This is a genomic window from Terribium retamae (assembly GCF_022347545.1).
GTDB lineage: Bacteria > Pseudomonadota > Alphaproteobacteria > Rhizobiales > Rhizobiaceae > Mesorhizobium > Mesorhizobium retamae.
In genome coordinates this window covers 1-182,291 of sequence record NZ_JAKREW010000009.1, presented here as the reverse complement: position 1 = coordinate 182,291, position 182,291 = coordinate 1, and the positions used below count along the sequence as shown (strand labels likewise).

Sequence of the window (182,291 nt, the reverse complement as noted above, 5' to 3'; positions counted from 1 at the left end):
CCCCCCCCCCCCCGCCCCGCGCCCCCCCCCCCCCGCCCCCGCCCCCCCCGCGCCGCGCCCCCCCCCCCCCCGCCCCCGCCGCGGCCCCCCCCCCCCCCCCCCCCCCCCCCCCCCCCCCCCCCCCCCCCCCCCCCCCCCCCCCCCCCCCCCCCCCCCCGATGGTGGTAGATACGCCTCCGTATGGAGTGGCGTAGTGCGCGCTGTCCGTCAATCGACAGGAGAGGACGTTATGGTCAAATGGAGTGCCATTGCACTGGTCATGCTCGGGGTCATTCACCTGCTGGTATTGGGCATCGACGTCCCCACTGAATTTCCCCATTGGCTTGGCCTCAATTTGTGGACCTTCGATCATTGGCAGCCTTTGCGCGCGCAGCCTCTGGATCTCGCGCTGAGTGGCGGTGTGTTCTGGGCTACGGTCGGAAGTTTTGCGGTCCCATTGTTGATACTGGGATCCCTCATCTTGTGGCTTGATCGACGCGGTGCGCCCATTCCGGTCTTTGTTGGATGGATGCTCGCGGGTTGGGCCACGCTCACGACGCTGCTGATGCCGCCAAGCGGCTTTCCGGTCGGCCTGTTGGTCACGCTTTGCCTTGCGGTGGGTCTTCACCGGCGGAAGGCAAAAGCCCAAATCTCGAAAATGTGAGAGGGAAAGCCGCGATACAAATGAGCGACGTCTTTGTGGAAGGCCGAATCTGGCTTACCCTCACGTCATGTCGGCATCTGCAGCCACGGCCCTCCTTGCCGGCGCCGTTTCGGCGCTGGTGAGCGTGCTGGCGTCCGCGACCCAAGCGGCGGAGCCGGTCGATGTCGAGCTTGTCCTCGCCGTCGACGTCTCGCTTTCCATGTCACCCGAAGAGCTTGAGATCCAGCGGCGCGGCTACGCGACCGCCTTGACAGACGATGCTGTGCTGCGCGCAATTGCCGGTGGTCTTCACGGCAAGATCGCAGTTACCTATGTCGAATGGGCCGGCACCAATTCGCAGGTCGTTGTCGTGCCTTGGACGCTGGTGGCCAGCCACGCCGATGCCCAACAGGTGGTAAAGCAATTGACTGCGCGCCCGCCCAACAGTGCGCGCCGTACTTCAATCTCGGCGGCGCTGGAATTCGGCGCCGACCTTTTCGCTGAAAGTGGCTTTGAGGGCAGCAAACGCGTCATCGATATTTCCGGCGACGGACCGAACAACCAGGGCGCACCTGTACCTCTTGTCCGCGATGCCGTTCTGAAACAAGGCATCATCATCAACGGCCTGCCGCTGATGACGAACGGCGGCATGGAGAGTTCCTACGACATCCGTGATCTCGATAAATATTATCGGGAATGCGTGATCGGCGGGCCTGGCGCTTTCATGATTCCCGTCAACAGTTGGGAACAGTTTCCGGAAGCGGTTCGCCGCAAGCTGGTTCTGGAACTGGCGGATGCCGCTTCGCCACAGCGGACGGCCGACGAAGCCGCGCATCCGCCGATCGCGTTGGCGCAAGCCGCCCCTACGATCGACTGTCTTGCGGGCGAAAAGAGATGGCGCGATCGCGGCCTGATGTTCGATAGTCGATGAGAAGCTCTCCCTGTCGACAGGGAGAGCAAGGCGTCAGGCTGCCAGCAGTTGCTTGCGGTCGACCCGCTCCTGTTGCGGCGAACGTGCGTAGAGTTCGCGGTAGCATTTCGAGAAATGCGAGGCCGAGACGAAACCGCAGGCCACCGCGACCTCGACCACCGGAAGCGAAGACTGGATCAGGAGGTGGCGAGCGCGATCCAGCCTGATTTCGAGATAGTAGCGGGCAGGAGAGCGGCCCATCTCCGCGCGAAACAGACGCTCGATCTGACGGCGCGAGAGGTCGACATTGTCCGCGATCTCGATCAGTGACAGCGGTTCGGCAAGATTTCCTTCCATCAATTCGATGATGGTCAAAACCTTCGAGTTTTGCACTCCGAGGCGCGCGCGCAACGGCAGACGCTGGCGGTCGGTGGGGCTGCGAACACGGTCGGTCAACACCTGCTCGCAGACACGGTTGACGAGATTTTCGTCGAAATCGTCACCGATCAGCTTCAACATCATATCGAGCGCGGCGGTACCGCCGGCGCAAGTGTAGATGTTCTGGTCGACTTCGAAGAGGTCGGCAAAGACATTCGCCTTCGGGAAGGCTTCCTGAAAGCCCGGCAGGTTTTCCCAGTGAATGGCGCAGCGTTTGTTGGACAGCAGTCCCGCGGCAGCCAGAACATAGGCGCCGGTACAGAGGCCCCCCACGGCGACACCGCGATTGTATTCCTCGCGCAGCCAGGCAAAGACCGACTTGTTGTGGTATTTATCCACGTCCATGCCGGTGCAGATGATCGCCATCGAGGGGCGCTCCGGTCCGGCCATCTTGCGGCGTTCTTCATCGAGCGAGGTATTCACGGCGCACAGCACCCCATTGGAGGCGGGTACTGGCTTGCCGTCGGCGCTGGCCAGGCGCCAGCGATAGGCTTCATAGCCCAGCATGCGGTTGGCGATGCGAAGCGGCTCGAGCGCTGTCGCAAATGCGACCATTGTGAAGTCCGGAACCAGGAAAAAGACCAGCGATCGTTTGATCGGATGCTTAACAACGTTCACGAAAACCTACCTCCCATGACGCGAACAGAATGTCGCGATCAGTACAGCGTCATCAGGAAAATTATTTTCTGTCAATCGTCTAGAATGGTTCTAAAGGCAAAATTTGCGACATGGGTCGCAAATTGGCTACTGCAAGCGCTTTGGAGCCGTGCGGGCCAGCCGGGCCATGCCGCAAAAATGCCCGTCTTTCCCGCTTTTGGTCCAATTGCGCACTCCGTTCAAACTTGACATTCTTGTGAATGGAACGAAGCGTTAACCGTGGTAACCGACATACTGCGTCCTTGATCCGCAGCTATCGCCTGACAAGCCCGTGTTCACAAAACTCGCCAAACTCAGTTCCGCAATAGTCCTGGCTGCTCTCGTGGCCGGATGCGTTTCGTCCGCGCTCGACGTCGACACCAAGGGCATACAGCCAATCCCAGCCAAGCTCGTCGCAGAGATGAAGCGCAAAGGGATGACGCCCTCGTCGCCCATCCTGGTGCGTATCTTCAAGGAAGAGAGTGAACTCGAGATCTGGAAGCGGAACGCCAACGGAAAATATGCTCTGCTGAAGACCTACCCGATGTGCCGCTGGTCGGGCCAACTCGGACCCAAGAAAAAGGCCGGTGACCGGCAGGCGCCGGAAGGATTTTACCATGTCAGCGCGGACAGGCTGAATCCGAATTCGCAGTACTATCTCTCTTTCAATCTGGGCTACCCCAACAAGCTGGAAGCAGCGCTCGGCTATTCCGGTGAAGCCTTGATGGTGCACGGCGCCTGCTCGTCCTCGGGCTGCTACGCAATGACCGATGAAGGGGTCGCCGAGATCTATGCGGTTGCGCGCGAAGCCCTGAAGGGCGGTCAGACCTCTTTCCAGGTGCAGGCCTTTCCGTTTCGGATGACCGCGCAGAAGATGGCGCGCAACCGCAACAATCCGAACTACGGCTTCTGGACGGACCTGAAAAAGGGCTATGACAGCTTCGAGGTGACGCGACGCCAGCCCAAGGTCGCCTATTGCGACAAGCGCTATGTCTTCGACACGGAATTTGCCGGTGGCGATCCGCTGGATCCGCTTGCGGCATGCCCGCCAGCCATATCCGGCACCGATCCACTGGTAGCGACACGGACCGAACGCGATCTTTCCACGGCTGAGACGATGGCGTCCACCATGACCGGCACGACGGTCCACGCTTACGCAGACGGTGGCATGCATCCGACCTTCCGCAAGCTGCTCGCAGCCAGCGGCGACAAGGCCTTGTCGAAGAAGACGTCGCTCACCAAGGTTCCGATAAGCAGGCCGGAAGCCGCACTGGCGGATCCTTACAGCGCTTCGGAATAACGCTCTGGCCAATTGACGGCCGGCGGCAGCGGATGAATGAAGCCCAAATGAAAACGCCGCTTCGGTTTACCGAAACGGCGTTGAAATCTGATAGGCGGCAGACGCCTGCCGCAAAATCAACTCAGGCGATAAAGCCGAGGCGAGCGGCGGCAACCGCGCCGGTCTGGCCAGGCATGGTCTTGGACAGGCGCTGGCGCTCCAAGGCGGTGGTCAGGTTGATTTCGCGACGGGCGAACAGGCGGGTAAAGAGCTTCATAATTTTCTCCAATCAGTGGCTCAGACGGGTCGCCTTCGCGTGATGGAGTGGGGCAGCTCGTTTGCTGCGGTGCATATAAGCCTGTCCGAGCGAAAACTAAATCGCAAAAGCGAAGCGTTTCGTAGGGAAAAGCGACATCGATTCTGACGAAATTCCAGTCAAAGATCGATATTCTGTATATTTTACAATGGCTTGGGTGATTGTTGGGGTGCTATGCAGCTTATTCATATGCGTCATGCAGCCATTGCATGGCCGGTTAATCGTAGGCTCAGAATAATAAAGCCCGCCGGAAAGATCGCGGCGGGCTTTAAGAGGAATGGCAATCGGTCATTTGGACCCGGCCCAGCTTCCGATGCCTGGCGTGTAGACCACTCTCGAAGTCATGTCCGGCCAGCCGATATCCTTCTGCACCTCAGCCGGGAGAGAGCTGATGGCCCGTTCGGTCAGGTAGCGGCTGCGGGCGGCACCGAGTTCGGTCGCGATCCGACCGAAGGTCGACAGAATGTACATGGACTTTCTCCTTCCACGGTTGGTTTGAATGCTGCTGCTAAAAGCCGCCGATACAGCTGCTGGTTTCGTGGATTGTCAGCAGAGATTTCCGGGCCTTCTTGATGTTGTTGACTATGAACTTTTCGTGATATTCAATCAAACGAAATGGGATGATGCTTTGCATCAGAAAATTTGAAGGTGCTGCCATGAACGCCCCGCTCAATCATCCGCTTCCTCTGCTCGATCTGGATGTCCTGCGCACCTTCGTGGCGATTGCCGAGACCGGCAGCTTCACCACGGCAGCAACCGCTGTCTTCCGTACGCCGTCGGCGGTGTCCATGCAGATCAAGAAGCTGGAAGACGTGCTCGGCCGCTCCGTCTTTGCGCGTGATGCGCGCTCGGTTGCGCTGACGACCGATGGCGAGATGTTACTGGGTTATGCGCGCAGGCTGCTCGCCATCAATCGCGAGGCGGTTTCCAAATTCATCGTGCCGGACATTGTCGGAGTCGTGCGACTGGGTTCGCCGGACGATTACGGCGAGCGCATCCTGCCGCACGTGCTGAAACGTTTCGCGAAATCGCACCCTTCGATCGCGGTCGACGTCACCATCGACCAGTCGATCAATCTGCGCAGGCGCATGGACGACCGCGCACTCGATCTCACGCTCCTCACCAATTCCTACAAGACCAGCGCCATCGGGGCCGAAGTGCTTTTAACCGAGCCGATCGTCTGGGCTGGTGCCAAGGGCGGATGCGCGCATCTGCGCGAACCGCTGCCGGTATCGATCTGGGAGGAGGGCTGCGTGTGGCGCGCTGGTGCCCTGGAGGCACTGGGCCGTGAGGGCCGCAACTATCGTGTGGCTTATATGAGTGCCCATACCGCCGGCCAGCGTGCGGCTATTCAAGCCGACCTCGCGGTGGCGCCGCTGCCGAAGTCCTTCCTCGGCAATGACATGGTCGAGCTCGGCCCGAAAGATGGCATGCCGCATATCGGCAACTATAATCTGGCGATGATCGTCACGCCCGATGCGAGTGCGCCGGTCAAGGCGGTTGCGGACCACATCCGCGCGACCTTCGATGTATTCAGGGAAACGGGACGGTTCTGAGATCCGCTTCACTACTCTGCGGCCAGCGGCATCTCAACGCGATGTTCCCGCCTGCTCAGGAACGTCACGATGTGATCGCGCGCTCTGCGTGCTTCGGGCATGTTGATGAGCGGCCAGACATGGAACATGCCTTCCTCGTGGACAAGCTCGACCTCGACGCCCGCTGCACGTGCCTTTTCCACGAAGATTAGATTGTCGGGGGTCAGAAGGTCGCGCGAACCGGTTAGCAGCAGGGTTGGCGGCAGCACGGTGAGGTCGCCATAGACAGGGCTGATATGCCAGTCGCTGCGATCCATGCCGGCACCATAAAGCCGCACCGCCTCGAGCCCGCCAGGGATGCCGAGCCAAGGGTCGCGTTGCTCGGCGTCGAACACTTCGGGGTTGGTCAGAGACATGTCGAGACCGGGCGAGATCAACACATGGCGACCGGGTGCAGGCAAGCCTTGCTCGGCCATCATCATGGTCAGCACCACGGCCATGTTACCGCCGGCGGAATCGCCCATGAAGATGATGTCTTGCGGTTCGGTCTCCTCGAGCATTTCCCGATAGACCGAGCCCACCATGCCGAACATATCGTGGAAGTCGTGTTCGGGCGCGATTGGATAGATCGGGACGGTCATGCCAAAGCCCAGTCGCTCGGCCATCTCTGCGATCAGCGCCCAGTGATAGGTGGTGATTTCAAAGACATAAGCGCCACCGTGGAGATAGAGAATCCGCCGGGCGTTGCCGTTTTTCGGGGCGATATCATAGACGGGGAAGCCGGCGACGGTGTGCGTTGTAATATCAAAACGCTGGGCAATGGCGGCAGGCGGGCGATGGCATTGCTTCTTGCGGGCGTGCCTGATCCAGCGATGCATGTTCTCCGGGCTGGAGAACGCCTTCTTGCGGGTATGTTTCAGAACAAAAGAAACAAGATGGCTGTGGATGCTGGCCATGGAACGCGACGAACAATTGCTCAGCCGGCTGGCCGGCTCCTGAATGCCCCAATGACCAAAATTTTGATCTGAGGCGGCAAAAGTCAAGGCCGGTGTCGCATCTTCGACTGGGCCAGCGGTGTTGTGACCGCCGGCCTGCTGGATTTGTCGCTCGGCCCTTAGGCGGCGGGCACGTTGTCCTGCTGCAGAACGACCACGCGCGTGCCGTTCTGGACGCGGCGGTGCAGGTCGATGATGTCCTGGTTGAGCAGGCGGATACAGCCTGACGAGATCGAACGGCCGATAGACCAATCTTCGTTGGTGCCATGGATGCGGTACAGCGTGTCGACACCGTTCTTGAACAGATAAAGCGCGCGGGCGCCCAGCGGATTGGTTGGTCCCGGCTCCATGCCGCCGGCAAGTGGGCCATAACGCTCGGGTTCGCGCGCAATCATGTCTTGTGTGGGGGTCCAGCGTGGCCATTCGCGCTTGTATTGGATCACACCGCTGCCTTCGAAGGCGAGGCCGGCCTTACCAACACCGACGCCATAGCGCAGCGCGCGACCTTCGCCGAGGACCAGATAGAGGAATCGGTTCGGCGTATCGATGACGATCGTGCCTGAAGGTTCAGGCCCTTGGTAGGCAACTTCCTGACGATAATATTTCGGATCGATCTTGCTGAGATCGGGTGCAGGAATGGGGAAAGCGTCATCGGCCACCGCCGCGTACATATCGCGGTAGTATTGCGGAACTTCCCGCTTGCCCGGCTTGATCGAGGCGACCTTCTGCGTCGTGGTGCAGCCGGCCGCTACGAACGGTACTGCAAGGACAAACATACGGCGGGTAATCGAAACGGACATGGCAGACCTGAGCTTGTTTATGACTTTTGGACCGGTCGTCGCAGAAAAGTCTAAACGCTTCCAATCACCCGAAATCACGCTTTGGTGAATGCGCGGAGGTGGTTGGAATTTTCAGCGGCTCGAACAAGAAAAGTCAGACGACGCGATCGGTTGCCGATGTCCTCGTGACTGAAGGGGGCGAGAAAAAGGCATAAGGAACAAAAGCAAGCCCGCGTGACAGGAGCTTTGACATCGCCTGTGTCGTGACGGCAACACCAAGCCGCGAAGGCGCGCTAGCCGTGCGGTCGGAAATCCAGATGCGCTGAAAGTGCGAGGAAATCAGCAGCGACGATATCCCAATGGCTGCTTGCCTTGAGGTCGGATATCTGGCCAGTGCCGTTTTCCAATGGGCGTGCGACGAAGGCCGTTTTCAATCCGCAATCCCTTGCTGCGCTCAGATCGTCATTGTGCGCGGCAACCATCATGACATGCGCGGGTTCGAGCCTCAGTGCCTCGCAAGTTGCAAGATAGGCGCGTGCGTCGGGCTTGTAGGCGCGAGCAATCCCTGCGCCCAGGATACAGTCCCAGGGCAGGGCGCCATATCTGGCCAGCCGTGTCATCAGCGCTATCGAGCCGTTGGAGCATGGTGCGATGATCCGGTTGGCCTTCAATCGTATCAATCCCGGAACGACATCCGGCCAAGGTGGCAGTTTTTCCCAGGCGTGGTTGAGCGCTATGCGATCTTCTTCGCTGAAATGCCCGGTTATGCCGAAGCTATCGAGCGTTGCATCAAGGTTTTCGCGATGGAGGACGTCCAGGTCGACATAGGACCGACGGCCCGACCGTATTTCCTCCATCCGCGGCTGGTAGAGGTCGCGCCAGGCATCCGCGAAGGCGATGCTGTCGATCTGCAGTCCTTTCGCGGCTGCCGCCGTCGCCACCTCGCGGGCAACGCCGGTACGCCAGTCGACGCAGGTGCCGAAAACATCGAAGATGAGGGCTTCAACCGTCATTATGCGCTCCTTGCAGCCACGATTCCGACGACATCTTAGCCGGCATCCACCAGACAATACTGGTTGCCCTCCGGGTCGCGCATGACGGTGTAACCATTCGTTTCCCGATGCACTGCAGCACCAAGTTCGAGTTGTTCTCTCGCCGCTGCCTGGCGGTCCGTCACCATTATGTCGAGATGGATGCGGTTGTTGTCATAACGACGTCCCTCGACGCGCTGGAAGCAGAGGCTGGGCCCCGGACCATCGACCAATACCGTTGGGTCGGTTTCCGGCGTGAAGCCAAGAGAAGCCAGGCGTGCGATCTCCGCATCGTCGTAGGGCCGAACATCGTATCCGTCCAGCAACTGCGCCCAAAAGCGGGCAAGCGCTGCCGGATCCTCGCTTTCGAAGACGATTTCACGAAGTCGGCCCATCCGGCACCTCCATTGCGGTTGCCGGCCTGGTGAGCAACCTAGTCGCGATTGCGCCGGGCGGCGCGTTCCTCGCGGGAACGTCGGCGGGGCGCCGCATCCCCTGCCGCGCTGTCGTCGCTTGCCACCTTGCGTGGCGGCAGTTTGACCTGTTCGGCAAGCTTGGGGAAGGGGTCCACCTTGTTCGGCAGCGCCATGGCGTCGATGAAAAGTTGCTGGAAATGCGGTTCCAGCGCGGTTTCGATCTTCTCGATGCTAGCCACCTGCTTTTCGATTTCGCGGCGATGATCGCGGTTGAGCAACGCCATCAATGCGCCTGTACCGGCGGCGTTGCCGACCGCTTTCACTTCCGAAAGATCGCAATCCGGGATCAGGCCCAGCACCATGGCGTATTTCGGATCGATGAAAGAACCGAAGGCGCCGGCGAAGCGGATGGTGTCGACGGTTTCGACACCTTGCTTCTCCATCAGGAGCTTCACACCCGCATAGAGCGCGGCCTTGGCGAGCTGGATGGCGCGGATGTCGTTCTGGGTGACCGTGATGCGTGGTTCACCCTGGCGCCCTTCGCGCAGCAGATAGGAAAAAGTGCGGCCATTCTGGATGATACGCGGGCTTTTTGCCATCAACGAGCCATCGACGACGCCATCTTCGGAGATGATGCCGGACAGGTACATCTCCGCCACGACCTCGATGATGGCCGAGCCGCAGATGCCGGTGACGCCGGTGGTCCAGGATGCTTCCTCGAAACCTTCCTCATCGGACCATTTGTCGGTGCCGATGACTCGGTAGCGTGGTTCCAGCGTTTCGGGATCGATGCGAACGCGCTCGATGGCGCCAGGCGCGGCGCGCTGGCCCGAGGAGATTTCTGCGCCTTCGAAGGCTGGCCCCGTCGGGGAAGAAGCGGCAACGACGCGGTTCTTGTTGCCGAGCACGATCTCGGCGTTGGTGCCGACATCCACCAGCAGCATCATGCTGTCCTGACGATACGGGCCTTCCGACAGCGTCGCACCGGCGGCGTCGGCCCCGACATGGCCGGCGATACAGGGCAGCGTGTAGAAACGCGCGCCACGGTTGACGTCGATGCCGATATCGTTGGTCCATCCCTGCACCGCGCCGGAAACGGCGAGTGCGAAAGGTGCCTGGCCAAGCTCAGTCGGATCAATGCCCAGGAATAGATGGTGCATGATCGGATTGGCGACGAAGACGCAATCGAAGATGTCGTGGCGGTCGACACCACCTTCTTCGCAGACCTTGCCGATCAACGTGTTTACTGCTTCGCGGACTGCCTTGGTCATGGCCTCGCGGCCATCTGGGTTCATCATCACATAGGAGACGCGGCTCATCAGATCCTCGCCGAAGCGGATCTGTGGGTTCGACGTGCCGGAAGATGCGACGACACGACCCGATAGCAGCGACACCAGATGCATGGCGATCGTCGTGGAGCCGATGTCGCAGGCGATGCCATAGGCCTCGTTCTTGAGGCCTGGATAAAGCGCAATGACTGTCGCGCGGGAGAATTCCATGTCCTTGTGGATGGCCGCGGTGACCGCCCAATTCTCCTTGCGCAGGATCTTCTGGACTTCGGGAATGAGATGCGGAGCGACGCGCAGGTCCTTCCAGCCCCAGTCATTCTGCAGCACGGCCTTGAGGCGCTCTAGATCCCCGGTCGGCTTGTGCATGTCGGGCTGTTCGACCTCGACGTAGCACATCTGCACGGCCGAATTGCGCTCGATGACGCGGTCGGTCGCAGCTTTGCGCACCACCTGGGCGTTGATCACCGTATCCTGAGGTACATCGATGACGAGGTCGCCCTGGATGGTGGCCGAGCAAGACAGGCGGCGGGCTTCAGGCAGGCCGCGGACGCGTTCGTAGCGCTCTTCCTTGGGACCTTTCGGCGAGATGTGATCAAGCGACGAAACGATCTTGTGCTTGGCGAAATTGCCTTCCTGCACTTCGATCTGGCAGCGCCCGCAGGTGGCGCGCCCGCCACACACCGATTCCACATAGACGCCAAGCTGGCGTGCCGCATCGAGCACCGGCGTGCCGACCGGGAAGCGCCCGCGCTTGCCGGATGGCATGAACAGGACGAGGGGATCGGTGATGTTGGCAGGCGAGTTCATTTCGATTGACCGATTATCCTCTTGCCAGCCTGGCCTCGCGGCCACCGCGACGGCGTCCGCCCGCGGCAGCAGCACCATCGGCGTTTGGCGCATTGACTGCAACTGGCGCTGGCGCGGCATGTTCGCCCGGCTTGTAGTCCTTGTAGGTCTTGATCCAGGTCATGCAGTCCTTGTCGGTGCCGTTCAGCACGTTGGCGGCGCGAACTGCTTCCATTTCCTGCGGGCGAACCGGGTTCATGATGGCCGATGTCATGCCGGCGCCGATCACCATCGGGATGAAACCGGCATTGATGCCATGGCGATGCGGCAAGCCGAAAGAGATGTTGGAGAGGCCGCAGGTCGTATTCACCTTCAATTCCTCGCGCAGACGGCGCAGCAGTGCGAAGACTTGGCGGCCGGCATCGCCCAATGCGCCGATCGGCATGACCAGCGGATCGACGACCACGTCTTCCGGCTTGATACCGTGATCCATGGCACGCTCGACGATCTTCTTGGCGACGGCGAAGCGCACGTCCGGGTCCATCGAGATGCCGGTCTCATCATTAGAGATGGCAACCACCGGCACGTTGTATTTCTTCACCAGGGGCAGGATGGCTTCGAGTTTTTCTTCCTCGCCGGTGACCGAGTTCACCAGCGGGCGTCCCTTGGCGACCCTGAGGCCGGCTTCGATCGCAGCGGTGACGGAGGAGTCGATCGACAGCGGCAGATCGACAAGCCCCTGCACGATTTCCAGGGTCTGGACCAGAAGGCCGGGTTCCGTGGCATTCGGGTCGACTGCGGTCACACCCGCATTGACGTCCAGCATGGTGGCGCCGCAGGCAGCCTGTTCCAGCGCGTCCTTGATGACCGTTTCGAAATTGCCGGCCTGCATCTCGGCGGCGAGCTTCTTGCGACCGGTCGGGTTGATGCGCTCGCCGATAACGCAGAAGGGCTGGTCGAAACCGATGACGATTTCGCGAGTCGCCGAAGCGACGATGGTGCGGGTCATTTCAAACTCCCTCCGGATATAAAGACTTCTTTATATCGTTTCTGATGTGGATCAAGCGACGGATGTCAGCCGCGGCGGTTCAATGCGCGGTCTTCACCATGTCGACCTGGGTTTCGGTGACGTCGTCCTGCAAGATGTGGCCGAGACGTTCTGCAACCAATGCGTCGTCGGGCCTGACTTCGCGCTTCCAAGGCCGACGGCCCTTGAGCACGCCCGATTCGTCGACGATCTCAGCGACATATTCTTCCTGGCGGTAGGCCATCACGTGGACGCCTGATACGCCTGGGATTTCCTTCACCTCATTGATGATGTCGATGCAGAGCCTCTTGCCTTCGGCTTTCTGGTCCTCTGCACCTTCGAGACGCTTGATGACGGAATCGGGGATATGAATACCCGGCACGTTGGAGCGGATCCACTTCGCGGTCTTGGCAGAAGCAAGCGGGCCGACACCGACCAGGACGAAAACCTTTTCGGTCAGGCCCAGATCGCTGGCCTTCTGCATGAAGGTTCTGAACATCGGCACATCGAAGCAGTACTGGCTTTGCACGAATTGCGCACCGGCGGCAATTTTCTTGCCGAGGTGGATGGGGCGGAAATCGTAAGGCGGTGCAAAGGGATTGATCGCTGCGCCCAGGAAGACCTGCGGCGGCGTGGTCAGCTTGCGGCCTGACAGGAATTTGCCGTTGTCGCGCATGATGCGCACGGTTTCGAGCAACGACATGGAATCGAGGTCGAACACCGGCTTGGCGCCAGGCTGATCGCCGGCCTGCACGCCGTCGCCGGTGAGGCACAGGATGTTGGCGACACCCATTGCGGCGCCACCCAGCACGTCGCCCTGGATGGCGATACGGTTTTTGTCGCGGCAGGCGATCTGCATGACCGGGGCATAGCCCATGCGGGTGAGAAGCGCGCAGATGCCGACCGACGACATGTGACAGTTGGCGCCCGAGGCATCGACGGCATTGATGGCGTCGACCCAGCCATCGAACACCTTGGCGCGGTTGTAGACATCTTCCGGATCGGCGCTATCGGGCGGATTGAGCTCGGTAGTCACCGCGAACTCGCCGCGACGCAACACGCGCTCGAGGCGACCGCGCGAGGAGTGGCCGGGCAGGGGTTCCAGCGGAAGGTGGATACCTGCGGGGTTTTCGTCGCGCTGAGGCGGACGCGGCGGTGTCATGCGGAGGCTCCGGTGCTGGCGGTCTTGGCTGCGTCACGTGCGGCCGCTGCCTGGGCTGTCACACGCAGCCAGGCGGAGGTTTCGCGCAGCGACTGGTCGACCGGTTTCTGCACATTGAGGATGGCATCGCCATTGACCATGTTGCGCGAACCTTCCCAGGCCTTGACCCAGACGCAGGGCATGTCGGGCTCGACTTCGCAGTTCCCGTTGGCGCGCACGCCGCCGCATGGGCCGTTGCGCAATTGCTTGGGGCAGTTCATCGGGCAGGACATGCCTGTCGAGGAAAGGATGCATTGGCCGCACATGCGGCAGTCGAACATGAAGCCTTTCACGCGCTTCTCGACGAATTTCACCGGCGCTTCGACGCGCCCATAACCGATGCCTTTCCAGAGTGGGTGAAGCAAGAGGAAGGCATCGGCAAAGCGGCTGTAGAACCATTCCAGCAGCTTCGAATGACGGATTGCCCAAAGTCGCACCGAATAAGACCGTTGCACGCGTCGCTGTGGCGACACGTCGGCAGGCTTGTAATCGCTCTTTGGCGCCGCCTTGCGCACCAGCGCCGCCTGGGTGACGCCGCCGGATGTCCCGACATGCGTGCTAGCGCTGCTGTTTGTGTGGTCTGTCTTCGGTGTCGGCTGGGTGTCAGACATTTTCCTTGCCGCCTGCCTTGGCGAGAGCGACCAGTCGCTCCCGGCTGTAATCCGCGTCGATGGCCGCCGCCGCCTTTTCTACTTCCGCCTCAAGGTCGTCGCCGACGGGTACCGGATCGGCTTTGCGCCATTCGGCGAGATAGGCGTCGGTCTCGGCCGCGCCCGAACGCATCGCCGCCATGTCGATCGCTTCGGTGAAACGCAGCGGCAATTCGCGCTTGGCGTTCTGCCTGCCTTTTTTCACGATGACCTGGGCGGGAATGTCGCGCCAGTAAACGACGATCAGATCGGCCATTTTTCAGTCTTCCTTCGATGGTTGGAGCATTGCCGGAAGCGGGAATAGCCCGCTTCTCATCAGACGACGCGCGCGCCTTCAAAAGCGACGCGTTCGAATGTCGTAAAACGATAGAGCGTCGGCGGGTTCGAAGCATCGCTGCTCGACCCGGGAACAGCTGCCTAATCGTGCTTGCCGAAATCGGTCACCAGCTTGCGATGGAAACGCACATAGCCCCGTTCCGTCGAGTGCAAATGCTCGGCAATGATTTCGTGGAACCGCGGCAGGCGGTGGAATGGAACGGCCGGATAGGAATGATGTTCCGCATGATAGGGCATGTTCCATGCCACGAAACGCACGATGGCTGTGGTGAAGGTGGTGCGTGTGTTTTCGAGCATGTTGGCGACATGCGGACAACGCGTATGTTCGGCCAAGAGATAGGCCCGCAGAAATGGCTGCCCGATCAGTACAGGCACAATCCAGACCCACAACAGCGCCGTCGACTGCAACAGCAGCGAGCCTGCGAGCAGCAGTCCATAAAGGGCAAGGAACCAACGCGCCTCCGAGATCACCTTGGTGCGGCCCTTTTCCGGGACGAAGGAGTCTTCGTTACGCCCGAGCGCATTCACGACGATGACCTTGGCCATACCGCTCCAATAAGGCCAGCCAGACAGATAACGCAGATATTGCGCGACGGTCTCGGGTTTCGGGCTCATCAATTCCGGATCGTTTTCCGGGTCATGCGTGTAGCGATGATGGGCGAAGTGAAAATAGCGGAACCAGGCCGGCGGCAACAGAATGAGGAAGCCGGAAGCGGCGGCTGCCAGGCGATTCAGCCGCTCGGTGCGAAATGCTGTTTCATGGATTGTCTCGTGCAGCAGCGTAAACAGGAAGACGATGAGGACGCCGAGCGGCAGCAACAGCACTGGCCATAACGGCACGTCAAGCAGGATCAAGGCGGCGAACAGCAGGATCAGCCCGCCGTGGACGGCAAGCCGCAGCACGCCGGGGGCGTCCTGCTTTTCGGTCAGGTCGCGTCGATCCTCGACCGAAAGAGCTGCAATGATCTGTCTATGGTCGATTTCAGCCATCAGCGAAGTCTAACGCTGGCGCGGTACAGCGTAAACGGTGGGTTGGCTCTAGCCTACCAGATGCCGCGGCGTATGCCGGTCCACACATAGAACCAGAGCGTCGGATGGAACCATATCTGCGACGGCAGACCAGGGTCGAAGGGTTCGATGCGTCCGGACAGCACTTTTTCGACCACATCGACGCAAGCGTTGCGCGAAATCGCTGCCTGGCGCAGGGGATAGGACGAAATGGTGTCGCCGCGGCCAGGTTCGCCGCGCGTGTGACGTAACACGGCGCCGGTGTCGACGCCGGCATCGACGAGGTGGACGGTCGTGCCGAAATTCACGGCGTCATCGTTCACCAGCGCCCAATACGCGCCATTCATGCCGCGGTATTTGGGATTGATGCCGGCGTGATAGTTGATGACGGGGCAGGGAATGGAGGCAAGCGTCTCGCGTGTCAGCACGCGGCATCCGGCAAGCAGTACGACACCCGGTTTGAGGTCCGCTATGGCCTTGATCGCCTCTGGCGCGTTCGCGGACGGCACATGCACGATGTTTTGGCCTGGCCGCAGCTCGGTCTTGAGATTGTATTCGGCCGCGATCTCTTCGGCGTGCGCGGCGCCGAAGCGTTTGCCGAGCCGCACCAGCATCATCGTGCCGATCTGGCCGAAAACGGAAATCCAACCCTGCCGCTTGGCACGGCGCTTCAGCAGCGACCATTTGGAGATCGGCGTTTCGAGGATGACGGTGACGTTGGCGAAACGGTCGGCAATGGCGTTGACGATCGCCCAGATATGGCCGCCGCCTTCGGTGACGACGACGATGGATGCCGTGTCTGCAGCCTCGTTCATCCTTGAAAGTCCAGTCTTTTCAGAACCTTGTTCGGTGTTGGCAACACCACGGGTTCGGTCCCCAGTCGGTATTTTCGGCGGTGCCGGTTAATCCTTTATGTCAGCGCCAGCTGCGGCTGACCCGTCAGCGCTTGAATTCAATGATGTCGAGTTTGGACTCATAGTACGGAGCGGGAAATTCGATCCGCCAGGCACTGGGTCCTGTGCGAAAGGCGTAGCCGACCTGGTCAGTCTTGGGGCCGGCACCGTAGCGTTTCGCCTTTTCACCCGCCACGAAGCCCGAGCCCAGATAAATCGAGCGTTTCTCGCCATCATCGTAGAAACGACCTTTGGTGCGCTGGGAGCCAGTGGTCTTCTCCAGCATCCAACCCGAGCCATCGTCCGTCACGCGGCACTTGAACCAGCCGTAGATCACGAGAGGTCCGAGACCGCCGGCCTTGATGGTGCGGCACTGCCAGTTTCCGGTGAGGTCCTTGTCCGAGAAAGCGACCAATGGGCGAGCGAGAAGTGCGTCAAGCTCTTTCACCTCGCCCGGCTGGCCTGCCCTGGCTTCGGCCAGCGCCGATTTGCGGGTCTCTTCATAGTTGGCGAGCCGCATCTTGTCCGCCGGTGTAATCAGTTTTTGTACCACCCCGTCCGCCAGTGCATTTTCGGCCAGCAGAAGGGTGGCAGCCGAGAATATGAAGGCGCGCAAATGCATGTCGTGTCCCCTGATGTCGCGACGGCCTTATAGCCCGTCCGACCGGCAGAAAACCAGTCCGACAGTCTGAAGTGTTATCTGGGAAAGTATAAGGGCTTTCAGTGTTGCGCCGCTGCGAGGATTGCCGGCGCAAGATCGCCATAGCCGGTGAAGCGGTATTCATAATCAAGGCCCAGATAGTCGGCGGCCCATTTCGCCTTTTCCTGCAAGGCCGGGTCCTCGGTCTGCGCCAAGTAGACGATCTTGGTATAATTGCCGAAGACCATTTCCTTGAGCTCTGGATGTTTGTCGAGCTTCAAGGGCTCGATGACAAAAGCTTCGAACTGACGCGTGATCAGATCCGTCAAATAGAAGGCCGTGAATTCTTCCTCCGCGATCTTCGCGAATGCCTCGTTGCCGCTGAAGAAAGCGTAGCAATGCGGGCCCCCGATACGCTCGATGTCTTCGTCCTCGCAGATTTTGTCGAGCTCGCCACGCGTGCCGCATTCCGCATAGCCGATGAAGATGCGTTTGTAGCCTTCCGCCCGCGCCTTGGCGATCGCGTCGCGCATGGCCGGTGCGATCTTGTCCGGATAGACATGCCAGATTGCCGGGAGGCAGATCAGGTCGACATGGTCGAGATGGTTGGCCTTGCAGACTGCGAGGACTTCGCGCGCGATCGCGCCGCAGGCAATGACCCGCACGCGCTCAATGAGGGGGGCACTCGACGGGACTTCGCCCTTCGCCATCACAACCGCGTCGGCGATGCCTGTCGGATCGATGTTCTGCCTGTTCGCCATGCGGATTACTCCAACATCGCCGCTCGCATTCTGCATAACGTGGAACCGTGTTATCTCTTTGGCGTTGATGATTGTTACATCGCCATAAGGGAGACACCGTCCATGAAATTGTCACGCATCGCACCGCTCGCCGTCATTGCCGTGGCGCTCGTACTTTCCGGCTGTGCCAATACGGTTCGTGGCGTCGGCAAGGACGTCAAAGGCACCGCCCGCGCCGTCGAAGACACGGTCGAAAACTGACCGGCTCCCATCACTTGGTAACGAGAAGGCCGCGCTGCAAGGCGCGGCCTTTTGCAATCATGCGGAAGCACGCACGTTGTGCTTGCGCTTCATGAAGTCCTTGGCGGTTTCCACAGCCACCGCAGCGTCGCGGCAATAGGCATCGGCGCCGACAGCCTTGCCGAACTCCTCGTTCAGCGGTGCACCGCCAACCAGCACGACATAGTCGTCGCGAATGCCCTTTTCCTTCATCGTATCGATGACGACCTTCATGTAGGGCATGGTCGTGGTCAGAAGCGCCGACATGCCGATGATGTCGGGTTTATGCTCTTCGATCGCCTCGAGATACTTCTCGACCGGATTGTTGATGCCGAGATCAACGACGTCGAAACCGGCGCCTTCCATCATCATGCCGACAAGGTTTTTGCCGATGTCGTGGATGTCGCCCTTGACCGTGCCGATCACCAGCTTGCCCTGCTTGGGAGCACCGGTGGCGGCGAGCAGCGGACGCAGAATAGACATGCCTGCCTTCATCGCATTCGCGGAGAGCAGCACTTCCGGCACAAACAGGATACCGTCGCGGAAATCTTCACCGACGATACGCATACCCTCCACCAGCGCTTCGGTGAGGACGGTGTAAGGCGCCCAGCCACGCTCCAGGAGGATGTTGGTGCCTTCTTCGATCTCTTCCTTCAGGCCGTCATAAAGATCGTCGTGCATCTGCTGCACGAGTTCCTCGTCGGAGAGTTCGGACAGGATGATCTCGTCGTCGGACATTTTTTGATCCATCTCCCTACGGCCGCACGACCTTGTCGCAAGGCACCAATCGTCGCGTCAATACCTAGCGTGCGGCGACGCGCATCCATAGCTGATTTGCGACTTTCCGCAAAAGGAAAGCGACTGGGAATCTGTTGTTCTTCTTGTCGATTTTGCGACAGACCTTGGCGCTCGCTGGCCGTTTCGGATAGGGTGCATGGCTACGATCCGGGAAGCAGCCGCCGCGAGGCGGTCGAACGGATTTCAAGGAAGAACGATCATGAGCGAGAACGCGGCAGTCGATCAGGAAGCGGCGGCGGGCGGCAGGCGAGGGCGCGGTGACCGCGGAGGTGCCGCGGCCCGACGTGCTGCGCGTACAGGCGGTGGACCTGGTCAGCAGCTCACCTATATCCGGCGTCAGATCAAGGTCTACGAGGTGCTGGACGAGGAAGGTCTGGCGCTGATCGAGAAAAATGCCGACACGGTGCTCGAAGAGACCGGTATCGAATTCCGCGACGATGCGGAAGCGCTTCAGCTGTGGAAGCAGGCCGGTGCCGACGTGAAGGGCGAGCGCGTTCGCTTTCCGCGCGGGCTCTGCCGCTCGCTGCTCAAGACCGCGCCCAAACAGTATATCCAGCATGCGCGCAATTCGGAGCGTTCGGTGCAGATCGGTGGCGACGCCACGGTTTTCGCGCCTGTCTATGGACCGCCCTTCGTGCGCGATCTCGACGGCAACCGCCGTTATGCGACGATCGAGGATTTCCGCAACTTCGTGAAGCTGGCCTATATGGCGCCGTCGATCCATCATTCGGGCGGCACGGTCTGCGAACCGGTCGATGTGCCGGTCAACAAACGCCACCTCGATATGATCTACTCGCACATCAAATATTCGGACAAGCCGTTCATGGGCTCTGTCACGGCGCCTGAACGCGCGGAAGACACTGTCGCGATGGCCAAGCTGGTCTTCGGCGACGATTTCGTCGAGAACAACACGGTTCTGACCTCGCTGATCAACGCCAATTCGCCGATGGTCTTCGATGAAACGATGCTGGGTGCGCTGAAGGTCTATGCACGCCACAACCAGGCCTGCATCGTCACCCCGTTCATCCTTGCCGGTGCGATGAGCCCGGTGACGGTTGCCGGTACGCTGACGCAGGTTCTGGCCGAGGTTCTGGCCGGCGCGTCCTTCACCCAGCTCATCCGGCCAGGCGCTCCGGTGCTGTTCGGCACCTTCGCCTCGTCGATCTCGATGCAGTCGGGTGCGCCGACCTTCGGTACGCCGGAGCCTTCGCTTGTATCCTATGGTGCGGCACAACTCGCGCGCCGGCTCGGTCTGCCATTCCGTACCGGCGGTTCGCTGTGCGCCTCCAAAATCCCGGACGCTCAGGCGGCTTATGAAAGCGCCAATACGCTGAATTCGACCATCCTTGCCGGCACCAACTTCGTGCTGCATTCGGCCGGCTGGCTCGAGGGCGGATTGGCCTCCTGCTACGAGAAGTTCATGATGGACATCGACCAACTCGGCATGCAGCAGAAATTTGCCGAGGGCGTCGACCTTTCGGAGAACGGCCAGGCGATGGACGCCATTCGCCAGGTGGGTCCGGGCAGCCACTATCTAGGCTGCGACCACACCCAGGCCAATTTCCAGACGGCGTTTTATCGGTCGTCGATCGCCGACAACAATTCCTACGAGCAGTGGCTGGCAGAGGGCGAGAAGACGGCGCCGCAGCGTGCCAACGAACTCGCCCGGCGCTGGCTGGAGAGCTACGAGGCGCCGGACCTCGACCAGGGCATCGACGAGGCGCTACAGGCCTTCATCAGCAAGAAGAAGGAGTCGATGCCCGACGCCTTCACTTGAAAGGAGCCCGATGCAGGCCGGGCTAAAGTGGCCAACATCATTCACAAGGAGGTCTGGCGGAGCGCATTTTCCGACCCGGACAAGAAGTGATGTTGGTCGATTGCCAATGAGGGTCGGGCTGTCGTGAGCAGTCATCATCGGGTCGACGATCGACACCTCAAGAATATTTCGAGTGAACTCGCCGCGCATGGTCTCATCCTGCGCGGCGGTTTTGCGTTCGGAGGTGGCGAGGCGGTGCCGGAGAGCCCGGAGGGGAGGCCGGCGAAGTCCGTTCTTCTGGTTGGGCAGGCAGGTGCGGCGCCTTGGCCTCACTTCATGGCATGGCGTCGACGGCAGCCTCAAAATCTCCAGAACCCGCTCGACACTTGGTCGCGGGAGGTCATCGATGGAATCTCCGCGCGTTTTGGTGCGTCGGCCGTCTATCCGTCGGACAAGCCCTATCAGCCGTTCCAGCAATGGGCGATGCGGGCGGAGGGACTGAAGCCGTCACCGCTCGGCATCCTCATGCATCCCCAATATGGTCTCTGGCACGCTTATCGCGGCGCATTGCTGTTTGCCGATGAAATCCCGATTCAAGGCGCTCACGATCCGATTCACCTTTGCGATCTATGTGTCGGAAAACCTTGCCTGAAATCCTGTCCGGTCGACGCCTATTCGGCCGACGGTTTCGCCTATCAGTCATGCTTGGCTCATGCCCGTGGCCCGCAGGGAGGGCCATGCCGGACGGGCGGTTGCCTGGATCGCAATGCCTGTCCTTATGGGGCGGATTATCGTTATCCCGCCGAAGTGCAGGCGTTTCATATGGCGAGCTTCGCCGGGGTGTAGCTGCTCCGCTGCGAGCTCCGGGCATCAGCGAATGGCTGCTTGCAGAGATGCGTTCACGGCGGTCTGGCCCGATTCTTTTGACCACCGGTTGCTTTCTCCGCGGTTGACCATGAGCAAGCAGGTGGTTATCGAAAAGTCATCTGATGACTTGATGAGTTTCGACATGCAGCCCGCCAGTCGCATCAACCTCACCGACAGCGCCACAGAGAGACTTCGTTCCGAGATACTTGGCGGTCGTTGGTCAGTCGGTGTCCGCATTCCCAATGAGGCCACCTTGTCCGATCGGCTATCGGTCAGTCGAGGCACGGTTCGGGAAGCCGTACGAGCGCTGGTTTCGCAAGGGCTGCTCGAAACGCGGCAGGGATCTGGAACTTACGTGCGCTCGGCCGTCGATCCGACCGCCGCACTGGTGCGAGTTCGGCGGGCCTGCCTGCGCGACCAATGGGAAGCCCGCACGGCGCTCGATGTGGAGGCCGCGCGGCTGGCCGCGCTTCGGCACACGCCGGCAGATATCGAACGGCTCAACCGCCTACTTGCCGAGCGCGGCACTGTCGCCGATGGCGGCCAGCACAATTTTGTCTGCCGCGATCTCGCTTTCCACAAGGCGATCGTGGCGATGTCGGGGAACCGCGCAATGGTGGAGCTCTACGACTTTTTCACCGCGGCGATTGCCGAAACCATCCAGGCAACGTTGGGTGGTGACTTGCCGGAGCCGGACGCTCCGATGCATGGACAGATCGTTGAAGCCATCGCCTCGGGCGACCCGGAGCGTGCCGGTAACGCTGTCCGCACCTTCATGGCACCCGTCCTCTCGCAGCTCGACAGGCATCTCGCGCAATGAACCAGACCTTTCGTCAAGACCGGGTCGAACCGTCGGCCATAGATGCTATCGACGATCAGCTCATCGATGCTGAAGCCGACAGCCTGCCGCCGCCGCAAGCACCTGTGCTTGCAAGTCCGGCCGCACGCATCCTGCTCGGGGCTAGCCTGGTGCTGATTGCTTTCAACCTGCGTCCGCTGTTTTCCAGTCTCTCGGTGCTTTTGCCGGAGGTGATGCAGGCGACGGGGCTGTCCAGTGCCGGCGCCTCACTGCTGACCACGCTGCCGGTGCTGTGCCTCGGCATCTTCGCGCCCTTCGCGCCGAGGCTCGCCCAGCGCTACGGCGCGGAGCGGGTACTGCTCGGTGTCATGGCACTGGTCACGCTGGGCACAGCGCTGCGTGGCTTCGGATCTGTGCCGATCCTGTTTGCTGCCACGTTCATCGTCGGCGCCGCCATCGCGGTCGGCAATGTGCTGCTGCCTGGCCTGGTCAAGCGTGACTTCCCCGACAGCATGGCTTTGATGACCGGTCTCTATACGATGGCATTGTGCGCCGGGGCGGCTGCGGCTTCCGGGCTGACGCTGCCGATCGAACACTACATTGCAGGTTCCTGGTCGGCTGCTCTCGCCGCCTGGGCGGTACCTGCTTTCGCTGTGTTGTTGTTATGGGCGCCACAGGCATTCGCCAGCCGTCATCAGGCAAGCCATAGTGGTTTCCGCGTCACCGGTCTCTGGCGCGACCGGCTAGCCTGGCAAGTCACATTGTTCATGGGCCTGCAGTCGGCACTGGCCTACAGCATCTTCGGCTGGCTGGCCCCGATCCTGCGCGAGCGCGGGTTTGACGCAATCGCGGCAGGTGCGATTGTCTCGGTATCGGTAATGGCTCAGGTCGTTGCCTGCCTGGCGGTACCGCCGATCGCAGTTCGCTGCCGCAATCAGAGCACCGTCAATGTCGCTCTGGTCGTTGTCGCAGTCATCGCATTGCTTGGAATCCTGTTTGCTCCGACGTGGATGACGCTGCCGCTGGCTATTCTACAAGGGCTGGGACAGGGCGGCCTGATCGCGGCCGCCATGACGGTGATCGTGCTGCGCTCACCCGACCCACATGTGGCATCGCATCTTTCCGGCATGGCGCAGGGGGTCGGTTATATTCTTGCGGCGATCGGCCCGCTGCTGGTCGGATTGATCCATGGCTGGACCGGCAGTTTCGCTGCCAGCGCAATGCTTTTCGCGGCTCTCGGCCTGGGCGTTGCCGTGATGGGTTTCGGAGCCGGCCGGAGTTTGCTGGTCGGTGCGCGTACGGAGCGTCTCGAAGCACAGGGCTGAGATCCGGCTTGCCTGCGGCGAGGCTCGCGCTATCTATCCGTTCCTATTTCCCAAGCACGGAGACGGATGGTGCCCTCAACCAGCAAGCGCGACATCACGATCAAAACACCGGATGGTGTGGCGCGTGCTTGCGTGTTTCGCAACGGACAGGCGAAAGCTGGCATTATCCTCTATATGGATGCGTTCGGGCCGCGACCGGCACTCTACGACATGGCAGCCAGGCTCGCTGGCTCCGGCTATGCCGTGCTGGTGCCAGATCTCTTTTATCGCGACACCCCCTATGGTCCGTTTGACGCCAAGACGGCCTTTGTCGAAGAAAAGAGCAAAGCGGCTCTGACGGCATTAATCAGCGGCACGACTCAAGACATGACCGCGCGCGACAGCGGCGCATTTATCGCGGCGCTGGAGGCCGAAGGCATACGGGGCCCGATTGGCGCCGTCGGTTATTGCATGGGTGGCGGCCGCGCGATCAACGCTGCGGCGGCGTACCCGGATAAGATCGCTGCGGCCGCAAGTTTTCATGGCGGCCGGCTGGGTACGGATGCGCCGGACAGTCCGGCTTCGAACGCCGGCAAGATAAAAGCGCGCGTTTATGTCGGCTCGGCCGGTGTCGATGGCAGCTTTCCGCCCGAGCAATCCGCACGATTGGCGCAGGCCCTGCGACAAGCGGAAGTCGACCACATCATCGAGAATTATGTCGGCATGCAGCACGGCTGGTGCGTATCCGACCATAGTGTCTACGACGCTGCGGGCGCTGAACGCCATTGGAAGCGGCTGATCGACTTCTTTGGTGAGACATTGGGTTAGTCGCCTATCCAAACACCTTTTTCGTTGCTTTCAAAAAAATCTTCCCATCCGCCCAAGGATTGGCCAATAGGCGTCGTCCAACGGGCAAATGATGGCGATGATGCTGGACGACGAGGCATCCGACACCGAGCTGATCGGGCGGGCCAAAGACGGAGACAGAGATGCGTTCGGCCAATTGGTTGCGCGTCACTATGACTTTGTCTACCGCGTCGCCTACCGTTGGTGCGGTCGCAAGGCCGATGCCGAAGATATCGCCCAGGATGTCTGTGTGCGGCTCGGTCGCGCGATCCGCGACTATCGTGGCGGCGGCGCTTTCACCACCTGGCTTTATGCCGTGACGTTGAATGCCGCGCGTGATCTTGCGCGGAAGAGCGCGCGCGAAAGCGCAAAGACCGAAGCGTACGGTGGTCATGCACTGATCGTCGGTCCGGCGCAGGCCGCCGAAGAAGATCCGGTGGATGAGCTCTGGGCAGCTGTGCGGCTTCTTCCCGACAAGCAGCGCGAGGCTGTTCTGCTGGTTTATGGCGAAGGCCTCAATCATGCGGCGGCAGCCGAAACGATGGCAATCTCGGAGGCGACGGTTTCGTGGCACATCCATGAAGCGAAGAAACGGCTGAAAGTTCTGATGCGTTCAGCTGGGGAAGTGTGACCATGGTCGATGACAACGAACTGAAAAAGTTGCGCGATGCGGCGCTGCCCGGCCCGGATGCCAAAGCGCGCGCCCGCGCGCTCGCCGCCGCCATGACAGCCTTCGACGAAAAAGATGAGGTGGCACCCCAAGGAATGGCGGCGAGGCCGCGTCTCACTTCCCGAGCACTCACGCTCTGGAGAGAGATCATGCAGAAGAAGCTCATCGCCACGCCGGCCATTGCCGGTCTCGTCGCGCTGCCGATTGCGGGCTACACCGCTTTTCATCTGATGCAGGAGCAGCGTTCGGCGGTCGATGCAGGCGGTACCGTAACGGAGACGCTTGCCGACAAACCGGCGCCCGCAAGGCCGGATGCGGACGTGCAGCCGTTGGCTGCAGCCCCTTCGGCAGAGGACCTTGAGCAAAAGGTCGCGCCCACGATGTCTGCCGCAAAATCCGAAGCTGCCGCACCTGCCGGCAACATGCAGGCTGTCCCGCGACGAGAACTGGCGCGGATGAAAAGCGCCGAGATAAGTCAGGCTGCTCCCCGGGCCGAGAGCGAAGCCGCGGATGCGCTGGCGCGCAGTCCGGCCAACACAACGCTGATGGCGGAGCCTCCGGCTGTCGCGCCGGCGCCGCTGCCCGCCGACAGCATGCAGCCGCCTGAGGAGAACCGCGACCGCATCCAGGATTTCAAGACCAATCCGGTTCGCTCGACAAAGGCAGATCCGGTCTCGACCTTTTCCATCGATGTCGACACTGCATCCTATTCCTTCGTTCGCCGTTCGCTGAAGGATGGGCTTTTGCCGCAGGCGGACACGGTCCGTGTTGAGGAGATGGTCAACTACTTCCCCTATGACTGGAAGGGGCCGAACAACGCCGAAACGCCGTTCAACACCACGGTCAGCGTCATGCCGGCGCCGTGGAATGCCGGACACAAGCTCATGCATGTTGCCATCAAGGGCTACGACATGCAGCCCGCTGTGGAGCCCAAGGCCAATCTGGTTTTCCTGATTGATGTCTCCGGCTCGATGGACGAGCCGGACAAACTGCCATTGCTGAAATCCGCCTTCCGATTGCTCGTCAACAAGCTGAAGGCCGACGATACCATCTCCATCGTCACCTATGCAGGCGATGCCGGTACGGTGCTTGAACCGACCAAGGCGTCGGAGAAGGACAAGATCCTGAGAGCCATCGACAATCTCGCACCAGGCGGCTCGACGGCCGGGGAGGCTGGTATCCGCGAGGCCTACCGGCTGGCGCAGAAATCCTTCGTCAGAGGTGGCATCAACCGGGTGATGCTCGCCACCGACGGCGATTTCAATGTAGGCCAGACCGACGATGACGATCTCAAGCGTCTGATCGAAAAGCAGCGCGAAACCGGTGTGTTCCTTTCGGTGCTTGGTTTCGGTCGTGGCAATCTCAACGACCAGATGATGCAGACCATCGCCCAGAACGGCAATGGCACAGCTGCCTATATCGACACGCTGGCCGAGGCCGAAAAGGTGCTTGTGGGAGATGCATCCTCGACCCTGTTCCCGATCGCCAAGGATGTGAAGATCCAGGTCGAGTTCAATCCGGAAAAGGTCTCGGAATATCGGTTGATCGGTTACGAGACGCGGGCGCTCAATCGCGAAGACTTCAACAACGATCGTGTCGATGCTGGCGAAATCGGCTCCGGCCATTCCGTGACGGCGATCTATGAGCTGACGCCGAAAGGCGCCGCGCAACAGGTCGACGATCTGCGCTACGGCGAGGCGACCACCAGCAACGGCGGGGTGTCGAATGCGGACGAATATGCGTTCGTGAAGATCCGCTACAAGCTGCCGGACGCCGACACGTCCAAGTTGATCACCACGCCGGTGATCGCTGCCAATGAAGTGCCATCCTTCGATGCAGCCGGCACCGATCAGCGCTTCTCGATTGCAGTTGCGGCATTCGGGCAGAAACTGCGTAACGAGGATGCGACGGCCAAGTTTGGTTATGACCGGATACAGGAAATTGCCAACGCGGCGCGGGGAGCCGATCCATTTGGTTATCGGGCGGAATTCCTGTCCCTGGTGCGGTTGGCGGCGGCTATGAAGTGATATGCTGCCCTCTCTCCGCCTCGGCGGGGAGAGGGCATTTCAAGAGGTTTCTGGAATCGCCGCGCATAGCCCGATCTCCCCTTTTCACCCGTTCGCTAAAATGCCGTGTAGTTTCGATACCGCAGCGCAACGTAACGTCGGTAAGGACCTTTCGAGGGACGCTCTTTAAGGGTTTCGACGTGCGCATAGACGGTATTTCGACTTCGATTCAGACGACGGCAACACGGGCCCCCGAACCGACCAGGGCATCACAGGCAACGATCAGCAGGGATGTGGAGACCGCCCGCAAGACGGCGCTGTCCGCTCTTACCAATGAACGCTTTCGCGCGGCATTGGAAAAACTCAGCGACCCTCGCGCTTCAGAAACTGTCGCGCTGATGCGCAATGGCGGCCCGTCGACCGATCTCGGCTCGGCGCAAGCACGCTACGCCGACAACAGCAACTAAAAGGACGCCGTTTATCAGCCGCGCGAGCGGCGACGCTCGCGACGGCCTTCAGCGTTCTCGTTCGCATTGGCGCTGGCGGCCTTGTTGCGCAGCGGCCCAATGCGCTCGACGATGGTTTCGACCGTCGGGCGCATGTCCTTCTTATGGACGTCCAGCGCTTTGCGCATCGCGGCCAGGTGGGCAAAGGAGGTGCCGCAGCAGCCACCAATGATCTTGGCGCCGGCATCGACGGCCAGCCGCACATAGTCGGACATCAGTTCCGGCGTGCCGGAATAATGGATTTCCGAGCCACGGAATTCAGGGATGCCGCAATTGCCTTTGACGATGACGGTAGCCCCGGGCTTCGCCTCGGTCATGTCGAGCAGCGAAGCGAGGATGTCGGAGGCGCCGACGCCGCAATTGGCACCTACCCCGATCGGTGCTTCGGCAAGGCCGTCAGCGACCGCGTGGATGTCTTTCGGCAAAAGACCCATCATGGTGCGGCCGGCGGTGTCAAAGGAACCGGTATAGGTGTAAGGCAGGCCGACACGAATAGCGGCTTCGGCGGCGGCACGGATTTCATCGGGAGCCGACATGGTCTCGATCCAGGCGACCTCGGCACCGCCGGCCTTCAGGCCTTCGATCTGTTCGGCAAAAGCCTCGACGGCATCTTCATAGCTTAGCGCACCGAGCGGGATAAGCAGTTCCCCGGTCGGGCCGACGGAACCGGCGACGATCACCTCGCGGCCAGCCTTGTCGGCGACAGAGCGGGCGATCTCCGCAGCCTTCTTGTTCAATTCGAAGACGCGGTCCTGCGCGTGGTGCAGCTTCAGGCGATGGCGGGTGCCGCCAAAGGAATTCGTCAGGATGATATCGGCGCCGGCATCGACGAAGCCTTGATGCAGCTTGGCGATTGTCTCGGGTGCCGTTTCGTTGAGGATTTCCGGCGCTTCGCCAGCCGGCAGACCCATGGCGAACAGGTTCGTGCCGGTGGCGCCATCCGCCAGCAGCACACCTTTTTCTGCGATCAGGGCATCGATCGGATTGACGGTCGTCATGGCGCGCGCTTTCAATTCAAGTTTGGATAAGGATATAAAGAAGTCTTTATGTCCAGTCAATGGGAGGCGCGGTTTCTATCGCTCCCATGGAGATAGAAAACCGGTTCGCCAGTCACTGTATCTACGTGGCTGGGGTCAGCTCGACTTCGATTTCGGTACATGCGTCACCGTTGGTCGGGTGATGATCGACCGAACAGGCGGTGACGACAATCAGGAGATCGCGTTCGGCGCGCAATGTCACCGAACCTCCGGGTGGGTTGATCGAGGCGTCGACCAGCAAAGTTCCGTCAGCGGTCGGGAGCGAGTTCTGGAAAAAGTCGACTGGGTCCGGCGTGAAGGGAATGGCGATTCCTTCGGCAGCAAGTGCCTTGTGCAGATTGTCCTGGCAACTCGGATGCTCGTCGAAACCGGCGCGGCGGTAGAGCGCGGCATTGCAGGCCGGAAAGAGCATGTCGTGAGGGCCAGGGGAGTTATTTGCGACCAGCGTCAGCAGCGGCTCACCAGTCGTGCCGTAGAAATGCTCGCCGACGGCAGGGAACAGCCGCTCGATGATATCGCGGGTGTTCGACGTACTCAGCCAGTCCAGCGGATCTCCGGTCACGAAAGCCCACAGGTCGGCAACCTGCTGGCCCCTGGGGTCGATGATGCGGATGAGTTCGTCTTTCTCGACCCGGAAGGCGCGGCCGGACTGTGGAGGCACGACGATATGACGACCCAAGGGTAGCTCCCGTTCTGATGATCGAGGAGAATTGCCGTCAGGAACGCGAAACCGCAAGGGGCAGGTCGGCCAGGCGTTGGGCGAAGGCGGCGGCCTCATGCGCATTGATCTCGGCAGCGCGGATCAGATTGTCGAAATGGCCGGTCAACGTGCGGATCGGCTGGGTGGCGTTGAGCACGATGTACATGTCGCCCACATAGATCGCCGCGCGGTATGGCCCGAAAATCGTATAGGGGATCGAATAACGCATGCGTCCGTCATAGAGATAGAGGCGGAAGGTCGGGTAGAGATCGTCGAGCAGGGCAGCCATGTGCAGCAATTGCTCGCGGCGCTCTTCCGCCGGAAAAGCATCCCAGACGCCCAGGCCGCGCGCGAAGATCTCCAGTGTGTGGCGCGGCATGCAGACTTCCATATCCGTCTCCGGCCGCCGGCTGTAATCGATGCGATATTGCGTTTCGCCGGCCTGTGCCTGCCGGCTCTTGTTGGAAATGCCCGCCTCATAATCGACCAGCGCTTCGGTGCGCAGCAGGTCGGGTATGCCCGCCGGCACGTAGCGGATCTTGGTGCCGACCGCTTCTGCATGCCATTTGGCAATCAGCGTGCGCTCGAACCCGCCTGAGGCCTCCTCGATCTCAAGGCTTTCGCGGATTTCACCGGTCACGCCTTCGTCCTGCGAAAGACCAAGAAGCCAGTCGAGCGAGACCTTGAATTCGGCGGCGATGTTGAGAAGCGTTTCGGCGCGCGGCAAGCGCACGGACGCACCGGAAAGCAGTTGCGACAGCGCTGAGCGGTCAATGCCGACGGCGGATGCGAAGGCTGACTGATTGAGGTCGGAGCGTGTCAAGAGCAATTTTAGCCGCTCCCGGAACAGAGTGGAGAGGTCGCGCTTGTCCATTGCGTTGTTCCTCTTAAACCTAGCAAAAAGTTCTACTCGGTGAGGTCATTCACGCAAAAAGGCGTAAATGAATCTCCTGCTTTGTTTACTAAACACATCATATGCTTGCAAAGGTGCGCAATCGCAACATTTTGTGCGCTTTGTCGCGTTGAGACAGCGCATGACTGCTGACACAATGTTGTCAGGAATCACAGACCGGTTCCGGCGACTGAAAGGGCAGTGGTCGATCGCATGGCGAACAAACGCAAAAAGGTGAGCAGCAAACCGGCCGTGGAATGGCCAACCGTCTTTCTCGCCATAGGTTGTTACGGAACCTGGCTTGTCGCCGGATTTTTGATCTGGCCCTCTTATCCGGTATTGGCCCTGGTCGTGCTCACGCTGATGGTAGCGTTGCAGTCGTCGCTGGTTCATGAAGTGCTGCACGGCCACCCGACCCGCAATGCGTCGATCAACGAGGCCATCGTCTTCCTGCCGATCGGACTTATATGGCCATTCCGCCGTTTCAAGACACTGCATCTGCGCCACCATGCCGACGAGCGCCTGACCGATCCGCTCGATGATCCGGAAAGCTATTACAAGGCGTTGTGGCACCACGAAGAACTTCCCGAGGTGATGAAGTTCCTGCTTAGGGCCAACAACACCATGGTCGGTCGCTTTTTCCTCGGGCCATGGATGTCGATGATCGGTTTCTTCATCGATGACGCCAAACAGATGCTGGCGGGAGACAAGGCGATCCGCAAGGCCTGGCTGCTGCACGCCATCGGGCTTGCCGCCGTACTGCTGGTGATCCAGTTCGGTTTCGGCTTGCCGCTGTGGCTCTACGTTCTGGTGCCCATGTGGTTCGGCCAGTCATTGATTGCGATACGCACCTATGCCGAGCACCAATGGTCGGAACATCCGGAAGGCCGCACGGTGATCGTGGAACGCTCGCCGCTGTCCGTTCTGTTCCTGAACAACAACCTGCACTTCGTGCATCACAGCAAGCCGACGGTGGCTTGGTACAAGCTGCCGAAGCTCTTTCGGGACGACCGCGAAAAATGGCTGAAGGCCAACCACGGCTATTCCTATCCGAACTATTTCGCACTGCTGAAGGCATACGCCTTCAAGGCGAAGGAACCGATCGTGCACCCTGTATTGCGGCGCGTGCCGGAAAAAGGCAGGGCGTTTGCGCCGCGCGTACGGGCACGCAATGTCAGCGGCCTTGGTACCGCGCCGGTTCCGGCAGAGCCTCCGAAGGAATGAAGCGCTTCCCGAAAGCCTTTCATCGCGCGGCTTGAAACCGACAACCAGCGGCAACCATATCACCGACATGAGCGAATATATTGCGGCCCTGCCGATGTATGATTGGCCCGAGGCGCGAGCCGAGGTGGATTTCCAATGGGCCAAGATCCGCGATGCCCTGCGCCGCCTGGGTGTTGACGCGCCTGAAACCGTAGTGCGGCGCAATGCCGACCTGCCGGCGGTTCCCGGCGGCATTCGCGATGCATCGGGAGAGACCGTCATTGCCGATCCCGCAATGGCGCCGCCGGACGAACTCGATTTCCATGCCGTCTGGCAGCATCCGGCCCTGCTGTTTGCGCAGACCTGTTGGGGGCCGATGGAGCTCGGTCTGGAGCGCGATGTTCAGGTGATCGGCCAGCCGAACTACGACGGCATCGAAGGCGGGCGGGGAGGGTTTTATTCCAGCGCGATCATGATGCGGCAGCCAGGACAAAACATCGCCGCCCCCGAAGATGGCCAGGCGCTTATTCCCTTGGATCTGATCCGCGGGATGCGTTTTGCCTTCAACGGTCTGGATTCGATGTCGGGCATCATCGCCATAACCCGCGACCTGCAGGCGAAGGGCGAAAACCTCGATATCTTCGCTGAGCGCATCGAAAGCGGGGGGCACCGCAATTCCATCGTAGCTGTTGCCGAAGGCCGCGCCGATGTCGCGGCGATCGATTGCCAAAGCTGGGCAATGGCGCAGCGTTTTGAACCAAAGGCCAAGGACGTCGCTGTCATTGGCTGGACGGCACGCCGCAAGGGCTTGCCCTTCATTACCGCACGAACCACGCCACCGGCACTGCTGGCCAAACTGCGCGAAGCTCTTGCGGAAGAAGCCGAGCTGATTGCCGGCTGAGTTCAGCCGGCAATCCCTCCGCCTATCGCTTCGAGATCGGTACCTCTATTTTGCCGGCACGCCTTTTTGCCATACCGCCCAGTCACCGATGACGGCATCGGCGAATTTCGAGCCGACCCGGTAGGCATTGGCGGTTGCCGGGCCGAAACCTCCGGAATCCGCGCTCAACGATTCCATTGCCGTCTTGCCTTCCGGCTCGCGATCGAAGTTAGACGCGGTACGCAAAAGCGCGATACGATCGAATTGCAACAGGCCGGCATCGGCACCACGCTGGAGAGCTGTCAGGGAAGCATTGTCTTCCATCTGCGTGGTGCAATAGTTGCCGGCGCCGTCGGTCAGCAGCGATACCCATTTGCCCATGCTTTCTGCCGTCTTCGTGCCGTGCCAGTAGGTGTCGGTCGAAAGTGTGTCGCAGATGCTGACGGCCGGTGCAGCGTTACCTGGCGCGGTCCTGTATGCCGTCCGGTAAGCTTTGGCTTCTTCGCTGTCGGCCAGCTCGACGTCGCTGGTCAAGGCGAGCGCTTTGTCCGCCAGCTTGTCGTTCAGCTTGTAAACTTCCGTTCCCGAGCCCCATTTGGGCTTTTCTCCTGGCGCCTTGGCGCCGAGTGCGACGACGCCGTCCGGCCAATCAGCGGGAATCTGACGTGGGTCGATCTCGTGACGAAGACCGGCATCGACGGCAAAACGCGCCCAGTGCGCCGAACCAAGCGTGCCGTCGCTCGGATCCACGCCGGCGATGCCGGCAATGAGGATGTAGCTTTGCTTAAGGTCGAACAGGCCGCTGTAGATCACTGCTGAGACGGAGCTGGCCGCATTGGCATAGCCCATGGCGGTCGTCATGACGCAGAGGCCGGCGGCATCACAGGCGACCTCTGGATATTCCTTCGACAACCCCGGAACTTTCAGCTTGGTGTCGAACTTTCGTCCTTCCAACCATGGTTTCGCCTCGCCTCCGAACATGGTGACGACAAGGACTTTCGGTGCGATTGGCTGCTCTGCCCGGGCCGTGGTTGCGGTTGTGGCGAGAGCCGCAGCAAGCGCTGCACTGGCGAGGCCGAAGCGATGGGAAAATGGCATGGCTTGATCCGAGGTTAGAGCAATTCAGGAAAGTGTGTAACGGTTTTCCGGTGGGAGTTGCGTAAAAACAGAGAGTTAGAGGGTTTCCGCATTAAAAACGGAAACGCTCTAGCGACGACGCGCCACTATCTCCGCCGGCGTGACTCGCAGCCATGCCGGTACTTGTGCTTTCCACATCAAAATGAAGGGTCAGAGCTCATTCAGCCAGCAGGCGTTCGTCGAGAGGATAGGCCGACAGTTTCTGATGGCCTTTCTCGGTGATCAGAATCTGTTCCTCGAGCTTGACCCCTTCGTGCCCACCCAGACGGCCGATGTAGCTTTCCACACACAGGACCATGCCCGGCTCGATCACACCATCGGGCGTATCGTCCGTCCAATCGGAAATGTGGGGTAGGGTTGGATATTCATCGGCAAGACCGACGCCATGATAAAGCACGCCGTAGCGCGTCGGGAAGCAGTCCCGCGGTGGAACTGCCGAACGCTCGACCAGCTCCTTGAACGAGATACCAGGTTGCATCAGTTGCGTGTTGCGGGCGATCTGGTCGGCGGCGATGCGATAGAGATCGCGCTGCTCGTTGCTCGGGCGGCCGTCTCCGCACAGCCAGGTGCGTGAAAGGTCGGCGCAGAACCCGTAGGGGCCGATGAGGTCGGTGTCAAAGGCGACGAGATCCCCGGCCTCGATGATGCGTGAGGAGCATTCCTGGAACCAAGGGTTGGTGCGCGGGCCAGAGGAAAGCAGCCGCGTTTCGATCCATTCGCCCCCGCGCGCGATATTGCCGCGATGCAATTCCGCCCACAGTTCGTTCTCGGAAATGCCGGGCTGAAGGGCCGTCTGCATCTCGCTCATGGCTGCCTCACAGGCGACAATGGCGCGTCGCATGGCAAGGATTTCGTCAGGCGATTTGATCAGGCGGGCATTTTCCATCACGGCTTCCCCACTGCCTGTGGTGATGCCGAGTCGTGCAAGCTCTTCGACTCCTTCATGGTCGAGGTGATCGACGGCGATGCGATTGTTGCCTCCGCCATGTTCGCGCACGAGTTCGGCGATCCCGGCAGCCCAACGGCGCACCTTCATCTCCGTGATCTCGCCGCCATAGAGATACATCCAGGACACGGCCGGCCGCACCTCATCGACGACACCGGAATGGTCGGACAGGTGCTCGCAGGAGAAATAGTCGAACAGAACGACCGGCCCTTCGGTCGCCACGAAACAATGGCGCGTCGGATTGTGCGCGACCCAGAGCTGCATGTTTGTGCTGTCGGTCGCGTAGCGGATATTGACCGGATCATAGAGCAAGGCGCCCGCATAGCCGCGGCGTCGCAATTCGGCGCGAATGCGCTCGAGCCGGTACTTGCGCATCCTGGGAAGATCGGGTGCATCTATCCCGGCTGCGGCCCATTCACGTTCGGCGATCTCGCCGTAACCCAGCACATGCTGGTTGAGTGAAGCCGCCTTTTCGCGCGACGCCGCGCGTAGCGCTTCAGTCGAGCCGGGCTTGGAACCGCTACCCGGCTCGAAAGGCACGATCTTGCGATGGCGGCCGAAATTCCCTGAAGTCCGGCCAGCCGTCGACATGGTTCAACCTCGCATCTTTTCGCCGCTTGGGTCGAAGGGCGGTTCAATGTTGATGCGGGCAGGGCGGCGGTGGCCGAGGATCTCGATCTCGAACATGCCGGCACTTTCATTCTCGGCCAATGCCGCCGGCACGTAGCCCTGCGCCATCGACTTCTGCACATAGTGTGCGTAGCCGCCCGACGTGATCCAGCCGACGACGCGCCACTCTCCATCAACGATGCCACGCACCCCAGAGGCGCCTTGTGCGGCCTTCGAGCCGCGCACTTCCTTGCCGGTCTCGTCGAAGCGCGGTGCACCGTAACCATGCGGCTTCTCGACCGTACCGTAGTCAGTCGAAACCTTGGCCCAGATCGGCTCGTCGCCCATCACATCCGCATCGGCTGCATCCACCACAAAGGAGACGCGGCGCAGCTTCGACCCCTTGCCGTTTGCCAGTTCGGACTGCTCTCGGGCAGCGGCTTCGCGACCGATGAAGTCGTTCTTCTCCATCTTGATGAAGCGGTCCATCGAACCCTCGAATGGGCCGTAGATAGGCCTGAGCTCGCGGAACCATGTCGGGAAGTTCTTCTCCAGGCGCATGGCAAGCAGTGCACGCATGCCGAAATCGACGATGCCGAACTCTGCGCCCGCTTCCTTGATGGCGGCATAGACAAGCCGCTGATAGGCAGGCTGCATCCAGATTTCATAGCCGAGATCGCCGGTATAGGTGATGCGGTTGACGAGACACGGTGCACCACCGATGGCCATCTCGCGGAAGTCCATGAAGCGGAAGGCCTTGGACGAAACGTCGATGTCGGCGAGCTTCTGCAACAGCTCCCGGCTCTTCGGTCCGGCAATGGAGAGGCCGACAAGGGTCTGATCGAAGCGGTGGATACGGACGGAACCATCCTTCGGCAGGTGCTTCTCGAACCAGCGCATGTGGTACTTCTGCGCCGCGGACGAACCCCAGATCATGAACTTGTCGTCACCCGTCTTGGCGATAGTGAAGTCGCCGATCAGCTTGCCGAATTCGTTCAGCATCGGGGTCAGCACGATGCGACCCTTCTTGGGCATGCGGTTGGTCATCAAACGATTCAGGAAATCTTCCGAACCTGTTCCGCTGACTTCATATTTTGCGAAGTTGGCAATCTCGGTGACGCCGACGCGCTCGCGCACGGCACGCACTTCATTGCCGATATGTTCGAAGTCGTTGGAGCGGTGGAAGGAGACGACATCCTTCGGCTCCGTACCTTTCGGCGCGAACCAGAGCGGCGTTTCCAGGCCCCAGCTGTCGCCCATGACGGCATTGTTGGCCACCATGGTGTCGTAGAGTGGCGTGGTCTGCGCCGGACGGGCAGCGGGCAGCTCTTCGTTCGGGAAGCGGATGGAGAAACGGCGCGAGTAGTTCTCACGCACCTTGGCATTGGTGTATCGCAGGCTCGCCCATTCACCGAAGCGGGCAACGTCCATGCCCCAGACGTCGAAGCCGGGATCGCCATTCACCATCCAGTTGGACAGCGCGAGACCGACGCCGCCGCCCTGGCTGAAGCCGGCCATGACCGCGCAGGCGCACCAAAAGTTCGTCAGGCCCTGGACGGGACCGACCAGCGGGTTGCCGTCGGGGGCAAAGGTGAAGGGGCCGTTGATGACCTGCTTGATGCCGGCATTGGCGATGCCGGGGAAATGCTTGAAGCCGATCTCCAGCGAGGGTGCGATGCGGTCGATGTCGGGCTGCAGCAGTTCGTGGCCGAAATCCCAGGGCGTGTTCACCGGCGACCACGGCTTGCAAGCCTTTTCGTAAGTGCCGAGCAGGATGCCGTTGCGTTCCTGGCGGGTGTAGATCTCACCCTTGAAGTCGAGCACGCCCACCATTTCGCGGCCGGTCGCCTTGTTGAATTCTTCGACCTCTTTCATCGGCTCGGTGAGCAGATACATGTGCTCCATGGCAAGCAGGGGGAGCTCGACGCCGACCATGCGGCCGACTTCGCGTGCCCACAGGCCGCCGCAGTTGACGACATGCTCTGCCTTCACCGTGCCCTGTTCGGTGACCACGTTCCAGGTGCCGTCGACCTCCTGGGTCAATTCGATGACGCGGTTGCGCAGGACGATCTCGGCGCCCAGCTTCTTGGCGGCCTTGGCGTAGGCATGCGTGGTGCCGGACGGATCGAGATGGCCCTCGACTGGATCCCACATGGCGCCAACGAAATTCGTCTCATCCATCAGCGGGAACATCGCCTTGGCTTCCGAAGGCGTGATCAGCTCGGTGTCCATGCCGAGATAGCGGCCCTTGGCGTGGGCCAGCCGCAGGAAGTCCATGCGCTCCGGCGTATCGGCCATCATGATGCCGCCGGTCAGATGTAGCGAACAGGACTGTCCGGAAAGCTCCTCGAGTTCCTTGTAGAGCTGCACCGTATAGGCCTGCAGCTTGGCGACGTTGGGATCGCCGTTCAGCGTGTGGAAGCCGCCTGCCGCATGCCAGGACGAGCCCGAGGTGAGCTCCGAACGCTCGATCAGCATGACGTCGGTCCAGCCGGCTCTTGCCAGATGGTAGAGGACTGAACAGCCGACGACGCCGCCGCCGATCACAACCGCTTTAACGTGGGACTTCATGGAGTTATTTCTCGATTTGGATGGTTTGATTCATGTTGCGCCGTCAATTCGAGCCGCTGATTAAGAGTCAGCAGCTCGACGAAGACTCGCTCAAAAATCGGTCGGAGCGCCGCCCTCGGCGATGCGCCGATCGACAAAGGCGTCGAGTTCCTCGCGGATCGCTGGATCCATGTAAGGCTCCTCGTAGCTCGCCAGCCGCTCTTTCCAGACGCGATTGGCCTTCTCCATCGCTGTCGGTGAGCCCGCTTCCGCCCAGGTCTCGAAATTGCGCCAATCGGACAGGATCGGCGAATAGAAGGCGGTCTTGTAGCGCGACTGGGTATGCGGCGTGCCGAAGAAGTGGCCACCCGGACCGACATCGCGGATGGCGTCGACGGCAAGGGCGTCCTCCGACAGGTCCAGCGGCGTGAGGAATTCCGCCACCATCTGCAGAAGGTCGATGTCGAGAATCATCTTTTCGTAAGAGCAGCGCAGGCCGCCTTCCAGCCAGCCGGCACCGTGCATCATGAAATTACCGCCGCCCTGGATGACACCCCACAGCGAAAATACGCTTTCATAGGCAGCTTGTGCGTCTACCGTGTTGGCGGCGCAGGTGTTCGAGGTGCGGTAGGGCAGATTGTAGCGGCGTGCCAACTGGCCGCCGACCAACTGCGCCTTCATGTATTCCGGCGTGCCGAAGGCTGGTGCGCCGGATTTCATGTCGACATTCGAGGTGAAGCCGCCGTAGCCGACCGGCGCGCCCTTGCGGACCATCTGCGTAAAAGCAATGCCGGCAAGTGCTTCGGCATTTTGCAGCACCAGGGCGCCGGCTATCGTCACCGGTGCCATCGCACCCGATAGCGTGAAGGGTGTTACGAAGACGATCTGGCCCATGGACGACATCTGGATGATGCCTTCCATCATCGGCACATCGAGCTTGAGTGGCGAGTTGGTGTTGATGATGGTGAAGAGCGACGGCTCCTCCATCATCTGCTCGCGCGAGATGCCACGCGCGATGCGTGCGATCTCGATGCCGTCAAGATTGCGTTCCTTGCCGAGAGAATAGGCGTGGAAGGGTTTGTCGGTCAGGATGGCGAGGTCGCGGATGCATTCGAGATGACGGACCGACGGGTGGATGTCGATCGGCTCGACCGGGTAGCCTCCCGTGATCTGCAGGATGTTATGCATCTGCGCGAGCTTCAGGAAATTGCGGTAGTCGCGCTGGTTGCCGGGCCGGCGGCCGCCATCGAGATCGGAACAGTTGGGTGCGGAGGCCATCTGCGCGAAAATCGTGTTGTTGCCACCGAAACGCAGATCGTGCGCCGGGTTGCGGGCATGGATCGTGAATTCGCTGGGCGCGTGGGAGATCAAGTCGAGGATCATGTCCGCGTCGAACCGAACGCGAACTTCGCCTTCGCGCACATCGGCGCCATGTGCTTTCATGATGCGACGCGCTTCGTCATGCAGTACGTCGACGCCGATCTCTTTGAGCACGCGCAGCGAGGCGAGATGGATCGATTCCAACTCGTCGTCGGAGAGCAGCTTGGTCGGCGTGAAAGGGATCTTGAGCTGCCGGAAAGCGGGTTGGTCGAAGGCGGCAGAGCCTGCGGCGCGCTTGCCGGCGCGTCCGCCACGACGGGCGCGATCGGTGGCCAAGGCCGGTTCAGCGGGTTGCAGCGCGGCGGTCATGGTAATCCTCATGCGATTTTGTCGCCGCATAATGGACTGCCGGCAGGTTCGCCATTGCGGAGGCGGCGACCACTAGAGCGAGCAAAGCGACATCAAGTCTGCCGTGTCAGCAGTGTGCGGTAACCCGCCGAAAAGTCGGCGCAGGCAAATGTGAACGGCGTTACAGTCGCGCCATAAGAACGAATTAAAGTACGCGCGCCCGAGTCTGACAGGGAGGGTATCGTGGCCGATGTGGTGAGGGTCCGGGCGGCGACCAACAACGAGGTCTCGTTCATCGCCTGGGACGTCGACGGCATGATCCCGGGCTGTCTCGGCTTCGAGATCGTGCGGCTTTATCCCGATACCGGCGAAGAACGCTGCCTTGCCTCCTGGGTGCCGTTCAAAGGGCAGCGCAACAAGGACTGGATCCCGCAGGATACCGGCGTGTGGCCGGTGCAAAAGACCTTCTGGCGCGATCTCACCGTTCGGCGCCGTCGCGACAGTCTGACCATGCGACCTGATGGCGAAATGATCGCTTATCGGGTCCGTCCGGTCGGCGCCATGAAAGCCGGGCTGGAACCGGTACCTGTTCGGCCTCCCGAGATCGACGGTCAACGAACTTACACAGGTGCGCCACGGCCGCTCGGCTATCTGGGGCAAGGCGCCGTCAGCCCGACGATCTTCCTCGGTTCGATGTTCGGCAAGGCGCGCGTCGCTTTCACCAACGGTGTGTTGTCGACACAATGGATGTCCCGTGCGCTGGCCGAGGCAGGCATCAAGGTTGGCCAGCGCGAGAAGATCCGGGAAGAGTTGCAAGACCGCAGCAGCAAGATCCGGGCCTATCTGCATGGCGACGTGCCCGATGTGCTGACCAGTCTGCTGGCGCGTGCCAAGGCCGAAGACGGCTCGGTACGCCTAGCCCTGTATGAGCTCGGCGATGACGCATTGCGCGACGCCATCATCGCCGCCAAGGACGTGGTCGAAGTGATCCTTTCCAATTCAGGCAAGGACACGCAGACCAAGAAATGGGACTTCGGCAACGCGCCTTACCGCAAGGCACTGCGCGATGCCGGCGTGACGGTGACTGACCGGCTCTTCAACAACAACCATATCGGCCATAACAAGTTTGCGGTCTATCGCGACAAACACGGCGTGCCGCAGGCCGTGATGACCGGCTCGACCAATTGGACGACGACTGGCATTTGTGGCCAGTCCAACAACGCCTTCATTCGCGATGATCCCGAAATGGCGAGGATTTTCAACGATTACTGGGAGCGTATGAAAGCAGACGCCTTTCCGCCGCCGCAGCGCGAGGATGCGCCAGGCCATGCCGTGCAGACGCAAGGCGTCGCGTTCCGACAAGGCAATCACATCGCCAATCCGCTGAATGGCCAAAGCGCACACATCGACGGCATGACCGTGTGGTTCTCGCCGAATGACCCGGAGCGCAACAAAAAGACGCTGTCGGTCCGGCCGGTCGACCTGGAGGATGTGTTCAGCCGTATACAGGCCGCCAAGAAGGCCATTCTGTTCCTTGTTTTCAATCCCTCGCGGCGCGGCGACAACTCGATTGTCGCTGAAGCCGTCGCGGCCGCCCGGGCAAATCGTGACCTGATCGTGCAGGGTGCGATCAGCGATCAGGCGGCGATGCCGAACTATGTGCCTTCGACGCGAGACCCGATCACAGGCAAATCCAACAAAGACGGCAAGTCGCCCTTCGTGTTCCCGGAGAAGGTATGGGAGATGCCGAACGTCTCCATCGTCCGCGCGGCAAACCTGACCGGCGCTTCGATCGCAACGGATTTCCAGGCCGAAGTGCTGACGATCGGTCATGCCATCGTGCACGACAAGATCGTCATCATCGACCCGATGGAAGACAATGCCACCGTCATCACCGGCAGCCATAACCTCGGCTACAAAGCTTCCTACGAGAACGATGAGAACCTGGTGATCGTTGAAGGAGACAAGACCTTTGCCGCTGCCTATGCCGTCCACTTCCTCGACGTGTTCGATCACTACAAGTTCAGGGCATGGCGACGCACACTGGGAAAGGGACCGTCTGCCGACGATGGTCTGCGGATCGATGACGGCTGGCTGAAGCCTTATGCACAGGGCCGGAAGGGAGCGCTGGCGCGATATTTTCCATGAGATATGCAGCCAGCGGCTGCCTGGTGGAGCAAGCGATCCAGCGCATGCGGCCCTTTCTTCAATCGCGATGAACGGCTAGCACCCGAAAACCGTTGACCTCGAAGATGGGCGCGGTTGGGAGGAGATATGGCCGCTGCTGAGAGCTGCGATAACCAAACGGCGATCAATTGGGCTGCGATCACCGGCGTGATCGCGACGGTTTCAGTCTTTGCCATCGCGCAGGGCCTGAGCTATCCACTTCTCTCCTTCATCCTGCAGCGGCAAGGCGTGTCGCCAGCAATGATCGGGCTCTCCGCCGGGATGACGCCGATCGGCTTCATCGTGTCATCGCCGCTGATCCCGGCCTTGGCCCGGCGTTTTGGGGCAGGGCGCACGGCGTTGATCTGTGCTGCACTTTCCGCGCTGACGCTGGCGCTCGTCGGGCTGACCTACAATGTCTATGCATGGTTTCCGCTGCGCTTCATGATCGGCGTCGTCACCAATCCGCTCTATGTGCTCAGCGAAGTTTGGATGATCGCGCTGGCACCGCCCGGCAGGCGGGGACGCATCATGGGGGTCTATTCCACACTGATCTCAGCCGGCTTTGCCGCCGGACCGCTCTGCCTGCTGTTCGTAGGCACCGAGGGCTGGGCACCGTTCCTGGTCGGAATCGCGGCCTTTGTTGTCTGCGGCTCCTGCCTTGCCGTCGTGTTGCCCAAACTGCCCAAGGTCGACCAGACGGGCCACCACGTCTCAGTGCTGGGCTTCATGCCGTTGGCCGCGTTGCTGCTGGCGGCAGTGATCGTTGCAGCAGGTTTCGAGCAGTCGGTGCTGGCGCTCCTGCCGGTCTACGGCACGCATTTCGACATTGCCGAGACACGTATGTCGGCACTGCTGACCGTCATGATCGCTGGCAACATCGCGATGCAGGTCCCGCTCGGACTGCTGGCTGAGCGACTTTCGGCGCAGGTCGTGCGGCTGGGCTGTGTCATCGCAACGGCCGCCGGTTGCGCGCTGCTGCCTTTGGTGATCACCACGCCTCTGGTATGGCCGTTCCTGTTCGTCCTCGGTGCAGTGTCCTACGGCATCTACACCATGACCATCATCGAACTCGGTGAACGGTTCACGGGCCAGGCACTCATCGCCGGCAACGCGGCTTTTTCACTGATGTGGGGCGTCGGCGGTATTGCCATGCCACCGTTGGCGGGCGGCGCCATGACCTTGTTTGGTGCACCGGGCTTGCCGGTGACGTTGGGAGCGATCTGCCTGGTCCTGGTGGTTGCCAGCGTTGTGGCACTGCGCGGTGGGTTGAACAGCCGTCGCAGGGTCGGCTAGAGTGTGCCCATGCGTGCTGTAGTGGCCCATCCTCACAAGCTCGATATCGCCGTGACGCCTTCGCCGCGCACGCGCCATACCGAGCTTTTGCGGCTATGTGCCCGCATCGGTTATTCTCCGCCTTCCACTTTCTGAGAATCCGTCTCCGGCTGGTGCCGGATTGATTCAAGAGGAAAGGCTAAATCAATGACTTATCAGAATTTTTCGCTGAAGCAGCTTCAGCAGATCGATGCTGCGCATCATCTGCATCCATTCACCGACCACAAGGAGCTCCGTGGCGCCGGTTCGCGCATCATCACCCATGCCAAGGGGCCGTTCATCTACGATTCCGAAGGGGCGGAGATTCTCGACGGCATGGCGGGCCTGTGGTGCGTGAATGTCGGCTATGGCCGAGACGAATTGGCCGATGCCGCTTACGCCCAAATGAAGGAGCTGCCTTATTACAACTCCTTCTTCAAATGCTCAACGCCGACCCCAGTGCTGCTTTCCAAGCGGCTGGCGGAGATCGCTCCGAAAGGGGTAAGTCAGGTCTTCTACGGTTCGTCGGGTTCGGAAGCCAACGACACCGCGCTTCGGCTGGTGCGTCATTTCTGGACTTTGGAAGGCAAGCCGGAAAAGAACCGCATCATTTCGCGCAAGAATGCCTACCACGGCTCGACCGTAGCCGGTACGTCGCTTGGCGGCATGGAGGGCATGCACAGCCAACTCGGCGGCCCGGTGCCGAATATCGTCCATGTGATGATGCCTTATGCCTACGAACTGGCGTTGCCTGGCGAGAGCGATCACGATTTTGGCATTCGCGCCGCCAAGGCGGTCGAGGATGCGATCATCGAGGCGGGTGCCGAAAATGTCGCGGCCTTCATCGGCGAGCCGATCATGGGCGCCGGTGGCGTCAAGATCCCGCCGGCGAGCTATTGGCCTGAAGTGCAGCGCATCTGCCGCAAGCATGACGTGCTGCTGATGCTGGACGAGGTGATCACCGGTTATGGCCGCACGGGTGAGTGGTTCGCAGCCGACTATTACGGCATCCAGCCGGACACCATCACCACCGCCAAGGCGCTGACCTCCGGTTATCAACCGCTCTCGGCGCTGCTGGTCGGCGACCGCATCGCCACGACACTGGTCGAAAAGGGCGGCGAGTTTTACCACGGCTATACCTATTCCGGCCACCCAGTGGCTTGCGCCGTGGCGCTCGCCAATCTCGACATCATCGCCAAGGAAGGGTTGGTCGAACGGGTCAAGAACGAGACCGGGCCATATTTCGCCAAAGCCTTGCAGGAGCAGATCGCGGGTCATGATCTGGTCGGCGAAGTCCGCTCTATCGGCCTGATGGGCGCCATCGAGATCGTCAGGGACAAGGCCACCAAGGAACGCTTCTCGCCGGCCGGAAGTGCTGCCGTGACCGTTCGCGACCATGCCATCGCCCACGGCATGATGCTGCGCGCTACCGGCGATACGATGATCCTGTCGCCGCCCTTGATCTGGACCCGCGATACGATCGACATGTGCTGCGAGCGTATCGGCAAGGCGCTGGATCTCGCCAAGGACGATCTGCGCAAGGCATAGTCGGATTGACAGTTTGTCGCAGGAAGCCGGCGGAACGATCCGCCGGCTTTTGCATTCGCTCTGTCAGGCAAGTTTCTTCAACCTTGGATCGTCTCGTGAAAAGCAATTCCCGCAGGAGACCCCGCCAGCCGGCGGGCGCCAAAGCCGTTGCCGACCTGATGCTTGCGCCCGCGGTCGTGATGCTGCGGTTGCCGGTGATGGCAGCGGAAGCCAGCGGCCTGGGTTGGCGCGAGGAAAGCGTGCGCGCGATTTCCGAGAAGATGGCGGCCGTGGCTGAAGGTGTCGCCGCAGCTCAACTCTCATTGGTGGATTCTTTCAGCCGTTTCTGGCCCGAGGTCATGACCGGGCGAGCGCCCTCGTTGCTCAACGGTGTCGCCCTTGAACGCTCGGTGCACGCCGCACTCAAGCCGGCAAGCCGGCGCGTGAAGGCGAATTTCAAGCGGTTGGGGAAATGAAGCGCGGCTTCTAAGGGTGCTTCTCTGCTTCGAATGAACTTCCAGTGCGCTCCAATGGCAAAAACCGCGCTCTCCTGGAACGCGGCTTTGCCAGATACGCATGGCGTTTCGCTACTCGAAACCTGCGAAACTAACGGCTCCGGTACGCGAGACCTGATCCGGAGCGCGGGGCAGAGCGTTTCGTCTGCCTTGAGTTCCGTTCTACAGGCACATCGTTACCGCGTGGTTAGCGAGACCTTAAGCAAATCTAAATTTGCCGATTTTTTGAGCCTCATTTTAGGAAAATCGAACAGATAGAGTGGCTTAACCGTTTGCTCCGCGCAGGAAATTAATGATGCCGGAAAAATCGGCACCGCCACCGCCTTGCGCATTGAACAGCGCATAAAGCTGCGCGGCCTCGGCACCCAGCGGCGTCGCCGCACCTGCCGCTTGCGCCGCTTCCTGGCTGAGCTTCAGATCCTTCAGCATCAGAGCAGCCGCGAAGCCGGGCTTGTAGTCGCGATTTGCCGGGGAGGCGGGAACCGGGCCAGGCACTGGGCAGTAAGTGGTCAGCGACCAGCATTGGCCGGACGATGTCGAGGCGACATCGAACAACGCCTGATGGGACAGACCGAGTTTTTCGCCAAGCACGAAGGCTTCGGCTACGCCGATCATCGAAATGCCGAGAATCATGTTGTTGCAGATCTTGGCCGCCTGGCCGGCGCCATCGTCACCGCAATGGACGATGCGGCCAGCCATCGGCTGCAAAACAGGCTCGGCGCGCGCGAAAGCCTCTTTCGACCCGCCGGCCATGAAAGTAAGTGAGCCCGCGGCAGCGCCGCCGGTGCCCCCGGAAACAGGCGCATCGACGGAGAGAAGACGATTTTCGCGGGCGATCGCATGCGCCTTGCGCGCCGATTCGACATCGATGGTGGAGGAATCGATGAACAGGGCACCCTTCGGCGCCCACGGTGCGATTTCACCATAGACCGATAGCACATGCTTCCCGGCCGGCAGCATGGTGATGACAACATCGGCTTCCTTTACCGCGCCCTGGGCATCTTCCGCGATCGTCAGGCCATGTTCCTTGGCCAGCGCAAGGTTCTCCGGGATCAGGTCGAAGCCGATGACCTTATGACCAGCCTTGACGAGGTTGGCGGCCATGGGGTTGCCCATATTGCCGAGGCCGATGAAGGCGATGGTGGTCATTGGTGGTCCCTCCGGAATTTGAACAGCGAGTAGGGGAATAGCGAGTAGCGAGGAGTGAGAGCGAAAATGGTTGTGCCGTGGCGCGGTCTATTCGCTACTCACTATTCGCTACTCACTCATCTCCCTATCAAATGCCGCGCCACGATCACGCGCATGATCTCATTCGTGCCTTCGAGAATCTGGTGGACGCGCAGGTCGCGGACCAGCTTCTCGACGCCGTAGTCTTGCAGATAGCCGTAGCCGCCGAACAGCTGCAGCGCCTGGTTGGCGACCTCGAAGCCGGTGTCGGTGACGAAGCGCTTAGCCATGGCCGACCATTTCGAGGCGTCGTGTGCCTTGGCGTCCAGTTTCGAAGCGGCTGCGTAGAGGAAGATACGCGCGGCCTGCAGTTCCGTCTCCATGTCGGCCAACCGGAACTGCAGCGCCTGGAATTGATTGATGGTCGAGCCGAAGGCCTTGCGTTCGCTGGTGTAGGTCAGCGCCTTGTCGAGTGCCGACTGTGCCCCGCCCAATGAGCAGGCAGCGATGTTCAACCGGCCGCCGTCGAGACCGGCCATGGCTATCTTGAAGCCCATGCCCTCGTCGGAGAGAAGGTTTTCCGCCGGCACCTTGCAGTCTTCGAAGATCACAGTGCGCGTTGACTGCATGTGCCAGCCCATCTTGTGCTCGTTGGCGCCGAAGGACAGGCCGGGGGCGTCTTTCGGCACGATCAGCGTCGAGATGCCCTTGGGGCCATCTTCACCGGTGCGCACCATGGCGACATAGACGTCGGAATCGCCGGCACCCGAAATGAACTGCTTGGTGCCGTTGACGACATAGTCGGAACCGTTGCCGCCCGAACGGCTTGCCCTGGTCTTCAGGGCCGCCGCGTCGGAACCCGAGCCCGGCTCGGTCAGGCAGTAGCTGGCCAGCCATTCCATTGAGGTCAATCTCGGCAGGAAACGCTGGCGCTGTTCGTCATTGCCGAAGCGGTCGATCATCGACGCCGCCATGTTGTGGATCGAAATGAAAGAGGAGAATGCTGGGCAGGCGCGCGACAATGCCTCGAAGATGAGCACGGCATCGAGCCGGCCCAGCGCAGAGCCGCCGACATCGTCGCGGACATAGATGCCGCCCAGCCCGAGCGGCCCGGTTTCACGGATCACATCGGCCGGAAAATGCCTGGCCCTGTCCCATTCGAGCGCGTTCGGCGCGACACGCTCGTCGGCGAAGGCTTCCGCCATGGTCTGGATGGCGCGCTGGTCTTCATTGAGTTCGAACTGGCCGCTGGCCGCCGTCGTGACGGTATCCATGGCGTCCTCCCGGATATGTCGTTTTTGGCTATGCGTGGACAGCAATCTAGACCAATGATGCGCCCGCGCAACCCGACCTTACGGATCAATCCGGCCAAGGATCGAGACAAAGCGGCTGTGCGAAAATGTGGAAACGGAGCATGCGGTGACGACGAATTTTGAAGCGCTGTTGGACGCATTCCATGCTTTTCTGAAGATCGAGCAGGCTTCGTTGGCGCGTGATGCTGCCGCCGCTATCGATTGGGCGATGCCAGCGCGCACGCTGGAGCCGAAGACAGTGCCGTGCGTCCGTCATATTGACCGCATCCAGGATATTGCGGCTGCGACAGCGCAACCGCTCGTGCGCTTGATCGCTGACAACCGAAAAGCATTGCGCTGGGGACAGACCTATACAAAGGACGATTTCGATTCCAATTTTCTGGACAATTACGGCTGGGTCGAACTGTTCGGTACGCGCGGGCATTTTGCCAATGACGCGGTCGCCGGCGGTTTCCTGATCCTCGGGCCGGAGGTCGTCTATCCCTCCCACCATCATCAGGCCGAGGAGATCTATATTCCGTTGACCGACGGCACCGGTTGGCGCAAGGGCGAGGGCGCCTTTCAGGTGCGCGGTGCCGGCGAGACCATCCATCATCCTTCCAACATCAATCACGCCATGAAAACCGGCGTCGAACCGCTTCTTGCGCTCTATCTCTGGCGTGGCGGTCCGCTGGCGGCGAAGTCGACCATCACCGGAGCGGCATGATCATGGCGCGCGCGATCATGCTTCAGGGCACAGGCTCGGATGTCGGCAAGACGGTGCTGGTTGCCGGGCTTTGCCGTGCGGCGCGCAAGCGTGGGCTGGAGGTGAGACCCTTCAAACCGCAGAACATGTCGAACAATGCAGCTGTCGCGGAAATTCCGGGTGAAGCCGGCGGTGGCGAAATCGGGCGGGGGCAATGGCTGCAGGCTTTGGCCTGCGGTGTCGCTCCCACCGTGCACATGAACCCCGTGCTGTTGAAACCGCAGACCGATATCGGCTCGCAGGTGATCGTGCAGGGTAAAATGTTCGGTGAGGCACGCGCGCGAGACTACCAGACCATGAAGGGTCGCTTGCTGGACGCGGTGATGGACTCCTGGGGGAAGGTGAAGGAGGGCGCGGATCTGGTCATCGTCGAAGGGGCCGGTTCTCCGGCGGAGATCAATCTGAGGCCTCGCGACATCGCCAATATGGGCTTTGCCACGCGCGCGAACGTGCCGGTGGTGCTGGTCGGTGACATCGACCGCGGCGGGGTGATCGCCTCGGTGGCGGGTACGCATCTGATCCTTCCGGAGGAGGACCGGCTCATGATCGCCGGCTATCTGATCAACAAATTTCGCGGAGACGTCACGCTGTTCGAAGACGGAATCAAGGCGATCGAAGGTTTCACCGGATGGCGCTGTTTCGGCGTCGTGCCCTGGTTGAAGGCGGCGTCGCGGTTGCCGTCGGAGGATTCGGTGGTGCTGGAGCGGCTGGCGGCAGGCGAGAAGCGAGCCCTGAAAGTCGCCGTGCCGATGCTGTCGCGCATCGCCAATTTCGACGATCTCGATCCGTTGAAGGCTGAACCACAGGTGGAAGTGGTGTTCGTGCCACCCGGTAAACCTTTGCCGGTCGATGCCGGGCTTGTCGTCATTCCCGGTTCGAAGTCGACAATCAGCGATCTCCTGCATCTGCGCGACCAGGGCTGGGATCGCGATCTTGCTGCCCATGTCCGGCGTGGCGGGTATGTCGTCGGCATCTGCGGGGGCTTCCAGATGCTCGGCCGTGTCGTACGGGACCCAGACGGTATCGAGGGCAGCATGCGTGAAGCCGAGGGGCTCGGTCTGCTCGATGTCGAAACCGTGATGGAGCCGGAAAAGACGGTGCGTACCAGCAATGCGCGCTCCGCCGTATTCGACCTTCCGCTGGAGGGTTACGAGATTCATCTCGGCCGCACCTCTGGCCCAGATTGCCGGCGTCCAGCAACGATCATCAACAATGCGCCGGACGGGGCGGTGTCTGCAGATGGCAGGGTGTTCGGTACCTATCTGCACGGGCTGTTCGGGGCGGATGCGTTTCGCGCCCGCTTTCTGGAGAGCCTCGGCGTAGCCGGTGGCGGTATCGATTACAGGGCAAATGTCGAAGCGGCACTGGATGATATCGCAGTTGCGCTGGAGACAAATCTCGACTGCGATGCGCTGTTTTCCCTGGCACGGTAGAGCGATTCAGCGCTTCAGGTTCGAGATGGCATGGCGGATTTCGCGCCGGGCAAGCCGGTTGCCCGGCGCAAAATCCGGGCGCGCCACGCCCTTTCGGGGAAAGATACGGCGTGTCAGCTCGCCTTGTCGTTGCTCTTCGGCCAGTAGGTACCAAGTGACCAGACATTGCCCTCCGGATCACGGCAGATGAATTCTCGGCTGCCGTAGCCGCGGTCCGTCAGGCCTTCGAGGATTTCGGCTCCTGCTGCTTCAGCGCGCGTGAAAGCCGCATCTGCATCGTCGACGGCGATGTAGATGGAACGGCCGTTGGGGCCGGGTTCTCCGACGATCTCGCCGAAACGATCGCAGCGCGACGAGCCGAGCATGATCATGGCTGAGCCCAGTGCGAGCTCGGCATGTTGGATGACATCGCCTTCGCCGTAGCATGCATGCACGGTGAAGCCGAAGGCCTTGTCGAGCCAATCGATCATGGCGGGCGCATCGCGAAAGCGCATCACGGGGTAGAGCCGGGGCGGTTCAACGGACATGGCGATCTCCTGTCAGGTGGAACGATGCATCATCCTGGCAGGGACGCCATGGGAGCGTCTTGAACAAATGTTACCTGGCTTGAGGTTTGAGCAATGCCGACCTTTGAGCAATGCCGACCAGAGCGTTCCGTTTTGCCGAAGCGTTCGAATGCTCTGTTTTATGCAATTCGGCGCAGAAAACCGTTGCGCACTTTCCTGGAATTGCCCTAGGCCGAAAGTGTGCTCGGCGTGGTGCCGGCAAAGTCCCTGAATTCGCGTGCCAGATGGGCCTGGTCGGCGTAACCACAGTCGGCGGCGATTCCGGCCCAACTATCGTTGCCGCGCCGTGACAGTTCGAGGGCGCGGTTAAAGCGTGCCATGCGCGCCAGCATCTTAGGGGACAGCCCGGTGGCATCGCGGAAGCGATCGGCAAGGTGCTTTCGACTCCAGGCAAGGTCCGCGGCGATTGCGCCGATGCGGACTTTGCCGCCGCTTTCCAGCACTCGCTCCACTGCCCAGGCAACCTGTGGTCCCTGTACAGGTGCAGAAGCCAACCTGCGGACAATGAAAGCTTCCACCAGGTCGAAGCGGCGATCCCAGTCAGGTTCGTTGCCGAGCATTTCGCGCAAGGCCTGACCTTTCGGCCCCAAGACATCATGCAGCGGCACCATACGATCTGTGAGTTCGCTGAGCGGCATGCGGAAGAAGCGTCGCGCGCCGGCAAGCGTGAAGTTCACCTGCAGGCAGCAGCATTGGCCGAAGGAGTCGATCAGCACGGGCCCAGCATAGAGGCCGGCGGCGAAACTGTCATAACGATCGTCTTCTCCCGGCGTGCGGCCAAGCGCGATTGTAAAGGGAGCTTCGAAATTGATGACCAGCGGCATGGCCAGCGGGGCGTATTCGACCTGACGGTAGTGACCGCCAGCCGTTTCGCGATAACCACAGATTTCGGTGACGAAGGGCCGCAGTGCCGGCGCCGGAAGCCGGCGCAGCACGACAAATTGTTGCGGAGACGCGTCTTCGTCCTTGTTTTGGCTTTCGGCAGGCATCGCCATCCCTGATGGCACAAGGATAACGGTTGCCCGCCGAAACCGAAAGAACCGCTCGTTTCTACCTGTCAGGCGCCACGCAAAAGGCAGGCGACTGCAAGGATGACATAGGCGAGCGTCATGACCCAAAAGGCCGAGATCGCGCCGAGACTGAACACGCCAAGGCCCATCAGAAGAGCGATGACGGCGATGACGACGGTGATGATGAAGACGATTTGGGTTGGTGCGCTGAGATTCATGTTTGGACCCTCTCCACATGATTCGTGCGAGAGCAATCCTACCAGTTGTCGGACTAGACCCCAATCAGGACGCGCAAGGGGTTCGTCGGGTCAACCAGAAGCTTCGCGGCAAGCGCGACACAGGTCAGCACCAGTAGTGGCTTGATCAGTTTCGATCCGACGCGAACGGCGAGGCTCGCTCCAAGTCTGGCACCCAGGAACTGGGCGACGCCCATGACGATGCCGACCTTCCAAACGATGACACCAACCACTGCGAAAACCGCGAAGGCGCCGATGTTGGAGGCGAAGTTGAGTAATTTGGTATGGGCGGTGGCTTTAAGCACGCCGTAGCCGGCAAGCGCCACGAAAGCCAGCATGAAGAAGGAGCCGGCCCCCGGACCAAACAGCCCGTCATAGAAGCCGATCGCCGGGATGACGGTGAAGCCGAGCAGGAAGGGTGACAGCCGTTCCGTCCGGTCGACATCGTTCATGTTCGGCTTCAGCGCGAAATAGAGCGCGATGGCGATCAGGATGAGGGGCAGGGCGGCACGCAGGATGTCTCCCGGTACTATGGTTGCCGCCAGCGCCCCAAGTACGCTGCCCGCCAGCGACATCAGCGCCGAGGGCCATTGCTTCAACGGGTCGACCTGACCCTTGGCGGCGTAGGCGAGTGTCGCCGAGCCTGAACCGAACAGCCCCTGCAGCTTGTTGGTTCCGAGCGCCTCGATCGGAGAGAAGCCTGCCAGAAGCAGCGCCGGAATGGTGATCAGTCCACCGCCGCCAGCGATGGAATCGATGATGCCGGCCACAAAAGCGGCGAGGCCGAGCATGGCGACGGTTTGAATGGTGAGGTCGATCATTAGGGCGAAGGGCGCCGGGAGGGAGGAACAATCAGGCAGTCAGCGGCGTTCGATCACAGCAGGCCCGTTTCCGCAAGGGCCAAAGCAGGCTAGGAATGAACATCGATTCGGGAGGACCGCGATGGCGATTGCGCTGCTGGACAAGATTCGTTCGATCTTCGAAGGCGACCCTGGCGTGCGCAAGGTTGCGGACGACCCGGTGCTGTCGGCGGAACTGCTCATGCTGTTTCGCATGATCCTCGCCGATGGCTCGGTCTCGGAAAGCGAGATGGAGGCGTTCCGGCGCATCTGCTCCGGCTCCTTCGGCATTCCGGAAGAAAGCGTCGACGCCGTGATCGAGTACCTCAACGAATATGGCTACGAGACCAACGGCTCACAGGCCGTTGCGATGTTCCGCGACCTCGATGTGGAGCGGAAGCGGTTGCTGGCACAGCATATGGCCGAGATCGCCAAGGCCGATCGGCATCTTGCCGAGAACGAGGTGAAGCTGTTGCGGCGTACGCTGGAGCTTCTCGGCATCAGCCCCGTGGACGCGGTGAAGTCATAGCGCGGCCGAGCGCGGATGAGGGCTGCAGCGTGAGCTTTGCCGACAGCTATCTCGGACGGTTGAGGCAGTTGGTCGGTAGCCGGCTTGTGCTGGTGCCTGGAGCCCGCATCGTCATCGAACGCGAGGACGGCTGCATCCTGCTGCACAAGCGGACAGACTTCGACCGGTGGGGATTGCCGGGCGGCAGCGCTGAAGAAGGCGAGAACATCGAAACGATCATCATCCGCGAGGTCGCCGAGGAAACCGGGTTAGCTGTTCGGGATGTCAAACCGTTCGCCTTCGGCAGCGATCCCCGCTACGAAACCTTCGAGTTTCCGAACGGTGACCGGACCCAGTTCTTTGCACTAATCTTTTACACGCGTTCCTTCGCAGGCGACGCCGCTGTCATGGACGATGAGAGCAGCGCCGTCGGATGGTTCGCCCCTGATGCCTTGCCAGACATGCTGTCCAACATGGCGCGCAGCGTCGAGGCCTATCTGCGGTTCAAGAAGACCGGCGAATTCCAGATGATTTAGCCGAATCCCGCTGAAAGGCGGATTCAGCCTTGTTCCTGGATCTTCCTGGCAATTGCGCGATGGAGATCCGGTGCTGCGGCAACCAGCGCCTGCGCTGCTTCCGATTGCGGGCGGTCGAGGATTTCCTTTGTCGCGCCGCGTTCGACGATGCGTCCTTCATGCATGACCAGCACTTCGTCGGTAATCGCGCGGGCAACGGTCAGATCATGGGTGATGAAGAGATAGGCTACGCCCAGCCGGCCGTTCAAATCGGCGAACAGATCGAGGATCTGGGCCCTGATCGAGACATCGAGGGCAGATACCGGCTCGTCGGCCACGATCAGCTTCGGCCGGGTGATGATGGCGCGGGCGATGGACAGGCGCTGGCGCTGGCCGCCTGAGAATTCATGCGGATATTTATCGAGGTCGGCAGGCCCAAGCCCGACTTCGTTCAATGCATGCGCCACCATTTCCCGGCGCTCGGCCGGAGTCGGTTTCTTTTCCAGCAGATGCAGCGGCTCGGCGACCAGTTTCTCGACACTCTGGCGCGGGTCGAAGGAGCCATAAGGGTCTTGGAAAACCACCTGCATGTCGCGCCGCGCCGGCTTCAATTCCGCTTCGTTGCGATGGGAAATCGGCTCGCCACGGAAACGGATGGCGCCGGCGCTTGGATTGTCGAGCGCCAGAATCATGCGTGCCAGCGTGGATTTTCCACAGCCCGAACGACCGACAAGCGCGACCGATTGTGCAGGCGCGATGCTGAGCGACACATCATCCACCGCATGGACAGGGGCGCTACGGCCAAAGAAGGATGTGCGACGGCCCGGATAGAGACGCGAGACGTTTTCAACGGAGACAAGCGGCGTTCTTTCTCCCCTCGGGGGGGAAATGGCCGCGAAGCGGCCAGGGAAGGGTGTCTCGGCAGTGCTCGACATTTTGCTGACGATATCCGATCGAGCGACATTTCCTTCTGAGGCAACCCCCTCTGTCGCCTTTGGCGACATCTCCCCCTCAAGGGGGAAGAATGGCCGGCGTTTCGGCACATGCATCGAGGCCAAGGCTAGTTGCCGCGTGTAAGGATGTGTTTGGCTGGACAATGTCCGTGCGGTTTCGCCGGCCTCCATAACCTCGCCATGGCGCATGATGGTAATGCGGTCCGACATCTCGGTGACGACGGCAAGGTCGTGCGAGATGAGCAGCAGACCCATTTTGTTCTCGTGCACGAGATCGCGCAGCAAATCGAGGATCTGTGCCTGCAGCACGACATCGAGCGCCGTGGTCGGCTCGTCGGCGATGAGGAGCTTCGGCTTCAGCGCGCAGGCGATCGCGATGACGACACGCTGGCGCTGACCACCGGAGAGTTCATGCGGATAGCGCGTCAGCGGGAATTTGGCTTCCGGCAGTCCGACCCGGTCGAGGATCTTTCGGGCTCGCTCTTCCGCCTCGGCGCGGCCAGCCTTGGTGTGCCAGCGAATACCCTCTGCGACCTGTTCACCAATGGTCTTGACCGGGTTGAGTGCGGTCATCGGTTCCTGGAACACCATGCCGATGTCATCGCCGCGCAGGGCGCACATCTGGTCCTCGGTGGCAGCAAGGATGTCGATGCCGTCGAAGCGCACGCTGCCGGCCGCCTTGGCCGTGAATGGCAGAAGCTGCATCACGGTCATCGCCGTCATGGATTTGCCGGAGCCGGACTCGCCGACCAGTCCGACGACCTCGCCGGGCGCGACAGCAAGGTCCACATCCTTCAGGATCGGACGGTTGCCGATGGCCAGAGACAGGTTTTGGATATCGAGCAGGCTCATCGACGCCGCCGCGATTTCGGATCGAGGATATCGGCGACACCATCGCCCAAAAGATTCAGTGCCAGGACGGTGATGACGATGGCCATACCCGGGAAGATCGCCATCCAGGGCGCCTGCGCCATACGGGTCTGCGCCTCGAACAGCATCCGGCCCCAACTCGGCATCGGCGGCTGGGCGCCCAGGCCGACATAGGACAGGCTGGCTTCGGCCAGGATGCCCAGTGCGAACTGGATGGTGCCCTGCACCAGAAGCAACGTCGCGATATTGGGCAGGATATGTTCAAGCGTGATCAGAGCCTTGCCTTTGCCGGCAGCGCGGGCGGCAAGGATATACTCGCGCGGCCAGATGGAAAGTGCACCGGCGCGGGCTACGCGGGCAAAAACCGGGATGTTGAAGATGCCAATCGCAATGATCGCGTTGATTGCACCCGGGCCGAAGATCGCGGTGATCATGATAGCCGACAGCAGCGCCGGGAAGGCAAAGACAAGATCGTTCAGCCGCATCAGCGCTTCATCGACAAAGCCACCGCGCGCAGCAGCCCAGCAGCCCAGCGGTACGCCGATGCCGATGCCGATGCCGACGGCGACCAAGGCGACCGCGATGGAATTGCGGGCCCCAATCATGATCATCGAAAGCACGTCGCGGCCAAAATGATCGGTACCGAACCAGTGTGCCGCGGATGGGGCCAGAAGCTTGTCGGAGATCACCAGCTTGGTGACATCATAAGGCGTCCAGAGGAAGGAGAGGGCGGCCATTCCCGCCACCAGCACGGTGACGAAGAAACCTGCAATGAAGGATCTGTGGTGCAAGGCCTTTGCAGCCAATGACGTCAGGCTCTCACGCGGGATTTCGGTCTGCAGCGTCACGAGCGCCCCCGCAGGCGTGGATCGATCATCGCATAGGAGAAATCGACGACAAGATTGACGAGGATCACGGTCGCAACCAGCAGCATGACGACGCTTTCGACCACGATCAGGTCGCGTTGCGTTATGGCCTGGAAGATGAGGCGACCGAGACCTGGCAGATAGAAGACGTTTTCGATGATGATGGTGCCAGCAAGCAGGAAGGCGAACTGCAGGCCAAGGATGGTCAGCACAGGGATCATGGCATTACGCAGGGCGTGTCGCCAAAGCACCGCGCGATAGGGCATGCCTTTGGCGCGGGCCGTGCGAATGTAGTCTTCCGACAGGACCTCGATCATCGCCTGGCGGGTCACGCGGGCAAGGATTGCCGCCTGCGGCAGCGCCAGGGCGACAGCAGGCAGGATCAGCGCCTTCAATGCCTGCCATATGCCCGCGCTCCAGCCGGGAAAGCCGCCGGCCGGCACCCATTTCAGCCATACCGCGAAGAGATAGATCAGAAGCAGCGCAAACCAAAAGTTCGGTATGGCGACGCCGATCTGCGAGACGCCCATAGAAACGGTGTCGCCGAAACGGCCCTGCCGCGAAGCGGCATGCAGACCGACGGGAATGGCGATGAGGGTCGACAGGGCGAGCGCAATCAGCGCCAGCGGCAGTGAGACGGCGACGCGCTCGCGTACCAGGTCGATGACCGGGACCGAGTAGGTGTAGGAGCGGCCGAAATCGAGCAGGACGAGATTGCCGACCCAGTGAAAGTAGCGCAACAGCAGCGGGTCATTCAGCCCCATCTGCGTGCGCACCTGTTCGACCTGCTCGGCAGTGGCATTCATACCGAGCATCAGGCGTGCCGGATCGCCGGGCAGGATTTCCAGCACGGCAAAGACGACGATAGAGGCCAGCACCAGTGTTGCGAAGGCGATGGCAACGCGCTTGAGGAGGTATGCGGTCATGCTCGGCGCGCCTTTCCTTCGCCCCGTTCACGGGGAGAAGGTGGCCCGAAGGGCCGGATGAGGGGCAACGCTACATTCTGCAATTTCTGGTGTCGCCCCTCATCTGCCTGCCGGCATCTTCTCCCCGTAAACGGGGAGAACGCTTTCATCAGTCGTTCCACTTCACCCTGGTGAGGTCATTTGCCGGCACGGGCTGGTTCTGCCACAGGCCTTCGATCTTCGCATCCCAGACGCCGACCTTCGGCAGTTCGAACAGGAAGCCGACCACAGCGCCGTCCGCGAGGATCTTCTGGGCCTTGCCGAGCAGCTCCTTGCGCTTGCCTTCGTCCGCGGTGAGATCGAGCTCTTCGATCACCTTGTTGAACTCCGGGTTCTGGTAATTGAAGTAATAGTCCTTGCGCGCGTAGATGCCGATGTCGTTGGGCTCGACATGGGAAACGATGGTCAGGTCGTAGTCTTTCTTGGTGAAGACCTGGTCCAGCCACTGCGCCCATTCCACTGGAATGATTTCGGCTTCGATGCCGACATCACGCAGTTGCGATGCGATGATCTCGCCGCCGAGGCGGGCATAGGGCGGCGGCGGCAGCTTCAGCGTCACTTTTGTGCCGCCTTCCAAACCTGCCTCCTTCAGAAGCTCTTTCGCCTTGGCCGCATCGTGCGGGTAGGTGCCGGTCAGGTCGACATAATCCTTGCTGGACGGTGACATATGTGAACCGATCGGCTGGCCAAGGCCTTCGGAAGCGCCGTCTATGATCGCCTTGCGGTCGAGCGCATAAGAGATCGCCTGGCGGACCTTGATCTGGTCGAATGGCGGCTTGCCGTTGTTCATGGCAAGGATGGTTTCGCCCTCGGTGGAACCGACCACGACCTTGAAGCGCGGGTCGGACTGGAATTGCGAGAGGCTATCGCTGGTTGGCATGTTGGGGAAGGCCTGCACGTCGCCGGATAGCATGGCGGGGACCGCGGCGGAGGCATCGGGGATGAAGCGGAATTCAGCCTTGTCCAGAGAAACCGGCGCGCCCCAATAATTGTCCGATTTCACCAGTGTGACCGACGAACCCTTTGCCCAGTTCTGGAATTTGAAGGGACCGGTACCGATCGGCTTTTCCTTGTTGGTCTCGGCGCTTTCGGGCGCCACGATCACCGCATCGCCCCAGCCCATATTGTAGAGGAAGGAGCCTTGCGGCTGTTTCAGTGTGACCTTGACCGTCGCGGGATCGATGACGTCGACGGTATCGATGGCTGCAAAGAGCTGTTTCTGGGCGTTTTGGGAGTTCTCGGCACGGGCACGGTCGAGCGAGAACTTGACGTCGGAGGCGTCGAAATCAGTGCCGTCGTGGAACTTCACTCCTGTGTGCAGCTTGAAGGTATAGACCTTGCCGTCTTCCGAGATCGTCCAGCTTTCGGCCAGATCCGGCAGGACCTCGCCGTTAGGGCCGATCCGGGTCAAGCCTTCGAATATGTTGGCATAGGTGACTTCACGGATAGCGGCGGCTGCACCCGCGGTCGGGTCGAGATGCGGTGGCTCCAGCACCATGCCAAGTACCAGGTCGGTGCGCGCGGCGAGTGCTGTCGTGCCGCAGCCAAGCGCCACGGCGGTAGCAGCCAAAACCGTTTTCCAGAGCCTCATCGCATTCCCCTCATTCTTCCGCTTGGTTAGCTCGGGCGGGATAGAAGCGTGAAATTCCAACGGAGTAAATCACGTTTGTTTTCCTCGATGATGCTGCTGGGGAAATCTTGTGCCAATATACCGGCCACGCTTGGTGCGCTACGACATGCTGTGACGCACTACGGGCGGGAGGGTATGACGATGGACGCTGCAACACTCAAGAATCTGCAGGCGCCGCTCAAGGAAGCCTATCGCGAGGCACCGGAAAAAGCGCTCATTACCTTGCGCGCCAAGGGTTCGATCGACGATCAGTCGATCGCCTGCAAGGTGGAGACCGGCCGCGCCCTGGCAATTGCTGGCCTCCATCCGGCGACCGGCGGCAGCGGGTTGGAATTGTGCTCCGGCGATATGCTGCTCGAAGCTTTGGTTGCCTGCGCGGGCGTGACGCTGAAGGCCGTCGCGACCGCACTCGAATTCCGGTTGGACGGCGCCACCGTAACCGCCGAGGGCGATCTCGATTTTCGCGGCACGCTGGGCGTTGCCAAGGAAACGCCGGTCGGATTCAGAGCGATAAGGCTGGGCATCCAGTTGCAGACCGACGAACCACAGGAGCGCATCGATTCGCTTGTGAAACTCACCGAACGCTACTGCGTGGTTTTTCAGACGATCAATCAGCGGCCGGACCTGTCCGTGACGGCGCAACGGCTTTAGCTGCGCCCATCACGCAACAGCACATTCAACCCGATCGCCATGACCTTGGCCGATTGCACCATGTCCTCGATACCAACCCATTCGTCCGGCCGATGGGCAAGGTCGAGGATGCCGGGGCCGTAGGCGATGCAATCGAACAAGTGGCCGATACGGGCAACGTGTTTCTGATCATAGGTACCGGGTGAAATCACGTAGTCCGGTTCACGCTCAAAAACCTGCATGATGCCTTCGGCGACTGCCTTGACCACCGGTGCATCGCGCTCGGTCATGGTCGGCTGAACCTCCATGACATCGCGGATGCGATAGTCGAATTTCTTCCGGTCGCGCTTCAACCGGTCGAGGATGTCGGTCACCTCGCGCTTCACCTCGTCGAGCTTTTCTTCGAGCAGGAAGCGGCGATCGATGGTGAGCCGGCACGAATCCGGCACATTGGGTGAGGGCAGGCCGGGCCTGAAATCCTCGGTCTGGCCGCCGTGGATCGAATTGATGTTCATGGTGGAGCGGCGCGCGCCTTCGGGCACCACCGGCATCGAGGTTTGTTTGCGGTCAAGCGCGGGAAAAAGATCTGCCTCGAAGGCGGCCAGGACGGCACCCATATGGCGCACCGCATTGTCGCCGAGAAAAGGCATCGAGCCGTGCGCGATCTCGCCCAGCGTCTCGATCTCGGCCCACCAGACACCGCGATGGCCGAGGCAGATGCGCTCCTTGTTCAATGGCTCGGGGATGATGACGTGATCGACCTTTGGCTTCGAGAAGTAGCCTTTGCTGGCCAGGTAGGCAACACCACCGAACCCGCCGGATTCCTCGTCAACGGTGCCCGAGATCTCGATGGCGCCGGGAAAATCCGGATAGGCTTCCATGAAAGCTTCAACGGCGATGATGGAGGCTGCGAGGCCGCCTTTCATGTCGCAGGCGCCGCGGCCGTAGACACGGCCATCCTTTACCACGCCCGCGAAGGGATCGACCGTCCAACCTTCCCCCGCCTCGACCACATCGATATGGGAGTTGAAATGCACTGTCGGGCCCGGCGAGCGGCCGTCGAAGCGTGCAACCACATTGACGCGCGGATAGCGGTCGGTGTCGCCCGGCGTGCCTTCGCCGCGGATCAGCTCGATCCCGAAGCCTCGTTTCTCCAAGCGCTTGGCGATGAACTCTGCGCAGGGGCGATACGCCTCGCCAGGCGGATTCACGGTCGGGAAGCGGATGAGGTCGGCGGTCAGCGCGACGAGGTCGTCGGTGCGCGCTTCGACGCTTTGCAGGAGTCGGTCGGTCATGCGCGAAATTGAGCAGGGAAAGGCCGTGCCTTGCAAGACCCTTCGGGTTGATCCAGCCGCCTGGTGCCAATTGCGCCGTCAATCCGTTCAAATCTTCGTCAACAGCGGCTCGCAAGATCTCTTATGTAACGCAGATCACTGTTCTTTTAACCTTTGAAAGATAGTGTGAGGGAGGCAAGTGTGGGGAAGCAATGCAAGGAGAGGGATTGGACTCATGAAGAAGTCTGTTCTCATGGGAGGTGTTCTGGGGGCGATGTTGTTGGTCAGCGCGGTTGAAAGCCGAGCCGACGGCCTCGTTGCGAGGGTCAACATTTCGACGCAAACGATGACAGTCAGCCGCTACGGCGAGGTGCTGTATCGCTGGAATGTCTCAACCGCCCGAAAGGGTTACGTGACCCCGAGCGGAAGCTGGAAGCCCAAGCGTCTGCACAAGATGTGGTATTCCAAGAAATACGACAATTCGCCGATGCCTTATTCCGTCTTTTACCATGGCGGCTATGCGGTGCATGGCACGAATGCTGTGCGACAACTGGGTCGGCCTGCCTCGCATGGCTGCGTGCGCCTTGCCACGGCCAACGCGGCGACCTTTTACTCACTGGTCCGCGAAGTGGGCATGAAGGACACACGGATCGTCGTCACATATTGAAGGAGCTTCGAGCTCTTTTGCCGGAAAATTTTGAGCGTGGGCCGCATTCCTGCCGCTCCGCAGCCACGCTGAGAGCGGCTGCTTCGATCCCGCGCGGTCGTGGCATCTTCGTGCCCATTGCTGACATGGGCAAACCCATGCGTGCGCTGGTGTGTATTTTCTTAATTTATCAAGACAGTGGGAGATCATGCTCCAGCATGATCTATCCCTGAACGAAATTGCTGTCGGGAACCTTCTTCGCGCATTTCCTTTCCCGTTTCGGGCCGGTACGGTCTGAGGCGGAGGAAGTTGTTCGATGAATCACACCGAAGGGGTGGCGCTGTCCGAACCGATAGCCGACGAGGTCCGCAAGACGACCTGCTATATGTGCGCTTGCCGGTGTGGCATCAACGTGCACATCAAGGACGGCAAGATCCGTTACATCGAGGGCAATCGCGACCACCCGGTCAACAAGGGTGTACTCTGCGCCAAGGGCTCGGCGGGTATCATGCAGCACTACGCGCCGGCCAGGCTGCGTGCGCCGCTGAAGCGGACAGGCCCGCGCGGCTCAGGCAAGTTCGAGGAGATCAGCTGGGACGAAGCGCTGGAGATCGCCACGGGCTGGCTGGACAATGTGCGCCGAGACGATCCGAAGAAGCTCGCTTTCTTCACCGGACGAGATCAGTCGCAGTCGCTGACGGGGTTCTGGGCGCAGCAGTTCGGTACGCCGAATTATGCTGCGCATGGTGGCTTCTGTTCGGTCAACATGGCCGCCGCCGGCATCATGACCATCGGTGGCGCTTTCTGGGAATTCGGTGCGCCGGATTGGGATCGCACCAAGCTGTTTGTGCTGTTTGGAGTCGCCGAAGACCACGATTCCAACCCGATCAAGATGGGCATCGCCAAGCTGAAGCAGAACGGCGCTCGCTTTGTTTCGGTCAACCCGGTGCGTACCGGCTATTCGGCCGTCGCCGACAACTGGATCGGTATCCGTCCGGGTACGGATGGACTGCTGATCCTGGCCATCGTTCATGAATTGCTCAAAGCACGCCGGATCGATGTGGATTATCTGGTGCGCTATTCCAACGCCACCTGGCTGGTCATCGACGCTCCCGGCACCGTCGAGCACGGCCTGTTCGCGCGCGACGGCGAGGGTAAGCCTCTCGTTTTCGAAACAGTGACCGAACAGGTTGTCGCGCTTGGCAGCAAAGGCGCGAGGGCTGCGCTCTCCGGGCGGGTGCAACTTCCCGACGGCCGTTTCGCAACGCCGTCCTTCCAGTTACTTGCAGAGAGATACCTCGATCCGAAATATGCGCCGGAAGCCGTCTCCGCTGAAACCGGTGTCGCAGCGGATAGCATCCGCGGGCTCGCAGCCGAAATCGCACGCGTGGCTTTCGACGAAGCGATAACCATCGAGCAGCCGTGGACGGATGTGCATGGGCAGCGTCACGAAGGTTTTGTCGGGCGACCGGTGTCATTCCACGCAATGCGCGGGCTGTCAGCTCATTCCAACGGTTTCCAGACGGCACGGGCACTGCACATGTTGCAGGTGTTGATCGGAGCGGTCGATTGCCCCGGCGGTTTCCGTTTCGAACCGCCTTACCCCAAGCCGGTATCCGCGCATCCGACACCGCATGGCAGGGCCGAGCATTTCGGATCCAACAAACCGCTTTCAGGACCGCATCTCGGTTTTCCGCGCGGCCCGGAGGATCTTCTGGTCGACGCCGAGGGGCGGCCGACGCGCATCGACAAGGCGTTTTCCTGGGACGCGCCGTTCTCGGTGCATGGGCTGATGCACATGGTGATCGCGAATGCCCATGCCGGCGATCCGTACCCGGTCGATGTGCTGTTTCTCTACATGGCCAACATGGCCTGGAATTCCTCGATGAACACGGCAGGCGTCATCCGCATGCTGGAGGACAAGGACCCGGTAACCGGCGAATACAAAATCCCGAAGATCATTTATTCAGACGCCTACGCTTCCGAGATGGTCGCCTATGCCGACCTCGTCCTACCTGACACGACCTATCTCGAACGTCATGACTGCATTTCTTTGCTCGACCGGCCGATTTCGGAACCGGACGCCGTGCAGGATGCCATCCGCTGGCCGGTGATTGAACCGGACCGCAATGTACGCGGCTTTCAGAGCGTGCTGATCGATCTTGGCGCGCGTCTGCGCTTGCCGGGCTTCGCCGACAATCACGGCAAGCCGCTCTACAAGGATTATGCCGACTACATCGTACGCCACGAACGCCGGCCAGGTATTGGACCTCTGGCGGGTTTCCGGGGCCTGCAAGGGGACCGCGCCGGGCGCGGCGCAACGAATCCGGAGCAATTGCGGCGCTATATTGAAAACGGCTCGTTCTTCTCGGCGCATATCCCCCTGGAAGCGCAGTTCTTCAAACATGCCAACCAGGCCTATCAGGATTTCGCGGTGCGCATGGGTTTCTTCGATACGCCGCAGCCGGTGACGTTCCAACTCTACCAGGAAGCGCTGCAGAAATTCCGGCTGTCCGCTGAAGGCCTGCGCGAGCCGGTGGCGCCGGAAACGCACCGGCAGCGCATCCTCGATGCTTTCGACCCGTTGCCCGATTGGTACCGACCGCTCGGCGAGGCAATGGTCGACGGGCAGGAGTTTCCCTACCACGCCATCACCCAGCGCCCGGCAGCCATGTACCATTCCTGGGGTTCGATGAATGCGTGGCTGAGGCAGATCCACACCGCCAACGTGCTCTACGTACCGGGACTGATCTGCGAGCGGTTGGGCCTCGTCGATGGTGATTGGGCCTGGTTGATCTCACACCACAGCCGCATCAAGGTGCCGGTCGTGCGGATGGAGGCGGTGAATTCCTCGACGATGTGGACCTGGAACGCCATCGGCAAGCGGGAAGGGGCCTGGGGATTGGATCGCAACGTTCCGGAAGCGCAAAAAGCCTTCCTGATGAATCATTTGATCCACGAACTTCTACCGCCAAGGCAAGACGGGCTTCGCTGGTCGAATTCCGATCCAATCACCGGCCAGGCTGCCTGGTATGATCTCAGGGTCCGCATCGAGAAAGCCGACAAGGGTGCCGTCAGCGAACCGCATTTCCCAGGCCTTGCGGAGCCGGATGATGAGCTCTCGAGCCCGGAGGAATTGCGCTATGGGCAGGAGTGGGCGCAATGACTTCACTGCCAGCACTGCCGACAGCGAAGAAACTCGGCCTCGTCATCGACCTCGACGTGTGTGTCGGTTGCCATGCTTGCGTGGTGAACTGCAAGGAATGGAACACGGGCGGCTATGGCGCTGCCTTGTCGGACCAGCGGCCTTATGGGGCCGACGTCTCGGGGGCCTGGCTGAACCGCGTGCATTCTTTCGAGGTGATGCCGGAGGGAGGGGAAATCATCGGCGAGGTGGGCGAGGCCCGCATCGTGCATTTCCCGAAATCCTGCCTGCATTGCGCGGACGCGCCCTGCGTGACCGTCTGTCCGACTGGCGCGTCCTACAAGCGTACCGAGGACGGCATCGTGCTGGTCGACGAGGAGAAATGCATCGGCTGTGGTCTCTGCGCCTGGTCGTGCCCCTATGGCGCGCGCGAGATGGATCTGGCCGCCGGCGTGATGAAGAAATGCACGCTGTGCATCGACCGCATCTACAACGAGACCCTCGAAGAAGTGGACCGGCAGCCGGCCTGCGTGCGCACCTGCCCAGCCAATGCCCGCCATTTCGGTGATCTCGGCGACCCATCTTCGAGCGTTTCGATCATGGTTGCCGAGCGCGGTGGCATCGACTTGATGCCGGAGCAGGGAACGCGTCCCGTGAACAAATATCTGCCGCCGCGGCCGCGGACGCCGCTGGCCGAGAGTGCCCATCAGTTGGCAAAAGGCGAGGATACGAGTGGTGCCACCGGCTTTTTTGCCTGGCTCGACGGCATGTTGGACCGCATCTGATCCATGCATCCGGCTGCTTCCATCATCGCTTTCACCGTGCTGTCGGGCGTTGGCTACGGACTGGCAGCAGTCCTGGGCCTTGGCCTGCTCGATCCGACAGCAATCGCCACAAAGGTCGCTCACATCTCGGCGCTGGCTTTGATTTCAGTGGGATTGCTGTCGTCGACGCTGCATCTCGGCAATCCGCAGCGTGCCTGGCGTGCGTTTTCGCAATGGCGCTCGAGCTGGCTGTCGCGCGAGGGGGGGCTGTCGGTGCTGGCATTCCTACCGTTGATCGTGTCGGCATGGTTTTGCGTCATCGAGGGGCGCTATCTCGCCCCGATCGGCCTTGTCGGATCGGTGCTGTCGCTTGCCACCGTCTTCTGCACCTCGATGATCTACACTTCGTTGAAATCGGTGCAGGCCTGGCACACGCGGCTGACACCTGTCTGCTATTTGCTGTTCGCCCTGGCAGGCGGGACGCTTCTCGGTGGCATGTTTGGCGCTGCGGGAGGCGGATCAGTAACCGTGGTGTTGGTCTTCGCGTTGGTTCTGCTGATCGCCGCCTGGGCAGCAAAGATCGCCTGGCTGCGCAACCTCGACAGCCTCAACCCGTTGTCGACACCAGAAAGCGCCACCGGTCTCGGTGCTATCGGTCGCGTCCGGCTGTTCGAGCGGCCGCATGTCACCGAGAACTATCTGACCAATGAGATGGGTTTCCGTGTGGCGCGCAAACATTCCGCCAAGTTGCGCAAGCTGGCGCTGCTGCTGGGTGGATTGTTGCCGGGAGCATTGGTTTTTCTGGTGCTCGCCGCACTGCTGGCCGGCGCGGGGACCGGGGCCACGGCAGTTCTGGCCTTAGCGGCGGCAGTATTCAGTCACATCGTCGGCATGCTGAGCGAGCGTTGGCTGTTCTTCGCCGAAGCGCGTCATGCGGTGATGAATTATTACGGCGGGTAGCGTTTTAGGCACGCAAAATTATTGCGACTGCCGAGCAGCCGCCTTGCGATGGCGATCGGCTCAGTTGCCGGCGACGGCCGGCTTCGCCATCTTTTTCTTACGGATGCTGCGCAGCCGCTTCGCCAGCCGCCGGAGCGCCGCAAATTTCTCGCCTGGTTTGGCGGGTTGCTGGCTGCCCCACGGCGTCCATAACGCCGGATCTTTCTTTCTCGTCTGTTCGTCCGTCATCGCCCTGCCGCCCTGCTATGACCGCACTGTCAATTAAAGAAGTTAATGATCGAATGTGGCAGAAGTTGCGAGTTTAAGCGATTCCTGTCCGCGACATGGGTCACATTCGCGCGAGAATTGGCTGGAGGCATCGTGCCGGCTAGCGGGTGCGGCCCCTGATCTGCCAACGCTTGTGGAACCACATCCACTGACCGGGATCTTGCCGCACCCAGCCCTCGACGGTGTCGTTCATCAACTGGACCATCGCGGAGACATCCAACTGGCCGGCAGCGTTGCGCGGCAGCTCGAGCTTGTCGCAAAGTGTCAGCCGAAAGCGGTTGCCGGGCAGGCGTACCGAAAAGACCGGATAGACGTCGCAGTCGAACTGACGTGCCAGCTTCGGCACCAGCGGGCTGGTCTGGCATTGCTGGCCGAAGAAGGTGGACAACACGCCATTGGTGAACTTCTGGTCGACGAGGGCGCCGACATTGCCGCCGCGTTCCAGCACCTGCGCCAAGGCGAAGGAGACACCGTTCTTCGAGGCGAGCAGTTCTCCCATCGTCGCGGCGCGTGTCCTGAAGATGTATTCGGCAAGATAGGGGTTGTTCGGGGCGCGAAAGAGCGCCGACACCGACAGGTCAAAGGTTGCAGCCGCCACCGGCAGCAGCTCGAAATTACCCATATGTGCGGTGAAGAAAATGTGCGGCTTCTTCTCGTCGCGGATCTTCAGGAAGAGTTCCTTGCCGATGACTTCGACCCGACCGGGACTCTCCGCGTCGGGGTCGTAGTCGAAGAGCTGATCGAGGAAGACATATTCGCCCGCCAGCCGCCCCATATTGCCCCACATGTCGGAGGCGATCTTCTCGATCTCGACATCGCTCTTGTCAGGGTAGGCTTGCTTGAGATTGGCGACCGCGACGCGATGGCGCCCGACCATCGGGCCGATTTTGCGGGCGGCGCTATCGATGAAGTTGAGAGCGCGATCCGGCGGCAATATGCGCAGGATCGCCAAAATAGCCATCGCAACGCGCGCGGTGAGCCAGTATTCCGCGACCTTCAGGCCACGCAACGTCTTGTAGACGAGGGGGCGCAGCAATGATTCGCCCGCGCCGGCCATCAGCCTACGCGCAGGATGATCTTGCCGAAGACGTCGCGGCCTTCCATGCGCTTCAGCGCAGCGTCGATACCGTCGAAATCGACCTCAGTATCGATGACGGGCGCGACGAGACCGGCCGCCATCTTCTGCATGGCGTTCGCCATGTTTTCCATGCGGCAGCCGAAGGAGCCGAGCAGCTTGAGCTGCTGCTGGAACAGCATCATCAGGTTTACTTCGGTCGAAACGCCGGAGGTCGAGCCGCAGGTGACGAGGCGGCCGCCACGCTTCAGGGAAAACATGGACCCGGCCCACGTATCCTTGCCGACATGTTCGAAGACGACGTCGACGCCCTTCTTCTTGGTGATCTTGCGTACCGCGCCCTCGAAACGGTCTTCGCGGTAGTTGATGACATGATCGGCGCCGAGTGCCTTGGCCTTCTCGATCTTGTCGTTGGAGCCGACGGTGGTGATGACGGTACAGCCGGTCTTCTTGGCAAGCTGGATCGCAGCCGAACCGATGCCCGAACCACCGGCATGGACGAGGATCGTTTCGCCCGGCTCCAGCTTGGCATTGTCGAACAGCATATGCTCGACTGTGCCGAAAGTGACCGGCGCAACGGCGGCGCCGATGGCGTCGACTCCGGGCGGTGCCGGCACCAGCAGGCGCGCCGGCAGGTTGATTTTTTCCTGCGCGAAACCGTCAAGATGGAAGCCATGGACGCCGCCGACATGTTCACACAGGTTGTCGCGCTTCTCGCGGCACGCGCGGCAAAGCCCGCAGGTGCGGGCGCCATAGATCGAGACAAGCTGGCCAGGAACGAGGTTCGACACGCCCGGACCGATTGCCTCGACCTCACCGGAGGCTTCCGCGCCGACGGTCAGCGGAAGCTTGCGCTTGGCAAATGCCATGCCGCGCCAGCCCCACACGTCGATATGGTTCAGCGCTACAGCTTTGATGCGGAGCGTTACTTCGCCGACGGCCGGCGCCGGAGGAGGCGCGACGTCGACCAGTTCCAGTCGGCGATCCTCGATGAGTTGCAGTGCGCGCATGGGCTCTCGCGTCCAGTTCGTTTGCAGGAGGGCAGTAAGGGAGCAGGGCAGCGACTGCCATATTCCCCTATTGCCTATTCCCTCAGTTGAGGGCGCCTTAAACGGGTTCCCGTGCCATGACAAGGCAGGTGTTCTGGCCGCCGAAGCCGAAGGAGTTGGACAGCACCGTGCCAACCTTGGCCTCGCGCTTCTTGTTCGGCACGACATCCAGCGCAATGGCGGGGTCGGGATTGTCGTAATTGATGGTCGGCGGGATGACGCCTTCACGCATGGTCATCAGCGAGAAGGCGGCCTCGATGGCACCCGCTGCCGACAAGGTATGGCCGATCATCGACTTGTTGGACGAGATGGGGATCTGGCTGATGCGCTGACCGAAAACGGTCGACAGCGACAGATGTTCCATCTTGTCGTTTTCTGGCGTCGAGGTGCCGTGTGCGTTGATGTAGTCGATCTCGTCTTCAGAAAGACCGGCATCAGCAAGGGCGGCCTTGACCGCGGCGATCGCCGGCGAGCCGTCCGGCTTTGAACGGGTGCGATGGAAATCGTCGGCCTTCTCGCCGCAGCCACGCAGGATGCCGAGCACGGTAGCACCCCGAGCCAGTGCGCTTTCCAGCGATTCCAGCACGAGTGCGGCCGAGCCTTCGGCGAGCACGAAGCCGTCGCGGTCCTTGGAGAAGGGTTTCGACGCCTTTTCCGGCACGTCGTTGGACGTGGAGAGTGCCGAAAGCAGCGAGAAGCGGATGAGTGCCTCTGCAGTGGCAGAGCCGTCCGCGCCGACCGATAGCGCACGATCACACTCGCCGCGCCGGATCGCTTCGACGCCAAGCTGAATAGCCGTGGCGCCCGATGCGCAGGCCGTCGAAAGCGTGATCGGCAGACCGGTCGTGCCGAAAGCGTCGGAAAGGCGGTCGGCGATGGTGCCGAATTGTGCGGAGTCGAACATGTCCGATGAATTCAGTCCACGCGCCACTTCCAGAACGCGCTCCGAAGCATCGGCCTGCTTCCCCCCTTTGTAGAGGGCCAGACGGTCGTGCCAATCGAGTTCGACTGGCGGCGAGGCGAGGAACAGCGGACCGCCGAAGTTTTCAAGATCAATGCCGGCCTCGGTAACGGCTTCGCGCGCGGCGGTCTCGGCCAGTTCATAGGTCAGGGCGCTGGCCCCCTTGCTGCTCGAGGGCAGGAAATCCACCATGCCGGAAATGCGGGTGTTCAGCTGGTCGATGGGAAAGCGGGTGATCGGATGAATGCCTGATTTACCGGCAGTGAGCGCAGCCCAATTGTCGGCCTTGCCGACGCCCAGCGACGTGACCACCCCGATCCCGGTGACTGCGACGACCGGCCTGCCCAGATGATCCTTCAGCTTTGCCATGCCTCAATCCTTCACCCTAGAGCAATCCAGCAAAAGTGCGTAACGGTTTTGCGTCCGGGATTGCGTAAAACAAAGAGATAGAGCGTTTCCGGTAAGAACGGAAACGCTCCAGTTGCCTTGCGACGTGTCCCACCTCGCCGTGATGCGGCCGGTTGGCTTCGCTCAGCCGGCGCTGACCAGCGCCAGGCCCTCGAATTGGTGGTAGCCGACCGCAGTTGCCAGTACCTGCTCGGGGATTCCGTCGAAATTGCGCTCCGATGTTGCATCGAATACAGGATAGGGCGCCTTGTTGTGCACGGCGAGCGCTGCGAGTGCTACCGCAAATGGGAACTGCGCTTCCTTCAGGTGGCCAGTCAGCGTGCCGAAGCCGCGTGCGGTCAGGCCGGTGTACGCGTCGATAGCCGCCTTCTCGGCCGACGTCGCGGCATGGCCACCCGAGGCGCCGGAAAGCGCAAGGACTTGGCCCTGCGGCAGGTTGGCCGCCTTGAGCAATGTTTCGAGGGTCGAGCTCAATTCGCCACGCTTGCGTCGCGCGCGCCCAGAGCGGACCGGACCGAGTTCCGCATAGACGCGGGCACCGCGCTTCTCGGCATGCTCGCGGCTTTCCAGGACGAGGAACGCGCCACCCGAGCCGGAAACGACCCCGCCGCCTTCAGAGCCGGCACGTTGCCAGACCGGCTTCCAGGCGCCTCTGTGCAGATAGGCGCCGAGCTCATAGCCGAGCAGCATGTCAGGGTGTTCGGTTTGGAAGGCGCCGCCCACGAGCATGTGCGTAGACTGGCCGGAACGGACGCGAGCGGCGGCTGTTTCGACAGCGGCGACGCCAGCGCCTTCCTCACCCATGAAGGTGCGCGAGGAGCCGGTGACCTTGTGCACGATCGAGATGTTGCCGGCGAGCAGGTTGGAGAGTTGCGCCAGGAACAGCGTCGGCCGCAGCTCCGTCGTCAGCTTCTCGTTGAGAAGCACATCGAAGTCATTGCGGTTCTCGGACGCCGCCAAGATGGCGTTGTCGACCGTTACATCGCGTTCGCCGCCACCGGCAGCCACCACCATGTCCATGGTAGAGCACAAAGCTTCATCGGTTTTGATGCCGGCGTCGTCCAGGGCAAGGCCGGCCACATAGGTCCCTAGCCGCTGCCAGGTCTCCATCTGACGCTGATCGCCGCGCTTGGCGATCTGCAGGTTCCAGTCGATCTCGGGCAGAGGATGGACGGTGTAGGGAGCGAAGCGCTCAGTGTCGAGCACGGGCTTGGTGCCCGCGGCCGTCAATTTTTGCCAATGCGCGTCCGGGCCTTCTCCGAGGGAGGAAACGAGGCCGATGCCGGTGATGACGACGTCGTGGGATTTCATGGGCGGTTTGTGGGTCAGTGCGCGGCGCTCGTCAAGGGCAGCCGGCACACCGGCCCGCCGATTGTCAGGCAGCGCTCTTGGCGGCGACCAGCGCGTCGATTTTCGCGCAGAGGTTCTTCATGACGAAATATTCGTCGGTCGAAGCCTTGCCGTCGTTGACTTCCTGGGTCCACTTCTCGAGCGGAACCTTGATCCCGAATTCCTTGTCGATGGCGAAGACGATATCGAGAAAGTCGAGGCTATCGATGCCGAGATCGTCGATGGTGTGGCTCTCCGGCGTGATCGTGTCGATGTCGATTTCGCTCGTGTCGGCAATGATTTTGGCAACTTTTTCAAATGTCGTAGACACAGGCAATTCCTTCGAGCGGAGCGGATTCAGTATTGGAGGTTGTCGCGCTCTCTAATCCGTTTTGCATGGCAGGAAAAGGGCAATGTGCCACGCAGATGTCGAGAAACGCATTTGCGCAAGCATAATAATGGCGGGTGTCATAAGCGAAAGGGGGGCGCTTTCAGGCTCGCGATGCGCAGAATATCATTCCGCTCAACCATTCTCAGAAGATGATGCGGCCAAGCACGCGCAGCTTCTCGCCGTCGACACCGACGATGACCGCTTCCCCCTCGCGTGCGCCCGCGCCGGTGAGCGCCTGGATGTTTTCCAGATGGGTCACCAAAACCAGGTTGCCGTCACCGGTGAAGTTCTCCACTTCCTTGATCACGGCTGCGTTCTGCGTCGCGGCTGCCGTCGGATCCTTCGGCAGGAGATCGAGCGGCTCGAATTTCTCGGCCTTGTTATCTTCGAAGGCAATGTTGGCGGTGTCGAGCGCTCGGCAATAGCGGCTGGACAATACTCGGTCGATTGGGGCAGCGCGCGCAGCAAACAGCGCGCCGATCTTGCGTGCCTGTTGCTTGCCGCGATCCGAAAGCTTCTGCTGAGTCGTGCATTTGTCGATGTCAAAACCCGCCGGATCGCCGTTGCCGGTCACCATGGCGTGCCGCAGCAGTACGACATGACCGCCCGCTCGCAGCAATGCCCAGCCAGCATCGGTCGCGTAGGCGGTGAAGGGCAGAAGGAGCAGCGAAACAACGAGGGCGAGGCGGAGCATGAGAGACCTATCCGCCGTCCAATCGACGCCGGTACGGATCATATAGGGATGGCAAAGCTTTGAGGAAGGCAAGCCGAAGGCGATTTGCCGGCTGCCGGCTTTGAAGGTGAGGGGCGTAGCGGTTGCGCGGCCAGCACAGCCCTCTTATCAGTCGAATACGTGAATTGGGTCTTGCCTCAGATGTCGCCGCTTACAGAAACTGTCCTGTTCGTCTTCGGTCTCGTGGCGCTCGGCTATCTGGCTGGTCTCACCGGCTATCTCAAGGCGCAGAGCGCGGAAGGGGTGGCCGAGTTCGCCATTGGCGTCGCAATGCCGCTTCTGCTCTTCCAGACCATGGTAAAGTCCGATTTCCACGGTTCGGCGCCCTGGCTTTTGTGGGCAACCTATTTTTCCGCCGTGGCGTTGACTTGGGCGGGAGGTCATCTGGTCACCACCCGTCTGTTTGGTCGTGACAGCCGCACCGGTATCGTCGGCGGCGTTTCGGCTGCCTATTCCAATGTCGTGCTGCTTGGCGTGCCGTTCATCCTCGGCATCTATGGACAACAAGGGTTTGAAGTGTTGTCGCTGCTGGTGTCGGTACACCTGCCCGTCATGATGATGGCTTCGATCGTGCTCTTTGAATTGTTCGGGCAAGGCGGCGCGGAGAGGGTCCATCCTCTGCGCGTGCTGCGCCGTTTCCTGCACAAACTGCTGATCAACCCGCTCATCATCGGTATCCTGGCTGGCCTGGCCTGGCGCTTTACCGGCGCTCCGCTGCCCGGACTGGTGTCGCGGCTGGCCGAGGCGTTGGGTGGAACGGCGGCGCCGGTAGCGTTGTTTGCCATGGGCCTCGGGCTCAACCGGTTCGGCATCACCGGCCATATCGGCCCGGCGGTTGCCCTTTCGGTGCTGAAGCTGTTCGTGATGCCGGCTATCACGCTTGTCATAGTGTGGCTGGCAGGTCTGCCGCCGTTGACGGCCCAAGTCGCCGTGCTGGTGGCGGCACTTCCCTCCGGCATCAATTCGTATCTCATCGCTGTGCAGTTCAACACCGGGCAAGGGCTTGCATCCAACCAGATGACGCTTGCCACCGCCAGTGCAGTCATCACCACCTCGTTCTGGTTGGCGGTCACGTCGCAAGTGTTCTGATAGGGCTGGATTTACACTGGCCTAGTGCTTAGGTTCAGCAATGGCGATTGATCGCGGGGCGGGCTCTGGAGTAAGAGCGGTGGTCCAATTGCGGCAGTGACGCCGAAACACCCATCGACCCATCCATGACCGGTCCGCAAGCGGCCGAAGGGAGGCTAGACCATGCTTCAGAAGACCAGCCATTTCATGCGGCAGGCCAATCTCATCAATGGTGAATGGGTACAGGCCGATTCCGGTCAGACCATCGACGTCACCAATCCGGCCAATGGGCTGAAGATCGGCACGGTGCCGAAGGCAGGCGCCGCCGAAACCCGCCGCGCCATCGAGGCCGCGCATACAGCCTTCCTGACCTGGCGCAAGACTTCGGCGCTCGAGCGCTCGAAGCTTCTGCGCAAGCTGCACGATGCCATCATGGACAACCAGGATGCGCTGGCCGAGTTGCTCACGACCGAACAGGGCAAGTCGCTGTTCGAGGCACGCGGCGAGGTTGGCTCATCGGCCGCCTATGTGCTGTGGTTCGCCGAAGAGGGGCGCCGCACCTACGGCGATGTCGTGCCGTCGCCCTGGGCCGACCGTCGCATCATGGTGACCAAGGAGCCGGTCGGCGTCGTCGCCGCCATCACCCCTTGGAATTTCCCGTCCTCCATGCTGGCCCGCAAGCTCGGACCGGCGCTGGCCGCCGGCTGCACCGCCGTCGTCAAGCCTGCCACGCAGACGCCATATTCGGCGCTGGCCTGGGGCGCGCTGGCGGAAGAAGTCGGTTTCCCGAAGGGCGTCGTCAACATCGTGACGGGCGCGGCGGGCGAGATCGGTGACGAACTCTGCTTCAACCCGCTGGTCAAGAAGATCACCTTCACCGGCTCGACCCCGGTCGGCAAGATGCTGATCGAGAAGTCGGCCAAGACGGTCAAGAAGGTATCGATGGAACTGGGCGGCAACGCGCCGTTCATCGTCTTCGACGATGCCGATCTCGACCGTGCGGTCGAAGGCGCGATCACCGCGAAGTTCCGCAATTCCGGGCAGACCTGTGTCTGCACCAACCGCTTCTTCGTACAGGCCGGCATCCACGACAAATTCGTCGAAAGGCTGGCCGCTGCGACCGCCAAGCTGAAGGTCGGCTCCGGCCTCGAGGAAGGCGTGCAGCAGGGTCCGCTGATCGACGAGAAGGCGGCACAGAAGACTGCCGAATTCGTGGCGGACGCCAAGGCCAAGGGCGGCAAGGTCGAGACCGGCGGCAAGCCGCATGCGCTCGGCGGCTCGTTCTTCGAGCCGACCGTGATCAGCGGTGCCACACCCGACATGATGTTCATGAAGGAAGAAATCTTCGGCCCCGTCGCACCGGTCTTCAAATTCACGACCGAGGAAGAAGCGGTCTCCCTTGCCAATGACACCGAATTCGGACTGGCGTGCTATTTCTACACTGGCGACCTCGGCCGCGCTTTCCGCGTCATGGAGGGACTGAAATACGGCATGGTCGGTGTCAATGAAGGCTTGATCACCACGCCGGAAGCACCGTTCGGTGGCGTTAAGGAATCCGGCCTCGGCAAGGAAGGCGGACATCAGGGCATCGAGGATTATCTCGATACCAAATATGTCTGCATCGGCGGTCTCGGCCTCTGACCGACATATGAGGGCGTTCGGCAAAACCGGCAGATCTTCGTTATCTTCATGAGAGACGGCGAGCTCTTCGGGACCACGCAAGCAGGCGAGGCGATCCGCCGTTTCACCATCCGCGGCGGCGGGCTCTCGGCCAACGTCCTCAACTGGGGCGCGGTGATCCAGGATTTGCGCCTCGCAGGTCATAACGCGCCTCTTGTGCTCGGCTACGACCGTTTCGAAGCCTATGAAAACAACAGTTTCTACTTCGGTGCGGTTGTAGGCCGCTTCGCCAACCGCATCCATGATGGCCGGTTCACGCTGGCTGGCCAACGCCATCAGATCGACCGCAATTTCCTGGGCAAACACGCGCTGCACGGCGGCTCGGGCGGTTATGCCGCCCGTGCTTGGGAGGTTTCCTTGCACGGCCGTGACTTCGTCACGTTGAGCCTGCACGATGCGGCGGGCACGATGGGGTTTCCCGGCGCACTCGACGTGACCTGCACCTACCGGTTAAAAATCCCCGGCACGCTCAGCGTGGAGTTTACCGCCAAAGCCGATGAAGCCACGGTGTGCAATCTCACCCAGCATTCTTATTTCAATCTCGATGATGGCGGCGCGGGAGACGTGCTGGATCACCGCCTGATGATCCCTGCTGGAGCCTATCTGCCGGTTGACGATGAAATGATCCCGACGGGCGTCGTGCAGCCCGTCGACGGGACGCCGCTCGATTTCCGGCAGGCGCGACAAATGCGCAGCGAGGGCGAGCAATTTGTCTACGACCATAATTTCTGCCTCGCTTCCACGCGCGGACCGATGCGGCAGGCCGCCTGGGTTCAAGGAGCTGCCTCCGGCGTCGAGATGGAGGTGTGGACGTCGGAACCGGGCGTGCAGCTATATGGCGGCGGATACATCACGCCATCGGCACCGGGTCTGGGTGGGCTGGGTTATCGACGCTTTTCGGGCCTATGCCTTGAGACGCAGGTCTGGCCCGATGCTCCCAATCGGTCCTATTTCCCGTCGGCTACGCTTCTGCCGGGCGAAAACTATCATCATGTGACGGAATACCGGTTCCGTCTGGACTGACGATCCGCTGCAGCTATTCGTCGAACGCTTCGCGCAGCATTTCGAACGGAGCGAGCGCACCGCGTACCTGCACCACCCTGGAGGCGACACGGTGGGCGCGGCGGGCGGCATCGGCCGGCGCCAGGCCTGCAAGACGGGCGGCCAGATAGCCGCCGTTGAAGGAATCGCCGGCGCCGGTGGTGTCCACAGGCTTGGCGACATGGATGGCGGCAACCTCCTGCCCATCCGCGCCGACTGAAACCAGAGCTGGCAGCTCGCCATTCTTGACGACCACTTCGCGCACCGAACGGCCGATCCGCTCGGCAGTGTCCTCGGGTGTGCGGTCGCCATGCAGCATCTGTTCGTCAGGAAAGGTCGGCAGTGCGATATCGCTGACGGCAAGCGCCTCTGCGATCGCAACCTGTGCGGTCTCGCGCTCCGGCCACAGGCGTGGGCGGTAATTGGGGTCGAAGGCCACCTGACTTCCGGCTGCACGAGCATTTGAAATGGCACTCAGCAACGTCTTGCGCGCCTCTCGATCCAGAATTGCCAAAGTGATTCCGGAAAAGTAGACAAGAGACTGATTTTCCATGCTTTTCGCCAGGGCGGTCGCATCTGACGCCAGCTGACGGGCTGCTGAATCCGAACGCCAATAGGTGAAGGACCGCTCGGCGCCGTCGAGCGTGATGGCGTAAAGACCGGGCCGCGCCCCGATGATGACAGGGCTCGCCCCAATGCCGATGCCGTTCTCGGCGAAGAATTCGATCTGGCGCTGCGAGAAGGGATCGTCGCCAAAGGCAGAGACATAGGTTGCGGGGCCGCCGGTGAGTGCAGCCAGCGCCCACAGCGTGTTGAATGTGTCGCCGGCAAAACCCAGCCGCCAGTCCGGCCCGTTCTGGCCTGACAGTTCCAGCATGCATTCGCCGATCGCGGCGACACCCTTTGACATCACCTCATCTCCCTGAGCGAACCGCTGTAGCTTTTTGTCGGCGCGCGCGCCATGCCTGGTTCCTGCGGTTCGCTTCATCGCCGCACTTTCCCACAAGCATGCGGGATGCTAGGCGCTGTCTTTGACGTTCACAGGCATGATGTGGGGCTTCATTGGCACCGTTCTGGCGTTATCTGGTTGCGGGCATAGGGCTGACCGCCATGGTGCTCGGCGTTCTGGCAGTGGTTTACATGACTGCACCCAACACGCCGCCTGCCGCTGCACCGGAAACCGGGCAGACGCGGGGCAGCGAGAAGGGCATGTTTGTCGCGACCTTTGTGCCGCAAGACGGGGCGGCGAGACAGAACGAACTGCAGGACTGGGTGCTGACACTGAAGACGGCGACAGGCAAACCGGTGGAGAATGCGACGGTCGAGGTTTCCGGCGGCATGCCGCAGCACGCGCATGGCTTGCCGACCAGCCCGAAGATGACCGACTATCTGGGCGAGGGCCGTTATCGGATTTCGGGCGTCAAGTTCTCCATGAGCGGCTGGTGGCAGCTGAAGCTGGGCATTTCCGCACCAACCGGATCCGATACGGTGGTGTTCAACATCGTGTTGTGAGCATGAGATGCTTTCCAGCGCAATTCCAGGAAAAGTGTGTAGCGGTTTTCCATCGGGAATTGCGTAGAAATAAAAGGTCAGCGCGTTTCCGCGTTTCCGCAAAAAGCGGAAACGCTCTCAGCCTAATCCTCGTTCTGTTGCTGGCAGTTCTTGTTGCCGGTTGCGAGAGGCCGCAATTCTCGGAAGCCGAGAAAAGAACTGTCGCCAGTCTGGCGCTGAGTGCCTTGCCGCCGCTGAAGCCTGACACCACAAACCGGTATGCGGACGATCCTGGAGCGGCAGCACTGGGTGCGACGCTGTTTTTCGATTTTTCGTTGAGCCGGAACGGTACGGTCGCCTGTTCCACCTGCCACCAGATCGGCCAGCAGTTCCAGGATGGTCTTCCGCAGGGGATGGGCGTCGGGCGTACCAACAGGCGTACCCAGCCGCTTGCCGGTGTTGCCTTCAGCCCATGGTTTTTCTGGGATGGTCGCCGGGACAGCTTGTGGTCACAGGCGCTGGTACCGCTGGAAAACCCTCTGGAACAGGCCGGCAACCGCGCCGCCTATGCACGCTACGTCAAAGCACGCTTCGGCGAACGCTATGAGCGAATCTTTGGGCCGCTACCCGATTTTGCCGGCATACCGGCTAGTGCCAGTCCGCTTGGGTCGGTTGCGGAACAATCGGCCTGGAGCGGGATGAGCGACGGCCAACGGGATGATATCAACCGGGTTTTCGCCAATATCGGCAAGGCGCTGGCCGCCTTTCAACGCTCCATCATGCCGAAGGAAACACGATTCGATCGGTTCGCCGCGGCACTCGCCGCGGGAAAGGAACCGAAGGACGACGCTGTCTTTTCGGCGGAGGAGATCCAGGGGCTGAAATTGTTCATCGGCAAGGCGAACTGCTCGACCTGCCACAACGGTCCCTTGTTCACTGATCACGCTTTCCACAATACGGGTGTGCCGCCGGTGGCGGACCTGCCACCGGACCGCGGTCGTATTGACGCGGTTGCCCAGGTCGATGCGGACCCGTTCAATTGTCTCGGTGTCTTTCGTGACGGTGGGCCGGAAGCCTGCGGCGAATTGAAGTTTATGGTACGCGACAAGCCGGAACTGATCAGAGCGTATAAAACGCCATCTTTGCGCGCTGTCGCTGGCCGGCCGCCTTACATGCATGCCGGCCAGTTCGGCTCGCTCGAAGAGGTGGTGGCGCATTACGCCAAAGCACCGCTCAGCGTCGAAGGTGTCTCTGAGGTGCATCCGATGCAGTTATCCGAGCGGGAGAGGGTGGCACTCGTGGCGTTCCTCAAAACGCTCTCGCCTTGAATTTCCCACGTGGCTAACGGTCTTTGACCGTCTCCATCGCCACGAAGGTCGAGGTCTGCGCAACATGCGGCAATGCGGAGATGCGTTCGCCCAGGATGCGCCGATAGGCAGCGATATCTCGGGTACGCACCTTGAGCAGATAGTCAAAGCTCGCGGCCATCATGTGGCACTGTTCGATCTCGGGAACAGCCTGTACGGCCCGGTTGAAGGCGTCCAACGCACTGGAGCGAGTGTCCGACAGCTTCACCTGGACAAAGGCGACATGGCCTTCGCCCATGCGCTCCCGGTCGATGATGGCTGCATAGCCTTTGATGAAGCCATCTTTCTCCAACCGTTTGACGCGGGCCTGCACGGGTGTCTTCGAGAGCCCGACCTTTGCCGCAAGTTCCGACATCGACTGTCGTCCGCTTCTGGCCAATGCAGAAAGGATGTTGCGATCGAGTCGGTCCAATTGGTCTTCAATTGCCAATTTCGTAGCCTATCTTTGCTAAATCTGGTGGCATTCATAGCTCAAATGGCCTGCATTCGCCAGTAATTCGGACCGGCGAAAGTCGGCGCTTCATGTTAGTTTTCATCGTCCGGCCGAACAGCCGTTGGCCGGATCCCTAAACCGCGCCTCAAAGGACCGCCATGACCGCGCTAGCCACCATCCGTGAGCAGATTCGTGCCAATTATCTTCCCGACGAAGACGAGGCCGTGAAACGGCTGGCTGCGACGACCGGACTGTCGGCCGATGAGCGCATGGCGATCTCCAAGCGTGCTGCCGATCTGGTGCGTGCCGTGCGCGGCTCGTCCGATCCGCGCCTGATGGAGGTGTTTCTATCGGCCTATGGGCTCTCGACCAAAGAAGGCGTGGCACTGATGTGCTTGGCGGAAGCGCTGTTACGCGTGCCGGATGCCGAGACGATGGACGACCTGATCGCCGACAAGATTGCTCCGCACGACTGGTCATCGCATTCGGGTTCGTCGTCCTCAATCTTCGTCAATGCCTCGACCTGGGCGCTGATGCTGACCGGCCGAGTGCTGGATGAGGGCGAGGGCGGTATCGAAGGCACGCTGCGTTCCATGGTACGACGGTTGGGCGAGCCGGTGATCCGCAAAGCGGTAGCGGCAGCGATGCGCGAAATGGGCGAACAGTTCGTGCTTGGCCGCACCATTGCCGAGGCGGTCAAGCGCGGCAAATCGATGACGCAGAAGGGGTATCTCTATTCCTTCGACATGCTGGGCGAGGCGGCGCGCACCGAACACGACGCATTGCGCTATCTGAAGGCCTATGCCGACGCCATTGCCTCACTGGCCTCCGGCGCCAAGGGGGACGACATCCGTCTGAACCATGGCATCTCGGTGAAACTCTCGGCGTTGCATCCGCGCTATGAAGTTGCGCAAAAAGAAACGATGCTGCCGGTGATGGCTGACCGGCTGTTGTCGCTGGCACGCGCTGCGCGCAAGGCGCGCATGGGTCTGAACATCGACGCCGAAGAGGCTGACCGGCTTGATCTTTCGCTCGATGTCATTGAGCGCGTGCTGGCGGATCCGGAACTTGCCGACTGGAGCGGTTTCGGTGTCGTCGTGCAGGCCTATGGTCCGCGGGCTGCCTTCACCATCGACTGGCTGCATGCGCTGGCCACCAAGCTTGACCGCAAGATCATGGTGCGGCTGGTCAAGGGCGCCTATTGGGACACCGAGATCAAGCGTGCACAGACGCTTGGCCTTGCCGGCTATCCGGTGTTCACGCGCAAGGTGAACACTGACGTTTCGTATCTCGCTTGCGCCCGCAAGTTGCTTGGCATGACCGACCGCATCTATCCGCAGTTCGCCACGCACAACGCACATACGGCAGCGGCAATCCTGTCGATGGCGTCGGATCGCGACAGTTTCGAATTCCAGCGCCTGCACGGCATGGGAGAACAACTGCATGAGACGATCCGCAAGGCTGAGGGTACGCGCTGCCGCATCTATGCGCCTGTCGGCGCGCATTCGGATCTGCTTGCCTATCTTGTCCGGCGTTTGTTGGAAAACGGCGCCAATTCCTCCTTCGTTCATCAATTGACGGACGAGGACGTTGCGCCGGAAGAGATCGCACGCGATCCCCTTGAAGCCGTCGAAACGCAAGGGGCGGCGGCCAACCCGAACATTGCGAAACCCGTTGCAATATTTGGCGCCGGTCGGCGCAACGCCAAGGGCTGGGATATCACCGACATCGTGACACTGGCCGAGATCGACAAAGCCAAGGCGGCTTTTGCGGGTCCCAACCGCTGGACTGCCAAACCCATTACTCGCGCTGCCGGCTACGGTCAGGAACGACCTGTGGTCAATCCGGCACGGCCGTCTGAAATCGTGGGTACGGTCATCGAGGCGGCGGCCAAGCAGGTGCCGACAGCCGTGCGCTTCGCGGTTGAGGCGCAACCGGCCTGGGCGAAACGGCCGGTCAGTGAACGCGCCGCCATCCTGTCCCGTGCGGCCGATCTTTATGAGAAGCACGCTGTCGAATTCTTTGCGCTCGCCACCCGCGAGGCCGGCAAGACATTGGCCGATGGGGTTGCCGAAGTGCGCGAAGCGGTTGATTTCCTGCGCTACTATGCGGCGCAGGCGGCTCAGGCCGAAGCGGGTACACAGGCACGTGGTGCCATCGTCTGCATTTCGCCGTGGAATTTCCCGCTCGCCATCTTCACCGGCCAGATTGCTGCGGCCCTCGTCACCGGCAATGCAGTGATTGCCAAGCCGGCCGAGCAGACGCCACTGATTGCCTATCGTGCGGTCGAATTGCTGCGCGAGGCAGGTGTGCCGGAAGATGTGATCCAACTGCTGCCGGGCGATGGCCCCACTGTCGGCGCGCCGCTGACTGCCGATCCGCGCATCGCAGGCGTCTGCTTCACCGGTTCGACCGAAGTCGCCAAGCTGATCGAGCGTCAGCTGGCCAAGACGGCGGCGCCCGATGCCATGTTGATTGCCGAGACCGGCGGCCTGAATGCCATGATCGTCGATTCCACCGCGCTGCCCGAGCAGGCGATCCGCGACGTGCTGGCTTCCTCCTTCCAGAGCGCCGGCCAGCGTTGCTCAGCCTTGCGCGTGCTCTACGTCCAGAAGGATGTGGAGGCCAAGATGCTGGAGATGCTGAAAGGCGCCATGGATGCACTCAACATCGGTGATCCGTGGCAGATCTCGACCGATGTCGGCCCGGTCATTGACGATGAAGCACAGAAGGCGATCAAGGATTATAGTGCCAAAATGGCAGGTGAGGGGCGAACGATCGCACAACTCGGCGTGCCGGCGGACGGTCGGTTCGTGGCGCCCGCAGTGTTCCGGGTCAAGGGTATTGAGGAGATGGAACGCGAGGTGTTCGGTCCAGTATTGCATATCGCCACGTTCGATGCCGACGATATCGATGCCGTCATCGCTGCCATCAACCGCAAGGGCTATGGGCTGACATTCGGCCTGCACACCCGCATCGATGGCCGTGCGCAGCATTTCGTTGATGGCATCCATGCCGGCAACATCTATGTGAACCGCAACCAGATCGGTGCGGTCGTCGGCTCACAGCCGTTCGGCGGTGAGGGCCTCTCCGGTACCGGGCCCAAGGCGGGAGGCCCGCACTATCTGCGCCGCTTCCGCAAGGGCCCCGAAGCCAGCACGGCGTTGGGCGAAGGACGTCTGGTTTCGGCCAGGGAACTTGCCGACAACATGCCAGATCCGGTGCTTGGCGGCTGGTCGACGCGGCCGGATCGCATCGCGATCCTGCGCAAGCATCTGCGCGGCAAAGCAGCGGATGCCATCGGGGCTGCAGCTGGGCTTGAATTCGGTCAGGTCGATCTGCCCGGACCGACAGGTGAGGCGAACACGCTTTCGCTGACGCCACGAGGCCGTGTGCTGGTGCTTGGACCGGACGCAGAGACGCTATTGGCGCAGGCAGTACAGGCGCTTGCCGCCGGCAATGCGGTCCTGGCGGTTGCGCCCGGTGCGCCGACGGCCCTCTCAATGCTGACCGGCAAGGGACTGCCGATCGCCGCCATCGACGCACGCATGGACCAGAGCGCCATCGATACGCTTCGGCTCGATGTCGTCGCTTTCTCCGGCTCGGTCGAAGATAGCCGCGCCTTGCGCGAAGCGATCGCAGGCCGCGGCGGGCCTATCGTGTCTCTGGTCAGCGAGGTGATCTATCCGGCGGCCTATGCGCATGAGCGGGCCGTCTGCGTCGACACCACCGCCGCCGGTGGCAATGCCAGCCTGCTGGCGGCTGCATGAGGCTGCCATGCGCATGCGGGTGATAAGGGGAGACATCACCAAGCTTGCGGTCGACGCTATCGTGAACGCGGCCAACACGTCGCTGCTGGGGGGTGGTGGCGTGGATGGCGCCATTCACCGCGCCGCCGGCCCGGAACTCGTTCAGGAGTGCCGCACGCTCAATGGCTGCAGGGTTGGTGAGGCGAAGATCACGGCAGGCTACCGGCTGCCGGCCAGACATGTGATCCATACGGTAGGACCAGTCTGGCAAGGCGGTGGCAAGGGTGAGCCCGCACTGCTCGCTTCCTGTTATCGCAGATCGCTCGAACTCGCTGTCACAAACGATTGCCGTACGGTCGCTTTTCCGGCGATTTCGACCGGCGTCTATCGCTATCCCAAGTTTGAGGCCGCGCGGGTAGCGGTTGGTACGGTAGCCAGTTTTCTCGATGAGGATTCAACGCTGTCGGACGTCGTCTTCGCCTGTTTCGATGAAGAAACGGCGGCGCTGCACCACGCCGCCATTGACGCCCTCAGGCTGAGCTCAGGCGCCTTCGACGACTGAGAAGCCCTCGAACTGCGGATGGCCGAGATAATGGACCTTGCTAGAGCCGGCATTCTTGTGCGCGGCCCTGAAGTTCTCTGACTTCGTCCACGCGACGAAATCGTCATGGCTTGCCCAGACGGTATGCGACGCGAACAGCGTATATCCCTCGGCCTCATTGACGGGGCCGCGCAGCAGATGGAATTCCTTAAAGCCGGCCATTTCCGACAGTGAGGAATCGCGATTTTTCCAGACGTTCTCGAAGGCCTCCTCCGAGCCGTTCTGCACCTTGAAGCGGTTCATGGCGATGTACATGGTTTTCCTTTCAGAATGAGGGTTGAAGATGAAGAGCAAGGTCAGAACGGCCCGACCTCAATAGGAACCAGCCAGAATTTGCGGTCAGTCTCCGGCGGGATCGGCGGGAAGGGAGCCACGCCCTCCACCATCGCGATCGCGAACTTGTCGAGGGCCTGGGAGCCGGAACTCCTTTCCAACTTAATATCCGTGACGCTGCCGTCTGCTTTGATGACGAAGCTCACCCATGCGTTGCGCGCGGCTTCCACTTGCGTCGCCGGGGAGATTTGACGATTGGCACGGGCCAGCTTTCGTTGAACGAGCGCCTCGTATCGGGATGCGATTGCATTGCCGGTCGCTGTCTGCTGACGCTGATTGCCGGATGACATTTCCCTGCCGTCTTCGCGGCCGTCGCTCGCGCCCCGCATTGCGTCCGATGGGGTTTGGCCATTTGCGCCTTGCGTGGATTTTGGTCGCAGTGGCCGCTGGGCGGACGTGGCGTGTTGTTCCCTAAGTTCTCGCTCCGCTTCGCTGGGCTCCGGCAGGACGGGCCGTAAAATTTCCAACGTCGCCTGCGGTGCAGCCTCCTGCAAGGCGATAGCATCTTTTTCCGCCTGGGTGGGCCGGTCGTGCAGAATTTCAGGTGCAGGTTCCGCCGTTCTGGGTTGCTCTGGTTCCTTCGGTGGTTTCGCGGCTTCTTTCGGACGATCGTTCGGTTGAGCAGGCGGTTCCTGTTTCGGCCGGGCTTTCCTGGGAGGCTGAAATTCGCTTTCCGGAATGACGGTGACGTCGGTGACGTCGGGCTGCTGTCGGCCGCGGGAAACAGAGGGGGTTTCGCCGTTGCCAACCCGTGCAGTGTCCTGTCCGTCGCCGCCCTGCGCAGAATCTGGAAGCGCGCGCGGCGGCAGAATGCTTTCGGGAGCCACGATCAACACCGCGGCAACCGCAACATGGAAGAGGAGCGAGGTGAGAAAAGCCAGCGACCATTTGCGCTTCGAACCGGCGGCTTCGCTGACGCGGTCCGCTTCCATTGACGCCGGCTGGACCTCGGCATCAGCGGTGTCATCAAGGCTGGTGGCTTCCGGCGGATCCGGCTGCAGCACGCCGTTCGGGATGCTGATCAGGGGATCTTCCACTTCCAACTGCAGGCCATTTGGTCCGGCAAACGGCTGGAACGGTACTCTGTTCGAAAAAGCCGGTTGCGGATCCAACGTCGAAGTTCCTGTTCATGACGGAAACTCAGACCCCGAAGGTGATGCCCGCCTTGCTGCTGGTCTTGAGGTCGCGCATGCAGGCGGCGGGTTCGACACCCTGACCGACGCATTCCGTAGCGCTGTTGACCAGCACACGGCTGATCTTGGAGCAAGTCGTACCCGAAAGATCGAAACGCGTCACCTTCGTCTTGCCGGCTGAAAGTTCCTTGAAGTCGAGCACGGTCATGCGGTCGACAACGCCGGCTTCGTTGAAGAGGGCGATCTCGAAGGCGGCCTTGGTAAGGTCGCTACCCAGATTATTGGCGACCACGAAGGTCAGGCGGCAGCCCTTGTCCGAAGGTTGTGCGCCGTTGAGTTCCAGCGAAAGCGAAGTCGCCTGCTGTGCAAATGCGTGGTTCGCGCCGGCAGGGAATGCGGCGAGAGCGGCAAACAAAACAAACGACTTCGCTTTCATGGTCAGCCTCCGAAACGCATGGTTGCGCCAAGTTTGAAGGTCACGCCCGGCTCGTAGATGGTCGAGGTGGTCGTGGCGTTGAGCGGGTTGGCGTATTTGACGTCGAAGATATTGTCGACGCGGAAATCGACCTTCAGATTGTCATTGGCCTTATAGGAAGCGAAGGCGTTGACCAGCGTGTAATCGCGGGCCGCCGCGTTGCCTTCCGGTTTGCCATTGTACTGAACCTCGCCGCCGATGGTCAGCCTGTCCTCGAAGAAACGGAAGCCAAGCTGGGCCGCCACCTGTGAGGATGGGATGGTGGCCAGATCGGCTCGCACGCCCTTATACGAAATGGTGTGGCCATCGATGACCGAGGCGGACAGACCGGCAAAACCCCACGCCGCGTCATAGACGCTTTCGAATTCGAAGCCGTTGATCTTGGCCTTGGCGAAGTTCTGATACTGGAAGCAGATCGGGATCATGCCGCCGCGGCGGCAGCCACTGGTCGGGTCGAATGCCGACAATTGTACGCCATCAATATAGTCTGTGACATCGTTGTTGAAGTAGGCGGCCTTGATGCGCAATGCGTCATCAGGCTGGAAGATGCCGTCGGCGGTGTAGTTCAAGCCGGCTTCCCAGGTCTTTCCGGTTTCAGGCTTGAGATTCGGGTTGGGCAGGAACGGGAAGGACACACCGGCCGGATGCAGGCCGCTGATGAAAGTTTCGGTCAATGACGGCGAGCGGTAGCCCTCGGCATAGGTCGTATAGAGCTGCAGGCTATTCAGCCCCGGCGCCTCGAAGGGCGACACGCCGACCGTAATGCGCGGCGACACGCGATCGCCCGAGGTCTCGGAGGTAGAACCCTTGAGGCTGTAGCTGTCGTAGCGCAGCCCGGCAATCACCTCGAGCCATTCCCAGGTCAACTTGTCCTGGATATGGGCGCCGCCGACATTGCGCTTGCCGCCTGGCGTATAGAAGGCGTCGCCCGCCGCGAGGCCAGTGGTCTCGACATCGTCCGACACCCAGTCGCCGCCATAGGTCAGTTCGTGATTGATGCCGGAAGTCTCGAAGCGCGACGTGTTCCAAACGTCGATACCGAAAGTGCCGATATCGTAAGTGGTCTTGGAGCCGGCCGGGAGCGTCACCGGGCGACCGGTGATCGGATCGAAACGACCGCCGAGTGGGATCAGGCTGGTCTGATCGAGCGTAGCCTTGTTGTAGGAAAGGTTGATGTTGAGATCGAGCCAGCTCTTGTCCTCATCGGTCAGATTGTAGCGGCCGGTGAAGGTATTCTGCTTCATGTCTAGATCGTAGGCGGGCTTGCCGCTGCTGATCTCATTCCAGCTCTCGCTGTTGCCGATCCAGCCGAGCTTCAGCGTCGAGTTCTCGGTCGGACGGATGGTGCTTTTCAGCATGCCGCTCAGCACATCGAAGCCGCTGCCGCCAACCTGGTTGCCGTCGCCGTCCTTGTAGTCGCTGTAGTCGCGATAGACGATGTTGCCGAGCACATCGAAATTGTCGTTGAATTTATAGGCGCCGGTTGCGCTAGTGGTCCAACCCTTGCCGTTGGTTTCATAGCGGCCGGTCAACGAGGTGGCCCAGGTTTCGCCAGGCTTCAGGTAATCCTCGGCGTCCTTGGTGTCGAACATGACGACGCCGCCGATGGCGCCCGAGCCATAGGTGTTGGCAACGGGACCCCGGATGACGTCGACGGATTTGATCAGTTCGGGATCGATGTAGAAGGTCGACTGGGTGCCATGGTCCGAACGCTGGAAGTTCTGGCGGGCGCCATCGACGATCACTGCGACGCGACCGAAATCCTGCAGGCCGCGGATGTTGATGGAAGACGCGGTACGACGCGCATCGGCCTGCACCGTAACGCCCGGCACGCCGCGCAGCAGTTCGTTGGGGGTTGCCGCCATGCGGCGCTCGATCTGTTCCTGGTCGACGTGGCTGACCGAGGCCAGCGCCTTGATGGCGCTCTCGCCGGTGCGGCTGATGAGCATGATCTTGTCGAGCAGCGTGCTGCCCTGTACGTCGGGTTTGGCTTCTCCGGCCTGTTGTGCGTTCTGTGTCGGCTCAGGCTTGATTGCCTCTTGCGCCTGTGCGGCGTGGGAGAGCAACGCTACAGCCGCGACACCTGCCCCCAATAATATCAGGCCTTTGGCGACAGTCCCACCGGCCATAGAAAATCCCCCGGTCTGCTCAGACCGCTCATTCGTCCCCAAGCCCATCTCCAACTCCTGTCTGCACGCTGGCTCGCCTGAGGGCTGGCTCGCATTTTTTTATTCGGTGGATGTGTTAAATGTTGACTCATCCAGTCCGGTATTGCACTGACTATAAAACATGAGTATTCAAGTCAACAAATGAATCGAGCTTTTGCAGAAAGCCGGGCGTGCCTCGGCGAGATCAGGAGTGGACCAAATGAACACGCACAACCCTGACGATTTCCGTTTCCGCTATCGCCGGCCAGAAGCACAGACACAGTTGCGCGTCGAGCGGATGCCGCTGTCGGTGCGGACGCTGACCAGCAACTCGCTTTTCCAGGGTGAACACGAGATCGGCATTGAGCATCACGGTGCTCTGTACCGGCTCAAGATCACTCGCCAGGGCAAGCTCATCCTCAATAAGTAAGGCACCAAGGGTAGGGACGGAAATGGACCAGCGCGTGAAGCCAGCCCCGCACGAAATTCGGCGGACGCGAGCGGAAAACCCCAAAATGCGCGAGCGCGATCTCGCCGCACAGCTCGGCATATCGGAAGCCGAACTGGTGGCTGCGCATTGCGGCGAAGGGGTGACGCGCGTCGAGCCACGCGTTAATGACCTGCTGACGGGCCTTGAGCCGGTCGGCGAGGTGATGGCGCTGACCCGTAATGAAAGCGCGGTCCATGAAAAGATCGGCGTCTACGACAAGGTCGTCACCGGCGAGCATACGGCGATGGCGCTGGGCGAGAACATCGATCTTCGCATCTTCCCTAAGGTATGGGCGCATGGCTTTGCCGTCGAAAAGCGCGACGGTGATGAAATCCGCCGCAGCCTGCAGTTCTTCGACGCTGCCGGCGACGCCGTGCACAAGGTGCATCTGAGGCCTGCTTCCAATCTCTATGCCTACCAGAAACTGGTTGATCAGTTGGTGTCTTCCAACCAGGAGCCTACGGTTGCTCTCGGTACGGTTTCCGAGGACGATGCACCGGGTGAATTGACGCCGCAAACGGTCGAGGATCTGCGCGACCGTTGGAGCAAGCTCACGGACGTGCACCAGTTCTTCGGCATGCTGCGCACGCTGAAACTCAGCCGTCAGCAGGCGGTGCAGATGATCGGCCAGGACTATGCCTGGAAACTCGATCCGTCGGCTGTAACGACGATGTTCCATGGCGCAGCCGAAAGTGGCCAGCCGATCATGTGCTTCGTCGGCAATCGTGGTTGCATCCAGATCCATTCGGGCCCGGTCAAGTCGATTACACCGATGGGACCGTGGATCAACGTGCTCGACGAGACTTTCCATCTGCATCTGCGTACCGACCACATCGCTGAGGCCTGGGCGGTGCGCAAGCCGACCAAGGACGGGCACGTCACGTCGCTCGAAGCCTATGGCGCCGACGGCAAGATGATCATCCAATTCTTCGGCAAGCGTCACGAGGGCGAGGTCGAGCGCGCCGATTGGCGTTCGCTGGCGGAAAGCCTGCCCCGCTTGGCAGAACAGAGCGCCGCATAATGCGTTCCGTCATGAAGAAGCTGGCGCGGATGGCCGTTTTCGGCGCCGCGCTGGCAGCGATGCCGACCGCCGCCGCAATGGCGAGCGATACCGGCGCCGTATTCTCCGATACCAAGCGCATCGTCGCTGTAGGCGGCGCCGTCACCGAGATCGTTTATGCGCTGGGCGAGGAAGGCAAACTCGTCGCCCGCGATTCCACCAGCGTCTATCCCGAAGCGGCGGCCAAGCTGCCGGATGTCGGCTATATGCGCGCGCTGTCGCCGGAAGGCGTGCTTTCGGTCAATCCAACCGGCATCCTGGCACTCAAGGGCAGCGGTCCGAAGGATGCGATCGATGTCCTGAAGAAGAGCAGCGTGCCCTTTATCGAAGTGCCCGAGACCTATGACCATGCCGGCGTTCTGGAAAAGATCCGCGTCGTCGGCAAGGCATTGGGTGCCGATGACAAGGCGGAGAAGCTGGCCGCCGAACTCGATACCAAGCTGAAGGCCGCAGAAAAGCAGACGGCAGACGTGAAGGACCGCAAGCGTGTGCTGTTCGTTCTGTCGATGCAGAACGGCAAGATCCTCGCGGCGGGTTCCAACACGGCAGCTGACGGCATCATCAAGATGGCCGGGGCCATCAACGTGGCCGCTGAAGTGCCGGGATACAAGCAGCTTGCCGACGAAGCAGTGGTTACAGCGGCGCCGGACGTCATCCTGATGATGACGCATGCCGGACCGCCTGTTTCCGACGAGGCGCTGTTTTCCAATCCGGCGATCGCCGAGACCCCTGCAGGCAAGGAGAAGAAGGTGATCCGCATGAACGGAGCCTATCTGCTCGGCTTCGGGCCCCGTACGGCATACGCCATTCACGATCTCGCCGCAGCTTTCTACGGCAACAAGATCGCCAACTGAGCGGTCGAGTGCCATGGTTGACCATTCCATTGCCGGCCCGTCCGGCTTGACGGCGCGCAAGGCAGCCGGCGATCGCTCGGCGCGTGCGCGCCTTGCCATCCTTCTGCTCGCTGTGTTGCTCGCAGTCGTTGCGCTGTTCAGCCTGACCGCCGGCGCGTCCGACGCTTCGGCTCTCGACGCCCTGCGCGACTGGTTTTCCGGTCCGGATGCTGCCGATCGTGTCTTGAGCGCCCGCGACCGCATCATCATCTACGACATCCGGCTGCCGCGCGTCGTCCTGGGTGCACTGATCGGGGCTGCGCTTGCCGTGTCCGGTGCGGTCATGCAGGGCTTGTTCCGCAATCCGCTGGCCGATCCCGGCATCGTCGGCGTTTCGGCAGGCGCGGGGCTCGGCGCGGTATCGGTGATCGTTCTGGGCGGCACGGCGTTGGCGCCATTTACGACGCTGTTGGGTCCGATGGCGTTACCGCTCGCGGCTTTCATGGGCGGTCTCGTTACGACGCTCATCCTCTACCAGGTTGCGACGCGTCAGGGGCGTACCTCGGTCGCGACCATGCTTTTGGCAGGCATTGCGCTGTCGGCGCTGGCCATGGCTCTGACCGGGGTGCTCATCTATATGGCCGACGATCGCCAATTGCGCGATCTCACCTTCTGGCAGCTTGGCTCGCTGGCCGGCGCAACCTGGACCAAGATCGGTACCGCCGGGCCTGTGATGCTGATTGCATTGGTGGCGATGCCGTTTTTTGCCCGAGGACTCAACGCTCTCGCCCTTGGCGAGGCGACGGCGAACCATCTCGGCATTCAGGTGCAGAAGTTGAAATATATCGCCATAGCCGGTGTATCGGCGGCGGTGGGCGCTTCGGTTGCCGTCAGCGGCGGTATCGGCTTCGTCGGTATCGTGGTGCCGCATCTGCTGCGCCTCACCATCGGCCCGGACAATCGCTACCTGCTGCCGGCCTCGGCGTTGCTTGGCGCCACACTGCTCATTCTGGCCGACACCGTTTCCCGCACCATCGTCGCGCCGGCCGAATTGCCGATCGGCATCATCACCGCGACGGTGGGTGGTCCGTTCTTCCTGTGGATATTGCTGCGCAAGCGCGGCGTCATTGACCTGTGAGATCAGCATGATCGAAGCCCGTGATGTCTCGGTGAAACTTGGCGGAAAGCGCATCGTTTCGGGCGTCGATTTCGAAGCGTGTCCGGGCGAGATCGCGGCCATCGTTGGTCCGAACGGCTCTGGCAAGACGACCTTCCTCAAAGCCCTATCCGGGGATTTCGGCTATGATGGCTCGGTCACCATCAACAGCCGCGAGGTGTCCGCGATGCGCCCGGTCGAAGCCGCTGGAATGCGTGCAGTGCTGCCGCAGGCGACATCGCTAGCATTCCCTTTCACGGTCCAGGAGATCGTGCGGCTTGGACTGATCGGTGGCCGGTCCGGCGCTCTGGCAGGCGAAAGCGAACGCCTGCCCGAGCGGGCGCTGGCAAAAGTCGATCTGGATGGCTTTGCGGGGCGATTCTATCAGGAGCTATCCGGCGGCGAGCAGCAGCGTGTTCAGCTGGCTCGCGTGCTTTGCCAGGTATGGGCGCCCGTGCTGGACGGCCGGCCGCGCTACCTTTTCCTGGACGAGCCGGTGTCGAGCTTGGACATCAAGCATCAGCTCATCATCATGGATATAGCGCGCGATTTTGCGAAGCGGGGCGGTGGGGTCGTCACGATCCTGCATGACCTCAACCTGACGGCAATGTATGCCGATCGCATATTCGTCATGCATCGCGGGTCGCTGGCCGCGGCCGGAGCGCCGGCAGCCGTGCTCAGCGACAGTCTGATCGAGAAGGTTTTCGACTGTCGCATGCGCGTCGGTGTACTGCCGTCAGGCGACGTGCCGTTCGTGCTGCCGCAATCGGTATCGACGTAGATTAACCCGGTTCACGCCGCCGAGGCAGGGGTACGGCGTTCGAGAAGATCGATGCCAAGCAGCGAACGTACGTTCGGGCGGGCGGCCACCATATCGGCGATCGTGTAGCGGCCGAGCACTTCAAAGAAGGCGTTGAGTGCTTCGCGTAGCGCGGAATTGAGCGCGCAGCTGTCGATCAGCGGGCAGTCGGCATCGGCCTCGAAGCATTCCGCCATGGCGAAATTCTCCTCGGTGATACGAACGACGTCGAAGAGGGTGATCTCGGCGGCAGGTTTGCCGAGCCTCACGCCGCCGTTGCGGCCGCGAACGGTTTCCACCAGACCGTGTTCGACCAGCGGCTGCAGGATCTTGAACAGGAACAGCTCCGACACCGTATAGGCAGCTGCGATTTCGGGAATGCGGCTGAGGCGATCATCATTGGCCGCACAATACATCAGGATCCGCATGGCATAGTTGGTTTGACGCGTGAGCCGCATGGTCGCTCCTTCGCAAAGCACGTGTTAGGGCGAATATGGCCTATAGTTTGGAATAATTCTAGACTGGACTTTCATTTACATGACATTTTTCGTCAACTTTTTGGCGGAGGATGTCAAGTCAGCGGTGCTTCCGCTGCGTCATCTGGCCGGCAAGAGCCCAAGACCTCCGTCTCCTTGCGTTTCAGCTGAAACTCACGATTATTCGAACTGGGAACAGAACCGGATGAAAGTCTAGGGAGGGCGCGCATGGCGCAGGACACCGGGTTCGGCAGGATCCCAGGTCCGCCCAAAAAGCCGATCGTCGGCAATATGCTGACGGTGGATACTGAGACTCCTCTCCAAAGCCTCATGCAGCTCGCGCGCGAGCTGGGACCAATCTTCCGTCTCGACATGATGGGCACACCGATGGTGGTGGTGTCGGGTGCCTCCCTGGTCGAGGAAATCTGCGATGAGACCCGCTTCGACAAGGCGGTTCGCGGCTCGCTGCGGCGCGTTCGGTCTGCCGCCGGCGATGGGCTGTTCACTGCCTACACCCAGGAAGACAACTGGACAAAGGCCCACAATATACTGCTGCCGACATTCGCGCAGCGCGCCATGGCCGGGTACCTGCCGCTGATGCAGGACATCGCCAGCCAACTCTGCATGAAGTGGGAGCGCCTCAACGTCGATGACGACATCGATGTCGTGCATGACATGACCGCATTGGCGCTGGATACGATCGGGGTCTGCGGTTTCGACTACCGCTTCAACTCCTTCTACCGGCGCGACTATCATCCGTTCATCGATGCGCTGACGCGAACGCTCGAAACATGCATGGTGCAACGCGGGCTGCCGTTCGAGAAAATGATCCTGCGCAAGCGACTCGAACAGCTGAAGTCCGATGTCGCTTTCATGTCGAAGCTGGTGGACGACATCGTGCGCGAGCGTCGCCGTGGCGGCGGCGACCAGGCGCAGAAGGATCTGCTCAACTTCATGCTGGCGGGCGTCGACAAGACGACCGGCGAGAGCCTGTCCGACGAAAACATCCGCTACCAGATCATCACCTTCCTGATTGCCGGTCACGAGACGACATCGGGGTTGATGTCCTTCACGCTCTATTTCCTGCTCAACAACCCGGATGTACTGGAAAAGTCCTATGAAGAGGTCGACCGCGTGCTTGGCAACGACATCGGCGTCATGCCGACCATCAGCCAGGTCAGCCATCTCACCTATGTGCAGCAGGTGCTCAACGAATCGCTGAGACTATGGCCAACGGCACCGGCGATCGGCCTTTATCCCTACAATGACGAGATACTCGGCAACCAATACAAGGTGAAGAAGAATACCTTCACCACACTTCTGACGCTGATGCTGCATCGTGATCCGTCGATCTGGGGGACAGAGCCCGAGCGTTTCAATCCCGACAATTTCACGCGGGAGGCCGAGGCTTCCCGGCCGGCGCATGCCTTCAAACCCTGGGGCAATGGTCAGCGTGCCTGCATCGGCCGCCAGTTTGCCATGCAGGAGGCAACGCTGGTGATCGGCATGATTCTGCAGCGTTTCCAGCTGTTCGATCACCAGAAGTATCAATTGCGCATCAAGGAGACGATGTCGATCAAACCGGACGGCTTCCGCATGCGTGTGAAGCCTCGGCCAGGTCGGACGCGTGGCACGGTGGTGGCGGGTGCAGCTCTGGCCGACCAGGCTGCGCAAGTCGCGCCTCAGGCCGCCAGACGGCCGAAGCACGGCACGCCCTTGATGGTGCTTTACGGTTCAAATCTCGGCACGACGGAAGATCTCGCCCGCGCGATTGCCCAGAGGGGCGAATTGAACGGGTTCGATGTGACCTTGGACGAGCTCGACGCCAAGGCAGGCAGCTTGCCGACAGAAGGGGCGGTGGTCATCGCCAGCGCTTCCTACAACGGCGCTCCGCCGGACAATGCGACGAGATTCATGGAATGGCTTGAAAAAGCCGAACCGGGAGCCGCCGAAGGCGTCAACTATCTGGTTTTCGGCTGCGGCAATCGCGATTGGGCTTCCACCTTTCAGGCGACGCCCCGTCGCATCGATGAGCGGCTGGAAGTGCTCGGCGGCAAGCGCATCACCCAGCGCGGCGAAGGCGATGCGCGCGAGGACCTCGACGGTCAGTTCCAGGACTGGTTCAAGGGCCTGTTTCCATCACTGGGAGAGGCGTTGGACCTCGACATCGATTTTTCAGAACAGGCAGAGGCAGAGCCTCTCTACCAGGTGGAGATCGTCTCCGGCCAGCCGCTCAACCCTGTCGTCCATCAGTCCGGTGCCGTGACGATGACAGTCGTTTGCAATCGCGAACTGCAGTCGCCGGGCTCTGGCCGCTCCACGCGTCATGTCGAGGTGACGCTGCCGGATGGCGTTTCTTACTGCGCCGGCGATCATCTGTGCGTCGTGCCGGTGAACGACCTCGCCCTGGTCGAAAGGGTCGAGAAACGCTTCGGCTTCGGACCGGATGCTCAGATCAGGCTAAAAACCACGGGCGGGCGGCAGGCGCCTTTTCCGGCGGATGGCCCCGTTCCGGTGCGCCGTATCCTCTCCGACTATGTCGAACTGCAGGCCGTTGCCACGCGCAAGCAGATCCAGGCGATGGCTGCGGCAACCCGTTGCCCGTTCACCATACCGCAGCTGGAGGCGCTGATCGCCGCGGGCAAGGATGGCATCGATCCTTACAAGAGCGAAGTGTTTGCCAAGCGCAAATCCGTGCTGGATCTGCTGGAGCAGTTCCCGGCTTGCGAACTTTCCTTCGGGCAATATCTGGAGATGCTGCCGCTGCTGGCACCGCGTTACTATTCGATCTCGTCTTCCCCATCCTTGGACGCCAGGCGATGCTCCATCACCGTCGGCGTGGTTGACGGTCCGGCGCGGTCGGGCAACGGCTTCTATCGCGGTGCCTGCTCAAACCATCTGGCGCGGGCAGGCGAGGGGACGGTCATCCACGCGACCACTCGCGAGACCAAGGCAGGCTTTCGTCTCCCTGACGATTTGGCACGACCGCTCATCATGGTGGGCCCTGGCACCGGGCTAGCGCCCTTCCGAGCTTTCCTGCAGGAGCGGGCTGCCGCGGCGAAGGCTGGCAAGGTGCTGGGCGCTGCCATGCTGTTCTTCGGATGTCGTCATCCGGACGAGGATTTCCTCTATCGCGACGAGCTCGAGGCGATGGCTTCCGAAGGCCTTGTCGATCTGCATGTCGCCTTTTCACGCCATGACGGCGAACGGACTTATGTACAGGACCTTATCCGCAAGAACGGCGCAGTCGTGTGGGGGCTGGTGGAGACGGGCGCCCATATCTATGTCTGCGGTGACGGCAGCCGGATGGAACCGGATGTGAAACGAGCGCTGACGCGTCTCTACATGGAGGAGACAGACGCTGATCCGCAGGAGGCCGATGCCTGGATCGAACGCCTTGCCAAGGAAAACCGCTACGTGCTCGACGTTTGGGCGGGGAACTAACCCCTGCCGTCCACGGCGTTTACTTTGACGTAAACGTTACGCTGCGTGATCTTGCAATTCATGCTGCGCTGCACAATATTAGCGGCGTCGAGCACCGACTCGGGGAGGAACCCTTGAGGAGTGCGACATGGAAAGACAGATTACGAATAGCGTTCCCTTGACGGGAACCATACGCCAGCTCAGACCCTCCGAATTGCCGCGTTTCCGCGAGCATTTGTTGAGACTGGACGCGGAAAGCCGGCGCGACCGCTTCAACGGGCTGACCGACGACGGTTTCATAGCCTCCTATGCTGAACGCAGCTTTGCAGATGGCACCACGGTCATCGGCTATGTCGAGGACGATATGGTGCTGGGCGCGGCTGAGCTGCATGAGCGGCCAGAAGATGCCGAGCCCACCGCTGAGATCGCTTTCAGCGTCGAGCGCCATCTGCAGCACCGTGGCATTGGTGGCCACCTGTTCCAGCGCCTGATCGCACAGGCTCGTGGACTGGGCTACACGCGGCTGCGTGTCACCACCCATCCTCAGAACCAGGCGATGAAGACCTTGGCTCGTCGTTATCGTGCCGCGCTGAATTTTGTGGACGGCGAGACCGTCGGCACGATCGACCTCGCACCGATCGACGACGATGTGCTGTCGGCGCTTCTACCGATCCGCCCACACACGGACGTTGCGTTGAGCCGGGCTTGAGCCGGCTGTTTCTGTGGCAAGGCAATCGCGTTCATGAAAAAAGGCCGCCCGAGAGCGGCCTTTTCTTTGGTGTACCGGTCGGCGTTGCAACCAATCAGTTGCCGTTGGCAGTGACGGTCACACCGAGCGTCTTGGTGAGGTCGGCGGGGCTCGCCATAGCGCCAGCGGCGATCAGCGCGAACGGTACGGGGCTGGCCGGCTTGGCGGCGATCACCAGGTTCTGCGGGTTGTCGAGATAGTCGCTGACAGCCTTGGTCACCTGAGCGGTCAGCTCGGGGTTGTTGATCTGCGCCATGCCGAAGGGAACGATGGCCTTGGCTTGGTTGGCGATGTCCTTCGGCTGGGTTCCTTGCTTCTTGGCGACGAATTCCAGAACCTTGTTGGTCAGCGAATTGTCAGCGAAGCGGATCGAGGCGCTGTTGAAGGTGAGCTGCTGCATGAGGCCGAGGACAGCCATGCCCTCTGCCGACTTGTCGACGCCTTCCGGCGATGCGGCCATCTTCTTCTGAAGCTGCTGCAACGACTTGATGAACTCCGTGGTGTAGCCGCCGAGGGAGAAGGACATGCCAAGCGTGCCGGCATTGTCGACGGTGATGTCGTATTTCGACAGATCCATCTTGCCGTCTTTCGGTTCCCACGAACCAGCCATATCGAGCTTGCCGGATACGTTCTGGTAGCCGAGGCCGTCGATCACTGCCTTGCTATCGGGGTCCTGCACCAACGACAGGTCGCCGGTGAATTTCTCGGCGCCACCGGTGAAGGTCATTGCCTTGCCGTCCGCCGGGGGGACAATGTCGACGTTGACGTTGGCCACCGAGAAGGCGGTTTTATCGCCGATCTTGACCGACAGGTTGTCGAGCTGGGCCGACTTGTACATCAGCAGGGAGGCGACGGGATCGGTATTGCCTTCGCCGGGAATGGTCATGCCATTGATCGTGAAGGGGCTCATTTCGAACTTGGCGCCATCCTTCTCCTGGGTGAAAGCCTCGGTCGAGACGGTGTCGACGAGGTAACCGCCATTGGCGTCGGTCACGTTCTTGAAGGTGACATTGCCGATCTTCAGCGGCTCCTTGTCGCCGGCTGGAGCGATCGTCACGCCTTCCAGCACCATGCTGGAGGTGTCGCCGGAAACACCGGTCCAGGCGAGGGTCACGCCCTGGTTCTCGAATGAGGCTTTCAGACGTTCCGCCACCGCCTTGGTGTCGGCTGCGAAAGCCGGATTGAGCGGCAGGACGAGAAGAAGCGCCGAATAGGCGAACTTGCGAAGGGTTGAGCGGTGGATAGTCATCGCGTGCTCCAAAAGTGACAGAGTCTGTCTAGAAAAATCTGTTCGTATTTGCACCTTCACCCGTCCGCAACGAACTGGGCCGGAAGAAGGCATTCCCGCCAGAAAGGCCGACATTCACGGAAAAAGAAACTTCCGGCAGGTCGGGCAGCGGCGAGGCGCGGTCCTTACGTCATGGCGGCAATCCACGCAACATCCCGCATCGGCGTGCCGCGCTTAAACGGCTCATGTTACAGTTTCATGGCGTCGGTTGTCGATGAGAGTGGCGGGCGATTGCAATGGATGCGTTCTGCCAGCCGCTTTTAGAGAAGGATCGGAGCGACTTGACCTGCGTGCCTCTTGTCGCGAATCAGCCTCTCGGCTAGTCCAAACCCATGGGAAAGAGCCTTTTGCCGCCTGATAATGGCGGCCACGACAACATTGAACCGGTCGACCTGAAGAAGGCGTTGGAAGATCGTTATCTTTCATACGCGCTGTCGACGATCATGAACCGCGCTTTGCCGGATGTCCGCGACGGCCTGAAGCCGGTGCATCGGCGCATCATGCATGCCATGCGGCTGTTGCGTCTCAACCCTGATCAAGGCTTCGCCAAATGCGCCCGCATCGTCGGCGAAGTGATGGGTAAATTCCACCCGCATGGCGACCAGTCGATCTATGATGCACTGGTGCGTCTGGCGCAGGATTTTTCGATGCGCTACCCGCTGGTCGACGGGCAGGGCAATTTCGGCAATATCGATGGCGATAATGCCGCCGCCATGCGCTACACGGAAGCGCGCATGACGGACGTGGCGACGGAACTGCTCGCCGGAATCACCGAGGATGCGGTCGACTACCGTCCGACCTACAACGAGGAAGACGAGGAACCGACCGTCCTGCCGGGCGCGTTCCCCAACCTGCTTGCCAATGGTTCGTCCGGCATCGCGGTGGGCATGGCAACTTCCGTGCCGCCGCACAATGTCGCCGAATTGTGCGATGCTGCCCTTCATCTGATCGAGCATCCCGACGCATCCGTCGCCAAGCTGGTGGAATTCGTACAAGGCCCTGATTTTCCCACCGGCGGCATTATCGTCGACAGCCGCGAATCCATCCTGGAAGCTTACGAAACCGGCAGGGGTGGGTTTCGCGTTCGTTCGAAATGGAACCAGGAAGACCAGGGCAGGGGTACATGGGTGATCGCGGTCACCGAAATCCCCTATGGCGTGCAGAAATCGCGGTTGATCGAAAAGATCGCCGAATTGCTGATGGCCAGGAAATTGCCGTTGCTGGAGGACGTCCGCGATGAAAGCGCGGAAGACATCCGCATCGTTCTGGTCCCGAAGAGCCGTACGGTCGATCCTTCCATCCTGATGGAATCGCTTTTCAAGCTGACCGAACTCGAAAGCCGTTTTCCGCTCAACATGAACGTGCTTTCGCGCGGCAAGGTGCCGAATGTGCTGTCGCTCAAGGGCGTGCTGCAGGAATGGCTGGACCACAGGCGCGAAGTGCTGGTGCGCCGTTCGAAACATCGGCTGGGCGAAATCGAGAAGCGGCTGGAAATTCTCGCCGGTTATCTGATCGCCTACCTCAACATCGACGAGGTGATCCGCATCATCCGCGAGGAGGATGAGCCCAAACAGGTGATGATGGCGCGCTGGTCGCTGACCGACGTGCAGGCGGAAGCCATCCTCAACATGCGGTTGCGCGCCCTGCGCAAGCTTGAGGAATTCGAAATCCGCAAGGAGTTCGATGGGCTTTCGGAAGAAAAGAAACAGATCGAATCCCTGCTCGCCTCCGTTGAGAAGCAATGGAAGACGATCGCCTGGGAAATCCAGAAGATCCGCCGCGATTTCGGGCCGGAAGAGAACAAGGAACTTGGTCCGCGCAGAACCCAGTTTGCCGATGCGCCCGAGCATGACCTGACCGATATCGCGCATGCGATGATCGAAAAGGAGCCAGTGACGGTGGTCGTGTCGGAAAAGGGCTGGCTGCGCGCTATGAAGGGCCACTTGACCGACCATTCGCTGTTCAGCTTCAAGGAAGGTGATGGGCTCAAGCTCGCCTTCCATGCCCAGACCACCGACAAGATCCTGATCTTCACCACCGGCGGCAAGTTCTACACCATCGGTGCCGATCGATTGCCGGGCGGGCGCGGGCATGGCGAGCCCATCCGCATCATCGTCGACATGGAGAACGACCAGGACATCGTCACCGCCTTCGTCCACGACCCGAAGCGCAAGCTGCTTCTCGTCTCCCACCAGGGCAACGGCTTCGTGGTTTCGGAGGAGGAGGTTGTCGCCAACACCCGCAAGGGCAAGCAGGTGATGAACATAAAGGCGCCCGATGAAGCCAAGCGGTGCCTGCCGGCTATCGGTGACCACGTCGCCATCGTCGGCGACAATCGCAAGATGCTGGTGTTCGCGTTGTCCGAGATTCCTGAAATGGCGCGGGGCAAGGGTGTTCGTCTGCAGAAATACAAGGATGGCGGAGTTCTCGACGTGAAGACCTTTGTCATGGACAGCGGCCTTTCGTGGCAGGATTCCGCCGATCGCACTTTCACGCGGCCACGTGAAGAGTTGGCCGAATGGATCGGCAACCGTGCTGCCGCCGGCCGCATGGTGCCGAAGGGTTTCCCGCGGACTGGCAAATTCGGATAATTTTTCCCAGGCGCGAATCCTTTTGCCGGATTCGCGCCTCTTGTCCCTGAAGTCGGCATGGCGTCGGCGACAGGAGAGACAAACATGGCTTTGTACCGCAAGAATATCGGCAGCCTGCATCAAGTGGTGCGGATCGTCATTGGAACGATGGCGGCAATCGCAGCTTTGACATGGCTAGCCGCGCCAGTCAGCTATTTGGGTTTGCTGGCCGGTGTCGGCTTCGCGCTGTCGGGATTGTTTGGTTTTTGCCCGATGTGTGCCGTGACCGGGCTTGGACGGCAGCGATGAGCTCCAGATGAACGGTGTGCCCTCCGATCTTTTCGACGCCGCGCGGTCGGGGGATCGCGAGGCAATCGTCAAGCTGCTCGAAATCGCACAACCCGATATCCGTCGTTATGCGCGTTCGACGTGCCGCGGCTCCGCCGATGCCGAAGACGCGGCACAGGAAGCGTTGTGGCAGCTGTCGCGCAAGATCGGCACCATCCGTTCGCTGAAAGCGTTTTCCGCTTGGCTTTTTACTGTGGTGCGGCGGGAATGCACGCGGCTGGCACATGCTTTGCGGCTGCGTCCGCCGCAGTCACTGGCTGAACTCGATCTTGAGCGCTCCTTCGGTGTGCGTCCGCAAGTCGAGCTTGCGCTGGACATTGCAGCCGCAATTGAAGCGTTGCCGCCGCAGTACCGCGAAATAGTGCTGCTGCGTGACCTGCGAGAGATGACGATCGACGAGATCTCGGCGTGTGTTGGCGAGACGCGGCAGAGTGTCAAAGCCAGGCTCCATCGCGGCCGCCTGCTGACGCGCAAGTATCTGTCGAACTGAGGCGATCGCTCCAAATGCCGATGGCTTCTTGACGCTTGCGGCCGGCTCTCTACCTTGGTCTGCTCATATTCGAAGGGGGAGCGTTTCTATGCTGGCAGTCATGCGTGCGGCGCTGTTCTTGGTGCTGGCCGCATGCATGCCGGCTAAAGCCGTGGAACGGATAATTTTCCTGACGTTTGATGATGGCCCGCTCAATGGCACCAGGAACGTCCTGGATGTCCTGGAGGCCCAGCAGGTCCCGGCTGCGATGTTCATGGTGGGTCAACACGTGCTGGCAAATCCTGAGCGTGGGGCGCTGCTCAAGCGCGCCAAATCGCTGCCGATGGTGACCGTGGGAAACCACAGTTTCAGTCATGCCAACAATCGCTATGAGCGTTTCTACGCCGACACCGAGAACGTCGTCGCCGATATGCTGAAGGCGAACACGGTGCTTGGCTTGAAAACCCCACCATCCATTCCGGCACGGCTGCCGGGGCGTGATGTTTTCAGGCTGCAATATATGTCGCGTGACGATTTCGGTCTCAGCCTGGAGCAGGCGCAACGCGAACAGGTAGATTTCGAGTTTGTCGCCGCGTCAGGCTTTCAGCTCTATGGCTGGGATTTTGAATGGGTACATGACAGCAGCGGCAAACCGGTACAGTCCGTCGAACGGCTGATCGATGAGATCGGACATTTGTTTGCGGCGCGCAGAACGATCGGCAAGAACAAGCTCATCCTGCTCATGCATGACGAGATGTTTCAGGATGTGTTCCAAGGCAAGGACAAACTGACGGCACTGATTGCAGGCCTTCGAGCCAAGGGTTATGCCTTCGGCCATATCGCCGACTATGACACAGAGGCGAGCCCGTAGGCCCGCCTCGAACGGAACATCGAACGGATCAGGCGGCGATGCCGGGCAGGGCGCGGACGACGGAATCTGCCTCACGCTGCTTGGCTAACGGCCCGTATTGTTCCGACCACTCGACCAGCGCCTTGAAGGCCGGCTTCAGCCGCTGTGCGACCTCGCTGACTTCATATTCCACCCTCAGCACATTTTCAGGGTACACGGTGCGACGGATGAGGCCGTCCGCCTCCATCTCCCGCAACCGCAGAGTAAGCATGTGCTGAGTGATGCCGGGCAGGCTGCGGCGCAATTCGCCGAAGCGATGCCTGCGCTGGGCAAGGATCCAGAGGATCTCGATCTTCCACTTGCCGGCGAGGGGACGCATCGCCTCGATAAGTTTCAGATAGGGAGCATCGCCATTCGCGATCGGGTGGGAGTCCTGATCGTGGGATGGGTACATCGGTCTCATCTCTCGCTGCAATCGATAGTATGTAATAAGCGCTAGGAACGAACTCGCGCGATTTTCGTTGCCTGACTTTGTCAGGAATGTTTCGCGCGGCTTACATTGACCGAGAATGATCACTCGCATAAATTGAGAATGATCATTCGCATTTCGGAAATAGCAATGAAAACGGCATTTGGCAATATCGAGATGCTGCTAGAAGCTGAGGGCGAGGAAGGCAGGGCGCTGTCGCGTGCCGAGCGCCGCGAGCTTCAGGTGCAGCGCATACTCGAGGCAGCCAAGAGATGTTTTGCCCGCGAAGGCTTCCAGGGGGCATCCATGCAGCAGATCTGCGCCGAGGCGAATATGAGCCCCGGCGCGCTCTATCGTTATTTTGTCTCCAAGGAAGCGATCATCGAGGAGATTTGCGCAGCGGCGAGGAGAGACGACGAAGAAAAACTCGCGGAGATGCTGACGAAGCGGAATGTCATAGAGGGCATGGTGTTCGGCGCGATGACCCATATCCGTTTCGTGCACGAGACGGATGCCTGTGCATTGATCGCGCAGTTCCATGCCGAGGCGACACGCAGCGAGAGCGTCCGACTGATTTATTGCAACCATCTGGCAGAGGTGAGAGGCATCTTCCTCAACTATCTGGGCGCTGCCCTCGAACGCGGCGAAATAGATCCGCTGTTCGAACTCGAAGCGCTGGTGCCGGCGTTGATGTCGATCATCCAGGGCATCGCCAACAACGATTTGCCTGCCAATGGCGTTGCACTGGACAAGGTGGAGACCGTGGTGCGCACGGTCATGATCTCTATGCTGCGGCCGACCGGCAAGGCCCTCTGATCTTTCTTGTCCGCGGTGGCGACTGCGGCAGGAATTTGCCCGCGATTGGCTTATGGTCACGATTGCTGCACTATCGTCCGGCATAATGATGGATGGCGCGGGTCTTCGGTGCGCCGTTGTCGATTCGGGGTAGCTGCTTGAAAACACCGCAGACGAGACCAAAGGAACCGCGCCTGTTCGGTGTGCCCGCGCCTATGCGAGCTGCCGTCATCCCGCCGCTGTCGGCCGCGCGCTGGCTCCTGGTCCTGGTGGCCGCCGCCGGCGCTTACTTCTTTTACGGGTTTCTTGTGCCGGTATTGGCGGCGCTCGTCATTGCGTTCGCCAGCTGGCCGCTCTACCGGCGTCTGCTCGCTGCTGTGGGTGGAAACCGCAACGTTGCAGCAACCATCGCGCTCGTGCTCATTCTCGCGTTCCTGGTCATTCCCATCTTCTTCGCCGGAACCTATGTCATCAACGAAGTCGGTGAATGGGTGACCTGGGCGATAGGGACCAATCGCCATGGTGCGCCGACGCCGCAATGGATTGCCAGCCTGCCGGTGGTTGGCGAGTGGTTGAATGAGCAGTGGACGCGAAATCTCGGGCATCCTGGAGGGATTGGTCAGCTTATCCAGCTGGTCAGCGGCGCCAATATCCGGTCCATCTATCAGACAGCAGTTGCAGCTGGCGGCAGCGCGTTTTCGCTGCTCCTGACCTTGCTGTTCATGCTGATCGCACTCTTTTTTGCGTATCGCGACGGCGAGAGCTTCGCGCGCCAAGTCGACACGCTCGGCGAGCGCATCCTGCCGGTGCGTTGGGAGCGTATCTCGCGGGTGGTGCCTGCCACGATTTCCTCCACGGTAACCGGTCAGACCGTGATCGCCATCGGCGAAGGCGTGGTGCTGGGCATCGCATACTGGCTGGCTGGCGTGCCATCACCGGTAACGCTCGGCGCCCTGACGGGAGTGATGGCTTTGATCCCCGGTGGGGCGCCGCTATCGTTTACCCTGGTCTCGCTCTATCTGGTCGGCTCCGGTTCGGCTGTGGCGGGTATCGTGCTGTTCGTCTGGGGATCGGTGGAACTTTTCATCGTCGACAAGACGATTCGCCCGAAGCTGGTGGGTGGCCCGATCAAACTGCCGTTCCTGCCTACTTTCTTCGGCCTCATCGGCGGTGTGAAGACGATGGGCTTCCTCGGCCTGTTCATCGGCCCGGTGCTGATGGCACTGCTGGTCGCCATATGGCGCGAGTGGCTGCACGAAGTGGAAGTGGTCGACAGCCAACTGGCGGAGACACCGCCTGCAATGCCCGAAGCAAGCCCACCGACCCAAGCAGAGCCCGTGGTTCTGGAACCCAGGAAGGTTCAGGCAGGGTGACGCACGGCCAGCGCAGCGTGGCGCTGGCGCCCGAGATGCAACTGCCATAGCGAATGCGCAATCAGTGCAATGATGAGGATCGCGCCACCGATCAACGTGTCGCGCGACGGGACTTCGTTGAAAACCATCCATACCCACACCGGCGCCAGCACTGTTTCCAGAAGGTAGAACATTGCCACCTCGGGTGCCGAGATATGTTTCGGGGCGGTCGCCAGGCAGAAGAAAGAAAACGGGATGACGAGACCGCCGTTGAGGATGATCCACCACGGCGCGTTTACATGAAAGCCCGTCGTCCAGACCATGTATGCGGCAACAAGAAAGGGCAGCACTACGCCGATCAACGCTGGAAAGCCCATGTCCTTGCCGCTGTGGCGTGAGATGGTGATGGCGGAAGCGACGCAAAAGGCCGACGTCGCTGCGAGAAGATCGCCGAACAGGTGGCCCGAACCGATCGAGCCTCCGACGATGATACCAACACCGATGATCATGACCGCCATGGTTACGAACGTCGCAGGGCGGGGGCGCTCGCCGAGGAACAGCCAGGACAGCAGCGCTGCGAACATCGTGTTGAAGGCGAGGATGAAAACCAGGTTGGCGGTTGTGGTGTTGAATACCGCGGTGATGAAGGCGATCGAACCAAGTCCGTAAAGCATGGCGACGACGAGGCCGGCGCGACCGGGGATCAGCTTCGGCGCACTTGGTGTCGACCAGCGCCACACCGACCATACGATCAAGCCGGCAAGCAGCGTGGTGCCGCTGCGCAGCATCAGGATGGTCCATGGCGCGCCATCCGCGAGACGGATCAGCGGGATGTCAACTGTCAGCGCCATGCCGCCCAGCGCGGCAATGAGCAGACCTTTGGAATGGTCGTGGGAAACAGTCACGTGCAGGCCCCCGCCTCAGAGCAACGGCAGCGTTAGGAGCCTTGACCAGGCTGGACGGGCCGATTGTCGATTTCAGCCGCTGAAGCGTTCCCAGCCCTTCGGACCAAGATGTTCTTGCGGCATGAAGCGCATCTTATAGTTCATCTTGCGCGAGCCGTTGACCCAGTAACCGAGATAGACATGGGGCAAGCCCATAGCCCTGGCGCGCTGGATATGGTCGAGGATCATGAAGGTTCCCAGCGAACGCTCGTCGAGTTCGGGATCAAAATAGGAATAGACCATCGACAGGCCGTCGGCCATCTTGTCGGTCAGGGCCACGGCGACCAGGGCGCCTTGGCCCTTGCCGGTGATGAAGGTATCCGGTCCGCGCCGGCGATATTCGATGATCTTGGTATCGACATGGGTATCTTCGACCATCATCGCGTAGTCGAGCACCGTCATGTCCGACATGCCGCCCTTGCGATGGCGGGCGTCGAGATAGGCACGGAAAAGGGAATATTGCTCGGTCGACGGTTCGGCATCATGCATCACGCCGACAAGATCTGCATTGTGCTGTTCGACGCGGCGCATGTTGCGGCTGGGTTCGAATTCCTGCGCCAGGATGCGCACCGATACGCAGGCGCGGCAGTTTTCACACGCCGGCCGATAGGCGATGTTCTGCGAGCGGCGGAACCCACCCTGGGTCAGCAGGTCGTTCATCTCCGAAGCTTTGTCGCCAACCAGGTGGGTGAACACCTTCCGTTCGAACTGACCTTCGAGATACGGACACGGCGAGGGCGCAGTCAGGAAAAATTGCGGGGACTGGGTAGGATGCTGCGTCATCGCGCGTCGAAAAATGCTCCCACGAACTGCCCTAGCTTGGCGCGCGCAGCAAAAAATTCAACAGGATAATCGCGATGATGGGCCTTCTGGCCCATATATTCGATGGTTGGGCAGGACAGTGTGGACAAGTCCCGCCTCAGCGGTCGGTTCTGCTGACGACAGTGCCAAGCAGCAGGTCGTGCAGCGTGCGCTTACGATCGGTGAACAACGCAACCAGAAGCACCAGCGGCGTAAGGATCACGTTGCCGGCCCAGAACAGCACCGAATGCACGACTGCGGTCATGCCGTCGATCGGCGTGCCGTCCAACCGGTCCAGGCGGATACCCATCGCTTTCATGCCGAGCGTGGCCTGGTCGCGGCTGCCCAGCGTGTTCCAGATGTAGAGCACGGCGACAGCGGGCACCAGGATGGAAAAAAGCATCCAGCCGAGGCCCAGCGTGATGATACCGAGCACGAAAATGACGATGGCAAAGGGAATGGTCAGCAGGCCGACGACCAGATAGTCGATGATGCACGCAAAGACCCGGCGCGTGCGCACGCCATCATAGGCGCGGACATCGTCCAGCTTCGACGTCATGATCTCACCGTCAAGAACGCGCGCGTTCATATCCTTCTCATCCTTGCATTGCCCAGGCTGACAGCCGTTACCCTCAAATGGTGTGAAGGCCGCTTCCATTCAAGCTTGGCTGGCTGATCCCTGCGAAGCCAGCCAGGTTCTCGCAATATCAGCGTCCACTGTGCCGAATTCATGGCCTGCAGCCACCAAATGGGCGTCAACCTGCGCGCCATGCTGTCGCAACAGCGCGACGAGGGGCCCAGCGAACGGAGAATAAGTGACATCATTTTCGCCCGCGATCGTCAAAATTCGCGTCTTGGACAAGTCGGCGGCCGGCACCTCGTCCAGCACCGGCATGCCACGCAACAGCGCGGCGCGCTGGATATGGTCAGGGTGGAGCAACATGACGCTGGAGACCAGATTGGCCCCGTTCGAGTAGCCGAGGAAGACGATACGCTCCGGGTCAAGGCTGTGAAGTGCGGTCAGTTCACCGATAAAATGCGCAAACGCATCCGCTTCCGTGCGGATACTCGCCTGATCGAAACGCGTCGGCGTGATTCGTCTGAACCAACGCAGATCGCCGTCCTGCACGACGCGTCCGCGCACCGCGACCAGCTTTGCCGTAGGGTCGATCGATGTCGCCAAAGGCATCAGCGTCGTTTCGTCCGCAGCGGAGCCGTGAAGCAGTATCAGCGTTTCGCTGCTGGCATTCCGGGGAACATGAAGGCGGTAGAAAAAGGACAGGTCGCGGCGTAATGCCGCGATTTTCTCATTTTGTCGGCTATCTGTTCCAGCCATTTGTTTTTCAAACATTTTATCTCTTTTTGCCGGCTTCAAAACGAAACATTTTTGGATCGTCTCAAAAGTGATTGGGCCTGCTCTGTTTTTGGTCGCTTTCGCACTGATATGGAATATCTAGCGGTTCCGTGACGGGAGGCGAGGATCGAACCGCAGATAGCGTGAACCGTCGCGGAGTCCTAATCATCATGACCACCCCGCTTTCTTCCGAACGAGACACCCGCATCGATGTTCTGCGGGGAGTGGCATTGCTGATGATCTTCATCGATCACGTGCCCGGCACTGTGTTCGAGCTCTTCACTTACAAGAATTTCGGCTTTTCGGACGCGGCCGAGGGTTTCGTCCTAATTTCGGGCATCTCGGTTGCCCTTGCCTATGGCCGCAAGTTCCAGCCTGGAAATCGATTGCTTGCGACGCTCAAGATGTGGCGTCGTGCCGGCGTCCTCTACTCTGCCCATATTGTCGCCACCATGGCCTCGATCGCCATCTTCTGTGCAGCCGCCTTGCTGGCCAAACGGCCCGACTTCCTGACGCAGATCAACATCGGCCCGCTGATCGAACGCACCCCGGAAGTTCTCGTCGGCATCGCCACGCTCAGCCACCAGATCGGCTACAACAACATCCTGCCACTTTATGCAGTGTTGCTCCTGGCGGCGCCTGCCTTGCTCTTTTTGGGCGGTCGGTGGCCTTTGCCGACCCTGATGCTGTCCGGCCTCGTATGGCTGTGGGCCGGCCTGGATCAGGTCGCGCCTCCGAATTATCCCGAACAGGGGTTCTGGTTCCTGAACCCCCTGTCGTGGCAGTTTCTTTTCACCATCGGTATTGTCGGCACATTGCATGTGCGCCGTGGCGGCAGCATTCCGGTCAATGGCTGGCTGCTGGGCCTGGCGGCGATCTATGCAGTGATCGCTTTGGTTTGGGTTCGTGGTCCCTGGTGGGGGCAAGACACCTGGTTTGGGCTGCCCCCGGTTCTGGCCGGTTTCGACAAGACCTTCCTGTCGCTGTCGCGGCTGCTGCATGTGCTCTCGATTGCCTATCTGATCGTAGCCGTGCCGGCGGTTTCGGCATTCTTCCGCAAACCGCTCGACCACCCGCTTGCCATCCTCGGCAAACGGTCGCTGCCGGTGTTTGTTGCCGGCACAGTGCTCGCCATCGTGGCGCAGGTGTTGAAATTGGTGCGGCCCGGCGGTTTCTCCTATGACACCATGCTGATTGCCACCGGCATCACGGCACAATTCGCGTTCGCCTACTATCTGGAATGGCTCTCGCGGCTCGGATGGACAAGCGAAGCGAAGGCGCCGCAGCAAGGGCGGGGTTTTGCCGGGCACCTGGTCAGCGTGCGCTGACGGGACCTGCCGATTCCCGAACGACCAGCTCGAGAGGCATTTCCTGGCGGCGTTCCGCCTGACCCGGATCGAGGATCGCCCGGGCGGCACGGCGGCCCATTTCCTGCATCGGCTGCGCGATGGTGGTGAGCGGCGGCTTGCACGATGCGGCTTCCGGAACGCCATCGAAGCCGATGATGGAGACATCGCCGGGCACCGACAGGCCACGTTCTTTTAGCCAGTCGATTGCGATCATGGCAATGCGGTCGGACATGGCCAGCAGCGCCGTCGGCGGTTCAGGCAGGTTGAACATGTAGTCGAGGCTGGCGTGGACAGTGGGCACATCGTTGCCGGTTTCGTAGATCGGAACGTTGGCGGCATCGATTCCGGCATCGGCAAGCGCCTCCAGATAGCCGTAAAGACGGTCGCGTGTACCGGAGTAGGTTGCGTTTTCCGCGCGCCGGGCAGTCACCGGTCCGCTGCTTCCTTCGTCGAAATCCAGGGCCAGGACACCGAAACGGCGATGGCCAAATGCCAGAAGGTGCTCTGCGGCCAATTTCGCGCCAGCTTTATTATCGATGCCGATGGCCGAGAGGGCGCCTTCATCATAGCCAAAGTCGAGTACGACGAAGGGCAGCTTGCGCTCTCGTGTCAGGTAGACCGGCTGCCAGTTGCCTTCCACGCAGAAGACAATGAAGCCGTCGACGAGCGCGCTCTGGATATTCCAGGCGAGATGCTCGCCATTGATCGCCGAGACCAGCGAGAGACCGGCGCCCGTGGCGTCGCAGATTTCGGAGATGCCGGACATGACCACACGGGCGAACGGATCGTCGAAGAAATAGGAGAGGGGCTCTGCGGTGGCGACGCCAATTGCATTGACCTTGCCGGCGCGCAGCAGTCGTCCCTTCGGGTCCGGGCCGGCATAGCCCAACGCATCCGCAGCTGCCTTGACGCGTTCGCGCACTTCTTCGCGGACGATTTCCGGGTGACTGAAAACATTCGAGGCGGTGCCGTGCGAGACGCCGGCAGCCTTGGCGACGTCCGCCAGCCTCACCGGTTTGATCGCCGTTGCCTGTCTTGCCATCAGTCATCCTTCTCGTTGGCGGACGCGATAATGTCCGAACGTTTCCCGGCCTGACGATCATCAGGCAACAGGCGTTGTATCACAATTGTTGGATCGATCCATATTTGCCTTGACTTTGCGGCCTTGAGAGAGGAGAATTTGGATCGATCCAAAATTTTTTAGCCAGGTCTTGAATCGATCCAATCTCAGGTCGAGCAAGATCGGGAAAGTGAGGCAATCATGCATCCGGTCCATTATCTGTTCGAGGACATTTACCGGAACTATTGGGGCATATCGTTGTCGTCGTCAAAGCGCGAGGCGGCGTCTCAAAAGAGACAAATCCTGCATTCGGGGCTGGTGTGGCGGACCCTGAGCCATGTTGGCAGCTTGTTGTCGCGTCTTGCAGGCAAGGGTCACCGCCTAGGCGGCGACCCGGCTTCCGCGCTTCAAGGCAAGCAGTGGGACGCAGAGAAGATAAAGGGCTGCGCCACCAATCCACACCAGGCCGGGGAAAGTCGAGCGGGTCGCAAAATAGGTGGTCGAAATCGCCAGCGGCGCGATGATGGAGGCGAGGCTTGTCAGGCCGGCAACCACGCCTTGCAGTCGGCCCTGATTGTTCGCGTCCACTCCAGCAGTCATCATCGACTGTAGTGCTGGCGCCCCGATGCCGCCGAGGCAGAGCAGCGGCAGGAGCGCGAAGGCCATCCAACCCTGCGTTGCCAGCGCGATCAGAATGTAGGCGATGCTGTCAGCAGCAATAGCCACGGCAAGCGCTTTCATTTCACCAAATTTTTCGCTGATGGGACCGGCCAGGAATGCCTGTGCCAGGGCGTGAAACAGGCCAAACAAGGTCAGCGAGATGCCGACCATCAGTGGTTCCCAGACGAATTTGTCCTCGACATAAACGACCCAGATGGTTCCGCCGACCTCGCCAATCATTGTCAGCAGGACGGTTGCGCCCAGCAATGGCAGCAGCACAGGGAAGCCGAATGCCCAGCGGAGAGGGGCGAACGGATTGAGGGAAACGGCAGGCGTTTCGCGCCGCTCGCGTTTCGGCTCCTTCAGGACCAGTAGAGCGATCAGCAAGGTTGTAAAGTTCAAGACCGCCGCAACAAGGAAAGGGGCACGGGGCGAGACGCCACCGAGCAGGCCACCGATTGCCGGGCCGGCGATGAACCCGACGCCAAAGGCCGCGCCGATTTGTCCAAAGCGGCGAGCGCGTTGATCCTCGGGCGTCACGTCGGCGATGTAAGCCGATGCGACCGCTGAAACGGCGCCGGTGATGCCAGCGATCCCACGGCCGACGAACAGCAGCCACAGCGTCGGTGCTAGGGTCATGAAAAGGTAATCGACCGTCGCACCCGCCAATGACATCAGCAACAAAGGCCTGCGCCCGAAACGATCCGAGAGCGCGCCGAGCAGCGGCGAGAAAACAAATTGCATGAATGCGTAGAGCGCCAGAAACGCTCCATAGCGCCAACCGAGATCGCCGGTATGGCCGACTTCACGCAGCAACTCCGGGATCACCGGCATGGTGAGCCCAATGCCGGTTGCGGTGAGCGCGACCGTTGCCAGGATAATGGCGATGGAACGGTTCATCATATGATCCAAACTTTATCAGTGATAAATTCACTTATCATTGATAAATTCTGGATGCAATATGATGGTATTCCGGATGGGAGACGCCGATGAAGGTCGACCGCGCGCGTATTGTCGAAGAGGCGCTGAAACTTCTGAACGAAGTCGGCGTGGATGCACTCTCGACACGTCTGCTCGCCGAGCGGCTGCGGGTACGGCAGCCGGCATTGTATTGGCATTTCAAGAACAAGCGCGCGTTGCTGGATGCGATGAACAGGGAGATCCTGGAACGTGGCCATAACAATCCGCCGCCGCAGGCAGGTAACGATTGGCGCCAATATCTCTTGGAAAACACGCGCAGTTTTCGCGCGGCGCTGCTTGCCTACCGCGACGCCGGCAGGGTGCATGCAGGTACCGAGGTCGAGCCCGACGAACTGGACGATATTGAAGCGAAAACCGCGTTTCTGGTTTCGCAAGGTTTCGATGTCGGCGAGGCCATGATGTTGTTCATCGCGCTGGGCCGCTACACGCTTGGCTGCGTGATCGAAGAGCAATCCGACTATCCGGAAGGACCAGGGCGAGGCGCAGACCTCGATGTTGCTGCGCGCGATTATCCGCTGTTGTCAGCAGGATTGGCGCATTATCGCAAAGGCGGTCACACGGCACTGTTCGAAACCGGGCTTAGTCTTATCCTGGAAGGCGCTGCCATGCGGCTTGCGGGCAAGGCGGCAAGATCCGGTAGCTAGGCCTTCGATCTGGCGAACGCCGAAGCCGCGGCAATCAACCAGCCCAGGATCAGCAAGGTGCCGCCGGTTGGTGCTGCGAAGGGAAGCAGTCGCACGCCCTGAAAGTCTCGGGCCAGCAGATCGCCACAGAACAGCAGCAACCCTGCCAGGAGCACAAATCCGCCGAGGCGAAGTATCTTGTTGCCGCCGACCAGCCCGATCGCGAGCAGCGCAAGCGCGTGGGTGAGCAGGAACGATGCCACCGTGCCGGTGAAGGCGCCGCCGATATGCGCCGCTGCCGCTGACAGCGCCACGCCTCCCGCGCCGCAGAGACCGGCGGCCAGGACCAGAGGAGCGCATGGCTCAAAGACAAAACGGGAAGAGTTCATCGCAACGTCCCCATAGGCGCAAATCGCGCCCCTCTAGAAAACTGAAGTTCGAGCCAGCTTCTGAAACGGTCGCCCGAACGCGTGTCAGGATTGCATGGTTTCAGCGTTGGGCAGACTGCGGCTGTTCGTAGCGGCTGCGCACAGCCCAATTGAAGAGCGCACCCAATGCCAGCAGAACGGCAGTGGCTAGGAAAACCGCGCGCATGCCGAAATGGCCGCCAACGAAACCACCTAAAACTGGTCCCGCGACCTGGCCGACATATTGTGCCGAGATCGAATAACCCAGGACATTCCCGCCAACACCGTCCGGTACGTTGTGGCGGATGACGCTGGTGACGGAAGGCAACAATCCACCGAGTGCCAGACCCATCAGAAAACGAAGCCCGATCAACTGCCAGCTGTCGGTCACGAAGGCCTGCGGAATGAGCAGCAACGCGGCGATGGAAAGAGCTCCGACGATGACGGTCCAATGTCCGACACGATCGGCCAGCCTGCCAAGCCTCGGCGCCGACAGGATCGATCCGAGGGCGGCTGCGGACATGACGACGCCCGCAATCAATGTCACCTTCGCGGGATCCACGACCAATTCAGCGACATAGACGGTGATGATCGGTTCGATCGACATGGTCGCGAACATCAAAAGCATGCCGGTGGCGAGCATCGCTACCACCGGCCGTTTGTCGGGAATTTGCGCCCAGCCACCAGTCGACTGCTTCTTCGCGCTCGCAACCGCAGGCCGGCGGTCTTCCTTGATCAGGAAAGTCGTGGCGAGAAAGGCTAGGAAGATAACGGCGCCGGCAATCAAAAAGGTGGCACGTATCCCAATCTTCGGCGGCAACGCCCCGCCAATCAGCGGCCCGACCAGGTTGCCGGCCATGATGCCAGCCGACAACATGCCCAGTGCCCAGCCGGAGCGCTCCTTCGGCGTCTGCATGGCGACCAGAATGGTTGACCCGGATGAATAGCCGCCGGCTAGGCCGACCAGAAGGCGCAACGCCACCAGTTGCCATACATCCTGCACCATGCCCATCAGCGACATGCATATCGCCATGCCGAAGCTTGCACGCACCAGCATCAGCTTGCGGCCATAGCGGTCACCCAGCCGCCCCCATAGCGGCGCGACGAGGGCTGCAGCCAGAAAGGTTGCGCCGTAGGCGACGCCGGACCACTGCACTATCCCCGCGTGATCCCTGACGCCTAGTTCCTCGACATAAAGGGGCAGAAAAGGCAGCAGCAACGTCATTGCCACCAGTGTGGTGAAGGAGCCGATGAAGCACACGGCGAGATTGCGACGCCAGTAGATATTGTAACCACTGTCGGTCGAGGTCGTTCTTTCACCCGGCATGGCATTGCTCTTCACTGCGTGTGCTTGTTTTGTATCCCTGATTGGTATACCAAACTGGTATCCGTATCGGATGCAACCATCGTGAAGTCAATGGGGCACTGAAAAGGGAGGCGCTGCGATGTCGCAAATGCAGCAGGTTGAGCGTCAGCTACGCGAAATGATCCTTGGTCTCGACATCGGCCCCGGCGAGAAGCTGACCGAGCGCTGGATCGAAGGTCGTTTCGGGGCCTCGCGTACGCCGGTACGCGCTGCGCTGCTCAGGCTGGAAACAGAGGGGCTTGTTTCTCGCGATGGACGAGGCTGGACGGTCTCGCCGATCAATCTCGCAGAAATTGAGCAGATCGCCGTCTATCGCCAGGCAGTAGAGGCTGCTGCGGCACGGCTCACGGCGACGCTCGAAGACAAAGAAGGTCTTGATGCGATCGAAGCGATGCTCGATTCGTGCGGGGCAGGCACTCCGAGGGAGGAATGGCATCGGATCGGCACCGACTTCCATGTCGAGCTGGCTCGCCTGTCCGGCAATGAGTTCCTGTTTCGCGCCGTGCGTGACGCGATGACCCGCCTATCGCGGGCGCGATGGCTGGAAATCCGCGACGAAGCCGCGTCCGCGCGAGCTTGGGCAGAACATCGCTCTATCCTGGCTGCCCTGAGGGCTGGACGGGGTGATGATGCGGCGGCTCTTCTGATTTCGCATATCGGCGGCAGCCGAGATCGGCTGGTGGCGTCGCTGCAGACAGAGCGCCGGGGCCTGCGTGCCCGTGGTTTCGCCGTCATCGCGGCCTAGAACCAATCGCACATTGTGCGCGGACAGACCGAGATTATTCTTTGATAATGTCTCGTCACATTCTTTGACCGTTTTTGGCCGAGATCATCTGGCGTAACGATAGCCGCGACGCTAAAAGCCTGCGCGGGCTTTTGCGTTGGAATTTCGATGCGTAATTTTCGTCGCAGGACTGGCAAGGTCTTTTATTACGCGCGCAATATAGTTCGCGACGGTGCACCGCAATTGCTCTTCCGCCGCCGTTTGGATCATGCGCTGGCGGTTGCTGTGCGCGGCCCGGCTATTCTTGACCGGCTCAACTACTACAACAAGCTGCGGGAGCCGTTCACGCCGAGCCCCGCGGCAATGACGATCGCGACGCTGCCGCGCCGGCCGTCGATGTATTATTACGATCTCAAGGAGTTCGCCCGCTACTTCGATCCGAATTTGCGCCTGGATCTGGAGTTCGGCGATGTTCGTGGGCTTCCTCCGGTTCCCTCCATCGTCAAGAACCGCCCCATCGGCACCCATAACGCCAACGGCGTCCTGTTTAAAATGGACAAGCTGCGCCATTTCCAGATGCAGGCCGATCCACTGCGTTTTGTCGACAAGCAGCCTATGGTCGTCTGGCGAGGCGACATGAACAACCCTGTGCGCCTGGTTTTTCTGGACGCTGCTCAAGGGTTGCCGTTCTGTGACGTCGGATCGCCGGCCACGCATGCGCCGGAACGCCACCGCAAACCCTTCATGAGCGTCGAAGATCAGAAGCGTTATCGATACATCGTTTCGCTCGAGGGCAATGATGTTGCGACGAACCTCAAGTGGATCATGAGTTCGAATTCGCTCTGCCTGATGCCGGAGCCGACCAATGAGATCTGGTTCTGCGAGGGACGGCTCAAGCCGGACGAGCATTATGTGCAGCTCGCACCTGATTTTTCCGACATTGCCGATAAGGTTGCATTTTTCGAACGTCATCCCGAAAAGGCGGAGCGCATCATCGCGTCGGCGCAAGCCTATTGCCGTCAGTTCCTGGACGAGCCCACCGAAAAGGCGCTGTGCCTGCTCGTACTTTACAAATATTTCGTCCTGAGCGGGCAGATCGAGCCCGATGAGAAAATCTGGCGCTTCCTTTCAACGTAGGGCCCGTCGATTTCGCAACTGCAATAAAACCGTCATTGCCCGCGGATATTGGTCGGCTCACGGTGCGAATGCGGAGCGACACATCATGACTGAAATGGAACGCAATTCCCCCGCCGCCGACTGGCTGGAGGCGGAACTGGCAGACACGCTCGACGAGGATTATGAGCTCGAGCTATCTGAACCCGCACTCTCGGAGGAGATCGCCAAGATCTACAAGCGGACGCATCCGCCGTCCGTCGAGCGGCAGACCTATTTCCGCGAATTGCTCAGGTTGCAGTCGGAACTGATCAAGCTGCAGTCCTGGGCCGCTCACACCAAGGCCAAGGTGGTGGTGCTGTTCGAGGGACGCGATTCAGCCGGGAAGGGCGGGGTCATCAAGCGCATCACACAGCGCCTCAATCCCCGGATCTGCCGCGTTGTCGCGCTTCCGGCGCCGACGGAGCGCGAGCGCTCGCAGTGGTACTTCCAGCGTTATGTTCCGCATCTGCCGGCCGGTGGCGAGATCGTGTTGTTCGACCGTTCCTGGTACAACCGAGCCGGTGTCGAGCGAGTGATGGGTTTTGCGTCGCCGGATCAAGTCGAAGAATTCTTCCGCGACGTGCCGGAATTCGAACGCATGCTGGTCCGTTCCGGCATCATCCTGGTGAAATACTGGTTCTCGATCACGGATGAAGAGCAGCAGATGCGCTTCCTGATGCGCATCCACGATCCGATGAAGCAGTGGAAGCTATCGCCTATGGACCTGCAGTCGCGCGTGCGCTGGGAGCAGTATACCAAGGCCAAGGAAGAGATGTTGTCGCGCACCAACATCCCGGAAGCGCCCTGGTTCATCGTCGAAGGCAACGACAAGAAGCGGGCGCGCCTGAACTGCATCGATCACCTTTTGCAGCAGGTTCCCTATGAGGAGGTGCCGCATGATGAGATCACGCTGCCCGAACGTGTCTTCAACCCGGAATATGAACGCGCTGTGTTGCCGCCGGAACTTTATGTGCCGCAGAAGTACTGAGGCCGACCATATTGCCTTGCGCTGAAGGCTTTCAGCGCCTCCACACTTGGTGGCCGTGCGCTCGGAAAGCCACCGAACCACGATGCGGCGTTCAGCCTTTCAGAATTTCAGCCACTCTTGGTGCGAAATAGGTGAGGATGCCATCGCAGCCGGCGCGCTTGAAGGCCAGGAGAGATTCCATCATCACTTTTTCGCCGTCGATCCAGCCATTGGCGGCGGCTGCCTTGATCATCGTGTATTCGCCGGACACCTGGTAGGCGAATGTCGGCATCGCGAACTCGTCCTTGAGCCGACGGATGATGTCCAGATAGGGCAGGCCGGGCTTCACCATGAGCATATCGGCGCCTTCGGCGAGATCCTGTTCAGCCTCACGCACAGCCTCGTCGCTGTTGGCATGGTCGATGTAGTAGGTTTTCTTGTCGCCCTTGAGCAGTCCCTGCGTGCCGATCGCCTCGCGATAAGGGCCATAGAAGGCGGAAGCGAATTTGGTCGCGTAAGACATGATGGCGACATCCTGGAAGCCATTGGCATCCAATGCGTCGCGGATCGCACCGATACGGCCGTCCATCATGTCCGACGGAGCGATGATGTCGGCGCCCGCCGCCGCCTGCAGCACTGCGGCGGCCGCAACCTGTTCGACGGTCTCGTCGTTGACGATGATGCCATCGCGCAGGATGCCGTCATGGCCGTGGCTGGTGAACGGATCGAGTGCGACGTCGGTGATGATGCCGATCTGTGGAACAGCCGCCTTGATGGCACGCGTCGCGGCATTGATCAGGTTGTCGGGATCGAGAATATGCGAGCCGGTCTCGTCCTTGCGTCCTGCCTCGATATTGGGGAAAGTCGCGATCGCCGGGATGCCCAGCTTGGCGGCACGTTCGGCTTCGCGAACCGCCTGGTCGACGCTGAGACGAAAGACGTCGGGCATGGCATCGATCGGCTCGCGCACATTCGTTCCACCCGTCAGGAAGATTGGCCAGATCAAGTCATCGACGGTCAGCCGGTTTTCCTGAACCAGGCGGCGCGACCAGTCGGCCTTGCGCATGCGCCGCAAGCGGCGGGAGCCGGTGATTTCATCGACACTGCGAGCGCCGGCTGGTTTTGTGAGGGTGAACTTGTTCATGGCCAAAACTCCGATTGGCGATTTTCTACCACGTGCTGGCCGGGGCGACCAATGCGGCATGGTTGTGCCAGCGGCGGATGCAGCATGGGCCGATGGTCGCAGTCCATTCGCTGCCTCGTTGGGCCGGCCGCTGACGGCAAGGCAGCCGGCATTGACGTGCCGGAGGGGGGCGCTTAGCACTTCCAGTGCATATGGATGAGGATTCTATGGCAATGGACTTTGGCGGCGGCGAGGAAATCCGCTTCGAAAGGATGGGCCGGGCAGGACTCGTGACAATGGCGCGTCCGCAGGCGCTCAACGCCATTACCCACCGCATGATCAATGCGCTTTCACGTGCGCTGGACGCCTGGGAGGCCGATCCTGCAGTCGATCTCGTGTTGTTGAAGGGCGAGGGCAGGGCCTTTTCCGCCGGCGGCGACATCATGGCAGTCTATGAAGGCGGCAAGGCCGGCAAGCCGCCTGTCGAGTTCTTTGCCGACGAGTACCGGCTGAATGCACGCATTCCTCGCTTCCCGAAGCCCTACGTGTCGCTGATAGATGGCATCGTGATGGGCGGTGGTGTCGGTCTTTCCTTTCACGGTTCACACCGGGTGCTTACTGAAAATGCCCAATTCGCGATGCCTGAAGTTGGCATCGGATTTTTTCCCGATGTGGGCGGAAGCCACCTGCTGCCGAAGCTCCGGGGAAGTTTCGGCATGTATCTCGCGCTGACGGGAGAGCGCATCCGCTATGGCGATGCGTTGTGGTCGGGCTTGGCCACCCACGCAATCAAGGGGGCCGATCAGGAGGACATTATCCGGCGCTTGACCGACAGCGGAGATGTCGAGACGGTCCTGCAAAGCCATTCAGTCCGTCCCGACGCCGAAACCAGTCAATCGGTGTTCGATGCGATCGCGCGGCATTTTTCGAAGGATACGTTGGCGGCCGTCATTGCCAGTCTTGAAGCCGAGGCCGCCAGTGACGAATTCGCCTCCAAGACGCTGGCGATCATTGCGCAACGTTCCCCAACCAGCCTCAACGTCGCGTTCCGACAGATTCGTGCCGGCCATTCGATGTCAATGGACGACTGCATGCGCATGGAGTTCCGCATCTTGGTGCGCATGCTGGGAGGTCACGATTTCTATGAGGGCATCCGCGCTGCCATTGTGGACAAGGACCGCCGACCGAAATGGCGCCCGGCCGAGCTTGGTTCCGTAGCTGCAGCCGACGTCGATCCTTATTTCGCGCCATTGGGTCAGCGGGAACTGGCGCTGTGAACGACGGCGCGCAAAACCGCGTCGTGCTGGAGTCTTCGACGGCGGAACTGACTTTCGAATGGTTCCAGCGTATCGTTGCGGTCTATTGCCTGGGTTTCGGCGTTCTCTACTGGATCCGGCTGATCGGCTTCTATCCTGGACCGCTGTGGCGCTTCGACCTGATGCCCGTGCACTGGCAACTGGCCGCTGCCACCCTGGCGGTCTTTTTTCCGTTTGCGGCCGCCGGCTTGTGGATGCTGGCATCTTGGGGGCCAGTCATCTGGTTCATCTGCGCCCTGACCGAGACCATCATGTATGCGGGCTATCCGCAGCTTTTCGGCGAGCGCTGGGCGATCGTCGCAACACATGCAGCGGTGGCTGCGGTCTACATAGCGCTGAGACTCGTCGTTCATATCCAGAGACGTCGCCGACGTGGGTGATTTCGGCTCCTTCGGCCATTCGCTAAATCTTTAGGTTAATTTTCTCCCCTCGGCGGGGTTTTCATTAACCCTCTCTCGAAACCTCTTACCGGTAAGCTCTTGTTAGCCCTGGCGTTTAAGTCGAATTTTATAGGTATTCGATAGTGTCGCGATCAAGGTGACAAAAAACAAAAAATCACCGGGCGACAAACGAGAGGCAAAGACAATGATCAATTCGCGTCCTGTGGCGAAGACCGCCAATGTTATCGATGAGCGCCGCGAGTCCATCCGCACGCTTTACATGGAATCTCTTCAGCTGGTTGAACGTCTTCATCGGCGTCTGCTTGATGTGATCAAGGATGAGTTCGATCGCAATGGCCGTTCCGACATCAATGCTGTCCAGGCGCTGCTGCTGTTCAACATCGGTAATGCCGAGCTGACTGCCGGCGAGCTGCGCTCGCGCGGTTACTATCTGGGTTCGAACGTCTCCTACAATCTGAAGAAGCTCGTGGACCTCGGTTTCATCAACCATCAGCGCTCGCGCATCGACCGTCGTTCGGTCCGCGTCAGCCTGACAGACAAAGGCAACGAAGTGGCCGAGGTTGTTGCCGGTCTCTATGAGCGCCACATCGGTTCGATCGAGCAGGTCGGCGGCATCAATCAGGACGAGTTCAAGCAGATGAACCGCGCGCTGCAGCGCCTGGATCGCTTCTGGAACGACACCATCGCTTACCGCATGTAAGCGGCTGGCATTGGGAACCCCGGCCTGCAAAAGCGGGGCGAGCTTTCTTGTGCGGCGCTTCGGCGGAGTAACGTTACACCGCGCCAATGAAGCGGGAGGAGGGGGCCAAAGTCTCCGGAAAGGGCCGGTGCCGAAATGGCACTGGCCCTTTCTTTCGTGCGGAGCAGCTCGAAAGGGCGGGCTTCACGCCCAATTGCCGCCATATTCCAGTGAAAGCGAGAAACCGGACGGTGCAGCTTGCTTGGCTGACTGGTCTGCTCTCGCGATCGTGCGTTTTCCATCGGCGAGATGCGAGATATGGTTGGCTAAATGTTAAGGATGGCAACCATAGAGTGCGGGCCGCAAGTTAGAGCCCAACGGCCGATCGTCGAATTGTTGAACAAGTCTGGAACGCCCATGAACACCAGCCGCCGTCTGTTTCTTACCGGAGCTTCCGCGCTCGCCGTGGCTTTCGCTGCCGGAACCGCCAGTGCCCAGGATGCCGTCGACGGAATCTTGAAGGCGGCGGGACAGGGGAATTGGGACGATACCTTCGATGCGCGTGCCAGCCAAGGCGGCAAGGTCGCCTCGACGCTGCCGATCTTCAGCCCGCAGACCGTGAGCTATACCGAGCAGGCCATCGGCCAGTATCGCGACATCGTCGCTCAGGGCGGCTGGCCAGAGGTTCCTGCGACCAAGAAATTGCAGCTCGGCGTTTCCGATCCCGATGTTGTGCCACTGCGCAAGCGCCTGATGGTGTCCGGCGATCTGTCGCAGAGTGCCGGTCTGTCGGAATCGTTCGATTCCTATGTTGATGCAGCGGTCAAACGCTTCCAGATCCGCCATGGCCTGCCGGCAGACGGCGTTACCGGCAAATACACCTTCGCGGCATTGAACGTGTCGGCACCGGTTCGTCTCGGTCAGCTCGAAACCAATCTGGTCCGCCTACGCTCGATGTCAGGGGATCTCAGCCAGCGCTATGTGATGGTCAACATTCCGGCCGCTCAGATCGAGGCCGTGGAGAACGGCCGCGTCGTTTCGCGCCATACCGCTATCGTCGGGAAGATCGACCGCCAGACGCCGATCCTCAATTCGAAGATCAACGAGATCATCGTCAATCCGTACTGGAATGCGCCGGAATCGATCGTCCGTAAGGACATCATCCCGCTGATGCGCAAAAATCCGCAATATCTGACGGAAAACAACATCCACATCCTCGGACCGGACGGCAATGAGATCGATCCGACCACGATCGACTGGAACACTGAGGATGCAGCCAAGTTCCGCTTCCGCCAGGATCCGGGCAAGATCAACGCGATGGCTTCGGTGAAGATCAATTTCCCGAACCCGCATGCCACCTATATGCACGATACGCCCCAGCAGAGCCTGTTCGGCAAACTGATGCGCTTCGATTCCTCGGGCTGCGTTCGCGTGCAGAATGTGCGCGATCTCGTCACCTGGATTCTGCGCGACACACAGGGTTGGAGCCGCCAGCATTTCGAGGAAACGATCAAGTCGGGTGTCAACACGCCTGTTCCCGTGACCAACCCGGTGCCCGTCTACTTCACCTATATCTCGGCCTGGTCGACCGGTCCCGGCGTGGTGCAGTTCCGCGACGATGTCTATCGCCGGGACGGCGTCGACGAGTTGCAGATTACCTCGTCGCTTTAAGAAGTCGATCGAGCGATCAATCAGGGCCATCGGCGGCAACGCCGATGGCCCTTTGTTTTTCCGCGCAAACGTCACGCACGCAACTGCGCAGCCAACGATGTGCCGGATCGGCATCGTGCCGTGGATGCCACAGAAGCGAAATTGTAATTTCGGGCAGGGCAAGGGGGATCGTAAACCGGAACATGCCGTCCCTGAGATGCCCTGTATAGCGCTCGGGAACGCTGGCGATCAGGCCTGCCGTTCGCGCAAAGACGAGCGCCTCCAGAAAGCCACTGACAGTCGTCGCGATTTGCCGTTGCAATCCCAGGATTTCCAACGCGTCGTCGATCGGCCCTTTGTCGAGATTTCGGCGCGAGACGAGGACATGTCGTCCGGCCGCATAGCGCTCGGGCGTGACGATACCCTCGCACAAAGGATGCCCAGCGCGTACCACACCGACAAAGCGGTCGCGAAAGAGGGTCTGCGCCCGGATTTCCGGCCCGGTCGTTGTTCCGATCACACCTGTTTCCAGATCTACGCTGCCGTCCCGTAGCGGTGTGCTGTCCTTGTCCGGCTTGGGCACGAAACGCATCCGCACGCCCGGTGCTTCTTCACCGATGCGGGCAATCAGCGCCGGGCCGAAGTTTTCGACGAACCCATCCGAGTTTCTCATCGTGAAGGTCCGGGCCAGCCGCGCCAGGTCCAGCTTTTCGGCGGGACGAAGCATGGCTTGGGCTTCTTCGACGACACGGCCAACTCGTTCGCGAAGCTCAAGCGCGCGTGGAGTGGGGACAAGGCCGCGTCCGGCCCGAACCAGCAGTGGGTCGCCCGTCGTTTCGCGGAGCCGGGCCAGAGCACGGCTCATCGCCGAGGGGCTGAGCCGCAGCCTCCTGGCAGCGCGGGCGACGCTGCCTTCGCCAAGCAGCACGTCAAGAGTGATCAGCAGGTTGAGATCGGGGTGCGACATGGTCGAACTATAACCCAACTTCTTCATTTTGATGAGGCGTTACATGCACGAGTTAAGTGCAAATGATGCATCTTCCGCCACACCTGGCGCGGCGCTACCTGTCGTCCGTGATTTCATATCGGCAAAGGCGGAGCCCAGATGCAATCGAGCGCACTCGAACATATTGCAGCGAAAGCACGGATTTCGACTGTTCCGCCTACAGGGCGCTGGACACTGACCTGCCTTGCGTTGTCGATGCTGCTTTCCTCGCTTGGCATCAGCATCGCGAACGTCGCGCTGCCATCGCTGGCGAAGGCATTCGACAGCTCTTTCCAGCATGTTCAATGGGTCGTCCTGGCCTATCTCCTCGCGGTGACAATCGTGATTGTCACCGCCGGACGGCTTGGCGATCTGATGGGACATCGGCGCGTGCTGATTGGTGGAATCTCGGTGTTCACGGTTGCCTCGGCGCTCTGCGGGATGGTTCCCTCGCTGTGGTTGCTGATCGCCGCCCGCGTATTGCAGGGGCTCGGAGCTGCAGTGTTGATGGCTCTAAGCGTGGCTTTTGTTCGCGAGACGGTGGCAAAGGAAAATACGGGCAGTGCAATGGGTCTGCTCGGAACGATGTCGGCAATCGGAACCGCGTTAGGCCCGTCGTTGGGTGGCCTCCTGCTGGCTTTGGTCAATTGGCGGGCAATCTTTCTGGTGATGGTGCCACTCGGCGCGCTCAACCTTTTCCTCGCCTATCGTTTTTTGCCTGCGTCCAAGCCGGTCGGAACGGCTCGCGGCTTTGACAGTCTCGGCACTTTGCTGTTGAGCCTTACGCTCGCGGCCTATGCACTTGCTGCGACGGTTGGCGGTGGCACGCATATGGGCTGGCTGAATATCGCACTTCTGGCAGCGGTGGTTGCCGGTGCCGGCCTGTTCATGGTGGTCGAGGCGAAGGCGGCTTCGCCATTGATCCACGCTTCGGTTTTCCGCGACGCCTCGCTGCGCGGCAACCTGGCGATGAACGCGCTGGTTTCAACGGTCATGATGGCCACTTTCGTGGTCGGGCCATTCTACCTTGCCCATGCGCTTGGTTTGAATGCCGCTTTCGTCGGTATGGCAATGTCGGTTGGTCCGGTCATCTCTACGCTGACGGGCATTCCGGCTGGTCGGATTGTCGACCGCTTCGGTGCATCTCGGGTGATTGTTGTCGGGCTTACCCTGATGACGGCCGGGGCGTTCCTCCTCGCACTTGTTCCGGCAACATTCGGCGTCGCAGGATATGTCACGGGTATTGCCATCCTGACGCCTGGCTATCAGCTTTTCCAAGCAGCGAACAACACAGCCGTCATGGCGGATGTCGAACCAGACCGGCGTGGCGTTGTTTCGGGCATGCTCAGCTTGTCGCGAAACCTCGGCCTTATCACGGGGGCCTCGGTCATGGGCGCCGTTTTTGCCCGCTTTGCGGGTGCTATGGATGGCGCGGCAGTGGATGTTAGGGGCGTGACCGTGGGAATGCATGTCACGTTCGCGGTTGCGGGAACGCTGACCCTTGCGGCCATCGTCGTGTCGTATCGAGCGCGAGGCGATGCGGCAAGCGCAGCGTCAGCAATCGAATAACCACAACCCGCGGCGCGCAAGCGCTGCCTGATGCCAGGGCCGCGGCTCGTGTTGTTTCGGCAAAGTTTCGCGTGCCTGTCATCTTAACGTTATGGGCGGCCACTAGCGTTTCTTATGGACGCAGGGGGCGCTCATGAGACATTTTTCAGGGCTATGGACATTTTGCCTGGCGATGCTGTCGGCCTTGCCGGCCGTCGCCGAACCAATTCGCGGAGCGGGATCGACCTTCGCTGCGCCGGTGATCTCGGCCTGGGGTAAGGCCTACAAGGACGCGCGCGCCGACGGGGGCGATTATTTCACCCTCGACTGGACTGTGGACTACGAGCCGGTCGGCTCGCTGGCCGGCGTCATGCGGCTTTCGCAGCCGGACATTGATTTCGCCGCGACCGACGCGCCGCTTTCGCCGGAAGAAGTTGCCAGGCGCAACGTCGCGCAGTTTCCGATCGTCATGGGCGGCATCGCCGTGGTGGCCAATGTCGCGGGTGTCGAGCCAGGCGAGCTGCGGTTGAATGGCCCGGTTCTGGCTGACATCTTTTCCGGCAAGGTCAAGAACTGGTCCGATCCAGCGATCGTCGCGCTCAACCAGGGCATCCAACTGCCGGATCGCCCCATCAAGGCGCTGTGGCGTCAGGATGGGTCCGGCTCGACATTCGTCTTTTCCAGCTATCTCTCCAAAACCAGTGCCGAATGGCGGCAGAAATTCGGTGCGGCAACGCTGATCAATTGGGCCGTAGGGCAGGGCGCCGAGGGCACCGGCAATCTGGTAGCTTTGGTTGCGGCGACCACCGATAGCATCACCTATCTCGAACATGGCCAGGTGGCGCGCGCTGGCCTGCCAGTCGTGCAGTTGCAGAACGAAGCGGGCGTCTTCGTTGCACCTGCACCTGAAAGTTTCGCTGCTGGGCTGGCGAATATCGCATGGGACGCTTCCCGGCACTTCTTCGCCGACACGACCAACATGCCTGGCGCCGGTGCTTATCCGATGGCTGCCATCACCTATGCGGTGGTGCCGAAAGATCGAGGCATCGAGCGGACCGAGCGTGTCCTTGATCTTTTCAGACTGGCTTACGCCGCCGGCGCCAAGGATGCGCGTACGCTGGGTTACATCCCGGTGTCGTCCGAACTCGCCGGCCAAGTCGACCGCTACTGGTCGCAGACCCTTACGAACCTGAACAACTAGAGCGCCTTCGCAGGCGCCGGCATTGTCCACACAGGAAGGCATACCGACATGCAGGTCGACATCTTCAAGGACATTCTCGTTCCCGTCATCGGCGGTCTGGGCATCTTCATGCTCGGTCTGGAATTCATGGCCAACGGCATCCAGGCGCTTTCAGTCAACAAAATGCGCGATTTTCTGGCCAAGGCCGCCGGCACGCCGATCAAAGGTGTGCTCGCCGGCACACTGATCACCGGTGTGATCCAATCCTCGACTGCCATGACCGTCATGGTGGTTGGCCTGGTCAATGCCGGCGTCGTCGCGCTGAGACCTGCGATCAGCGTCATCATGGGCGCCAATATCGGCACCACGCTGGGCAATGGCCTGATTGCCCTGCCGCTCGGTCCGCTCGGCCTGATTCTCGGCGGTATCTTCGCATTGGTCTATGTCTTCGCCAAAAGCGAGAAAGTGCGCAACATCGCACTTGCCTGCATGGGATTTGCGCTGATTTTCTATGGGCTGAACCTGATGACCGGTGGTTTGCGCCCGCTGCGCAACATGCCCGAAGTCATGGAGTTGCTGCAGACGCTCAAGGCCGATTCCTATCTCAACCTGCTGAAATGCGTGCTGATCGCAGCCGGCGTGACAGCAATGATCCACTCGTCGTCGGCCACTATCGGCATCGTTATGGGCCTGGGCGCAGCCGGCGTGCTCGACTGGACCACGGCTGTCGCCTTTTCGCTGGGAGCTGATCTCGGCACCACGATCACTTCATGGATGGCTTCGCTCAATCTCTCCAAGAACGCCAAGCGCGCGGCTTATGCGCATATGTCGTTCAACATCATCGGTGTCTTGATTACTGTTCCGCTGTTCTTCGTTTCCATCGAGGTGCTGCGCTGGGCGATGCAATGGTTCGGTGGTGACCCGGGCGTCCCGGTGGTCGTCGACGGCAAGGACACGTTCCCGTTGGTACCGGTCGCTGTCGGCTTGTATTCGACATTCTTCAATGTCTTCAACACGCTGTTGCTCTTTCCCTTTGTTGGTGTTTTCGAGCGCGTGCTCTCGCGTATCGGCCATACCGAGGCAGACGACGTCGAGGATTTCTCGGTGCCGAAGTATCTCGACCGCCGCTTCTCTGGTGATCTCGGCCAGGCAGTGCCCGCCGTGGAGCAGGAGACAGAGCGTCATCTCAAAGCCGGTGCGCTGTTCCTCGATATTGCCCGTTCCAAGAAAAGCGCGCCGAACGATCCGGGCGAGCACTATCTGGCGACCGATATCCTGTCGCGCGATATCCGCTCCTATTCGGCCGCTCTTCTTTCGTCCGATATGCCGATGGATCAACTCGACCTGGTCGCCAGCCTGATCGAAGAAGCGGACTTCACCGCGGCGCTCGCCGAGCAACTCCATCAGGTGGCACGCCGTGTCCGCCGCGAGACCTTTGGAACGCAAGGCAAGGCGATCGTCGACACCGCACTCGACAAGCTGGATTTCGACCTTCGTGAGATCCTGCCCGATTTCGGTGTGAAGGCACCGCAAATGCCGGCAGGCCATGTCAATTTCCCTGAGGTCGAACAGCTTCGGGCACAGATTTTGATTGCAGGCCAGGGCATCGCTCCTGGCGAACGCGGCGCGTTGCTGGCGTTGCTGGGGAGCGTCGAGCGCGCCGACCTGTTGATCAAGCGCATCGATGCCGAACGTAAGTCCGTCAACCGCCGAGCGGTCATTGCACGTGCGAAGGCTCAGCGCGAACAGCGCGAAGAAAAGAGCGGCGTATTCGGTGGCGATCTCGCGCCAGTGCCCGGCGAATAGCCAGTTTCCCAGAGCAACAACGCAGGGCCGCCTAGGCGGCCCTGCGGCGTCTGCTTAGTGCGCGCTTGCTGTTGGCCGAACGATGGTCTCACCAACGACGATATCGGCGGCCTGGCTGGTCGCGTAGGTTGACGTCAGCGGCGGCTCGGCGCTGATCATTGGCGGCGCAGGATCATGCCGCCGTGGTGAAGGGTGTTTTCGTCGACGAAATCGCCGTCGGCGGTGAAGCCGGTGTCGTCCCAGTATTCAATGTGAGAGCCGGTGACTTCATAACGGCCCTGATAGGCGCTTTGCCGACTGCCGCGCGCTTCGTCATAGCGACCATTGGGTAGTAGCTCGTGACGGACCCGGCCATCATCGGTCGTCCACATCCCGACATAGGGGTGCTGTGTCATCTGTCGTTCCTCGACTTTATTGCCTGAATTGTTAGCGCTTTCCGATGCCTGCGCCGGCTGCGGTGAAAGCGCAGCCAGTAAAAGGCAAAACAGATAGCCGTTGCTGAGTGCCTTCATCGTTCGATCTCCTTTCCCAGCCTTCTGGATGGGGCGTCGCGCATGCCTTTTGGTCGGTTGACGGGAGGAACATAAGGTTGCTGGTTGGCGCAATCGACTTGCCAATCTGGAGTGGCTTGGTTAGTAAAATTAACCAATGATCGATGATTTCGATGGCATCTCGGTATTCCTCGCCGTGGCGGAAGCGCGCAATTTCCGTCTGGCAGGCGAACGTCTGGGTGTCACCCGATCAGCCGTGAGCCAAGCGCTGCAACGCCTTGAGGACCGGGTAGGTACCGCGCTGATTCAACGGACCACCCGTAGTGTCAGCCTGACCGAAGCCGGCGAGATATTCTACGAAATGGTCCGGCCGTCGGCGCGAGACATTGCCGACGCGGTGCAGGCTGTTCGAGAGACACAGCAGCGTCCCTCCGGCCTGCTGAAGGTCGCCGTGTCCTCGATTGCCGAGCGGTTCATTTCGGGGCCCTTGCTTGCCGGTTTTCTCATGGCTCACCCGGAGGTGAAACTGGATGTCACCATCACGGATGAAGACTTCGATATCGTCGCTGAAGGGTATGATGCAGGCGTCAGATTGGGCGAGGTCATCGACCAGGACATGATCGCAGTGCCGGTTTCATCGGAACAACGGCAATGCGCCGTCGCTTCAAGTGACTATCTCGCAAGGCGCGGCAAGCCACTTCACCCGCGAGATCTTACGGAGCATGTCTGCATTGGCTGGAGGCCTAGACCGGACACCGCGCCGTATCGCTGGGAATTCACCGAAAACGGTCGCGATTTTGAACTGGCGGTCGATCCAGTCATGACCACCAACGACATGGGTATGATGATCCGCATGGCCTGTGCCGGAGCCGGCATCACCTTCGGCATGGTGGAGACCTTCGAACGCTATTTCTCACGTGGTGAGCTGGTGCCGCTTCTGGAGGACTATTGCCCGCCCTTTGCCGGTTTCTATCTCTATTTTCCAAGGCGCCACCGTCAGCCGCTGAAGGTGCGGGCGCTGGTCGACCATATTCGTCATTTCGCAAAGCAGGCAGTTTAGGCCAGCGCGCCGGCCAGATCTTTCGATCGCTCATGCGGATCACAGATTGAGTCACAATCTTCGCACAAGCCTTTGCTTGGAAAGAGAAAAAGAAAGTTTGTCGTGGCGCGCTCTGAGGGAAGAGGAGGCTGCCGATGCTAGCCGCGCTTTCCTAGTGCTTCCAAACGGTCTAGGTCGGGATATCTCAACCCGGAGAACCACTTGGCCGTCGCTACACTGATCCTGCTGCTTCTGGTGCTGGTCGCTGCGTCCGGCGTCCTTGTCCGCTTCTTGCCCCTGCCTTTGCCGATCATCCAGATCGGGCTCGGTATCCTGCTGGCATGGCCGATAGACGGCCTGCGGGTCGAGCTTGAGCCGGAATTGTTTCTCCTGGTTTTCGTACCGCCCCTTTTGTTCATCGACGGCATCATGCTGCCGAAACGCGAGTTCGCCGAACTTGCCCCGCGCATTTTTGGCCTAGCCTTCGGGCTCGTCTTTTTCACGGTCGTTGTCTTCGGCTATGCGCTGAACTGGCTGCTGCCGCAGGTGCCTCTGCCGGTCGCCTTCGCGCTTGCCGCGGTGCTGTCGCCCACCGACGCCGTCGCAGTGTCTTCCATCGTCGGGCGCGATCTGGTCCCGGCGCGCGTTCGGCATATCCTGGAAGGTGAATCGCTGCTCAACGATGCGTCCGGCCTTGTGGTCCTGCGGTTTGCGGTAGCGGCCGCGCTTACCGGCCAGTTTTCTCTTGGCGAGACCGCGCTGACTTTCGTGCTGGTCGCGGCGGGAGGTGCGCTGGCTGGTTTTGCGACGCTGTGGGCGACGGCCAAGGTGTTGCGTATCGTTGCCAAGATCGGCGATGTGCGGCCCGAGGTGGAAGTGGTCATTTTGATCCTGTTGCCCTTCGCAGCCTATCTGCTGGCCGAAAAATTCCATCTTTCCGGTATTCTGGCGGCGGTGACGGCCGGCCTGTTTATCGCCCGTGCGGGCCTATTCGGCTCCCTCTCGTTTCCGGCGCGCATGCAGAACATGGCGTTGATCGAGATGCTGTCCTTTACCTTCAATGGCGTCATCTTCCTGCTGCTGGGCCTGCAATTGCCAACCATCATCCGTAACGTTCCGCCGGAACTGTCGCTCTATGGCACTTTCTGGGAGCCGGTTCTGGCGGTGCTGATGCTGACGCTCATCCTGCTTGCCATTCGTTTCGCCTGGATCGTCTTCGGATCGACGGTGCGTGGCCTTGTCGAGCGCTGGCGCGGACGAGAGACGTTCAGGCTTACCACTCGGCTAAAGCTGGTCATGACGCTGGCAGGCGTACGAGGCGCGATCACGCTCGCCGGTATCCTGTCGCTTCCGCTAGCCATTTCCGAAAATGGCCCGCCTTTTCCGGCGCGCGACCTCGTCGTTTTCATCGCGGCCGGCGTCATCATCTGTTCGCTGGTCCTTGCCAGCGTGATGCTGCCGATCGTAGCACGCGGCATTTCGCTGGATGAGGAGGAAGAGAGCGCCATCGAGGAGCGGATGGCGCGGCAGGTCGCAGCCGAGGCGGCGATCGCCCGTATCGAACAGATGGTGGATGAGGCGCGTACCACGCCAGCGCTCTACGAGGCGCGTTTGGCGGCGGCCCAGCAGCTCATCCCAGCTTATCGGCAACGCATTGCTGCCGGCGAGGAAGAAGATACGACCGTGAAGGACATCCAGCCCGCCCTACAGTCGATGCTGGACGCTGCTTTCGCCGCCGAGCAGGCCGCCCTGCGCGGTCTCCTGCGCGAGCGTAAGATCGACGAGACCACCATGCGCGCGGTGATCGGCGAAGTGATGCTCAATCAGGCGCTGAACGGTCGCCAGCAGGCGAACAAGCGGACCAATTCGAAAAAGACGTCTGCAGAAAAGGCGGGCGCCAGGAAATAATGGCGTCCGCCCGGGTTTGCTTCAGTTCTGCTCTTCGGAGACGGTTGCAAAGAAATTTTCCGGGCCGTCCACTTCGATAAGCTTCCGATTTTCGATCTGCCAGAAGCGGTTGCCGACCGTGCGCACGAAGCTCCGGTCGTGCGAGACGAGCAGGCAGCTCGCCTCATGCGCCATCAGTTCGGTCTCCAGCGCCTCCTGGCCCTCGATGTCGAGGTGGTTGGTGGGCTCGTCGAGCAGATAGAAGTTGGGATTGGTGAGCCGCAGCACCAGCATTGCTATCCTGGACTTCTGCCCGCCGGACAGTCGGCCGATTGGTCGCTCCTGCATATCGATGCCGATGCCGGCACCCGCCAGCAAGGATCGGAGCCGCTGATCACCGAATTCGAAGCGGCGACCAATCGCAGCCATGGGTGTGTCGGTATTGCCGAGATCCGCCAGCGCCTGGTCGACATGGCCCAGCGCCAGCGATGGCGTGGCACGAATGCCGGATTGGCCTCCATCACCTCCGAGAATCGCATCACGCAGCAGGCCGACCAATCGCGATTTGCCGGAGCCATTACGCCCAAGCAGCACGATGCGGTCGCCCTGGCAGATCCAGCGCTTTCCGGTCTTGAACAGCAGTGTTCCGTCGGGCGTTCGCACTTCGGCATCGTCCATCGTCACCAGTTGCTTGGCATGGGTGCCCCGATTGGCAAGGCGGATTGCGCCGGCGGAGCGCTCCTGATGAGCCGGGCGCGCGGCATCCTCCAGCCGTTCGGCTCGGTCCTTCAACTGCTTGGTCTTGATGACCAGGAGGTCGCTGCCGGAATTGATGCCGATGTTGTTCAGCTTGGCAGCCTGCCGGCGCAGTTGCTGCGCGGCTTTGATGTCGCGCTGGAATTGCCGTTCCTGAGAAGCATCGACCTCGTCAAGCGCCAGCCGCGCCCTTGAATAGGGCAGGGCAAAGACTGGACTCTGATCTGCGCGCAGGAACAGCGTGCGGTTGGTGACGGCATCGAGAAAGGCGCGATCGTGGCTGGCCACGATCAGCGGGACACTTTGCGGCATGCCGTTCAGCCAGTCTTCCAGCCAGCGGATACGGGCAAGGTCGAGATGATTGGTCGGCTCGTCGAGCAGCAAAGCGTCGGGATCATTGACCCAGACACGCGCCAATAAAGCGAGCCGCTGCCAACCGCCGCTCAGTGCGCCGAGCGGACGTCTGCGCAGTTCGTCCGGCACCTCGAAGGTCTCCAGCACCACATCGGCACGCCAGCTCTCGCTTTCCGCCTGTTCCGACGGCAGCGCCTGTCGCACGGCTTCATGGAAGGGCAGGGTGAGCAGCGCCGGCGCTATGTCCTGTTCGACGTGGCCGATCGTGAGGCCGCGCGCCTTGGTGACGTCGCCATCTGTCGCCTCAAATGTGCCGGCGATGGTCCGCAGCAGCGTCGACTTGCCCCTGCCGTTTGCAGCGACGATGCCGATGCGGTCACCCGCTTCCACGGAGAGATCGAGATTGGAAAACAGGCGTGCGCCAAGCGTGACGCCGAGTGTCTTGAGATTGATCAGTGCCATTATTTGTTCTCTGGTCAGTGGCGAGCCGCGCCGGCGGCCGGGCATGTCCGATGCCTGGCGGTTTGTGCCGGATACGCGTTGGCTCGTCGTTGTGACGATAGCGGACAGGCCGGCATTTGACCGGTGTCGCGCCACCCTTGGGGCAGACCAGATAAAGATGCTTGAATGCGATCGTCTCGTGGTCAGCCCTGCAAACGCATTTGCAGGGCCTGAATCGGGCCACGCTGACGGTGTTGATCATGTCTGAACACGCAGCCCTCCTTTCTTCTCGACGGTTGCAAGGCTTAGATAAACGCGGCTGCGTGTCGACGCAAGCCGGCCGTGGGATCGATCGCACTGACGGCGATCTCATATCCCATATCGACTGTTGAGCCGCTGGTTCTGCCGGATTTGGCGATTCCAAAAACGGCGCGATCCGGCCAAAGGATTTCGCAGCGCAAACGTGGCAGTGCCGGGACAACTGTGTTAATGGCGCCGTGATTTTTCCCGACAGTGAGGATTCCTCCCCATGGCAACAGCAGCGGCCGTTTCGAACTCCCTAGAATCATTCTTTGGAACACCGCTCGCGGAGGCCGATCCGGAAATTTTCGGCTCGATCCGTAACGAGCTTGGTCGCCAGCGTCATGAGATCGAGCTGATTGCGTCGGAGAACATCGTCTCGCGCGCCGTGTTGGAAGCCCAGGGCTCGATCATGACCAACAAATATGCCGAGGGCTATCCAGGCAAGCGGTATTACGGTGGCTGCCAGTTCGTCGACGTGGCGGAAGAACTGGCCATAGAGCGCGCCAAGAAGCTCTTCGACTGCAAGTTCGCAAACGTCCAGCCGAACTCCGGCAGCCAGATGAACCAGGCAGTGTTCCTGGCACTGCTGCAGCCGGGTGATACCTTCATGGGGCTCGACCTCAATTCCGGCGGGCATCTTACCCACGGCTCTCCCGTCAACATGAGCGGCAAGTGGTTCAAGGTCGTATCCTACGGCGTGCGCAAGGACGACCATTTGCTCGACATGGACGAGATCGAGAAGCTCGCCCAGCAGCACAAGCCGAAGCTGATCCTTGCTGGCGGCACGGCTTATTCACGCGTCTGGGACTGGAAGCGTTTCAGAGAGATCGCCGATTCCATCGGCGCCTATCTTATGGTCGACATGGCGCATATCGCCGGCCTCGTCGCTGGCGGCGAGCATCCAAGCCCGCTGCCACACGCTCACGTCGTGACCACCACCACGCACAAGTCGCTACGTGGTCCACGCGGCGGCATGGTGCTGACCAATGACGAGGACATCGCCAAGAAGATCAATTCGGCGGTTTTCCCCGGCCTGCAGGGTGGTCCGTTGATGCATGTCATCGCAGCCAAGGCCGTTGCATTTGGCGAAGCGCTTAAGCCGGAGTTCAAGCTCTATGCACAGAATGTCGTCGCCAACGCCAAGGCGCTGGCTGAGAGCCTGAAGGAAACGGGGCTGGATATCGTCTCGGGCGGCACCGACAACCATCTGATGCTGGTTGATCTGCGGCCTAAGAACGCGACCGGCAAGCGCGCCGAAGCGGCACTTGGCCGTGCCAACATCACCTGTAACAAGAACGGCATCCCGTTCGATCCAGAGAAGCCCTTCGTGACCTCCGGCGTGCGTCTCGGTACGCCAGCCGGTACCACGCGTGGCTTCGGCCAGGCTGAATTCCGCGAGATCGGCAAGCTGATTGCCGAGGTGCTGGACGGCCTGAAAGTCGCCAATTCCGACGAAGGCAACGCCGCAGTCGAAGCCGCGGTCAAGGGCAAGGTGGTCGCGCTGACCGAGCGTTTCCCGCTCTATCCGTATCTCGGCTGAACGCTGACATGAAAACGCCCGCCGGCGCCCTCCCAGAGGGGCTGGCGGGCTTTGCTGTTTCCGGGGCAAATCTGACTAAGGCCTGAGAGATCGCAAATTCGACAAAGACCGGAAATACCGATCCGGCCTTTCATTTTGCACATTCATCGCGACAATGGCGCGCAATTCGTTCGGAGGATTCGGTATGCGTCCTAACAGGCTGTCTCTCATTCTGTTTTCCGCCTTTGCGGCGCTGTCGCTCGCTTTCGCGCCCGGCAGCGCGCTGGCGCAGGAGAATGCACAACAGCCGCCCGCCAAGAGCGAACCAGGTCTTTCGGACGTACTGACCGATCTTCTGCACGGCGTGGAAGGGGATAATCCGACAGCAGGTCCCGACAAGCGCGTGCCCTTCGGCCGCGAGGAAGTCCAACTTTCCTTCGCGCCGCTGGTCAAGCAGACGGCGCCTGCCGTGGTCAATGTCTACGCCTCGCAAACCGCGAGGGTACGCTCGCCTTTCGATGGCGATCCCTTCTTCGAGGAGTTCTTCGGCCGCTCCGTGCCGCGGGCGCAATCTTCGTTGGGCTCCGGCGTTTTGGTCGACCCCAGTGGCATCGTCGTTACCAATTTCCACGTCATCAAGAATGCCGACGAAGTCAAGGTCGCTACGTCGGATGGGCGCGAATTCACCTCCAAGGTGATGCTGAAAGACGAGACGCTCGATCTTGCGGTGCTGAAGATTTCCGCCGACAAGCCGTTTCCGGTCATTCCGATCGGCGATTCCGACGCGCTTGACGTGGGTGACCTGGTCCTGGCGATCGGCAATCCATTCGGCGTCGGCCAGACCACGACTTCTGGCATCGTTTCCGCGCTCGCCCGCAGTCATATCGGCATTTCGGATTCCGGCTATTTCATCCAGACCGATGCGGCCATCAATCCCGGCAATTCTGGCGGCGCACTGATCAACATGGGCGGCCAACTGGTTGGCATCAACACCGCCATCTACAGCCGCAGCGGCGGTTCGATCGGCATCGGCTTTGCGATTCCCTCAAATATGGTGCGCGCCTTCGCCGAGGCCGCCAAGGCCGGCAGTGACTTCTTCGAACGGCCCTATGTCGGCGCGGAGTTCGAGGCGGTGACGCCGCAGATCGCGGAATCGCTCGGCATGGAAAAGGTGGGTGGTGCATTGGTCTCTTCGGTCGCCGAAGGCGGGCCGGCTGCAAAAGCGGGCCTGAAACCCGGCGACGTCGTGCAGACGCTGAACGGGGCAGTGATCGAGGGCATCGAAGCGCTCGACTATCGCATGGCTACGCTGACGATCGGTTCGAATGCCACGTTCGGCATTCTCACCAAGGGCCAGCAGCAACAGGTAACGATCGCACTCGAGCGTGCGCCGGAAGGCCTCGCGACAGCACAGATCCTGCTGCGCGGCCGCAGTCCTTTCGCGGGCGCAAGGGTCGCCGATCTGTCGCCGCGTCTCGCCCAGCGGCTCGGCCTGCGCAGTGACGCCAAGGGTGTGGCGCTCGTCGACGTCGCCAGCGCCTCGCCGGCTTCGGATTTCGGCTTCCAGCCCGGCGACATCGTGCGCGAGGTGAATGGCGTCACCATTGATTCCGCCAAGCGCCTGGAGGAGGCTGCCCTGCAAAGCACGCGCTGGTGGCGCTTTACGGTGGAGCGGGGTGGGCAGACGTTGCGACAGGTCCTACGTTATTAGGTCTGACCACTATCTGGGAGCGTGGAAAACACGCCTGACGTTGCCTCATGGCCGATCTGTTCGGAACCGACGAAGTTGAGAAAGCGCCCCCCGGCCGACCGTTGGCCGACCGGTTGCGGCCAAAGACGCTTGCCGAGGTCGTCGGTCAGGAACATCTGACCGGACCGGATGGAGCGCTCTCGCGCATGATCGCATCGGGCTCTTTGGGCTCAATGATCTTCTGGGGACCACCCGGCACCGGCAAGACGACGGTGGCGAGGCTGCTGGCTGGCGAAACCAGCCTGGCCTTCGAACAGATTTCGGCGATCTTCTCCGGCGTGGCGGATTTGAAGAAAGTGTTCGAGACCGCGCGCTTGCGTCGGACCAATGGGCGCCAGACCCTGCTCTTCGTCGACGAGATTCATCGTTTCAACCGCGCTCAGCAGGATAGTTTCCTGCCGGTCATGGAGGACGGTACCGTCGTGCTGGTTGGCGCAACCACGGAAAATCCGTCCTTCGAACTGAATGCGGCTCTGCTGTCGCGCGCGCGTGTGCTGGTGTTCCAGTCGCTCGGTGAGGATAGCATCAGCAAGCTCCTGGCTCGGGCAGAGGAGACGGAAGGCAAGCCGCTGCCGCTTGACGAGGAGGCGAGAGAAGCGCTCGTGCGTATGGCCGATGGCGACGGCCGCGCATCGCTGACCCTCGCTGAGGAAGTCTGGCGCGCGGCCAAGCCCGGCGAGGTCTTCGATGCTGCAGGTCTGCAAGGCGTGGTGCAGCGGCGTGCGCCGATCTACGACAAGGGCCAGGACGGCCACTACAATCTTATCTCGGCGCTGCACAAATCCGTGCGGGGTTCCGATCCGGATGCTGCGCTCTACTACCTCTCGCGCATGTTCGATGCCGGCGAGGACCCGCTTTATCTCGGCCGGCGGCTGGTTCGTATGGCGGTAGAAGATATCGGCCTCGCCGATCCCCAGGCACTCGTCATCGCCAATGCTGCCAAAGATGCCTATGACTATCTCGGTTCGCCGGAAGGTGAACTGGCGTTTGCGCAAGCCTGCGTCTACCTGGCGACCGCGCCGAAATCCAATGCTGTCTACAATGCCTTCAAGGCGGCGATGCGTGCGGCCAAGGAGAATGGCTCGCTGCTTCCACCGAAGCACATTCTGAATGCGCCGACCAAGCTGATGAAGGAAGAAAGCTACGGCGCCGGCTATCGCTACGATCATGACGAGCCGGATGCCTTTTCGGGCCAGGACTATTTCCCCGAAAAGATGGGGCGGCAGACTTTCTACGATCCGCCAGAGCGCGGTTTCGAACGCGAGATCAAAAAACGGTTGGAATATTGGTCGAAGCTCAGGAAGGAGCGAGGCGGCTAGGGCTGGCTCGAGGAGCGAAGCGGCGAGAAGCATGCCTACCATCGACTTGCCGGATCGATGGTAGGGAACCTGCCTCAGCGTGTCGGACAGCGTAACATGGCACACCGGATCGATCTGACGATGAAGGATCTTCGCGCTGTGGCCGCCTATGCCGCCGAAAGCGCGGCGCGCGTGCTTTCGATTTTCGAGCAATGCCATCCTTCTGATACACGCCCGCGGGACGCGCTTGAGGCTACTCGGGGATTTGTGCAGGGCGGCAAACGAGGCAAGGCGCTGCGCGATGCTGCCTGGGCTGCGCTCAAGGCGGCTCGACAGGCCGAAGATGCGGCTGCGAGCCAGGCTGCACGGGCGGCGATGTGCGCTGCGTCTGCGGCCTATCTGCACCCATTGGCGACAGCGACCCAGCTTCGGCACATCCTCGGCGCAGCCGCACATGCGGCTCGAGCGGTGGAAATCGCGAAAGGCGACGGCGCGAGGGTCGACACCGACCCTTTCCAGCATGCCATCCGCTCCGCGCCTGCAAGTGTGATTGATGTGCTGTGCCGATATCCCTCCGCGCCTGCAGGCGGGGGACGAGTGGGAGAGCTGCTTCGTTGCCTTGACCGCGAACTTCGTGAAATTTCCGCCGAGACTAGTGCGTATCGCGCGGGACGTTGACCAGACGGTAACCTGACTTGCCTTCCCCCGTTGCGGGGCGTCGGCTTCTGTGCCAAAGCTTTGCCGCGCTCAAGACCGCCGACAAAAAGCTGTCGCCCCGCCATGCGTGTTCCCAGCAATCCTCTCGTGCTTATCGGACCCGCTATCCTTGTGGTCTTCGCGGTGAGTTTCGCGGCGATCTGGCTGCGCGACAGGCGGCTGCAATATCTGTTGTTCTTCTGTGCGGCCTGCCTGTTCTTTTGCCTGGGTACCCTGTCGCAAATCCTGGCTGTGCCGGACGGGCATGGCCCGAATGCCATCACTTCGGCCTTGCTCTACACGTTAAGCGTGCTTCTGCTGAATGATGGACTGCTGAGACGTTCCGGCCAGCATTTAAACCGGGCCTCATATCTCGTCATTCTGGCCGCGATTTGTGGCGGCATCGCCTATTTCTTTTATGTCGATCGCCAGCTGATCATCCGTATCTACATCCTCAATTTCGGTTATGGGCTGATCTGCCTGATGACTGCCTGGCGCCTGCGTGGCTTGCGGGGCGGCATGTTTGCCGAAAGGACCCTGTTCTGGACCCTGCTTGCCTTCTCGGTTCACTTCTTTCCCCGCACGGTTCTGACCGTGGGAGTTGCCGCGCCGCCGGCAGCCGTGTTCGGTGCCTCGCCGTTCTGGCTGGCCTTGCAATTCTCGCTGGCTGTGCTTGGCGTCATGCTGGCGCTTGCCATTTTTGCCGTAACTGTCAGCGACATGGTCGCGGATCTGCGGCATGAGCGCTCCGCCGATCCGCTGACCGGCGTGCTGAACCGGCGCGGCTTCGAGGAAAATGCCCAGAAGCTGCTCGATGACGCTCGGGCCTGGCCGATCAGTGTCATCCTGGTCGACATCGACCATTTCAAGAGCATCAACGACACGTTCGGCCACCCGGTCGGCGATGCCGTCCTCAAGGGATTCGGCCATCTGCTCCAGAATGCCATGAGGCAGGTGGATAGCTGCGGGCGCATAGGAGGAGAGGAATTCGCGTTTTTGCTGCCCAACTGCGACGCTGCCGGGGCGGATGTCTTTGCCGGGCGGCTGCGAGAAATCGTGCGCCGAAGCCGTTTCGACGGATTACCTGAAGCGCACCAGCTTACAGCGAGTTTCGGTGTGGCTGCAGCGCGGCGCGACGAAAATCTGAACGCGTTGATCTCGCGCGCCGATATCGCACTCTATCGCGCCAAGCGGCGAGGTCGCGATCGAGTCGAAGTCCAGACCGAGGAGGTTGCCGTTCAGAACTAGGTGACATTAATCGTCACTTCGAGCTGAACGGCCGCGTTCAGAATTCTGGTGACTAGGCGTTTTCAGGAATGCGCGCGATGACCTTGATCTCGAAATCGAAGCCGGCCAGCCAATTCACCCCGACCGCCGTCCAGTTGGGGTAGGGAGCCTGGTCGAAGATCTTCGCTTTGACCGCCATGATGGTTTCGAACTGGTTCTGGGGATCGGTGTGGAAGGTGGTAACGTCGACGATGTCATCGAACGTGCAGTTTGCCGCCTTCAACGTCGCCGCCAGGTTTGCGAAAGCCAGTTCGACCTGACGCTTGAAGTCGGGCTCGGGAGACCCGTCGGGGCGGCTGCCGACCTGCCCGGAGACGAACAAGAGGTCGCCGGAACGGATAGCGGCTGAATAGCCGTGAGCTTCGTAGAGCGCATGCCGATCGGCTGGAAAAACCGGGTCACGTTGTGCCATTTTTTGTCCTCTTCAAGCTTGTCGCGTAGCGCTGACATTGACATACGGCGCGTATGTAAGGTTCGCGGAGGCGGTTTCAATACACATACGTTGCGTATGCGAAGCTGCTGCACTGCAGCCTCGAGGTCCAGGACCTCGAGGCTGCAGTGTGCACTAGAACCTCAGTCCGCAAGCTTGACGGATGGCGATCTGCACAGGCGAGGGTGGCAGGAGCGGATCGAACTCGCCTCGGGGCAGTAGAGCCGGTTGCGCCAGGAAACGTGGTTCCCGACCCCTATGCGGCTGCGCGGCATGCACCAGGAACGGATGGCATAGATAGACCGTACCTGCGGGTCCGGTGGCCAATTCTACCGCGCAGTCTCGGGTCGTCTCGTAGCCGCCGGCGGAAAGCTGACGCAGGGTTGCCCCCGCCTCACCATAGGGGAGCAGTTCACGCGCGATGGTTCGGTGAGAGCCTTTCCGGATCCGTGTTGGAGCATCGTCCGGGTCGATATCCGAAAAGAGAAACAGCATCAGCAAGGCGCGGCCGCTGCTTTTCACATTTGCACGCCATTCCATGAAGTCCGGCGTATGGGTGCCGAAACTCATATCCACATGCCAGCCATCATCGCCGGGAGTTTCCGGAGATGGAAAGCGGATCGGAAAGGTTCCGAGCGCTTTGGGCGCCAGCCAGCGATCTTCGCCGACGAGCTGGTCGTAAGCGCGATGCAGGCTAGGAGTATTGGCGGCCTCCACGAAAATCGAGGAGGCCATGGAGCCGACGCGGATCACCGGCCTTGTCCAGGTTTCGGGTTCCTCCGGCGACAGGCCGATTTGGTCCCACAATGCATCTCGACATTGCCGGGCAAGGTCGACGCTGAAGGCATTCTCTATCCTGACGAAACCGTCGTCGATGAAGTGCTGAACCTGACTGGTCGTCAGGCCGTTGGGTTCGGTTTTGGGCATAACATTCTCCGTTCCGTCACCGTATCGGCGACGTGATCCGATCGGCGCAGAAGCGCCGGGCGACCTGGCCGTTGAGAAACGACCGATGCGATTCAGATCAGCGGGAAGAATGTGGACATGAACATGGTGGCCCGAACCTATGGTTTATTGCCAAGCACTTCAAGGCCTCGGCACGACGGGCATTTAATGGCGCTCACCCAGGTTGGACGACCCACCGCTATCGCCGCCACCACGCCGGCCATACGAGCACTGCAAAAAGATGAGAGGTTTACTCCAATTTTCTGAAATGCCCACCGGTACGGGTTTTCTGCCGTCTTGTGCATGATTGCAATTGCGCCTATGCAGCCGTCACTGGGGTGAATGCGTCGCGTCCGAGGGCGCGGCGAAACTCTTAAAAAAGGGTGGCGCCAGGCGCCAGGCTGATATGACCAAAGATCAACGCAAGACAATCCGCAAAGCCGCCATCGCCGTCGTGCTTCTGGGGCTCGGTTTTTACTTCATCCCCATCATCACTTTGATCTGGCTCGCTTGTGGGTTGATCGACGTGCTGCGCAACAAGAACAAGGACCAGCGGCTGTTCAGCCTCTATTTCACCGGCAACGGCATGTTCACGTGGTTGCTGTCACCCTTCAACCTGCTGATCGACCTGATCAGCTACAAGAATTGGGGTGTGTGGAAGCTGGAGCAGTTTCCGGCCGACTACCAGCGCGAAGTCAACGAGGTGCTAAACGTCTTCAAGGAGCGTCGCAACGAGATCATCGCCGACATCGACGCCAATTTTGGCACCGGCCGGCGCGGCATGTATGTCTATCAATGGTACGGCAAGCACAAGATCGATAACGTGCCGGAGTTCAACAAAGACTTCAAATATGTGAAGACAATCGCCGTTTCAGTGTTTTCGGGACGCGAATCGACCTCCTGGCACTTCGGCCCGCTGCGCCTTTCGCTGCGCGTGCTTTACAATCTGATCCCGGTGAACGCTGAAATCTTCGTGGAATGCCAAGGTGCCAGGAACTACTGGCACGACAGTCCGATGTATATTTTCGACGATACGCTGCTGCATCGGTCGGTCAACGAATATGACGGCCGCCGCTACTGCGTGTTTATGGACGTCATTCGCCCGTCCCCGGTCCCGGGTGTCGTTGCCGGCTTGCTCACCATCGTTTCGATGAGCGTCGAGCGCATCAACTCCATGTTCTACAAGAATTGGAAGATGATCTCGTCCAGCAAGGGCAAGAAGGCTCAAGCCTAGCCGACCGTCGAGCCGGACGGGGTCCGATTAATGTATCATCTTCTCCTCGTGGCAATCGGCGGTGCGATCGGCGCCGCCATTCGCCACCTCTTCAATCTCGGCGCGCTTCGGGTGATCGGCCCCAATTTCCCCTGGGGCACGATGGCGATCAACATCATCGGCTCCTTTATCATGGGGGCTTTCATCGAGATGCTGTCGCGCCGCTATGGCGGTGCCGCGACGGAACTGCGCCTCTTCGTCGCCACCGGCGTGCTCGGCGGGTTCACCACCTTCTCCGCCTTCTCTCTGGATTTCGCTACCCTGTGGGAGCGCGGCGACGTGGTGCCGGCTGCAGGCTACGCGCTGGCGAGCGTCATCGGCGCGATTCTGGCGCTCTTCCTCGGACTGTGGCTCGTAAGAACGCTCGCATAGTGCTATTGGCCCGCTTCGAACAATAAAGGCGGACCATGGCAGGCGTCGAACAGATCACGGTGGAGGCTGGCGAAACGGGCATGCGGCTCGATCGCTGGTTCAAGAGCCACTATCCCGGACTGAGTTTTGTGCAGCTGCAGAAGCTGTTGCGTTCCGGCCAGGTGCGCGTCAACGGTGCGCGCGCCAAGACCGATACCCGTGTTGAGCCGGGGCAGGTCATCCGTGTTCCGCCGCTCGATGTCGACAAAAAAGGCGGCACAGACCAGCTCACCGGCCATTCGATCCGCAACCAGGGCGACGCCGACGTGCTCGCCAAAATGCTGCTGCACGAGGATGACAAGGTCTTCGTCTTCAACAAGCCGGCAGGTCTCGCCGTGCAGGGCGGTTCGGGCGTGACCCGTAACGTCGACGATATGCTTGAAGCTTGGCGCAACAAGAAGGGCGAGAAGCCCCGCCTGGTGCATCGGCTGGACCGCGATACATCTGGCGTGCTGGTCATCGCGCGCACGCGGCTGGCTGCCATGAAACTGTCCGAGGCGTTCCGGGCCCGAGAAACCAAGAAAACCTATTGGGCGCTGGTCAAGGGCGTGCCGCCGAAGCGCGAAGACAAGATCTCGACCTGGCTGATCAAGGAGCCGACCCCGGACGGCGATCGGGTTCGAGTTGCCAAGCATGGCGAGAAGGGTGCTGATCACTCGGTTTCCTACTATCGCGTCGTCGAGCAGGCGGCGCAGTCGCTGTCATGGCTGGAGATGGAACCTTACACCGGCCGCACGCACCAGCTGCGCGTGCATGCAGCCCATATCGGTTGCCCGATCATCGGCGATCCGAAATATTTCGAAGCCGACACCAACTGGGAATTTCCCGGCGGTATTCAGAACCGGCTGCATCTGCATGCGCGCCGGATCGTCATACCGCATCCGGATAAAGGCGTGGTCGACGTTACCGCGCCGATGCCGCCGCATATGCGCCAGAGCTGGAACCTGCTCGGCTTCGACGAGGCGAGCGCGGAGGACGATTGACGCTGGCCGCCTGGCGTCGCTCTTAGGAGCCATTGTTTTTGCAGGTCGTGAACCACCGGTAGGTGCGGCTTGGATCATGCCGCCGTTGAAGCCGTCTTGTAGGGCTTTTCTGAAGCGGGCCGGCGGGGGAACCTCATGAGCACAGCAAGTGACAGCTTTGATCGGCGCGATGCGATTGACGCAGCGGCGGTCGCTTTCATGTTGGTGCTGACTTTTTCGTGGGGGCTGAACGGTGTCGCCGCCAAGCTTACGAATGCCGGCTACAATCCGATCTTCCTGAACGTTGCTCGTTCGGCCATCGCTTGCGTTCTCGTGTTCCTGTGGTGCCGGTTCCGCGGCATCCGTCTGTTCGAGCGGGACGGCACCCTTTTCGGCGGCATCCTGGCAGGCCTGCTGTTTGGAATCGAATTCAGCCTGGTGTTCGTGGCGCTGGAATACACGACCGTGGCGCGCAACTCGCTGCTGGTCAACACGATGCCTTTCTGGGTGCTTATCGGGGCGCACTTCTGGCTCGGCGAACGCATGACCTTGCAGAAGCTGCTGGGGCTGGTGCTGGCCTTCTGCGGGGTGATCGTGATCTTTTCCGATCGGCTGGGCAGCAACGGGCAGTCCACCCTGTTCGGGGATCTGCTCAGTCTTGCCGCCGGCCTGTTCTGGGCGCTCACGACGCTGACCATCAAACGTTCCAAGCTGCAGAGCGCGAGCGCTGAAAAGGTGCTGCTCTATCAACTCGTCGTCTCAGCGATTATGGCGATACCGCTGGTTCCGCTGGCCGGGCCGGCGCTGCGCGACGTGACGCCGCTGGCGACCGGTGCATTGCTGTTTCAGGCTGTTTATATCGTCACGATCACCTATATCGTCTGGTTCTGGCTGATGCGGCGTTATCCGGCGGCAGGGCTGTCGAGTTTTGCCTTCCTGTCGCCCGCATTCAGCGTGATATGCGGCTGGCTGATCCTGGGCGAGCCGTTGACCTGGAAAATCTTCGTGGCGCTGGGGCTGATCGCCCTGGGCTTGAGCGTCGTCAATCGTCCGAGGCGGCCAAAAACGGCATAGTGGGTATACTGGCAATGCGCGATATTCTGAGCGATCTCGAGGCGGGCAAGCAGCTTTCCGATCCCGATCCGACGCGGCGCGCTCAGATCCAGATGCGTACCCCATTGCCGAAGCGGTTTTACAAGGATGCTTCCATAGCACCGTCCGACAATGGTTTTGCGGTCCATCTCGATGGCAAACCGGTGCGCACGCCGGGCAAGGCGTTGCTTGCGCTACCCTCCGAAAAGGCCGCTGCTTTGGTGGCTTCCGAGTTCGAAGCACAAGAAGAGGTGATCGATCCGGTGACGATGCCGGTGCTGCGCCTTGCCAATACCGCTATCGACGGCGTGGCAGCGGACACGCAGGCGGTGCTCGAAGACATCCTGCGTTTTGCCTCGTCCGACCTGCTTTGCTATCGGGCTGACGGTCCGCAGGGGCTGGTGGATCGCCAGAACACGCATTGGGACCCGGTGATCGATTGGGCGCGAGCTTCGCTCGGTGCGCGCTTCGAACTTGCCGAAGGGGTCATCCACGTCGAGCAGCCACGCGAGAGCATCGCGGTGCTCGGGGCCCATCTTGCCCGCCGCAATGACCCATTCCGGCTAGCGGCCCTTCATGTCATGACCTCGATCACGGGGTCGGCGCTGCTGGCACTGGCGGTAGAGCAGGGCGACTTGGCCGCCGAGGCGGCGTGGACGGCTGCCCATGTCGACGAGGATTGGCAGATCGATCATTGGGGCCAGGATTCGGAAGCAGTGGCACGCCGTGCCTTTCGCAAGCGCGATATGCTGGCTGCGGTCGCGCTGCTTGAGGCGCTGGACAATCCCGCTTAGCGGCTCTTTCATATTAGACCAAAGTCATAATCCCAATTGCTCGGTCCCCTTGGCGGGGGCTTTCTGCCAGATTCCTTGATGATGGCTGGCCCGAGTCTCTATCCGGAGGAGGATATAGACGGCCGGCATCGAGGGCACTTGGGAGGAGATCCATGGCAATGGCACAGACCGCCGGCAGAACAGGCCGCGGCATGACGCGAGAGGAGAAGAAGGTCATCTTCGCCTCGTCGCTGGGTACCGTCTTCGAATGGTACGATTTCTATCTTTACGGCGCGCTGGCTGCTTTCATCGGCGCGACCTTCTTCGCGTCCTATCCGGAAGCGACACGCAACATCTTCGCGCTGCTGGCCTTCGCCGCTGGCTTCCTGGTGCGCCCGTTCGGCGCGCTGGTGTTCGGCCGCATCGGCGATCTGGTCGGCCGCAAATACACCTTCCTCGTCACCATCATGATCATGGGCCTGTCGACCTTTCTGGTCGGCCTGCTGCCTGGGTCAGCCTCCTGGGGTATTGCGGCGCCCGCCATCCTGATCATCCTGCGCATGCTGCAGGGCCTGGCGCTGGGTGGTGAATATGGCGGCGCGGCTACCTATGTCGCCGAACATGCGCCGGACGATCGCCGTGGCTATTACACGTCGTGGATCCAGACCACGGCGACGCTCGGCCTATTCCTGTCGCTGATCGTCATCCTGGTCATCCAGGGTTCGATGAGCAAAGAGGCTTTTGCCGCCTGGGGCTGGCGGCTTCCGTTCCTGCTTTCGGTCGTGCTGCTTGGCATCTCCGTCTGGATTCGCCTGACGCTGAGTGAATCGCCGACCTTCCAGCGCATGAAGGAAGAGGGCAAGGGTTCCAAGGCACCACTCACCGAGGCCTTCGGCCAGTGGAAGAACGCCAAGATCGCGCTTCTCGCGCTGTTCGGCCTCACCGCCGGCCAGGCTGTCGTGTGGTACTCCGGTCAGTTTTATGCGCTGTTCTTCCTGCAGAACGTGCTCAAGGTCGATGCCTATTCGGTCAACATCATGATCGCGGTGGCGCTGGCGCTGGGAACCATTTTCTTCGTGGTGTTCGGCTGGCTGTCCGACAAGGTCGGCCGCAAGCCGATCATCATGGCTGGCCTGGCACTCGCCATCGTCACCTACTTCCCGCTGTTCAAAGCGCTGACCTGGGCCGCCAATCCGGCGCTGGCCACCGCGCAGCAGGCTACAAGGGCAACGGTGACTGCTGCGCCCGGCGATTGTAAGTTCCAGTTCAACCCCGTCGGCACCGCGAAGTTCACGACATCCTGCGATATCGCGACTTCGTTCCTGACCAAGAACTCGGTTCCATATGACGTCGTGACGACAGCAGCGCCCGGAACGGCTGCAACGGTCAAGATCGGCAACGAGACGATCGAATCCTACGACGCCGTCGCTGCTGGAGATCAGGCCAAGGCCAAGGACGCGGTCTTCGCCAAGGGGGTCAACATCGCGCTGCAGGACGGCGGCTATCCGTTGGTTCGCGCTGCCGCCAAGGTGGCCGACCAGAAGCTCGATGCCTTCGTGACAGCCAATCCGGAACTGAAGCTCGATGCCGCAGCTATCCGTGGCGGCGAAAAGACCACTGTCCCGGTTGCCCAGGCGGTCAAGGACAAGATCATCACACAGGAAGAAGCAGGCAGCGCCACGGACGTCACTGTCTACAGCATCCCTGCCGCCGGCGCCTTCTCCATGGTGGCAGATCCGGCACAGGTGAACTGGCCGATGGTCATCGGCATCCTGTTCATCCTCGTCCTCTATGTGACGATGGTGTATGGGCCGATCGCGGCGATCCTGGTCGAGATGTTCCCGACCCGCATCCGCTACACCGGCATGTCGCTGCCATACCATATCGGCAACGGCTGGTTCGGCGGTCTGCTGCCGGCGACTGTGTTCGCACTGAGTGCGGCCAAGGGCGATATCTACTATGGCCTCTGGTATCCGATCGTGTTCGCTGCGATGTCGCTTGTCATCGGCATGCTCTTCGTCAAGGACACGCTGGGTACGGACCTGAACGCCAAGGATTGAGCTTTCGGTCAAAACAATCGCATTAGTCAAAAGGCCCGGCGCGAAATCGCGTCGGGCCTTTCACTTTGGTTCGTCACGCGGGGCTAGCTCAGGCCTCCGTCAGCACCGGTTTCTCGGCCAGGAGATCGCGCACGATCGGGATCACTTTGGTGCCGTAGAGTTCTATCGAGCGCATCATCTTTTCATGCGGCAGCGGCCCGGATGAGTATTTCATCTGGAAACGCTGGGCGCCCAGTGCTTTCACCGTTGCCGCGATCTTTTTTGCCACGGTCTCTGGCGACCCGACATAAAGCGATCCGCGCTCCACTTCCGAGACGAAGTCGGCGCGTGTTGCCGGCGGCCAGCCGCGTTCGCCGCCGATGCGGTCGCGCATCACCTTGTAGTGCGGCCACAGTTCCTCGCGCGCCTGCTCGTCGGTGGCGGCGACATAGCCCGGCGAATGCACGCCAACCGGCTGTTTCGTTGCGCCAAGCTGATCGAGTGCCTGATGGTAGAGGTCGACATAAGGGCGGAACCGCTTCGGATCGCCGCCGATGATGGCGAGCATCAGAGGCAGGTTGTAGCGCGCGGCGCGGACCACGGACTCAGGGCTGCCGCCAACCCCGATCCAGGTCTTCAAGGTACCGTTCTCGATCGGCGGATAAACCGATTGATCCTCGAGCGGCGGCCGGATCGAACCCTGCCAGGTGACCGGCTCACCCTTGCGGACGGCCGCGAAGAGATCGAGCTTTTCGGTGAACAGCGTCTCGTAGTCATTGAGCCGGAAACCGAACAGCGGGAATGATTCCGTGAAGGAACCGCGACCGAGGATCACTTCCGCGCGCCCATTCGACAGCGCATCGACCGTGGAAAAGCGCTGGAAGACCCGGATCGGATCGTCCGAGCTCAGCACGGTGACGGCAGAGCCAAGCTTGATACGATTGGTGCGCGTAGCAATGCCGGCGAGTACGGTGTCGGGAGCCGAGATGGCGAAGTCATCGCGATGATGCTCGCCTACGCCGATGAAGTCGATGCCGATTTGATCTGCGAGGACGGCTTCCTCGACAAGGTTGCGGATCACCTGAGCCTGCGGCAGCAGCTTGCCGTCGCTGCCAAGCGTGACGTCGCCAAACGTATCCAGTCCGAATTCGACTTTGTCGGTCATGTCATCCCCATATCGGGCCGTGGCAAGCGTCATGGAGGATGAGTTGCCGTGGCCTCGTCTGGCCACCGGTTGCATGGTGGCGGATTGTTCAATTCGATGAGTGAGATAGGCGAAGGGACGAGGATTGCCCATTCATTCGATGAGTACGCACCGTTCACGTTCGGTTGACGGCCAGCGCAGCGACGCTTGCTGCAAACTCCGCCCGTACCCATTCGGCGAAAATACGGGCAGGCTCGCTGAGCTTTGAAAGGCTTCGCGCGACGAGAAAATAACCTCCAGAATTGAGTTCCGTGGCAAAAGGCCTGATCAGCGTACCGGCTGCGAGCTCGTCCTGCATGAAAAGCAGATCGACCAAAGCCACGCCGTGTCCGAGCAGGGCGGCCTGTTTGGACAGCGCCATATCGGCATACATCGGTCCTGGTGCCCGCACCTCGGTTTCTTCTTCGCCAGCCAACCGAAACCAGTTCTTCCAGTGTTCGCGGCTTTCCTCGTGCAAAAGGGTGAAGCGGCGCAGGTCGCCGGGTTTTTCAATCGCAAGGCCGCCAGCGAGCAGGGCCGGTGCCATGACGGGCGTTTCGAGCGCATGGGCGAGGCGCTCAGCCTCGGTGTTAGGCCAACTCGTGTTGCGGAAGGAGAACCGCAAGGCGAGTTCGGCCTGGTCGGCGCGAAACTCGATCAGCCGCGGGTCAACATCGAGTACGACATCGATGTCTGGGTTCATGCGCCGGAAACGGTCCAGGCGCGGGATAAGCCAGCAGGCGGCAATCGAAGCATCGGAGCTGACCCGCGCGGTGCGGGTCTGACCGCGATTGGCAATGTCGGTGAGCATTCTTTCGATGCCGTCGAAACTCGCCGTCAACTGGGTGAGCAGCGCCTTTCCCGGCTCGGTCAAAACGACCTTGCGGTGCAGGCGCTCGAATAGCGGGGTACAGAGCGCCGTTTCCAGTTCCCGGATCTGGCGGCTGACGGCTGCCTGCGAGACGTGCAGTTCCTCGGCTGCCCGGCTGAAACTTGCGTTCCGCCCGGCGGCTTCGAAGGAGCGCAGGGCAGTGAGCGGCAAGCGGCTGCGCTTCATTCACATAACCCCAGGTTATCCGAATGCGAAAATATACTCGTTTGAACGCTGGCGCCAGAAGGCGTTGAATCCGGTCGTGATGGAGAGGCGCGAAACCGGAGTGAATGTGATGTCCGAGATCATCCAGGCGCTTCTCGATGCGCTGACGATTGCCACTTTCCAGTCCTTGAGAAAAACGCCAGGGCGGGAGCAGTACCTTCGCTCACGATCCGAACTGCGTAGCAGGAAGTAGCAGCCTGCGGACCGGAGGGAGGCTGAACGTCAGTCGTTCGAAGACTTATCGCCAAGCCAATAGTGGGGGCCGGGACCGAGGGCCCCGGCCTTGTCGTGTGGGTTGACCAGCCGGCAAAATTCGAGCGACAGGCAGCCGCAGCTGATGCATTGAGCAAGGCCGGTTTTCAGGCGCTCAAGCTCTGCGATGCGCTCGTCGATGCGTGCGGACCAGGGACCAGAGAGCAGTGACCAATCTGCGCCCTTTGGGACATGATCGGTCGGGAGCTTCTCGAGCTCCGCGCCGATTTCAGCAAGCGACATGCCGAGGCGCTGGGCAAAGACGATGAAGGCCAGCCGCCGTAAGGTGGCACGGGTGAAGCGCCTGTGGCCCGAGCCTCGACGTTCGGATTGAATGAGGCCACGTTCCTCATAATAGCGAAGGGCCGAAGCAGCGACGCCACTACGGCGTGAAAGCTGGTTGATGGTGAGCGTCGTTTCCATCTCGATTTTTTCGCATGAATTGCTCTTGACTTCAAGTTTACTTGAACTTGTAGGACGCAGATCGCGCCAGAGGCTTGCTGGTTTCGATAGCTTGGCCGAGAGGAAGAAAGAGCGATGCATACGCAGATTTTAAACACGCCCGATATCCGCAAATTCACTGCGAGCTCGGCGCGGGACTGGATGGAGTGGTCCGGCGCGAGGCTCGTTGACGTGCTTAATGAGGACGCAGTGCCGACAGCCAAGCTCGGCGCCGTTGGCTTCCTGAGGGCGCCGCAAGGCGCGACGAGCGATTTCATCTTTGCGTACGATGAGGTGCTGGTTGTGACCAAGGGCCGATGCACGATTGCGAGCCGTGACGCGTGGGAGACAGCGGGACCGGGCGATGTGTTCTACCTGCCTGCCGGTACGCCTGGATCGTTCAACGCCATCGAGGACGTGGAACTGGTCTACGTCGCATCCTCGCTCTATGGCGCGGTCAACCGCGCTGTCCGAGCGGTGCTGCTCGATGCGGCGGAATGAGCCGGCCATGTCGCAACGCATCATGCAACTGTCCAGCTTCGACATCCGTCCAGGTAAGCTCGAACAGTTCAAGCAAGCTATCCGAGAGGCCGTAGCTTTTGCGGAGTCTCACGGTCCGCAGATCGTTGTCGAGATCTTCATCGATGAGGAGTCCATGCGGGCCAACAGTCTCCAAATCATGCCGAACTCGGAAGCCGTGCTTGCGCATTGGAAAATGGCGGATCCTTATATCCGTGATGTGATGGAAAGCTGCATCATGCGTCGGCTCGACGTCTTTGGCGAGCCGAACGAGGAGGTGATGCTGGGACTGCTTTCGCTTATCGAACAGGGCATACCGGTTACCGTCACTCCGGCCTTTGTCGGGTTCCGGCGGGGCCATCATTAGCGGATATCGTTGCGAAAATCGTTGAAGCGCGCCATCTACAGCGAATGATGGCGCGGACACCACATTGGCGATGACTGGTGAGACTGGCAGGCATGGCCCTGACTGCGGGCATCAACACACGGACAAGGCAGATGCTGTCTCTCTGGGACGCAACTGGCAGGGCCCCTGGCGCAAGACGCCAGGAAGATTGGCCGGCACTGCTTTTGTGAGGGCTTACCAACTCACGCTTTCCGGATTTGTCGGCAACACCTGCCGACATCTGCCGACCTGCTCGGAATATGCTTATGAGGCGATCGCCAGGCACGGTCTGTGGGCTGGCGGCTGGATGGGTCTGTTTCGTGTCATGCGCTGCGGGCCAGGCGGCACACACGGCATCGACAACGTGCCGATGGTGCTTGATGCGCGCTTTGCCTGGTACACGCCGTGGCGCTACTGGTCGGTAGGCCGCAAGGGTGGCGAAACGCCAAATCGTTAAAAAACCACCTACTTTTCGTTAATGAATTCCCTCCAATAGTGACTGCGGATATCGCGTGGCGAGCACGCCCTGGCACGCGGTTCCACCAGCATTCAGTCGAAAATATCCCCTCAGGTCGTTCCTGTACCTTACGGAGCAATTATGCCGGTCGTCGACAAATGGCTCGGGCGCAAGGTTGTTGCCGCCTCACTAACCCTCGGCGCGGCTTTGCTGAGTGCCAATGCGGCGATGGCCGATATGTCGTGGGCGGTGCTCGACACACAGACAGGCAACATCCTCGGCCATGAAAATGCCGGCAGGCGACACGCTCCGGCCTCGCTTGCCAAGCTAATGACGCTCTATCTGACTTTCGAGGCGATCCAGAAGGGAAAGCTCGCCTGGGATGACCAGATCGTTTTCTCCAAAAACGCGTCGGCCAAAATCCCAATGAAACTCTGGATCAAGCCTGGCGATTCCATCAGTGTGCGCGATGCCGTCAACGGCATGATCGTTATCTCGGCCAATGACGCGGCGGCTGCTATCGGCGAACATCTGTCGGGATCGGAGACTGCGTTCGCGCGGTTGATGACAAAGCGCGGTCGACAGCTGGGACTTCGCAACACGATCTTTGCCAATCCCTCGGGACTGACCGACCGGACCAGCCAACTGACGACGGCTCGCGATATGGCGGTTCTTGGAATGGCGCTGGAGCGGGACTTTCCGAAACTGTTCAGCCTGTTCTCGCAGCCTTCCTTCGTCTTTCGTGGCAAGCGTTTGAAAGGGCACAACAATCTGATGTATCGCTTTGCCGGCGTTGACGGCTTGAAGACCGGATATACTGCGGTCTCCGGCTATAATCTCGTGTCGTCGCTTGAGCAGGGTAAGGGCCACCTGATCGGCGTCGTTCTGGGAGGCAAGACGGCACGCAGCCGCGATGCCAAGATGGAAGCATTGCTGAACCGCTTCGGCACGAAGGGAGCCGTTGCGGCGCCGCCAATGGTGGCCATGAACGCGCCCGTGCCAACACGCAGACCGAAGCCGCCTGTCGCGCCAGCCGCGGCGATAGACGAAACCGTGATCGAGCAAGGCGATGGCGATGCGGAAGTCGCATCGCTCCCCTCGGCCTGGCAGATCCAGATCGGCGCGCTGCCCAGTCAGACAACTGCCAAGACGTTGCTGGGCAAGGCGCAGAAATTCGTTCATTCCATCCAAGGGGGAGCAGCCGGCCAGATCATGCGGACCGAAGCGCACGGTACGACGCTGTATCGTGTTCGTTTCGACGGGTTCGAGGATTCGAAAGCGGCGAGCCAAGCCTGCGCGGTGCTCAAGCGGCAGAATTTCGATTGCATAACGGTCAGAGCCAACTGATCCCTATCCATTGGCTGGTTAGTCTGCGGGTCGGAGAGGATGGTAACGCACCGTCTTCGTCAGGTTTGTCGTCAACGAGGGCGAGGGCCCCAAGCTGACGGACTGTGCTACCGCGTTCCTGAAAAACTGCTCGAGTTGGCAAACAGGCCGGCGACACCTGATTTTTGATCCAGCCGCGACCTTGCTTTGTCAAGGGAGCGCCGTTTCGCTTTACGTCGGCCGCAACTGCCCCTAAAAGACCGCCGCCGGGCGTGATCCGGCACAACACCACCCGCGTTCGTATGCGGGACTGGATAGGAGAAGACCATGGCAAATGTTTCCCTCACATTCCCTGATGGTTCCGTGCGCGACTATGACGCCGCGACGACCGGCGCCGAACTCGCCGAATCCATCTCCAAATCACTCGCCAAGAAGGCTGTGGCCTATGCTGTCGACGGCACTTTGCGTGACCTGTCCGATCCGCTGAAGGGGGCCGGCAAAGTCGAGATCGTCACCCGCGACGACCCACGCGCGCTGGAACTGATCCGTCACGACACGGCCCACGTCCTGGCCGAGGCGGTGCAGGAACTGTGGCCGGGAACGCAGGTCACCATCGGCCCAGTGATCGAAAACGGTTTTTATTACGACTTCGCGCGCAACGAGCCTTTCACGCCGGAAGATTTTCCCGTCATCGAAAAGAAGATGCGGGAGATCATCCAGCGCAATAAGCCTTTCACCAAGGAGGTCTGGGACCGCGATCGCGCGAAGAAAGTGTTCCGCGACAAGGGTGAGGGCTACAAAGTCGAGCTGATCGATGCCATTCCCGAAGACCAGGACCTGAAAATCTATTTCCAGGGCGATTGGTTCGATCTTTGCCGTGGGCCACATATGGCTTCCACCGGCCAGATCGGAACGGCCTTCAAGCTGATGAAGGTCGCGGGTGCCTATTGGCGCGGCGATGCCAACAATCCGATGCTGACGCGCATCTACGGCACCGCCTGGGCCGACCAGGCACAGCTCGACCAGTACCTGCACATGCTGGAAGAGGCCGAGAAGCGCGACCACCGCCGTCTGGGTCGGGAGATGGACCTTTTCCACTTCCAGGAAGAAGGTCCCGGCGTCGTTTTCTGGCACGCCAAGGGTTGGAAGATGTTCCAGAATCTGGTCGCCTATATGCGCCGCCGTCTAGGCGACGACTATCAGGAGGTCAACGCCCCGCAGATCCTCGATAAGTCGCTATGGGAAACGTCTGGACACTGGGGATGGTATCAGGAGAACATGTTCGCGGTGAAATCCGCACATGCCTTCACCCACCCGGAAGACCCGGAAGCTGACCAGCGCATTTTCGCGCTCAAGCCGATGAACTGCCCCGGACACGTGCAGATCTTCAAGCATGGCCTGAAGTCCTACCGTGATCTGCCTATCCGCCTTGCGGAATTCGGCAACGTGCACCGCTACGAGGCATCCGGCGCGTTGCATGGTCTGATGCGCGTGCGCGGCTTCACGCAGGACGACGCGCATGTCTTCTGCACCGAGGATCAGCTGGAATCCGAAATCCTCAAGATCAACGACCTGATGATGTCGGTCTATAAGGATTTCGGCTTCGAGGAAGTAGTGGTGAAACTTGCCACACGGCCCGAAAAGCGCGTCGGCACCGATGCCATGTGGGATCATGCCGAAGAGATCCTCAAGAGTTCGCTTGCCCGAATGGCGCGGGAAGACAACCGGATCAAGACCGGGATCAACGAGGGCGAGGGTACGTTCTACGGTCCCAAGTTCGAGTATACGTTGAAGGACGCCATTGGCCGCGAGTGGCAGTGTGGCACCACGCAGGTGGACTTCAACCTGCCCGAGCGGTTCGGCGCCTTCTACATCGACTCGGATTCCGAGAAGAGACAGCCAGTGATGGTGCATCGCGCCATTGTGGGCTCGCTGGAACGTTTCCTCGGTATCCTTATCGAAAGCCATGCCGGCCATTTCCCGCTGTGGTTCGCACCGCTGCAGGTGGTGGTGGCAACAATCACCTCCGAGGCCGACGATTATGCGCGCAGCGTCGTCGAAAAGCTGAAGGCAGCCGGATTGTCGGTGCAGGCGGATCTGCGCAACGAGAAGATCAACTACAAGGTTCGCGAACACTCGTTGACCAAGGTTCCGGTCATTCTCGTCTGCGGCAAACGCGAGGCAGAAGAGCAGACGGTGAATGTGCGTCGTTTCGGTTCCCGCGACCAGGAATCGCTATCGCTGGTCGAAGCGATCGCCCGTCTGGTCGACGAAGCGACACCGCCGGATCTTAAGCGCAAGCAGGTGGCCTGATTCAGGATCCTAGAAAAGACGGCGGTGGCTCGGTCCTCCGCCGTTTTCTTATCGGCGTCACGTTGGCGTCATCCAAGGCGGTTAACGACAGGGCATGAAGCTGAGATCGCGCGAAAGACCGTTTCCGGAGCTTTCTTACGCTAATGCGGGCCAACCGGCGTTTACACGCTGGTTTATTCGTTCCGTCGAGGGATTGTCGGGGCGCGATCGCTTTGCTGCCCTTTATGATCTGTGGCGCCGCAATATCGTGCCGACCGGCGATCGTGTCTTCGGGCGCATGCTCGACCTTATCGATGTGCGTGTACGCTGCGCCGATCAGTGGCCGCCTGCGGATCTTCCCGATACGCCACTGGTTATCGTTGCCAATCATCCTTTCGGCATCGGTGACGGCATTGCCGTGCTTTCGCTGGCTGAAAAACTTGGTCGACCGTTCAAGGTGATGATTCACAAGGATCTCTTGCGCATCCGTGAGATGGAGGCCTATTCGTTGCCGGTCGACTTTTCCGACACGAAGGAAGCGGTGAAGGCCAACATGGCGATCCGCCACGAGGCTATGCGGCTGCTGAAGGAAGGCGTGACCATCGTCGTCTTCCCGGCTGGCGGCGTCGCCACGGCACCGAAAGGTTTCGGGCGGGCCCAGGATTTGCCGTGGAAAATGTTCCCGGCGCGGTTGGTGCAGGAAGCCAGAGCCTCGGTGATCCCGATGCATTTCGCCGGCCAGAACGGTCGGCTGTTCCATCTGGTCAGCGGCCCGATGAATTTGGCCGAGCGCGAAGGGCGCTTTGCACGTTTTGTCGGCAAGGCCTCGCTGACCCTCAGGATTTCGCTGCTGATCCGCGAATTCGCCAGGCTTGCGGGACGCTCGATCGAGGTAAGGATCGGCAAGGTGCTGACGCCGGAAGATCTTGATCCGTTGCGTGATCGCAAGGTTCTGCTGGCGAGACTCTACCGCGCCGTATTCGATCTGGCGCCCACCGAACCAGCCCATCGGGTGAAATTCCTGCGCCGACGGTTTCGTCGGGCCGCAGCCTGATCAGTCGGCGCCTTCAGCTGGATCGATTGCCGTAGCTTCGGACGCCACGACCTCGACCTCGCCATTCTTGCCGGCTTCGACCGTCAGGTCCTTCTGGTAGATGCGATCACGGTTCTTGGCGATGACCGTGTAGTTGCCTTCAGCCAGCACCATGGGCGCGAAGGCGCCGACGGCTTCCTTGATGGAGTCGCCGGATTCGTTGAGCACCGACCAGGACGTGTCGGCCAGCGCTTCGCCACCGGCGTCGCGCACCAGCTTCAGAGTGATTTCGGCAGCACGGTGCTCGACGGTGGCCTCAGTGAGCTTGCCAGCTTCCACACGGATGTCGGATCGGATAACGGCGTTTACGGAACCATAGGTGGAGACGACGTTATAGACGCCGGCATTCAGTCGTACGACGGAATTCGGCTGCACGTTGGGAATGATGAGCGCTTTTTCGTCATCCTTGCCGGAACGCGCTTCATAGATCGAAAAACGCAGTTTCTCGCGTGGAATGCGAATACCGCCTGCAAGCGTGGCGTCGAGCTTCAGTCCCCCGGCATCGAGAACCATGCTTTCGCGTTTGGCATCCCGCCCGACCGTGATGCGTTTGGTGGCGCCGGCACGCCCGTAGGAGGCATGAACCAGATAACTGCCTGGTTGCAGCTGGAAAGCGGCCGTCCCCCCTTGCGCCGATGCGACCAGTGGCAATTTGCCGTCTGCGCCGGGTTCGGGGAGAAAGACACGCCAGATCAGGCCGCGTGTGATTTCCTCGCCCTTGTCGGTCAGTTGCGCGCTGAGTGTGATCTCGCCTTCGCCGCGCGCAAGCTGCGTAGCTGCGTGCGGTGGCGCATAGGTGGAAATACCGGGCAGTTTGAGGTTGTCGATCGCGTCGGGATCCTTGGCGCCGGCAGGCAACGCCAGAGCCATGCCGAGCGTGGCTCCGAAAACAGTCAGCGAAAGTCGGCGAAGCCCGGCGAACATGCCTTGCGTTGAAGCCCAAGCCGGTGGCAATTTCAAGGCTGAAGAGTCTGGCGGGGAAGCCACGAGGCTCTTTTTCGGTGCAGTTTGCGCCGTTGCCAGAGCAGCCGATGCCCATCGCGCGCTTCAGCCCAACCCAATTCAGGAGAACCGCGCATGACGCAGCCGATCCTCGACTACCTGCTGACCCGAAATTCTGCTCCCATCCCGGAACTGAAGGCGCCGGCGCCCTCGGATGCCGAGATCGCCACCATCATCGCGGCTGCATCGCGTGTGCCGGATCATGGCAAGCTGGAGCCATGGCGTTTCATCCTTTATCGCGGCGAGGCGCGCGTGGAGGTCGGCAAGAAGCTTGTCGCACTTGCAGAGAGCCGCGAGGGGCCGCTCAGCGACGTTCGTCGCGATCAGGAACTCGCCCGCTTCTCGCGTGCACCTCTTGTGATTGGGGTCGTGTCGGTGCCGAAAGCTCACCCGAAGATCCCGGAATGGGAGAAGTTCCTTTCGGGCGGCATGGCCGCAATGAACCTCATGATTGCCGCCAACGCGCTGGGCTACGGCACCAACATGATCAGCAACTGGTATTCCGATGTGCCGGAAGGACGCGCGATCCTGGGGCTTGCACCCGACGAGCGTGTCATCGGCTTTGTCCATATCGGAACATTTTCCGGCACTGCGCCGGAGCGCCCAAGGCCGAATATTTCGACTCTCTACGCGGATTATGCCGGACCGTGGAAGGCACGCGCCGACTAGGCTTACGTTATTCGCCGACGCCTGCTGCCTTGGCCCGTGCCAGCAGGCGTTCGGCTAGCCGCAGATGCGGGCGGTCATACATCTTGCCCTCGATGCCGACGACGCCCGGATTGCCGGCGGCGGTGAAGGCCGCGACGATGGCGACAGAGCGTTCGACAGCCTCTTTGGATGGTGTGAAGGCTTCGTTGATCACCGCCACTTGGGCCGGATGGATCGCCATTTTGGCGGTGAAGCCATCACGCTCGGCCTCGACGCATTCGGCCTCGAAGGCGGCCATGTCGCTGAAGTTCGGAAATACCGTGTCGACAGCCGCAACTTCAGCAGCTGAGGCGGCAAGCAGCGTCATCGTGCGGGCAAGTCGAAAGACGTCGGTGTAACGACCGTTCTCGTCTCTCGCTGTGCGGGCACCGATCGCCGCCGACAGGTCTTCCGCGCCCCAGGTGAGGCCCGACAGGCGGCTGCTTGCGCCAGCGTAACTGGCCGCAGCCAGCACACCCGTCGCCGTTTCGGTAATGATCGGCAGAATACGGATGGCGCCATCGACCAGGCCTGCGCGCGCTTCTTGGACACGAAGCTTGGCCGACAATTGCTGTATATCTTGCCCGCTGTTCGATTTCGGCAGCATGATGCCGTCTGGCTTCGCGCCGACGACCGCGACCAAATCGTCGTCGGTGAGACCAGTGGTCAGATCATTGACACGAACATAGACGGCTGCCTTGGTATCCGTGCGGTGATGGCTGATGAATCCCGCAGCAACCTCGCGCGCGATCGCCTTGTTCTGGGCTGCGACCGAATCCTCCAGATCGACGACGACGACGTCCGTTTCCGAAGCGAACGCTTTTTCCAGCTTGCGTTCGGAATCACCCGGAACAAACAGCAGCGACCGCATCAGGCCGGCCTCTTGAGCATCATCGCCTGGCGGATGCATTTGGCGACGAGCACATTGTCCTGGTTGTAGGCGCGGTGTTCGAATTCGACGATGCCGCGGTCGGGCTTCGATTTCGACTCCCGCACCGAGACAACCGTGGTCTCCACGCGGATCGTGTCGCCGTGAAAGACCGGGTGCGGGAAGGTCGTCTCCTTCATGCCCAGATTGGCGACCGTGGTGCCGACGGTGAGGTCATTGACCGCGATGCCGATCATGAGACCGAGTGTGAACAGGGAGTTCACGAGCGGCTTGCCCCATTCGGTCTTGGACGCGAAGTCGAAATCGATGTGCAGCGGCTGCGGATTGAGCGTCATGACCGAAAACAGCATGTTGTCGCTCTCGGTCACCGTCTTGCGCAGCGTGTGTTGGAAGTTGCGGCCGACGGTGAACTCTTCCAGATAAAGACCGGGCATGGTGATCCTCCATTTCCCGCTTGATAGGCTTAGCGGAGGGGGGCCGCAAGCTGGTTAAAATTTATGGTGAACGCTTCGTAAACCATTTCTGCCTAACGTCTTTTTCGGGTTTGCCGGATTGTGTGCCGGCTGGGGTATGAAATGGTGGGCATGGTTGTTCCTCATTTTCTGAAATGGGTCGGCACAGCAAGGGTCTCGGAGCGTGCGGCGGCCGCAAGTGCGCTGGCGCGCGCGTACGTGAATCGTGATCTTGCCTTTGAGGATCGTTGTGCGGCCGAGGCTGCCTTGACCCTGCTGCTCGACGATGCCTCCTCCAAGGTGCGGGCTGCCATGGCCGAGGCGCTCTCGATGAGTCATCACGCCCCAATGCAGATCATCGCGGCACTGGCTTCGGATCAGCCGGAGGTAGCCAGTCTGGTTCTCGCACGCTCGCCGCTGCTGACCGACGCTGATTTGATCGACCGGGTCGCCAGCGGCCAGAAGGCGACGCAAGAGCTGATCGCGGATCGGCCGGCCGTTTCGATGACGGTCGCCGCGGCGATCGCCGAGATCGGCGAGGCCGCGGCCTGCGTGACGCTGCTTTCCAATCCAGGTGCAGCGATTGCTTCGATGAGTTATCGCCGCATTGCCGAACGTCATGGCCACGTGCCGGCAGTGCGCGAAGCGCTGATTGCGCATAACACACTGCCCGCGGATTGCCGCCACATGCTCCTGGTCAAGCTGGGCGATGCCCTGAAGGGCTCGCCTCTGGTGCTGGCGCTGATGGGGTCGGCGCGCGCTGAGCGCGTGTTGCGTGATGCCTGCGTCAAGGCCTCCGTCACCCTGATCGAGAGCACGCAGGCAGCCGAACATCCTGCCCTTGTCGAGCACCTGCGCCTGCGAGGCGACCTTACGGCCTCCTTCATCATTCGCACCGTGGCGCATGGCAAGGTCGATTTCTTCGGCGCGGTGCTGGTGGCACTCACCGGCCAATCGGAACAGCGGGTGAGGGCACTTCTCGCTGGCGGCAACGATGTCGCGCTGCAGGCGCTCTTCACTTCCGCGGGACTATCGGCTGGCATGCACGGCGTCATCCTCAGAGCACTGAAAGTGTGGCGTGAGGTCGCCAACGGCAAGCGCGTCGCCGGAGTGCAGGAGGTAAGCTGGCTGATGCTCAAGGAATTGGGTGGACAGCAGGCTAGCGGCGATTTGGCGACCCTCATAAAGTCCATCCACCTGGACGCGCTGCGCCAGAATGCGCGCGGTCATGCATTGGCCATTGCCGCCGCATAAACCTTGCTCAATATCGCGCTTCGCACCAACGGTAGCCGTGGACAGGTCCGATCTCAGTCCTTGCGAAAGAAGTCCGGATAGTCTTCGGCTGCCGCGGCAACTACGCGCAGCGAGGCCGCGCTGCGCAACGCGTCCGGCGTTCCCGCGGCAGCAATCGCAGTCGCGTCTGCGCGCATGGTGGCGATGCTGGCGGTCCAGGTCTCATTCGGCATTTGCACGAGCAGGTTGCGTGCCAGTTGCCGCAGGAAATCGCTGATGTTTTGCGTCATCGCCGAGGGGAGGCTTCCTGCTTTCTGATCGATGCGCAGGCGCAGCAGTTCCAGTCCCACCATCACCGAAGCAACGCTGCCGTCGAACAGGGCTTCACTCTTGCGGCCGGCCTGCTGCATCAGCGGCATCATCTGGTTGACGCGGTCATAGGCGAGGCTTTCGAAGGCAGAACGGCGCGGAATGCGGTCGTGCAGGCACAGCCGCACCAGATCCTCACGCATGGCATCGGCAATGCGGCGTGCGGTGGCGATGGGATCGACCGGCAACACGACCATGAACACACCGATGGCGATCAGGATGCCGACCAGGACTGAAATCGAGCCGGCGAAGAAGGCGACGGGATCGTAACTCATGCCCTGGTGCGGGTTGAGGAAGGCAAGAAAGTTGATGGCAAAAGCGGTCGCGGCGCCGACAAGACGCGGATTGGCCATGCCGAGAGCCGCAGGCACCAGGATCGGCACTACGAACAATACGAACCAGCCAAAGCCGGGCAGGGCCGGCAAAGCAAGTTGGCCAATGACGAAGGCGACCGGCAGCGCCAGCAAGGTGCCCTTGAAAAAACCCCAGGAGACCTGAGCCGGGTTCGGCCTCGATGCGAACAGGCTCGATACGACCGCGACGAGGATCAGCGTGCCGGCCGCTTCCGACCAGCGGGTAGCCAGCCAGAAACTGGCGACGAGCATAGTCGCCACCGTGGCGCGGATAGCGTTGCGCCAGGCCGCATGATGGTCCCGATGCACGATCAGCGCCGGCTGCCGGCGTTGGCGCATGGCCTTTTCGGTGGTCGGCCGGCGCACGGCATCGAGACCGCGCAGCACCTCGCGGAGCGATTGCGCAAGTTCGCCGGCGACGGTGAGGCGAGTGATCGTTCCCACCGGATCCTGACTGTCATTCGGGACGCGATCGGGAGCGTGCAGGGCTTCGTTGGCAATCGCGGTGAGCTCGGCCTCCCAGTGCTTTGTATCTTCGAGCGAATTCGGCGTTTCGGCGATGTCGGTGACCAGCGCTTTCAGTCGTCCTCGCACGGGCAGGAGGGCGGCATTCTGCGGCGCAGCGTGAGTATGCAGCATGCGTGCCGCCGAAAGGGCGGAAAGCAGATGGCCGATGGTCCGCCGCACCGGGTGCGCGCGCGTTGCCACGCTGGGTGCCTCCAGTCGCGCATAGGCGCGCATTTCGCCCAGCGTCTGCGTGTCGGCGACCAGCTTGCGGTAGAGTGCGTCTAGCTTGGCGGGTTCAGCTCCGGTGAAAGCTCCGCGGGTATAGGTGGCAAGGTCGAGGATACAGCGTTCAAGGCGGGCCTTGATCGCGGAGCCGGCGAGCCGCGGCAGGATCAGCCGGCTGGTCACCGCTGCGCAGACGATACCGAGGATGATTTCAAGGCAGCGGGCGACGGCGAGGTCTGTAACTAGGTGGGATTGCCCGAAGGCAGGCAGGCCGACGATCATCGCGGTGTAGCCGGCCAGTGCCGCACCATAGGCTTCCGGATTCCGCAATAGCGACGAGACGAGCGTGCAGAGCCCGATCCAAAGCGAAAGAACGGTGACGAAGAGCCAGGGGTTGCCGCCGAAGGCAAAGGTGAACCCGACAGCTGCCGCCGCGCCGACAATCGTGCCGACCAGTCGATAGAAGCCTTTCGCCAGCACCATGCCGGCGACCGGCTGGGCGACGATGAAAACGGTCATCATCGCCCATTGCGGGTGTTCGAGTTTGAGAGCGTAGGCCGCCAGGAGTGCGATCAGACCGGCGGAGGTGGTGCGCAGCGCGAAGATCCAATCCGAGCGGGTCGGCTGAAGCGAGCCGGCGAATGTCGCGCCAACCCATTCCTTCAGCTTCACCCAACTCACCACGTCATCTCCGGAGCGAAATCAGAGGCCGTTTGTAGATCGTGGATGCCGGCTTGATGGATTTCAAACGCTTTCTCAGATATCCAGGGCGTCGGCAGCCGCAAATTCGGCCCGTTCCTGGATGAACCGGAAGCGTGCTTCGGGCTTGGTACCCATCAGCGCGTCGACCGCATCCTTGGTCACGGTCTCCTCGTCCAGCACATCGACCCGAAGCAAGGTGCGCTTCCTCGGGTCCATGGTAGTCTCCTTGAGCTGGCTTGCCATCATCTCGCCGAGGCCCTTGAAGCGACCGATCTCGACCTTGCCGCGTCCAGTGAATTCGGTGCGCAGCAATTCGTCCTTGTGCGCGTCATCGCGGGCATAGGCGATCTTGCCGCCCTGGCGAAGCGAATAGAGCGGCGGAACGGCCATGAAGAGGTGGCCACCGCGGATCAGGTTCGGCATCTCCTGATAGAAGAAGGTGATCAGTAGCGAGGCGATGTGGGCGCCGTCGACGTCGGCGTCGGTCATGATGATGACCCGGTCGTAGCGAAGATCCTCGTCTCGGTATTTGGAACGCGTGCCACAACCCAGCGCCTGGACGAGGTCTGAAATCTGCTGATTGGCTGCGAGCTTGTCGCTGCCGGCGCTGGCAACGTTCAGGATCTTTCCGCGCAGCGGCAGAACAGCCTGCATGGCACGGTCGCGTGCCTGCTTGGCCGAGCCTCCGGCCGAGTCGCCTTCGACGATGAACAATTCTGCGCCAGCTGCTGCGTTCTGCGTACAGTCGGCAAGCTTGCCGGGCAGGCGCAGCTTGCGCACGGCGCTCTTGCGCGACACTTCCTTTTCCTGGCGTCGGCGCACACGTTCGTCGGCGCGGGCAATCACCCAGTCAAGCAGCTTCGAGGCTTCCTGCGGATTGTCCGCCAGCCAATGGTCGAACGGGTCACGCAGCGCGGTTTCGACGATTCGCATGGCTTCGACCGTGGCCAGCTTGTCCTTGGTCTGACCGACGAATTCCGGCTCGCGGATGAAGATGGAGAGCATGCCGGCGGCCGAAATCATCACGTCTTCCGAGGTGACGATGGACGCGCGCTTGTTGCCGACCAGATCCGCATAGGCGCGCAAGCCTCGGGTCAGCACGTTGCGGAAGCCCATCTCGTGGGTGCCGCCTTCGCCGGTCGGGATGGTGTTGCAGTAAGAGTTGAGGAAGCCGTCGCCGCCATACCATGTAACGGCCCATTCCAGCGAGCCGTGGCCGCCCTGCTTTTCGCTCTTGCCGGAGAAGATTTCGCGCGTGACCTGCATCTCGTCGCCGAGCGAGGCCTTCAGGTAGTCGCCGAGACCGCCCGGGAAGTGGAATTCCGCCTTGGCCGGTGTCGGGTCCTTGTCCTTGATCAGCGACGGGTCGCACGACCAGCGGATATTCACGCCACCGAACAGATAGGCCTTCGAACGCGCCATACGGTAGATACGGGCCGGTTCGAAATGCGCGCCCTTGCCGAAGATGTCCGGATCAGGATGAAAGCGGGTCCGCGTGCCGCGCCTGTTCTGCACATCACCGAGGAATTCGAGCCCGCCCTGCGGGATGCCACGCGAAAAGCGCTGTCGGTAGAGTTTGCGCCCACGCGCGACCTCGACCTCCAGGTCATCCGAAAGCGCATTGACCACAGAAACGCCGACGCCGTGCAGACCGCCCGAAGTTTCATAGACCTTGGAATCGAATTTGCCGCCGGCATGCAGCGTCGTCATGATCACTTCGAGTGCCGACTTGTCTTTGAATTTTGGGTGCGGATCGACCGGAATGCCGCGGCCATTGTCGGTGACGGTGAGGTAGCCGTCGGCGCCCAGCTCCACCTCGATGAAGGTGGCATGGCCGGCAACCGCTTCGTCCATCGAGTTGTCGATGACTTCGGCGAAGAGATGATGCAACGCCTTCTCGTCGGTACCGCCAATATACATGCCAGGCCGGCGCCGTACCGGCTCCAATCCCTCCAGGACTTCGATGTCGGCCGCGCTGTAGCCCTCGCTGCCATCCTTGGGCACGCTTTGCGTGCGCTTGGCTGCCTGCACGAGCGGATCGGCAGGGCGCGCATTGGTGCGCGCCGGCTGCTGTGGTTGTTTGTCCGGATTGCCGAAAAGGTCGTCCATTTCGTCCATACTTTGAAAACGAATCAGGAAATGATACTGCCACGTTTTGCGGACCGGATCACAGCAGTTCGTGTTCCGTTCATGGCTTGCGAATGCTCTAGCCCGAATGGAGACGTCTCGTAAACCATCTCGCGACTTTCTCCTGAGCCGGGGCACCAGGATGCCGCAAAATGGGCGATGATGGCGTACAATGTACGCCGTTGTGATAGCGGGGAAGCGAAACAATGCTGGACTATCAGTCCTTGCTGCTGGCGGCAGCATTGTCCGGCATATGTCTCAGTGTGACGATGCTGGTAATCTGGAGCGCGATGCGCCAGAGCCATTATTTTCTCACGGCTTCCGTCGGCTTGATCGTCATTGCGGCGCACGTCATTGCCTTCTGGCGTTATACCAACGATCCACAACCTTGGATCGGCGCGCTGCTGATGGCACTTCTGCCCAGTGGTTTTGCGCTGGTTCTGGTGGCCGCCGGGCAGTTCTACGGCCACATCGATATCGCGCGGAGGGTGTTGGCCGTGGTGGCCGCGTCCGTTCTTTCGACCACGTTCCTGATGATGGTGGGCCTCGACGGCGTTGCCTTCATGGTCGAATACGCTTTTGCCACCGTGCTGCTGATATGGGTGGGCTGGGTTTTCTGGCAGGCGAGGGAAGAGTTTCCGGCCCTCATCACTTTGATGACGGTTTTGTTCGCGATCTGCGCGATGTCATTTGCACTATGCGGTCTTGTGCTTTTGCTCAACGGAAGCTGGGTGCTGGGGAAGGCGCCCGACAATTGGGCCGAACGCGTCAACATCATCGTTTCGGTGGCATGTCTTACTGCGCTCGGTGCGCTGCCGATGACCATGCACAATCTGCGGGTAGCCGCGCGGCACCGCAACGAGGCGCTGACCGATCCGCTGACCGGCCTGCAGAACCGCCGCGCCCTGGTGGACAGCTACCCAGACAAGGCGTTCGGTGAGGAACTGGCGGTCGTGATGTTCGATCTGGACCACTTCAAGAGCACCAACGATGCCTATGGCCACTCGGCCGGCGACGAAGTGCTGAAACGCTTCGCCGACGTCATGAGGATGCATCTGCGCGCCGGTGACAGCGCGTTCCGTCTCGGCGGAGAGGAATTCGCGCTGGTGATCGCCCGTGTCGAGGGGAACTATGTCGAGGCAGCGGCCCGGAACATCCTGGCCGATTTCGCCGGGCAGGATATCCACACGCAGGTCGGAGTGTTGCGTTGCACCGTCAGTGCCGGCGTCGCTTTCGGATCGATGAAAAAAGCCACGCTCAGCGAAATGCTGACCCGCGCCGACCGCGCCCTCTACCAGGCCAAGCGGGCCGGCCGTAATCGGGTGGTGGTCGATGGATGGATCACGGAGCCGACGCGACGGCCGGCATTGCGTGCCTAGAGCTTTCCGTTTTTGAAGGAAAACGCTTTAACTCTTTGTTTCCACGCAACTCCTGACGGAAATCACTTTCCCGGAATTGCCCTGAACCCCTCGCAGCGGCTGCGAGGGGCCCAATAAGCTGGGCGCCTTATTCGGCGGCGCCGAGATATTCAGACACCGGCGGGCACGAGCAAACCAGGTTGCGGTCACCCGCGACATTATCGATGCGCGACACTGGCGGCCAGTATTTGGCTGCGGTGTCCGGATCGGCTGCCGGATAGGCGGCTTCCATCCGCGAATAAGGATGGGCCCACTCGCCGGCGAGCGTCTCGGTTGCCGTGTGCGGGGCGTTGACCAGTGGATTGTCCTCCTTCGGCCATTCACCCTTGGCGACCTTGGCGGCTTCGTTGGCGATCGAGATCATCGCCTCGCAGAAGCGATCGAGCTCGTGCTTGGGCTCCGACTCGGTTGGTTCGACCATCAGCGTGCCTGCCACCGGCCAGGACATTGTCGGTGCATGGAAGCCATAGTCGATAAGACGCTTGGCGACGTCGTCGACGGTGATGCCGGCACTCTCCTTCAGCACGCGCGTATCGAGGATGCACTCATGCGCGACGCGCCCGTTGGCGCCCTTGTAGAGCACCGGATAGTGCCCTTCGAGCCTTCTGGCGATGTAGTTGGCCGACAGGATCGCGGCCTCGGTCGCCTGCTTGAGGCCTTGGGCGCCCATCATGCGGATATACATCCAGGTGATCGGCAGGATCGAGGCGCTGCCGTAAGGCGCTGCAGAGACCGGATAGTCGGTGCCAAGGTCGATGTGCCCAGGCAGGAACGGTGCCAGATGCGACTTGACGCCAATCGGTCCGACGCCTGGGCCGCCGCCGCCATGCGGAATGCAGAAGGTCTTGTGCAGGTTCATGTGGCAGACGTCGCCGCCGATGTCGCCCGGACGAGCGAGGCCAACCAGCGCATTGAGGTTGGCGCCGTCGAGATAGACCTGCCCGCCATTGTCGTGGATGAGCTGGCACAACTCCCTCACACCTTCCTCGAACACGCCGTGCGTCGAAGGGTAGGTGATCATCAAGGCCGATAGGTTGGCGGCATGGGCGGCCACCTTGGCACGCATGTCCTCCATGTCGATGTCGCCGCTTTCCATGCAGCGCACCACCACCACTTCCATGCCCGCCATCGCAGCGCTGGCCGGATTGGTGCCGTGCGCGGAGGAGGGAATGAGGCAGATATTGCGGTGTGCTTCACCGCGCGAGGCGTGGTAGCGGCGGATGGCCAGCAAGCCTGCATATTCGCCTTGGCTGCCAGCGTTCGGCTGCAGCGATACCGCCTGGAAACCGGTGATCTCCGCCAGCCAGCGCTCGAGATCGTCGGTCATCGCCTTGTAGCCCTTCGAATGGGCCTTCGGGGCGAAAGGATGCATGTTGGCGACACTCGGCCAGCTGACCGGGATCATCTCGGCGGCGGCATTGAGCTTCATGGTGCAGGAGCCGAGCGGGATCATGGTGCGATCGAGCGCCAGATCCTTGTCGGCCAGCTTGCGCAGGAAGCGCATCATGTCCGTCTCGGAGCGGTTCTGATGGAAAACCGGCTGGGAGAGGAAACCCTTCATGCTGCGCGGCTTGCCGGGCAGGGCACGTTCAGCCTTGTCGGAAACCGTCGCGCCAAACAGTGCGGCAATCGCCTGCAGGTCGGCTTCGGTCGAGGTCTCGTCGAAGCAGATGCCGACGAGATCGTCGTTCACCATGCGCAGCAAGCGCCCGTCGGCCTGGGCTTCCTTGGCTTTCGCCTTCGCCTGTCCCTTCAGTTCGACCGTCACCGTGTCGAAGCGGCTGTTGCCCAGGACAGTATGACCCTTGGCCTTCAAAGCCGCGGCCAGGCGTGCCGTCAGGCTGTGAACATGCTCGGCGATACTCTGCAGGCCTTCCGGACCGTGCCAGATCGCATAGGCTGTAGCCATGTTGGCCAGCAGCGCCTGCGCAGTGCAGATGTTGGAGGTCGCCTTGTCGCGACGGATGTGCTGCTCGCGTGTCTGCAAGGCGAGGCGGAAGCCTGGTCGGCCCTTGGTGTCGACCGACTGGCCGACCAGACGCCCCGGCATCAGGCGGGTCAGCTTGTCTGAAACGGCGCAATAGGCAGCGTGCGGGCCGCCGAAGCCGATCGGCACGCCGAAGCGCTGCATGGAGCCGACCGCGATATCGGCGCCGAGGCTGGCCGGCGTGTCGCTGACAACGAGGGCAAGCGGATCGGCGACGAAGATGACGATCGCGCCTGCAGCCTTGGCTTCGGCGATCTTGGCGGAATGATCGCCATAAACGCCGTAGGTGTCCGGCCAGGCGACGACGAGCGCTGCGGTGCTCTCGTCGATGGTTTCGCCGTCGACTTCGATGTCCAGCGGTTCGGCGCGGGTGACAACGACATCGCGGGTCTGCGGATGCAGCTTGCCAGCGAACGCGACCTTGGCGCGTTTGTCACGGTGATGGCGGAAAGCCATGCCGACCGCTTCGGCAAGCGCGGTGGCCTCATCCAACAGTGACGCGGATGCCACCGGCAGACCGGTCAACTCCGTTACCAGTGTCTGGAAGTTGAACAGCATCTCCAGGCGACCCTGGCTGATCTCTGCCTGGTAGGGCGTATAGGCAGTGTACCAGGCTGGATTCTCGAACAGGTTGCGCAGGATCACCGGCGGGGTGTGCGTGCCGTGATAGCCGAGGCCGACGAAGCTTTTCAGAACGACATTAGCCGACATCTTTTCTGCGAGTTCCGCCAGGGCTTCCGCTTCGGAAGCCGCCGCCGGCAGATCGAGTGGACGGTCCAGCCGGATCGACTTCGGCACGGCCTGCGAGATCAGCGTTTCCACGGAAGGCACGCCGATCGTCGCCAGCATGGAGCGGGCGTCGGTCACGCTCGGCCCGATGTGCCGGGTGGAAAAAGGATAAGGGGCAGCGGTCATGGTTTCACGTCCTGCTTAGCCGATATGGGCTTTGTAGCCGGCTTCATCCAGGAGCCCGGCGAGCTGGCTTTCATCGGCGAGCTTCATCTTCCAGAGCCAGCCATCAGTGGTAGCGGCGGAGTTGACCAGCGCTGGATCGCCCGAGAGCGCGCCATTCACCTCGATGATCTCGCCGTCGAGCGGCGCGTAGACGTCCGAAGCCGCCTTGACCGACTCTACCACCACAGCGGTATCGCCCTTGGCCAGCTTGCGGCCGACTTCCGGCAGGTCGACGAACACCAGATCGCCAAGCTGTTCCTGCGCATAGTCGGTAATGCCGACGGTGGCGACGTTGCCGTCGACGCTCAGCCACTCGTGATCTTCGGTGAAATAGGTCTTGGCCATTTTGCAAATCATCCTTTGCGGTAACGGTGAGGCGTGAAGGGAAGGGCGCTGACTTCGACCGGAACCTTGGTCCCACGAACATCGGCGAACAGCTTGGTGCCGGCCTTGGCCAGCGGGGTGGAAACGTAACCCATGGCGACCGGATGACCGGCCGAGGGGCCGAAACCGCCGGAGGTGACGATGCCGGCCGAATTGCCGTCGGCATCGAAGAGAGCGGCGCCGCCGCGGACCGGCTGGCGGCCTTCAGGCTTTAGTCCGACGCGCTTCCGGCCGGCACCCTTTTCAAGGATGGCACGTAGCGCTTCGGCGCCGATGAATGTTCCGGAAGCACGGATTTCCTTCGGTACCGCCCACATCAGGGCGCCGCTTACCGGGTCCGTATCCGGGCTGATGTCGTTGCCATGCAGGCAAAGGCCTGCTTCGAGCCGAAGGCTGTCACGAGCGGCAAGACCGATCCACATGGCGCGCTCATCGGCCAGTAGCCGAGCGACCAGTGCGCGTGCGTCCGCTTCCGGCAGGCCGATCTCGAAACCGTCTTCGCCGGTATAGCCCGACCGGCTCATGAACCAGTTCGGCCTGGGCTCAAAACCGTGCATGAAAGTGAGCGAGCTGCCGTCGATGCCGGCCTTGGCCAGGGCGGCTTCGGCTTCCGGTCCCTGGATGGCGAGAAAGACGCGGTCGAGCGGTTCGACCTTGGCGTCGAAATCCTTGGCAATCGCCTTAAGATGCGCTTCGTCGGCGACGGCGTTGCCGGCATTGGCGACGACCATGAAGCGGTCGGCACCCAGTCGGGTGACGATCAGGTCATCGAGGATGCCCGCCTCCTCGTTCAGGAAGAAGGTAAGCTTGGACTGCGAGACTTGCAGCGCTTCGGCATCAATCGGGCAGGCACGGGTGAGCAGGGCAGTAGCGCCGGCGCCGCTCACCGCAAACAGTTTCATATGTGAGATGTCGAACAGCCCGACATGCTCGCGCGTATGCTGATGCTCCTTCATGACACCGGCCGGGTAGGTCACGGGCATGGACCAGCCGGCAAAGGTACCGAATTTGGCACCTGCGGCCTGATGCAGATCTTCGAGTGGAAGGGTTTTGGTGGCGTCGCCCGTCATGTCTTCTCCAGAGCAGCACAATGATCGGCCGCTGGATGCGACCGCTCCGTGCCCCTCTGTCTGAAGCCTGAGAGACTCGCGCCCCGGAACCCTGTCGGAAGCGCTTACACCTTCGGCGCGAGGGTTTTGGCTGCCCTCGACTTTCCAGAGTGTCTTTCCCGTCTACGGTTCTTTTGCCTGAGAGATTTCGGGCGATTTCCCCTTCGGCGGCAGCTTTCGCTGCTCTCTCCCGCAAACAGGTGAGGCTTCTCGCGAAGCCCCAGACGACTCATCCTTAGCTTGGCCGCGACGGATTGTCACCTCTCCGCGACAGATTTTGTCGAGGCTTGAAACATCTTTGGCCGCCTTTGCACCGGAATGTGATTGCGCAAGTCGGCGTTGCTGCAAAAAAAAGCCGCCGAAACGGGAGCGCTTGGGCGGCACAGGAGGAAAATCAAAGCGGCGTTCGTTCGCCGCCATTCAGGTCAAGCAGCGAGGACGGCCTTCGGCTCGACCATCTCGTAGCCGAGTGCTTCGGCGACGGCCTTGTTGGTGATCTTGCCCTTGTGGACATTGAGACCATTGCGCAGGTGGTGGTCGTCGACGATGGCCTTCAAGCCCTTGTCGGCAAGCTGCAGACCATAATGCAGCGTGGCGTTGTTGAGCGCATGCGCCGAGGTGACGGGCACGGCACCGGGCATGTTGGCCACGCAATAATGGATGATGTCATCGACAACATAGGTCGGCTCGGCATGCGTGGTGGCATGCGAGGTCTCGAAGCAGCCGCCCTGGTCGATGGCGACGTCAACCAGCACTGCGCCTTTCTTCATACCCGACAGCATTTCGCGTGTGACCAGCTTCGGCGCGGCTGCACCCGGGATCAGCACGGCGCCAACGACGATGTCGGCCGAGAAGCACTCTTCTTCCAATGCCTCGACCGTCGAGTAGCGGGTGTGAACGCGGCCGCCGAAAATGTCGTCGAGATAACGCAGCCGCGGGATGGAGCGGTCGAGAATGGTGACGTCGGCGCCAAGGCCAGCAGCCATCTTGGCTGCATGCAGACCGACGACGCCGCCGCCGATGACTGCCACCTTGCCCGGCAGCACGCCCGGCACACCGCCGAGCAATACACCGCGACCGCCATTGGCCTTCTGCAGCGCGGTGGCCCCGGCCTGGATCGACAGGCGGCCGGCCACTTCGGACATCGGCGCCAGAAGCGGCAGGCCGCCGCGGTCGTCAGTCACGGTCTCGTAGGCGATGGCGGTAACGCCCGAAGCCAGCAGGCCCTTGGTCTGTTCCGGATCGGGAGCGAGGTGGAGATATGTATAGAGGATCTGACCTTCGCGCAGCTGCACCCATTCGTTCGGCTGCGGTTCCTTGACCTTCACGATCATGTCCGACTTGGCGAACACATCCGCTGCCGTCTTGGCGATTGCGGCACCTGCGGCGCGATAGGCGTTGTCGTCGGCACCGATGCCGGCTCCGGCGCCGGTCTCGACCAGCACTTCGTGGCCATGGGCGACATATTCACGGACCGAGCCGGGCGTCAGGCCGACCCGATATTCATGGTTCTTGATTTCCTTGGGGCAACCGACACGCATGTTGAGTGATCTCCTCTTGGTCCTTATGGACCTTCTCCCTGTAGGGGGAACAGTGAACCACCAATCGGGTTGCATGTGTTTGCGAATGTACTTGCCGACGAGACCTCTATTCGATAATCGTTGCGCAAAATAGTCACTTTTTCGCAGGAATCGCGAAGAATGCCTTTAGACAAGATTGATATCGCCATTCTGGACACGCTTCAGAAGGATGGCCGGATACCCAACGCGGCGCTTGCCGAGCGTGTCGGCCTGTCGCAATCAGCCTGTTCACGCCGGCTCGACAATCTGGAGAAATCCGGCGCCATTCGTGGGTATCATGCGCGCCTGTCGAACGCCGCGCTCGGCCACCAGATGACTGCGATCGTGCATATATCGCTCTCCGGTCAGTTCGAGAAGACGCTGTCGGATTTCGAAACCGCGATCAAACGATGCCCGAACGTGCTGTCCTGCCACCTGATGTCCGGCGAATACGACTATATCCTGCGCATCGCGGCACGCGATCTGGCCGACTACGAGCGCATCCACAAGGAGTGGTTGTCGGCCATGCCACATGTAACGAAGATCAACTCCTCGTTCGCGTTGCGCGAAATCGTCGACCGTACGGCGATGGGGCTGAAGCCGGAAATGGCATAGCTGGCAAAACCAGTCTGCATATCGGTACTGCTTGAAATCGAGCGCTTGCGCCCGCATGTTTGTTGCGATGCACAAAAGGTATTGCGATGAACAGCGAACCTCATCACGTGGTCGTGGTCGGCGCCGGTTTCGGCGGCCTGGAATTCGTCAGGGCGATCGCCAAGGCGCCGGTGCGCGTAACGCTGATCGATCAGCGCAATCATCATCTCTTCCAGCCGCTGCTCTACCAGGTCGCTACGACCTCGCTGGCGACGTCCGAGATTGCCTGGCCGATCCGGCATCTCGTTCGCCGGGAGCAGGCGGTGACGACGCTGTTGGCAACAGTGAATGGCGTCGACAAGGAGAACAAGCGGGTGCTGCTCTCCGACGGCAGCCGCATCGCCTATGACACGCTGGTGTTGGCGACGGGGGCACGGCACGCCTATTTCGGCCATGACGAATGGGAGGAGTTCGCACCCGGCTTGAAGACGCTGGAAGATGCGACCACGATCCGCCGTCGCATGCTGCTGGCCTTCGAGCGGGCCGAGCGCGAAACGGATGCCGCGGTGCGCCAGGCTTTGCTCACCTTCGTCATCATCGGTGGCGGCCCGACCGGCGTTGAGCTTGCCGGCACGATCGCCGAACTGGCGCATGCGACGCTGCGCGGGGAATTCCGCAACATCGATACCCGCGACACCAAGGTTGTCCTGATCGAAGCCGGTGACCGGATATTGCCGGTGTTCCGGCCGGACCTTTCAGACTATGCCAAGTCCGCGCTGGAGCGGCTTGGCGTAACTGTCGAACTCGGACGTCCCGTATCGGCCTGTGATGCCACAGGTGTGGTGTTCGGCGAGCAGAGATTGGCTGCGCGCACAATCATCTGGGCTGCCGGCGTTGCAGCCTCGCCGGCAGCGCAATGGCTCGATGCGGAGGCCGATAGGGCGGGCAGGGTGGTCGTCGAAGATGACCTGACCGTGCCCGGACATCCGGAAATCTTTGTGGTCGGTGACACTGCATTGGCAAAGCGCGGCGATGGTCGCCCCGTGCCCGGCATCGCGCCCGCCGCCAAGCAGGCCGGACGCCATGTCGCTGCTACACTCAAATCGCGGCTGGCCGGCGACAAAGCAAGACGGCCATTCGTCTACAAGCACCAGGGCGATCTTGCTACGATCGGCAAGCGGGCGGCCGTGATCGACTTTGGCCGCTTCAGCGTGACCGGCTGGCTGGCGTGGTGGCTGTGGGGCATCGCCCACATCTTCTTCTTGATCGGCCTGCGAAACAGGATTGCCGTGGCGTTGAGCTGGCTATGGATCTACACGACCGGCCAGCGCAGCGCGCGGCTGATCACGCAGGGCAGGCAGTCTCCGTAACCACAACATCCATCGGGATATCGTGCGGCTGCGGGTAGATGGTCGGGATGCGCTGCATTTCGTACCCAATACCGATCACCAGCGGCTTGCGTGGCAGCGAGGCGAGCGTGCGGTCGAAGAAGCCGCCGCCGTAACCCAGCCTGTATCTGTCGGGGTCGATGCCTACGATCGGCGAGATGACGACATCGGGAACAACCGGATCGCCTTCGGCCGGAATCGGGATGTTCCAGACTCCGCGTTCCAGCCTGTCGCCATGCCTGTAGGCGCGGAAGATCAGCGGCTGGCCTTTTTCGACAACGATCGGCAGCGCGGTGCGGCCGCCACGTTCATTCACGCTTTCCATCCAACCACGCAGGTCCGGTTCGCCGCGAAATGGCCAGTAGAGGCTGATCATTTTGCCGGCAACATTGCCGATAGCGGCATCGAGCCCTTCGGCGATGCGTTTGGCCATTTTGGTGCGGGTATCGGCGGAGATCGCGAGCCGTGCAGCAATCAGCCTTTCGCGTTCGGCCTTGCGCCAGCGCCGCACGTCGCTCCAGTCGGAAAGCGGCTGCTGGAAGGTCGGGTCGAGCTCATGCATGAAGCAGGGTGGCGAAGCGTATTGCGCCGGTGTCGTGTCGTCATTGTCGCTCATGCCGATCTCCCTGTGTCGATCGTCCCTTCGCAAGCCTATGCCTGCGTGGTTGCGCCAGTTTGTCGTATCACGACATATCCGGGCTCCGGAGGTCGCAATTCTGGGTCTTTGGTCGCACGAGCGTCATGTGAGCCTGCTGGACTTGGCTTGCTTTTGGCGCGAGATTTGGGCCGGGCGGCAGGGGAACAAACGCAAGTGAAGAGATCACCCATCATGTCCGAACCGCTCCGATCGATTTCCCGCCGTGCGCTGCTTCAGGGGGCGGCCGCTACCGGAGCGCTGATCGTGCTGCATCCCTTTTCGGCAAGCGCTGCGGCCAACCAGGCGCATCTCAGGATCATGGAAACGACTGACATCCATGTGAACCTGTTGCCCTATGACTATTACGCCGACAAAGCGAATGACACGCTGGGCCTGTCGCGCACTGCCTCTCTGATCGAAGCTGTGCGCAAGGAGGCCGCCAATTCGATGCTGATCGACAATGGCGACCTGCTGCAAGGCAGTCCGATGGGTGATTACGTCGCTTATGAGCGCGGCATGAAGGAAGGCGATGTCCATCCTGTCATGAAAGGCATGAACCTGCTTGACTATGCCTGCTCGACGTTGGGCAACCACGAATTCAACTATGGTCTTTCGTTCCTGGACAAGGTGTTGGCCGGAGCCAATTTCCCATTTGTGTGCGCCAATTTGATCCGCGGCACGGAAAAAGCCGCCAATCCGCGCGACGACAAGCTTTACCTCAAGCCTTATCTGATCCTCGAGAAAAGGCTGAAGGATGGGGCAGGTGCCGAACATCCGATCAAGATCGGCGTGATCGGCTTCGTGCCGCCGCAGATCCTGGTGTGGGACGCCAAGAACCTCGCCGGGAATGTTCTGACCCGCGACATTGTCGAAGCCGCGAGGGCCTGGGTGCCGCAGATGAAAGAGGAGGGCGCCGATATCGTCATTGCACTCTCCCATTCCGGCATCGACATCAAGCAAGCGGACATGATGGAGAATGCCTCTTACTTCCTGGCGGGCGTGGAGGGCATCGATGCTGTCTTTACCGGCCACCAGCATCTGGTCTTCCCGGGCAAGAAGGATTTCCAGCAACTTGCCGGCGTCGACGCGGAAAAGGGCACCTTGCAGGGCAAGCCAGCCGTGATGGCAGGCTTCTGGGGCTCGCATATGGGTATGATCGACCTGCTGCTCGAACGTGACGGCGGCAAATGGCGGGTCGTTTCGGCGACGTCGGAGGCGCGGCCGATTTTTGAGCGCGTCGACAACAAGAACAAGGCGGTCGTCGAGGATGTGAGGAGCGTGGTCGATGCGTTGAAGGTGGATCACGAGGCGACGCTTGCCTATGTGCGCCGCCCGGTCGGCAAGACGTCCGCGCCGCTCTATTCCTATTTTGCTTTGGTGGCCGACGATCCATCCGTGCAGATCGTCAGCCAGGCACAAAGCTGGTACCTGAAGGACATATTAAAGAGCACACAGTGGAAGGACATGCCGCTGCTTTCCGCTGCCGCGCCGTTCAAGGCCGGTGGCCGCGGAGGCGCCGATTACTATACCGACGTGCCGGCTGGCGATATCGCCATCAAGAACGTTGCCGACCTCTATTTCTATCCAAACACGGTGCGCGCGGTGGAGATCACTGGTGCGCAGGTGAAGGAATGGCTCGAAATGTCGTCCGGCATCTTCAGGCAGATCGAGCCCGGCAAGGCAGACCAGCCGCTGATCAACACCGATTTCCCGTCTTATAATTTCGATGTGATCGACGGTGTCACCTACAGGATCGACCTGTCGCAGCCGCCGAAATACGATGCCAAGGGCAACGTCATCAATGCCGGCTCAAGCCGAATCAAGGACTTGATGTTCAACGACAAGCCGATTGATCCGGCTCAGAAATTCGTCGTCGCCACCAACAACTACAGAGCCGGTGGCGGCGGCAATTTCCCGGAGATCAACGAAAGCAAGGTGATCTACGAGGCGCCGGACACCAATCGCGACGTGATCGTGCGCTACATCGTCGCCGAAGGCACCATCAATCCTTCGGCCGACGCCAACTGGTCCTTCCTGCCGTTGCCGGAGACAAGCGTCGTGTTCGAGACGGGTGCGAAAGCACGTGATTTCATCAGCCAGGTCAAGACACTGAAGATCGAGCCGGCCGGCGAGGGCGAGAACGGCTTCGCCAAATATCGCATCCTGCTGTGATGAGAACAAATCCACGGCCGCCCTTTCAAGCGGCCGTGAACCAACAAGCTCAAGCCTTGTAGACGACCTGGCGCACGTCGATGTAGCTCGCGCGGAAACCTGCTTCGCAGTAATGCAGGTAGAACTCCCAAAGCTTCTTGAAACGGTCGTCAAAGCCAAGCGGCACGATCCGTTCCCATGAAGCCCAGAAGCGTTCGCGCCATTCGGCAAGCGTGCGGGCATAATCCTGCGCGAAGACGCGCTCGCGCAGATAGGCCAGGCCATGATCGCTACCGAGCGATTTGAGGATCGTCGGCGTCGGCAGCATGCCGCCCGGGAAGACGTAACGCTGGATGAAATCGGGCCGCGCGCGGTACGTCTTGTAGGCGGCTTCGTTGATGGTGATGATCTGGAAACCCGCGGTGCCTCCGGGCTTCAGGCATTCCTTCACCTTGCCGAAGAAGGTTGGCCAGTACTTCTCGCCGACGGCTTCGAACATCTCGATCGACGCGATCCGGTCGTATCTGCCGGTCTCATCGCGATAGTCCTGCAGCTTGATGTCGACCTTGTCGGCAAGGCCGGCCCGCTGGATGCGCGCCTTGGCGAAATCATGCTGCTCGCGGCTGATTGTGAGCCCGGTGACGCGGCAGCCGATTTCGCGCGCAGCGAATTCGGCGAAACCGCCCCAGCCGCAGCCGATTTCCAGCACATGATCCGCAGCACCGATGCCGGTGTCTTTGGCGAGCGCACGATATTTGGCCACCTGTGCGCTTTCGAGATCGTTGGCGCCGGCGGAATAGAGCGCCGACGAATAGGTCATCGAGGGGTCGAGCCATTTCTGGTAAAAGGCGTTGCCGAGGTCGTAATGCGCGGAAATGTTGCGCTTCGAGCCGGTGCGCGTGTTTTCGTTCAGCCAGTGGCGGATGCGCTGCACCGTGTTGACGATCCAGCTGGCACCGCCGGCCACCTTTTCCCCGGTTTCGGTGTTGACGACGAACAACTCCAGGAAGCTCGTTACGTCCGGGCTTTCCCAGTCGCCATCCATGTAGGATTCGGCGACGCCGATGGTGCCGCCAGCAAAGGCGCGGCCGGGCAAGCGCCAGTTCTTCAGCACCAATTCGGCGTTGGGGCCGGGCGCTTTGCCTTCCACAAGCACGGCGCGCCCATCCGGCAGACGCACTTTCAGCGAACCGCGCGGCATCGCCATTGCCGCCTTGAACACCATGCGTGCCTTGGCCGGAAGCCCCCTTACGATATCGGAGAAATTTCGTTCGTCGAGGCGGATCGCGTCCGTTGTCGGGGCAGCATCTTGTTTGCTCTCGGTCATAAGTCCCCCTGCTGTTCAGGAGCTCTTCCCTCTGTCGCTCCTGCGGACCCATCGCCGCTTCGCCACGCACGGCCTGCGCTGCGCGGTCTCCTCTCGAAACAACGAGCGGCGCTCAGCCGGGCCCGTCCTTCGAGGATGAATCCATTGAGGATTTTCTATCGTGCCGTGGCTGCTGGCAAGGGGCAGGCGCGCAGCGTGTTTAGGGCAACGAAAAAGGGCTGAAATGCCGCCGAACAAGGGCGGCGATTATGAATGTGGTAATCGAAATCGGTTAGCCTGCGATCATGCGTCTTGTCATCCTTATCGCTGCGATCGCCTTCTTCCTGATCTGGGACGGCCTCTACAACCAGGGCCGCTACATGGATGCAGGAGTAAAGAGCGCGAAACACGCGATCGCCTACGTCACCGGCTGATCTCGTCAATCGGATGCCGCGACAACCTGCCGGTTGACGCCAGCCTGCGCCAGGCTCAGAAGCTGCTCCAATCAGGAGCGCCTTGCCGCACGATTTCAACCGCGGGGCGCCATGGAGACAGCATTGATCCGGCATATCGTTTTCTTCAGCGTGCGGCCCGACCAGGATGTCGAAACGGTCCGTTCCGGCTTGCTCGAGCTTGGACGGATCCCGCATTCGCGGCTATTCGAAGTGACGCTCAATTCCAAGGTCGACCCTATGTGCGACAGGATCGACATCGTGGTCTATGCTGAGTTCGAAGACGCTGCGGCCCTCGCGGCCTACAAGGCGCATCCCATCTATGCCGAAACGACCAACAAGGTGCGTCCGATGCGCGAACTGCGTTTTTCGGCAGATGTTGTGGCGGCGGGGTAGGGCGTAATTTCTATCTGATCTGATGTCGTTACCGCTAGTGTGCGTCAAACCGCGCCAGATAGGCGTCGACGCGATCGGGATGATCGCCGCCGAACATGAAATTATGACCACAAGTGGCTGGAAAACGGATCGGCTTCAAAAAGGCGGCGACGGCCTTGTAAACGGCCAGATCCTCCTGGGCGTTGAGATCGCCCCAGATGGGCTCCGACCCGGCTGTCACGGTGGTGAAATTAGCTCCTTTGTGGACATTCACACCTTCGGTTTTTTCCAATGCATCGAAAGAGCCCGGCAAACGGGTCAGGAATTCATTGCCGATCAATGTGCGCCAACCGATATCGGCAATGCCTGGCTCCTCATCGGCCTTCCATCGATGGAATGACCCCTTGCGCCGAATGCCCTCGATCACCATGTCCGCGCGAATTTCCAGCGCTGCCCTGTAACGCTGCGATGCCTGGCCGAGCATGAAGTCCAGGCTGCTCTTGTAAGGCGGCAGGAAGAACCCAAAGCCCATGACACCGCAGATGAGCGGCGTGGCTTCCAGTTCCGACAGCACCTTATCGGCAAAAACCTTGTTTGCAGTGGCATCTGTGGGGAGGGCGATTTCCAATGCCGTTGCCGATTTCTGGTTTTCGATGCCGAAATAGGGCAGGGCGGGATTGTCGAACTCGGCCGGCAACAGGCCATATCGCCTCAGCCCGTCGCTGTATTTTGCTTTCGGCCTTTCGAAGAACTTGCGCCCTTCCTCCAGCAAATCAGGCTTCATCCACTTGATGACGCCCTTGTGCTTGTCGAAGTTATACGAGGTTACGTTCGCGGCTTCGCCATAGTCCGTCTCGAATTGTCGATAAATGGCAGCGTAGCTCGACTGGCTTCTCTTGTCCGCAAGGTCGCCTTCGACGATGGCTAGAATCCGAAAAGCCGGAACCGCCATCGGATCGTTTTCGTAAGTCAGCATTTTAGCCAATCGGCTCTCAAAATCAGATGCAAGTGCGCCCATCAATCAGGCTTCGACAGTTTCTGCTGCGCCCACCCAATGGCAGCTTCTATCGTCTAGAATATCGCGGTATTGGCGTTCCTATCCATCAGTTGGCTTCTGCCGCTGCCAACCTGAAAGATAATAATGCAGCAGTGCTGATTAAAAATACGGCTACGAAGCACCCGCGCCAACCTACAGATTCCAAAACAATCGAGCTAAATGATGACCCCAATGCTGCGACAATCGAGATTACCGCCATCGAAATTCCGATCAGTAATGACCGTGGTCGAGCACTATAGTCGTTAGAGATTACTACTAGAGAAAGCGTTATTATGCTGCCTGCAGACATTCCTTGAAGTGTTCGAAACAACGCAAAAGATACGAAAGCCCAAGATGCTATACAGAGGGCAGAGGTCAATGCCAGCCCGATGAGTGCGACCCCTATGGCTGATCTTGCGGTATGTGGCCCAATGAAGCCCCCCAGCAGAAAACCGACAACAGTCGATAGAAAGAAAGCTACCGTGATTGTGGTACTGTCAAGTGCCGAAAAAGCGAACTCATATGAGATTATTTTTCGGCGGTGGTAATAAAGACGCTACATGCTACTGATGAAATAACAGAAAGCAGGATTGCGGTGATTATAAAATAATTTAGCCATGAATTTTTCATTTTCCGATACTTGAGAGGAAGGCGTCCGCCCGAAAAATAAAATCTCTCATTAAGGACCCTTCTTCAGATATTATCCGCTCAATCTCTTTTCTAGCACCTTCGTAGTCTCTTTTAAATATTCTTATTGCAACAGCTGCTTCGGGTGGTTCGCCTGATTCCGAGAATTTTTTCAATAGTGCATCGATTCCACCGAGTGAATCAATAATGAATTCAGATTCATCAATTGTTCTTTTGGCAAATTCTTTCGTATTCTCTTGATCTGGTTTGAATTCAATCGACTTTATACGGAAAAATTTAATTGAGGCAGCTCCGAGAAGGATCGTCCTTAACGAGATATTCTTTGTTTTTTCATTGGTTTTATCTTTCGGATATTCGTCGACAGCGTATACAAGCTCATTAAGCGGTACGAAAACAACTGAAATATCGGTTGTTATGGTGTCGCTTGAAGCGTTTCTGAAAACGAAATATTCATAGATGACGCCGTCTACCTTTTTATCAAAACTGTATGTTACGTATGACATTGTCTTGCAGCCATATTCGAGCATGGCTGAAGTGATCTCTTTGACTTGCGTTTCTGTTGTTTTCTTCATTGGATGGAGCCGATAGATTCGGGAGTAGCTCTGAGCCAGCTATCCCTAGGTAGGGTAATCTTCGTCCCCGGAGTCACCACTCCAGGTATATTAGGGGCATTTGGGCCCGTGAATTCTATTTCCTGCCCACTTTGAATAGCTTTTCTTACTTGAGCTTGTCCTTTTGAAAGGGTTGTCCGTCCTCCTTTTGATTCTATCACGTATATTCTGTTTCCCTTGACCGCAATTTGATCTCCGAATGACACTACTTTTCCCCCAATGCGAATTGTAACATTCTCGTGGACTGTGTAGCCACGGCTCCTCAGAGTTTCCGTCACTCGCCTTTGAAATGTGCTGCCTGGTCCTGGAAGCCCATTTCTTGGCAGGAATTTGCCGTCACGTCCCCTCGCTTGCAGACCTAGCGGATCCGTCCAAAGATTTGGGTTGAGTACATATCCCTGCGGTCTATCTCCACCTGCCAAACCGATTGGATCGGGACTGACATATTGAGCAGTTAGTGGGTCGTGGTGGCGGTGGCGATTGTAGTAGAGGCCGGTCTCGGCGTCTTCATACTGACCTGGGAAGCGCCATGGACATAGAGGCTCAGTCGGCATCGGTTCGTGCGAGGGCTTGGCGACGAGGGTGCCGTAAGCGCGTGTGGAACGCGCGTCGCCCCAAACGTGGTGCTCCGTCGCCCAGACGAGATTGCCCTTTTCGTCAAACATCTCCTTTGGCGTGCCGAGATGGTCACAGACGATTGGGAAAAGCGCCGGAGTGGCGAGAGCCGAGCCGTTCGGCAGCTTCGCTCCGGCCGGCAGTTCTTTGGCGAGCAGGCGGTGCGTTGCGCCTTCGTCCTCCTCGCAGTGATGGCGAGGCAGACGCCGCTTGCGGCCGTGGCGGCGCTAGGGGTCACCCAGATCATCGCCTATGGCA

At 60.8% G+C, this 182,291-nt stretch carries 174 protein-coding genes and 1 riboswitch; of the genes, 91 read left to right on the top strand and 83 right to left on the bottom strand.

The window, feature by feature from the left end; genetic code table 11:
• The 3 genes from L4923_RS12480 to L4923_RS12470 all read left to right on the top strand — a co-directional run.
• Positions 1 to 194 (top strand): hypothetical protein (locus tag L4923_RS12480; RefSeq protein ID WP_239365356.1); only part of this gene is annotated, 194 nt, incomplete at its 5' end.
• 35 nt (positions 195 to 229) lie between these two features.
• Positions 230 to 643, top strand: coding sequence for a DUF6463 family protein (locus L4923_RS12475; protein ID WP_239365354.1), 414 nt, complete (start codon positions 230 to 232; stop codon positions 641 to 643).
• Between the two features lie 67 nt (positions 644 to 710).
• Positions 711 to 1,553: a DUF1194 domain-containing protein gene (locus tag L4923_RS12470; RefSeq protein ID WP_239365352.1), complete on the top strand. Its 843-nt coding sequence runs from the start codon at positions 711 to 713 to the stop codon at positions 1,551 to 1,553.
• A 33-nt stretch (positions 1,554 to 1,586) separates the two neighbouring features.
• On the opposite strand, the gene L4923_RS12465 is transcribed toward L4923_RS12470, so the two are convergent.
• A complete protein-coding gene (locus L4923_RS12465; protein WP_275448384.1) occupies positions 1,587 to 2,525 on the bottom strand; it encodes a GlxA family transcriptional regulator in 939 nt (312 codons plus the stop codon).
• A gap of 373 nt (positions 2,526 to 2,898) precedes the next feature.
• Here L4923_RS12465 and L4923_RS12460 point away from each other — a divergent pair, with 373 nt between their 5' ends.
• The gene (locus L4923_RS12460) at positions 2,899 to 3,906 is read left to right on the top strand and encodes a L,D-transpeptidase family protein (RefSeq protein ID WP_425530940.1); all 1,008 of its coding nucleotides are present in this window, start codon (positions 2,899 to 2,901) and stop codon (positions 3,904 to 3,906) included.
• 121 nt (positions 3,907 to 4,027) lie between these two features.
• On the opposite strand, the gene L4923_RS30930 is transcribed toward L4923_RS12460, so the two are convergent.
• Together L4923_RS30930 and L4923_RS12455 are read right to left on the bottom strand one after the other, a co-directional pair.
• On the bottom strand, positions 4,028 to 4,162 hold the full coding sequence (locus L4923_RS30930) for a hypothetical protein (protein WP_275448373.1): 135 nt from the start codon (positions 4,160 to 4,162) through the stop codon (positions 4,028 to 4,030).
• Between the two features lie 327 nt (positions 4,163 to 4,489).
• Positions 4,490 to 4,672 (bottom strand): hypothetical protein, encoded by a 183-nt coding sequence (locus tag L4923_RS12455; protein ID WP_239365347.1) that lies wholly within the window; start codon positions 4,670 to 4,672, stop codon positions 4,490 to 4,492.
• 185 nt (positions 4,673 to 4,857) lie between these two features.
• Here L4923_RS12455 and L4923_RS12450 point away from each other — a divergent pair, with 185 nt between their 5' ends.
• Positions 4,858 to 5,757 carry a LysR substrate-binding domain-containing protein gene (locus L4923_RS12450; RefSeq protein ID WP_239365345.1) on the top strand — a complete coding sequence of 300 codons (900 nt, stop codon included), beginning with the start codon at positions 4,858 to 4,860 and terminating at the stop codon, positions 5,755 to 5,757.
• 11 nt (positions 5,758 to 5,768) lie between these two features.
• Here L4923_RS12450 and L4923_RS12445 read toward each other — a convergent pair whose 3' ends face one another.
• The 13 genes from L4923_RS12445 to L4923_RS12385 form a co-directional block, all read right to left on the bottom strand.
• Positions 5,769 to 6,692 carry an alpha/beta hydrolase fold domain-containing protein gene (locus L4923_RS12445; RefSeq protein ID WP_239365343.1) on the bottom strand — a complete coding sequence of 308 codons (924 nt, stop codon included), beginning with the start codon at positions 6,690 to 6,692 and terminating at the stop codon, positions 5,769 to 5,771.
• A gap of 158 nt (positions 6,693 to 6,850) precedes the next feature.
• Positions 6,851 to 7,531, bottom strand: coding sequence for a L,D-transpeptidase (locus tag L4923_RS12440; RefSeq protein WP_239365341.1), 681 nt, complete (start codon positions 7,529 to 7,531; stop codon positions 6,851 to 6,853).
• Between the two features lie 272 nt (positions 7,532 to 7,803).
• Complete coding sequence (locus L4923_RS12435; RefSeq protein ID WP_239365339.1) at positions 7,804 to 8,523, bottom strand: haloacid dehalogenase type II; 720 nt, start codon at positions 8,521 to 8,523, stop codon at positions 7,804 to 7,806.
• Between the two features lie 35 nt (positions 8,524 to 8,558).
• On the bottom strand, positions 8,559 to 8,936 hold the full coding sequence (locus L4923_RS12430; protein ID WP_239365337.1) for a VOC family protein: 378 nt from the start codon (positions 8,934 to 8,936) through the stop codon (positions 8,559 to 8,561).
• A gap of 38 nt (positions 8,937 to 8,974) precedes the next feature.
• Positions 8,975 to 11,053: an ASKHA domain-containing protein gene (locus L4923_RS12425; RefSeq protein ID WP_239365335.1), complete on the bottom strand. Its 2,079-nt coding sequence runs from the start codon at positions 11,051 to 11,053 to the stop codon at positions 8,975 to 8,977.
• A 13-nt stretch (positions 11,054 to 11,066) separates the two neighbouring features.
• Positions 11,067 to 12,041 carry a methyltetrahydrofolate cobalamin methyltransferase gene (locus tag L4923_RS12420; RefSeq protein WP_239365333.1) on the bottom strand — a complete coding sequence of 325 codons (975 nt, stop codon included), beginning with the start codon at positions 12,039 to 12,041 and terminating at the stop codon, positions 11,067 to 11,069.
• A gap of 79 nt (positions 12,042 to 12,120) precedes the next feature.
• Positions 12,121 to 13,221 (bottom strand): methylenetetrahydrofolate reductase, encoded by a 1,101-nt coding sequence (locus tag L4923_RS12415; RefSeq protein ID WP_239365330.1) that lies wholly within the window; start codon positions 13,219 to 13,221, stop codon positions 12,121 to 12,123.
• Positions 13,218 to 13,871 (bottom strand): methylenetetrahydrofolate reductase C-terminal domain-containing protein, encoded by a 654-nt coding sequence (locus tag L4923_RS12410; protein WP_239365327.1) that lies wholly within the window; start codon positions 13,869 to 13,871, stop codon positions 13,218 to 13,220. Before L4923_RS12410 ends, L4923_RS12415 begins: the two co-directional genes overlap by 4 nt.
• Complete coding sequence (locus L4923_RS12405; protein ID WP_129414566.1) at positions 13,864 to 14,166, bottom strand: virulence factor; 303 nt, start codon at positions 14,164 to 14,166, stop codon at positions 13,864 to 13,866. The genes L4923_RS12410 and L4923_RS12405 overlap by 8 nt, the downstream gene beginning before the upstream one ends.
• Positions 14,167 to 14,327: 161 nt before the next feature.
• Positions 14,328 to 15,236, bottom strand: coding sequence for a fatty acid desaturase (locus L4923_RS12400; RefSeq protein WP_239365324.1), 909 nt, complete (start codon positions 15,234 to 15,236; stop codon positions 14,328 to 14,330).
• Between the two features lie 53 nt (positions 15,237 to 15,289).
• Positions 15,290 to 16,069, bottom strand: a complete 780-nt coding sequence (locus L4923_RS12395) for a formyl transferase (protein ID WP_239365321.1) — start codon at positions 16,067 to 16,069, stop codon at positions 15,290 to 15,292.
• A gap of 124 nt (positions 16,070 to 16,193) precedes the next feature.
• Positions 16,194 to 16,769 (bottom strand): DUF4893 domain-containing protein, encoded by a 576-nt coding sequence (locus tag L4923_RS12390; protein ID WP_239365318.1) that lies wholly within the window; start codon positions 16,767 to 16,769, stop codon positions 16,194 to 16,196.
• Positions 16,770 to 16,867: 98 nt separating this feature from the next.
• Positions 16,868 to 17,497 carry a DUF1638 domain-containing protein gene (locus L4923_RS12385; RefSeq protein ID WP_239365374.1) on the bottom strand — a complete coding sequence of 210 codons (630 nt, stop codon included), beginning with the start codon at positions 17,495 to 17,497 and terminating at the stop codon, positions 16,868 to 16,870.
• A 153-nt stretch (positions 17,498 to 17,650) separates the two neighbouring features.
• On the opposite strand from L4923_RS12385, the gene L4923_RS12380 reads away from it, so the two are divergent.
• Positions 17,651 to 17,788, top strand: a complete 138-nt coding sequence (locus tag L4923_RS12380; RefSeq protein WP_239365315.1) for a hypothetical protein — start codon at positions 17,651 to 17,653, stop codon at positions 17,786 to 17,788.
• A gap of 57 nt (positions 17,789 to 17,845) precedes the next feature.
• On the opposite strand, the gene L4923_RS12375 is transcribed toward L4923_RS12380, so the two are convergent.
• Positions 17,846 to 18,544 (bottom strand): corrinoid protein, encoded by a 699-nt coding sequence (locus L4923_RS12375; RefSeq protein ID WP_239365313.1) that lies wholly within the window; start codon positions 18,542 to 18,544, stop codon positions 17,846 to 17,848.
• A 259-nt stretch (positions 18,545 to 18,803) separates the two neighbouring features.
• Here L4923_RS12375 and L4923_RS12370 point away from each other — a divergent pair, with 259 nt between their 5' ends.
• The 8 genes from L4923_RS12370 (at position 18,804) to L4923_RS12335 (ending at position 27,319) form a co-directional block, all read left to right on the top strand.
• Positions 18,804 to 20,381 carry a trimethylamine methyltransferase family protein gene (locus L4923_RS12370; RefSeq protein WP_239365311.1) on the top strand — a complete coding sequence of 526 codons (1,578 nt, stop codon included), beginning with the start codon at positions 18,804 to 18,806 and terminating at the stop codon, positions 20,379 to 20,381.
• Between the two features lie 123 nt (positions 20,382 to 20,504).
• Positions 20,505 to 21,206, top strand: a complete 702-nt coding sequence (locus L4923_RS12365; RefSeq protein ID WP_239365309.1) for a 4Fe-4S dicluster domain-containing protein — start codon at positions 20,505 to 20,507, stop codon at positions 21,204 to 21,206.
• Positions 21,207 to 21,369: 163 nt separating this feature from the next.
• Complete coding sequence (locus L4923_RS12360; protein WP_239365370.1) at positions 21,370 to 22,047, top strand: FadR/GntR family transcriptional regulator; 678 nt, start codon at positions 21,370 to 21,372, stop codon at positions 22,045 to 22,047.
• Complete coding sequence (locus L4923_RS12355; protein ID WP_239365307.1) at positions 22,044 to 23,351, top strand: CynX/NimT family MFS transporter; 1,308 nt, start codon at positions 22,044 to 22,046, stop codon at positions 23,349 to 23,351. The genes L4923_RS12360 and L4923_RS12355 overlap by 4 nt, the downstream gene beginning before the upstream one ends.
• Positions 23,352 to 23,420: 69 nt before the next feature.
• Positions 23,421 to 24,158, top strand: a complete 738-nt coding sequence (locus L4923_RS12350; protein WP_425530939.1) for a dienelactone hydrolase family protein — start codon at positions 23,421 to 23,423, stop codon at positions 24,156 to 24,158.
• Between the two features lie 91 nt (positions 24,159 to 24,249).
• A complete protein-coding gene (locus L4923_RS12345; RefSeq protein WP_239365303.1) occupies positions 24,250 to 24,807 on the top strand; it encodes an RNA polymerase sigma factor in 558 nt (185 codons plus the stop codon).
• Positions 24,808 to 24,809: 2 nt separating this feature from the next.
• Complete coding sequence (locus tag L4923_RS12340) at positions 24,810 to 26,873, top strand: vWA domain-containing protein (RefSeq protein WP_239365301.1); 2,064 nt, start codon at positions 24,810 to 24,812, stop codon at positions 26,871 to 26,873.
• Between the two features lie 179 nt (positions 26,874 to 27,052).
• Positions 27,053 to 27,319: a hypothetical protein gene (locus L4923_RS12335; protein WP_239365299.1), complete on the top strand. Its 267-nt coding sequence runs from the start codon at positions 27,053 to 27,055 to the stop codon at positions 27,317 to 27,319.
• Between the two features lie 14 nt (positions 27,320 to 27,333).
• On the opposite strand, the gene bmt is transcribed toward L4923_RS12335, so the two are convergent.
• The 3 genes from bmt to L4923_RS12320 all read right to left on the bottom strand — a co-directional run bounded on the left by bmt (position 27,334) and on the right by L4923_RS12320 (position 29,969).
• A complete protein-coding gene (gene bmt, locus L4923_RS12330) occupies positions 27,334 to 28,356 on the bottom strand; it encodes a betaine--homocysteine S-methyltransferase (RefSeq protein WP_239365296.1) in 1,023 nt (340 codons plus the stop codon).
• A gap of 121 nt (positions 28,357 to 28,477) precedes the next feature.
• Complete coding sequence (locus L4923_RS12325; RefSeq protein WP_239365294.1) at positions 28,478 to 29,074, bottom strand: DUF1989 domain-containing protein; 597 nt, start codon at positions 29,072 to 29,074, stop codon at positions 28,478 to 28,480.
• Positions 29,075 to 29,111: 37 nt separating this feature from the next.
• Positions 29,112 to 29,969 carry a helix-turn-helix domain-containing protein gene (locus L4923_RS12320; protein ID WP_239365291.1) on the bottom strand — a complete coding sequence of 286 codons (858 nt, stop codon included), beginning with the start codon at positions 29,967 to 29,969 and terminating at the stop codon, positions 29,112 to 29,114.
• Between the two features lie 231 nt (positions 29,970 to 30,200).
• On the opposite strand from L4923_RS12320, the gene L4923_RS12315 reads away from it, so the two are divergent.
• Entirely contained in the window at positions 30,201 to 31,211 is a 1,011-nt protein-coding gene (locus L4923_RS12315; protein WP_239365289.1) for a fatty acid desaturase, read from the top strand.
• Positions 31,212 to 31,278: 67 nt separating this feature from the next.
• Entirely contained in the window at positions 31,279 to 32,091 is an 813-nt protein-coding gene (locus tag L4923_RS12310; RefSeq protein WP_239365287.1) for a phosphate/phosphite/phosphonate ABC transporter substrate-binding protein, read from the top strand.
• Between the two features lie 45 nt (positions 32,092 to 32,136).
• Here the strand turns inward: L4923_RS12310 and L4923_RS12305 are convergent, their stop codons facing one another.
• The 4 genes from L4923_RS12305 to L4923_RS12290 form a co-directional block, all read right to left on the bottom strand.
• Positions 32,137 to 33,168 (bottom strand): purine-nucleoside phosphorylase, encoded by a 1,032-nt coding sequence (locus L4923_RS12305; protein WP_239365285.1) that lies wholly within the window; start codon positions 33,166 to 33,168, stop codon positions 32,137 to 32,139.
• 196 nt (positions 33,169 to 33,364) lie between these two features.
• On the bottom strand, positions 33,365 to 34,744 hold the full coding sequence (locus L4923_RS12300; RefSeq protein WP_239365282.1) for a M24 family metallopeptidase: 1,380 nt from the start codon (positions 34,742 to 34,744) through the stop codon (positions 33,365 to 33,367).
• A 3-nt stretch (positions 34,745 to 34,747) separates the two neighbouring features.
• On the bottom strand, positions 34,748 to 37,333 hold the full coding sequence (locus L4923_RS12295; protein WP_239365279.1) for a GcvT family protein: 2,586 nt from the start codon (positions 37,331 to 37,333) through the stop codon (positions 34,748 to 34,750).
• 90 nt (positions 37,334 to 37,423) lie between these two features.
• A complete protein-coding gene (locus tag L4923_RS12290; RefSeq protein ID WP_239365276.1) occupies positions 37,424 to 39,001 on the bottom strand; it encodes a trimethylamine methyltransferase family protein in 1,578 nt (525 codons plus the stop codon).
• Positions 39,002 to 39,223: 222 nt separating this feature from the next.
• Between L4923_RS12290 and L4923_RS12285 the strand changes: the two genes are divergently transcribed.
• From L4923_RS12285 to L4923_RS12270, 5 genes are all read left to right on the top strand, one after another.
• The gene (locus L4923_RS12285; protein WP_239365273.1) at positions 39,224 to 41,128 is read left to right on the top strand and encodes a phospholipase D-like domain-containing protein; all 1,905 of its coding nucleotides are present in this window, start codon (positions 39,224 to 39,226) and stop codon (positions 41,126 to 41,128) included.
• Positions 41,129 to 41,254: 126 nt separating this feature from the next.
• A complete protein-coding gene (locus L4923_RS12280; RefSeq protein ID WP_239365271.1) occupies positions 41,255 to 42,442 on the top strand; it encodes an MFS transporter in 1,188 nt (395 codons plus the stop codon).
• Between the two features lie 9 nt (positions 42,443 to 42,451).
• Positions 42,452 to 42,577, top strand: a complete 126-nt coding sequence (locus L4923_RS30925) for a hypothetical protein (RefSeq protein WP_275448372.1) — start codon at positions 42,452 to 42,454, stop codon at positions 42,575 to 42,577.
• Between the two features lie 51 nt (positions 42,578 to 42,628).
• Complete coding sequence (locus tag L4923_RS12275; RefSeq protein ID WP_239365268.1) at positions 42,629 to 44,008, top strand: aspartate aminotransferase family protein; 1,380 nt, start codon at positions 42,629 to 42,631, stop codon at positions 44,006 to 44,008.
• 95 nt (positions 44,009 to 44,103) lie between these two features.
• Entirely contained in the window at positions 44,104 to 44,463 is a 360-nt protein-coding gene (locus L4923_RS12270; RefSeq protein ID WP_239365266.1) for a hypothetical protein, read from the top strand.
• Between the two features lie 303 nt (positions 44,464 to 44,766).
• Here L4923_RS12270 and mmsB read toward each other — a convergent pair whose 3' ends face one another.
• Complete coding sequence (gene mmsB / locus L4923_RS12265) at positions 44,767 to 45,651, bottom strand: 3-hydroxyisobutyrate dehydrogenase (protein ID WP_239365264.1); 885 nt, start codon at positions 45,649 to 45,651, stop codon at positions 44,767 to 44,769.
• Between the two features lie 116 nt (positions 45,652 to 45,767).
• Positions 45,768 to 46,943: an isobutyryl-CoA dehydrogenase gene (locus L4923_RS12260; RefSeq protein ID WP_239365262.1), complete on the bottom strand. Its 1,176-nt coding sequence runs from the start codon at positions 46,941 to 46,943 to the stop codon at positions 45,768 to 45,770.
• A 145-nt stretch (positions 46,944 to 47,088) separates the two neighbouring features.
• Here L4923_RS12260 and L4923_RS12255 point away from each other — a divergent pair, with 145 nt between their 5' ends.
• Complete coding sequence (locus L4923_RS12255) at positions 47,089 to 47,688, top strand: dimethylsulfonioproprionate lyase family protein (protein ID WP_239365260.1); 600 nt, start codon at positions 47,089 to 47,091, stop codon at positions 47,686 to 47,688.
• Positions 47,689 to 47,690: 2 nt separating this feature from the next.
• Positions 47,691 to 49,160 (top strand): cobyric acid synthase, encoded by a 1,470-nt coding sequence (locus L4923_RS12250; protein WP_239365259.1) that lies wholly within the window; start codon positions 47,691 to 47,693, stop codon positions 49,158 to 49,160.
• A gap of 113 nt (positions 49,161 to 49,273) precedes the next feature.
• On the opposite strand, the gene L4923_RS12245 is transcribed toward L4923_RS12250, so the two are convergent.
• The 4 genes from L4923_RS12245 to L4923_RS12230 all read right to left on the bottom strand — a co-directional run bounded on the left by L4923_RS12245 (position 49,274) and on the right by L4923_RS12230 (position 51,793).
• Positions 49,274 to 49,687, bottom strand: coding sequence for a VOC family protein (locus L4923_RS12245; protein ID WP_239365258.1), 414 nt, complete (start codon positions 49,685 to 49,687; stop codon positions 49,274 to 49,276).
• A 206-nt stretch (positions 49,688 to 49,893) separates the two neighbouring features.
• A complete protein-coding gene (locus L4923_RS12240; protein ID WP_239365257.1) occupies positions 49,894 to 50,715 on the bottom strand; it encodes a helix-turn-helix domain-containing protein in 822 nt (273 codons plus the stop codon).
• A gap of 68 nt (positions 50,716 to 50,783) precedes the next feature.
• Positions 50,784 to 50,954, bottom strand: coding sequence for a hypothetical protein (locus tag L4923_RS12235; RefSeq protein WP_162839650.1), 171 nt, complete (start codon positions 50,952 to 50,954; stop codon positions 50,784 to 50,786).
• Between the two features lie 53 nt (positions 50,955 to 51,007).
• Positions 51,008 to 51,793, bottom strand: coding sequence for a TSUP family transporter (locus L4923_RS12230; RefSeq protein ID WP_239365256.1), 786 nt, complete (start codon positions 51,791 to 51,793; stop codon positions 51,008 to 51,010).
• Between the two features lie 121 nt (positions 51,794 to 51,914).
• Between L4923_RS12230 and L4923_RS12225 the strand changes: the two genes are divergently transcribed.
• Both L4923_RS12225 and L4923_RS12220 read left to right on the top strand, forming a co-directional pair.
• A complete protein-coding gene (locus tag L4923_RS12225) occupies positions 51,915 to 52,340 on the top strand; it encodes a tellurite resistance TerB family protein (protein WP_239365254.1) in 426 nt (141 codons plus the stop codon).
• Between the two features lie 29 nt (positions 52,341 to 52,369).
• Positions 52,370 to 52,855 carry an NUDIX domain-containing protein gene (locus tag L4923_RS12220; protein ID WP_239365252.1) on the top strand — a complete coding sequence of 162 codons (486 nt, stop codon included), beginning with the start codon at positions 52,370 to 52,372 and terminating at the stop codon, positions 52,853 to 52,855.
• A gap of 23 nt (positions 52,856 to 52,878) precedes the next feature.
• Here L4923_RS12220 and L4923_RS12215 read toward each other — a convergent pair whose 3' ends face one another.
• The 4 genes from L4923_RS12215 to L4923_RS12200 all read right to left on the bottom strand — a co-directional run bounded on the left by L4923_RS12215 (position 52,879) and on the right by L4923_RS12200 (position 58,079).
• Entirely contained in the window at positions 52,879 to 54,639 is a 1,761-nt protein-coding gene (locus L4923_RS12215) for an ABC transporter ATP-binding protein (RefSeq protein WP_239365250.1), read from the bottom strand.
• A complete protein-coding gene (locus L4923_RS12210) occupies positions 54,636 to 55,505 on the bottom strand; it encodes an ABC transporter permease (RefSeq protein ID WP_239365248.1) in 870 nt (289 codons plus the stop codon). Before L4923_RS12210 ends, L4923_RS12215 begins: the two co-directional genes overlap by 4 nt.
• Positions 55,502 to 56,449 (bottom strand): ABC transporter permease, encoded by a 948-nt coding sequence (locus L4923_RS12205; RefSeq protein ID WP_239365247.1) that lies wholly within the window; start codon positions 56,447 to 56,449, stop codon positions 55,502 to 55,504. Before L4923_RS12205 ends, L4923_RS12210 begins: the two co-directional genes overlap by 4 nt.
• A 148-nt stretch (positions 56,450 to 56,597) precedes the next feature.
• Positions 56,598 to 58,079 (bottom strand): ABC transporter substrate-binding protein, encoded by a 1,482-nt coding sequence (locus tag L4923_RS12200; RefSeq protein ID WP_239365246.1) that lies wholly within the window; start codon positions 58,077 to 58,079, stop codon positions 56,598 to 56,600.
• Between the two features lie 180 nt (positions 58,080 to 58,259).
• On the opposite strand from L4923_RS12200, the gene L4923_RS12195 reads away from it, so the two are divergent.
• Positions 58,260 to 58,769: an OsmC family protein gene (locus tag L4923_RS12195; RefSeq protein ID WP_239365245.1), complete on the top strand. Its 510-nt coding sequence runs from the start codon at positions 58,260 to 58,262 to the stop codon at positions 58,767 to 58,769.
• Here L4923_RS12195 and L4923_RS12190 read toward each other — a convergent pair.
• Complete coding sequence (locus L4923_RS12190) at positions 58,766 to 60,043, bottom strand: acetylornithine deacetylase/succinyl-diaminopimelate desuccinylase family protein (protein WP_239365244.1); 1,278 nt, start codon at positions 60,041 to 60,043, stop codon at positions 58,766 to 58,768. The two genes, L4923_RS12195 and L4923_RS12190, sit on opposite strands and share 4 nt — an antisense overlap.
• A gap of 214 nt (positions 60,044 to 60,257) precedes the next feature.
• Between L4923_RS12190 and L4923_RS12185 the strand changes: the two genes are divergently transcribed.
• The 4 genes from L4923_RS12185 to L4923_RS12170 all read left to right on the top strand — a co-directional run bounded on the left by L4923_RS12185 (position 60,258) and on the right by L4923_RS12170 (position 65,537).
• A complete protein-coding gene (locus L4923_RS12185) occupies positions 60,258 to 60,689 on the top strand; it encodes a L,D-transpeptidase (RefSeq protein WP_239365243.1) in 432 nt (143 codons plus the stop codon).
• A 295-nt stretch (positions 60,690 to 60,984) separates the two neighbouring features.
• Positions 60,985 to 63,834 carry a molybdopterin oxidoreductase family protein gene (locus tag L4923_RS12180; RefSeq protein ID WP_239365242.1) on the top strand — a complete coding sequence of 950 codons (2,850 nt, stop codon included), beginning with the start codon at positions 60,985 to 60,987 and terminating at the stop codon, positions 63,832 to 63,834.
• Positions 63,831 to 64,598 carry a 4Fe-4S dicluster domain-containing protein gene (locus L4923_RS12175; protein ID WP_239365241.1) on the top strand — a complete coding sequence of 256 codons (768 nt, stop codon included), beginning with the start codon at positions 63,831 to 63,833 and terminating at the stop codon, positions 64,596 to 64,598. Before L4923_RS12180 ends, L4923_RS12175 begins: the two co-directional genes overlap by 4 nt.
• A gap of 3 nt (positions 64,599 to 64,601) precedes the next feature.
• A complete protein-coding gene (locus L4923_RS12170) occupies positions 64,602 to 65,537 on the top strand; it encodes a dimethyl sulfoxide reductase anchor subunit family protein (RefSeq protein WP_239365239.1) in 936 nt (311 codons plus the stop codon).
• A gap of 60 nt (positions 65,538 to 65,597) precedes the next feature.
• Here L4923_RS12170 and L4923_RS12165 read toward each other — a convergent pair whose 3' ends face one another.
• The 7 genes from L4923_RS12165 to L4923_RS12135 all read right to left on the bottom strand — a co-directional run bounded on the left by L4923_RS12165 (position 65,598) and on the right by L4923_RS12135 (position 71,711).
• Positions 65,598 to 65,765, bottom strand: a complete 168-nt coding sequence (locus L4923_RS12165; RefSeq protein WP_239365235.1) for a hypothetical protein — start codon at positions 65,763 to 65,765, stop codon at positions 65,598 to 65,600.
• Between the two features lie 139 nt (positions 65,766 to 65,904).
• Positions 65,905 to 66,840 carry a lipid A biosynthesis lauroyl acyltransferase gene (locus L4923_RS12160; RefSeq protein ID WP_239365232.1) on the bottom strand — a complete coding sequence of 312 codons (936 nt, stop codon included), beginning with the start codon at positions 66,838 to 66,840 and terminating at the stop codon, positions 65,905 to 65,907.
• A 20-nt stretch (positions 66,841 to 66,860) separates the two neighbouring features.
• Positions 66,861 to 67,889: a zinc-binding dehydrogenase gene (locus L4923_RS12155; protein ID WP_239365230.1), complete on the bottom strand. Its 1,029-nt coding sequence runs from the start codon at positions 67,887 to 67,889 to the stop codon at positions 66,861 to 66,863.
• Between the two features lie 97 nt (positions 67,890 to 67,986).
• On the bottom strand, positions 67,987 to 69,258 hold the full coding sequence (locus L4923_RS12150; RefSeq protein ID WP_239365228.1) for a beta-ketoacyl-ACP synthase: 1,272 nt from the start codon (positions 69,256 to 69,258) through the stop codon (positions 67,987 to 67,989).
• Between the two features lie 162 nt (positions 69,259 to 69,420).
• Positions 69,421 to 70,608, bottom strand: a complete 1,188-nt coding sequence (locus tag L4923_RS12145) for a beta-ketoacyl-ACP synthase (RefSeq protein ID WP_239365226.1) — start codon at positions 70,606 to 70,608, stop codon at positions 69,421 to 69,423.
• A 64-nt stretch (positions 70,609 to 70,672) separates the two neighbouring features.
• Positions 70,673 to 70,957 carry an acyl carrier protein gene (locus tag L4923_RS12140; RefSeq protein WP_054307986.1) on the bottom strand — a complete coding sequence of 95 codons (285 nt, stop codon included), beginning with the start codon at positions 70,955 to 70,957 and terminating at the stop codon, positions 70,673 to 70,675.
• A gap of 202 nt (positions 70,958 to 71,159) precedes the next feature.
• A complete protein-coding gene (locus L4923_RS12135) occupies positions 71,160 to 71,711 on the bottom strand; it encodes a histidine phosphatase family protein (protein ID WP_239365224.1) in 552 nt (183 codons plus the stop codon).
• A gap of 180 nt (positions 71,712 to 71,891) precedes the next feature.
• On the opposite strand from L4923_RS12135, the gene L4923_RS12130 reads away from it, so the two are divergent.
• From L4923_RS12130 to L4923_RS12120, 3 genes are all read left to right on the top strand, one after another.
• On the top strand, positions 71,892 to 72,839 hold the full coding sequence (locus tag L4923_RS12130) for an AEC family transporter (RefSeq protein WP_239365222.1): 948 nt from the start codon (positions 71,892 to 71,894) through the stop codon (positions 72,837 to 72,839).
• A gap of 162 nt (positions 72,840 to 73,001) precedes the next feature.
• Positions 73,002 to 74,459 (top strand): NAD-dependent succinate-semialdehyde dehydrogenase, encoded by a 1,458-nt coding sequence (locus tag L4923_RS12125; RefSeq protein WP_239365221.1) that lies wholly within the window; start codon positions 73,002 to 73,004, stop codon positions 74,457 to 74,459.
• Positions 74,460 to 74,501: 42 nt separating this feature from the next.
• The gene (locus L4923_RS12120) at positions 74,502 to 75,521 is read left to right on the top strand and encodes an aldose epimerase family protein (protein WP_239365368.1); all 1,020 of its coding nucleotides are present in this window, start codon (positions 74,502 to 74,504) and stop codon (positions 75,519 to 75,521) included.
• 13 nt (positions 75,522 to 75,534) lie between these two features.
• Here the strand turns inward: L4923_RS12120 and L4923_RS12115 are convergent, their stop codons facing one another.
• The gene (locus L4923_RS12115; RefSeq protein ID WP_239365366.1) at positions 75,535 to 76,452 is read right to left on the bottom strand and encodes a sugar kinase; all 918 of its coding nucleotides are present in this window, start codon (positions 76,450 to 76,452) and stop codon (positions 75,535 to 75,537) included.
• A 149-nt stretch (positions 76,453 to 76,601) separates the two neighbouring features.
• Between L4923_RS12115 and L4923_RS12110 the strand changes: the two genes are divergently transcribed.
• Entirely contained in the window at positions 76,602 to 77,051 is a 450-nt protein-coding gene (locus tag L4923_RS12110) for a FixH family protein (protein ID WP_239365220.1), read from the top strand.
• Between the two features lie 137 nt (positions 77,052 to 77,188).
• Positions 77,189 to 78,358, top strand: coding sequence for a cytochrome-c peroxidase (locus L4923_RS12105; RefSeq protein ID WP_425530938.1), 1,170 nt, complete (start codon positions 77,189 to 77,191; stop codon positions 78,356 to 78,358).
• Between the two features lie 13 nt (positions 78,359 to 78,371).
• Here the strand turns inward: L4923_RS12105 and L4923_RS12100 are convergent, their stop codons facing one another.
• A complete protein-coding gene (locus L4923_RS12100; protein WP_144223155.1) occupies positions 78,372 to 78,821 on the bottom strand; it encodes an Lrp/AsnC ligand binding domain-containing protein in 450 nt (149 codons plus the stop codon).
• A gap of 167 nt (positions 78,822 to 78,988) precedes the next feature.
• Between L4923_RS12100 and putA the strand changes: the two genes are divergently transcribed.
• Positions 78,989 to 82,600, top strand: coding sequence for a bifunctional proline dehydrogenase/L-glutamate gamma-semialdehyde dehydrogenase PutA (putA, locus tag L4923_RS12095; protein ID WP_239365218.1), 3,612 nt, complete (start codon positions 78,989 to 78,991; stop codon positions 82,598 to 82,600).
• 7 nt (positions 82,601 to 82,607) lie between these two features.
• Complete coding sequence (locus L4923_RS12090; protein WP_239365217.1) at positions 82,608 to 83,141, top strand: O-acetyl-ADP-ribose deacetylase; 534 nt, start codon at positions 82,608 to 82,610, stop codon at positions 83,139 to 83,141.
• Here L4923_RS12090 and hmuQ read toward each other — a convergent pair.
• The 4 genes from hmuQ to L4923_RS12070 are packed head-to-tail and all read right to left on the bottom strand — an operon-like array spanning position 83,121 to position 87,250.
• The gene (gene hmuQ / locus L4923_RS12085; RefSeq protein WP_239365216.1) at positions 83,121 to 83,435 is read right to left on the bottom strand and encodes a heme-degrading protein HmuQ; all 315 of its coding nucleotides are present in this window, start codon (positions 83,433 to 83,435) and stop codon (positions 83,121 to 83,123) included. The genes L4923_RS12090 and hmuQ overlap by 21 nt on opposite strands.
• Positions 83,436 to 83,476: 41 nt before the next feature.
• Entirely contained in the window at positions 83,477 to 84,625 is a 1,149-nt protein-coding gene (locus L4923_RS12080) for an energy transducer TonB family protein (RefSeq protein ID WP_239365215.1), read from the bottom strand.
• A 28-nt stretch (positions 84,626 to 84,653) separates the two neighbouring features.
• Positions 84,654 to 85,082: a hypothetical protein gene (locus L4923_RS12075; protein ID WP_239365214.1), complete on the bottom strand. Its 429-nt coding sequence runs from the start codon at positions 85,080 to 85,082 to the stop codon at positions 84,654 to 84,656.
• Positions 85,083 to 85,084: 2 nt separating this feature from the next.
• Entirely contained in the window at positions 85,085 to 87,250 is a 2,166-nt protein-coding gene (locus L4923_RS12070) for a TonB-dependent hemoglobin/transferrin/lactoferrin family receptor (protein WP_239365212.1), read from the bottom strand.
• Positions 87,251 to 87,488: 238 nt separating this feature from the next.
• Here L4923_RS12070 and hemP point away from each other — a divergent pair, with 238 nt between their 5' ends.
• Genes hemP through L4923_RS12045 form a run of 5 tightly spaced genes read left to right on the top strand, consistent with a single transcriptional unit; the run spans position 87,489 to position 91,588 of the window.
• The gene (gene hemP, locus L4923_RS12065) at positions 87,489 to 87,698 is read left to right on the top strand and encodes a hemin uptake protein HemP (RefSeq protein ID WP_239365210.1); all 210 of its coding nucleotides are present in this window, start codon (positions 87,489 to 87,491) and stop codon (positions 87,696 to 87,698) included.
• A gap of 22 nt (positions 87,699 to 87,720) precedes the next feature.
• Complete coding sequence (locus L4923_RS12060) at positions 87,721 to 88,779, top strand: hemin-degrading factor (RefSeq protein ID WP_239365208.1); 1,059 nt, start codon at positions 87,721 to 87,723, stop codon at positions 88,777 to 88,779.
• Positions 88,779 to 89,672: a heme/hemin ABC transporter substrate-binding protein gene (locus L4923_RS12055; protein ID WP_425530937.1), complete on the top strand. Its 894-nt coding sequence runs from the start codon at positions 88,779 to 88,781 to the stop codon at positions 89,670 to 89,672. The genes L4923_RS12060 and L4923_RS12055 overlap by 1 nt, the downstream gene beginning before the upstream one ends.
• A gap of 13 nt (positions 89,673 to 89,685) precedes the next feature.
• On the top strand, positions 89,686 to 90,789 hold the full coding sequence (locus L4923_RS12050; protein WP_239365206.1) for a FecCD family ABC transporter permease: 1,104 nt from the start codon (positions 89,686 to 89,688) through the stop codon (positions 90,787 to 90,789).
• A 7-nt stretch (positions 90,790 to 90,796) separates the two neighbouring features.
• The gene (locus tag L4923_RS12045) at positions 90,797 to 91,588 is read left to right on the top strand and encodes a heme ABC transporter ATP-binding protein (RefSeq protein ID WP_239365205.1); all 792 of its coding nucleotides are present in this window, start codon (positions 90,797 to 90,799) and stop codon (positions 91,586 to 91,588) included.
• An 11-nt stretch (positions 91,589 to 91,599) separates the two neighbouring features.
• Here L4923_RS12045 and rirA read toward each other — a convergent pair whose 3' ends face one another.
• A complete protein-coding gene (gene rirA / locus L4923_RS12040; protein WP_239365203.1) occupies positions 91,600 to 92,064 on the bottom strand; it encodes an iron-responsive transcriptional regulator RirA in 465 nt (154 codons plus the stop codon).
• Positions 92,065 to 92,310: 246 nt separating this feature from the next.
• On the opposite strand from rirA, the gene L4923_RS12035 reads away from it, so the two are divergent.
• Both L4923_RS12035 and L4923_RS12030 read left to right on the top strand, forming a co-directional pair.
• Positions 92,311 to 95,526: a bifunctional cytochrome P450/NADPH--P450 reductase gene (locus L4923_RS12035; RefSeq protein ID WP_239365201.1), complete on the top strand. Its 3,216-nt coding sequence runs from the start codon at positions 92,311 to 92,313 to the stop codon at positions 95,524 to 95,526.
• 127 nt (positions 95,527 to 95,653) lie between these two features.
• Positions 95,654 to 96,214 (top strand): GNAT family N-acetyltransferase, encoded by a 561-nt coding sequence (locus tag L4923_RS12030; RefSeq protein WP_239365200.1) that lies wholly within the window; start codon positions 95,654 to 95,656, stop codon positions 96,212 to 96,214.
• A gap of 94 nt (positions 96,215 to 96,308) precedes the next feature.
• On the opposite strand, the gene L4923_RS12025 is transcribed toward L4923_RS12030, so the two are convergent.
• Complete coding sequence (locus tag L4923_RS12025; protein WP_239365199.1) at positions 96,309 to 97,502, bottom strand: hypothetical protein; 1,194 nt, start codon at positions 97,500 to 97,502, stop codon at positions 96,309 to 96,311.
• A gap of 371 nt (positions 97,503 to 97,873) precedes the next feature.
• Here L4923_RS12025 and parC point away from each other — a divergent pair, with 371 nt between their 5' ends.
• From parC to L4923_RS12005, 4 genes are all read left to right on the top strand, one after another.
• Entirely contained in the window at positions 97,874 to 100,132 is a 2,259-nt protein-coding gene (parC, locus tag L4923_RS12020) for a DNA topoisomerase IV subunit A (RefSeq protein ID WP_239365198.1), read from the top strand.
• An 84-nt stretch (positions 100,133 to 100,216) separates the two neighbouring features.
• Complete coding sequence (locus tag L4923_RS12015; protein ID WP_239365197.1) at positions 100,217 to 100,420, top strand: YgaP family membrane protein; 204 nt, start codon at positions 100,217 to 100,219, stop codon at positions 100,418 to 100,420.
• Between the two features lie 7 nt (positions 100,421 to 100,427).
• Complete coding sequence (locus L4923_RS12010) at positions 100,428 to 100,949, top strand: RNA polymerase sigma factor (protein ID WP_239365196.1); 522 nt, start codon at positions 100,428 to 100,430, stop codon at positions 100,947 to 100,949.
• Between the two features lie 28 nt (positions 100,950 to 100,977).
• Positions 100,978 to 101,799 carry a polysaccharide deacetylase family protein gene (locus L4923_RS12005; RefSeq protein ID WP_239365195.1) on the top strand — a complete coding sequence of 274 codons (822 nt, stop codon included), beginning with the start codon at positions 100,978 to 100,980 and terminating at the stop codon, positions 101,797 to 101,799.
• Between the two features lie 28 nt (positions 101,800 to 101,827).
• On the opposite strand, the gene L4923_RS12000 is transcribed toward L4923_RS12005, so the two are convergent.
• Positions 101,828 to 102,232: a winged helix-turn-helix transcriptional regulator gene (locus L4923_RS12000; RefSeq protein WP_239365193.1), complete on the bottom strand. Its 405-nt coding sequence runs from the start codon at positions 102,230 to 102,232 to the stop codon at positions 101,828 to 101,830.
• 165 nt (positions 102,233 to 102,397) lie between these two features.
• Between L4923_RS12000 and L4923_RS11995 the strand changes: the two genes are divergently transcribed.
• Both L4923_RS11995 and L4923_RS11990 read left to right on the top strand, forming a co-directional pair.
• Positions 102,398 to 103,063, top strand: coding sequence for a TetR/AcrR family transcriptional regulator (locus L4923_RS11995; RefSeq protein ID WP_239365191.1), 666 nt, complete (start codon positions 102,398 to 102,400; stop codon positions 103,061 to 103,063).
• Between the two features lie 194 nt (positions 103,064 to 103,257).
• Entirely contained in the window at positions 103,258 to 104,415 is a 1,158-nt protein-coding gene (locus tag L4923_RS11990) for an AI-2E family transporter (RefSeq protein WP_425530942.1), read from the top strand.
• Here L4923_RS11990 and L4923_RS11985 read toward each other — a convergent pair.
• The 4 genes from L4923_RS11985 to L4923_RS11970 all read right to left on the bottom strand — a co-directional run bounded on the left by L4923_RS11985 (position 104,403) and on the right by L4923_RS11970 (position 107,490).
• Positions 104,403 to 105,299 carry a DMT family transporter gene (locus L4923_RS11985; protein WP_239365185.1) on the bottom strand — a complete coding sequence of 299 codons (897 nt, stop codon included), beginning with the start codon at positions 105,297 to 105,299 and terminating at the stop codon, positions 104,403 to 104,405. The genes L4923_RS11990 and L4923_RS11985 overlap by 13 nt on opposite strands.
• A gap of 72 nt (positions 105,300 to 105,371) precedes the next feature.
• Positions 105,372 to 106,121 (bottom strand): arginyltransferase, encoded by a 750-nt coding sequence (locus L4923_RS11980; protein WP_239365182.1) that lies wholly within the window; start codon positions 106,119 to 106,121, stop codon positions 105,372 to 105,374.
• A 136-nt stretch (positions 106,122 to 106,257) separates the two neighbouring features.
• Positions 106,258 to 106,728 (bottom strand): RDD family protein, encoded by a 471-nt coding sequence (locus tag L4923_RS11975; protein WP_239365179.1) that lies wholly within the window; start codon positions 106,726 to 106,728, stop codon positions 106,258 to 106,260.
• A 69-nt stretch (positions 106,729 to 106,797) separates the two neighbouring features.
• On the bottom strand, positions 106,798 to 107,490 hold the full coding sequence (locus tag L4923_RS11970) for an alpha/beta hydrolase (RefSeq protein WP_239365176.1): 693 nt from the start codon (positions 107,488 to 107,490) through the stop codon (positions 106,798 to 106,800).
• Between the two features lie 173 nt (positions 107,491 to 107,663).
• Between L4923_RS11970 and L4923_RS11965 the strand changes: the two genes are divergently transcribed.
• Entirely contained in the window at positions 107,664 to 108,821 is a 1,158-nt protein-coding gene (locus L4923_RS11965) for an OpgC family protein (protein WP_239365173.1), read from the top strand.
• Here the strand turns inward: L4923_RS11965 and L4923_RS11960 are convergent.
• Both L4923_RS11960 and tet read right to left on the bottom strand, forming a co-directional pair.
• Positions 108,808 to 109,884: a LacI family DNA-binding transcriptional regulator gene (locus tag L4923_RS11960; protein WP_239365170.1), complete on the bottom strand. Its 1,077-nt coding sequence runs from the start codon at positions 109,882 to 109,884 to the stop codon at positions 108,808 to 108,810. The two genes, L4923_RS11965 and L4923_RS11960, sit on opposite strands and share 14 nt — an antisense overlap.
• Before the next feature lie 399 nt (positions 109,885 to 110,283).
• On the bottom strand, positions 110,284 to 111,462 hold the full coding sequence (gene tet / locus L4923_RS11955) for a Tet(A)/Tet(B)/Tet(C) family tetracycline efflux MFS transporter (protein ID WP_239365167.1): 1,179 nt from the start codon (positions 111,460 to 111,462) through the stop codon (positions 110,284 to 110,286).
• Positions 111,463 to 111,551: 89 nt separating this feature from the next.
• Here tet and L4923_RS11950 point away from each other — a divergent pair, with 89 nt between their 5' ends.
• Positions 111,552 to 112,187: a TetR/AcrR family transcriptional regulator C-terminal domain-containing protein gene (locus L4923_RS11950; RefSeq protein WP_239365165.1), complete on the top strand. Its 636-nt coding sequence runs from the start codon at positions 111,552 to 111,554 to the stop codon at positions 112,185 to 112,187.
• Here the strand turns inward: L4923_RS11950 and L4923_RS11945 are convergent.
• Both L4923_RS11945 and L4923_RS11940 read right to left on the bottom strand, forming a co-directional pair.
• Positions 112,184 to 112,555 (bottom strand): DUF423 domain-containing protein, encoded by a 372-nt coding sequence (locus tag L4923_RS11945; RefSeq protein WP_239365163.1) that lies wholly within the window; start codon positions 112,553 to 112,555, stop codon positions 112,184 to 112,186. The genes L4923_RS11950 and L4923_RS11945 overlap by 4 nt on opposite strands.
• A 100-nt stretch (positions 112,556 to 112,655) precedes the next feature.
• Entirely contained in the window at positions 112,656 to 113,900 is a 1,245-nt protein-coding gene (locus L4923_RS11940; protein ID WP_239365161.1) for a multidrug efflux MFS transporter, read from the bottom strand.
• Between the two features lie 118 nt (positions 113,901 to 114,018).
• Here L4923_RS11940 and L4923_RS11935 point away from each other — a divergent pair, with 118 nt between their 5' ends.
• The 3 genes from L4923_RS11935 (at position 114,019) to ppk2 (ending at position 116,806) form a co-directional block, all read left to right on the top strand.
• Positions 114,019 to 114,684 (top strand): GntR family transcriptional regulator, encoded by a 666-nt coding sequence (locus L4923_RS11935; RefSeq protein ID WP_239365160.1) that lies wholly within the window; start codon positions 114,019 to 114,021, stop codon positions 114,682 to 114,684.
• 147 nt (positions 114,685 to 114,831) lie between these two features.
• Positions 114,832 to 115,800 (top strand): glycosyl transferase family 90, encoded by a 969-nt coding sequence (locus tag L4923_RS11930; RefSeq protein ID WP_239365159.1) that lies wholly within the window; start codon positions 114,832 to 114,834, stop codon positions 115,798 to 115,800.
• An 85-nt stretch (positions 115,801 to 115,885) separates the two neighbouring features.
• The gene (gene ppk2, locus L4923_RS11925; RefSeq protein ID WP_239365158.1) at positions 115,886 to 116,806 is read left to right on the top strand and encodes a polyphosphate kinase 2; all 921 of its coding nucleotides are present in this window, start codon (positions 115,886 to 115,888) and stop codon (positions 116,804 to 116,806) included.
• A 91-nt stretch (positions 116,807 to 116,897) separates the two neighbouring features.
• Here ppk2 and hemB read toward each other — a convergent pair whose 3' ends face one another.
• Entirely contained in the window at positions 116,898 to 117,929 is a 1,032-nt protein-coding gene (gene hemB / locus L4923_RS11920; RefSeq protein ID WP_239365157.1) for a porphobilinogen synthase, read from the bottom strand.
• A 212-nt stretch (positions 117,930 to 118,141) separates the two neighbouring features.
• Here hemB and L4923_RS11915 point away from each other — a divergent pair, with 212 nt between their 5' ends.
• The 4 genes from L4923_RS11915 to L4923_RS11900 all read left to right on the top strand — a co-directional run bounded on the left by L4923_RS11915 (position 118,142) and on the right by L4923_RS11900 (position 121,975).
• Positions 118,142 to 119,185, top strand: a complete 1,044-nt coding sequence (locus L4923_RS11915; RefSeq protein WP_239365362.1) for an enoyl-CoA hydratase/isomerase family protein — start codon at positions 118,142 to 118,144, stop codon at positions 119,183 to 119,185.
• On the top strand, positions 119,182 to 119,604 hold the full coding sequence (locus L4923_RS11910) for a DUF6163 family protein (protein WP_239365156.1): 423 nt from the start codon (positions 119,182 to 119,184) through the stop codon (positions 119,602 to 119,604). Before L4923_RS11915 ends, L4923_RS11910 begins: the two co-directional genes overlap by 4 nt.
• 205 nt (positions 119,605 to 119,809) lie before the next feature.
• Complete coding sequence (gene ldtR / locus L4923_RS11905; protein ID WP_239365155.1) at positions 119,810 to 120,325, top strand: transcriptional regulator LdtR; 516 nt, start codon at positions 119,810 to 119,812, stop codon at positions 120,323 to 120,325.
• Positions 120,326 to 120,721: 396 nt separating this feature from the next.
• The gene (locus L4923_RS11900) at positions 120,722 to 121,975 is read left to right on the top strand and encodes a L,D-transpeptidase family protein (RefSeq protein ID WP_239365154.1); all 1,254 of its coding nucleotides are present in this window, start codon (positions 120,722 to 120,724) and stop codon (positions 121,973 to 121,975) included.
• Between the two features lie 16 nt (positions 121,976 to 121,991).
• Here the strand turns inward: L4923_RS11900 and L4923_RS11895 are convergent, their stop codons facing one another.
• Entirely contained in the window at positions 121,992 to 122,921 is a 930-nt protein-coding gene (locus L4923_RS11895; RefSeq protein WP_239365153.1) for a LysR family transcriptional regulator, read from the bottom strand.
• A gap of 138 nt (positions 122,922 to 123,059) precedes the next feature.
• On the opposite strand from L4923_RS11895, the gene L4923_RS11890 reads away from it, so the two are divergent.
• The 3 genes from L4923_RS11890 to L4923_RS11880 all read left to right on the top strand — a co-directional run bounded on the left by L4923_RS11890 (position 123,060) and on the right by L4923_RS11880 (position 127,473).
• Positions 123,060 to 124,508 carry an MFS transporter gene (locus L4923_RS11890; protein WP_239365151.1) on the top strand — a complete coding sequence of 483 codons (1,449 nt, stop codon included), beginning with the start codon at positions 123,060 to 123,062 and terminating at the stop codon, positions 124,506 to 124,508.
• Between the two features lie 133 nt (positions 124,509 to 124,641).
• Positions 124,642 to 125,688 carry a phosphate ABC transporter substrate-binding protein PstS gene (gene pstS / locus L4923_RS11885; protein ID WP_239365149.1) on the top strand — a complete coding sequence of 349 codons (1,047 nt, stop codon included), beginning with the start codon at positions 124,642 to 124,644 and terminating at the stop codon, positions 125,686 to 125,688.
• Positions 125,689 to 125,736: 48 nt separating this feature from the next.
• A complete protein-coding gene (locus L4923_RS11880) occupies positions 125,737 to 127,473 on the top strand; it encodes a Na/Pi cotransporter family protein (RefSeq protein WP_239365148.1) in 1,737 nt (578 codons plus the stop codon).
• A gap of 155 nt (positions 127,474 to 127,628) precedes the next feature.
• Here the strand turns inward: L4923_RS11880 and L4923_RS11875 are convergent, their stop codons facing one another.
• A complete protein-coding gene (locus L4923_RS11875; RefSeq protein WP_239365147.1) occupies positions 127,629 to 127,985 on the bottom strand; it encodes an Atu4866 domain-containing protein in 357 nt (118 codons plus the stop codon).
• Positions 127,986 to 128,121: 136 nt separating this feature from the next.
• Here L4923_RS11875 and L4923_RS11870 point away from each other — a divergent pair, with 136 nt between their 5' ends.
• Positions 128,122 to 129,024 carry a LysR family transcriptional regulator gene (locus tag L4923_RS11870; RefSeq protein WP_239365146.1) on the top strand — a complete coding sequence of 301 codons (903 nt, stop codon included), beginning with the start codon at positions 128,122 to 128,124 and terminating at the stop codon, positions 129,022 to 129,024.
• A 201-nt stretch (positions 129,025 to 129,225) separates the two neighbouring features.
• Positions 129,226 to 130,911, top strand: a complete 1,686-nt coding sequence (locus L4923_RS11865; protein WP_239365144.1) for a Na+/H+ antiporter — start codon at positions 129,226 to 129,228, stop codon at positions 130,909 to 130,911.
• 21 nt (positions 130,912 to 130,932) lie between these two features.
• Here L4923_RS11865 and L4923_RS11860 read toward each other — a convergent pair whose 3' ends face one another.
• Entirely contained in the window at positions 130,933 to 132,462 is a 1,530-nt protein-coding gene (locus L4923_RS11860; protein ID WP_239365142.1) for an ABC-F family ATP-binding cassette domain-containing protein, read from the bottom strand.
• A 508-nt stretch (positions 132,463 to 132,970) separates the two neighbouring features.
• Between L4923_RS11860 and glyA the strand changes: the two genes are divergently transcribed.
• The 5 genes from glyA to L4923_RS11835 all read left to right on the top strand — a co-directional run bounded on the left by glyA (position 132,971) and on the right by L4923_RS11835 (position 139,255).
• The gene (gene glyA / locus L4923_RS11855) at positions 132,971 to 134,284 is read left to right on the top strand and encodes a serine hydroxymethyltransferase (RefSeq protein ID WP_239365140.1); all 1,314 of its coding nucleotides are present in this window, start codon (positions 132,971 to 132,973) and stop codon (positions 134,282 to 134,284) included.
• Positions 134,285 to 134,468: 184 nt separating this feature from the next.
• Complete coding sequence (locus L4923_RS11850) at positions 134,469 to 135,974, top strand: DegQ family serine endoprotease (RefSeq protein WP_239365139.1); 1,506 nt, start codon at positions 134,469 to 134,471, stop codon at positions 135,972 to 135,974.
• Positions 135,975 to 136,021: 47 nt separating this feature from the next.
• Positions 136,022 to 137,332, top strand: coding sequence for a replication-associated recombination protein A (locus L4923_RS11845; RefSeq protein WP_239365138.1), 1,311 nt, complete (start codon positions 136,022 to 136,024; stop codon positions 137,330 to 137,332).
• Positions 137,333 to 137,428: 96 nt separating this feature from the next.
• Complete coding sequence (locus tag L4923_RS11840; RefSeq protein WP_239365136.1) at positions 137,429 to 137,989, top strand: putative immunity protein; 561 nt, start codon at positions 137,429 to 137,431, stop codon at positions 137,987 to 137,989.
• 126 nt (positions 137,990 to 138,115) lie between these two features.
• The gene (locus L4923_RS11835) at positions 138,116 to 139,255 is read left to right on the top strand and encodes a GGDEF domain-containing protein (RefSeq protein ID WP_239365134.1); all 1,140 of its coding nucleotides are present in this window, start codon (positions 138,116 to 138,118) and stop codon (positions 139,253 to 139,255) included.
• Positions 139,256 to 139,307: 52 nt separating this feature from the next.
• On the opposite strand, the gene L4923_RS11830 is transcribed toward L4923_RS11835, so the two are convergent.
• Both L4923_RS11830 and L4923_RS11825 read right to left on the bottom strand, forming a co-directional pair.
• The gene (locus L4923_RS11830) at positions 139,308 to 139,706 is read right to left on the bottom strand and encodes a RidA family protein (protein WP_239365132.1); all 399 of its coding nucleotides are present in this window, start codon (positions 139,704 to 139,706) and stop codon (positions 139,308 to 139,310) included.
• A 153-nt stretch (positions 139,707 to 139,859) separates the two neighbouring features.
• Entirely contained in the window at positions 139,860 to 140,651 is a 792-nt protein-coding gene (locus tag L4923_RS11825; protein WP_239365130.1) for a phytanoyl-CoA dioxygenase family protein, read from the bottom strand.
• Positions 140,652 to 141,075: 424 nt separating this feature from the next.
• On the opposite strand from L4923_RS11825, the gene L4923_RS11820 reads away from it, so the two are divergent.
• The 6 genes from L4923_RS11820 (at position 141,076) to L4923_RS11795 (ending at position 147,240) form a co-directional block, all read left to right on the top strand.
• A complete protein-coding gene (locus tag L4923_RS11820) occupies positions 141,076 to 141,903 on the top strand; it encodes an aspartyl/asparaginyl beta-hydroxylase domain-containing protein (protein ID WP_239365128.1) in 828 nt (275 codons plus the stop codon).
• A gap of 30 nt (positions 141,904 to 141,933) precedes the next feature.
• On the top strand, positions 141,934 to 142,314 hold the full coding sequence (crcB, locus tag L4923_RS11815) for a fluoride efflux transporter CrcB (protein ID WP_239365126.1): 381 nt from the start codon (positions 141,934 to 141,936) through the stop codon (positions 142,312 to 142,314).
• 35 nt (positions 142,315 to 142,349) lie between these two features.
• Positions 142,350 to 143,336, top strand: a complete 987-nt coding sequence (locus L4923_RS11810) for an RluA family pseudouridine synthase (RefSeq protein WP_239365124.1) — start codon at positions 142,350 to 142,352, stop codon at positions 143,334 to 143,336.
• Positions 143,337 to 143,471: 135 nt separating this feature from the next.
• A complete protein-coding gene (locus L4923_RS11805; RefSeq protein WP_239365122.1) occupies positions 143,472 to 144,389 on the top strand; it encodes a DMT family transporter in 918 nt (305 codons plus the stop codon).
• 14 nt (positions 144,390 to 144,403) lie between these two features.
• Positions 144,404 to 145,201, top strand: a complete 798-nt coding sequence (locus L4923_RS11800; protein WP_239365119.1) for an ATP12 family chaperone protein — start codon at positions 144,404 to 144,406, stop codon at positions 145,199 to 145,201.
• A gap of 152 nt (positions 145,202 to 145,353) precedes the next feature.
• Positions 145,354 to 147,240, top strand: coding sequence for an MFS transporter (locus L4923_RS11795; RefSeq protein ID WP_239365116.1), 1,887 nt, complete (start codon positions 145,354 to 145,356; stop codon positions 147,238 to 147,240).
• 88 nt (positions 147,241 to 147,328) lie between these two features.
• Here the strand turns inward: L4923_RS11795 and L4923_RS11790 are convergent, their stop codons facing one another.
• Together L4923_RS11790 and L4923_RS11785 are read right to left on the bottom strand one after the other, a co-directional pair.
• The gene (locus L4923_RS11790; protein WP_239365113.1) at positions 147,329 to 148,384 is read right to left on the bottom strand and encodes an LLM class flavin-dependent oxidoreductase; all 1,056 of its coding nucleotides are present in this window, start codon (positions 148,382 to 148,384) and stop codon (positions 147,329 to 147,331) included.
• Between the two features lie 154 nt (positions 148,385 to 148,538).
• Positions 148,539 to 149,459 carry a LysR substrate-binding domain-containing protein gene (locus tag L4923_RS11785; RefSeq protein WP_239365110.1) on the bottom strand — a complete coding sequence of 307 codons (921 nt, stop codon included), beginning with the start codon at positions 149,457 to 149,459 and terminating at the stop codon, positions 148,539 to 148,541.
• Between L4923_RS11785 and L4923_RS11780 the strand changes: the two genes are divergently transcribed.
• Complete coding sequence (locus tag L4923_RS11780) at positions 149,434 to 149,691, top strand: hypothetical protein (protein ID WP_239365107.1); 258 nt, start codon at positions 149,434 to 149,436, stop codon at positions 149,689 to 149,691. The two genes, L4923_RS11785 and L4923_RS11780, sit on opposite strands and share 26 nt — an antisense overlap.
• Before the next feature lie 29 nt (positions 149,692 to 149,720).
• On the opposite strand, the gene soxR is transcribed toward L4923_RS11780, so the two are convergent.
• Positions 149,721 to 150,173: a redox-sensitive transcriptional activator SoxR gene (soxR, locus tag L4923_RS11775; protein WP_239365104.1), complete on the bottom strand. Its 453-nt coding sequence runs from the start codon at positions 150,171 to 150,173 to the stop codon at positions 149,721 to 149,723.
• Positions 150,174 to 150,287: 114 nt separating this feature from the next.
• Here soxR and L4923_RS11770 point away from each other — a divergent pair, with 114 nt between their 5' ends.
• The 6 genes from L4923_RS11770 to L4923_RS11745 all read left to right on the top strand — a co-directional run bounded on the left by L4923_RS11770 (position 150,288) and on the right by L4923_RS11745 (position 156,224).
• Positions 150,288 to 150,692, top strand: a complete 405-nt coding sequence (locus tag L4923_RS11770; protein ID WP_239365101.1) for an AraC family ligand binding domain-containing protein — start codon at positions 150,288 to 150,290, stop codon at positions 150,690 to 150,692.
• 7 nt (positions 150,693 to 150,699) lie between these two features.
• A complete protein-coding gene (locus L4923_RS11765) occupies positions 150,700 to 151,077 on the top strand; it encodes a hypothetical protein (RefSeq protein ID WP_239365098.1) in 378 nt (125 codons plus the stop codon).
• 70 nt (positions 151,078 to 151,147) lie between these two features.
• The gene (gene yidD, locus L4923_RS11760) at positions 151,148 to 151,552 is read left to right on the top strand and encodes a membrane protein insertion efficiency factor YidD (RefSeq protein ID WP_239365094.1); all 405 of its coding nucleotides are present in this window, start codon (positions 151,148 to 151,150) and stop codon (positions 151,550 to 151,552) included.
• 228 nt (positions 151,553 to 151,780) lie between these two features.
• Complete coding sequence (locus tag L4923_RS11755) at positions 151,781 to 152,899, top strand: D-alanyl-D-alanine carboxypeptidase (protein ID WP_239365361.1); 1,119 nt, start codon at positions 151,781 to 151,783, stop codon at positions 152,897 to 152,899.
• Positions 152,900 to 153,205: 306 nt separating this feature from the next.
• Complete coding sequence (thrS, locus tag L4923_RS11750) at positions 153,206 to 155,191, top strand: threonine--tRNA ligase (protein ID WP_239365091.1); 1,986 nt, start codon at positions 153,206 to 153,208, stop codon at positions 155,189 to 155,191.
• Between the two features lie 94 nt (positions 155,192 to 155,285).
• On the top strand, positions 155,286 to 156,224 hold the full coding sequence (locus L4923_RS11745; RefSeq protein ID WP_239365087.1) for a lysophospholipid acyltransferase family protein: 939 nt from the start codon (positions 155,286 to 155,288) through the stop codon (positions 156,222 to 156,224).
• Here the strand turns inward: L4923_RS11745 and L4923_RS11740 are convergent, their stop codons facing one another.
• A complete protein-coding gene (locus L4923_RS11740) occupies positions 156,225 to 157,133 on the bottom strand; it encodes a hypothetical protein (RefSeq protein ID WP_239365360.1) in 909 nt (302 codons plus the stop codon).
• Positions 157,134 to 157,340: 207 nt separating this feature from the next.
• On the opposite strand from L4923_RS11740, the gene L4923_RS11735 reads away from it, so the two are divergent.
• Complete coding sequence (locus L4923_RS11735) at positions 157,341 to 157,934, top strand: nitroreductase family protein (protein ID WP_239365084.1); 594 nt, start codon at positions 157,341 to 157,343, stop codon at positions 157,932 to 157,934.
• A gap of 7 nt (positions 157,935 to 157,941) precedes the next feature.
• Here L4923_RS11735 and L4923_RS11730 read toward each other — a convergent pair whose 3' ends face one another.
• Positions 157,942 to 158,823 (bottom strand): HpcH/HpaI aldolase/citrate lyase family protein, encoded by an 882-nt coding sequence (locus tag L4923_RS11730; RefSeq protein ID WP_239365081.1) that lies wholly within the window; start codon positions 158,821 to 158,823, stop codon positions 157,942 to 157,944.
• Positions 158,823 to 159,275 carry a MaoC family dehydratase gene (locus tag L4923_RS11725; RefSeq protein ID WP_239365078.1) on the bottom strand — a complete coding sequence of 151 codons (453 nt, stop codon included), beginning with the start codon at positions 159,273 to 159,275 and terminating at the stop codon, positions 158,823 to 158,825. Before L4923_RS11725 ends, L4923_RS11730 begins: the two co-directional genes overlap by 1 nt.
• Before the next feature lie 150 nt (positions 159,276 to 159,425).
• Between L4923_RS11725 and L4923_RS11720 the strand changes: the two genes are divergently transcribed.
• Complete coding sequence (locus tag L4923_RS11720; RefSeq protein ID WP_239365075.1) at positions 159,426 to 160,547, top strand: DUF2336 domain-containing protein; 1,122 nt, start codon at positions 159,426 to 159,428, stop codon at positions 160,545 to 160,547.
• A 53-nt stretch (positions 160,548 to 160,600) separates the two neighbouring features.
• Here the strand turns inward: L4923_RS11720 and L4923_RS11715 are convergent, their stop codons facing one another.
• Both L4923_RS11715 and parE read right to left on the bottom strand, forming a co-directional pair.
• Positions 160,601 to 162,661, bottom strand: a complete 2,061-nt coding sequence (locus tag L4923_RS11715) for an FUSC family protein (protein ID WP_239365073.1) — start codon at positions 162,659 to 162,661, stop codon at positions 160,601 to 160,603.
• Positions 162,662 to 162,736: 75 nt separating this feature from the next.
• On the bottom strand, positions 162,737 to 164,800 hold the full coding sequence (gene parE / locus L4923_RS11710) for a DNA topoisomerase IV subunit B (RefSeq protein ID WP_239365071.1): 2,064 nt from the start codon (positions 164,798 to 164,800) through the stop codon (positions 162,737 to 162,739).
• A gap of 215 nt (positions 164,801 to 165,015) precedes the next feature.
• Between parE and L4923_RS11705 the strand changes: the two genes are divergently transcribed.
• Positions 165,016 to 166,188, top strand: a complete 1,173-nt coding sequence (locus L4923_RS11705) for a GGDEF domain-containing protein (RefSeq protein WP_239365069.1) — start codon at positions 165,016 to 165,018, stop codon at positions 166,186 to 166,188.
• A gap of 127 nt (positions 166,189 to 166,315) precedes the next feature.
• Here L4923_RS11705 and gcvP read toward each other — a convergent pair whose 3' ends face one another.
• The 4 genes from gcvP to ald all read right to left on the bottom strand — a co-directional run bounded on the left by gcvP (position 166,316) and on the right by ald (position 172,202).
• Positions 166,316 to 169,129, bottom strand: coding sequence for an aminomethyl-transferring glycine dehydrogenase (gene gcvP, locus L4923_RS11700; RefSeq protein ID WP_239365068.1), 2,814 nt, complete (start codon positions 169,127 to 169,129; stop codon positions 166,316 to 166,318).
• Positions 169,130 to 169,144: 15 nt separating this feature from the next.
• Positions 169,145 to 169,513 (bottom strand): glycine cleavage system protein GcvH, encoded by a 369-nt coding sequence (gcvH, locus tag L4923_RS11695; RefSeq protein WP_239365067.1) that lies wholly within the window; start codon positions 169,511 to 169,513, stop codon positions 169,145 to 169,147.
• A gap of 8 nt (positions 169,514 to 169,521) precedes the next feature.
• Entirely contained in the window at positions 169,522 to 170,622 is a 1,101-nt protein-coding gene (gcvT, locus tag L4923_RS11690; RefSeq protein ID WP_239365066.1) for a glycine cleavage system aminomethyltransferase GcvT, read from the bottom strand.
• 155 nt (positions 170,623 to 170,777) lie between these two features.
• A riboswitch (glycine riboswitch) is annotated at positions 170,778 to 170,864 on the bottom strand.
• Positions 170,865 to 171,086: 222 nt separating this feature from the next.
• The gene (gene ald / locus L4923_RS11685) at positions 171,087 to 172,202 is read right to left on the bottom strand and encodes an alanine dehydrogenase (protein WP_239365065.1); all 1,116 of its coding nucleotides are present in this window, start codon (positions 172,200 to 172,202) and stop codon (positions 171,087 to 171,089) included.
• Positions 172,203 to 172,361: 159 nt separating this feature from the next.
• Between ald and L4923_RS11680 the strand changes: the two genes are divergently transcribed.
• Both L4923_RS11680 and L4923_RS11675 read left to right on the top strand, forming a co-directional pair.
• The gene (locus L4923_RS11680; protein ID WP_024924815.1) at positions 172,362 to 172,835 is read left to right on the top strand and encodes an Lrp/AsnC family transcriptional regulator; all 474 of its coding nucleotides are present in this window, start codon (positions 172,362 to 172,364) and stop codon (positions 172,833 to 172,835) included.
• A gap of 86 nt (positions 172,836 to 172,921) precedes the next feature.
• Positions 172,922 to 174,184, top strand: coding sequence for an NAD(P)/FAD-dependent oxidoreductase (locus L4923_RS11675; protein ID WP_239365064.1), 1,263 nt, complete (start codon positions 172,922 to 172,924; stop codon positions 174,182 to 174,184).
• Here L4923_RS11675 and L4923_RS11670 read toward each other — a convergent pair.
• Positions 174,159 to 174,818: a 5-formyltetrahydrofolate cyclo-ligase gene (locus L4923_RS11670; protein ID WP_239365062.1), complete on the bottom strand. Its 660-nt coding sequence runs from the start codon at positions 174,816 to 174,818 to the stop codon at positions 174,159 to 174,161. The two genes, L4923_RS11675 and L4923_RS11670, sit on opposite strands and share 26 nt — an antisense overlap.
• A 213-nt stretch (positions 174,819 to 175,031) precedes the next feature.
• Here L4923_RS11670 and L4923_RS11665 point away from each other — a divergent pair, with 213 nt between their 5' ends.
• Entirely contained in the window at positions 175,032 to 177,011 is a 1,980-nt protein-coding gene (locus L4923_RS11665; protein WP_239365060.1) for a bifunctional 2',3'-cyclic-nucleotide 2'-phosphodiesterase/3'-nucleotidase, read from the top strand.
• A 49-nt stretch (positions 177,012 to 177,060) separates the two neighbouring features.
• Here L4923_RS11665 and L4923_RS11660 read toward each other — a convergent pair whose 3' ends face one another.
• On the bottom strand, positions 177,061 to 178,317 hold the full coding sequence (locus L4923_RS11660; protein WP_239365058.1) for an SAM-dependent methyltransferase: 1,257 nt from the start codon (positions 178,315 to 178,317) through the stop codon (positions 177,061 to 177,063).
• A 284-nt stretch (positions 178,318 to 178,601) separates the two neighbouring features.
• On the opposite strand from L4923_RS11660, the gene L4923_RS30920 reads away from it, so the two are divergent.
• On the top strand, positions 178,602 to 178,730 hold the full coding sequence (locus tag L4923_RS30920) for a hypothetical protein (protein ID WP_275448367.1): 129 nt from the start codon (positions 178,602 to 178,604) through the stop codon (positions 178,728 to 178,730).
• 123 nt (positions 178,731 to 178,853) lie between these two features.
• Positions 178,854 to 179,144, top strand: coding sequence for a Dabb family protein (locus L4923_RS11655; protein ID WP_239365055.1), 291 nt, complete (start codon positions 178,854 to 178,856; stop codon positions 179,142 to 179,144).
• 34 nt (positions 179,145 to 179,178) lie between these two features.
• On the opposite strand, the gene L4923_RS11650 is transcribed toward L4923_RS11655, so the two are convergent.
• The 4 genes from L4923_RS11650 to L4923_RS31210 form a co-directional block, all read right to left on the bottom strand.
• Entirely contained in the window at positions 179,179 to 180,099 is a 921-nt protein-coding gene (locus tag L4923_RS11650; RefSeq protein ID WP_239365358.1) for a type VI immunity family protein, read from the bottom strand.
• A 127-nt stretch (positions 180,100 to 180,226) separates the two neighbouring features.
• Positions 180,227 to 180,646, bottom strand: coding sequence for an MFS transporter (locus tag L4923_RS31215; RefSeq protein WP_425530941.1), 420 nt, complete (start codon positions 180,644 to 180,646; stop codon positions 180,227 to 180,229).
• Between the two features lie 139 nt (positions 180,647 to 180,785).
• Entirely contained in the window at positions 180,786 to 181,379 is a 594-nt protein-coding gene (locus tag L4923_RS11640; protein ID WP_239365049.1) for a hypothetical protein, read from the bottom strand.
• A complete protein-coding gene (locus L4923_RS31210; protein ID WP_425530936.1) occupies positions 181,376 to 182,083 on the bottom strand; it encodes an RHS repeat-associated core domain-containing protein in 708 nt (235 codons plus the stop codon). The genes L4923_RS11640 and L4923_RS31210 overlap by 4 nt, the downstream gene beginning before the upstream one ends.
• An 18-nt stretch (positions 182,084 to 182,101) precedes the next feature.
• Here L4923_RS31210 and L4923_RS11630 point away from each other — a divergent pair.
• Positions 182,102 to 182,291 (top strand): hypothetical protein (locus L4923_RS11630; protein WP_239365046.1); only part of this gene is annotated, 190 nt, incomplete at its 3' end.

What these genes read in the sequence shown, in the direction of transcription:
- L4923_RS12475 (WP_239365354.1), top strand. Translation starts at nt 230, where the DNA reads ATGGTCAAATGGAGTGCCATTGCACTGGTCATGCTCGGGGTCATTCAC.
- L4923_RS12470 (WP_239365352.1), top strand. Translation starts at nt 711, where the DNA reads ATGTCGGCATCTGCAGCCACGGCCCTCCTTGCCGGCGCCGTTTCGGCG.
- L4923_RS12465 (WP_275448384.1), bottom strand. Translation starts at nt 2,525, where the DNA reads ATGGTCGCATTTGCGACAGCGCTCGAGCCGCTTCGCATCGCCAACCGC.
- L4923_RS30930 (WP_275448373.1), bottom strand. Translation starts at nt 4,162, where the DNA reads ATGAAGCTCTTTACCCGCCTGTTCGCCCGTCGCGAAATCAACCTGACC.
- L4923_RS12455 (WP_239365347.1), bottom strand. Translation starts at nt 4,672, where the DNA reads ATGTACATTCTGTCGACCTTCGGTCGGATCGCGACCGAACTCGGTGCC.
- L4923_RS12450 (WP_239365345.1), top strand. Translation starts at nt 4,858, where the DNA reads ATGAACGCCCCGCTCAATCATCCGCTTCCTCTGCTCGATCTGGATGTC.
- L4923_RS12445 (WP_239365343.1), bottom strand. Translation starts at nt 6,692, where the DNA reads ATGGCCAGCATCCACAGCCATCTTGTTTCTTTTGTTCTGAAACATACC.
- L4923_RS12440 (WP_239365341.1), bottom strand. Translation starts at nt 7,531, where the DNA reads ATGTCCGTTTCGATTACCCGCCGTATGTTTGTCCTTGCAGTACCGTTC.
- L4923_RS12435 (WP_239365339.1), bottom strand. Translation starts at nt 8,523, where the DNA reads ATGACGGTTGAAGCCCTCATCTTCGATGTTTTCGGCACCTGCGTCGAC.
- L4923_RS12430 (WP_239365337.1), bottom strand. Translation starts at nt 8,936, where the DNA reads ATGGGCCGACTTCGTGAAATCGTCTTCGAAAGCGAGGATCCGGCAGCG.
- L4923_RS12425 (WP_239365335.1), bottom strand. Translation starts at nt 11,053, where the DNA reads ATGAACTCGCCTGCCAACATCACCGATCCCCTCGTCCTGTTCATGCCA.
- L4923_RS12420 (WP_239365333.1), bottom strand. Translation starts at nt 12,041, where the DNA reads ATGACCCGCACCATCGTCGCTTCGGCGACTCGCGAAATCGTCATCGGT.
- L4923_RS12415 (WP_239365330.1), bottom strand. Translation starts at nt 13,221, where the DNA reads ATGACACCGCCGCGTCCGCCTCAGCGCGACGAAAACCCCGCAGGTATC.
- L4923_RS12410 (WP_239365327.1), bottom strand. Translation starts at nt 13,871, where the DNA reads ATGTCTGACACCCAGCCGACACCGAAGACAGACCACACAAACAGCAGC.
- L4923_RS12405 (WP_129414566.1), bottom strand. Translation starts at nt 14,166, where the DNA reads ATGGCCGATCTGATCGTCGTTTACTGGCGCGACATTCCCGCCCAGGTC.
- L4923_RS12400 (WP_239365324.1), bottom strand. Translation starts at nt 15,236, where the DNA reads ATGGCTGAAATCGACCATAGACAGATCATTGCAGCTCTTTCGGTCGAG.
- L4923_RS12395 (WP_239365321.1), bottom strand. Translation starts at nt 16,069, where the DNA reads ATGAACGAGGCTGCAGACACGGCATCCATCGTCGTCGTCACCGAAGGC.
- L4923_RS12390 (WP_239365318.1), bottom strand. Translation starts at nt 16,769, where the DNA reads ATGCATTTGCGCGCCTTCATATTCTCGGCTGCCACCCTTCTGCTGGCC.
- L4923_RS12385 (WP_239365374.1), bottom strand. Translation starts at nt 17,497, where the DNA reads ATGGCGAAGGGCGAAGTCCCGTCGAGTGCCCCCCTCATTGAGCGCGTG.
- L4923_RS12380 (WP_239365315.1), top strand. Translation starts at nt 17,651, where the DNA reads ATGAAATTGTCACGCATCGCACCGCTCGCCGTCATTGCCGTGGCGCTC.
- L4923_RS12375 (WP_239365313.1), bottom strand. Translation starts at nt 18,544, where the DNA reads ATGTCCGACGACGAGATCATCCTGTCCGAACTCTCCGACGAGGAACTC.
- L4923_RS12370 (WP_239365311.1), top strand. Translation starts at nt 18,804, where the DNA reads ATGAGCGAGAACGCGGCAGTCGATCAGGAAGCGGCGGCGGGCGGCAGG.
- L4923_RS12360 (WP_239365370.1), top strand. Translation starts at nt 21,370, where the DNA reads ATGCAGCCCGCCAGTCGCATCAACCTCACCGACAGCGCCACAGAGAGA.
- L4923_RS12355 (WP_239365307.1), top strand. Translation starts at nt 22,044, where the DNA reads ATGAACCAGACCTTTCGTCAAGACCGGGTCGAACCGTCGGCCATAGAT.
- L4923_RS12345 (WP_239365303.1), top strand. Translation starts at nt 24,250, where the DNA reads ATGGCGATGATGCTGGACGACGAGGCATCCGACACCGAGCTGATCGGG.
- L4923_RS12340 (WP_239365301.1), top strand. Translation starts at nt 24,810, where the DNA reads ATGGTCGATGACAACGAACTGAAAAAGTTGCGCGATGCGGCGCTGCCC.
- bmt (WP_239365296.1), bottom strand. Translation starts at nt 28,356, where the DNA reads ATGACGACCGTCAATCCGATCGATGCCCTGATCGCAGAAAAAGGTGTG.
- L4923_RS12320 (WP_239365291.1), bottom strand. Translation starts at nt 29,969, where the DNA reads ATGGACAAGCGCGACCTCTCCACTCTGTTCCGGGAGCGGCTAAAATTG.
- L4923_RS12315 (WP_239365289.1), top strand. Translation starts at nt 30,201, where the DNA reads ATGGCGAACAAACGCAAAAAGGTGAGCAGCAAACCGGCCGTGGAATGG.
- L4923_RS12310 (WP_239365287.1), top strand. Translation starts at nt 31,279, where the DNA reads ATGAGCGAATATATTGCGGCCCTGCCGATGTATGATTGGCCCGAGGCG.
- L4923_RS12305 (WP_239365285.1), bottom strand. Translation starts at nt 33,168, where the DNA reads ATGCCATTTTCCCATCGCTTCGGCCTCGCCAGTGCAGCGCTTGCTGCG.
- L4923_RS12300 (WP_239365282.1), bottom strand. Translation starts at nt 34,744, where the DNA reads ATGTCGACGGCTGGCCGGACTTCAGGGAATTTCGGCCGCCATCGCAAG.
- L4923_RS12295 (WP_239365279.1), bottom strand. Translation starts at nt 37,333, where the DNA reads ATGAAGTCCCACGTTAAAGCGGTTGTGATCGGCGGCGGCGTCGTCGGC.
- L4923_RS12290 (WP_239365276.1), bottom strand. Translation starts at nt 39,001, where the DNA reads ATGACCGCCGCGCTGCAACCCGCTGAACCGGCCTTGGCCACCGATCGC.
- L4923_RS12280 (WP_239365271.1), top strand. Translation starts at nt 41,255, where the DNA reads ATGGCCGCTGCTGAGAGCTGCGATAACCAAACGGCGATCAATTGGGCT.
- L4923_RS30925 (WP_275448372.1), top strand. Translation starts at nt 42,452, where the DNA reads ATGCGTGCTGTAGTGGCCCATCCTCACAAGCTCGATATCGCCGTGACG.
- L4923_RS12275 (WP_239365268.1), top strand. Translation starts at nt 42,629, where the DNA reads ATGACTTATCAGAATTTTTCGCTGAAGCAGCTTCAGCAGATCGATGCT.
- mmsB (WP_239365264.1), bottom strand. Translation starts at nt 45,651, where the DNA reads ATGACCACCATCGCCTTCATCGGCCTCGGCAATATGGGCAACCCCATG.
- L4923_RS12260 (WP_239365262.1), bottom strand. Translation starts at nt 46,943, where the DNA reads ATGGATACCGTCACGACGGCGGCCAGCGGCCAGTTCGAACTCAATGAA.
- L4923_RS12250 (WP_239365259.1), top strand. Translation starts at nt 47,691, where the DNA reads ATGGCGCGCGCGATCATGCTTCAGGGCACAGGCTCGGATGTCGGCAAG.
- L4923_RS12245 (WP_239365258.1), bottom strand. Translation starts at nt 49,687, where the DNA reads ATGTCCGTTGAACCGCCCCGGCTCTACCCCGTGATGCGCTTTCGCGAT.
- L4923_RS12240 (WP_239365257.1), bottom strand. Translation starts at nt 50,715, where the DNA reads ATGCCTGCCGAAAGCCAAAACAAGGACGAAGACGCGTCTCCGCAACAA.
- L4923_RS12235 (WP_162839650.1), bottom strand. Translation starts at nt 50,954, where the DNA reads ATGAATCTCAGCGCACCAACCCAAATCGTCTTCATCATCACCGTCGTC.
- L4923_RS12230 (WP_239365256.1), bottom strand. Translation starts at nt 51,793, where the DNA reads ATGATCGACCTCACCATTCAAACCGTCGCCATGCTCGGCCTCGCCGCT.
- L4923_RS12225 (WP_239365254.1), top strand. Translation starts at nt 51,915, where the DNA reads ATGGCGATTGCGCTGCTGGACAAGATTCGTTCGATCTTCGAAGGCGAC.
- L4923_RS12215 (WP_239365250.1), bottom strand. Translation starts at nt 54,639, where the DNA reads ATGAGCCTGCTCGATATCCAAAACCTGTCTCTGGCCATCGGCAACCGT.
- L4923_RS12205 (WP_239365247.1), bottom strand. Translation starts at nt 56,449, where the DNA reads ATGACCGCATACCTCCTCAAGCGCGTTGCCATCGCCTTCGCAACACTG.
- L4923_RS12200 (WP_239365246.1), bottom strand. Translation starts at nt 58,079, where the DNA reads ATGAGGCTCTGGAAAACGGTTTTGGCTGCTACCGCCGTGGCGCTTGGC.
- L4923_RS12195 (WP_239365245.1), top strand. Translation starts at nt 58,260, where the DNA reads ATGGACGCTGCAACACTCAAGAATCTGCAGGCGCCGCTCAAGGAAGCC.
- L4923_RS12190 (WP_239365244.1), bottom strand. Translation starts at nt 60,043, where the DNA reads ATGACCGACCGACTCCTGCAAAGCGTCGAAGCGCGCACCGACGACCTC.
- L4923_RS12185 (WP_239365243.1), top strand. Translation starts at nt 60,258, where the DNA reads ATGAAGAAGTCTGTTCTCATGGGAGGTGTTCTGGGGGCGATGTTGTTG.
- L4923_RS12180 (WP_239365242.1), top strand. Translation starts at nt 60,985, where the DNA reads ATGAATCACACCGAAGGGGTGGCGCTGTCCGAACCGATAGCCGACGAG.
- L4923_RS12175 (WP_239365241.1), top strand. Translation starts at nt 63,831, where the DNA reads ATGACTTCACTGCCAGCACTGCCGACAGCGAAGAAACTCGGCCTCGTC.
- L4923_RS12170 (WP_239365239.1), top strand. Translation starts at nt 64,602, where the DNA reads ATGCATCCGGCTGCTTCCATCATCGCTTTCACCGTGCTGTCGGGCGTT.
- L4923_RS12165 (WP_239365235.1), bottom strand. Translation starts at nt 65,765, where the DNA reads ATGACGGACGAACAGACGAGAAAGAAAGATCCGGCGTTATGGACGCCG.
- L4923_RS12155 (WP_239365230.1), bottom strand. Translation starts at nt 67,889, where the DNA reads ATGCGCGCACTGCAACTCATCGAGGATCGCCGACTGGAACTGGTCGAC.
- L4923_RS12150 (WP_239365228.1), bottom strand. Translation starts at nt 69,258, where the DNA reads ATGGCAAAGCTGAAGGATCATCTGGGCAGGCCGGTCGTCGCAGTCACC.
- L4923_RS12145 (WP_239365226.1), bottom strand. Translation starts at nt 70,608, where the DNA reads ATGAAATCCCACGACGTCGTCATCACCGGCATCGGCCTCGTTTCCTCC.
- L4923_RS12135 (WP_239365224.1), bottom strand. Translation starts at nt 71,711, where the DNA reads ATGCTCCGCCTCGCCCTCGTTGTTTCGCTGCTCCTTCTGCCCTTCACC.
- L4923_RS12130 (WP_239365222.1), top strand. Translation starts at nt 71,892, where the DNA reads ATGTCGCCGCTTACAGAAACTGTCCTGTTCGTCTTCGGTCTCGTGGCG.
- L4923_RS12125 (WP_239365221.1), top strand. Translation starts at nt 73,002, where the DNA reads ATGCTTCAGAAGACCAGCCATTTCATGCGGCAGGCCAATCTCATCAAT.
- putA (WP_239365218.1), top strand. Translation starts at nt 78,989, where the DNA reads ATGACCGCGCTAGCCACCATCCGTGAGCAGATTCGTGCCAATTATCTT.
- L4923_RS12090 (WP_239365217.1), top strand. Translation starts at nt 82,608, where the DNA reads ATGCGCATGCGGGTGATAAGGGGAGACATCACCAAGCTTGCGGTCGAC.
- hmuQ (WP_239365216.1), bottom strand. Translation starts at nt 83,435, where the DNA reads ATGTACATCGCCATGAACCGCTTCAAGGTGCAGAACGGCTCGGAGGAG.
- L4923_RS12075 (WP_239365214.1), bottom strand. Translation starts at nt 85,082, where the DNA reads ATGAAAGCGAAGTCGTTTGTTTTGTTTGCCGCTCTCGCCGCATTCCCT.
- L4923_RS12070 (WP_239365212.1), bottom strand. Translation starts at nt 87,250, where the DNA reads ATGGCCGGTGGGACTGTCGCCAAAGGCCTGATATTATTGGGGGCAGGT.
- hemP (WP_239365210.1), top strand. Translation starts at nt 87,489, where the DNA reads ATGAACACGCACAACCCTGACGATTTCCGTTTCCGCTATCGCCGGCCA.
- L4923_RS12060 (WP_239365208.1), top strand. Translation starts at nt 87,721, where the DNA reads ATGGACCAGCGCGTGAAGCCAGCCCCGCACGAAATTCGGCGGACGCGA.
- L4923_RS12055 (WP_425530937.1), top strand. Translation starts at nt 88,779, where the DNA reads ATGCGTTCCGTCATGAAGAAGCTGGCGCGGATGGCCGTTTTCGGCGCC.
- L4923_RS12050 (WP_239365206.1), top strand. Translation starts at nt 89,686, where the DNA reads ATGGTTGACCATTCCATTGCCGGCCCGTCCGGCTTGACGGCGCGCAAG.
- L4923_RS12045 (WP_239365205.1), top strand. Translation starts at nt 90,797, where the DNA reads ATGATCGAAGCCCGTGATGTCTCGGTGAAACTTGGCGGAAAGCGCATC.
- rirA (WP_239365203.1), bottom strand. Translation starts at nt 92,064, where the DNA reads ATGCGGCTCACGCGTCAAACCAACTATGCCATGCGGATCCTGATGTAT.
- L4923_RS12035 (WP_239365201.1), top strand. Translation starts at nt 92,311, where the DNA reads ATGGCGCAGGACACCGGGTTCGGCAGGATCCCAGGTCCGCCCAAAAAG.
- L4923_RS12030 (WP_239365200.1), top strand. Translation starts at nt 95,654, where the DNA reads ATGGAAAGACAGATTACGAATAGCGTTCCCTTGACGGGAACCATACGC.
- L4923_RS12025 (WP_239365199.1), bottom strand. Translation starts at nt 97,502, where the DNA reads ATGACTATCCACCGCTCAACCCTTCGCAAGTTCGCCTATTCGGCGCTT.
- parC (WP_239365198.1), top strand. Translation starts at nt 97,874, where the DNA reads ATGGGAAAGAGCCTTTTGCCGCCTGATAATGGCGGCCACGACAACATT.
- L4923_RS12015 (WP_239365197.1), top strand. Translation starts at nt 100,217, where the DNA reads ATGGCTTTGTACCGCAAGAATATCGGCAGCCTGCATCAAGTGGTGCGG.
- L4923_RS12010 (WP_239365196.1), top strand. Translation starts at nt 100,428, where the DNA reads ATGAACGGTGTGCCCTCCGATCTTTTCGACGCCGCGCGGTCGGGGGAT.
- L4923_RS12000 (WP_239365193.1), bottom strand. Translation starts at nt 102,232, where the DNA reads ATGTACCCATCCCACGATCAGGACTCCCACCCGATCGCGAATGGCGAT.
- L4923_RS11995 (WP_239365191.1), top strand. Translation starts at nt 102,398, where the DNA reads ATGAAAACGGCATTTGGCAATATCGAGATGCTGCTAGAAGCTGAGGGC.
- L4923_RS11990 (WP_425530942.1), top strand. Translation starts at nt 103,258, where the DNA reads ATGCGAGCTGCCGTCATCCCGCCGCTGTCGGCCGCGCGCTGGCTCCTG.
- L4923_RS11980 (WP_239365182.1), bottom strand. Translation starts at nt 106,121, where the DNA reads ATGACGCAGCATCCTACCCAGTCCCCGCAATTTTTCCTGACTGCGCCC.
- L4923_RS11975 (WP_239365179.1), bottom strand. Translation starts at nt 106,728, where the DNA reads ATGAACGCGCGCGTTCTTGACGGTGAGATCATGACGTCGAAGCTGGAC.
- L4923_RS11970 (WP_239365176.1), bottom strand. Translation starts at nt 107,490, where the DNA reads ATGTTTGAAAAACAAATGGCTGGAACAGATAGCCGACAAAATGAGAAA.
- L4923_RS11965 (WP_239365173.1), top strand. Translation starts at nt 107,664, where the DNA reads ATGACCACCCCGCTTTCTTCCGAACGAGACACCCGCATCGATGTTCTG.
- L4923_RS11960 (WP_239365170.1), bottom strand. Translation starts at nt 109,884, where the DNA reads ATGGCAAGACAGGCAACGGCGATCAAACCGGTGAGGCTGGCGGACGTC.
- tet (WP_239365167.1), bottom strand. Translation starts at nt 111,462, where the DNA reads ATGAACCGTTCCATCGCCATTATCCTGGCAACGGTCGCGCTCACCGCA.
- L4923_RS11950 (WP_239365165.1), top strand. Translation starts at nt 111,552, where the DNA reads ATGAAGGTCGACCGCGCGCGTATTGTCGAAGAGGCGCTGAAACTTCTG.
- L4923_RS11945 (WP_239365163.1), bottom strand. Translation starts at nt 112,555, where the DNA reads ATGAACTCTTCCCGTTTTGTCTTTGAGCCATGCGCTCCTCTGGTCCTG.
- L4923_RS11940 (WP_239365161.1), bottom strand. Translation starts at nt 113,900, where the DNA reads ATGCCGGGTGAAAGAACGACCTCGACCGACAGTGGTTACAATATCTAC.
- L4923_RS11935 (WP_239365160.1), top strand. Translation starts at nt 114,019, where the DNA reads ATGTCGCAAATGCAGCAGGTTGAGCGTCAGCTACGCGAAATGATCCTT.
- L4923_RS11930 (WP_239365159.1), top strand. Translation starts at nt 114,832, where the DNA reads ATGCGTAATTTTCGTCGCAGGACTGGCAAGGTCTTTTATTACGCGCGC.
- ppk2 (WP_239365158.1), top strand. Translation starts at nt 115,886, where the DNA reads ATGACTGAAATGGAACGCAATTCCCCCGCCGCCGACTGGCTGGAGGCG.
- hemB (WP_239365157.1), bottom strand. Translation starts at nt 117,929, where the DNA reads ATGAACAAGTTCACCCTCACAAAACCAGCCGGCGCTCGCAGTGTCGAT.
- L4923_RS11915 (WP_239365362.1), top strand. Translation starts at nt 118,142, where the DNA reads ATGGACTTTGGCGGCGGCGAGGAAATCCGCTTCGAAAGGATGGGCCGG.
- ldtR (WP_239365155.1), top strand. Translation starts at nt 119,810, where the DNA reads ATGATCAATTCGCGTCCTGTGGCGAAGACCGCCAATGTTATCGATGAG.
- L4923_RS11900 (WP_239365154.1), top strand. Translation starts at nt 120,722, where the DNA reads ATGAACACCAGCCGCCGTCTGTTTCTTACCGGAGCTTCCGCGCTCGCC.
- L4923_RS11895 (WP_239365153.1), bottom strand. Translation starts at nt 122,921, where the DNA reads ATGTCGCACCCCGATCTCAACCTGCTGATCACTCTTGACGTGCTGCTT.
- L4923_RS11890 (WP_239365151.1), top strand. Translation starts at nt 123,060, where the DNA reads ATGCAATCGAGCGCACTCGAACATATTGCAGCGAAAGCACGGATTTCG.
- pstS (WP_239365149.1), top strand. Translation starts at nt 124,642, where the DNA reads ATGAGACATTTTTCAGGGCTATGGACATTTTGCCTGGCGATGCTGTCG.
- L4923_RS11880 (WP_239365148.1), top strand. Translation starts at nt 125,737, where the DNA reads ATGCAGGTCGACATCTTCAAGGACATTCTCGTTCCCGTCATCGGCGGT.
- L4923_RS11875 (WP_239365147.1), bottom strand. Translation starts at nt 127,985, where the DNA reads ATGAAGGCACTCAGCAACGGCTATCTGTTTTGCCTTTTACTGGCTGCG.
- L4923_RS11870 (WP_239365146.1), top strand. Translation starts at nt 128,122, where the DNA reads ATGATCGATGATTTCGATGGCATCTCGGTATTCCTCGCCGTGGCGGAA.
- L4923_RS11860 (WP_239365142.1), bottom strand. Translation starts at nt 132,462, where the DNA reads ATGGCACTGATCAATCTCAAGACACTCGGCGTCACGCTTGGCGCACGC.
- glyA (WP_239365140.1), top strand. Translation starts at nt 132,971, where the DNA reads ATGGCAACAGCAGCGGCCGTTTCGAACTCCCTAGAATCATTCTTTGGA.
- L4923_RS11850 (WP_239365139.1), top strand. Translation starts at nt 134,469, where the DNA reads ATGCGTCCTAACAGGCTGTCTCTCATTCTGTTTTCCGCCTTTGCGGCG.
- L4923_RS11845 (WP_239365138.1), top strand. Translation starts at nt 136,022, where the DNA reads ATGGCCGATCTGTTCGGAACCGACGAAGTTGAGAAAGCGCCCCCCGGC.
- L4923_RS11840 (WP_239365136.1), top strand. Translation starts at nt 137,429, where the DNA reads ATGGCACACCGGATCGATCTGACGATGAAGGATCTTCGCGCTGTGGCC.
- L4923_RS11830 (WP_239365132.1), bottom strand. Translation starts at nt 139,706, where the DNA reads ATGGCACAACGTGACCCGGTTTTTCCAGCCGATCGGCATGCGCTCTAC.
- L4923_RS11825 (WP_239365130.1), bottom strand. Translation starts at nt 140,651, where the DNA reads ATGCCCAAAACCGAACCCAACGGCCTGACGACCAGTCAGGTTCAGCAC.
- L4923_RS11820 (WP_239365128.1), top strand. Translation starts at nt 141,076, where the DNA reads ATGACCAAAGATCAACGCAAGACAATCCGCAAAGCCGCCATCGCCGTC.
- crcB (WP_239365126.1), top strand. Translation starts at nt 141,934, where the DNA reads ATGTATCATCTTCTCCTCGTGGCAATCGGCGGTGCGATCGGCGCCGCC.
- L4923_RS11810 (WP_239365124.1), top strand. Translation starts at nt 142,350, where the DNA reads ATGGCAGGCGTCGAACAGATCACGGTGGAGGCTGGCGAAACGGGCATG.
- L4923_RS11805 (WP_239365122.1), top strand. Translation starts at nt 143,472, where the DNA reads ATGAGCACAGCAAGTGACAGCTTTGATCGGCGCGATGCGATTGACGCA.
- L4923_RS11800 (WP_239365119.1), top strand. Translation starts at nt 144,404, where the DNA reads ATGCGCGATATTCTGAGCGATCTCGAGGCGGGCAAGCAGCTTTCCGAT.
- L4923_RS11795 (WP_239365116.1), top strand. Translation starts at nt 145,354, where the DNA reads ATGGCAATGGCACAGACCGCCGGCAGAACAGGCCGCGGCATGACGCGA.
- L4923_RS11790 (WP_239365113.1), bottom strand. Translation starts at nt 148,384, where the DNA reads ATGACCGACAAAGTCGAATTCGGACTGGATACGTTTGGCGACGTCACG.
- L4923_RS11785 (WP_239365110.1), bottom strand. Translation starts at nt 149,459, where the DNA reads ATGAAGCGCAGCCGCTTGCCGCTCACTGCCCTGCGCTCCTTCGAAGCC.
- soxR (WP_239365104.1), bottom strand. Translation starts at nt 150,173, where the DNA reads ATGGAAACGACGCTCACCATCAACCAGCTTTCACGCCGTAGTGGCGTC.
- L4923_RS11770 (WP_239365101.1), top strand. Translation starts at nt 150,288, where the DNA reads ATGCATACGCAGATTTTAAACACGCCCGATATCCGCAAATTCACTGCG.
- L4923_RS11765 (WP_239365098.1), top strand. Translation starts at nt 150,700, where the DNA reads ATGTCGCAACGCATCATGCAACTGTCCAGCTTCGACATCCGTCCAGGT.
- yidD (WP_239365094.1), top strand. Translation starts at nt 151,148, where the DNA reads ATGACTGGTGAGACTGGCAGGCATGGCCCTGACTGCGGGCATCAACAC.
- L4923_RS11755 (WP_239365361.1), top strand. Translation starts at nt 151,781, where the DNA reads ATGGCCGATATGTCGTGGGCGGTGCTCGACACACAGACAGGCAACATC.
- thrS (WP_239365091.1), top strand. Translation starts at nt 153,206, where the DNA reads ATGGCAAATGTTTCCCTCACATTCCCTGATGGTTCCGTGCGCGACTAT.
- L4923_RS11745 (WP_239365087.1), top strand. Translation starts at nt 155,286, where the DNA reads ATGAAGCTGAGATCGCGCGAAAGACCGTTTCCGGAGCTTTCTTACGCT.
- L4923_RS11740 (WP_239365360.1), bottom strand. Translation starts at nt 157,133, where the DNA reads ATGGCTCTGGCGTTGCCTGCCGGCGCCAAGGATCCCGACGCGATCGAC.
- L4923_RS11735 (WP_239365084.1), top strand. Translation starts at nt 157,341, where the DNA reads ATGACGCAGCCGATCCTCGACTACCTGCTGACCCGAAATTCTGCTCCC.
- L4923_RS11730 (WP_239365081.1), bottom strand. Translation starts at nt 158,823, where the DNA reads ATGCGGTCGCTGCTGTTTGTTCCGGGTGATTCCGAACGCAAGCTGGAA.
- L4923_RS11725 (WP_239365078.1), bottom strand. Translation starts at nt 159,275, where the DNA reads ATGCCCGGTCTTTATCTGGAAGAGTTCACCGTCGGCCGCAACTTCCAA.
- L4923_RS11720 (WP_239365075.1), top strand. Translation starts at nt 159,426, where the DNA reads ATGGTTGTTCCTCATTTTCTGAAATGGGTCGGCACAGCAAGGGTCTCG.
- parE (WP_239365071.1), bottom strand. Translation starts at nt 164,800, where the DNA reads ATGGACGAAATGGACGACCTTTTCGGCAATCCGGACAAACAACCACAG.
- L4923_RS11705 (WP_239365069.1), top strand. Translation starts at nt 165,016, where the DNA reads ATGCTGGACTATCAGTCCTTGCTGCTGGCGGCAGCATTGTCCGGCATA.
- gcvP (WP_239365068.1), bottom strand. Translation starts at nt 169,129, where the DNA reads ATGACCGCTGCCCCTTATCCTTTTTCCACCCGGCACATCGGGCCGAGC.
- gcvH (WP_239365067.1), bottom strand. Translation starts at nt 169,513, where the DNA reads ATGGCCAAGACCTATTTCACCGAAGATCACGAGTGGCTGAGCGTCGAC.
- gcvT (WP_239365066.1), bottom strand. Translation starts at nt 170,622, where the DNA reads ATGACGGGCGACGCCACCAAAACCCTTCCACTCGAAGATCTGCATCAG.
- ald (WP_239365065.1), bottom strand. Translation starts at nt 172,202, where the DNA reads ATGCGTGTCGGTTGCCCCAAGGAAATCAAGAACCATGAATATCGGGTC.
- L4923_RS11680 (WP_024924815.1), top strand. Translation starts at nt 172,362, where the DNA reads ATGCCTTTAGACAAGATTGATATCGCCATTCTGGACACGCTTCAGAAG.
- L4923_RS11675 (WP_239365064.1), top strand. Translation starts at nt 172,922, where the DNA reads ATGAACAGCGAACCTCATCACGTGGTCGTGGTCGGCGCCGGTTTCGGC.
- L4923_RS11670 (WP_239365062.1), bottom strand. Translation starts at nt 174,818, where the DNA reads ATGAGCGACAATGACGACACGACACCGGCGCAATACGCTTCGCCACCC.
- L4923_RS11665 (WP_239365060.1), top strand. Translation starts at nt 175,032, where the DNA reads ATGTCCGAACCGCTCCGATCGATTTCCCGCCGTGCGCTGCTTCAGGGG.
- L4923_RS11660 (WP_239365058.1), bottom strand. Translation starts at nt 178,317, where the DNA reads ATGACCGAGAGCAAACAAGATGCTGCCCCGACAACGGACGCGATCCGC.
- L4923_RS30920 (WP_275448367.1), top strand. Translation starts at nt 178,602, where the DNA reads ATGCGTCTTGTCATCCTTATCGCTGCGATCGCCTTCTTCCTGATCTGG.
- L4923_RS11650 (WP_239365358.1), bottom strand. Translation starts at nt 180,099, where the DNA reads ATGCTGACTTACGAAAACGATCCGATGGCGGTTCCGGCTTTTCGGATT.
- L4923_RS11640 (WP_239365049.1), bottom strand. Translation starts at nt 181,379, where the DNA reads ATGAAGAAAACAACAGAAACGCAAGTCAAAGAGATCACTTCAGCCATG.
- L4923_RS31210 (WP_425530936.1), bottom strand. Translation starts at nt 182,083, where the DNA reads ATGTTTGACGAAAAGGGCAATCTCGTCTGGGCGACGGAGCACCACGTT.